The organism is Xanthomonas euroxanthea (genome assembly GCF_900476395.1).
Classification (GTDB): domain Bacteria; phylum Pseudomonadota; class Gammaproteobacteria; order Xanthomonadales; family Xanthomonadaceae; genus Xanthomonas; species Xanthomonas euroxanthea.
The window spans coordinates 1260765-1491450 of sequence record NZ_UIHB01000001.1 but is presented as its reverse complement, the minus strand read 5'-3'; the positions used below and the strand labels follow the sequence as shown (position 1 = coordinate 1491450).

The 230686-nt window shown below is 66.1% G+C and carries 184 protein-coding genes, 2 tRNA genes, 2 pseudogenes and 1 riboswitch (1 of these 189 running past the window's edge); of the genes and pseudogenes, 69 read left to right on the top strand and 119 right to left on the bottom strand.

What is annotated here, in order from left to right:
• Positions 1 to 217: 217 nt before the first annotated feature.
• Entirely contained in the window at positions 218 to 1567 is a 1350-nt protein-coding gene (locus CPBF1521_RS06590) for a glycoside hydrolase family 16 protein (RefSeq protein WP_115676384.1), read from the top strand.
• Between the two features lie 96 nt (positions 1568 to 1663).
• Here CPBF1521_RS06590 and CPBF1521_RS06585 read toward each other — a convergent pair whose 3' ends face one another.
• Both CPBF1521_RS06585 and CPBF1521_RS06580 read right to left on the bottom strand, forming a co-directional pair.
• Positions 1664 to 2032 carry a response regulator gene (locus tag CPBF1521_RS06585; RefSeq protein ID WP_104582466.1) on the bottom strand — a complete coding sequence of 123 codons (369 nt, stop codon included), beginning with the start codon at positions 2030 to 2032 and terminating at the stop codon, positions 1664 to 1666.
• Complete coding sequence (locus CPBF1521_RS06580; RefSeq protein ID WP_104582465.1) at positions 2025 to 3188, bottom strand: PAS domain S-box protein; 1164 nt, start codon at positions 3186 to 3188, stop codon at positions 2025 to 2027. Before CPBF1521_RS06580 ends, CPBF1521_RS06585 begins: the two co-directional genes overlap by 8 nt.
• A 155-nt stretch (positions 3189 to 3343) precedes the next feature.
• Here CPBF1521_RS06580 and CPBF1521_RS06575 point away from each other — a divergent pair, with 155 nt between their 5' ends.
• From CPBF1521_RS06575 to trxC, 6 genes are all read left to right on the top strand, one after another.
• Complete coding sequence (locus CPBF1521_RS06575) at positions 3344 to 6511, top strand: response regulator (RefSeq protein WP_115676383.1); 3168 nt, start codon at positions 3344 to 3346, stop codon at positions 6509 to 6511.
• Positions 6484 to 7335: a CheR family methyltransferase gene (locus tag CPBF1521_RS06570; RefSeq protein WP_180496911.1), complete on the top strand. Its 852-nt coding sequence runs from the start codon at positions 6484 to 6486 to the stop codon at positions 7333 to 7335. Before CPBF1521_RS06575 ends, CPBF1521_RS06570 begins: the two co-directional genes overlap by 28 nt.
• Positions 7332 to 7919 (top strand): chemotaxis protein CheB, encoded by a 588-nt coding sequence (locus tag CPBF1521_RS06565; protein ID WP_115676382.1) that lies wholly within the window; start codon positions 7332 to 7334, stop codon positions 7917 to 7919. Before CPBF1521_RS06570 ends, CPBF1521_RS06565 begins: the two co-directional genes overlap by 4 nt.
• Positions 7916 to 9046 (top strand): hybrid sensor histidine kinase/response regulator, encoded by a 1131-nt coding sequence (locus CPBF1521_RS06560; RefSeq protein ID WP_115676381.1) that lies wholly within the window; start codon positions 7916 to 7918, stop codon positions 9044 to 9046. Before CPBF1521_RS06565 ends, CPBF1521_RS06560 begins: the two co-directional genes overlap by 4 nt.
• Before the next feature lie 378 nt (positions 9047 to 9424).
• The gene (locus CPBF1521_RS06555; RefSeq protein WP_104582460.1) at positions 9425 to 9790 is read left to right on the top strand and encodes a DUF1428 domain-containing protein; all 366 of its coding nucleotides are present in this window, start codon (positions 9425 to 9427) and stop codon (positions 9788 to 9790) included.
• 181 nt (positions 9791 to 9971) lie between these two features.
• Positions 9972 to 10418, top strand: coding sequence for a thioredoxin TrxC (trxC, locus tag CPBF1521_RS06550; RefSeq protein ID WP_115676380.1), 447 nt, complete (start codon positions 9972 to 9974; stop codon positions 10416 to 10418).
• Positions 10419 to 10570: 152 nt separating this feature from the next.
• Here trxC and CPBF1521_RS06545 read toward each other — a convergent pair whose 3' ends face one another.
• The 10 genes from CPBF1521_RS06545 to CPBF1521_RS06495 form a co-directional block, all read right to left on the bottom strand.
• The gene (locus CPBF1521_RS06545; protein ID WP_115676379.1) at positions 10571 to 12940 is read right to left on the bottom strand and encodes a TonB-dependent receptor; all 2370 of its coding nucleotides are present in this window, start codon (positions 12938 to 12940) and stop codon (positions 10571 to 10573) included.
• Between the two features lie 399 nt (positions 12941 to 13339).
• On the bottom strand, positions 13340 to 15298 hold the full coding sequence (locus tag CPBF1521_RS06540; RefSeq protein WP_180496910.1) for a response regulator: 1959 nt from the start codon (positions 15296 to 15298) through the stop codon (positions 13340 to 13342).
• Positions 15288 to 16163: a sensor histidine kinase gene (locus tag CPBF1521_RS06535; RefSeq protein ID WP_104582456.1), complete on the bottom strand. Its 876-nt coding sequence runs from the start codon at positions 16161 to 16163 to the stop codon at positions 15288 to 15290. Before CPBF1521_RS06535 ends, CPBF1521_RS06540 begins: the two co-directional genes overlap by 11 nt.
• Positions 16160 to 17170 (bottom strand): ATP-binding protein, encoded by a 1011-nt coding sequence (locus tag CPBF1521_RS06530; protein ID WP_115676378.1) that lies wholly within the window; start codon positions 17168 to 17170, stop codon positions 16160 to 16162. Before CPBF1521_RS06530 ends, CPBF1521_RS06535 begins: the two co-directional genes overlap by 4 nt.
• Positions 17161 to 17556, bottom strand: a complete 396-nt coding sequence (locus CPBF1521_RS06525) for an ATP-binding protein (protein WP_104538234.1) — start codon at positions 17554 to 17556, stop codon at positions 17161 to 17163. The genes CPBF1521_RS06530 and CPBF1521_RS06525 overlap by 10 nt, the downstream gene beginning before the upstream one ends.
• The gene (locus tag CPBF1521_RS06520) at positions 17553 to 17915 is read right to left on the bottom strand and encodes an STAS domain-containing protein (RefSeq protein ID WP_104538235.1); all 363 of its coding nucleotides are present in this window, start codon (positions 17913 to 17915) and stop codon (positions 17553 to 17555) included. Before CPBF1521_RS06520 ends, CPBF1521_RS06525 begins: the two co-directional genes overlap by 4 nt.
• A gap of 1 nt (position 17916) precedes the next feature.
• Positions 17917 to 18759, bottom strand: coding sequence for an STAS domain-containing protein (locus CPBF1521_RS06515; RefSeq protein WP_104582453.1), 843 nt, complete (start codon positions 18757 to 18759; stop codon positions 17917 to 17919).
• A 1474-nt stretch (positions 18760 to 20233) separates the two neighbouring features.
• A complete protein-coding gene (locus tag CPBF1521_RS06505; protein WP_115676376.1) occupies positions 20234 to 22558 on the bottom strand; it encodes a tetratricopeptide repeat protein in 2325 nt (774 codons plus the stop codon).
• Between the two features lie 24 nt (positions 22559 to 22582).
• Entirely contained in the window at positions 22583 to 24451 is a 1869-nt protein-coding gene (locus CPBF1521_RS06500) for an ATP-binding protein (protein WP_181901112.1), read from the bottom strand.
• 222 nt (positions 24452 to 24673) lie between these two features.
• The gene (locus tag CPBF1521_RS06495) at positions 24674 to 26029 is read right to left on the bottom strand and encodes a helix-turn-helix transcriptional regulator (protein ID WP_181901142.1); all 1356 of its coding nucleotides are present in this window, start codon (positions 26027 to 26029) and stop codon (positions 24674 to 24676) included.
• A gap of 911 nt (positions 26030 to 26940) precedes the next feature.
• Here CPBF1521_RS06495 and CPBF1521_RS06490 point away from each other — a divergent pair.
• Positions 26941 to 27720, top strand: a complete 780-nt coding sequence (locus CPBF1521_RS06490; protein WP_104582449.1) for a winged helix-turn-helix domain-containing protein — start codon at positions 26941 to 26943, stop codon at positions 27718 to 27720.
• A gap of 412 nt (positions 27721 to 28132) precedes the next feature.
• Here CPBF1521_RS06490 and CPBF1521_RS06485 read toward each other — a convergent pair whose 3' ends face one another.
• The 13 genes from CPBF1521_RS06485 to murJ all read right to left on the bottom strand — a co-directional run bounded on the left by CPBF1521_RS06485 (position 28133) and on the right by murJ (position 44707).
• The gene (locus CPBF1521_RS06485) at positions 28133 to 28519 is read right to left on the bottom strand and encodes a DUF805 domain-containing protein (protein WP_104582448.1); all 387 of its coding nucleotides are present in this window, start codon (positions 28517 to 28519) and stop codon (positions 28133 to 28135) included.
• A gap of 299 nt (positions 28520 to 28818) precedes the next feature.
• A complete protein-coding gene (radA, locus tag CPBF1521_RS06480; RefSeq protein ID WP_104650266.1) occupies positions 28819 to 30210 on the bottom strand; it encodes a DNA repair protein RadA in 1392 nt (463 codons plus the stop codon).
• A gap of 335 nt (positions 30211 to 30545) precedes the next feature.
• Complete coding sequence (locus CPBF1521_RS06475) at positions 30546 to 32426, bottom strand: M61 family metallopeptidase (protein WP_181901111.1); 1881 nt, start codon at positions 32424 to 32426, stop codon at positions 30546 to 30548.
• A gap of 187 nt (positions 32427 to 32613) precedes the next feature.
• Complete coding sequence (cyoD, locus tag CPBF1521_RS06470; protein ID WP_115676373.1) at positions 32614 to 32949, bottom strand: cytochrome o ubiquinol oxidase subunit IV; 336 nt, start codon at positions 32947 to 32949, stop codon at positions 32614 to 32616.
• Positions 32949 to 33578, bottom strand: a complete 630-nt coding sequence (gene cyoC / locus CPBF1521_RS06465) for a cytochrome o ubiquinol oxidase subunit III (RefSeq protein WP_180496907.1) — start codon at positions 33576 to 33578, stop codon at positions 32949 to 32951. The genes cyoD and cyoC overlap by 1 nt, the downstream gene beginning before the upstream one ends.
• Positions 33575 to 35575, bottom strand: coding sequence for a cytochrome o ubiquinol oxidase subunit I (gene cyoB / locus CPBF1521_RS06460; RefSeq protein WP_104582446.1), 2001 nt, complete (start codon positions 35573 to 35575; stop codon positions 33575 to 33577). Before cyoB ends, cyoC begins: the two co-directional genes overlap by 4 nt.
• Positions 35575 to 36510, bottom strand: a complete 936-nt coding sequence (cyoA, locus tag CPBF1521_RS06455) for a ubiquinol oxidase subunit II (RefSeq protein WP_104650267.1) — start codon at positions 36508 to 36510, stop codon at positions 35575 to 35577. Before cyoA ends, cyoB begins: the two co-directional genes overlap by 1 nt.
• A 358-nt stretch (positions 36511 to 36868) precedes the next feature.
• Positions 36869 to 36944, bottom strand: a tRNA-Thr gene (locus tag CPBF1521_RS06450).
• 177 nt (positions 36945 to 37121) lie between these two features.
• A complete protein-coding gene (ispH, locus tag CPBF1521_RS06445; protein ID WP_115676372.1) occupies positions 37122 to 38072 on the bottom strand; it encodes a 4-hydroxy-3-methylbut-2-enyl diphosphate reductase in 951 nt (316 codons plus the stop codon).
• A gap of 77 nt (positions 38073 to 38149) precedes the next feature.
• A complete protein-coding gene (gene lspA / locus CPBF1521_RS06440) occupies positions 38150 to 38662 on the bottom strand; it encodes a signal peptidase II (protein WP_104582443.1) in 513 nt (170 codons plus the stop codon).
• A gap of 309 nt (positions 38663 to 38971) precedes the next feature.
• The gene (gene ileS, locus CPBF1521_RS06435; protein WP_115676371.1) at positions 38972 to 41803 is read right to left on the bottom strand and encodes an isoleucine--tRNA ligase; all 2832 of its coding nucleotides are present in this window, start codon (positions 41801 to 41803) and stop codon (positions 38972 to 38974) included.
• 6 nt (positions 41804 to 41809) lie between these two features.
• Positions 41810 to 42898: a bifunctional riboflavin kinase/FAD synthetase gene (locus CPBF1521_RS06430; protein ID WP_115676370.1), complete on the bottom strand. Its 1089-nt coding sequence runs from the start codon at positions 42896 to 42898 to the stop codon at positions 41810 to 41812.
• A gap of 216 nt (positions 42899 to 43114) precedes the next feature.
• Positions 43115 to 44707 (bottom strand): murein biosynthesis integral membrane protein MurJ, encoded by a 1593-nt coding sequence (gene murJ / locus CPBF1521_RS06425; protein ID WP_115676369.1) that lies wholly within the window; start codon positions 44705 to 44707, stop codon positions 43115 to 43117.
• 116 nt (positions 44708 to 44823) lie between these two features.
• On the opposite strand from murJ, the gene rpsT reads away from it, so the two are divergent.
• Complete coding sequence (gene rpsT, locus CPBF1521_RS06420) at positions 44824 to 45093, top strand: 30S ribosomal protein S20 (protein WP_002807888.1); 270 nt, start codon at positions 44824 to 44826, stop codon at positions 45091 to 45093.
• 91 nt (positions 45094 to 45184) lie between these two features.
• Here the strand turns inward: rpsT and obgE are convergent, their stop codons facing one another.
• The 3 genes from obgE to rplU all read right to left on the bottom strand — a co-directional run bounded on the left by obgE (position 45185) and on the right by rplU (position 47078).
• Positions 45185 to 46234 (bottom strand): GTPase ObgE, encoded by a 1050-nt coding sequence (obgE, locus tag CPBF1521_RS06415; RefSeq protein ID WP_104582439.1) that lies wholly within the window; start codon positions 46232 to 46234, stop codon positions 45185 to 45187.
• Positions 46235 to 46484: 250 nt separating this feature from the next.
• On the bottom strand, positions 46485 to 46745 hold the full coding sequence (gene rpmA, locus CPBF1521_RS06410; RefSeq protein ID WP_003484326.1) for a 50S ribosomal protein L27: 261 nt from the start codon (positions 46743 to 46745) through the stop codon (positions 46485 to 46487).
• A 12-nt stretch (positions 46746 to 46757) separates the two neighbouring features.
• A complete protein-coding gene (rplU, locus tag CPBF1521_RS06405) occupies positions 46758 to 47078 on the bottom strand; it encodes a 50S ribosomal protein L21 (RefSeq protein ID WP_016901712.1) in 321 nt (106 codons plus the stop codon).
• Positions 47079 to 47369: 291 nt separating this feature from the next.
• Here rplU and uvrA point away from each other — a divergent pair, with 291 nt between their 5' ends.
• Positions 47370 to 50336 carry an excinuclease ABC subunit UvrA gene (uvrA, locus tag CPBF1521_RS06400; RefSeq protein WP_104650273.1) on the top strand — a complete coding sequence of 989 codons (2967 nt, stop codon included), beginning with the start codon at positions 47370 to 47372 and terminating at the stop codon, positions 50334 to 50336.
• A complete protein-coding gene (locus CPBF1521_RS06395) occupies positions 50336 to 50743 on the top strand; it encodes an acyl-CoA thioesterase (RefSeq protein ID WP_104650274.1) in 408 nt (135 codons plus the stop codon). Before uvrA ends, CPBF1521_RS06395 begins: the two co-directional genes overlap by 1 nt.
• A gap of 263 nt (positions 50744 to 51006) precedes the next feature.
• On the opposite strand, the gene CPBF1521_RS06390 is transcribed toward CPBF1521_RS06395, so the two are convergent.
• Complete coding sequence (locus tag CPBF1521_RS06390; RefSeq protein ID WP_115676556.1) at positions 51007 to 51435, bottom strand: copper chaperone PCu(A)C; 429 nt, start codon at positions 51433 to 51435, stop codon at positions 51007 to 51009.
• 65 nt (positions 51436 to 51500) lie between these two features.
• Between CPBF1521_RS06390 and CPBF1521_RS06385 the strand changes: the two genes are divergently transcribed.
• The 4 genes from CPBF1521_RS06385 to CPBF1521_RS06370 all read left to right on the top strand — a co-directional run bounded on the left by CPBF1521_RS06385 (position 51501) and on the right by CPBF1521_RS06370 (position 55232).
• Positions 51501 to 52271, top strand: a complete 771-nt coding sequence (locus tag CPBF1521_RS06385; protein WP_115676368.1) for an enoyl-CoA hydratase/isomerase family protein — start codon at positions 51501 to 51503, stop codon at positions 52269 to 52271.
• Between the two features lie 71 nt (positions 52272 to 52342).
• Positions 52343 to 53257, top strand: coding sequence for an acyl-CoA thioesterase II (gene tesB, locus CPBF1521_RS06380; protein WP_104582435.1), 915 nt, complete (start codon positions 52343 to 52345; stop codon positions 53255 to 53257).
• Between the two features lie 148 nt (positions 53258 to 53405).
• Positions 53406 to 53918, top strand: coding sequence for a putative signal transducing protein (locus CPBF1521_RS06375; RefSeq protein WP_104582434.1), 513 nt, complete (start codon positions 53406 to 53408; stop codon positions 53916 to 53918).
• A gap of 120 nt (positions 53919 to 54038) precedes the next feature.
• Positions 54039 to 55232, top strand: a complete 1194-nt coding sequence (locus CPBF1521_RS06370) for an RNA polymerase sigma factor (protein ID WP_115676367.1) — start codon at positions 54039 to 54041, stop codon at positions 55230 to 55232.
• Between the two features lie 196 nt (positions 55233 to 55428).
• On the opposite strand, the gene CPBF1521_RS06365 is transcribed toward CPBF1521_RS06370, so the two are convergent.
• The gene (locus tag CPBF1521_RS06365; protein ID WP_370659365.1) at positions 55429 to 56166 is read right to left on the bottom strand and encodes an EF-hand domain-containing protein; all 738 of its coding nucleotides are present in this window, start codon (positions 56164 to 56166) and stop codon (positions 55429 to 55431) included.
• Here CPBF1521_RS06365 and CPBF1521_RS06360 point away from each other — a divergent pair.
• Positions 56057 to 56971 carry an arginyltransferase gene (locus CPBF1521_RS06360; protein WP_164740859.1) on the top strand — a complete coding sequence of 305 codons (915 nt, stop codon included), beginning with the start codon at positions 56057 to 56059 and terminating at the stop codon, positions 56969 to 56971. The genes CPBF1521_RS06365 and CPBF1521_RS06360 overlap by 110 nt on opposite strands.
• A gap of 52 nt (positions 56972 to 57023) precedes the next feature.
• Entirely contained in the window at positions 57024 to 58253 is a 1230-nt protein-coding gene (locus CPBF1521_RS06355; protein ID WP_235858403.1) for an endonuclease/exonuclease/phosphatase family protein, read from the top strand.
• A gap of 93 nt (positions 58254 to 58346) precedes the next feature.
• Here the strand turns inward: CPBF1521_RS06355 and purT are convergent, their stop codons facing one another.
• Positions 58347 to 59549 (bottom strand): formate-dependent phosphoribosylglycinamide formyltransferase, encoded by a 1203-nt coding sequence (purT, locus tag CPBF1521_RS06350; RefSeq protein ID WP_115676554.1) that lies wholly within the window; start codon positions 59547 to 59549, stop codon positions 58347 to 58349.
• A 128-nt stretch (positions 59550 to 59677) separates the two neighbouring features.
• Between purT and CPBF1521_RS06345 the strand changes: the two genes are divergently transcribed.
• The 5 genes from CPBF1521_RS06345 (at position 59678) to CPBF1521_RS06325 (ending at position 62610) form a co-directional block, all read left to right on the top strand.
• On the top strand, positions 59678 to 60535 hold the full coding sequence (locus tag CPBF1521_RS06345) for an SPFH domain-containing protein (protein WP_104582429.1): 858 nt from the start codon (positions 59678 to 59680) through the stop codon (positions 60533 to 60535).
• Between the two features lie 9 nt (positions 60536 to 60544).
• Positions 60545 to 60829 carry a hypothetical protein gene (locus CPBF1521_RS06340; protein ID WP_115676364.1) on the top strand — a complete coding sequence of 95 codons (285 nt, stop codon included), beginning with the start codon at positions 60545 to 60547 and terminating at the stop codon, positions 60827 to 60829.
• Positions 60826 to 61005 (top strand): type II toxin-antitoxin system antitoxin, encoded by a 180-nt coding sequence (locus tag CPBF1521_RS06335; RefSeq protein WP_115676363.1) that lies wholly within the window; start codon positions 60826 to 60828, stop codon positions 61003 to 61005. The genes CPBF1521_RS06340 and CPBF1521_RS06335 overlap by 4 nt, the downstream gene beginning before the upstream one ends.
• Before the next feature lie 186 nt (positions 61006 to 61191).
• Positions 61192 to 61797, top strand: coding sequence for a PH domain-containing protein (locus CPBF1521_RS06330; protein ID WP_115676361.1), 606 nt, complete (start codon positions 61192 to 61194; stop codon positions 61795 to 61797).
• Between the two features lie 15 nt (positions 61798 to 61812).
• A complete protein-coding gene (locus tag CPBF1521_RS06325) occupies positions 61813 to 62610 on the top strand; it encodes a M15 family metallopeptidase (RefSeq protein WP_115676360.1) in 798 nt (265 codons plus the stop codon).
• Positions 62611 to 62645: 35 nt separating this feature from the next.
• On the opposite strand, the gene CPBF1521_RS06320 is transcribed toward CPBF1521_RS06325, so the two are convergent.
• The 5 genes from CPBF1521_RS06320 to CPBF1521_RS06300 all read right to left on the bottom strand — a co-directional run bounded on the left by CPBF1521_RS06320 (position 62646) and on the right by CPBF1521_RS06300 (position 67182).
• Positions 62646 to 63320, bottom strand: coding sequence for a DNA-3-methyladenine glycosylase family protein (locus CPBF1521_RS06320; protein WP_115676359.1), 675 nt, complete (start codon positions 63318 to 63320; stop codon positions 62646 to 62648).
• Between the two features lie 2 nt (positions 63321 to 63322).
• Positions 63323 to 63694 carry a DUF423 domain-containing protein gene (locus CPBF1521_RS06315; RefSeq protein ID WP_115676358.1) on the bottom strand — a complete coding sequence of 124 codons (372 nt, stop codon included), beginning with the start codon at positions 63692 to 63694 and terminating at the stop codon, positions 63323 to 63325.
• A gap of 95 nt (positions 63695 to 63789) precedes the next feature.
• Positions 63790 to 64971: a polyketide cyclase gene (locus tag CPBF1521_RS06310; RefSeq protein ID WP_104582423.1), complete on the bottom strand. Its 1182-nt coding sequence runs from the start codon at positions 64969 to 64971 to the stop codon at positions 63790 to 63792.
• Between the two features lie 373 nt (positions 64972 to 65344).
• Positions 65345 to 65986 (bottom strand): response regulator, encoded by a 642-nt coding sequence (locus CPBF1521_RS06305; RefSeq protein ID WP_005990002.1) that lies wholly within the window; start codon positions 65984 to 65986, stop codon positions 65345 to 65347.
• Positions 65986 to 67182, bottom strand: a complete 1197-nt coding sequence (locus tag CPBF1521_RS06300; protein WP_104582422.1) for a sensor histidine kinase — start codon at positions 67180 to 67182, stop codon at positions 65986 to 65988. The genes CPBF1521_RS06305 and CPBF1521_RS06300 overlap by 1 nt, the downstream gene beginning before the upstream one ends.
• Before the next feature lie 224 nt (positions 67183 to 67406).
• On the opposite strand from CPBF1521_RS06300, the gene CPBF1521_RS06290 reads away from it, so the two are divergent.
• The 6 genes from CPBF1521_RS06290 (at position 67407) to CPBF1521_RS06265 (ending at position 71564) form a co-directional block, all read left to right on the top strand.
• Complete coding sequence (locus CPBF1521_RS06290; RefSeq protein WP_104582421.1) at positions 67407 to 68003, top strand: GNAT family N-acetyltransferase; 597 nt, start codon at positions 67407 to 67409, stop codon at positions 68001 to 68003.
• 3 nt (positions 68004 to 68006) lie between these two features.
• Positions 68007 to 68753 (top strand): septum site-determining protein MinC, encoded by a 747-nt coding sequence (gene minC, locus CPBF1521_RS06285; protein WP_104650286.1) that lies wholly within the window; start codon positions 68007 to 68009, stop codon positions 68751 to 68753.
• Between the two features lie 36 nt (positions 68754 to 68789).
• Complete coding sequence (gene minD, locus CPBF1521_RS06280; RefSeq protein ID WP_046342008.1) at positions 68790 to 69599, top strand: septum site-determining protein MinD; 810 nt, start codon at positions 68790 to 68792, stop codon at positions 69597 to 69599.
• A gap of 2 nt (positions 69600 to 69601) precedes the next feature.
• Entirely contained in the window at positions 69602 to 69859 is a 258-nt protein-coding gene (minE, locus tag CPBF1521_RS06275) for a cell division topological specificity factor MinE (RefSeq protein WP_005994583.1), read from the top strand.
• Between the two features lie 69 nt (positions 69860 to 69928).
• Entirely contained in the window at positions 69929 to 70420 is a 492-nt protein-coding gene (locus CPBF1521_RS06270; protein WP_370659364.1) for a hypothetical protein, read from the top strand.
• A 328-nt stretch (positions 70421 to 70748) separates the two neighbouring features.
• Positions 70749 to 71564, top strand: a complete 816-nt coding sequence (locus CPBF1521_RS06265) for a sugar phosphate isomerase/epimerase family protein (protein WP_115676357.1) — start codon at positions 70749 to 70751, stop codon at positions 71562 to 71564.
• Here the strand turns inward: CPBF1521_RS06265 and CPBF1521_RS06260 are convergent.
• Together CPBF1521_RS06260 and CPBF1521_RS06255 are read right to left on the bottom strand one after the other, a co-directional pair.
• Positions 71561 to 72844: a sensor histidine kinase gene (locus CPBF1521_RS06260; protein ID WP_115676356.1), complete on the bottom strand. Its 1284-nt coding sequence runs from the start codon at positions 72842 to 72844 to the stop codon at positions 71561 to 71563. The genes CPBF1521_RS06265 and CPBF1521_RS06260 overlap by 4 nt on opposite strands.
• The gene (locus CPBF1521_RS06255) at positions 72837 to 73553 is read right to left on the bottom strand and encodes a response regulator transcription factor (RefSeq protein WP_104650291.1); all 717 of its coding nucleotides are present in this window, start codon (positions 73551 to 73553) and stop codon (positions 72837 to 72839) included. Before CPBF1521_RS06255 ends, CPBF1521_RS06260 begins: the two co-directional genes overlap by 8 nt.
• Positions 73554 to 73689: 136 nt before the next feature.
• On the opposite strand from CPBF1521_RS06255, the gene CPBF1521_RS06250 reads away from it, so the two are divergent.
• The 5 genes from CPBF1521_RS06250 (at position 73690) to CPBF1521_RS06225 (ending at position 83136) form a co-directional block, all read left to right on the top strand.
• Positions 73690 to 75435, top strand: a complete 1746-nt coding sequence (locus CPBF1521_RS06250; RefSeq protein WP_181901110.1) for an ArnT family glycosyltransferase — start codon at positions 73690 to 73692, stop codon at positions 75433 to 75435.
• Positions 75436 to 75535: 100 nt separating this feature from the next.
• A complete protein-coding gene (locus tag CPBF1521_RS06245) occupies positions 75536 to 76300 on the top strand; it encodes a phosphatase PAP2 family protein (RefSeq protein ID WP_104650293.1) in 765 nt (254 codons plus the stop codon).
• On the top strand, positions 76297 to 77952 hold the full coding sequence (locus CPBF1521_RS06240; RefSeq protein WP_115676355.1) for a phosphoethanolamine transferase: 1656 nt from the start codon (positions 76297 to 76299) through the stop codon (positions 77950 to 77952). Before CPBF1521_RS06245 ends, CPBF1521_RS06240 begins: the two co-directional genes overlap by 4 nt.
• 1099 nt (positions 77953 to 79051) lie before the next feature.
• Entirely contained in the window at positions 79052 to 81070 is a 2019-nt protein-coding gene (locus CPBF1521_RS06230) for a M2 family metallopeptidase (protein WP_115676353.1), read from the top strand.
• Between the two features lie 131 nt (positions 81071 to 81201).
• A complete protein-coding gene (locus CPBF1521_RS06225; protein ID WP_115676352.1) occupies positions 81202 to 83136 on the top strand; it encodes an XVIPCD domain-containing protein in 1935 nt (644 codons plus the stop codon).
• 119 nt (positions 83137 to 83255) lie between these two features.
• Here the strand turns inward: CPBF1521_RS06225 and CPBF1521_RS06220 are convergent, their stop codons facing one another.
• Both CPBF1521_RS06220 and CPBF1521_RS06215 read right to left on the bottom strand, forming a co-directional pair.
• Positions 83256 to 83657: a hypothetical protein gene (locus tag CPBF1521_RS06220; RefSeq protein WP_104649754.1), complete on the bottom strand. Its 402-nt coding sequence runs from the start codon at positions 83655 to 83657 to the stop codon at positions 83256 to 83258.
• 16 nt (positions 83658 to 83673) lie between these two features.
• Entirely contained in the window at positions 83674 to 84927 is a 1254-nt protein-coding gene (locus tag CPBF1521_RS06215) for a multidrug effflux MFS transporter (protein ID WP_115676351.1), read from the bottom strand.
• 268 nt (positions 84928 to 85195) lie between these two features.
• A riboswitch (glycine riboswitch) is annotated at positions 85196 to 85310 on the top strand.
• 89 nt (positions 85311 to 85399) lie between these two features.
• On the opposite strand from CPBF1521_RS06215, the gene gcvP reads away from it, so the two are divergent.
• From gcvP to CPBF1521_RS06190, 4 genes are all read left to right on the top strand, one after another.
• Positions 85400 to 88273 carry an aminomethyl-transferring glycine dehydrogenase gene (gene gcvP / locus CPBF1521_RS06210; protein WP_181901109.1) on the top strand — a complete coding sequence of 958 codons (2874 nt, stop codon included), beginning with the start codon at positions 85400 to 85402 and terminating at the stop codon, positions 88271 to 88273.
• Between the two features lie 382 nt (positions 88274 to 88655).
• Positions 88656 to 90353: a carboxylesterase/lipase family protein gene (locus CPBF1521_RS06200; protein WP_115676551.1), complete on the top strand. Its 1698-nt coding sequence runs from the start codon at positions 88656 to 88658 to the stop codon at positions 90351 to 90353.
• Between the two features lie 21 nt (positions 90354 to 90374).
• Positions 90375 to 91229, top strand: a complete 855-nt coding sequence (locus CPBF1521_RS06195) for an aldo/keto reductase (RefSeq protein WP_115676349.1) — start codon at positions 90375 to 90377, stop codon at positions 91227 to 91229.
• A gap of 206 nt (positions 91230 to 91435) precedes the next feature.
• On the top strand, positions 91436 to 93544 hold the full coding sequence (locus CPBF1521_RS06190) for a catalase (RefSeq protein ID WP_115676348.1): 2109 nt from the start codon (positions 91436 to 91438) through the stop codon (positions 93542 to 93544).
• Between the two features lie 538 nt (positions 93545 to 94082).
• Here CPBF1521_RS06190 and CPBF1521_RS06180 read toward each other — a convergent pair.
• Positions 94083 to 94808 (bottom strand): AraC family transcriptional regulator, encoded by a 726-nt coding sequence (locus CPBF1521_RS06180; protein WP_104582401.1) that lies wholly within the window; start codon positions 94806 to 94808, stop codon positions 94083 to 94085.
• A gap of 130 nt (positions 94809 to 94938) precedes the next feature.
• The gene (locus CPBF1521_RS06175) at positions 94939 to 95406 is read right to left on the bottom strand and encodes a hypothetical protein (RefSeq protein ID WP_115676346.1); all 468 of its coding nucleotides are present in this window, start codon (positions 95404 to 95406) and stop codon (positions 94939 to 94941) included.
• A 319-nt stretch (positions 95407 to 95725) separates the two neighbouring features.
• Between CPBF1521_RS06175 and CPBF1521_RS06170 the strand changes: the two genes are divergently transcribed.
• Positions 95726 to 96130: a hypothetical protein gene (locus CPBF1521_RS06170; protein ID WP_221265826.1), complete on the top strand. Its 405-nt coding sequence runs from the start codon at positions 95726 to 95728 to the stop codon at positions 96128 to 96130.
• A 98-nt stretch (positions 96131 to 96228) separates the two neighbouring features.
• On the opposite strand, the gene CPBF1521_RS06165 is transcribed toward CPBF1521_RS06170, so the two are convergent.
• The 9 genes from CPBF1521_RS06165 to lexA form a co-directional block, all read right to left on the bottom strand.
• The gene (locus CPBF1521_RS06165; protein ID WP_115676345.1) at positions 96229 to 98349 is read right to left on the bottom strand and encodes an alpha/beta hydrolase family protein; all 2121 of its coding nucleotides are present in this window, start codon (positions 98347 to 98349) and stop codon (positions 96229 to 96231) included.
• 176 nt (positions 98350 to 98525) lie between these two features.
• The gene (locus CPBF1521_RS06160; RefSeq protein WP_115676344.1) at positions 98526 to 99812 is read right to left on the bottom strand and encodes a carbohydrate porin; all 1287 of its coding nucleotides are present in this window, start codon (positions 99810 to 99812) and stop codon (positions 98526 to 98528) included.
• A gap of 234 nt (positions 99813 to 100046) precedes the next feature.
• Complete coding sequence (locus tag CPBF1521_RS06155) at positions 100047 to 102473, bottom strand: glucose/quinate/shikimate family membrane-bound PQQ-dependent dehydrogenase (protein WP_235858402.1); 2427 nt, start codon at positions 102471 to 102473, stop codon at positions 100047 to 100049.
• A 301-nt stretch (positions 102474 to 102774) separates the two neighbouring features.
• Positions 102775 to 103620 carry a transporter gene (locus tag CPBF1521_RS06150; protein WP_370659363.1) on the bottom strand — a complete coding sequence of 282 codons (846 nt, stop codon included), beginning with the start codon at positions 103618 to 103620 and terminating at the stop codon, positions 102775 to 102777.
• 827 nt (positions 103621 to 104447) lie between these two features.
• The gene (locus CPBF1521_RS06145; protein ID WP_104582397.1) at positions 104448 to 106418 is read right to left on the bottom strand and encodes an OPT family oligopeptide transporter; all 1971 of its coding nucleotides are present in this window, start codon (positions 106416 to 106418) and stop codon (positions 104448 to 104450) included.
• A 271-nt stretch (positions 106419 to 106689) separates the two neighbouring features.
• Entirely contained in the window at positions 106690 to 109941 is a 3252-nt protein-coding gene (locus tag CPBF1521_RS06140) for an error-prone DNA polymerase (protein WP_181901108.1), read from the bottom strand.
• A gap of 166 nt (positions 109942 to 110107) precedes the next feature.
• A complete protein-coding gene (locus tag CPBF1521_RS06135) occupies positions 110108 to 111526 on the bottom strand; it encodes a Y-family DNA polymerase (protein ID WP_115676343.1) in 1419 nt (472 codons plus the stop codon).
• Positions 111527 to 111535: 9 nt separating this feature from the next.
• Positions 111536 to 112189, bottom strand: a complete 654-nt coding sequence (gene imuA / locus CPBF1521_RS06130) for a translesion DNA synthesis-associated protein ImuA (protein ID WP_164739239.1) — start codon at positions 112187 to 112189, stop codon at positions 111536 to 111538.
• A 1-nt stretch (position 112190) separates the two neighbouring features.
• On the bottom strand, positions 112191 to 112796 hold the full coding sequence (gene lexA, locus CPBF1521_RS06125) for a transcriptional repressor LexA (RefSeq protein WP_115676342.1): 606 nt from the start codon (positions 112794 to 112796) through the stop codon (positions 112191 to 112193).
• Between the two features lie 79 nt (positions 112797 to 112875).
• Between lexA and CPBF1521_RS21460 the strand changes: the two genes are divergently transcribed.
• The gene (locus CPBF1521_RS21460; protein ID WP_181901107.1) at positions 112876 to 113259 is read left to right on the top strand and encodes a hypothetical protein; all 384 of its coding nucleotides are present in this window, start codon (positions 112876 to 112878) and stop codon (positions 113257 to 113259) included.
• A gap of 80 nt (positions 113260 to 113339) precedes the next feature.
• Here CPBF1521_RS21460 and CPBF1521_RS06115 read toward each other — a convergent pair whose 3' ends face one another.
• The 4 genes from CPBF1521_RS06115 to CPBF1521_RS06100 all read right to left on the bottom strand — a co-directional run bounded on the left by CPBF1521_RS06115 (position 113340) and on the right by CPBF1521_RS06100 (position 116472).
• A complete protein-coding gene (locus CPBF1521_RS06115) occupies positions 113340 to 113993 on the bottom strand; it encodes a DNA-binding protein (protein WP_115676341.1) in 654 nt (217 codons plus the stop codon).
• A 149-nt stretch (positions 113994 to 114142) separates the two neighbouring features.
• Positions 114143 to 114484: a cupin domain-containing protein gene (locus CPBF1521_RS06110; protein WP_115676340.1), complete on the bottom strand. Its 342-nt coding sequence runs from the start codon at positions 114482 to 114484 to the stop codon at positions 114143 to 114145.
• Between the two features lie 69 nt (positions 114485 to 114553).
• A complete protein-coding gene (locus CPBF1521_RS06105) occupies positions 114554 to 115144 on the bottom strand; it encodes a GIY-YIG nuclease family protein (protein WP_115676339.1) in 591 nt (196 codons plus the stop codon).
• Entirely contained in the window at positions 115141 to 116472 is a 1332-nt protein-coding gene (locus CPBF1521_RS06100; protein ID WP_115676338.1) for a DUF763 domain-containing protein, read from the bottom strand. The genes CPBF1521_RS06105 and CPBF1521_RS06100 overlap by 4 nt, the downstream gene beginning before the upstream one ends.
• Before the next feature lie 274 nt (positions 116473 to 116746).
• On the opposite strand from CPBF1521_RS06100, the gene CPBF1521_RS06095 reads away from it, so the two are divergent.
• The 3 genes from CPBF1521_RS06095 to CPBF1521_RS06085 are packed head-to-tail and all read left to right on the top strand — an operon-like array spanning position 116747 to position 120680.
• Entirely contained in the window at positions 116747 to 117325 is a 579-nt protein-coding gene (locus CPBF1521_RS06095) for a (2Fe-2S)-binding protein (protein WP_115676337.1), read from the top strand.
• The gene (locus CPBF1521_RS06090) at positions 117298 to 118386 is read left to right on the top strand and encodes an FAD binding domain-containing protein (RefSeq protein WP_181901106.1); all 1089 of its coding nucleotides are present in this window, start codon (positions 117298 to 117300) and stop codon (positions 118384 to 118386) included. The genes CPBF1521_RS06095 and CPBF1521_RS06090 overlap by 28 nt, the downstream gene beginning before the upstream one ends.
• Entirely contained in the window at positions 118383 to 120680 is a 2298-nt protein-coding gene (locus tag CPBF1521_RS06085) for a xanthine dehydrogenase family protein molybdopterin-binding subunit (RefSeq protein ID WP_115676336.1), read from the top strand. Before CPBF1521_RS06090 ends, CPBF1521_RS06085 begins: the two co-directional genes overlap by 4 nt.
• A 262-nt stretch (positions 120681 to 120942) precedes the next feature.
• On the opposite strand, the gene CPBF1521_RS06080 is transcribed toward CPBF1521_RS06085, so the two are convergent.
• Both CPBF1521_RS06080 and CPBF1521_RS06075 read right to left on the bottom strand, forming a co-directional pair.
• Complete coding sequence (locus CPBF1521_RS06080) at positions 120943 to 121686, bottom strand: FadR/GntR family transcriptional regulator (RefSeq protein WP_104532764.1); 744 nt, start codon at positions 121684 to 121686, stop codon at positions 120943 to 120945.
• 83 nt (positions 121687 to 121769) lie between these two features.
• Positions 121770 to 124553, bottom strand: a complete 2784-nt coding sequence (locus CPBF1521_RS06075; protein ID WP_238396919.1) for a TonB-dependent receptor — start codon at positions 124551 to 124553, stop codon at positions 121770 to 121772.
• A 364-nt stretch (positions 124554 to 124917) separates the two neighbouring features.
• Here CPBF1521_RS06075 and CPBF1521_RS06070 point away from each other — a divergent pair, with 364 nt between their 5' ends.
• From CPBF1521_RS06070 to CPBF1521_RS06050, 5 genes are read left to right on the top strand one after another with little or no spacing between them, the layout of a single operon-like run.
• Complete coding sequence (locus CPBF1521_RS06070) at positions 124918 to 127110, top strand: polysaccharide lyase 6 family protein (protein WP_235858400.1); 2193 nt, start codon at positions 124918 to 124920, stop codon at positions 127108 to 127110.
• Positions 127107 to 129350: an oligoalginate lyase gene (locus tag CPBF1521_RS06065; protein WP_115676333.1), complete on the top strand. Its 2244-nt coding sequence runs from the start codon at positions 127107 to 127109 to the stop codon at positions 129348 to 129350. The genes CPBF1521_RS06070 and CPBF1521_RS06065 overlap by 4 nt, the downstream gene beginning before the upstream one ends.
• Positions 129347 to 130657 carry an MFS transporter gene (locus CPBF1521_RS06060; RefSeq protein WP_104649768.1) on the top strand — a complete coding sequence of 437 codons (1311 nt, stop codon included), beginning with the start codon at positions 129347 to 129349 and terminating at the stop codon, positions 130655 to 130657. Before CPBF1521_RS06065 ends, CPBF1521_RS06060 begins: the two co-directional genes overlap by 4 nt.
• A gap of 50 nt (positions 130658 to 130707) precedes the next feature.
• Complete coding sequence (locus CPBF1521_RS06055; RefSeq protein WP_104582383.1) at positions 130708 to 131460, top strand: SDR family NAD(P)-dependent oxidoreductase; 753 nt, start codon at positions 130708 to 130710, stop codon at positions 131458 to 131460.
• A 20-nt stretch (positions 131461 to 131480) separates the two neighbouring features.
• Entirely contained in the window at positions 131481 to 132659 is a 1179-nt protein-coding gene (locus CPBF1521_RS06050) for an SGNH/GDSL hydrolase family protein (protein WP_370659362.1), read from the top strand.
• An 85-nt stretch (positions 132660 to 132744) separates the two neighbouring features.
• On the opposite strand, the gene CPBF1521_RS06045 is transcribed toward CPBF1521_RS06050, so the two are convergent.
• The gene (locus CPBF1521_RS06045) at positions 132745 to 133251 is read right to left on the bottom strand and encodes a DUF421 domain-containing protein (protein WP_115676331.1); all 507 of its coding nucleotides are present in this window, start codon (positions 133249 to 133251) and stop codon (positions 132745 to 132747) included.
• Positions 133252 to 133424: 173 nt separating this feature from the next.
• Between CPBF1521_RS06045 and CPBF1521_RS06040 the strand changes: the two genes are divergently transcribed.
• A complete protein-coding gene (locus tag CPBF1521_RS06040; protein WP_115676546.1) occupies positions 133425 to 135707 on the top strand; it encodes a glycoside hydrolase family 3 N-terminal domain-containing protein in 2283 nt (760 codons plus the stop codon).
• 512 nt (positions 135708 to 136219) lie between these two features.
• On the opposite strand, the gene CPBF1521_RS06030 is transcribed toward CPBF1521_RS06040, so the two are convergent.
• Entirely contained in the window at positions 136220 to 138766 is a 2547-nt protein-coding gene (locus CPBF1521_RS06030) for an excinuclease ABC subunit UvrA (protein ID WP_115676329.1), read from the bottom strand.
• Positions 138767 to 139205: 439 nt separating this feature from the next.
• Positions 139206 to 139844, bottom strand: coding sequence for an HD domain-containing protein (locus tag CPBF1521_RS06025; RefSeq protein WP_115676328.1), 639 nt, complete (start codon positions 139842 to 139844; stop codon positions 139206 to 139208).
• Between the two features lie 148 nt (positions 139845 to 139992).
• Here CPBF1521_RS06025 and CPBF1521_RS06020 point away from each other — a divergent pair, with 148 nt between their 5' ends.
• Positions 139993 to 140739: an EAL domain-containing protein gene (locus CPBF1521_RS06020; RefSeq protein ID WP_115676327.1), complete on the top strand. Its 747-nt coding sequence runs from the start codon at positions 139993 to 139995 to the stop codon at positions 140737 to 140739.
• Positions 140740 to 140946: 207 nt separating this feature from the next.
• Here the strand turns inward: CPBF1521_RS06020 and CPBF1521_RS06015 are convergent, their stop codons facing one another.
• Both CPBF1521_RS06015 and CPBF1521_RS06010 read right to left on the bottom strand, forming a co-directional pair.
• Positions 140947 to 142641, bottom strand: a complete 1695-nt coding sequence (locus tag CPBF1521_RS06015; RefSeq protein ID WP_104649775.1) for an FAD-dependent oxidoreductase — start codon at positions 142639 to 142641, stop codon at positions 140947 to 140949.
• 405 nt (positions 142642 to 143046) lie between these two features.
• Positions 143047 to 143685, bottom strand: a complete 639-nt coding sequence (locus CPBF1521_RS06010) for an alpha-ketoglutarate-dependent dioxygenase AlkB family protein (RefSeq protein WP_115676545.1) — start codon at positions 143683 to 143685, stop codon at positions 143047 to 143049.
• A gap of 299 nt (positions 143686 to 143984) precedes the next feature.
• Between CPBF1521_RS06010 and CPBF1521_RS06005 the strand changes: the two genes are divergently transcribed.
• Positions 143985 to 146339, top strand: a complete 2355-nt coding sequence (locus CPBF1521_RS06005; RefSeq protein ID WP_115676326.1) for a GH92 family glycosyl hydrolase — start codon at positions 143985 to 143987, stop codon at positions 146337 to 146339.
• Position 146340: 1 nt separating this feature from the next.
• Here the strand turns inward: CPBF1521_RS06005 and CPBF1521_RS06000 are convergent, their stop codons facing one another.
• Entirely contained in the window at positions 146341 to 147048 is a 708-nt protein-coding gene (locus CPBF1521_RS06000) for a DUF429 domain-containing protein (protein ID WP_115676325.1), read from the bottom strand.
• 183 nt (positions 147049 to 147231) lie between these two features.
• On the opposite strand from CPBF1521_RS06000, the gene CPBF1521_RS05995 reads away from it, so the two are divergent.
• Positions 147232 to 148134 (top strand): SDR family oxidoreductase, encoded by a 903-nt coding sequence (locus CPBF1521_RS05995; RefSeq protein ID WP_104582375.1) that lies wholly within the window; start codon positions 147232 to 147234, stop codon positions 148132 to 148134.
• A gap of 365 nt (positions 148135 to 148499) precedes the next feature.
• Here CPBF1521_RS05995 and CPBF1521_RS05985 read toward each other — a convergent pair whose 3' ends face one another.
• The gene (locus CPBF1521_RS05985; RefSeq protein WP_181901105.1) at positions 148500 to 149957 is read right to left on the bottom strand and encodes a glycoside hydrolase family 30 protein; all 1458 of its coding nucleotides are present in this window, start codon (positions 149955 to 149957) and stop codon (positions 148500 to 148502) included.
• On the opposite strand from CPBF1521_RS05985, the gene CPBF1521_RS05980 reads away from it, so the two are divergent.
• Entirely contained in the window at positions 149930 to 150133 is a 204-nt protein-coding gene (locus CPBF1521_RS05980) for a hypothetical protein (RefSeq protein ID WP_235858399.1), read from the top strand. The two genes, CPBF1521_RS05985 and CPBF1521_RS05980, sit on opposite strands and share 28 nt — an antisense overlap.
• A gap of 286 nt (positions 150134 to 150419) precedes the next feature.
• Here the strand turns inward: CPBF1521_RS05980 and CPBF1521_RS05975 are convergent, their stop codons facing one another.
• Positions 150420 to 151289 carry an NAD(P)H-hydrate dehydratase gene (locus CPBF1521_RS05975; protein ID WP_115676323.1) on the bottom strand — a complete coding sequence of 290 codons (870 nt, stop codon included), beginning with the start codon at positions 151287 to 151289 and terminating at the stop codon, positions 150420 to 150422.
• Positions 151289 to 152077, bottom strand: coding sequence for a histidine phosphatase family protein (locus CPBF1521_RS05970; RefSeq protein ID WP_115676322.1), 789 nt, complete (start codon positions 152075 to 152077; stop codon positions 151289 to 151291). The genes CPBF1521_RS05975 and CPBF1521_RS05970 overlap by 1 nt, the downstream gene beginning before the upstream one ends.
• Positions 152078 to 152249: 172 nt before the next feature.
• On the opposite strand from CPBF1521_RS05970, the gene CPBF1521_RS05965 reads away from it, so the two are divergent.
• The 3 genes from CPBF1521_RS05965 (at position 152250) to CPBF1521_RS05955 (ending at position 153848) form a co-directional block, all read left to right on the top strand.
• Positions 152250 to 152879 carry a TetR/AcrR family transcriptional regulator gene (locus CPBF1521_RS05965; protein WP_104582370.1) on the top strand — a complete coding sequence of 210 codons (630 nt, stop codon included), beginning with the start codon at positions 152250 to 152252 and terminating at the stop codon, positions 152877 to 152879.
• Positions 152880 to 152995: 116 nt separating this feature from the next.
• Positions 152996 to 153409, top strand: a complete 414-nt coding sequence (locus CPBF1521_RS05960; RefSeq protein ID WP_147295420.1) for a hypothetical protein — start codon at positions 152996 to 152998, stop codon at positions 153407 to 153409.
• Between the two features lie 40 nt (positions 153410 to 153449).
• The gene (locus tag CPBF1521_RS05955) at positions 153450 to 153848 is read left to right on the top strand and encodes a hypothetical protein (protein ID WP_144410703.1); all 399 of its coding nucleotides are present in this window, start codon (positions 153450 to 153452) and stop codon (positions 153846 to 153848) included.
• 218 nt (positions 153849 to 154066) lie between these two features.
• Here the strand turns inward: CPBF1521_RS05955 and CPBF1521_RS05945 are convergent, their stop codons facing one another.
• From CPBF1521_RS05945 to CPBF1521_RS05890, 11 genes and pseudogenes are all read right to left on the bottom strand, one after another.
• The gene (locus CPBF1521_RS05945; RefSeq protein WP_115676319.1) at positions 154067 to 154369 is read right to left on the bottom strand and encodes an XAC0095 family protein; all 303 of its coding nucleotides are present in this window, start codon (positions 154367 to 154369) and stop codon (positions 154067 to 154069) included.
• A gap of 252 nt (positions 154370 to 154621) precedes the next feature.
• Positions 154622 to 157792 (bottom strand): type I restriction endonuclease subunit R, encoded by a 3171-nt coding sequence (locus CPBF1521_RS05940; RefSeq protein ID WP_115676543.1) that lies wholly within the window; start codon positions 157790 to 157792, stop codon positions 154622 to 154624.
• Between the two features lie 287 nt (positions 157793 to 158079).
• On the bottom strand, positions 158080 to 159360 hold the full coding sequence (locus CPBF1521_RS05930) for an FRG domain-containing protein (RefSeq protein WP_201798617.1): 1281 nt from the start codon (positions 159358 to 159360) through the stop codon (positions 158080 to 158082).
• On the bottom strand, positions 159357 to 160709 hold the full coding sequence (locus tag CPBF1521_RS05925) for a restriction endonuclease subunit S (protein ID WP_115676318.1): 1353 nt from the start codon (positions 160707 to 160709) through the stop codon (positions 159357 to 159359). Before CPBF1521_RS05925 ends, CPBF1521_RS05930 begins: the two co-directional genes overlap by 4 nt.
• Positions 160699 to 162447: a class I SAM-dependent DNA methyltransferase gene (locus tag CPBF1521_RS05920; protein ID WP_115676317.1), complete on the bottom strand. Its 1749-nt coding sequence runs from the start codon at positions 162445 to 162447 to the stop codon at positions 160699 to 160701. The genes CPBF1521_RS05925 and CPBF1521_RS05920 overlap by 11 nt, the downstream gene beginning before the upstream one ends.
• A gap of 43 nt (positions 162448 to 162490) precedes the next feature.
• A complete protein-coding gene (locus tag CPBF1521_RS05915) occupies positions 162491 to 163381 on the bottom strand; it encodes a restriction endonuclease (protein WP_115676316.1) in 891 nt (296 codons plus the stop codon).
• Between the two features lie 40 nt (positions 163382 to 163421).
• A complete protein-coding gene (locus tag CPBF1521_RS05910) occupies positions 163422 to 163730 on the bottom strand; it encodes a type II toxin-antitoxin system RelE/ParE family toxin (protein ID WP_115676315.1) in 309 nt (102 codons plus the stop codon).
• A gap of 6 nt (positions 163731 to 163736) precedes the next feature.
• Positions 163737 to 164000, bottom strand: a complete 264-nt coding sequence (locus CPBF1521_RS05905) for a YlcI/YnfO family protein (protein WP_104582362.1) — start codon at positions 163998 to 164000, stop codon at positions 163737 to 163739.
• Between the two features lie 214 nt (positions 164001 to 164214).
• Positions 164215 to 164622, bottom strand: a pseudogene (locus CPBF1521_RS05900) (hypothetical protein); the annotation flags it as partial.
• Between the two features lie 147 nt (positions 164623 to 164769).
• On the bottom strand, positions 164770 to 165300 hold the full coding sequence (locus CPBF1521_RS05895; RefSeq protein ID WP_115676541.1) for a MarR family transcriptional regulator: 531 nt from the start codon (positions 165298 to 165300) through the stop codon (positions 164770 to 164772).
• A gap of 259 nt (positions 165301 to 165559) precedes the next feature.
• Positions 165560 to 166150, bottom strand: coding sequence for a TetR/AcrR family transcriptional regulator (locus CPBF1521_RS05890; RefSeq protein ID WP_115676313.1), 591 nt, complete (start codon positions 166148 to 166150; stop codon positions 165560 to 165562).
• Positions 166151 to 166221: 71 nt separating this feature from the next.
• Here CPBF1521_RS05890 and bdcA point away from each other — a divergent pair, with 71 nt between their 5' ends.
• The 3 genes from bdcA (at position 166222) to CPBF1521_RS05875 (ending at position 169403) form a co-directional block, all read left to right on the top strand.
• Positions 166222 to 166935, top strand: a complete 714-nt coding sequence (bdcA, locus tag CPBF1521_RS05885) for an SDR family oxidoreductase (RefSeq protein WP_115676312.1) — start codon at positions 166222 to 166224, stop codon at positions 166933 to 166935.
• Positions 166936 to 167193: 258 nt separating this feature from the next.
• Complete coding sequence (locus CPBF1521_RS05880; RefSeq protein WP_104582355.1) at positions 167194 to 168057, top strand: Smlt3025 familytype IV secretion system inhibitor; 864 nt, start codon at positions 167194 to 167196, stop codon at positions 168055 to 168057.
• Between the two features lie 23 nt (positions 168058 to 168080).
• Positions 168081 to 169403 carry a Smlt3024 family type IV secretion system effector gene (locus CPBF1521_RS05875; protein WP_181901104.1) on the top strand — a complete coding sequence of 441 codons (1323 nt, stop codon included), beginning with the start codon at positions 168081 to 168083 and terminating at the stop codon, positions 169401 to 169403.
• A 69-nt stretch (positions 169404 to 169472) separates the two neighbouring features.
• On the opposite strand, the gene CPBF1521_RS05870 is transcribed toward CPBF1521_RS05875, so the two are convergent.
• From CPBF1521_RS05870 to hflK, 6 genes are all read right to left on the bottom strand, one after another.
• Positions 169473 to 172136, bottom strand: coding sequence for a M1 family metallopeptidase (locus CPBF1521_RS05870; RefSeq protein WP_115676311.1), 2664 nt, complete (start codon positions 172134 to 172136; stop codon positions 169473 to 169475).
• 174 nt (positions 172137 to 172310) lie between these two features.
• Complete coding sequence (locus tag CPBF1521_RS05865) at positions 172311 to 173603, bottom strand: adenylosuccinate synthase (RefSeq protein ID WP_024938603.1); 1293 nt, start codon at positions 173601 to 173603, stop codon at positions 172311 to 172313.
• Positions 173604 to 174020: 417 nt separating this feature from the next.
• A complete protein-coding gene (locus tag CPBF1521_RS05860) occupies positions 174021 to 174206 on the bottom strand; it encodes a DUF2065 domain-containing protein (RefSeq protein WP_039407247.1) in 186 nt (61 codons plus the stop codon).
• Between the two features lie 328 nt (positions 174207 to 174534).
• Positions 174535 to 174999: an REP-associated tyrosine transposase gene (locus tag CPBF1521_RS05855; RefSeq protein ID WP_115676310.1), complete on the bottom strand. Its 465-nt coding sequence runs from the start codon at positions 174997 to 174999 to the stop codon at positions 174535 to 174537.
• Positions 175000 to 175430: 431 nt separating this feature from the next.
• Positions 175431 to 176294 (bottom strand): protease modulator HflC, encoded by an 864-nt coding sequence (hflC, locus tag CPBF1521_RS05850; RefSeq protein WP_039523939.1) that lies wholly within the window; start codon positions 176292 to 176294, stop codon positions 175431 to 175433.
• Complete coding sequence (hflK, locus tag CPBF1521_RS05845) at positions 176294 to 177433, bottom strand: FtsH protease activity modulator HflK (protein WP_115676309.1); 1140 nt, start codon at positions 177431 to 177433, stop codon at positions 176294 to 176296. The genes hflC and hflK overlap by 1 nt, the downstream gene beginning before the upstream one ends.
• A 233-nt stretch (positions 177434 to 177666) precedes the next feature.
• On the opposite strand from hflK, the gene CPBF1521_RS05840 reads away from it, so the two are divergent.
• Entirely contained in the window at positions 177667 to 178053 is a 387-nt protein-coding gene (locus CPBF1521_RS05840; RefSeq protein WP_147295419.1) for a hypothetical protein, read from the top strand.
• Here CPBF1521_RS05840 and pilH read toward each other — a convergent pair.
• From pilH to CPBF1521_RS05825, 3 genes are all read right to left on the bottom strand, one after another.
• Positions 178022 to 178408: a twitching motility response regulator PilH gene (gene pilH, locus CPBF1521_RS05835; RefSeq protein ID WP_115676308.1), complete on the bottom strand. Its 387-nt coding sequence runs from the start codon at positions 178406 to 178408 to the stop codon at positions 178022 to 178024. The genes CPBF1521_RS05840 and pilH overlap by 32 nt on opposite strands.
• A 380-nt stretch (positions 178409 to 178788) precedes the next feature.
• A complete protein-coding gene (locus CPBF1521_RS05830; RefSeq protein WP_115676307.1) occupies positions 178789 to 179679 on the bottom strand; it encodes a DnaJ C-terminal domain-containing protein in 891 nt (296 codons plus the stop codon).
• Positions 179680 to 179819: 140 nt separating this feature from the next.
• Positions 179820 to 180296, bottom strand: coding sequence for an Hsp20/alpha crystallin family protein (locus tag CPBF1521_RS05825; RefSeq protein WP_104582350.1), 477 nt, complete (start codon positions 180294 to 180296; stop codon positions 179820 to 179822).
• 162 nt (positions 180297 to 180458) lie between these two features.
• On the opposite strand from CPBF1521_RS05825, the gene CPBF1521_RS05820 reads away from it, so the two are divergent.
• Complete coding sequence (locus CPBF1521_RS05820) at positions 180459 to 180941, top strand: peroxiredoxin (protein WP_104582349.1); 483 nt, start codon at positions 180459 to 180461, stop codon at positions 180939 to 180941.
• A gap of 43 nt (positions 180942 to 180984) precedes the next feature.
• Complete coding sequence (locus CPBF1521_RS05815; protein WP_104582348.1) at positions 180985 to 181542, top strand: ferritin-like domain-containing protein; 558 nt, start codon at positions 180985 to 180987, stop codon at positions 181540 to 181542.
• Positions 181543 to 181834: 292 nt separating this feature from the next.
• Here the strand turns inward: CPBF1521_RS05815 and pbpC are convergent, their stop codons facing one another.
• The 5 genes from pbpC to CPBF1521_RS05790 form a co-directional block, all read right to left on the bottom strand.
• Positions 181835 to 184255: a penicillin-binding protein 1C gene (gene pbpC, locus CPBF1521_RS05810; RefSeq protein WP_115676306.1), complete on the bottom strand. Its 2421-nt coding sequence runs from the start codon at positions 184253 to 184255 to the stop codon at positions 181835 to 181837.
• A 110-nt stretch (positions 184256 to 184365) separates the two neighbouring features.
• Positions 184366 to 185142 (bottom strand): CPBP family glutamic-type intramembrane protease, encoded by a 777-nt coding sequence (locus tag CPBF1521_RS05805; protein WP_235858398.1) that lies wholly within the window; start codon positions 185140 to 185142, stop codon positions 184366 to 184368.
• A 136-nt stretch (positions 185143 to 185278) separates the two neighbouring features.
• Entirely contained in the window at positions 185279 to 186226 is a 948-nt protein-coding gene (locus tag CPBF1521_RS05800; protein WP_181901103.1) for a glycerophosphodiester phosphodiesterase family protein, read from the bottom strand.
• A 143-nt stretch (positions 186227 to 186369) separates the two neighbouring features.
• Positions 186370 to 189489 (bottom strand): TonB-dependent receptor, encoded by a 3120-nt coding sequence (locus CPBF1521_RS05795; RefSeq protein WP_115676305.1) that lies wholly within the window; start codon positions 189487 to 189489, stop codon positions 186370 to 186372.
• A gap of 343 nt (positions 189490 to 189832) precedes the next feature.
• Positions 189833 to 194734 (bottom strand): alpha-2-macroglobulin family protein, encoded by a 4902-nt coding sequence (locus CPBF1521_RS05790; RefSeq protein WP_181901102.1) that lies wholly within the window; start codon positions 194732 to 194734, stop codon positions 189833 to 189835.
• Positions 194735 to 195178: 444 nt separating this feature from the next.
• Between CPBF1521_RS05790 and CPBF1521_RS21865 the strand changes: the two are divergent.
• Positions 195179 to 195360, top strand: a pseudogene (locus tag CPBF1521_RS21865) (hypothetical protein); the annotation flags it as partial.
• A gap of 52 nt (positions 195361 to 195412) precedes the next feature.
• On the opposite strand, the gene CPBF1521_RS05780 reads toward CPBF1521_RS21865, so the two are convergent.
• The 5 genes from CPBF1521_RS05780 to acnD all read right to left on the bottom strand — a co-directional run bounded on the left by CPBF1521_RS05780 (position 195413) and on the right by acnD (position 203370).
• Positions 195413 to 196384 carry a nucleoside hydrolase gene (locus tag CPBF1521_RS05780; RefSeq protein ID WP_115676303.1) on the bottom strand — a complete coding sequence of 324 codons (972 nt, stop codon included), beginning with the start codon at positions 196382 to 196384 and terminating at the stop codon, positions 195413 to 195415.
• A 106-nt stretch (positions 196385 to 196490) separates the two neighbouring features.
• Complete coding sequence (locus tag CPBF1521_RS05775; protein ID WP_115676302.1) at positions 196491 to 198707, bottom strand: TonB-dependent receptor; 2217 nt, start codon at positions 198705 to 198707, stop codon at positions 196491 to 196493.
• Positions 198708 to 198895: 188 nt separating this feature from the next.
• A complete protein-coding gene (gene prpF, locus CPBF1521_RS05770; RefSeq protein ID WP_115676301.1) occupies positions 198896 to 200095 on the bottom strand; it encodes a 2-methylaconitate cis-trans isomerase PrpF in 1200 nt (399 codons plus the stop codon).
• A 113-nt stretch (positions 200096 to 200208) separates the two neighbouring features.
• Entirely contained in the window at positions 200209 to 200766 is a 558-nt protein-coding gene (locus CPBF1521_RS05765) for a 2'-5' RNA ligase family protein (protein ID WP_115676300.1), read from the bottom strand.
• Positions 200767 to 200775: 9 nt separating this feature from the next.
• The gene (gene acnD, locus CPBF1521_RS05760) at positions 200776 to 203370 is read right to left on the bottom strand and encodes a Fe/S-dependent 2-methylisocitrate dehydratase AcnD (RefSeq protein WP_115676299.1); all 2595 of its coding nucleotides are present in this window, start codon (positions 203368 to 203370) and stop codon (positions 200776 to 200778) included.
• Positions 203371 to 203405: 35 nt separating this feature from the next.
• Between acnD and CPBF1521_RS21455 the strand changes: the two genes are divergently transcribed.
• Positions 203406 to 203774, top strand: coding sequence for a hypothetical protein (locus tag CPBF1521_RS21455; RefSeq protein WP_181901101.1), 369 nt, complete (start codon positions 203406 to 203408; stop codon positions 203772 to 203774).
• 24 nt (positions 203775 to 203798) lie between these two features.
• On the opposite strand, the gene prpC is transcribed toward CPBF1521_RS21455, so the two are convergent.
• Together prpC and prpB are read right to left on the bottom strand one after the other, a co-directional pair.
• Positions 203799 to 204953 carry a bifunctional 2-methylcitrate synthase/citrate synthase gene (gene prpC / locus CPBF1521_RS05745; RefSeq protein WP_115676298.1) on the bottom strand — a complete coding sequence of 385 codons (1155 nt, stop codon included), beginning with the start codon at positions 204951 to 204953 and terminating at the stop codon, positions 203799 to 203801.
• A 75-nt stretch (positions 204954 to 205028) separates the two neighbouring features.
• Positions 205029 to 205925, bottom strand: coding sequence for a methylisocitrate lyase (gene prpB / locus CPBF1521_RS05740; RefSeq protein ID WP_115676297.1), 897 nt, complete (start codon positions 205923 to 205925; stop codon positions 205029 to 205031).
• A gap of 146 nt (positions 205926 to 206071) precedes the next feature.
• Here prpB and prpR point away from each other — a divergent pair, with 146 nt between their 5' ends.
• Positions 206072 to 207679, top strand: a complete 1608-nt coding sequence (gene prpR / locus CPBF1521_RS05735; RefSeq protein ID WP_115676296.1) for a propionate catabolism operon regulatory protein PrpR — start codon at positions 206072 to 206074, stop codon at positions 207677 to 207679.
• A gap of 187 nt (positions 207680 to 207866) precedes the next feature.
• Here the strand turns inward: prpR and CPBF1521_RS05730 are convergent, their stop codons facing one another.
• From CPBF1521_RS05730 to CPBF1521_RS05665, 14 genes are all read right to left on the bottom strand, one after another.
• Entirely contained in the window at positions 207867 to 208193 is a 327-nt protein-coding gene (locus tag CPBF1521_RS05730) for a hypothetical protein (protein ID WP_115676295.1), read from the bottom strand.
• Positions 208194 to 208500: 307 nt separating this feature from the next.
• Positions 208501 to 208575: transfer RNA gene (locus tag CPBF1521_RS05725), tRNA-Val, on the bottom strand.
• Positions 208576 to 208802: 227 nt separating this feature from the next.
• Positions 208803 to 209156, bottom strand: coding sequence for a PilZ domain-containing protein (locus CPBF1521_RS05720; protein WP_026064467.1), 354 nt, complete (start codon positions 209154 to 209156; stop codon positions 208803 to 208805).
• Complete coding sequence (locus tag CPBF1521_RS05715) at positions 209153 to 210112, bottom strand: DNA polymerase III subunit delta' (RefSeq protein ID WP_115676294.1); 960 nt, start codon at positions 210110 to 210112, stop codon at positions 209153 to 209155. Before CPBF1521_RS05715 ends, CPBF1521_RS05720 begins: the two co-directional genes overlap by 4 nt.
• Positions 210109 to 211173 carry an endolytic transglycosylase MltG gene (gene mltG, locus CPBF1521_RS05710; protein WP_115676293.1) on the bottom strand — a complete coding sequence of 355 codons (1065 nt, stop codon included), beginning with the start codon at positions 211171 to 211173 and terminating at the stop codon, positions 210109 to 210111. The genes CPBF1521_RS05715 and mltG overlap by 4 nt, the downstream gene beginning before the upstream one ends.
• Positions 211174 to 211233: 60 nt before the next feature.
• Positions 211234 to 212589 (bottom strand): aminodeoxychorismate synthase component I, encoded by a 1356-nt coding sequence (locus CPBF1521_RS05705; RefSeq protein ID WP_115676292.1) that lies wholly within the window; start codon positions 212587 to 212589, stop codon positions 211234 to 211236.
• A gap of 180 nt (positions 212590 to 212769) precedes the next feature.
• Positions 212770 to 214005 carry a beta-ketoacyl-ACP synthase II gene (gene fabF / locus CPBF1521_RS05700; protein ID WP_104582330.1) on the bottom strand — a complete coding sequence of 412 codons (1236 nt, stop codon included), beginning with the start codon at positions 214003 to 214005 and terminating at the stop codon, positions 212770 to 212772.
• 141 nt (positions 214006 to 214146) lie between these two features.
• Entirely contained in the window at positions 214147 to 214386 is a 240-nt protein-coding gene (acpP, locus tag CPBF1521_RS05695; RefSeq protein WP_002814322.1) for an acyl carrier protein, read from the bottom strand.
• A 156-nt stretch (positions 214387 to 214542) separates the two neighbouring features.
• Positions 214543 to 215286 (bottom strand): 3-oxoacyl-ACP reductase FabG, encoded by a 744-nt coding sequence (gene fabG / locus CPBF1521_RS05690; RefSeq protein WP_115676291.1) that lies wholly within the window; start codon positions 215284 to 215286, stop codon positions 214543 to 214545.
• Between the two features lie 82 nt (positions 215287 to 215368).
• On the bottom strand, positions 215369 to 216313 hold the full coding sequence (gene fabD / locus CPBF1521_RS05685; RefSeq protein ID WP_047130407.1) for an ACP S-malonyltransferase: 945 nt from the start codon (positions 216311 to 216313) through the stop codon (positions 215369 to 215371).
• A gap of 104 nt (positions 216314 to 216417) precedes the next feature.
• Positions 216418 to 217200 carry a BUD32 family EKC/KEOPS complex subunit gene (locus CPBF1521_RS05680; protein WP_104582329.1) on the bottom strand — a complete coding sequence of 261 codons (783 nt, stop codon included), beginning with the start codon at positions 217198 to 217200 and terminating at the stop codon, positions 216418 to 216420.
• Between the two features lie 60 nt (positions 217201 to 217260).
• Positions 217261 to 218238, bottom strand: coding sequence for a beta-ketoacyl-ACP synthase III (locus CPBF1521_RS05675; protein WP_047130405.1), 978 nt, complete (start codon positions 218236 to 218238; stop codon positions 217261 to 217263).
• A 90-nt stretch (positions 218239 to 218328) separates the two neighbouring features.
• The gene (gene rpmF, locus CPBF1521_RS05670) at positions 218329 to 218523 is read right to left on the bottom strand and encodes a 50S ribosomal protein L32 (RefSeq protein WP_003483870.1); all 195 of its coding nucleotides are present in this window, start codon (positions 218521 to 218523) and stop codon (positions 218329 to 218331) included.
• Positions 218524 to 218620: 97 nt separating this feature from the next.
• Positions 218621 to 219130: a YceD family protein gene (locus CPBF1521_RS05665; RefSeq protein WP_047130404.1), complete on the bottom strand. Its 510-nt coding sequence runs from the start codon at positions 219128 to 219130 to the stop codon at positions 218621 to 218623.
• 110 nt (positions 219131 to 219240) lie between these two features.
• Here CPBF1521_RS05665 and CPBF1521_RS05660 point away from each other — a divergent pair, with 110 nt between their 5' ends.
• Positions 219241 to 219816, top strand: a complete 576-nt coding sequence (locus CPBF1521_RS05660) for a Maf family protein (RefSeq protein ID WP_104582328.1) — start codon at positions 219241 to 219243, stop codon at positions 219814 to 219816.
• A 13-nt stretch (positions 219817 to 219829) separates the two neighbouring features.
• Here CPBF1521_RS05660 and CPBF1521_RS05655 read toward each other — a convergent pair whose 3' ends face one another.
• The 3 genes from CPBF1521_RS05655 to CPBF1521_RS05645 are packed head-to-tail and all read right to left on the bottom strand — an operon-like array spanning position 219830 to position 224507.
• Positions 219830 to 221686, bottom strand: coding sequence for a glycosyltransferase 87 family protein (locus CPBF1521_RS05655; RefSeq protein ID WP_181901139.1), 1857 nt, complete (start codon positions 221684 to 221686; stop codon positions 219830 to 219832).
• Complete coding sequence (locus CPBF1521_RS05650; RefSeq protein ID WP_104582327.1) at positions 221683 to 222657, bottom strand: glycosyltransferase family 2 protein; 975 nt, start codon at positions 222655 to 222657, stop codon at positions 221683 to 221685. The genes CPBF1521_RS05655 and CPBF1521_RS05650 overlap by 4 nt, the downstream gene beginning before the upstream one ends.
• Before the next feature lie 8 nt (positions 222658 to 222665).
• A complete protein-coding gene (locus CPBF1521_RS05645; protein WP_181901100.1) occupies positions 222666 to 224507 on the bottom strand; it encodes a glycosyltransferase family 39 protein in 1842 nt (613 codons plus the stop codon).
• Positions 224508 to 224543: 36 nt separating this feature from the next.
• Here CPBF1521_RS05645 and CPBF1521_RS05640 point away from each other — a divergent pair, with 36 nt between their 5' ends.
• Genes CPBF1521_RS05640 through CPBF1521_RS05625 form a run of 4 tightly spaced genes read left to right on the top strand, consistent with a single transcriptional unit; the run spans position 224544 to position 228934 of the window.
• The gene (locus CPBF1521_RS05640; RefSeq protein WP_115047984.1) at positions 224544 to 225497 is read left to right on the top strand and encodes an AAA family ATPase; all 954 of its coding nucleotides are present in this window, start codon (positions 224544 to 224546) and stop codon (positions 225495 to 225497) included.
• A 5-nt stretch (positions 225498 to 225502) separates the two neighbouring features.
• A complete protein-coding gene (locus tag CPBF1521_RS05635; protein WP_115676289.1) occupies positions 225503 to 226459 on the top strand; it encodes a DUF58 domain-containing protein in 957 nt (318 codons plus the stop codon).
• Positions 226452 to 228404, top strand: a complete 1953-nt coding sequence (locus tag CPBF1521_RS05630) for a transglutaminase TgpA family protein (RefSeq protein WP_115676288.1) — start codon at positions 226452 to 226454, stop codon at positions 228402 to 228404. Before CPBF1521_RS05635 ends, CPBF1521_RS05630 begins: the two co-directional genes overlap by 8 nt.
• Positions 228401 to 228934 (top strand): Slp family lipoprotein, encoded by a 534-nt coding sequence (locus tag CPBF1521_RS05625; RefSeq protein ID WP_115676287.1) that lies wholly within the window; start codon positions 228401 to 228403, stop codon positions 228932 to 228934. Before CPBF1521_RS05630 ends, CPBF1521_RS05625 begins: the two co-directional genes overlap by 4 nt.
• Before the next feature lie 109 nt (positions 228935 to 229043).
• On the opposite strand, the gene CPBF1521_RS05620 is transcribed toward CPBF1521_RS05625, so the two are convergent.
• The 4 genes from CPBF1521_RS05620 to dnaX form a co-directional block, all read right to left on the bottom strand.
• Entirely contained in the window at positions 229044 to 229394 is a 351-nt protein-coding gene (locus CPBF1521_RS05620; RefSeq protein ID WP_115676286.1) for a histidine triad nucleotide-binding protein, read from the bottom strand.
• A 110-nt stretch (positions 229395 to 229504) separates the two neighbouring features.
• Positions 229505 to 230098: a recombination mediator RecR gene (recR, locus tag CPBF1521_RS05615; protein ID WP_047130396.1), complete on the bottom strand. Its 594-nt coding sequence runs from the start codon at positions 230096 to 230098 to the stop codon at positions 229505 to 229507.
• Between the two features lie 104 nt (positions 230099 to 230202).
• Positions 230203 to 230523, bottom strand: coding sequence for a YbaB/EbfC family nucleoid-associated protein (locus tag CPBF1521_RS05605; protein ID WP_005913896.1), 321 nt, complete (start codon positions 230521 to 230523; stop codon positions 230203 to 230205).
• Positions 230524 to 230529: 6 nt separating this feature from the next.
• On the bottom strand, positions 230530 to 230686 hold the end of the coding sequence (gene dnaX, locus CPBF1521_RS05600; RefSeq protein WP_115676285.1) for a DNA polymerase III subunit gamma/tau. The gene runs 1901 nt beyond the window's last position; the window shows 157 of its 2058 coding nt (coding positions 1902-2058); its start codon lies off the right edge, out of view; it ends in the stop codon at positions 230530 to 230532.

Here is a 230686-nt window from a genome sequence, read left to right as displayed (position 1 = left end):
TGCGCATGCCACCTGCCGGCAGCGGACATTCGCAGCCAGCTGCTGCCGCGCAACATCCGGTGCATGCAGTCTGCGACCGCCGTCATGCCAATGATGGAATATTCCGGAATGAACACCACGGAACTGAAACGCGCCACACAATTGCTTTGACACTGAAGTAGCCGCTGCGCAGCGTCACGTCTCCATGGACATCGGTCCACTTTCTGGAGAAGCACGCATGAACACGCGACGCAGTGCCGCTGTGCAGCTCGCCCTGCTCTGGGCCGTGGCGATGCCACCAGGCGCGCACGCGCAAACCCTGGTGTGGGAGGACAACTTCAATGGGCCCGGCATCGATGGCAACAAGTGGACCTACGATGTCGGCAACGGCTGCCAGATCGGCTTGTGCGGCTGGGGCAATGGCGAGATGCAGTACTACACCAGCCGCGCCGAAAACGCGCGCATCGAGAATGGCCGGCTGGTGATCGAAGCGCGGCGCGAAGCGTTCCAGGGCATGCCGTTCACCTCGGCGCGCCTGAAGACCGAAGGCCGCATGCATTTCAAGTACGGCACGCTGGAAGCGCGCATCAAGACGCCGGTGGTGGGCAACGGGCTGTGGCCGGCATACTGGATGCTGGGCACCATCGGCGTGTGGCCAGGCCGTGGCGAGATCGACCTGATGGAAGCCGGCATGGCCGCGGCGATCGCCAATGGCACCGCCAATCGCCGTATCGGCGCCGCCGTGCACTGGGACTACAACGGCCAGCAAGCAGACTACGACACCAGCTACACCAGCCCGGTGGATCTGCATGCCGACTTCCATGTGTACCGCATGACCTGGGACCCGCAGTTCATCCGCGTGTCCATCGACGGCCAGCAATACTTCGAATTTGCGATCTCCAATATCGAGGGCGCCTCGCTGCACGAATTCCATCAGCAGCAGTATCTGCTGCTCAATCTCGCCGTGGGCGGCACCTATACCGGCATCACCTCGCCTGCGGCGGTGACCGCGCCGCTGCCGGGCAGGATGGAGGTCGATTACATCCGCCTGTATCAAAATCCCGGTTCGCAGCTGTACGTGGGCGCGCAACATGCCGCGCCGGCAGGGCGCTTTGGCGTGTTCACCGAGCAGGCCGACACCAGCGGACGGCTGCAGTTCGGCCAGGATGCCGAGCTGTATCTGTGGAACAACCTCACCCCGATTGCGCAGGCGCCGTTCGAAGGCAGCAACGTGATGGCGTACCGCGCCAACGCCGGTGCCTGGTATGGCCTGGGCATCCAGACCGACTATCGCAACATGGCCGCCTACGCCGGCGGCGCGCTGAAGCTGCAGCTGAAAACCACCACGCCGTCGACGTTCAAGATCGGCATCAACACCAGCTTCGGCGACAGCTGGGTGGATTTCGCCACTGGCGGCAATCAGTACGGCCTGGTGCGCGACGGCGCCTGGCACGAGGTGAGCATTCCCTTCAGTGCGTTCTACGATCTGGACCTGCAGGCGGTCAAACAGATGTTCATGCTGGTGGCCGATCCACCCGCCGCGCCGGTGGAGATCGCCATCGACAAGGTGTATTACCAGAGCCGTTGAGCGGCATCCATGCAGCAGTCCCGGCGAAGGCGCTGCACGATGGCCGCGCAATTCCGTGCAGCGGCTTCGGCAGCGCGCGACCGGCGCAGCCAGCGCTCAGGCGTTGGCTGCAACACCTTTCAACACGTCGATCAGCTGACGCAGGCGATACGGCTTGGGCAGGAAATCCACCCGCGCCGGCAGCGGTGGCAACTGCGCCTTTGCGAATCCCGAGGCCAGGATCACCCGCGCCTGCGGCAGCAGTTGCGCCACGTGTTCGCTCAGTTCGATGCCCGACATGCCGTTGGGCATGCGGACATCGCTGAAGACCACATCATAGGGGCCATTCTCGCGCAGCATGCGCAGGGCGCTATGGCCGTCGTCGGCGGTCTCGACGGTGATGCCTGCATCGCGCAGCGCCTCGCCGATCAGTTCGCGCAATTCCTGCTGATCTTCCACCATCAACAGACGCAGGGGTTCAGTCATGCTCAGCCTCCTCGATGGCCGGGAGAAACAGGGTAACGGTGGTGCCGCGGGCGGGAGCGGTGTCCAGCTCGACGAAGCCGCCGGACTGGGAGGCGAAGCCATACACCTGGCTCAATCCCAGGCCCGAGCCCTTGCCCACGTCCTTGGTGGTGAAAAACGGCTCACTGGCGCATCGCGCCACGTGCGCGGACATGCCGGGGCCGTCATCGCGCACGGCGATACTGACGTAATTGCACGGCTGGCCATGCGGATCGGACGGCGCAACACGCTGCTGTACGGCCGTTTCCAGCACGATGTTGCCGCCGCCAGGCATGGCATCGCAGCTATTGAACACCAGATTGAGCAAGGCCGCTTCCAGTTGGCCAGGGTCCACGCGGATATCGGGCAACTGCTCGGCGAACGCCAGCGACAGCACGATCCCGGCCGGGCAGGCACGCCGCAGCAGCTCCAGCGAGCGCGTCACCACCGCGTTGGCGCCATGGCGCTCGGGAATCAGCCGCTGCCCGCGTGCAAAGGACAGCAGTTGGCGCGTCAGCAAGGTGCCACGATCGACTGCGGTCTGCGCTGCTTCCACCAGCATGCGCGTGCGCGCATCGTCGCCGGCACGCAGCGCGATCAGATCCAGGCTGGTCACCATCACGGTCAGCAGATTGTTGAAATCGTGCGCCATGCCGAGCGTCAGGCGGCCCAGCGCATCCACCTTCTGCGATTGCAGCAGGGCGTGCTGCGCCTGCTGCAACAGCTGCTGCGCCTGGTGTCGCTGGTCGATGTCGCAGGTGACCTTGGCAAACCCGACCAGGACGCCGAATTCCAGCACCGGTTCGATCGCCACGCTCGCCCAGAAGCGGCTGCCGTCCTTGCGCAGCCGCCAGCCCTCGGTGGCAAAGCGCCCTTCGCGCTTGGCGGTGTCCAGATTCTGCGCCGGCTCGCCGCGTTGCACGTCCTCGGGCAGGTAGAAACGCGAGAAGTGCGAGCCAATGACCTCGGCGGCGGTATAGCCCTTGATGCGCTCGACACCGGGATTCCAGCTGCACACATGGCCGCCCGTATCGAGCATGTAGATCGCGTAATTGGACACGCTCTGCACCAACAGCTGGCACTGCCGGCTGTCGTGAGAAAGCGGCCCCGCACTGTCGACGGCCGTCTCCGCATCCATCGCGCGACTTTTCCCCGGAAAAGCGCGCGACCATAGTGACGGGTGCGTGAAGGCTGCGTGCAAGCCGACCCGACTGCAAAGCGTCAAAATACTGGCGATTTGCGCGTGAAACTTATCGGCTACCATGACCGCCCCCCAGTCAGGTCCGCGCCGTCATGCAGAACATCTCGACCACACGCGACCGCTGGGTGTGGGTGATCGCGGGGGCCCTGATGGCGGGAACACTCGGCGTGGAGTTGGTCACCCCACTCGGCTATGCAGTGTGGCTGACCTACTTCGTCGCAGTGGGCGTGACGGTCTTCCAGAATCGCGTGCAGGCGCCACTGGTGGTCGCCGCGCTGTCGTGCCTGCTGCTGGCAGTCGGTTTCAAGCTGGCGCCGGCCAGTACCAGTTCGAGTTTCTCCTCGATCAACCGCAGCATCGGTGGGGTCTCGTTCCTGGCGATGGCGCTGGTGGTGATGCAGGCCATCCGCGCGCGCCGTCAGGCCGAACTGGCGTTATGGCTGCAGCAGGCCGAAAACACCGTCGAAGCCAGTCTGCGCGGCGACCACAGCCCGGACGATCTGGCCAATGCGGCCGTGCAGGCACTGTGCGACACGCTGGATGCCCAGGTCGGCGCGTTGTATCGCATCGAAGGCGACCGCCTGCGGCTGACCGGCGGCACCGCGCTGCCGGCCGATGTATCCAGGACGCTGCCGACCGATGCCGGCCAACTCGGCGAGGCCTTGCGTGGCGGCACGGTACGCCGGGTGCGCGGCGTGGACGCCGGACATCTGCAGATCGCTTCCGGCCTGGGCCGCAGCGCCTGCCAGGAGCTGCTGCTGGCGCCGGTCATCGCCGATGGGCGGGTGATCGGCATTCTCGAGCTGGGCCGCGCCGCCGCACCGGGCATCGCCCGCACGCGCGAAGAAGAGCTGCTCGCACGCTGCGGCGAAAACATCGGCCTGGCCTTGCGCACGGCATTGCTGCGCGCACAGCTGGTGGCCCTGCTGGAAGAAACCCAGCGTCAAAGCGAAGAACTGCAGACCCAGCAGGAAGAGCTGCGCGTGGCCAACGAGGAGCTGGAGGAACAGAGCCGCAGCCTGCAGCAATCGCAGAGCGATCTGGAGATGCAGCAAGCCGAACTCGAACAGACCAATGTGCAGCTGGAAGAACGCACCCAGGCACTGGAAGCGCAGAAGCAGGCCTTGCTGGTGGCGCAGAATCAGCTGGTGCGCAACAGCAACGAGCTGTCCACCGCCTCGCGCTACAAATCCGAGTTTCTGGCCAACATGTCGCACGAGTTGCGTACGCCGCTCAACAGCGCGTTGATCCTGGCCAAGCTGCTGGCGGACAACAAGGACGGCACGCTCAGCCCCGAGCAGGTGAAGTACGCACAGGCGATCCTGTCGTCCAACAACGATCTGCTGGCGTTGATCAACGACATTCTCGACCTGTCCAAGATCGAGGCCGGGCATGTGGAACTGGCCGACGAAACCATCGCCACCAACTCGGTGGTACAGCGCCTGCGCGAAACCTTCGAGCCGCTGGCGCGCCAGAAAGGCCTGGCCCTGCAGCTGGCTGCCGAATCCGATGCACCGACGCAACTGGTCGTCGACAGCCAACGCCTGCAGCAGATCCTCAAGAACCTGCTGGCCAATGCGATCAAGTTCACCGAGCACGGCAGCGTCAGCCTGTCGATCCAGGCGCATACGCCGGGCCGGGTGCTGTTCAAGGTCAACGACACCGGCATCGGCATCGCGCACGAACAGACCGAGATCATCTTCGAAGCGTTCCGTCAGGCCGATGGCAGCACACGCCGTCGCTATGGCGGCACCGGCCTGGGCTTGTCGATCTCGCGCGATCTGGCCCAGCGCATGGGCGGCAGCATCCGCGTGGACAGCCAGCCGGGGCGCGGCAGCTGTTTTACGCTGGAATTGCCGATCGACGGCGCCCCGGCCGAGCTGGCGATGGCCGCGCCGGCAAACGCGGGCGCGGCACTCGGCGGCACGCCGTCGTCGCGGTTCGCCAGCGGCACGGCCATGGCCTCGCGGCTTGATGGGCGCGCCACGGTGGCGTCCACCGGGATGCCGCTGCCGCTGCCGATTCCGGCAACCGCCACTGCGCCGCTGCAGCGCGCCGACGACGATCGCGACCAACGCACCCGCCCCGGCCGGCTGATTCTGGCAGTGGAAGACGAAGCACGCTTTGCGCAGGCCCTGGTCGACCTGGCGCACGAACTGGATTTCGACTGCGTGGTGGCGCCCAGCGCCGAAGAAGCGCTGCGCCTGGCAGCCGAACTGCGCCCCAGCGGCATCCTGCTCGACCTCGGCCTGCCGGATGCGTCCGGACTGAGCGTGCTCGAACGCCTCAAGCGCGATCCGGCCACGCGCCACATTCCGGTGCATGTGGTATCGGCGCTGGAGCGCAGCCAGATCGCGCTGGAACTGGGCGCGGTGGGCTATTTGATCAAGCCGGCCACGCGCGAGCTGCTGGCAGGTGCGATCCGGCAACTGGAAGACACCAATGCCCGCGCGGTGCGCCGCCTGTTGATCGTCGAAGACGACAGCGCCCTGCGTGCGAATCTGCAATTGTTGCTGGCGCGCGACCAGCTGGACATCATCGCGGTGGGCAGCATTGCCGACGCGATGCAGCAGCTGGCCGGCTCGACCTTCGACTGCATGGTCACCGATCTGGCGCTGCCCGACGGCAGTGGCTACGACCTGCTCGAACGCATGGCCGGCAACGACGCGGTGGCGTTTCCGCCAGTCATCGTCTACACCGGGCGCGCGCTCACCCGCGACGAGGAACAGCGCCTGCGCCGGTATTCCAAGAGCATCATCATCAAGGGGGTGCGCTCGCCCGAGCGTCTGCTCGATGAGGTGACGCTGTTCCTGCACAGCGTGGAAGCCTCGCTGCCCAGCGACCAGCAACGCCTGCTGCGCGAAGCGCGCCGCCGCGACGCGGTACTGGACGGCGCCACCGTGCTGCTGGCCGAAGACGATGTGCGCAACATCTTCGCGCTCTCCAGCGTGCTCGAACCGCTCGGCGTGACGCTGCAGATCGCCCGCAACGGCCGCGAGGCGCTGGAACATCTGGCCAAGCACGAGGTGGACCTGGTGTTGATGGACATCATGATGCCGGAGATGGACGGGCTGACCGCGATGCGCCAGATCCGCGCCAATCGCCAATGGCAGGATCTGCCGATCATCGCGCTGACCGCCAAGGCCATGGCCGACGATCGCGAACGCTGCCTGGAGGCCGGCGCCAACGATTACATCGCCAAGCCCATCGACGTGGACAAGCTGGTGTCGCTGTGCCGTGTGTGGTGCTCGCGGCAATGAATGCGGTGGAGCTGTTCGATCTGGAGCTGCGGGTGCTGCTGGAAGCGGTCTACCAGCGCTATCACTACGACTTCCGCGATTACGCGGTGTCCTCGCTGCGCCGGCGCATGCGCCACGCGATGGCGCGCATGGAATGCACGCGCGTGGCCGACCTGCAGCACCGCCTGCTGCACGAACCTGACACCTTCGCGCAGGCGATGCAGTTCTTCACCGTGCAGGTGTCGGAGATGTTCCGTGACCCGGCCTACTTTCGCGTCCTGCGCGAACATGTGGTGCCGGTGTTGCGTACCTATCCGTCGATCAAGCTGTGGGTGGCCGGCTGCAGCACCGGCGAGGAAGTCTGGTCGCTGGCGATCCTGCTGCACGAAGAAGGGCTGCTGGAAAAGGCGGTGATCTACGCCACCGACATCAATCCCGAAGCCTTGGGCATGGCCGAAGCCGGCGCCTTCGGCATCGACCGCATTGCGCAGTTCAGCCGCAATTATCTGGACGCCGGCGGCCGCAGCTCGCTGTCCGACTACTACACCACCGCCTACGATGGCGCGGTGTTCGACCGCCGTCTGAAGCGCAATATCGTATTCGCCGATCACAGCCTGGCCACCGATACGGTGTTCTCCGAAGTGCACCTGGTGTCGTGCCGTAACGTGCTGATCTATTTCAACCGCAGCCTGCAGGACCGTGCAGTGGGCCTGTTTTACGATGCGCTGGTGCATCGAGGCTTCCTGGGCCTGGGCAGCAAGGAGTCGCTGCAGTTCGGCGCGCATGCGCAGGCATTCGAAACCGTGGCGCGCGAGCAGCGCCTGTTCCGCAAGGCGGCCGCATGAACGTCTTGCACACGGCGGCAACTCAGTTCGACGCGATGGTGATCGGGGCCTCGGCCGGCGGTGTCGTGGCCTTGCAGGCGCTGTTGTCCAGCCTGCCTGCGGATCTGCCGATGCCGGTGCTGGTGGTGCTGCATCTGCCGCGCGACCGCACCAGCCACCTTGCCGAGCTGATGGATGCACGCTGCGCCTTGCCGGTGCGCGAGGCCGAAGACAAGCAGCCGCTGCTCGCCGGCAGCGTGACCATCGCCCCGCCCGACTACCATCTGCTGGTGGAAACGCGCGACAGCCTGTCGCTGTCGATGGATGCACCGGTGCTGTTCTCGCGTCCGGCGATCGACCCCTTGTTCGAATCGGCTGCCGACGTGTTCGGGCAGCGCCTGCTGGCGATCCTGCTCACCGGCGCCAGCAGCGACGGCAGCGCCGGGGTGGCGGCGGTGCGCGCGGTCGGCGGCAGCGCCTGGATCCAGCGCCCCGACGATGCCGCCTCACCGCTGATGCCCGCCTCCGCGCTCGCCCATGCCGGCGCCGATGCGGTGCTCACCCTGCAAGCGATCTGCAGCCGACTGGAAACCTTTCACCCATGAACCTCACCGCGACCGGCCTGGCGACAACCAGCAACGATGACGAACCGGCCAAGCTGCTGATCGTCGACGACGTGCCGCAGAACCTGGTGGCGATGGAAGCGCTGCTGCAGCGCGACGGCATCCAGGTGCTGTGCGCCGCCTCCGGTGCGCAGGCGCTGGAGCTGTTGCTCGAACACGATGTGGCGCTGGCATTGCTGGATGTGCACATGCCGGAAATGGACGGCTTCTCGCTGGCCGAGCTGATGCGCGGCTCGCAGCGCAGCCGGCATGTGCCGATCATTTTCCTGACCGCCTCGCCGAACGATCCGATGCGCGCGTTCCAGGGCTATGAAACCGGCGCGGTGGATTTCCTGCACAAGCCGATCGAGCCGCACGTGATCCTGAGCAAGGTCAATGTGTTCATCGAGTTGTACCAGCAGCGGCGCCTGCTCAAGGCACGCAATGCCTCGCTGGAACGCGCGCTCACGCTCAACGAAACCATGATGGCCGTGCTCACCCACGACCTGCGCACGCCGCTGTCGGTGATTCTGCTGTGCGCCGACAAGCTCAGCCTGGATGTGGACGCCGATGGCTCGGCCGCGCGCACGCTTGATCACCTGGAAAACAGCGCGCGGCGGATGGCGCGGATGGTCGAGCAGCTGCTGGATTTCTCGCGCCTGCGCAGCGACGGGCTGTCGATGCAGTTCGGCCCCTGCAATCTCGGCGACGTCACCCACAGCGTGGTGGGCGAAGTGGCACAGGCCAATCCACACACCCCGATCGACCTGCGTACCGAGGGCGACCTGCACGGCGATGGAGATGGCGATCGCCTGGCACAGGTGGTGTCCAATCTGGTCGGCAACGCGGTGCTGCACGGTGGCAACGAGCCGGTGCGGGTGCACCTGGACGGACGCGAACGCGACACGCTGCGGCTGTCGGTGCGCAACGTCGGACGCATCCCAGACAGCCTGATGCCGCGCCTGTTCGAGCCGTTCAAGGCCAGCTTCCATGCCAGCCAGGGCCTGGGGCTCGGCCTGTTCATCGCCGACCAGTTCGTCAAGGCACACGGCGGCACGCTGCAGGCACGCAACGAAGACGGCGACGTGGTGTTCGAAGCCATCCTGCGGCGCCACAACCTGGCCGCGTAATTGCACCGGACCGCCCGCCGAGCGTCCGCCGCAGCGGACCCGGCGGGGCCTGCGGTCTGATCCAGGCCCGCGCAATGCCGATGCCCGCGGCCTTCCGCAACGCCGGCCCATCGCGACGGGATACCCCTACCTGACGAGCTCATCCAGGACGCGTCACGCAGCGTGCCGCGGGTGCGATCCGGCAAAGAAAACCGGGCACAACGCCAGTGTGGATCGCCATGCGGGCGCGAGCAGTGCTTGCCATCCAGATGCACCGTATGCTCGCAATCCACGCGGGCAACACGCACCCTGGCGCTGCTTTCCAGCGTGTTCCGATCGCACCAACATCTGTTCGCCGTCATCAGGTGCACGCCGTGCGCCATGTCTGAGGAGGTGCTTATGTCGTATGTGGATGGGTTTGCGCTCGCGGTGCCGACGGCCAACAAGGCCGCGTTTCTGGAACATGCCCGCATGGGCGATGCCATCATCATCGAATACGGCGCGCTGCGCGTGGTGGAGTGCTGGGGTGATGATGTCCAGCATGGACAACTGACCGACTTCCATCGCGCGGTCGCTGCCGGCGAGGACGAGACCGTGGTGTTCTCCTGGATCGAATGGCCGGACAAGGCGACCCGCGATGCGGGCATGCGCAAGATGATGGACGACCCGCGCATGGACCCATCGGTCAACCCGATGCCGTTCGATGGCAAGCGCCTGATCTACGGCGGCTTCGTTCCGATCCTGAGCCTGGGCCAAGCGGGCTGACCACGGCAGCGCGCTGCGGCGCACTTCTCTGTCGCGGCATTGCGGCACACCCGGTGCGGCGGCGGCAGCCTTCGGCATCGGGTCCTTGGCGATGGCCGTTACACTGGCTGCATGCCGCCGCGCCCGCCGCCCATGGTATGTGGGCGCGGCGACTGCATTGCCTGCCACCGGAGACCGCCAGATGCCCGACGCACCGCTCCTGATCGCCTGCCCGAGCTGCGCGGCGATGAATCGTGTCGCACACGCGCGTCTGCGCGATGCGCCCAACTGCGGCAGTTGCCATAAACCATTGTTCCTGGCCACGCCGGTGGCGTTGTCGGCGGTCGACTTCGACAAGCATGCGGTACGCAGCGCGCTGCCGTTGGTGGTGGATTTCTGGGCGCCGTGGTGCGGGCCGTGCCTGAGCATGGCACCACACTTTGCCGCCGCCGCGGCGATGCTCGAACCTCAGGTGCGGCTGGCCAAGGTCGATACCGATCTGCATCCGGCGCTGGGCACGCGCTTTGGCATCCGCAGCATCCCGACCTTGCTGGTCATCCGCGGCGGCAGTGAGCTGGGCCGTCATTCCGGTGCGGTGAGCAGCGCGCAGATCGTCAGCTGGGTACAGTCGGTATTGCGCAGCCGTTGATACAAAAAAACCCGCTGCGTGATGCACGCAGCGGGCCTGGTTCTACGATTGGCATCACTGCGACACATGCGCGGTGATGCGGTCGATCGACCAGCAACCGGGAGCGGCTGACAAGATGACCGTGCAGCCGCTCGCTACTGGTTCAACCGCTCTTACTGCCAGTTGACGTTGACCGACACACCCACGATGCGCGGCTCGTTGTAGACCGCCGCCATGTAGTTTTCGATCACGCCCTTGACGTTCTTCTCGTTGGTGATGTTGCGCGCGAACGCCGCCACTTCCCACGCACCGTAGCCGCCGGTGTAGCCGAGCTTGAAGCCGCCTTCGACATTGCCGTCGGCGCGGAACTCGGTGGAGTCGTACAGCACGAAGCTGGTTTCGCCCTGCTTGTTCCAGTCGGTGGAAACGAAGAACGCGCCATCGGTGCCCACCGGAATGTCGTAGCGCGCCGCCAGGTTGAGGTTGTACTTGGGCGCGTTGGGCAGCGGGTTGCCGTCGATCTGCGCAAAGGTGTTGGCACCGACGCGGATGGTCGGGTCGTTGACCGTGCACACCACCACGCCATTGAGCGCACAGGCCTGCGCGTAGACGCGATCGTCGTGGATTTCGCTATGCAGCAGGCTCAGGCCGGCGGTCAGCGACAGGTTGGAGATCGGGCGCCAGTCCAGGTCTGCTTCCAGGCCGTAGGCCTTGGCCTTGTCGGCATTGAACAGCACGCCGTTGCCGTCCGAATCGTTGCCGTTGAGCTGGATGTCGTCCACCGTGTAGGTGAAGCCGCTGACATTCAGACGCAGGCGATTGTCGAACAGGCTGCTCTTGATGCCGGCTTCCCACGACAGGATGGTTTCCGAATCGGCAGTGGTGAAATCCGAATTGAACACCGCGCTGCGGCCCTGGATGGTCGGGCCGCGGAAACCGCGTGCCACGCGCGCGTAGACGCTCAGCTCGGGGTTGATTTCATACATCGCGCTGAGGTCCCAGCTGGGCTGGGTGTCGGACAGGCGTACGTCGCGACGGCCGCGATAGGTCACCGCGCCAGCGGCGGTATCGGCGGTCTTGAGCAGGCGGGTTTGCTTGGTGTCCTTGGTCTGGCGCAGGCCGGCGGTCAGGGTGAGCGCGTCGGTGGCCTTGTAGCTGAGCTGCCCGAAACCGGCCCAGGAGGTGTTGGTGTTGCGCAGGCGCACCCAGTTGTTGGGGTTGCGCGCGGCGGTCTGCAGGAAATAGGCACGCTGATAGAAATCGGTGGTGTCGCGCCCGTCGAAGTAGAACGCGCCGACCTGCCATTGCAAGGCATCGTCGCCTTCGCTGGCCAGGCGCAGTTCCTGGGTGTACTGATCCAGGTCGCGGATCTGCCCCATCGACTGGCCGAAGCCGTTCGGCACGCCGTTGACCGGGTAGTTCGCCGCCGCGCCGCCATCGGTGTCGCCACGGCTATAGCCGGAGGTGGTTTCGTAGGCGGTGATGGAGGTCAGCGACACGCCACCGAAATCGTAGATCGCCTTGATCGAGCCGCCATCGGTCTGATACGCCTGCGGGTTGTCGTGTGCCTCGTCATAGGCCACGCGATCGCGCGGCACGTCGACCTTGTCGCTGCCGCGCGTCACTGCATTGCGCAGGAACAACGTGGAGGTGCCGTCGTAGTCGCGCGTATGCACCGAGCCCAGCAGCGAGAATGCGTCGTTGGGCTTGAGCAGCAGCTGCAGGCGCGCATTGCGGTCGTTGTAGCCGCCCATCGCATCCTTGCGCGGCGTGCGCGTGCCGTCGGCACTGCTGCCGGCGAAGGTGTTGTCCACCCAGTCGTCGCGGTGCTGGTACAGCGCCGACACGCGGAACGACAGTACCTCGTTGATCGGCCCGCCGAAGCCGCCATCCAGCGACACCGTGTTGTAGCTGCCGTAGCTGGCATCGACACGGCCGGTATAGGTCTCGCTGGGCTTGACCGTGTCGAACTTGACGATGCCGGCGGTGGTGTTGCGGCCGAACAAGGTGCCCTGCGGGCCGCGCAGCACTTCGACCTGGTCCACGTCGTAGACCGGGTTGGACTTGAGCACCACGTGTTCCAGTACCACGTCGTCCTGGATGATGGACACCGGCTGCGAGGCACCGAGGTAGAAGTCGATATTGCCCAGGCCACGGATATAGAAGCGCGGGAAGATGCGCCCGGTGGTGGTCTCGGCGTAGAAGCCCGGCACGCGGCCGGACAGCGCCAGCAGCGTGTCGTCGCCACCGGCGGTGAACTCGCGCATTGCCGCACCCTGCACCACGCCCACCGACACCGGCACCTCCTGCAGGTTTTGCTCGCGGTGCTCGGCAGTGACGGTGACTGCATCCAGCGCCGTCGGGCTGCCCTCGCCCTGGCGCGCCGGCACCTGCTGCGCAGCGGCCGCTGCCGCCAGCGAGGCGAGCAGCAGCCCGGCGCAGGCGCGCGCCAGCGGCGTGCGCTGCAATGCGGCGCGACGGGGTGCGGTTACGTGCGTGGCGGCGGGCGTCAGCGACGCGGAGACAGACGAGGACAACGACATGCGAGATGATCCTTGGGTAGGTGACGCGAGGGGTGAGACAGGGGCAATAGCGGCGATCAACATGACTGCGCAGCCATCAGGCGCGCGCGGCCGGCGCTCGGAACCGGGTGCACCACCGGCACCCGGTTCCTCTGCGCCATCCGCGCCATCTGACAGCCGCGCTACGTTTTGTTTCCCCCACCAACATCCGTCGGCATCGAACATGCCGGCCGGAGGCGCAACGTGGCGCCGCGCGCACGATATGTCAGCAATGTTGCAGCTCTATGGCAAGCGTGCCGCCACGCACATGGCAGCCGCCGCAGAGCCACGGTCGCCGTGGCGTGTTCAACGCATAAGCGGGTCGCCACACCGTGCGATCGGCAGGCGTCGGCAGCAGGCCCCAGGCGCGCAACCCCCGCGTCAGGCGCGGGCGGCCAACACGCTGCTGTCGAGCATCTGCCCGACCATGTTCAACAGATCGTTGAGGCTGAAGGGCTTGGGCAGCAACGCCATGCCGTCGGCCAGGAATTCCTGGCGGGTGGCGGCGTTTTCGGCGTAGCCGGTGATGAACAGGATCGGCAGGCCAGGCCGCAGCGCGCGCGCCACGTCTGCCATGTCGCGCCCGTTCATGCCGGGCAGGCCGACATCGGACACCACCAGATCGATCTCCACGCCGGCACGCAATTGATCCAGCGCGCCGTTGGCATCTTCGGCTTCGACCACGTGGTAGCCGGCGTCGCTGAGCACCTCGCTCACCATCATGCGCACCACGTCGGTGTCGTCCACCAGCAAGATGCGCTCGCTGCGGGTACGGGGCGAATTCGGTACCGGTGCCGGCGGCAATGCGCTGGCAGTGAGTCCACGCGGCAGCAGCAAGGCCACCGTGGTACCGCGCCCCACCGTGCTGGTGATGCGTGCGGTGCCGCCGGACTGGCGCGCAAAGCCGTAGGTCATCGACAGGCCCAGGCCGGTGCCCTCGCCGATCGGCTTGGTGGTGAAGAACGGCTCGAAGACCTGGTTGAGAATGGCCGGCTCGATGCCGCTGCCGTTGTCGATGACGTTCACCGCCACGTACTCGCCATCGTCCAGTTCCGGATCGCCCTGCGCGGTATGGGCCGCGCTCTGGATGCGGATGGTGCCCCTGCCCTTCAACGCGTCGCGCGCATTGATCACCAGATTGAGCACCACGTTTTCGAGCTGATTGGCATCGGCCACCGCCACCAGCGGCGTGTCCGCCAGGTCCAGCTCCAGCACGATGTTCTCGCCGATCGAGCGGTGCAGCATGTCTTCCAGCGAGCGCACGCGTGCGTTGATGTCGAAGGCCTGCGCATCCAACGATTGCTTGCGTGCGAAGGCAAGCATGCGCTGGGTCAGCGCAGCAGCGCGATGCGCCGAGCCGGTGGCGATCTCGGCCAGCCGCGGCACACGCTCGATGCGATTGGACTCGACCGCCAGCTGGATCATGTCCAGGCCGGAAATGATGCTGGTCAGCAGGTTGTTGAAGTCGTGCGCGATGCCGCCGGTGAGCTTGCCCAGCGCTTCCATCTTCTGTGCCTGCAGCAACTGGATCTCGGTGCGCTGGCGCTCGGCGATCTGGTGGGCCAGCTCGGTGGTGGCGGTATCCAGTTCCTGGCGCTGCTCGCGCTCGCGCATGCGCTGTTCGGTGACATCCTCGACCAGCAGCAGGCCCAGGTCCGGTTCGCGATACGGCGACACGCGCCACTCGGTTTCGCACACCTTGCCCTCGCGCAGGATCGACAAGGCACCGCTCCAGCGCTCGCGCTGCGCCAGCGCGTCGATCAGCGCGTGCACGGTGGCGGCCTGGTCCACGCCCGGCACGGCCAGCGCCTCGCCGGGTGTGGCGGTGCCGATCAGGCGCTGGAACGCGGCATTGGCTTCATGCGTGTGCAGCCTGGCGTCGACCACCGCAATCGGTGCGCTGATGTGCTCGAAGATCTCGCGGAAGCGGGCCTCGCTGATGCGCAAGGCGTCCTCGGCCTGGCGCGCGCGCAGCAGGGTGCGCAACGTGGCGACCAGCACGCTGGGGTCGACCGGATGAATCAGGTAGGCATCGGCGCCGGCTTCCAGGCCGGTGATCATGTCGCCGGTGGCGATCGAGGCGGCCGACACATGCACCACCGGCAGCAACGCGGTGCGCGGCTCGGCGCGTAGCGTGCGCACGATGTCGAAGCCGCTCATGTCCGGCAGATTGACGTCCAGCACCACCGCAGCAAACGCCTGCTCGGCCAGCCTGGCCAGGCCGTCGGTGCCGGTGCCGGCTTCTTCGACCACGAACTGATGGTGTTCGAGCACGCGCCGCACCGAATAACGCGTCACCGCGTTGTCGTCGACGACCAGAATGTGTGGCTTACTGCCCAAGTGCATCCTCCGCTGCCAGCGTGACCGGCAGCACCACGAAAAACTCCGAGCCCTGCCCGACCACGCTGTTGATTCCCACCCTGCCGCCCAGCAGCTCGGCGAAACGCTTGCAGATCGACAGCCCCAGACCGGTGCCGGTGAGGCGTTTCTGCAACGGTGAATCCACCTGTACAAAATCCTCGAACAAGGCGTCGTGAAGCTCGGCCGGGATGCCGATGCCGGTGTCCTGCACGCCGAAGCGCACATGGCTCTCGCCTTCCAGCTGCGCGAACACGCGCACATGGCCTTGTGGGGTGAACTTGAGCGCGTTGGAAATGAAGTTGCGCAGGATCTGCGCCAGCTTCTTGTCGTCGGTATAGAGCATCGGCAGTACCGGCGGATCCTCGAAGATCAAGGTGGTGCTGCTGACATCGGTGAGCGGGCGGAACATGCCGCGCAAGGCCGCAAACAGGTCCATCAGATCGAACCAGCCCGGCGAGATGGTGATGCGCCCGGCTTCGATCTTGGCCAGATCCAGCAGGTCGTCGACCATCTCGGTGAGCTCGCGCGCCGAGGCACTGACAAAGCGCACCTGTTTGGACTGCTCGGCAGTGAGCGGCCCGTCCATGCCGTCCTCGAGCAGCCGCGTGATGCTCAGGATCGAGCTGAGCGGGGTGCGGAACTCGTGGCTCATGTAGGACAGGAAGCGGCTCTTGAGCTCGGACACGTCGCGCAGCTGCTCAGCCTGCTGATCGAGCTCGGCATACAGCGCCAGCACGCCCTGGTTGGTTTCTTCCAATTCCTCGCGCAGGGCCTGGTTCTGCTGCCGCAGCGCGTCCAGTTCGGCCAGCGGATCGATGGGCGATGTCTCACCGGAAGCATTCATTGCAGGCCTCCCAGCCGCATGACGAACACGCCGCAATCGTCGCGGCCCCGCGTGTAATCGCGCAGCAGCACGGCCGCAATCAGACGCGGATGGCGCGACAGCAGCCCCGGATGATCGCGCAGGCTCCAGCGTGATTGCAGACCATCACTGTGCATGACCAGCAGTTTGCCGGCGGCGTCCGGAAAATCGAACGGCTGCGCCTTGCGGAACTGCACCCCGACGATGCCCGGATGCGAGGGCATGCCACGCACGCCGTCGCCATCGCACAGCGACGCGACGATATTGCCCACACCGGCAAAGCGTACCCGGCCGGTGCTGCTGTCGAATTGCATCACCGCCGCCGCGCCCCCGCGGGTGCCGGACATGCCCGCATGCAGCTGCGCGATGCGCTCGCCGGGCTCGCCGCTGGACGCGGCTGCAGCGCGCGTGCCGGCATCGGCAGCGTCGGCGGCGCCTGGACCGTGGCCCAGGCCATCGATCACGGTGACGGTCACGCGCTGCTCGCCAATGGCCAGATGCCAGGCATCACCGCACACCGTTTCGTTGTGCAGCGGCAGGCGGATCGCGCCGTACGGCAGGTCCAGTTCGGCGCGTTGCTGCGCAAACAGCCGTGCCATCACCACCGCGCCCTTGGCATCGGAATACGCGTCCAGCACCTGCGCCTGGCGCTGGATCGCGCCCAGCCCGGTGCCCGGCGTCCCGGCGGTGGAATAGCCATCGCGCAGGCCGTCCACGAGTGCGAAGCCCGGCCCGCCGTCGATGGCGCAGATTTCCACGCCCATGCCCTGGCGTGTGGCCACCGTGGACAACTGCAGGCAGCCGCCACGTCCATGCTTGACCATGTTGGTGGCCAGCTCGGTGGCCACCAGTGCCACGCGGCCGCAGGCGGCCTCGTCGAAACCCAGTGTCTGTGCCAAAACCGTCGCTTCGCGACGTGCCTGCCCGACCTGGCTGATTTCGTCGACACGAAACGCGCGCGTGACCTCGCCGGCGAGCGTCACTTCCATTTGGTGATGGTGATGCGCGTGCCCTTGCCGGCTGCGGTATCCAGGACGAAGTCATCCACCAGCCGCCGGCTGCCGGACAGGCCCAGTCCCAGCCCGCTGCCGGAGGTCCAGCCATCGGTGAGCGCCAGGTCCAGGTCGGGAATGCCGGGACCTTCGTCGCGGAAGGTCAGCTGCACGCCCTTGCGGATGCCGCTTTCCACCAGGGCCCAATCCATCTCGCCGCCACCGCCATAGATCACGGTGTTGCGCGCCAGTTCGCTGGCTGCGGTGACCAGCTTGGTCTGGTCGACCAGACGCAGGCCGCACTGCACCACCAGCTTGCGTACCGTCTGCCGGGCCAGCACCACATCCTGTTCGGTGCGCACCGATTGCGAACCGGTCGTCATGAAGTGCGATCGGGCTGCTGCAGCAGGCGCATGCCGCGTTCGACATCGAGCGCGGTGCGCACCGATGGCAGGGTCAGCCCCAGCTCGACCAGCGTGATCGCCACGGCCGGCTGCATGCCCACCACCACGGTCCTGGCATCCATGATCGCCGCCAGCCCGGAGATGGTGCTGATCATACGGCCGATGAAGGAGTCGACGATGTCCAGTGCGGAAATGTCGATCAGCACGCCACGCGCGGAGGTGGCGCTGATCTTTTCCGACAGGTCCTCCTGCAGCGTCATCGCCAATTGATCGTGCATGTCCACCTGGATGGTGACCAGCAGCAGGTCGCCCATCCGCAGGATCGGGATGCGCTCCATGTCAGCCTGCCTTGTTCACGGTCACGCCGATGCGCTTGAGCGCCAGCGCCAGCGCATCGGACAGGTTGGCCTTGGTGACGATGCCCTGCAGGTCCAGCCCCAGATGCACGATGGTCTGCGCGATCTGCGGGCGCACGCCGCTGATGATGGCATCGGCACCCATCAGGCGGATCGCGGTGACGGTCTTGAGCAGGTGCTGCGCGACCAGGGTGTCCACGGTGGGCACCCCGGTGATGTCGATGATGGCGATTTCCGAGCCGGTATCGACGATGCGCTGCAGCAGCGACTCCATCACCACCTGGGTGCGCTGCGAATCCAGCGTGCCGATCATCGGCAGTGCCAGTACACCGTCCCACAGCTTGACCACCGGTGTGGACAGCTCCAGCATTTCTTCCTGCTGGCGCACGATGATGTCTTCGCGGGTCTTCTGGAACGCCTTGACGGTGTACAGGCCCAGACGGTCCAGCAGCTCGGACAGCGCCCACAGCTGCTGGCCCAGATCCTCCGGCGTGTCGGCGTATTCGCGCTGCACAAGCGCGAACAGCACCCGTTTCAGCGAGAAGATGAAATTGGCGGTTTCCTGCGAATCAAAGCCACGGGTGGCGCGATCGCGCGACAGGTTTTCCAGGAAGCGACGCACCTCGCTCCAGTCGGCGCTGTCCAGGCTGCTGCCACCGTCCTTCAGGGAGGCGACCAGCAGGTGCAGGAAATCCGCGCTCTGGGTTTCGACGTCCTGTCGGGAAATGCGTCCATCGCTGCCCAGGCTGGAGCCCAGCCATGCCGCCAACAACGCAGCTTCCTGGCCACGAATCGCATCGATCGAGCGCTGCTGCAATGCCACCATGAGATCACCCGCCAAGAGTTAGAAGAGAGAAGGCTGGGCATGCGGGGCGATTGCGCCCCCCTGACTGGCGCGGCGCCCCCACGCCGAAGCGCTGCAGAGTAAAGCAATTCAGTTTCGGCAACCAGCGACGAACCTGTAGCGGTCAGAGGAAGATTCGTACGGAGTTTGACATTGCCGCGCACGCGGCGAACGTGAGCGCGACCACGCCTGGACAGATGCGCTTGCCGCCGGCCCGCCACCCTGCTCTCGGGCGCGAGGCGCCCGGCTACAGACTGCCGCCGGACCGGCCGTGATGCGGTCACCGACCGCTGCGCGAAGGTGGTCCAACTTGTGGGAAGACCGCCTGACGCCGGCCCGGACCGATCGCAACGCCCCTCCCATGGCGGCGGATGCGCTCGATGTGCCGGCAGGCCGGTCTGCCCACGCCCGGCGCCGCATGCACGCGCCAAGTCACGCCACTGCGGGGTCAGCCTGCAGTGCGTACTGAAGCCATCGCTTGCCGATCGGCACTAGCGATACCGGGAGCATGGTGCCGCGTCCGGGGGGCGAGACCGTGTGGCGGCATGGATGCCGCCACCGAGCCTACATGGACGTACTTGCGGCGTGTCCCGACACCGGATGCGGCGCCGCGCCGCCGACCGACTCCGCACACCGATCAATTTTGCGCACTAAATCCGTCCGCTTCATGCGAATGCTTCGGTCTGCGGCGGGCGCTTGCACGCGTACCGGCGTGGGACACGCCGCAAGTACGTCCATGTAGGCTCTGGCGCGGCATCCATGCCGCTCAAGGTCCCACACCGGCACGCGCGCAAGCACCACCATTTGTTGTCGGTTGCGGAAGGAAACGCGAACGGATTGCTGGACTACACGTCTCTGGAGTGCCCCTCCTGGCGACGTGACAGTAGATAGATGACTCGCCAATTGCGTTGGCGACGGAGTCCGCAGGCATCTACACGTGCTGAGCGCATTGCTTGCCAATCAGCGGTAGCGCTATTGGGAGCGTGGTGCCGCGTCCGGGGGCGGGACCGTGTGGCGGCATGGATGCCGCCACCGAGCCTACACGGACGTACTTGCGGCGTGTCCCGACACCGGATGCGGCGCCGCGCCGCCGACCAACTCCGCATACCGACCAACCCTGCGCATGAGGTCTGCCGGTGCTCCGTAGAAGCTTGGGTCTGCTGCGGGCGCTTGCCCGCGTACCGGCGTGGGACACGCCGCAAGTACGTCCATGTAGGCTCTGGCGCGGCATCCATGCCGCTCAAGGTCCCACACCGGTACGCGCGCAAGCACCACCAGTTGTTGTCGGTTGCGGAAACAAAAGCCAAGGGCTCGCTGCGCTGCACGTCCTCGAGAGCGTCACCATTCCTGACGACATACCAGCAGTTGGCACGCCAATCCCGAATGCCCAATCCCCAATCCCGGCGGCAGCGGCGACCACACCAGCAGCCGCTGCGCGACGAGCCTGATCGCCGCCCTACAGCCCGTAACGCTCCACTGCGTCCAGATGCGGGCGCGGGTCCTGATCGCAGGCCTCGGCCAGGCGCAGCCAGCACATCGGGTGCGCCCACTGCGCGGTTGTGGCCAGCAGGACGCGATGCAGTTCCAGCGGCGCCGCCGCTTCCGGCAGCGCCACGGTGAACAGCACGCCCGGCAGACCCGTGCTTGCATCTTCCGGGTCGAACGCGTCCGCGTGTGCCGGATCGACCACGCGATAGTCGTCGCGGCTGTGCAACCACAGCTTCCAGCCGCGCGCTTCGACGTCCTGCCGCAAGGCCTCGATCGCCTCCTCGCCAGGATGCACGCCATCCACCAGCCAGCTGCTGCCGTAACCGCCTGGCTCCAGCACATGCACCTGCGCATAGGTCGGCACGAACCGCTCGCGCTCGGCCTCGTCGTCCGGTGGCGGATACAGCAACTCCGCGTCGAACACCACCCAGTCGCCGACATGCTGGCGCCGATGTGCCGGTGCATTTTCGACGATACGCGCGGTGACCGGGCCGGTGCGCCGTGCGTAGTACTCGGCTACCTCGCCGTCGTCTACGCAACGCACGATCACCCACCCCCAGGTTTCTTCGACCACGCCACTGGTGCCGCTCAGCTCCATGCCAAGCGCCAGCGCCGAGGCGCGCACTGCCTCCCACTGCTGCGCCGCACTGGCCGCGGTCATGTGATCCCAATGTGCGGAGCGCGGCTCCTCCATCAACTCGGTCAGCTGGCGATACACCTCGGTGGCTTCGGCGAAGCGGCCGGTGTTGAGATACATGCGCCCCAGCAACCCGCGCGCGCCGTGCGAGCCGGGCGACAATTCCAGCAACGCGGTGCAGGCCTGCTCCAGCGCCGGCCAATCGGCCAGCCGCTGGGCCAGCTGCGCCTCGCACCACAGCGCCGCCACCGGCACCAGCGGGCGATACAGCTGCGCCAGCCGCCGCAGGCCGGCTTCATCGCCGCGGCCCAGCAACAGGTTCATCAGCCGGAAGGTCGGGCTGGTCTCGCGGTCGGCATGCCGCTGCACGAATGCCCACAGCAGCGCGATCGCCTCGTCGTCGGCCGCACACGCGCTCAGTGCCGACGCCGTGGTGTCCACCAACTCGGCGTCGTCGGGACGCTCGGCCACTGCCTGCAGCAACCACTGCGCCTCGCGCTCGGGATTCCGTGCCACGTCTTCGGCTTGCGCATCCAGCCACTGCAGCAACTGCTCAGCGGGCACCGGTGCCGGCTCGCCCGCCGGTGCGGCCTCGATGCGCGCAGCCAGGCCGTCCAGCAGCTGGGTTGCGCCACGGTCCTGGCGCAACTTGGGCACATGCGCACGCGCAAGCGCCAGGTGCCGGCGCGCGGTCCACACCGCACCACGCTGCAACGCCAGCGCGATCGCCATCTCGGCCGCTTCGATCAGGATGCGATGCGCACCCACCTGCGCGTAATGATCGAGCATCACCTGCAGGCGGCTGCCCAGATCCCAGGTGTTGCGCTCGGGCTGGCGCGATACCAGCACCACCACCGCACGCAACCAGTGCAGGCGGTAGCGCGGCGCAACCTCGCGCCACGGCAGAAAGGCTTCCAGTGCTTCGTCGTCGCGATTCAACATTGCCAAGGCACGGGCTTTCTGCAAGCGCCGCGGCTGACTGCAGTTGGCCCATTCGGCCCCTTCGCGCGCGGCTTCGCGTTCGCGCTGTTCGATCAGCGCCAGCGCCTCTTGCGCGCGACCCAGCGAGAGCAGAATCGAGATGCGCATGTCCGGCACGCCGTCGTAGATCTGCCCGCCATGCGCAACGATGGTCTGCGACTGCTGTTCCAGATAAGTCAGTGCCGCCTCGCCGCGTCCATCGTCGAGCAGGGCATCGGCTTTTTCGCAGCTCAGGCACTGGTAGCACGACCAGCTCGGATCGATGCGGCCCAGCGTTTCCTCGCACACCTCGATGCGCTCTTCCACCCAGCCCGGCCCGTCGATATTGGCGTAGCAGGCGGCCAGATCCTGGGTCACGCACACCGACTGCGGGCACTCCACCGCATCGGCGCGATGCGCGCGTTCGAACAACGCCACCGCATCGCTGAGCGCACGCTCGCCTTCGCAGAGATTGCCGACGCGGTTGCGCATTTCCCAATGCCCGACGAACACCTCCAGCCACGGATTGGCCAGCGTCTTGCCCAGCGCACGCGCCTCGGGCAACAACGCTTCGGCGCGTTCGATCTGCAGATCGCAGATATGGTCGGTCAGGCGTGTCAGCAGCTGCGCATTCTGCGGCTGCCCGGCTTCGCCCAGATCGTCCTGCAGCTTCTCCACCCAGTTCCAGATTTCCATCGTGTTGCTCCTTCGATGCGGCGCTCAGCGCGCCAGCAGTTGGGTCACGGCCTCGGCAAGATCGCCAAAGGCCCGGTTCAAATCCGATCCGCCCGATGCGTTGGCACCCGGCTGCGGCTGGCTGCGCCCCTGCGTCGACACGATCACCTTGAGTGAGCGCAGCAACCGCGCCGCCACCGCCGCCTGCGGATTGCCGGCGCGCTGCGCCGCCAGCAGCGCCTGCAAGGCCGGGTTGTCGAGATTCAGATACAGCCGCTGGGTCTGCCGCGCCTGGATCCCCGCTGTGAACTGCCGGGCCAGCCGCAACGCGGCGGTGGACACGCGCTTGTCGTTCTCGTCCTGCTCCAGCCGGCGCTTGAGTTCGGCCTCGCGGTCGGGCACCACCACCAACGGCAATGCCTCGGGGCTGAAGCGTGCCGGCACCAGCGCCTCGCCATCGCCCAGGTGCTGTTCCAGCCAGGCCAGTTCGTCGGCCGGCAACGTATCCAGCTGGAACAACTGCCGGTTGCCCTGCTCAGTGCCCAGCTCGACCAGGCGCACGCCCTTGGCCTGCGCCCAGCGGCGCAGGAACGGCACCACCGCATAGCGGTTTCCGTAGGCCACCGGCACGCCCATCGCGCGGAACAGCATTTCCTCGAACCCGCTGTCGCTGTCCAGGATCACATGTACCGCGCCACGCGCCGGCAACTGCTGCGCGGGCAGGTCGCCCTGCGAGGTCGGCACCCGCACGTGTTCCATCAGCAGCGCGAACAAACGCTCGTCGCACAGCGCCGCGCCCAGCAATGCCTCGTTGTGCCGCAGCAGGATGCGCCGCCAGGCTTCCGGCTGCTGACGCGCCACATCGGCCAGGCCTTGCACCAGCGCTTCGGACAGCGCGTGCTGCACGGCCGTGTAGGTGGCATCGCGTTGCAGATCTTCGCGGCTGGCGGTGGGCGTCAAGCGATTGGACTCGATCACGCCCCCGATAAAGCCCGCCCACGGTGGCAGCAGTTCGCGCGCGTTGTCGTCCAGCAGCATGCCGCGCAGGAACACCGACAGGTTGCGGTTGTCGCTGGTGCCGTAGGTGGCTCCGTCCTGCACCCACAGCAGGCCGACCGCATCGCTGCCCTCCTCCGCACGCACCGGCATGCAGCACAAGGGCTCGAAGTTGCGCTCGAAACGCGCGGCAAACTCGCGCTGACGCCGCCAGGCCTGCACCGGATGCAACGGCGCCGCATCGTGCATGCGCCACGGCGGCGGCTCGGGATTGATCGCCTGGGTATCGCCGCCGATCCAGATCGGCTCGCGCAACAGCGCGCAATAACGCGACAGGATCTCGCGCAGCCGTGCTTCCTGGGCCAACGGCAGATAGTCCTCGTGCAGCTCCAGCACCACTTCCGTTCCGACCTGGGTACGTGCCGGGATCGGACTCACCGTGTATTGCTCGGCATTGCTGGAGATATAGCAATGCCCCAGCGTCGGGCTCTGGTAGGAGGTGGTGCGAACGGTGACGCGGCGCGCCAGCACGAAGGCCGACAAAAAGCCCAGCCCGAACATGCCGATCAGGCCGCTGTCCTCATGCCCGCCCTGACGCAGGCCACGCGTATACCCCACGCCGACGGTGGCCAGGTAATCGTGGATTTCCTGCTGGGTCAGCCCGGCGCCGGTATCGACGATGCGCACGATGCCCTGGGCAGCATCGGCATGCACTTCGATGCGCGATTGGCCTTGCCAGTCGGGTTGTTCCAGACGGCGCCGCAGGATCGAGTCGTGCGCGTTCTGCACCAGCTCGCGCAGCGCGACCACCGGCGTGGAATACAGATGCTTGCTGAGAACGGACATCAATCCGTTGAGATCGACGCCTGCGCGGCGGATCTGGGAGGCGTCCGTCGCCTCGGAGGTGTGATCTTGCATGATCGTTCGTCGTTTCCTTGGCGGCCACGCCCATCCTCGGACGCGCCTTCCTGGGTGGCAGTGCGAGCCGCACAGGATAGCCGCAAGCCGCCCCACACGCACGCACGTCACACTATGACGGCGTCTCGCGCGTGGCCGGCGCGCGGCCGGCGCGGCAGCGCCCCCCTTGCAGAAACGACGCGCCACGGCCTGCGTCGACGCATGGCCGTGGCGCGCAACGGCTTACCGCTGCAGGGTTTCCATCGGCGCCTCATTGAAATGCTGGCGATAGCCCTTGGCCAAGGCCGACCGGCTGCCCACGCCCCAGCGGCTCGCCGCCTGCAGCACGCTGCCGCAGCCGCCTTCGGCCAGCAGTTCGTCGCGGATGCTCTGCATCCGGTAACGCCGCAGCACCTGGGTCGGCGACAGCCCGGTGGCGGACTTGAACGCCTGCTGCAAGGCGCGCCCGGTCACGCCGATCTGCGCGGCCACCTCGTTGATGGACAGGTCCGAACGGTGCGCATTGGTGATCATGTAGGCGTAGGCGCGCCGATACTTGGCCGGCAGCCGCGCGGAGATGTCGTCGCTGACATGTGCCGGCGTGCCGCTTTCCAGCAGCCGCGGCGCCTGCACCTCGCTGCGCAGGCACTGCACCGCGCCCAACGCGTACCGGTTGTACAGCAACAGCGCCTGCTCGGTCTTGCCCAGCGCCTGGCTGATCTTGGCCTGGCAATACTCGAACTCCAGATTCCAGCGCGGCGCGTGGTGCCGTCCGGCACCGGCCAGGGCGCGCTCTGCCAGATCCGCGCGCCCCACCGCCAATGCGGCAAGCGCCAGTTCCACCTGCGCATCCTGCCGGGCGCATGGCGGGCACCCGGTGGCGGCGGCCGGCAGCGCATCGATCTGCGCATCGAAACCGAAGGTGTCGCCACCGGCAATGCGCAGCAGGTTGCGCACGTGGCGCATGCGCTGGGCGAGCACCGGCATGCTCTCGGCCAGGTCGGCGATGCAGGCGCGCAACTCGTTGGGCTCGAAAGCATGCGCCGCATCCTCCTGGCGCAGCGTGGCCTGCCAGAACACGTGGTCGCTCATCCGGTCGGCACGCCGGATGCGCAGCTGCGCGATCATGTCCAGACGCAGCGCGTTGGCGATGCGCTGCCACTCGGTTGCGCCGCTGTCCAGTTCCCCCAGCGCTTCGTTGGCACGCTCCAGCGTCTGCAGCGCCAGCGTGCTCTGGCCCAGATGGAAGTGGGTCAGCGCCTTGCCCAGCAGACTCTCCCCGCCCAGGCAGGGCGGCGTTTCGCGGTCCATCGCCAGCTGTGCGAAGCAATTCAATGCAGCGCTCAGGCGGCGCTGGCTCAGCATCAACCAGGCGGTGTTGCGGCAGGACAGCAGCCGCAGTTGGCGCTGATGCCCGCGCATCGCCTTCAAGGCGTGGCGGTAGGCATCTTCGGCCTCCTCCTGGTATTCGAGGATCAACAATGCATCGCCGCTGGCACCGAGCAGGCTGACTTCATCCTCTGCACCATCCGGGGCGGCCGGGCCGTCGCGGCGTTGTTGAAGATGTTGCAGACCTTGCGGCCAGGCACCAACCAGCATCCTGCTTGTATAGATAGGAAGACGGTCTGCGTACGACAACGCAGAGATTGCCGCGAAGTAGGTTGAAAGGATCATGCCGGGCTCTCTCATAGGGGGACGAGCAAAAACAACAATGCGCCGGTCTGGCTGGCGCAAACGATTGTATGCAGCGGATCCAATGGAATTTCTCACTCCAAGGCACTAAGAAAATCAAAAATCCTCACTCTGTCTGTCGGCGAACCAGTTAAGCGGCGTGCAGATAAAGGGCACTTTTTGCATACCGTCACCGCATGCGTGCATAGGACATTCCGCGCCATGCGAAGCCGTATTGAAGACAGGACGCCAGCCAAAAAAGCAATCGTCGGCCATTCGAGCACCTGAGCCCGTGCGCAGCGGGACCATTGTCCTGGCATGTCGCGGCGATGGCCGCGTGCAAGGTATTTCAGTAAATGAAAGATGCACTTCAAACCAATGCTGCCGCATTCCATGGCATCAACCGATGGCCCACATATTCCATGCGCGCTTCGCGCACGTGCAAATCGCAATACCGTGGTATAGACCTGACATTGCATTCAACGACCTGGCGATCGTGCGTATTGTTTTCCGCCGGAACCATCGGCCCGCGTACCGCGCGATGTCGGAATTTTGTTAGTCGCCGTCGACGCATGCCCTGGATGTAAGAGCTGCGTTGCGCCTAAATGAGCGTACGTTAAAGCCGGCCCGCCCGAAGCCGAAGAAAAGTACGCAGCAGTGAAACTTTCTGGCTCCGCAATGGTACATACCATTCGTCCGGCCTCAGGCCGGATCCCCTGGCAGCCGAAGGCGATGGCGATGCACTTATCTATACATGTGGGTTTTGTATTGGCGCCTGCTGTCCACAACAGGCATCCAGCACATGACTGGTACGTGGGCAGACATGGGAAGGCCGGCTGATGCACGGCAACCCTACCGGCAAGCAAGGATCGGCTTTCCTGTTGACGCAGGACGCGCGTCTGGCATCGCAGGTCAATGCGAGCCTTGCACCGCTGGCCCCGAGTTTTGCGGTGTTTTCCGACGAACTCGAACTCCTGCGCTCGCTGCGGCATTCCCCCTGCGAGCTGCTGGTTTTCGACGCGACCTGCGTCGCGTCGGACGACAGCTCGCTGCTGGCCTGGCAACGCTGCCACAGCGGTCATCCCACGCCACTGATCGTGCTGGGGCGTTTCGACTGTGCGCACGACATTCTGGCCTGGTACCGCGCCGGCGCACACGATGTGCTCGCCCTGCCGTTCAATTCCCACGAACTGCATGTACGCGCGGCATTGGCGCTTTCGCCGGTGGCCGAGGCGTGCTCCGAGAGCCAGCAGCTGAGTGTTGGTCCCTACCACCTGATTCGCGACGAAAATACCGTGTACCTGCACGGCAAGCCGATCGTGCTGACCGCACGCGAGTTCTCGATCGCCTGGCTGTTGTTTTCCAGCCCCGGCGTATGTTTCCGCCGCTGCCAGTTGGCCAAGGCGGTGTGGGGTAGCCACACCGAGTTCACCGACCGCACGATGGAGCAGCACATCTACAAGCTGCGCAAGAAGCTGCAGCTATGCAACCACAGCGGCGTGGTGCGCATCAGAACCGTGTATTCGCATGGGTACAAGCTGGAACTTGCTACGCCCGACAAGCACGCGCCCAGCAAGGCCGTCAGCCCCAGCACCGCCCATCACGCCGCGGCCTGTTGACCAACGCGGGCTCGCAACAGCGGCAGCGCGGCGAACGGCGGCGAGCCGCGCTTGCTGCATGCCATCGGCGCCTGCAGTGCAGTGAGCCGTCCGCTGTGATGCATTGATCTGGTCGGGCATTGGCTGGACTGCTTTTCGCCTGCTGCCACGCCGGGCGGAAAACCTGTCCACCTGGTAGTTCAATCATGTAGTGAACACACGAGCAGGCCCTTGGCCTATTGCCGCTCGACTACTTCCCACGCCCTGGCAGGACGGATACGTTTTTGCGGTCGGCTCAAAATGCCCCTATCGCACCCAGTGCCGCGCTCGAACAGGTGCGTGCCCTTTGGCAACCTCCGCCAGCCGGCTCTCCAGAAACGACAATGGCGCGGAGGACTCCCCGCGCCATTGTTCGATCAGGCATCGCACCCGGTTACTGCTTGGGATTCTCGCCGTACTCGTTCGGGCCGGGCGTGCCTTCCAGGCACATGAAGACCAGCACGATGAAGCCACCGACATAGGGCACCAGGCTGATCAGATAGAACCAGCCGGACTTGCCCTGGTCATGCAGGCGACGCACGGTCACCGCAATGCTCGGCACGATCAGTGCCAGTACGAAGATCCCCATGATGGCAAGCACCAGCCATGCCAGTGCGCCGGGACCGTTCTCGCCGCCCATCACTGCCGCCGCGATGCCGAACAAGCCGCCCAATACCAGCAGGACGATCGCCTGCAGCAGCATGAACATCCAATATTCCTTGCGGCGTGAGCGGCCATTGAAGTCGGCGTAGCGCTTGAGTGGCAACAACATCCATTCCATCGTGTTCTCCTGGTGACGCGCAGTGGGCGCTGTCTGTGATCCGGTGCACCGTGCAACGGGCCGCGCATGTTGCCATAGCCGCCCTCTGCTGAAAACGGTTTCTTACCGGCTGGCGGCATCTCGCGACTGCTGGCCGACCAACGGTCGCCGCAGTTGGCGACGGCCAACCCGACAACGTCACTGCTGCAATTCCGCCATCGCGCGGCGCGATGTGTGCAGCCCTGCACCCGGGCGCGCGATCAGCTCACCCCGTGCAGCGCGATGCCCTGTGCAGACGCCTGCCCCATACCGGGCCGGAATCACTCGGCCGCCGCTTCCAGCGCCTGGCTCAGCCGCTCCACGGCGACGATCTCCATGCCCTTGATGCTGGCAACCTTGGGCGCGTTGGCCTTGGGCACGATCGCGCGCTTGAAGCCGTGGGTGGCGGCTTCTTTCAGACGGTCCTCGCCATTGGGCACCGGCCGGATCTCGCCTGACAGCCCCACTTCGCCAAAGGCAATCGTCTTCTCCGACAGCGGCCGGTCGCGCAGCGAGGACAGCACTGCCAGCAGCACCGGCAGATCGGCAGCGGTTTCCTGCACGCGGATGCCGCCGACCACATTGACGAACACGTCCTGGTCGCCCACCACGATGCCGCCGTGGCGATGCAGCACCGCCAGCAGCATCGCCAACCGGTTCTGCTCCAGCCCCACCGCCACGCGCCGCGGATTGGACAGCGGCGAGGCGTCCACCAGTGCCTGCACCTCCACCATCAGCGGCCGGGTGCCTTCGCGGGTGACCATCACGCAACTGCCCGGCTGCTGGGTGCTGCCGCCGGACAGGAAGATCGCCGACGGGTTGGAGACCTCCTTGAGGCCCTTCTCGCCCATCGCGAACACGCCCAGCTCGTTGACCGCCCCGAAGCGGTTCTTGAACGCGCGCAACAGGCGAAACCGGCTACCGCTCTCGCCTTCGAAGTACAGCACCGCATCGACCATGTGTTCCAGCACGCGCGGGCCGGCGATGCCGCCCTCCTTGGTCACATGGCCGACCAGGAACACGGCGGTGCCGGTCTCCTTGGCGTAGCGCACCAGCCGCGCCGCGCTCTCTCGCACCTGGCTGACCGAGCCCGGCGCCGCGGTCAGCGACTCGGTCCACAGCGTCTGGACCGAGTCGGCCACGATCAGCTTCGGCCGCGCCACGCTGGCATGCTGCAGGATGTTTTCGATGCCGGTTTCGGCCAGCGCATTCAAGCCTTCCAGCGGCAGATCCAGCCGCACCGCGCGCCCGGCCACCTGCGCCAGCGATTCCTCACCGGTCACGTACAGCACCGGCAGCGTGCTGGCCATGCTCGCCAGCGCCTGCAGCAACAATGTCGACTTGCCGATGCCGGGGTCGCCACCGATCAGCACCACCGCGCCCTCGACCAGCCCGCCGCCCAGCACCCGGTCGAACTCGCCGATCCCGGTGGACACACGCGCCTGCTCGGACTGCTGCACATCCTTGAGCGCGGTGATCTTGGGCGCCTCGGCCTTGCCGGCCCAGCCGCTACGCCGCGAGGCCGCAGGCGAGGCCTTGCCGCCGGGCGTGGCGCTTTCGAGCACGATCTCGCTGAGCGTGTTCCAGACCCCGCACTCGGTGCACTGCCCCTGCCACTTGTTGTACTCGGCGCCGCACTCGCCGCAGACATAGGCCGTTTTCGCCTTCGCCATCGTCAGTTAACCCATCGCTTCTGGAGCGACAGGATAGTCGGCGTCGGTCTCAGGATGCGCGACGTTGGCTCGGGAATCGGGAATCGGGAATCGGGAATCGGACAGCTGACGCCGCCGCAGGAAGGGATGCAAGCACCCATTCCTGCGGCGGCGTTTTCACCTGGCCGCATTGATGAGCGGACCGGTCGGCTGGCGCGCTGTCTTTCGATCGGTCGCACCGGCATCGGTACCGACGAAAACCGGCGCCTGCCGCTGCATGATCAATCGCAGCTGGTCATGCAGACACCAGATCCTGCCATTGCCCGCTCGAACGGCTGCTCGCAGGCAACCGCCGCTCAGCGCGGCTTGTACAACTCGCTCAGGCGGTCCGGCTTGCCGGGGATACGTTCCAGATGCGGATACAGCAGGCCGCCGTGGTAATCGATGCGCACGGTGTCGTAGCGGTCCAGGCGCTTGACCAGCAGTTCGATCGGCGCGGTGGTGCCCTTGGCCGCCTTGATCGCGTCCTTGATCACCTCGCTGCTGAAGGCGCGGCCGTTGACCGCCACGATGGTGTTGCCGGCGATCAGGCCGGCATTGAAGGCCGGGCCGTCCCAGAGCACATCACCGATGTCGCCAGAGGCTTTCAAGGACACGCCAAGCGAATAGGCCAGGTTGGCGTCCTTGTCGTCGCTCTCGTCGGCCTTGGTGGCCAGATTGGGCTCGTCGTTGTAGACCAGCTTCCAGCCATTGGCCTCGATGCCCCCGTTCAACGAGCCATGCCCGTCCATGCGGCTGCGCAACAGGCTGGCCCAGTCGTAGGCGGCAATGCCGTTGAGCGTGGCGACGATGTCGTCGAAGGTGTACGGGTTGACGTCCCAGTCGCCGTTGTTCATGCCGAAGAACGCCTTGCCGAAATCGTCGATGGAGCGCTTGTTGTTGGTCAACGCGCGCAACTTGCTGTCCACTTCCAGCCACATCATCTGGCCGCCGGAATAGTAGTCCTCGCTCATCTGATAGCTGCGGTAGGCCTTAGGCCGGCGCATCGACATGGTCGGGTCGTTGGTGGTGTCCTGCACGGTGCGCCAGGCCATGCCGGGGCGCCCGCGCTCGTAGCTCGCCGCCACGCCGGCCAGCATCTCGCGCGCCTGGTCCTGCGTCCAAAGGCCCGAACGCGCGGCCATCACTTCGCCCCAGAACTGGGTCTGGCCCTCGTACAGCCACAGCAGGCTGTCGCCCATCGGCACATTGAAGTTTGGCGTGGCCAGGTCGGCACCGCGACGGTACTTGCCGTTCCAGGAGTGGTTGAACTCGTGCGCGAGCAGGTCGCGCCCGGTCCAGCTCTTGTCCCACTCGGTGAAGTAGGTCGGCACGCCGCTGTTTTCGCTGGAGCGGTGATGCTCCAGGCCGATGCCACCCAGTTTCTTGGTCAGCGCCAGCAGGAATTCGTAATGATCGAAATGGCGCGCGCCGTAGAGCTTGTCCATCTGCTGCACCAGCGCTGCATGCGCCTTGATCTGCTCGGGCTTGCCCTCCAGCGACTTGGCTTCGTCGGCGAACACGTTGAGGTAGACCGGCTGCTTGCCGGCGCTCAGCTCCACGCGCTTGTAGTACTTGCCGGCGAACATCGGCGAATCGACCAGGTCGTCGAAATCGATCGGCTTGAAGGTCACCGTGTCGCCGACGCGGCGGTCGGTCTCCAGTGCCGTGGCATAGCTCCAGCCGGCTGGCAAGGTGACGCTGGCCTGGGCCTTGATGTTGCGTGCGAACACGCCGGCCGGATACAGCGCGGTGGTGTTCCACTGCAGGTTGAGCATCTCCGGGGTCATCATCACCCGGCCCTGGTTGGGGGCCTGCGGCGAGAGGAACTTGAACTCGGCCACCAGCTCGGTGGCGCCCTGGGGCACGTCCACGGTGAAGGCGTACACATCGAACTGGTCGCGCTTCCACGGCACCACCTTGCCATCGACCTTGATCACCAGACCGGCCAGCTTGTCGATCGGCCCGGTCGGCGAGTGATTGCCGGGAATCCACTGCGGATACAGCAGCGTCATCGGGCCGGGCTTGGCCGGCATGGTGGTTTTGACCTTGAAGATGCGGTGGGCCAGATCGGTGGCATCGACGTCGATCTTCAAGGTGCCGTCGAACGGCACGTCCTGCGGCGCAGCGGTTTGTGCGGCCGCAGGCAACGACAGTGCCGCCAGCAGCGACACGGACAACAAGGTGGGGATCTTCATCGCAACTCCGCAGGGACCTGGAACAGGCAAGCCCACGATGCTAAGCGCCTGCCTGCGCTTCCCCCGTATGCCATAGGTCATGCTGCGCGCCGATTCGCACGCAAAAAAAAAGCCGCCAGTGACCTGGCGGCTTCGTTCTGTCCGGTATGCGTCGATCCGACGTGCCGGGATCGGGCGCCGTGCCGTCTCAATGCATCATGTTGACGTTCATGTTGTGCAGCACCCACAGCGAACCCACGATCACGATGCCGATGATCAGCAGCGAGAACAGGCCCACCTGCACGTTGGAACGCTGCTCGGGCGAGCGGTCCATGTGCAGGAAGTACACCATGTGCACCAGCATCTGCACCGCGGCCATCAGCGAGATCACGATGACGGTGACACCCTTGGAGAACACTCCGCTCATCACCATCGCAAACGGGATGACGGTGAGGATCACGGCCATCACAAAGCCGATCAGGTAGGACTTCAGGCCGCCGGCATGTGCGTCGGCAGCGGTTTCATGCGCGTGGTGATTGGCCATTACAGCGCTCCCAGCAGGTAGACGACGGTGAACACACCGATCCAGATGATGTCCAGGAAATGCCAGAACAGGCTCAGGCAGGCCAGACGCGTGCTGTTGCGCGGGGTCAGGCCGTTCTTGGAGATCTGGATCACCAGCACTGCCATCCACAACAGGCCGGAGGCCACGTGCAGGCCGTGCGTCCCCACCAGGGTGAAGAAGGCCGACAGGAACGCGCTGCGTCCCGGACCCGCCCCTTCGTGGATCAGATGGTTGAACTCCCAGACTTCCATGCACAGAAAGCCGATGCCCAGCAGCGCGGTGACGCCCAGCCAGGCGTACAGCCCGGTCATGTTGCGCTTGTGCGCGGAAATCATCGCAACGCCGAAGCTCAGGCTGCTGAACAACAGCAGGAAGGTTTCCACCAGCACGAACTTCAGGTCGAACAGCTCCTTGGCCGTCGGTCCGTCCACCGTGGCGCCGGAGAGCACCGCATAGGTGGCGAACAGACCGGCGAACAGCAGGCAGTCGCTCATCAGGTAGACCCAGAACCCGAAGACGGTGTTGCCACCGGCATCGTGATGTTCGTGGTCGTCGTGGCCGCCCGCGTGGGCGGCGTGGTCTAGCGTGGTCGAGGAAGACATGGTCATACCACCTTCGCGGCCTGCGCCGCATGTTGCTGTTCGAGCAGGGCAAAGCGCGCGTTTTCGATACGCTCCACTTCGTCGGCCGGCACCCAGTAATCGATGTCGTCATCGAAGGTACGGGCGATGAAGCTGCCGATCATGCCGACCAGGCCGACGATGGCCAGCCACCAGATGTGCCAGATCAGACCGAAGCCCATCAGCACGCTGAAGGCGCCGATATACACGCCTGCACCGGTGTTGCGCGGCATGTGGATGGCCTCGTACTTGGACGGACGCACCCAGCCCTTGCCGTTCTGCTTGTCGGCCCAGAACTGATCGCGGTCGTCGATGTGCGGCAGCACGGCGAAGTTGTAGAACGGCGGCGGCGAGGAGGTGGCCCACTCCAGCGTCCGGCCATCCCACGGATCGCCCGTGTGGTCCATGTGCTCCTTGCGCTTCCACACGCTGTAACCGATCTGCACCAGGTTCAGGAAGATACCCAGGCCGATGATCGCAGCACCGGCCGCAGCGACGTACAGCCACGGCGCCCACTCGGGGTGGTTGTAGGTGTTCATGCGACGGGTCATGCCCATGAAGCCGAGCACGTACAGCGGCATGAAGGCCACGAAGAAGCCGATGATCCAGCACCAGAACGAGGCCTTGCCGATCTTCTCGTTGAGCTTGAAGCCGAACGCCTTCGGGAACCAGTAGGTCAGGCCGGCCAGATAGCCGAACACCACGCCGCCGATGATCACGTTATGGAAGTGCGCGATCAGGAACAGGCTGTTGTGCAGCACGAAGTCCACTGCCGGGATCGCCAGCATCACGCCCGTCATGCCGCCGATGGTGAAGGTGATGATGAAGCCGATCGTCCACAGCACCGGCGAGGTCATGTGCACACGACCGCGGAACATGGTGAACAGCCAGTTGAAGATCTTCACGCCGGTCGGGATCGAGATGATCATCGTCGTGATGCCGAAGAAGGCATTGACGTTGGCACCCGAGCCCATGGTGAAGAAGTGGTGCAACCACACCACGAACGACAGCACGCCGATGCACGAGGTGGCGTAGACCATCGAGGTGTAGCCGAACAGGCGCTTACGGCTGTAGGTCGCGATCAGCTCGGAGAAGATGCCGAACGCCGGCAGGATCAGGATATAGACTTCCGGGTGACCCCAGATCCAGATCAGGTTGACGTACATCATGGCGTTGCCGCCACCGTCATTGGTGAAGAAGTGCGTGCCCAGGTAACGGTCGGCACCCAGCAGCGCCAGCGCCACGGTCAGGATCGGGAATGCGGCGATGATCAGGATGTTGGTGATCAGCGCGGTCCAGGTGAAGATCGGCATGCGCATCAGGGTCATGCCCGGCGCGCGCATCCGCATGATCGTCACGAAGAAGTTGATGCCGGTCAGCAAGGTGCCCAGGCCTGAGACCTGCAGCGCCCAGATGTAGTAGTCGACGCCGACCCCCGGACTGTATTCCAGCCCCGACAACGGCGGATAAGCCAGCCAGCCGGTCTGGGCGAATTCGCCGACACCCAGCGAGATGTTGATCAGCGCCGCACCGGCCACGAACAGCCAGAAGCTCAGCGAGTTCAGGAACGGGAACGCCACGTCGCGCGCACCGATCTGCAGCGGCACGATCAGGTTCAACAGGCCGGTCATGAACGGCATGGCCATGAAGAAGATCATGATCACGCCGTGCGCGGTGAAGATCTGGTCGTAGTGATGCGGCGGCAGCACGCCTTCGCCGCCGTTACCTGCCAGCGCCTGCTGGGTGCGCATCATCGCCGCATCGGCGAAGCCGCGCAGCAACATGACCAGCGCCACGATGATGTACATCACGCCGATGCGCTTGTGGTCCACCGAGGTGAACCACTCGTTCCACAGGTAGCCCCACAGCTTGTACTTGGTGATGGCGCCCGCGATGAGCAGGCCGAGCAGGCCTGCACCACCGAGTGCGACCATGATGATCGGCTCGTGGTACGGAACCGCCTCGATCGTAAGTTTGCCTAGCATCACTTGTCTCCAGAAGTGCACATGGCAACCGGCTCTGCAGCCGCTGCCTGATGGTCGCCATGGCCTTTGTTATGGCCCGGACCATTCATGTATTTGTCGACGAGCGAGCGGAACATGCCGTCCTGCACCGACGAGTAGTAGGTGACCGGATACTGTTCCTTGTCGTTGCGATTGGCTGCCAGCACCTGGTACTCGGCGGCGTTCAACGCGGTCGGCGATGCCTTGACCTTGGCCACCCATGCATCGAAGCCGGCCTGATCGACGGCATGCGCCTTGAAGCTCATCTTCGAGAAACCGTGACCGCTGTAGTTGGTCGACAGGCCGAAGTATTCGCCCGGCTCGTTGGCCACCAGGTGCAGCTTGGTTTCCATGCCGGCCATCGCGTAGATCATCGTACCCAGGTGCGGGATGAAGAACGAATTCATCACCGTGTCGGAGGTGATCTTGAAGTTCAGCGGCGTATGCACCGGGAAGGCGATTTCGTTGACCGTGGCGATGTTCTGGTCCGGGTAGATGAACATCCACTTCCAGTCCAGCGACACCGCTTCGATGGTGATCGGCTTGACGTCCGAATCCAACGGCCGGTACGGGTCCAGCGCGTGCGAGGAGCGCCAGGTCAGCACCGCCAGCACCAGGATGATCACGCACGGGATCGACCACACCACCACCTCGATCGCGGTGGAGTGAGACCAGTCCGGCTCGTAGCGTGCCTTCGTGTTGGACGCGCGGTATTTCCACGCGAACGCAATCGTCATCACGATCACCGGGATGACCACGATCAGCATCAGCACGACCGAGGTGATCAGCAGCTGCTTTTCGTCGTGGCCGATCTGGCCTTTCGGATTGAGAATGGCCGAACTGCAGCCTGCCAACAGCAGGAACGGCAGCATCAGGCCTGGACGAAGTACACGCCCGAGATGTTTCAACGGAATCATCGGTCGATCCAAGTGCGAAGGAACGCCAGCCTCGTTCGTCGTATCCAGGTGGGACTTGTCCTGACGGCACGCTTCCTGAAGGAAGGGGCCACGCAGACCGAAGACACGAGTTAGCTCCCTGATTTTAGACTTTGCTGCACCTGCACGAAACCCATCGGCAATGATCTGTCGCAATTAATGCGCGCAAAACTGTGCGACATGTTGTCGCAGCGCTGCGCAGGACGACAAAGATGCAGCCGCGGCCATCGATTGCGCCCGGCACGATGTGTGGCGTATATGGCCGGGCCAGCGGCAAGATGCGCATACTTCGGCCCAAACGCAGCTGGGCCGACCAATGGTCGACCCAGTGTTGAAGCAATGGTGCCGGAAATAGGAATCGAACCTACGACCTACGCATTACGAATGCGCCGCTCTACCAACTGAGCTATTCCGGCGAGCCGTGCATTGTAGGAGCGGAGCCGGTGCCCGGTCAATCGCCGCCAGGCGGCGCACTACGCATCCCGGCCCCGGACCTGTGGACCATCGCCGGCGGAGGACGACCACCTGCAGCTGCGAAGCACCCAGGCTTGCCGCAAGGACCCGCCGCCGCAAGCAGCCCGGAGCGCCCGCTGTCAGCTGACCAGGCGCAACCGCAATTCCTTGGGGAGCGCGAACACCATCGATTCCGGCTCGCCTTCCAGCTCGGACACACTGCTGGCGCCCAGCTCGCGCAACCGCGCCAGCACGCCATCGACCAGCACCTGCGGCGCGGAGGCGCCGGCGGTCAGGCCGATGTGCTGCTTGCCGACGATCCAGGCCGGGTCGATCTCGCTGGCGTTGTCGATCAGGTAGGACTCCACCCCGTCGCGCCGGGCCAGCTCGCTGAGACGATTGGAATTGGAGCTGTTGGGCGAACCGACCACCAGCACCAGGTCGCATTGGCGCGCGAGATCGCGCACCGCGTCCTGGCGGTTCTGGGTGGCGTAGCAGATATCGTCGTGGCGCGGCCCCTGCATGGCCGGGTAGCGCGCACGCAGGGCCTCGATGATGCCCATGGTGTCGTCCACCGACAGCGTGGTCTGGGTGGTGTAGGCAATGTTCTCCGGCTGGCGGATCTGCAGCGTGGAGACCTGCTCGATGTCCTCGACCAGATAGATCGTGCCCGCGCCGCGTTCGCGGCTCCACTGCCCCATCGTGCCTTCCACCTCCGGGTGTCCGGCGTGGCCGATCAGCACCACGTCGCGACCGGCCCGGCAATGCCGCGCCACCTCGAAATGCACCTTGGTCACCAGCGGGCAGGTTGCGTCGAACACCTTCAACCCGCGGCGCTCGGCTTCCTGCCGCACCGCCTGCGAGACGCCGTGTGCGCTGAAGATCACCGTGGCGTTGTCCGGCACCTCGTCCAGCTCTTCGACGAAGACCGCGCCGCGCTGCTTGAGGTCGTCGACCACGAAGCGGTTGTGCACCACTTCATGGCGCACGTAGATCGGCGCGCCCAGCGTTTCGATCGCGCGCTTGACGATCTCGATCGCACGGTCGACACCGGCACAGAAACCACGGGGATTGGCGAGCAGGACATCCATGGCGGGCATTCTACGGGAATGGGGAATGGAGGATGGAACCTGGCGATGCCGGTACGCCGCGACTTCAGCGACGATTCCTACTTCCGGATCCCCGCCTCCCGCTTGCCGGACCTGTCGAACAGGCCGAATACCGCGATGCCGATGGCGCCGCCCACGATCGCCGAGTCGGCGATGTTGAACGCAGGCCAGGTGTGGCTGCCGATATACCACTGGATGAAATCGACCACGTGGCCGTGCATCAGGCGGTCGATCACGTTGCCGATCGCCCCGCCGATCACCAGTGCATACGGCAACGCGCTGCGCCATTCGCCGCGCGCGGTACGCGACAGCCAGAACGCCAGCAGCCCGCTGATGCCCACCGCCAACGCAGTGAAGAACCACAGCTGCCAGCCGCCGGCATCGCTCAGGAAGCTGAAGGCCGCGCCGGTGTTGTAGGTGCGGTACCAGTTCCAGAAGCCGTCGATCACCGGCACCGGGGTGTACTCGGGCAGGCTGGACAGCACCCAGGCCTTGCTCCACTGGTCCAGCCCGACCACCAGTGCCGACAGCAGCAACCAGATCAGGGCGGAGGGTTTGGGGCGTTGACTCATGTCGAAAGATCGCAGTTGGTGGTGACTTCTCCGACGCCGGAGAAGATGCCTGGATGGCGTTGGGGATGGCGGTTAGCGGAACAAAAGCTGGAAGAGAGGCGGGCAAGGATGGCATGGACGCCCGAGCCAGCCGCCCTGCCCCGCATTGCCGCGTGCGCCACGCTTCAGCAAGCGAGGGACTGCGGCGCCGGGGCCATCGACGGCAGCGGTGGCTGCCGATGAGGTCGCGCGCAGGCGCACGCCCGGCCCATCCGGGTCTCGATCACGCGTGGCAGGATCGGCCCGCCACACGCAATCATGCGCACCCCATCAGAACCAGCGACGATCCTCGCCGGGGCCTTCGATATTGCTGACGCAGCGGCTGCACAGTTCCGGGTGACGCGGATCGCTGCCCACGCTGGCCTGGTGGTGCCAGCAGCGCACGCACTTGGCCTTGCTGGTCGGCTGCGCGCTGACGAAGATGTCGTCGGTGCTGGCCGCGGTGACGGTGACATCGCCACTGATGAACAGGAAGCGCAGCTCCTCGGCCAACGGCTGCCAACGCGCGGCAGTCTGTGCATCGGCGGCCACGGTGATCTCCGCTTCCAGCGCCGCACCGATCGCGCCATTGGCACGCATCGGCTCCAGCACCTTGGCTACCTGCTCGCGCAAGGCCAGCAGCTTGTCGACATCCGCACCGGTCAGCGCAGCATCGGCCGGCAACGGCGCCAGGCCGTCATACCAAGTGGCGAACAGCACGTTATCGGTGTGCTTGCCCGGCAGGTAGCCCCACAGCTCTTCGGCGGTGAAGCTCAGCACCGGTGCGATCCAGCGCACGAACGCCTCGGCCACGTGATACATCGCGCTCTGCGCCGAACGGCGGCCGCGTGCATCCTCGGCCATCGTGTACAGACGGTCCTTGGTCACGTCCAGATACAGCGAGCCCAGATCCACGCTGCAGAAATTCAGCAGCGCCTGCACGATCTCGGCAAAGTCGTAGCGCGCATACGCGGAGACGATCTTCTCCTGCAGCTCGTGCGCGCGATGCACGATCCAGCGGTCCAGCAGCACCATGTCGTCCAGCGCCACCAGATGCTGCAACGGATCGAAGCCATGCAGGTTGCCGAGCAAAAAGCGCGCGGTATTGCGCAGGCGACGGTACGCGTCGGCATTGCGCTTGAGGATCTCCTGCGACAGCGACATCTCGTTGCTGTAATCGGCCGAGGCGATCCACAGGCGCAGGATGTCCGCACCCAGGGTCTTCATGATGTCCTGCGGCTCGATGCCGTTACCCAGCGACTTGGACATCTTGCGGCCGTGCTCGTCCACGGTGAAGCCGTGGGTCAGGCACTGCTTGTACGGCGCCGCCTTGTCCATCGCCACGCCGGTCAGCAGCGAGGACTGGAACCAGCCACGGTGCTGATCGGAGCCTTCCAGGTACAGGTCGGCCGGCTTGGGCAGGCCGCGGTCCACCAGCACCGCTTCATGGGTCACGCCGGAGTCGAACCACACATCCAGGATGTCGGTGATCTTGTCGTAATCGGCGGCCTCATCGCCCAGCAGTTCGGCCGCGTCCAGCGTGTACCACACGTCCACGCCGCCCAGCTCCACGCGGTCGGCGACCTGGCGCAGCAACTCGGTGCTGCGCGGATGCGGCTCGCCGGTTTCGCGATGCACGAACAAGGCGATCGGCACGCCCCAGGTGCGCTGGCGCGAAATCGTCCAGTCCGGACGCCCGTCGACCATGCCGGCGATGCGTGCCTGGCCCCAGGACGGATACCAATGCACGTTGTCGATGGCCGCCAGCGCATCGGCGCGCAGGTTGGCCTGCTCCATCGAGATGAACCACTGCGGCGTGGCGCGGAATGCGATCGGCGTCTTGTGGCGCCAGCAATGCGGATAGCTGTGCTCCATCTTGCTGGCCGCCAGCAGCACGCCGGTGTCGCGCAGCGCCTCGATGAGGATGTCGTTGGCCTTCCAGATGTGCAGCCCGGCCAGCACGGTCTCGCCCAGCGGCGGCGTCGACGGCAGGTACACGCCCCGCCCGTCCACCGGGTTGATCTGCGCAGCGCCATAGCGCTCGAGCAGGCCGTACTGCTTGGAAACCTGGTAGTCCTCCTGGCCATGTCCCGGTGCGGTGTGCACCGCGCCGGTACCGTCCTCGGCCGACACGTGGTCGCCCAGCAACAGCGGGATTTCGCGCTCGGCATAGAACGGGTGGTTCAGCAGCATCTGCTCCAGCGCCGCACCCTTGGCATGCCCGTGCACCACCACCGTGTCCACGCCGTAGCGCGCCAGCGCCTTGCCGGCCAGGGCTTCGGCCACTACCAGCCAGCGCGGCTGGCCGCGATCGGCGGGGCCTTCGACCAGCACGTAGTCCAGGTCCGCGCCCAGGCTCACCGCCAGCGACGCCGGCAGCGTCCACGGGGTGGTGGTCCAGATCGGCACCGCCACGCCCACGCCCGCCGGCAGGCTCGCGCCGAATGCAGCAGCCACGGCCGCCGGATCGCGCGCCGGATAGGCGATATCCACCGTCGGCGACACCTTGTCGGCGTATTCGATCTCGGCCTCGGCCAGCGCCGAGCCACAGTCGAAGCACCAATGCACCGGCTTGACACCGCGGGTCAGATGGCCGTTGTCGACCACCTTGGCCAGCGCACGGATCTCGTTGGCCTCGAAGCGGAAATCCAGCGTCTTGTACGGGTTGTCCCAGTCGCCGATCACGCCCAGGCGCTTGAAGTCGCGCCGCTGCAGGTCGATCTGCTCGGTGGCGTATTCACGGCACTTCTGGCGGAATTGCGCCGCATCCAGCTTCACGCCGACCTTGCCGTACTTTTTCTCGATCGCGATCTCGATCGGCAGGCCGTGGCAGTCCCAACCCGGGATGTAGGGCGCATCGAAGCCAGCCAGGTACTTCGACTTGACGATGATGTCCTTGAGGATCTTGTTGACCGCGTGGCCCAGATGGATCTGGCCATTGGCATACGGCGGGCCGTCGTGCAGCACGAACAGCGGGCGCCCGGCCGCATTGGCGCGCAGCTGCGCGTACAGCCCCTCGCGCTCCCAGCGCTCCAGCATCGCCGGCTCGCGCTTGGGCAGGTCGCCGCGCATCGGGAATTCCGTCGCGGGCAGATGGAGAGTGGCTTTGTAGTCTTGGGTCACAGGTCTCTACCGTTGCGCTGCGTTGTCTGAAGTGTCTGCACTTACATGTACAGACGTTTGCGAGGAACTCGCGTGTCCATTGTCCGCACACGGATGTGCGGGCTCCTGCGAGGGACTCGCATCATAGGCGGGCTGTTGCGAGGAATTCGCGTGTGTCGCAGAAACTGCATGCCTGTCCAGCACCGCACGCGCCTGCTCGGCATCGCGGTGCATCTGCACCGTCAGCGCGTCCAGGCCGTCGAACTTCTCTTCGTCGCGCAGCTTGGCGACGAATTCGACGGCGATATGCCGGCCATACAGATCGCCCTGGAAGTCGAACAGGTGCGCCTCCAGCAGCGGCTCCACGCCGGCCACCGTCGGCCGCGTGCCGAAGCTGGAGACCGACGGCCACGGCCGCTCGGCCACACCATGCACCCAGGTTGCGTAAATACCCGACAGCGCCGGCGTGCGCGGAAACCGCAAATTGGCGGTCGGATAGCCCAACGTGCGTCCAAGCTGCTTGCCGCGCACCACCCGCCCGCCAATGGCATACGGCCGGCCAAGCAATTGCCCGGCGTGCGCGAACTCGCCTGCACCCAGCAACTCGCGGATGCGCGTGGCCGAGATGCGCTCACCGTGCAGATGCACCGGCGCGATTTCGCCCGCCTCAAAACCGTAGTGCGCACCGAGCGCGCGCAGCAGGCCGATATCGCCACCACGCCGATGGCCGAAACGGAACTCCGGGCCGATCCAGACCTCCTTGGCGCATAGCCGGCCGACCAGGGCCAGCCGTACGAAATCCTCGGCGCTCATCGCCGACAGGCGGCCGTCGAAACGGATCATGCCCACGCTGTCGGCACCGAAGCCGTGCAGCCCTTCGATCTTGGCGCGGGCCAGGGTCAGCCGGGGTGGCGGCGCGGCCGGGGCGAAAAATTCGCGCGGCAGCGGCTCGAAGCTCACCGCCACCGCCGGCACGCCCAGCGCGCGCGCGCGCGCGACTGCGTGCTGCACCAATGCCCGATGCCCCAGGTGCAGGCCATCAAAGGCGCCGATGCAGACCACGCTTCCGTGCGGGAACAGCATCCCGCCCTCGACGTCTCTAAACAGCCTGCTCATTCCTCGATCCAAACAGATGCCGGCCTGCCGGCCGACCCTCGTTGATGCATAACCCGCAAGTATAGCCGTGCCTGTCAACCCGCATGGGCGCCGCCCGGCCGGTGCCGCGCCAGCTGCGTCCCGGAAGCGGGCAGGCGATTGCGCGCCCGCCTGGCCCGGCATCAACCCCCACCGTCTGACCGATGGCTCTGCACCCGAGGCCGACTTGGCAGGCGACTAGCCTTCGCGCAGATGCCGCGGCCGCAAACCGAGCGCCACCTGCGCCACCAGATAAGTCGCCCCGCCGCTACCGACCAGCACTGTCAGCCATCCGATGCGATCCCACTTGTCCATCACGGTGAACGATGGCAGCCACCACAGCAGGCTCAACAGCACCGCCACCATCGCCGCGCACGCCAGCAGCAGGCGCAGCGCATAGCCGGTCCAACCCGGCCGGCGCTGGTAGACGCCGGACTTGCCCAGCCAGTACCACAACAAGCCCAGGTTGAGGTAACTCGACAGCGCGCTGGCAATGCCCAGCGCCAGATGCAGACCCGGCTGCTTGCCCAGCGCCTGCATCACGCCCTGCGCCTTGAGCTCGGGCGGCACCATGACCTGGTAGACCACCGCCAGCAAGGCGAAGTTGAACACCATGTTGGCGATCAACGCCGCCACGCCGGCCCGCACCGGGGTACGGGTGTCCTGGCGGGCGTAGAAGGCCGGCAGCAGCACCTTGAGCATGGCGTAAGCCGGCAGGCCGAAGCTCAGGCCATAGACCGACATCGCGGTCATCCGCGTGTCGAAGGCAGTGAACTGACGGTACTGGAACAAGGTCGCCACCAGCGGCTCGGCCAGCAGCAGCAAGCCGAGCATTGCCGGCACTGCGATCAACAGCGTGGTGCGGAACCCCCAGTCCAGCGCACCGGAGAACGCGCTGCGGTCGGTCTTGACGTGATGGCGCGCCAGCGCCGGCAGGATCACCGTGCCCAGTGCCACCCCGAACACGCCCAGCGGCAACTCCAGGAAGCGGTCGGCCAGCGACAGCCACGACTGCGAGCCATCGGCCAGGCGCGCGGCGATGACCGTGTCCAGCATCAGGTTGATCTGCGCAATCGACGAACCGAACAGGGTCGGGATCATCAAGGTCAGCACCCTGCGCACGTCCGGATGCGTCCAGCCCCAGCGCGGCAGCGTCAGCAGATCGATGCCCCTCAAGGCCGGCAGCTGAAACAGCAACTGCAGCGCACCGGCCACCAGCACCGCCCAGCCCAACGCCAGGATCGGCACCTCCAGCCGCGGCGCCAGCCACAGGGCACCGGCGATCATGCACAGGTTGAGGATCACCGGCGTCAGTGCCGGAATCGCAAACCGCTGAAAGCTGTTGAGCGCCCCGCCCGCCAGCGCGGTCAACGACACGAACAGCAGAAACGGAAACGTCAGCCGCAGCAGATCCACCAGCAGGCCGTACTTGTCCGGATCGGTGTCCGCGCCATCGGAAAACACCGACGCCAGCTGCGGGGTGAAGATCAGCCCCAGTGCGGTGATCACAAGCAACATGCCACCCAGCGTGCCGGACACCCGCGACATCAGCTCGCGCAGGTCCGCATGCGGGCGGGTTTCCTTGACTTCGGTGAACACCGGCACGAAGGCGGTGGCGAACGAGCCCTCGGCGAACAGGCGACGCAGGAAATTGGGGATCCGGAATGCCACCCAGAACGCGTCGGTCACCGCATTGGCGCCAAAGGTGGTGGAGATCGCCTGGTCGCGGATCAGGCCCAATACCCGCGACACCATGGTCATACTGCTGAATGAGAGCAGGCCTCTCAACATGCCGGGCTTGCTCACGCAGCCTCCCTCTTGACAACTGACTTGACGTACATAACTAAGCCCATCATACTTTCCCGCTTGCTTTTTCCACTACACCGATTTTTCAGGAACCCACCACCGTGGCCAATATCAAGTCCGCCAAGAAGCGCGCCAAGCAGACCGTTGTGCGCAATGAGCGCAACACGGGCCAGCGTTCGATGCTGCGCACCGCCGTCAAGAAGGTGATCAAGGCCCTTGACGCCAACGATGCTGCAGGCGCCGAAGCTGCTTTCGCCGTCGCTCAGCCCATCCTCGACCGTTTCAGCGCCCGTGGCCTGATTCACAAGAACAAGGCTGCGCGTCACAAGAGCCGTCTGACCGCTCGCATCAAGGCCATCAAGGCCGCGTAAGCGCGCCGTGTCGGCATCACCGCAGGCCTGGCTTGCGGTGGCATAGAAAAACCCGGCCTTGGCCGGGTTTTTTGTGTACCTGCGCATGCGCTCAGCCGGCATTGCGTGCCTCGAGCTCGTCCTCGCGCTGACGGTCGAAGAACGCCATGACGTCCTTCATGATCGGGAAGGTGCCATCGCGACCCAGCGCCGAGACCAGATACCACGGCGCGGTCCAGCCCAGTTCGGCCACAATCGTCTCGGCCGCAGCGCGCGCCTCGTCCTCGAACATCAGGTCGGCCTTGTTGAGCACCAGCCAGCGCGGCTTCTTCAGCAATTCGGGATCGTGACGCTCCAGTTCGCGCTCGATGGTGCGCACCTGGTCCACCGGCGACGCCTCCACACCACCATCCATCGGCGAGATGTCCACCAGATGCAGCAGCAGGCGGGTGCGCTGCAGATGGCGCAGGAACTGCGTGCCCAGCCCGGCACCGTCGGCCGCGCCCTCGATCAGGCCCGGCACGTCGGCGATGACGAAGCTGCGATACGCCTCGACACTGACCACGCCCAGATTCGGATACAGGGTGGTGAACGGATAGTCGGCCACCTTCGGGGTCGCCGAGGACACCGCGCGGATCAGCGTGCTCTTGCCCGCGTTGGGAAAGCCCAGCAGGCCGACGTCGGCCAGCAGCTTCAGCTCCAGCTTGAGCAAGCGCTCCTCGCCCTCTTCACCGGTGGTGGACTGGCGCGGCGCACGGTTGACCGAGCTTTTGAAATGCATGTTGCCCAGGCCGCCCTTGCCGCCCTTGGCCACCAGCAGGCGATCGCCATGCTGGGTCAGGTCGCCGATGACTTCGTCGGTCTGCACGTTCATCACCACGGTGCCGACCGGCACCACGATGATGCGGTCTTCGCCACCCTTGCCGTAGGCCTGGCGGCCCATGCCGTTCTCGCCGCGCTGTGCCTTGAAGGTGCGCTCATGCCGGAAGTCGACCAGCGTATTGACGTTCTCGTCGGCCACGATCCACACGCTGCCGCCGTTGCCGCCATCACCGCCGTCGGGCCCGCCGAGCGGGATGAACTTCTCGCGGCGAAAGCCGACACAGCCATTGCCGCCATTGCCGGCACTGACCAGGATTTCTGCTTCGTCGACTAACTTCATGAGCTTGCAACCGGGAATTGGGAATGGGGAATAGGGAATCGGCCAAAGAAACCAGCCTACCCCCTGCCGGCGAGCGCACTCACCAGCAAGACAGCAAAGAGCGAGAAGAAACCTGGAGCCGGCTTTTCCGATTCCCGATTCCCTATTCCCCACTCCCGGCCGTCAAACGAAAAACCCCGCAAAAGCGGGGCTTTCCGTCTCGTCCACCGGGCAGCGATGCCTGGCGGACTGGCCTGCATGGAGCGGGCGATTACGCCTCGGCAACCACACTGACGGTACGACGCTTCTTCGGGCCCTTGGTGGAGAACTCCACCTTGCCGTCGACCAGCGCGAACAGCGTGTGGTCACGGCCGAGGCCGACGCCAGCGCCCGGATGGAACTGGGTGCCGCGCTGACGCACGATGATGTTGCCGGCATCGATGGCCTGGCCACCGAAGATCTTCACACCCAGGTACTTCGGGTTGGAATCGCGACCGTTGCGCGAGGAACCTACGCCTTTTTTATGTGCCATGACTGGTTCTCCTTACTTCTTATCGCCACCGGCAATGCCGGTGATCTCGATTTCGGTGTAGTACTGACGGTGTCCCTGACGCTTCATGTGGTGCTTGCGGCGACGGAACTTGATGATGCGCACCTTGTCGGCGCGGCCATGGGCCACGACCTTGGCGGTGACCGAGGCGCCCTTCAGCGCATCGCCCAGCTTGATGCCATCGCTATCGCCCAGCATCAGGACGGTGTCGAACTTGATCTCGTTGCCAGCTTCGACTTCGAGCTTTTCCACGCGGAGCGTTTCGCCCTGCGCGACGCGGTATTGCTTACCGCCGGTTACCAGAACTGCGTACATGACCAGGTTTTCCTCTGTAGTTATTATGGTCGCACTGACGTGCCCTAGGGCAGACAGGAGCGGGATTGTACGGGCTGACGGGGTTTGAGGTCAACCTGCCGGGCGCCGGACCGCAGCCATGCCCGATCCACCCGTGCAACGCATCATCCGGCCGCCACAGCGGCCCGGTCAGACTGGCATTTGGGGCAATTGCCCTCACCTAGGTCGGCGAGTAGGCTGATCGACTGCCACTCATTCCTGCTGAGCACGCTCGCACCACTGCCGGTTCGCCGGCCCGACATCGGATCCCCCATGGCGATGGATTTCATCCGCATCCGCGGCGCGCGGACGCACAACCTCAAGAACATCGACCTCGACCTGCCTCGCGACAAACTGATCGTGATCACCGGCCTGTCCGGCTCGGGCAAGTCGTCGCTGGCGTTCGACACCATCTATGCGGAGGGTCAGCGCCGCTACGTCGAGTCGCTGTCGGCGTATGCGCGCCAGTTCCTCAGCGTGATGGAAAAGCCGGACCTGGACCACATCGAAGGCCTGTCCCCGGCGATCTCGATCGAACAGAAATCGACCTCGCACAACCCCCGTTCCACGGTCGGCACCATCACCGAGATCTACGACTACCTGCGCCTGCTGTACGCGCGTGTCGGCCAGCCGCGTTGCCCCGATCATGGTTTCCCGCTGGAGGCGCAGACCGTCAGCCAGATGGTCGACCACATGCTCACGCAGGACCAGGAGCAGCGTTACATGCTGCTGGCGCCGGTGATCCGCGAGCGCAAGGGCGAACATGCGCAGGTCTTCGAGCAATTGCGCGCGCAAGGGTTCGTGCGCGTGCGCGTGGATGGCGAGTTGTACGAGATCGACGCGGTGCCGCCATTGGCGCTGCGCCAGAAGCACACCATCGAGGCGGTGATCGACCGCTTCCGGCCGCGCGAGGACATCAAGCAACGGCTGGCGGAAAGCTTCGAGACCGCGCTCAAGCTCGGCGAAGGCATGGTCGCGGTGCAGTCGCTGGACGACCCGGCCGCCGCGCCGCACCTGTTCTCCTCCAAGTACAGCTGCCCGGTCTGCGATTACTCGCTGCCGGAGCTGGAGCCGCGGCTGTTTTCGTTCAATGCACCGGTGGGCGCCTGCCCGAGCTGCGACGGCCTGGGCGTGGCCGAGTTCTTCGACCCGGATCGCGTCGTGGTGCATCCGGAGCTGTCGCTGTCGGCCGGCGCGGTGCGTGGCTGGGATCGGCGCAACGCCTATTACTTCCAGCTGATCGCCTCGCTGGCCAAGCACTACAAGTTCGACGTGGATGCGGTGTGGAATTCGCTGCCGGCCAAGGTGCGCCAGGCGGTGCTGTTCGGCAGCGGCGATGAGGTGATCAGCTTCACCTACTTCACCGATGCGGGCGGTCGCACCACGCGCAAGCACCGGTTCGAAGGCATCCTGCCGAACCTGGAACGCCGTTACCGCGAAACCGAATCGCCGGCCGTGCGCGAGGAGCTGAGCAAGTACGTCAGCCAGCAGCCCTGCCCGGCCTGCAACGGCACGCGACTGAATCGTGCCGCGCGCAACGTGTTCGTCGCCGACCGCCCGCTGCCCGAACTGGTGGTGCTGCCGGTCAACGAGGCACTGAGCTTTTTCCGTGGCTTGTCGCTGCCTGGCTGGCGCGGCGAAATCGCCAGCAAGATCGTCAAGGAAATCGGCGAGCGGCTGGGCTTCCTGGTCGATGTCGGCCTGGATTACCTGACGCTGGAGCGCAAGGCCGACACCCTGTCCGGCGGCGAGGCGCAGCGCATTCGCCTGGCCAGCCAGATCGGTGCCGGCCTGGTCGGGGTGATGTACGTGCTGGACGAGCCGTCGATCGGCCTGCATCAGCGCGACAACGAACGCCTGCTCGGCACGCTGACGCGGCTGCGCGACCTGGGCAACACCGTCATCGTCGTCGAGCATGACGAAGATGCGATCCGCCTGGCCGACTACGTGCTGGATATCGGCCCCGGCGCCGGCGTGCACGGCGGCGAAATCTGCGCGCAGGGCACGCTGCAGGACATCCTTGATGCGCCCGGCTCGCTGACCGGCCAGTACCTGTCCGGCAAGCGCCGCATCGAGATCCCCAAGCAGCGCCACAAGCCCAACCCGAAGATGATGCTGCATCTGCGTGGGGCCACCGGCAACAACCTGAAGAATGTCGATCTGGACATTCCGGCCGGCCTGCTGACCTGCATCACCGGCGTGTCCGGCTCGGGCAAGTCCACGCTGATCAACGACACCCTGTTTTCGCTGGCCGCCAACGAGATCAACGGTGCCTCGCATCCGGTGGCCGCGCATCGCGAGGTCGAGAACCTGGATCTGTTCGACAAGGTCGTGGATATCGACCAGTCGCCGATCGGGCGCACCCCGCGCTCCAATCCGGCCACCTATACCGGCATGTTCACGCCGTTGCGCGAGTTGTTCGCGCAGGTGCCGGAAGCGCGCGCGCGCGGGTATTCGCCGGGCCGTTTCAGCTTCAACGTGCGCGGCGGACGCTGCGAGGCCTGCCAGGGCGATGGCCTGATCAAGGTGGAGATGCACTTCCTGCCCGACGTCTACGTGCCCTGCGATGTCTGCCACGGCAAGCGCTACAACCGCGAGACGCTGGAGATCCGCTACAAGGGTTTCAACATCAGCGACGTGCTGCAGATGACCGTCGAGGACGCGCTGCGGCTGTTCGAGCCGGTGCCGTCGATCGCGCGCAAGCTGGAAACGCTGGTGGATGTGGGCCTGAGCTACATCAAGCTGGGCCAGAGCGCGACCACGCTGTCCGGCGGTGAGGCGCAACGCGTCAAGTTGTCCAAGGAGCTGTCGCGTCGCGATACCGGACGCACCCTGTACATCCTCGACGAGCCGACCACCGGCCTGCACTTCCACGACATCGAAGCGCTGCTCGGCGTGCTGCACAAGCTGCGCGACGAGGGCAACACGGTGGTGGTGATCGAACACAACCTGGACGTGATCAAGACCGCCGACTGGATCGTGGACCTGGGCCCGGAAGGCGGCCATCGTGGCGGCAGCATCCTGGTCTCCGGCACGCCGGAAGATGTGGCTGCGCACAAGGCGTCCTACACCGGACAGTTCCTGGCCAAGATGTTGCCGTCGGTGAAGGCGCGCGAGACCCGGCCGGCGGCGATGGCCAACAAGCCCGACGCGCGTCCGCCACGCAAGGTCAAACCGGAGAAGGTGGCGAAAGTCGCCAAGTCCGCCACCAAGAAAACCGCGAAGAAGAAGGCAAGCTGATGAGCGAAGAGCACAAGGTGTTGGCACGCATCCCGATCAGCGTGCGCTGGCGCGACATGGACAGCATGGGCCATGTCAACAACGCCAAGTACATTTCGTATCTGGAAGAAGCGCGCGTGCGCTGGATGCTGGGCGTGCAAGGCGTGGCGATGACCGACCGTATCGCGCCGGTGGTCGCCGCCACCAACGTCAACTACAAGCGCCCGCTGGTATGGCCGAACGACATCCTGGTGGAACTGTTCGTCGAACGCCTGGGCAGCAGCAGCATCACCATCGGCCACCGCATCCTCGACCAGAAGGACGAGGGCGTGCTGTATTCGGACGGCAACGTGGTGGTGGTGTGGATCGATACGCAGACCGGCAAGAGCGCATCGCTGCCGGACGCGGTACGCGCTGCCAGCAGCTGAGATTTGCCAGTTGTGCGCTGGATCTCCAGCGCCATAAGACGACGGCGGCTCTCCCGGGAGCCGCCGTTTTTGTTTGCAGCGATCCTGTCATGCCGCTGCGCGATATCACCGACAGGCCGCGTGATCGGGAACGGACCGACACAATGAAGTGACAGCCTGCTCGCCATCACGCATCGCGTTTAATCGGCTACATCGCGCAGTGGGCTCTGCAAGGACTGCAGCCTGCGAGGCTACAGCCTCGCTCAGCCACGCCCTGCGCGCGGTTACGCCCCCGGCGCGCGCTTGCGCGCCTGCAGCGTGGTCTTGATCTGGCGGCCATCCTGCAGGGTGAAGGTCACCGGCACCTGCGCGCCGTCCTGCAGCGGCGCACGCGCTTCCATCAGCATCAGATGCAGACCGCCCGGCGCAAGCGGCACCGACCTGCCGGCCGGCAACGCCAGCTCCGGCACCGCGCGCATGCGGCTGACACCGTTGGTCTGCGTGGTCTCGTGGATGGACACATCGGCAAACGCACTGCTCCTGGCCGCGGTGACCTTCGACGGCTGCGCACAGCCGTTGTGGAACTGCCCGAATCCCGCTGCCATGCCCATGCCACCAGGCGGCGGAATGCGGATCCAGCCGTCCTTGAACTCGGGCAGGCACTGCGCGCCAGCGCCTGCACTTGCCAGTACCACCAACGCACCCAGCAGCAGGCGTCCCTGCATGCGCCGCCTGCTTCGACTGCCGTCTATCATGACCCAACCTCCAGGAGCCCCGAATGAGCATCCAGATCTTAGACCATGGCCGTCTTCGCGAAATCCGTCTGGCGCGCCCGCCGGTCAATGCACTGGACAGCGCGTTGTGCCAGGCGCTGAGCGTTGCGGTGCAGCAGGCCGGCGAGGAGACCGACGGCATCGTGCTGTCGGGCAGCGAGCGGATCTTTTCCGGTGGCATGGACGTGCCGCACCTGCTGGCGCACGGCACCGACCGTGCCGCGTTGCTGGCCAGCTGGACGGCCTTCTTCGAGGCCGCACAGGCGCTGGCCAACAGCCGCGTGCCGGTGGTGGCGGCCATCGGCGGGCATGCGCCGGCCGGCGGCTGCGTGCTGGCGCTGTGCTGCGACTACCGGGTGATGGCGCGCAGCGCCGATACCGCCAGGCCCTATGCGATCGGCTTGAATGAGGTGCAGGTGGGCCTGGCCGCACCGGAAGGCATCCAGCGCCTGTTGCGCCGCGTGGTCGGTGCGTACCGCGCCGAGCGCCTGCTGATCTCCGGCCAGTTGCTGCCTGCCGAACAGGCGGTCACGATCGGCCTGGTCGACGAACTGGTCGATGGCGACCTGGTCACCGCCCGCGCGGTGGCCTGGCTGCAGGAGCTGCAGCAGCTGCCACGCCAGCCGATGCTGACCACGCGCGCGATTGCGCGCGCCGATCTGCGCGCGGCGCTGGCACCGGAGCTGATCCAGCTGGAGCGCTTTGTCGACGGCTGGTACGCGCCCGATGCACAGGCTGCCTTGCACGGCCTGGTCGCGCGGCTGCAGAAGGCCTGAAGCCACTACCGGCACGGCGCGCACGGGTGGCCCGCTATAATCGCGGTCCGTCGCACGCCCAGGCCAGCCCCTTGTCCGCCACTGCTGAACCCGTCGTCTCCGAACTGATCAGCCTGCTGTCGCTGGAGCGCCTGGAAGACAACCTGTTCCGCGGCCAGAGCCGCGATATCGGTACCAAGTACGTGTTCGGCGGGCAGGTGCTGGGCCAGGCGCTGGCGGCCGCGCAGGCCACCGTGGACAACGGCCGCCAGGCGCACTCCCTGCATGCTTATTTCCTGCGCGCCGGCAACATCGACCACCCGATCGTCTACGACGTCGACCGTACCCGCGATGGCGGCAGTTTTTCGGTGCGCCGGGTCACCGCGATCCAGCACGGCAAGGTGATCTTCTTCTGCGCGGCCTCGTTCCAGCAGCGCGAGGACGGCGCCGAGCATCAGTCGGTGATGCCGGTGGTGCCGCCGCCCGAAGACATCGAACCCACTCCGCCATTGGCAGCGGAGGTGCTGGAGAAGCTGCCTGCCAAGGTGCAGCGCTGGCTGTCGCGTGGCGGCCCGTTCGAGTTTCGCCATGTCTTCCCGCGCGACGAACTCAGGCCGCCCAAGCGCCCGCCGTTCCAGCAGATGTGGCTGCGCCTGAGCGACCCGGTCGGCGACGACGTGGGCCTGCACCAGGCCTTGCTGGCATATGCCTCGGATTTTCAGCTGCTGGGCACCTCCACGTTTCCGCACGGCATCAGCTACTACACGCCGAACGTGCAGATGGCCTCGCTCGATCACGCGCTGTGGTTCCACCGCCCGTTCCGCACCGACGACTGGCTGCTGTATTCGCTCGACAGCCCGACCGCGCAGGGTTCGCGTGGCCTGGCGCGCGGGCAGTTCTTCACCCGCGATGGCGTGCTGGTCGCCAGCACCACGCAGGAAGGCCTGATCCGCGTGGTGCCCGACGGCAGTACGATCGCCGTACCGGCAAACGACGTGCCATGTTGATGTCTCCACTGCGTTGGCCGTGCATCGGCATGCCGGTTGCCGCGTCCACCTTGCGGCGCGGATCGATGCCCCTGGCTTTCCTCTTCTTCAGCTCGGACACGCGCCCTCGCCATGCGCCCTGTTCGGCAATCGCCGGCACCCCTTAAGCATGCGCAAGATCTTCAGCAGTCAACGTATCGAAACCGCCGAAGGCGTGGCCGATCTCCTGCGCAACGCCGGCATCGACGTGCGCATGAGCAACGGCCGCTCCTACGAGAGCAAACGCAGCGGCCAGTTCAGCTACCTCGAACAGGGCAACGCGCAGGCCTACCCCACGGTGTGGATCGTGCACGCCGACGACCAGCCGCGCGCACGCGACCTGCTGCGCGACGCACGCCTGCTCGACACCACCCGCCGCGATCTGCCGAATGTGGAATACACCTTCCGCGACGGCGAAAACGGCTCCAGCACCAACGCGCGCAGCTGGGCCTGGCGCATCCGGCTGGTACTGCTGCTGGTGATCGGCGCGGTCGCCATGTTCGTGGTGCTGCGCCATCGCAATGCGCCCGATGCAGTCGGGCCGGCGGCACAGCCGGCAGCGCGGCAGGCGCCTGCCGGCACCACGGCGCCGCCAGCCGCAGAGGACCAAGAAGTGCGCGTGCGGATCCAGCCGGCGCGCTGAGCGCGATCAGCCAGGGTGCAACGCGGCCACCCGTCGCTGCGGTCGGCGCGCCACCACCATCCCCCGGTCACATCCGGCGCTCGCATGCGTCATGCTGGGACCAGGACATGGATCACGCCGATGCACACCGACACGCTGGAGCTGATGCTGCAACACGAATTGCCGGTCGCTGCCGCCGGCTGCCAGCAGGCGTATGGCCGCATCGTGCGCGCCTGCCAGAACACGGTGACCGCCATCGCGCTGGCGATCACCCGCGATATCGCCGCCAGCGAAGACATCGCACAGGAAGCCTTCCTGCGCGCCTGGCAGCGACTTGCACAATTGCATCAGCCGGCCAGCTTCCTGCCCTGGCTGCGGCAGATCACCCGCAACCTGGCGCGCGACTGGCTGCGCGCCAACCGGCATCGTGCACTCAGCGGCAAGGCGGCCGAGCTTGCGATCGCCATGGCCGCCGACCCGGCCCCCTCGCCCGCCGACCATCTGCTGCAGGTGGAAGAAGAAATCGCCGCGCTCGACATCATTTCGGCATTGCCCGAGGAAAGCCGCGAGACGCTGCTGCTGTACTACCGCGAAGGCCAGAGTTCACGGCAGGTCGCCGCACTGCTCGGCCTCAGCGACGCGGCCGTGCGCAAGCGCCTGTCGCGGGCGCGGGCCAGCGTGCGCGGCGAGCTGTTGCGCCGGTTCGGCGAGTTCGCGCGTGGCAGCGCACCCAGCGTGGCCTTTGCCACTGCGGTGACCTCGGCAACCCTGCTGGCCGCGCCCGGGACGGCGAGCGCGGCCATCGTGCTGACGGGCATGGGTGGCGCGGGCAAGTTAGGCGTGAGCGGGCTGACCGGCTCGGCATTGGGCGGGGGCGGCGCCGCGGGTGCGCTGAGCCTCTGGCTCGGCATGCCAACGCTGTTCGCCGCTGGCGTCGTGCTGGTTGCTGGAGTCGGCACGTACTGGTCGTGCTGGTATCTGCTGCGCTTTGCGCAGACCGCCGCCGAGGCCGCCGCGATCCGTCGTTTCCTGCACGCCACCACGCTGACATCGGTGCTGGTGGTGGGCAGCACGCTGCTGTTGAAACATCTGGATGCGGGCGCGTGGGCGTCGCTGCTGATGCTCTGCGCAGGCATGGCGGTGCTCAACTATCAATCCATCCGGGTGCTGCCCCGCGTCATGCGCCCCATGCTGGAACGCGATGCGCAACGACGCGGCAGCACGCAGGCACCGCTGCTGTATCGCTGCATGTTCAGCCCGGGTGCGACGCTGGTGAGCACCGCGGCAGTCATGCTGCCCATCCTGCGGCACTACATGACGCTGGGGATGCCCTGATCCCGGCGTGACGTCACCGCCGCAGGCACCAATGGCGAACATGTCCGATCAACAAAAAACGGCCCCCTGCTTGCGCAGGAGGCCGTCGGTCGATCGGCGCCTTGTTGCGTAGTGCGGTTTACATGCTGCAGCGGATGCGGGGACTGCCCCCGGTCGCAGCACTGCGACCGGATAACGCTGCCGCGACGGGAGGAACTCAGTTGCCCGCAGCAGGCTTGGCCGGCATCGGACGCTTGCCGTGCTCGCCATGCTCGCCCGGACCGCGCGGGCCATGCTCGCCACGCTGCTTGGATGCGGCATCGAACTCGGCCTTGCTCAGCTTGCCGTCCTTGTCGGTGTCGGCCTTGGCAAACCACGCGTCGCGATGCTGCTGCATGCGCAGTTCACGGTCGGCGCGATCGACAAAGCCGTCCTTGTTGACGTCCATCTCATCGAAACGCGCAGCGAACTTGGGCTCGGCCTTGGCTTCTTCGCGGCTGATGCGGCCGTCCTTGTTGGTATCGAGCTTGCTCATCCATTCGCCGCGCCCAGCACGTCCCGGGCCGCGGTGATGCGGGCGCTCGTCGCGCGACAGCTTGCCGTCCTTGTTGGTGTCCAGGGTGTCGAACTGTGCGGCCAGCTTGGGATCGGCAGCGGCCTCGCTGCGATCGATCACGCCATCGCCGTTCTTGTCGAGTTTGGCAGGACGCGGCGCATCGCCGGCGGCAGGCGGAGCGGCGAACACCGCGCCGGTGGACAGGGCAGCCAGCACGGCCAGTGCGAGAAACGGTTTGCGAGACGTCATGAGAAACTCCTGGGATGTGGGAACCACACGCGGCACCTGCATGGGCCGCATCGCGTGGGTGGCGCATCCGGATCCACCGTGCGCTGCCACCAACACCCATATCAACGAGCCATCGGCGCGCGCGTTGACGCGGCGACCAGGCGTATTCATCCGGCGGACAGTCGCCGCTGTTGCGACGCGCAGGCGCTATCCTGACGCCATGGCCATCCACGCCGACACCCATGACGACCTGCGCCTGTTCCAGACGGGCGAGCATGCCTGTGGCTACTGGCCCGACCGCCGCGCACGCGACCTGGTGCTGGATCCGCACGATCCGCGGCTGGGCGCGATCTATCCGCAGGCCCTGGCATGGGGATTCCGTCGCTCCGGCGATCTGGTCTACCGGCCGCATTGCGAACATTGCCGCGCCTGCGTGCCGGTGCGCATCGCGGTGGATGCGTTCCGCCCCGATCGCAGCCAGCGCCGCTGCCTGGCGCGCAACACGGACCTGGTGGTGCGCGTGGTCGCCGCCGAACGCACCGACGAACAACTCGCGTTGTACCGGCAGTACCTCCAGCACCGCCATCCCGGCGGCGGCATGGACGAACATGGCGCCACCGAATTCGACCAGTTCCTGATCGGCGGCTGGTCGCATGGACGCTTCCTGGAAATTCGCGAACCCGCAGTAGCGCACGCGCCGGGGCGACTGCTCGCCGTTGCGGTCACCGATGTCACCGAGCATGCGTTGTCGGCGGTGTATACGTTCTACGCACCGGATGCCACTGCGCGCAGCCTGGGCACATTCGCGATCCTGCAGCAGATCCAGTGGGCGCAACGCGAGCGCCGCGCGCATGTGTATCTGGGCTACTGGATCGACGGCCATGCCAAGATGAACTACAAGCGCCGCTTCAGCGCGCTGGAGGCCTACGACGGCCGCCAATGGCGCGGGCTTCCTGCCACTGCACCGGAAGGTTGAACCACGCCGGGACGACATCGGCCTGTCGTCTTGCACATGCGAGAATGTCGCGATGATCAAACCTCTTTTCCTGCTTGCGCTGACTGCGCTCTGCGCCGCCTGCGCACATCAGGCGACCTCTCCGGATACAGGCGCCAAGGCAACTGCCGCCTCCGCGCCGGCCCGGCTGCGCATCGCCACCTACAACACCTCGCTGTATTCCGACCAGGCCGGCGGCCTGGTGCGCGAGCTGCAAGGCGACAGCGCACATGCGCGCAAGATCGCCGCAGTGCTGCAGCGGGTGCGCCCGGATCTGGTGCTGCTCAACGAGTTCGATTTCGACCCCGAGCACCGCGCCGCCGACCTGTTCCAGCAGCGCTATCTGCAGGTTGCCCAGCCGGGCGGCGGCGAGGCGCTGCGCTATCCGTACCGCTATCTGGCCCCGGTCAACACCGGCGTGCCGAGCGGCCTGGATCTGGACAACAACGGCAGCATCGGTGGCGACGGCCGCACCCGCGGCAACGATGCCTGGGGCTACGGACTGCACCCCGGCCAGTACGGCATGCTGGTGCTGTCGCGCTACCCGATCGATGCGCAGGCGGTGCGCAGTTTCCAGTTGTTGAAATGGAGCGCACTGCCGGGCGCGCTGCGGCCGACCGACCCATCCAGCAAACGATCGTTCTATCGCGACGCGATCTGGGCACAACTGCGACTGTCGTCCAAGTCGCATTGGGACGTGCCGGTGCGCACACCGCTCGGTGTGGTGCATGCGCTGGTCTCGCACCCCACCCCGCCGGTGTTCGATGGCGCCGAAAAGCGCAACGTCGCACGCAACCATGACGAACTACGGCTATGGCGCGAGTACCTGGACAATCCCAAGGACGCCGGCTGGTTGTGCGACGACCAGGGCCGCTGCGGCGGGCTGCCCGCCGATGCGCGCTTCGTCATTCTCGGCGACCTCAATAACGACCCGGTCGATGGTGCCGGCCGGCACGATGCGATCCGCGCGTTGGTCACGCACCCGCGGGTGCTGCAGTACCCCGCGCCGCACAGTGCGGGCGGCCCGGAAAAAACCGCCGAGTACGCCGCGCAAGGCATCGCGCACAAGGGCGATGCGCACCAGGTCACCGGCGACTTCGGGCCGCAGGCGGGCACAATGCGCCTGGACTATGTGCTGCCTTCGCGCCAGTTCAACTTGATCGGCAGCGGCATCTTCTGGCCCGCCAGCACCGCGCCCGAAGCGGCCATTGCCGACGGCAGCGATCATCATGCGGTGTGGGTGGATGTGGCTGGGGAGCCGTGATTGGGGATTTGGGATTCGAAGCGTCGGGCTGTTGCTTGTGGCGTGGGGCGAATGCAGCTTGTCGCCGCAATCGCGCCATGCCGATCACCGCACTCAGGCGTCCAGTTGAACCTGTAATGCCTCGGCGGCCGTACGCGCCTTCGCGCGCGCGGCGTCGATGCTGTCCGCGCGTGCCAGGGTGACGCCGACGCGGCGGTGGCCGTCCACGCGCGGTTTGCCGAACAGACGCAACGCGGCGTCCGGGTCGCGCAGGGCCTGCGCGACATTGTCGAACACCGGGACGCCATGGCCATGGGCAAGCAGCGCGCACGAGGCCGACGGGCCGCTCTGACGGATCACGCCACCGTCCTGCGCACCGACCGGCAGGCCGAGAATCGCACGGGCATGCAGTGCGAACTCGCTCAGGTCCTGCGACACCAGCGTGACCAGGCCGGTGTCGTGCGGGCGCGGCGAGACTTCGCTGAACCAGACCTCGTCGCCCTTGACGAACAACTCCACGCCGAACAGGCCCAGGCCGCCCAGGTCGTCGGTGATGGCTTGCGCGATCTGCTGCGAGCGTTGCAGGGCGGCCGCTGACATCGGCTGCGGCTGCCAGCTTTCGCGGTAGTCGCCATCCTTCTGCCAATGCCCGATCGGGTCGCAGAACGACGTGCCGCCAGCATGCCGCACGGTCAGCAGGGTGATCTCGTAATCGAAGTCGATGAAGCCCTCGACGATGCAACGGCCGGCACCGGCGCGTCCGCCGGTCTGCGCGTACTCCCAGGCCGCATCGATGTCCGCTTCGCTGCGCACGGTGCTCTGGCCCTTGCCCGAGGACGACATCACCGGCTTGACCACGCACGGCAGGCCGACCGCGGCGATCGCCTCGCGGTACTCGGCGGCCGTGTCGACAAAGCGATACGGCGAGGTCGGCAGGCCCAGCGTCTCGGCTGCCAGGCGACGGATGCCTTCGCGGTCCATGGTCAGCCGTGCGGCGCGCGCGGTCGGGATGACCCGCTGGCCCTGCTCGCGTTCCAGCGCGACCAGCGTTTCGGTATGGATCGCCTCGATCTCCGGCACGATCAGGTGCGGTTGCTCCTGGGCGATCAGTGCGCGCAGCGCCTGCGGATCGAGCATGTCCAGCACATGCGAACGGTGTGCGACCTGCATCGCCGGGGCGTTGGCGTAGCGATCGGCGGCAATCACTTCCACCCCGAAGCGCTGCAATTCGATCGCCACCTCCTTGCCCAGCTCACCCGAGCCCAGCAGCAACACGCGGGTGGCGGAAGGCGACAACGGCGTGCCGAGGGTAGTCATGAGCGCGGTCCAGATCGGATGGGGGGCCGCCATTCTAACGGGCCGCCATCACGACCGACGACCGAAGGCCTTGCATCGACTGATATCACTTTGATATCTTTTTTTCACTTCCCAAGGACACCGCCCTCATGAAAGAGAAACCGATCAGCTCACTGCCGGGCATCCCCGTCGTTCTCGTCGCCGCTGCGGCATTCGCCGCCGCTGTCTGGATGCTGCTCACCGGCGACGCCAAGCCTGCAGCACTGATCACCACCGGTGTGGTCGGGGCGGCTGGCATCTTCTTCCTAGCCGGCCTGTACACCCTGGAACCGAACCAGGCGGCGGTGTTGAGCCTGTTCGGCAAGTACGTCGGCACGGTCAAGGATGCGGGCCTGCGCTGGAACAGCCCCTTCTACGCCAAGCGCCGGGTCAGCCAGCGCGTACGCAACTTCGAAAGCGGCCGACTCAAGGTCAACGAACTGGACGGCAGCCCGATCGAGATCGCCGCGGTGATCGTGTGGCAGGTGCTGGATGCCTCCGAGGCGGTCTACAACGTCGACGACTACGAGAGCTTCGTGCATATCCAGTCCGAAGCGGCGTTGCGCGCGATGGCCACCAGCTACCCCTACGACCAGCACGAAGACGATCAGATCTCGCTGCGCAGCCATCCGGCCGAGATCAGCGAGCAGCTCAAGCGCCATCTGGACGAACGCCTCACCCAGGCCGGCGTGGACGTGATCGAGGCGCGCATCAGCCACCTCGCCTACGCGCCAGAAATCGCCCAGGCCATGTTGCAGCGTCAGCAGGCCAATGCGGTGATCGCCGCACGCACGCGCATCGTCGCCGGTGCGGTGGGCATGGTGGAAATGGCCTTGTCCGAGCTGCAGAAAAACGGCGTGGTGCAGCTGGACGAAGAGCGCAAGGCGCACATGGTCAGCAACCTGCTCACCGTGCTGTGTTCTGATCGCGGGACCCAACCGGTGGTCAACGCCGGCTCGCTGTATTGAGGTGATGCAATGAATGTCATGGTGCCGTTGGTCGTCGCGCTGTCCGGCTTGCCTGCACTGGCAATCGCCGCCTCCATCGGTGCGGACGACGACGAGCGTGCGCGCGGCCTGGGGCTGCGCTGGGCCTTGATCAGCCTGGTCATCCTGGTCGGTGCCGCCTGCCTGTACTGGGCCGGCGACAACCGCGCCGGCATCTACGCGGTGGTGATCGGCATGCTGGTCGGCGTGAACGTGTTGATCGTCTCGATGGTCATGCACCTGCGCCGCCACAGCGGCCGCGGGGAGCGCGAATGAGCGAGAAGAAGGCCTATCCGCTGCGCATCAACGCCGATGTACTGGCCGCCGCGCAGCGCTGGGCCGACGACGAACTGCGCAGCCTCAACGCGCAGATCGAATACCTGCTGCGCGATGCGCTGCGCAAGGCCGGGCGCCTGCCAAAACCGCGCGATGACAAGGAACCGCCGACATGAACATGCAGCTGGATTCTCTGCTTCTCGCGCCGACACACACACTCGCCGATAACATCAGGCGCGATGACAGCCGGGACGCATCGATTGCGCGAGGTCGGTCTGGTGGGAAACTGACCAAGCTCACCAGGCACCGAACCCCGAGCACGACGTCGCTAATGTCGCTGGCGTTGAAGAAGACGCTCTGAGATGGCGAAGCGATCCGGCTCATCCCAAAGCACTGCCACAGCGCCCAAAGCGCGTGCCGGGCAACACCCGCAGCCGCGCCGACGCGACTATGCTGCGGCTCCGGCGACGCGCTGGAGCCTGGCAATCTGGCTGTGGCTACCGCTGTCGGTCGCTGCCGGCCTCATCGCTACCGCGCATGCAAGCAGTCATGACGGACCCGGTACGCTGATGGGGCATTTGGGCATCCTGCTGACAGTGGCGGTGGCGTGCACGGTTGCGCACGCGCGACGCAGCGTCCAGCTGGACGACAACCGCCTGCTCGTCCGCTCGACCTTCTTTACCAAGCGTGTGCCACTACACGCGCTCCGCCTGGACAGCGCACGCATTGTCGACCTGGCCGAACACACGGCGTTCAAACCGGGCCTGCAGTTGCTCGGCTTTGGTTATCCGGGATTCAAATCGGGGCATTACCGCAGTAAATCCGCAGCCAGAGGCTTTTATCTGCTGACCCAGTCCAGGCGGGTGCTGATTCTGCCGTTGCGCGACAACGGCCTGGTGGTCCTCAGTCTCGAGCAGCCAAACCAGCTGCTCGAGGATTTGCGCCAGCTGGCCGTACGCCACGCTTAGCCCTACCCTGTTGCGATGCACCCGCCCCAGACCCTGCTGCTCAATACCACTGCCATCGAACTGTGGCCGGCAAACCTGCTGCGCGCGCGCAGCAACGCGGATGCGCGCCTGCTGGCACAGGCCGATTGGGTGCTGCGGCGCAAGCGTGACGGACGCTATCTGGCCGCGCATCTGCCGCAGGGCATGATGCCGTTGATCCCGCGGCTGGCACGCGAGCCGGGTCTGGACGACGCGCTGGACCGCCTGCAAGCCACCGCTGCGCGCGCACGACAGGCACGGGGCGCAGTGCTGGCCATCGACGGCTTACAGAGCCGCCTGACCCAACTCGGGCTGGACGCAGACGACTATGTGCAGCGAACCGGCCTGCAGCTGACCGCCGAGCCGGCGACCTTGCACTTTGCCGGGCACGATCGCTTCGATCGGCCGCTATGGCTCAGCGCCGGCGCCGCGCGTGCGTGGCGCTTCATGCGCGCCGCCGCATTGCACGCGGACATCGTGCTGGATGCCATCTCCGGCTACCGCAGCCACGATTATCAACTGGGCATCTTCGAGCGCAAGTTCGGGCGCGGGCTCACACTTGAACAGATCCTGGCAGTCAATGCCGCCCCCGGTTTCAGCGAACACCACAGTGGCGACGCACTGGATATCGGCACCCCGGGCGAACCGCCGGCAGAAGAATCGTTTGAGGCCACGGCTGCGTTTGCCTGGCTGAGCAGCCACGCACCGCGTTTTGGCTATCGCTTGAGCTACCCACGCAACAACCTGCACGGCATCGTCTACGAGCCGTGGCATTGGCGCTGGCATGCAGGCTGATGCGTGCGAAGGTCGCGCCCAGGTCCCGTGCGCGATCACTCCTGCGAGCGCGGTGTCGGCACCTTGGCGGCCACGCTGAAGTCGGCGATCTTCCACAGATAGAACGCGGCATAGCTGCGGTACGGGCCCCAGCGTTCGCCGCGGATGGCCAGTTCCTTTGGCGTCGGCATCTGCTCCTGCCTGTCCACGCGCTGGGCGCCCTTGCGCACGCCAAGGTCGTCGACGGGCAGCAGGTCCGGGCGACCCAGCCGGAACATCAGCATCATTTCCACCGTCCAGCGGCCGATGCCACGCACCGGCACCAGGGCCTGGACAATCGCTTCCTCGTCCATGAAGGCGAGCTTGCGCAGGGAAGGAATCTCGCCATCGCGCTCACGGCGCGCCAGATCGCGCAAGGCCAGCGACTTGTTGCCGGAGACACCGCACGCACGCAGTGCCGCATCGTCGATGCGACCAAGCGTGTCTGCATGCAGGCGCGACGCACCGATGGCCACTTCCACCCGTGCCACGATCGTCGACGCGGCCTTGCCGCTGAGCTGCTGAAACAGGATTGCGCGCGCCAACGCATCCACCGGGTCGAACGGCTTGCGCCAACCCGGCTGCGCGGCAATCGGGCCGATGCGCTTCATCCATGCACCCAGCGCGCGATCGCGCCGGGTCAGGTGCGCGAATGCGGCCTCCACATCGAATCCGCGGGCGTGGCGCGGCATGCTCAGCGCCTCAACGCGCCGATCGCCAGCACCACCCAGCCCAGCATCAGGCTGACCCCGCCAATCGGCGCCAGGCTGGTCGGCCAGTGCAACACCGCGCCACCGGCCAGGCTGCCGGCAAACAGCAGCGTGCCGAGCAACAGCAGATACAGGCCGATCCGGCCAAGCGCACGCGTCTCGGTGGCGCCGAGCACCGCCAGCACGGCACCGTGGCCGAAGGCATACAGCGCTGCCAGTTGCAGCCGCGATTGCACCAGCGCATCGGTCACGCCATGCGAGGCATAGGCCGACAGGCCCACCGCGATGGCGGCCAGCAAGGCGCCGCAACACGCCAGCAGTGAAGGATGTTTCTTGCGACGTTCGAGCAGGGACATGAAGGCGGTTCCATTGCAGCGCCGTGGCGCAAAAAAAAACGCGCCGCAGGACTGCGGCGCGTTTTGGTCTGGATCAGGTCATCGTGGCGAAACGATTACTTGATGGCCCAGTAGACGTCGTAGGTACCGTCCTGCGTAAACGACTTGTCCACGCCGCCCTTCCACGACTCGTACGGACGCTCGGTCACGTCGTTGCCGTTGGTGGCAGCCCAGGCACGCAGGGAGCTACGCACTGCGTCCAGGCCGGCCATGTGGCCTGCATAGGTCGCAAATGCGGAACGGTGCGCCTTGGTGCGCTCGTACTTGACCGGCGCTTCCGACGGGATGTTGACCTTCAACTCCTCGCCCGTGGCAGCAACCGGCGTTGCATCCACAGGTGCGGCAGCCGCGGCGTCATCCTTCTTGGCATCAGCCTTGGCGGTGTCGGCCTTGGGGTCGGTCTTCGGCGCGCCACCGGCACGCTTGCGGACCGGCTGCACCACGTCGAAGGCGTACTTGTCGGAGGCAAAGTCGGTGGTCACGATGCGGACCGGACCAGCAGCCTCGAGGCCGTTGGCGTCCATCACGCGCTTGATCCACTCCTGGTTGTCCTTGATCGACTTCTTGATCGTCTCGTTGTCACGATCGATGTTGCCTGCGTTGACGACCAACAGGTCCTCGGCCGGCACATCGACGATCTTGAGATCGCTCAACACCGGCTTGCCGTCGAGCTGGGCGCGGTAGTCGAAATTCGGCACGGTGGCCAGTGCGGTCGCCAGACGCGACAGACCCAGCTTCAGGTCGTCGCCCACGTGGCGGCTGACATACAGGCCGGCATAACGACCGAACAGGTTCCAGCCGTACTTGACGCTGTAGTCCTGGGTGATCTTGACGTTCTTGTTGTTCTTGCCAGTCGGCGCAAGGGTGAAGTTGGTGACTTTGTCGTAGCCCTTGGTGGGATCGTCGATCGAAATCTCAACACGCTCGTTCTTGACGCTGTTGGTGATCTCCCAGCTGCCGTCGCCGATGTAGCCTTCGGTGGAGCTGTATTCGACGCGTGCACCCTTGCCCTCTTCCGGGCCGACCAGCTTCAGCTGGATCTTCGGGTCACGCAGCACAAGCGGGTTCCAATCCTTGAAACGACGGAAGCTGTTCACGGTGTCGTAAACAATCGTCATCCTGCGGTTGGTCTCAACACTCTCGGACATCTGCCGCTCCGAGGGCAACACCAAGCCCACCACGACAAACAAGCCAGCCACGATCCCCAAGGCGATCAGGAACTCGATAATACGGGTCATTCAGGAGGTCTCCGGGGCCGATCCCACGGCCGGGTTGAGTGAAGCGAAGCCGCCATCCTAGCAGGCTTCGAGAAAGATGTTCAGTTGTGCGACGGGTAGCGCGGTCTTGCGGTGTCATCCACCGCGCAACCGCGCGGTCCATGACTGCGCAACCCCAACCTGCACAAGGGTTTGGGCAGAGTGCGCGCAGCTATCATGCACATCGCGCGATGCCTGTGTGTGATGCGATGGCTACCGGCGCCGTTTTCGGCCTCCGGCAGCGCGCTGGATCCGGTCCGGAAACGACCAGACCACCCCGCCGCGCCCGCTGGCGCACGCGCGGCGGAGCGCACGCACCGCCGCAGGCCGGAAGCAGCGTCACCTGCGCTGCCGATCAGACCAATTGCAGTTCGAAGGCCTTCAGCACCGCGCGGGTGCGGTCACGCACGCCGAGCTTGGACAGGATGTTGGAGACGTGGTTCTTGATGGTGCCCTCGGCCACGCCCAGCGAGTTGGCGATCTCCTTGTTGGAAAAGCCGCTGGCCATCAGCCGCAGGATCTCGGTCTCGCGGTCGGTCAGCGGATCAGGCCGGTCCAGGCTGACGAACTCGTTGCGCATGTGCTCCAGGCCCGACAGCAGGCGCTGGGTCACCGCCGGCTGCACCAGCGAGCCGCCGTCGGCCACGGTGCGGATCGCGCCGACCAGCTGCTCCAGCGAGACGTCCTTGAGCAGATAGCCCTTGGCGCCGGCCTTGAGTCCGGCCAGCACCAGCTGGTCGTCGTCGAAGGTGGTCAGAATGATGGTCGGCGGCAGCGTGCCGTTGCGCGAGAGCATCTGCAGCGCTTCCAGGCCGGACATCACCGGCATGCGCATGTCCATCAGCACCACGTCGGGCTGGATCTGCGGGATCTGCTCCACCGCCTGCTTGCCGTCGGAGGCCTCGGCCACCACTTCGATGCCGTTGTCCAGCGCCAGCAGCGAGCGGATGCCCTGGCGTACCAGGGTTTGGTCGTCGACCAGGCACACACGGATCATCAAAACACTCCTTGAGTAACGGCCGCAGGCATCAGTGCCGGCGCGCCTGGAACGGAGATGCGCAGGCCGAAGCCGTCACCCCGCCGGGTTTGGATCTCCAACTGGCCACCATACTGGTTCAGCCGTTCGCGCATGCCGCGCAGCCCGTTACCGGGCGCCACCGTCTCGGCGCCGTGGCCGTCGTCGCGCGCGTCGATCAGCACGCTGTCTCCGTCCCGGCGCACCTGGATCCACAGGTTGCGCGCACCGGCGTGGCGCACCGCATTGGTGATGATTTCCTGGGTACAGCGCAGCAGCACATGCGCGCGCTCGGGGTCGTCCAGGGTCAGCGGCTGGGCGATGTCCAGATGGATGTCCAGCGAGGGCACCTGGGTCACCAGCGGGCGCAGGGCCGCTTCCAGGTCGATCGCGCCGCTGTCGCGCAGCTGGCTGACCGCTTCGCGCACATCGGTGAGCAACAGCTTGGCCAGCGTATGCGCCTGGCGCACATGCTCCTGGGCCTGGCCGTCGGTGATGTGGCCGGCCACTTCCAGGTTCAGGCTCAGCGCGGTGAGGTGGTGGCCGAGCAGGTCGTGCAGTTCGCGCGAGATGCGGGTGCGCTCGTTGACGCGGGCGCTTTCGGCCAGCAGCGCGCGGGTGGCGCGCAATTCGGCATTGAGCCGGCGCTGTTCTTCGCGGGCATCGGTCTGCTGGCGCGCGACCAGGCTGGTCACGAAAATGAACATCGAGAAGCCGCCGTACAGCAACGACTGCATCAGCGCGGCGAACAGGGTGAAGTCCGGGCGCAGGTAATAGAACACCGGCAGCACCGCCAGCTGGCTGAGTACCAGCCAGGCCACGCCGATGCGCAGCGGCAGCAACCAGGGGATCACCCCGGCCGCCACCATCATCAGGATGCTGCCCAGCCCGGTTCCGCTCAGATAGCTCACCGCCAGCGCGAAGATGGTCAGCAGCAGCAGGATCAGCCGGTCGTACCAATGGGCGTGGCCGCCGCTGCTCAGGCCGCGGGTCAGCCAGAAGTAGCTGGCGCCGAAACCGACGAAGAACGCCGACATCAGCAGGCCCTCGGCCACGCTGCGGTGGTCGCCCTCCTCGGCGGCCGGCCAGTAGGTGTACACCAACGGCATGGCGATCATCGCCCAGGTGAACAGGCCGGCGAAGCGCAGGACGCGCGTATGACTGAGGTATCCCAACATGCAGGCATCTTAGGCGCTCGCCGGGTGGCTGCCCTCTTGCCGGAAGTCATGCATGTGCTTGCACGGACGGACGGTCCCGGCAGCAAGACCTCCCGGCGTCGGCGTGGTGCGGCCGCCTCGTACGCACAGGGCCGGCACACGGCGGGTCGCCGCTTCAGGCCACGCATGCAATAATCCGACGCAGATCCGATTTCGGGTCGAGAGCGTTACCCCACGGAGTCCCAATGTCGATCGTTATCCGCGACGTGCGCGAGCACGAGCTCGATTCCGTCCTGGCCCTGAACAACAATGCCGGACTGGCAATCCTGCCGCTGGATTCAACCAAGCTGCAACGTTTCTACGAGCAGGCCGAATATTTCCGCGTCGCCGAGCGCGACGGCAACCTTGCCGGGTTCCTGGTCGGGTTCGGCAGCGGCAGTGCGCATGACAGCAGCAATTTCGCCTGGTTCCGGGACCGTCACCCGGAATTCTTCTATATCGACCGCATCGTGGTCGCCAGCCGCCGTCGCGGCGGCGGTGTCGGGCGTGCGTTCTATGCCGATGTGCAGAGCTATACCGAGTTGCGCTACCCGCAACTGGCCTGCGAAGTGTTCCTGGACCATGGCGCCGATGCGGCGTTGCTGTTCCATGGCAGCTTCGGCTTTCGCGAGGTCGGCCAGAACACCATGGCCGATGTCGAGGTGCGCGCCAGCATGCTGATGAAAGACATGTGCAGCTATCCGTGGGTCAAGGAGACCTATGCCGGCAAGTTGCCGGACCATCTGCCGTGGGTCGGCCGGCCGCGGCATGCCGCCACCGACAACCCGTCGACGGGGAGCTGAGGCGTGGCAAGCGTGAATGTGGATTTCGAACAGGCCGGCGAACTGAAGATCGGCCAGGTGGGCATCGCCAACCTGCGCGTGCGCACGCTGGACGTCCCGCGCCTGGTGCGCGAGATGCGCGAACGCGTGACCCGCGCGCCGAAGTTGTTCGGACGTGCGGCGGTGATCCTGGATTTCGGCGGGCTGTCGCAGTTGCCGGACCTGGACACGGCCAAGGCGCTGCTGGACGGTCTGCGCGATGCCGGCGTATTGCCGGTGGCACTGGCCTACGGCACCAGCGAGATCGACCTGCTCTCGCAGCAGCTCGGCGTGCCGCTGCTGGCCAAGTTCCGGGCGCAATACGAGCCGACCGCGGTGAGCCCACCGCCGCCCCCGCCTCCCCCGCCGCGTGCCGAACCCGCAGCGCCTGCCGCGCGGCCGGCACCTGGACGCATGCAACGCAACGCGGTGCGCTCGGGCCAGCAGCTGTATGCGGAGAACTGCGACCTGACTGTCCTCAGTACGGTCGGTGCCGGAGCAGAGGTCATCGCCGACGGCAGCATCCATATCTACGGTACCCTGCGTGGCCGCGCGTTGGCCGGCGCCCAGGGCAACCCTGACGCGCGCATCTTCTGCCGCGACTTCCACGCCGAACTGGTTGCCATCGCTGGCCACTACAAGGTGCTGGACGATGTTCCCATGGACCTGCGTGGCAAGGCCGTCCAGGTCTGGCTGGAGCAGGATCAGATCAAGATCGCTGCGCTGGATTGACGCAGCCCAACCACAGAAATATTTCGGAGAAATCCTTTGGCTGAAATCATCGTAGTCACCTCCGGCAAGGGCGGCGTCGGCAAGACCACCACCAGCGCGAGCCTGGCCTGCGGGCTGGCACGGCGCGGCAAGAAGGTCGCCGTCATCGACTTCGACGTCGGTCTGCGCAACCTGGACCTGATCATGGGCTGCGAGCGGCGCGTGGTGTACGACTTCGTCAACGTCGTGCATGGCGAAGCCACGCTCAAGCAGTCGCTGATCAAGGACAAGCGCTTCGACAACCTGTACGTGCTGGCTGCCTCGCAGACCCGCGACAAGGACGCGCTGACCCAGGAAGGCGTGGAGAAGGTGCTCAAGGACCTGGCCGCCGACGGCTTCGACTACATCGTCTGCGATTCGCCGGCCGGTATCGAGAAGGGCGCATTCCTGGCGATGTACTTCGCCGACCGCGCGGTGGTGGTGGTCAATCCGGAAGTCTCCTCGGTCCGCGACTCGGACCGCATCATCGGCCTGCTCGATTCCAAGACCCGCAAGGCCGAGCAAGGCCAGACCGTGCCGGCCTTCCTGCTGCTGACCCGCTACAGCCCGGGCCGCGTGGAAGGCGGCGAGATGCTCAGCATCACCGACGTGGAAGAAGTGCTCGGCCTGAAGGCCATCGGCGTGATCCCTGAATCCGGCGACGTGCTCAATGCCTCCAACAAGGGCGAGCCGGTGATCCTGGATGCCGAGTCCCCGGCCGGCCAGGCCTACGACGACGCGGTCGCCCGCATCATGGGCGAAGAGCGCCCGATGCGATTCACATCCGTGGAGAAGAAAGGCTTCTTCAGCAAGCTGTTCGGAGGGTAAGCATGGGCCTGCTCGATTTTCTCAAGAGCAAGAAGAACACCGCCGAGACGGCCAAGAACCGCCTGCAGATCATCATTGCGCAGGAGCGCAACCACCGCGGCGGTCCGGACTACCTGCCGCTGCTGCAGCGTGAATTGCTGGAAGTGATCAAGAAGTACGTCAACATCGACGCCGATGCGGTGCGGGTGGACCTGGTCAAGGATGGCGAGCATGACGTGCTCGATATTTCCGTCGCCTTGCCCGAAGACGGCGACAAGTAAGCGATACCTGCAGCACCGTGCCTGCACGGTGCTGCGGTGACGGCCCGAACCGACCGCGAGCCTTTGCGTGTGACCATCGATTCTTCCTCCAGCGCCGAGCCAGCCAGCGTGTTGTGCGTGGGCGATATCGGCCTGGATGCACCCACTGCCCTGCTCTCAGGTTATGGTTTGCGCCTGCATCGGGTGGACGCCGGCGCGCCGATCCCTGGCAGTTTCTGGGGCGAACCGGAGGCCGGCATCATCGGCTGCGATGTCTATGTGCGCGACGACACGCCGGTGCATTCGCTATTGCACGAGGCCGGGCACCTGATCGTCCTGCCGGCCGACAAACGCGCGGCCGTGCATACCGACGCGACCGATTCGGTGGATGAAGAAGACGCCACCTGTTACCTGCAGATCCTGCTGGCCGAGCAATTGCCGGGCGTCGGCAGCGCGCGCCTGATGGCCGACATGGACACCTGGGGCTACACCTACCGGCTCGGATCCACGCGCGCCTGGTTCGAGCAGGACGCGGACAATGCGCGCAGCTGGCTGCTCGCGCGCAACCTGTTGCCGCAATAACGCCGGATCGCCGCTACCTGATCGTCAGGCCGTGGCGTACCTGCAGGCCGGCATGCACAGGCTGCCAGCATGCAGCCCCCGAATCGAGCCAGTGGCCACGCACTGCAGTGCCACTTCACTGCGTGGCACAAGCAGGCTGCAGACGACGGGGTCGTCAGCATCCGCATAGACCATGCCGAATGCTCGCGTGTAAAACATGCCGGCTGCCGTCTCCGTGCAGGTCGCGCGCATCGCCAGGCGCGGCGTTTCGTAGGACTGCAGGTCACGCCGCGCAGCATCACGACGGCGCAGACATCTCCTCAACGCCACGCCGCGTAGGCTGCAGCGCATGCATAGCCTGTTTCTCAACACGGTGCTGCTGGGCGGCACCGCAGCCGATAAATTGTCGGCCGCGCAGGCGGCCGGCTTCGATGCGATCGAATTGTGGGAACAGGACCTGCAGCAGTTGGCGCGATCGCCAGCGCAGGTGCGCGGCGCCCTCCACCAGCTCGGGCTTGGACTGACCGACTACCAGGTGCTGCGCGATGTGGACGGTGCCGCTGACGCGCAACGCGACCGTTGCCGCGCGCACGCGCTGCAGATGCTGGAAACCGCCGCCGCGTTGGGCGCGGGTGTGGTGCAGGCACCGGCCAACACGCGTACCGACGTCGTGCCTGCACGGATCGTCGAGGATCTGCGCTGGCTGGGCCGTGCCGCGGCGGAGCACGGCCTGCGCATCGCCTACGAACCGATGGCGTGGAGCACGGTCAATCACACCCTGCCTGCCGCGTGGGCAAGCGTGCGTGCCAGCGGCGCGGACAACATCGATCTGGTGGTGGATGCCTACCACCTGTTCGCGCCAGGCCGTGGGCTGGACGACCTGGACGCCATCCCGGCCACGCGCATCGCCAATGTGCAGTTATGCGATGTGGCGCAGCCGGTGGCGCCAGGTGCGCTGGCCGCGGTGGCGCGGCATGCGCGGCTGCTGCCGGGCGAAGGCTGCTTTCCGCTGTCGGCGCTGTTGCGGCGCCTGGCCGGCATGGGCTACACAGGGCCGATCGGCATCGAGGTCTTCAACGATGTCCGCAAGGCTGCCGCTGCTCCGGCCACCGCGGCGGCGGCGATGGCCGCACTGCGCAGCTGCCTTGAGCGTGCCGGCGATTAGTTGCGCTGCGCGCCGCTGAGATCCAGCGTCACCACCGTGCCCTGCCCCGCGCTGGAATCCAGGTGCAGATGCCAGCCCAGATGCTCGCAGAGCCGTCCGATCAGCTCCAGCCCGATGCCGTTGCCCTGGCGTGCGTTGTCGCGCGCCAGGCGCGCGTAAATCGCGCTGATCTCCTCCGGCGTCATGCCGTGGCCCGGGTCGGCAATGCGCACTACCCCTGGTGCCGATAGCGAAACGCGGATGATGCCGCGGTCGCTGTTTTCGATCGCGTTGCGCAACAGATTGCCGATGGCGGTCTGCACGATCGCCACCGGTGCGGTGAGGCTGCATGGCGGAAGCGGGTCGGTGACGACCTGCAGATCCTTGTCGGCGAGCAGATGCGCGTGGTCGGCGACGATCTCCGGCAGCAACAGATCCAGGCGCAGCGTATCGCTGCTGCGCGTCAGCCGGCCGGGGTCCTTGGCCAGCACCAGCAACAAGGTGATCAACTGCTCTACCGCGGCGCTGGTCTGCGCGATGCGCTCCAGTTGATGACGCACCGCCGACGGGGTGCCGGGTTGTTCCAGTGCCAGTTCGGCAGCGTTGCCGATCACCGCCAGCGGGGTGCGCAACTCGTGGCTGGCACTGTCGATGAAGGCGCGTTCGCGTTCGACGAACTGGCCGTTGCGATCGAGATAATCGTTGAGCGCATCGGCAATCACGTACAGCTCGGCGCTGCCCTGCGGGCCAACAGCAATGCGTTGTGCACGCCGCTCCGGACGCAGCGCACCGATGTCGCGCGCCAGCTCCACCAGCGGGCGCACCAGCCGCGCCATCGCATACGTGCCCATCAACAAGGTGATGCCGATCAACGCGACACCGGCGGCCAGCATCCAGCGGGTGATGAACTGCTCCAGCGCTTCGAAGTCGGTGATATCCAGCACCAGCGCCAGGCGCCCGGCATGCGGGGTGTCGCGCACCATCACCGCGCTCTGGCGGCCGGCGATCTCCAGCTCGTCGTGCAGGCCGGGATGCAGCGTGCGCAGGACCGGCGGCACCGTCGCGCTGCCGTCGACGCGATACAACCGCAGGGTGTCCGAGTCCTGCCAGCGGTAATCCGGATTCTGCGCACTGCGGTCCAGGATGCTGTCCAGTTCCGAATTCAACAACGAGCGCCACACGCCGTGTTCCGCGCGCTCGTGCAGATACTGCGCGGTGCCGAACACCGCCAGCACCATCAGCAGCGTGTAGCCGAACAACCACACCAGCACGCGACGGCCCAACGGGCGCTGCCTAAGCATCGCTGCACTCGCCCGTGGACTGATCGCCGGCGCCTTCCAATGGCGCCAGGCGATAGCCCAGCCGCGGCAGCGTATGGATCAGTTTCTGCGCGAATGGGCCATCCACGCTGCGGCGCAACTCGTAAATATGCGAGCGCAGCATGTCGCCATCGGGCGGATCGTCGCCCCAGAGCGATTGCTCAAGACGCTGCCGGGTGACGGCGGCGGGGCTGGCCTGCATCAGCACTTCCAGCAACTTGCGGCAGGCCGGATACAGGTGCAGCACCTGGCCGGCGCGGGTGGCTTCCAGGGTGGACAGGTCCAGGCGCAGATCGGCCACCTGCAGCAACTTGCCGCGTCGGCGCCCATGCGCACGCGCCAGCAGGGCCTCGATGCGAACCTCCAGTTCCGGCAGCGCGAACGGCTTGGTCAGGTAGTCGTCGGCACCGGCGCGGAAGCCGGCGATCTTGTCGGGCAACTCGTCGCGGGCGGTGAGCATGATCACCGGCAATTCGGACTGGTGCTGCTCGCGCAGGCGGCGCAGTACTTCCGGGCCGTCCATGCGCGGCATCATCCAGTCCAGCACCAGCACATCGTAGTGCTGGGTGGTGGCCAGGTGCAGGCCGGTGACGCCATCGGGCGCGGCGTCCAGGGTGTGCCCGCGCGCTTCGAAATAGTCGAACAGGTTGGCAACCATGTTGCGGTTGTCTTCGATGACCAGCAGCCGCATGAGCGCGTTTCCAGGGCGGCCCGGTAGGGACGATGTGCGCATCCTAACCGAGCCTGGCCGAACACGGCCGCCCTGGAGGGTTCCGACAAAATTCCGACCTGCCAGCCGGATAGTGTGGCGCCCCACCGCTCGGGGCGTGCGCGTGTCGCCTGCCATCTCCGCCGCCACTTCCCGCCAGCGCGCACTGCTTGCCGCCGTGGTGCTGATCGTCGTCAGCCTGCTGGCCGGCCTGGGCCTGCGCCAGCCCAACCCACCGGATGAGCCGCGCTTTGTGCTGGCCGCACGCAGCATGGTCGAGACCGGCCAGTGGTTGCTGCCGCATCGCGGCCGCGACCTGTATGCCGAAAAGCCGCCGGTGTTCATGTGGTTGCAGGCGGCCAGCTACGAGTTGGTGCCGCACTGGACCGTCGCCTTCCTGCTGCCTTCGCTGCTGGCTGCGCTCGCCACCTTGTGGCTGACCTGGGACATCGCGCGGCGCCTATGGGACCGGCGCGTGGCGCGTCATGCGGTGCTGGCGTTGTTTGCGGTGCTGCAGTTCGGCCTGATGGCCAAGCGTGCGCAGATCGACATGGTGCTGGTCGCGCTGACCACGCTGTCGTTGTGGGGAATGCTGCGGCATCTGCTACGCGGGCCGGACTGGCGCGCATGGACGCTGGGGGTGTTCGCAGCCGGCGTGGGCACGGTCACCAAGGGCGTGGGCTTTCTGCCATTGCTGCTGTTGCTGCCGTGGATGGCGCTGCCGCGCAGGCACTGGAGCGTGCTGCCGGCACGCGCACAGGCCGGGCGTAGCTGGTTGCTGGTGCTGCCGGCGTTTCTGGCCGGCACTGCGGTATGGCTTGGTCCGCTCGGCATCGCGTTGTGGCAGAGCAACGACCCGGCGCTGCACGCCTACGCGCACGAGTTGTTGTTCAAGCAGACCGGCACCCGCTACGCGCACGCCTGGCATCACCTCAAACCGGCCTGGTACTACCTGCAGGTGATCGCCACGCTGTGGTTGCCGGGCTGCCTGGTGTTGCCATGGTTGCTGCCGGCGTGGTGGCGACGGCTGCGGCGCGGCGACCCGCGCTATCTGTTGCTGCTTGCCTGGAGCCTGCTGGTGCTGGTGTTTTTCAGTGCCAGCCCGGGCAAGCGCGAGGTCTACATCTTTCCGATGCTGCCGGCCCTGTGCATCGCCGCCGCACCGCTGCTGGCCGGGCTGCTGCGCAAGCGTGGCGTCCGCGTGTTGCTGACCGGCTACCTGCTGCTGCTTGCGCTGGCCGCTCTTGCATTGGGCAGCGGTATCGCACTGCATCTGCACTGGGCGGAAAACACTGCATTGAAGCGTGGCATGGCGTTGGCCTCGCTGCAGTCGGTCGGTGTGTGGTTGATCGGCCTGGGCGTGGTCGGCCTGGCGGCACTTGCCTGGTCGCGCGGCAAGCGCACCGGCGCCGCGGTGGTGGTGGTGACCGCCGCGCTATGGATCGTCTATGGCCTGGGCTTGATGCCTGCACTGGATCCCTACAGCTCTGCTGCGCGGGTGATGCAGCGCGTGGGGCAGCACATCGGCCTGGATGCCGAGCTGGGCATGCTGGCCTGGCGCGAACAGAACATGCTGCAGGCGGACCGGGCGGTAACCGACTTCGGCTTCAAGGCAAGCTGGCAGCAGCAATGGGCCAAGGCAGGCCCCTGGCTTGCACACGCCCCCGAGCGTCGTTGGTTGTTCGTCCTCAAGCAGGCAGTACCGGCCTGCATCGATCCGGCGCAACGTTTCGATGTTGGCGAATCCAATCGCAATCAATGGCAGTTACTGCCGGGCACGGCATGGCATGCCGGCTGCGTTGCCGCCGATACCGACACCGATACCGATACCGATCCTGGTGCCGGCGACAGCGAGACAGACTGAACGCCGGATAGCGTGTTAACAGCCGAGCAACCTCGGTCCGACCGCTTTCCGACATGCCGCTTTCGAAGATGCCGGGCATAGACCACCGGCCGATGCTTCGATGACCACGTTTCCCGTATACGCACCTGCCCTGACGCGCACAGCCACTGCTGCGCAAACCCGCTTCCTGGTTCGGCATCTGTGGCTACCGCTGGCCGGCGTGCTGGTGCTCAGCGCGTTGTTGATGAGTGCCGGTGGCGACCAGTGGATTGCCGATGCGCTGTATCGGCTGGAAGGCGGGCATTGGCTGCTCAAGGACCACTGGTTCACCAGCGGCGTGATTCACCGCGTCGGCAAATGGCTGAGCACCGCAGCCGCTGTCAGCGTGCTGGTGCTGGCGCTGGTCGCCTGGTGCCGGCCACGCCTGCGTGTGCTGCGCTGGCCGCTGACCTATCTGGCTACATCGATCGCACTGTCGACTTCGCTGGTGTCCTTGCTCAAGTCGTGGACGGCGATGGATTGCCCCTGGGATTTGAGCCGTTATGGCGGCACCCAGCCGATGATCGGGCTGTTCGAATCGCGCCATGGCATTGCCGCGTCCGGTTGTTTTCCCGCAGGTCACGCCAGTGCCGGTTATGCGTGGGTGGCGTTGTATTTCTGTGCGCTGGCACTGCGTCCTGCATGGCGTGTTCCTGCATTGTGGCTGGGCATCGCGGCAGGGCTGTTGTTCGGGATTGCGCAGCAACTGCGCGGCGCGCATTTCCTGTCGCACGACCTGTGGTCGCTGGCGGTGTGTTGGGGAACCGCACTTGCACTGTACTGGGGGATGCTGGCTCGACCGCATCGCGCCAATGAAGTGGTGTTGCAATCGGGGGATGCAGCATGAGCACCTATCTACCGCAATCGCGTGGGCGCAAGCGCCTGCGCGCACTGACCTGGACAACGCGCCCCACGGTTTCGACCGAGACGCTGGTGCTGCTGTCGAGCGTGTTCTTTGCACTGGTATGCAATCAGCTGTTCTGGCATACGGCCATGGCCACGCATCCGGGCAGCCTCGGGTTTGCCATCTCGTTGATGGCGCTGCTGGTGGCCGTGCATGCGTTATTGCTGGGTCTGCTGGTCTGGCGTTGGAACGCCAAGCCACTGCTGACGCTGCTGCTGTTCACCACAGCGCTGGCTGCGCACTACATGGACAGCTACAACGTCTATCTGGATGCGGACATGCTGCGCAACGTGCTGCATACCGACCATAAGGAATCGCGCGAGCTGCTCACGCCCGGCTTGATCCTGCCGCTGCTGTGCTACTTCCTGATTCCGACCACGCTGTTGTGGCGCATTCGCCTGCACGCGCGCAGCATCGGCAGATCGCTGGCAACCCGCGCCGGCTTTCTGCTGGTGGTGGCAGTGGTTGGCGCGGCCGGCGCGATGCTGTCCTCGCAAGACGTCTCCGCGTTGATGCGCAATCACCGCGAGGTGCGTTACCTGGCCACGCCGATCAATTACATCGTGGCGCTGCGGCAGAACCTCAAGTCCGATTCGCCAATCAAGCACGCGCCCAGGCAACCGGTCGAGCACGATGCCATGGCCACGCCACGCGCACCGGGAAGCCGTCCGCGCCTGCTGCTGGTGGTACTAGGCGAAACCGCGCGTGCGCAGAACTGGGGCCTCAACGGCTATGCGCGCCAGACCACGCCCGAGCTGGCGCAGGCCGGGGTGATCAATTTCCCCGACATGCATTCGTGCGGCACCAGCACCGAGGTCTCGGTGCCGTGCATGTTTTCGCCATTCGGCCGCCGCGATTACAACGAGGACATGATCCGCAGCCACCAGTCGCTGCTGCATGTGCTCGAACACGCCGGCATTTCCACGCTGTGGCGCGATAACCAATCCGGCTGCAAGGGCGTCTGCGACGGACTGGAGATCCAGAAGCTGGACGATGCCACCACGCCAGGGCTGTGCGCCGACGGCCGTTGCATGGACGAGATCCTGCTGAGCGATCTGGCTGCACAAGTGCGGGCAAAGCCCGGCGACCGCGTGGTGGTACTGCATCAACTCGGCAGCCACGGACCGAGTTATTTCGAGCGCTACCCGGCACGGTTCGAGCGCTTCAAGCCGGTGTGCAAGACCGCCGACCTGGGCAGTTGCAGCCGCCAGGACATCGTCAACGCCTACGATAATTCCATCGCCTACACCGATCACTTCCTCAACCAGGCCATCCACGCACTGCGCGGGTTGCAGGATTACGACACCGCGATGATCTACCTCTCCGATCACGGCGAATCGCTGGGCGAAAAAGGCCTCTACCTGCACGGTGTGCCGTACGCGATCGCGCCCAAGGAGCAGACTCATGTCCCAATGGTGATGTGGTTCTCGCCGGAGTTCGCACGCGACCGCGGCCTGGGCGAAACCTGCCTGCGCCACCGTGCCGGCCAATACACCGACCAGGACGCGCTGTTCCCATCGGTGCTCGGGCTGATGCAGGTCAAGACCAGCGCCTATGCACGCGAGCGCGATCTGTTTGCGCAATGCACGGGATAAACGCGACTGGGTAATCCGAACTTGGTTATCGAGTGCGCGGCGCCCCTCAGACATGGAGCCAATACGTCATGATCGAACAGGGCGCATCCGGCACTACTCTTCCATGCGCACCGACCATCTCGACGGGTCCTTGCCCGCTCACCGTCGCGGGACCTTACGCGGCATGGATGCCGCGTAAGAGCTTACATGGACGTACTTGCAGCGTGTCCCGCGATGGTGGGCGGGCAAGGGCCCTGCAGCCAAGTCGCAGATCAGCCGCCATACAACTAATCTATCCATGCTATCCAGGCTTAAAGCACGACATCCAAAGCAATCGGGACTTAGAACACTGGCATCGTTTAAGTGCGATCAAATGCTTGAGTCAAAAGCTTAGTCAGTAGAGGGCGCGGCGTCCTCACCGCTCGCGGGACACGCCGTGAACCCGTCCCTGGGGGCTCGGTGGCGGCATCCATGCCGCCACACGGTCCCGCAATCGGCGAGGACACCGCACGAGACGGTGTGCTGATTGTTTTACTGAAAACCATGCACACCGACCATCTCGACTGGCCCTTGCCTGCCCGCCGTCGCGGGACCTTGAGCGGCATGGATGCCGCGCCAGAGCCTACACGGACGTACTTGCGGCGTGTCCTGCGATGGTGGGCGGGCAAGGACCCTGCGGCAAACTCACAGCGTCGAGGGCGCGGTGCCCTCACCGCACCAGACAGTGTGCTGATTGTTTTACTGAAAACCATGCACACCGACCATCTCGACGGGTCCTTGCCCGCTCACCGTCGCGGGACCTTGAGCGGCATGGATGCCGCGCCAGAGCCTACACGGACGTACTTGCGGCGTGTCCTGCGATGGTGGGTGGGCAAGGGCCCTGCAGCAAACCCGCAGTCCGAGGGCGCGGTGCCCTCACCGCACCAGACAGTTGCGTTGTTGAAAACCATGCGCACCGACCATCTCGACGGGTCCTTGCCACACATCGTCGCGGTACCTTCGTCTCCCCTGATCAGCAGATATGCACCTGCAGACGTCCGCGTCGCGTGCGCAGTGACAGTGCTTGCGGTAGATCGCGCTGCGTTCTAGCCTGCGTCGGACTTCACCGCAAGGACCACCCGTGAACCCTCGTTTGTTGTGGCTGGCGCTGGCCGTGGCCGCCGGCACGCTGTCGTTGTCGGCCTGCCGTCGGGATACGGCAGAACCCGCCAGGCCCGCTGCGGCCAAAACCGCGCCGCAGGAAAGCGCCGACCAGTTTGTTGCTCGCATCAGCGCCGAGTACAAGGCCGCGTACCCGGAAGTCACTGCCGCGCAGTGGTTGTCTTCGACCTACATCAATGGCGATTCCCAGTTGCTGGCCGCCAAGGCCAACGAGCGCTCGCTGGCGCAGCTGGACCGCTGGATCGAACAATCCAAGCAGTACGCAGGTACCCCGATGTCGGCCGACAGCGCGCGTGCATTGCAACTGCTGAAACTGATGAGCGCCCTGCCCGCGCCACGCGACCCAGCCAAGCTGGCGGAGCTCACCCGGATCGCCGCCAAGATGGAAGGCGACTACGGCGCGGGCAGTTATTGCGTGGGCGATGGCGAGCAACGCCGCTGCCGCCAGCTCGGCGAGCTGGAGCAGGTGCTGGCCAGCAGCCGCGATTACGCAGAGCAACTGGATGCCTGGCAGGGCTGGCATGGCACCGCAATCCCGATGCGCAAGGACTACCAGCGATTTGTCGAGCTCGCCAACGAGGGCGCGCGCGGACTGGGCTTTGCCGATGTCGGCGTGCTATGGCGCAGCGGCTATGACATGCCGCCGGCGCAACTGGCCAGCGAAACCGACCGTCTCTGGGAGCAGGTCAAACCGCTGTACGCACAACTGCAGTGCTATGCGCGCGGCAAGCTCGATACGCAATACGGCAAGGACAAGGGCGAGCTTGCCGGCGGCATGTTGCCCGCACATCTGATGGGCAATATGTGGCAGCAGGACTGGAGCAATCTGTGGGACCTGCTGCAGCCGTATCCAGGTGCCGGCGATCTGGACATCACCGCCGCGCTGGAAAAACAATACCAGGGCAACCTGAGTGCGGTGCTGGCACGCACCACGGGCACCGAAGGCGGCAGCGGCGCCCGCTTCCAGGCCGAACGTGAAGCGCAACTGCGCACCGCAAAACAGATGACCGAGCGTGCGCAGGACTTCTACACCTCGCTCGGCATGCCCAAGCTTCCCGACACCTATTGGCAACGGTCGCAGTTCATCAAGCCCCTGGACCGCGACGTGGTCTGCCATGCCAGCGCGTGGGACATGAACATGGGCGGCGAGCCAAACCAGAACATCGGCGCGGACGTGCGCACCAAGATGTGCATCAAGCCAACCGAAGAGGATTTCACCACCATCTACCACGAGCTCGGCCACATCTATTACGACCTGGCCTATAACCCGCTGCCGCCGCTGTTCCAGAACGGTGCCAACGATGGCTTCCACGAAGCGATCGGCGACACCATCGTGCTGGCGATGACGCCCAGGTATCTGCAGTCGATCGGCATGGTGGGCGAACAACAGGCCGGCCGCGAGGCGCTGATCAATTCGCAGATGCGCATGGCGCTGAGCAAGGTTGCCTTCCTGCCATTCGGTTTGATGATCGACCGCTGGCGCTGGGGCGTATTCGATGGCTCGATCACCCCCGAGCACTACAACCAGGCCTGGTGGGAGCTGAAAGCCAAATACCAGGGCGTGGCGCCGGTGACCCCGCGCGGCGAGGAGTTCTTCGATGCCGGCGCCAAGTACCACGTGCCGGGCAACACGCCGTACACGCGCTATTTTCTGGCGCATATCCTGCAGTTCCAGTTCTACAAGGGCCTGTGCGAAGCCGCAGGCCATCAAGGCCCGTTGTACGAGTGCAGCTTCTACGGCAACAAGGACGCCGGGCAGAAGTTCTGGTCGATGCTGCAACGTGGCGCCAGCCAACCCTGGCAGACCACGCTGAAGGAACTTACCGGCAACGAGCGCCTGGATGCCGGCCCGATGCTGGAATATTTCGCACCGATGAACGAGTGGTTGAAGCAGCAGAACCAGGGGAAATTGTGCGGCTGGCAGGCGACCGCGCCCGCTGCCGCCGGCAACGCGCCGCCACCTGCCGCGATTCACTGACGCGCCGCTTTCCCTGCGGCATGCGGCGGCCGTCGCCCTGGCCGCCGCATAACATTGATTTGATAAATGCCAAAAACGCCGGCGATATACTGCGCGCCCGCTGCACCGGCGCAGCATGCAGGATGCATCCAATGAACAACGCCTCCACCGGCCCGGACCCGCGCGACGCGGACACCAACAAGCAGCTCATCGACGACGCGAACGACCGCGCGTTCGACCCGACCTACAGCAGCAAGAACAGCGACTATTCGGTGGAACTGGGCAGCAGCACCGTGGAGCTCAACCCCGAAGATCAGTCGGTCAAGTATTCCCATACCAGTGAGCAGGGCAACGGCAGCCAGGCCCGGCCACTGGGCGAGAACAGCCTGCAGACCAGCACCTCGCTGGGCCTGGGCAAGCTCAGCGATGCCGACGCGAAGACCACCACCTTCAATCTGGAGGCCGACGCGCGTACCGGCCAGCAGCAAAGCCTGCAGACCAAGCTCGGCGACGGCAAATTGAACATCGAAGCTGGTGTCAGTGGCGGGCAGCGCATGCGCTACGCACTGACGCTGCCCGGTGCCGACCAGCCTGCAGAGGCTGCCACGCGCGTCAATCCGCTACAGCCGGAGAGCCTTCCGATCGGCGCGCGTGCGGTGATGGACACGCAGACCTACACCCAGCGCGATTCCTCGGCGAGCCTGCAACACCTCAGCATGCAGAGCGAGATCACCGAAGCCAGCGGCCGCAGCTACCTGATCGAGCGTGTGGACGAGCGCCACGTGCGGGTGGTGACCGGACCCAACGCAGCCATCGAGGCGGTGAACGCGGCTGGCCTGAAGGTGGGACCGGCGCAGGCCCTGCTCGGGCGCGCCGACTCCCTGGGCCAGTCGCGGGTGGAGAGTGCGCAGTTCGACCTGGCCGATCCGCGTGCGGTCGCGGCCATGGGCCAGTTCGTGCGCGAGGGCACGCTGGCACCAGGCGTGCCCGGCGTCGACGAACAACAGACGCTGGAGCGCATCAACTTCAGCTCGCAGCAGCGGCTGCAGCTGGAATTGGGCCCGCTCAGCGCCGATGTGGCCGGCAACCGCAACCAGGGCAGCCAGGTGCGCATCAGCACACCGGACCAGGACGGCTACACGGTGGCGCAACAGCTGCAATACGGAGACAACGTGCCGCTGACGATCGTGCGCCAGTACGACGGCAACGACACCGAACGCGTGCAGGACCGCAGCTACCGCTTCGAGATCGATGGCGACGTTGCAACGCCGGGGCTGCTGCAACGCCTGGGCGGGCGCAACGAGGCCAGCGAGGAAAAGGCGATCGCGCAGAATCTCAACAGCGCGCTGAGCGGCGAGATGGCGGGCACCGGTGCGATCGCGCCAGGGCAGAAGACAACGCTGGCCTTCAACGAGGCGCAGATGCAGGCGCTGATGGAGCAGACCCAGGCCAGCGTCGAGGCCAGCAGGATCGGCGGCAGCTCGCTGAGCTCGCTGGTCGGCGACCGCAGCGCCGCGCCGCAGTCACCCGAACGCTTTGCGATCGCGATGGCCCGCAATGTGGGCGGCACGCCGTATCCATTCGTCGAGCGGCTGCAGCGCATCGCCGACGGTGCCGATGGGACATACGACGGCCAGTTGCAGCGCATCGATGCCGAGGTCCTTCCGCGCCAGGCAGCGACGGCGACCGCCGCCTCGGATGCGCGCCATCCGGCCAATCCGGACCATGCGCTGCTGAACCAATGCACCGCAGCGGTGGAGCAGCTGGAGGCCGCGCGTGGCCGCGTGCCCGATGCGGACAGCGAGCGCCTGGCAGCCGGAGCGCTGGTGGCCGCGCGCGAGCATGGGCTGCAGCGCGTGGATCACGTGGTGCTGGGGCGCGACCCGGCACAGGGCTTCGTGGTCCAGGGGGCGCTGGATTCGCCGGCCCACCTGCGCGGACCATTCGATGCGCAGGCCGCGCAGCAGACGCCGGTGGACCACAGTCTGCAGCGCGCGCAGGCGCTGGGCGCCGAGCAGGATCGCAACGCCGCCGCGCAGGAACAGACGCAGCAGCAGGACCTGCAGCGACAGGCACCGGCGCGCTGATCCGGCGCACTGGCTGATCCGCAGCCAGGCGCTGGTGCAGTTCAGCCCGACCACTGCCCATCCACGCGGAATGGGCAGTGGTCGGAATCGGCTTCGCCGACACCGCTGCGTGTATGGCCTCAGTTGGGACGCGCGGGCACCAGCTTCTGCGCGAACTCGATCCGGAACGCCTCGAAATCCCTGCCGTCGGCAGCGGCCTCGGCATGCGCCGCATCCTTGAGCGTGTCCGAGTAGGTCAGCCGTACCGGCGTGCCCTGGCGTTCGTGCAACTCGGCCGCGCGCATGATCAGGGCCAGCACCTGGGCGGCACTGGTGCTCTCGCCGGCGATGCGGCCGTCCATGCCGAGCACCCATTCGCCGTCGCGGCGGACGATGCCGGCCAGGAGCGTGCGCTGCTGGTCGCGCAGTTCGGCATGCGGCTCGATCGGCGAAACCGGCGCGGGATTGGCGGCGGCCTGGTTGCGCAGGCGCTCGGCGGCGCGCTTGCGGGCGTCGCGGCGCAGCTTGGAATCGGTGGACATGCAGGCTCCTGTGAGGTCAGAGATGGTCGGCCGGCTCCAGAGGCACGGCCTCTTCGGCCTGGCGGCGGCGTAGACGGCGGCCGCTGCGGCGCTCCCAGCGCCAGAATAGCCAGCCCAGCAGGAAAAAACCGGTCATGCCGATCGCCAGGTGGCGCGGGTGTTCACTCAGCAGCGGCGACAGCACCCCGGCCACCAGCGTATTGGTCATCAACTGGGTGAAGGCCTGCAGCGAGGACGCCAGGCCGCGCTGGTGCGGGTACATATCCAGCACTGCCAGCGCCAGGATCGGGAAGATCAGCGCCATGCCCACACCGGCCAGGAAGATCGGCAGCACCGCCCATGGCAGGGCGATCTGCGCTGCTGTCATGGTGTAGCCCAGGTTCGCCAGCGCCGCCACGCCGCAGCAGATGAAGCCGATGCGGATCTGCCGCACCGGGTCCATGCTGCCGGCCATGCGCCCGGACAGGAACGAGCCCAGCGTCATGCCGCCGATGGTGGGAATGAACAGCCAGGCGAAGTCGCCTTCGCCCAGGTGCAGGTGGCGCATGATCAGCACCGGCGCCGAGGCGATGTACAGGAAGATGCCGGCGAAGTTGAACGCACCGGCCGCGGCCAGGCGCTGGAAGCGCGGGTTGAAGCCGATCCGCACGTAGTCGTGCAGCAGGCGCTTGAGCTGCAGCGGCGTGCGCGCCTCCACCGGGTGGGTCTCCGGCAGCCAGGTCAGCGTGGCGACCAGCAACACCAGCCCGAACGCCACCAGAAACCAGAAGATCAGCGGCCAGCCGGCACCGCTGAGCAGGATCCAGCCGCCGATGATCGGCGCGATCGCCGGGGCGATGCCGAAGATCATCGACACCTGGCTCATCAGCCGTTGCGCGTCCGGGCCCTGGAACAGGTCGCGGATCACCGCCCGCCCGACGATCATGCCGACCCCGGCCGACAGGCCCTGCAACGCGCGGAACGCCAGCAGGGTGGGCAGATCCTGCGACAGCGCGCAGCCCACCGAGCCGGCGATGAACAGCACCAGCCCGCCCAGGATCACCCGCTTGCGGCCCCAGGCATCGGACAGCGGGCCGTGCGCGATGCTCATCAGCCCGTAGGCGAGCAGATAGACGCTGATGGTCTGCTGGATCGCCACCTCGTCCACCGCCAGGCTGCGGCTGAGCCGCGAGAACGCCGGAAAGATGGTGTCGATGGAAAACGGACCAAACATCGCCAGCCCGGCGAGCAGCAGCGCCATGCGACGGGTGGAAGGCGTGGTGGGGGGCATGCAGGGATCCGAAACGTGGTGCACCGGGGGACGCACGCCGACGCTGGCCTGGGGGGGGCGCGTCGGGATGGGCACAAGGGCGTCGATGATAGGCGCTCGCCGTTGCAAGGTTAAGCAGGCCCGAGTGCATGGGGCGTGCCCCCGCCCTGGCGGACGCGCCCGCCGCTGCGCACGCAGGCTATAATCGGCCGGCAACACGGTGGGAGAAGCGGCACTGCCGCTGCCGAAGGCGCAACAGCCCGTAATCGCTCAGGCCCGATACCATCCGCAGTACAACTCTGGAGAGACCGGCCGATGCCGGCGCCGAAGGGGCACGGAACGCAGGCAGGCCCAGCGCCATGCCGCGCTCTTAAACTCTCAGGCAAAAGGACAGAGGGGCGCGAGGAAGACTGTCGCTGCGACAGGAGGTGATGCGCTGCGCGCGTCACGCCGGTCCGGTGGTTGTCGACCATTCGTCTGCCCCCTGCCCCGGATGCCCGCCATGTCCCAGACCACGTCTTCCTTGCGCGACCTCGAACACCACAGCGCGTTCGTCGAACGCCATATCGGCCCCAACGATGCAGAAATCGCACAGATGCTGGACGTGGTCGGCCACGCCTCGCTGGATGCGATGACCGATGCGATCGTGCCGGGCAACATCAAGTCGCCGGCGGCGCTGGCGCTGCCCGAGGCGATCACCGAAGAAGAGGCGCTGGCCAAGATCCGCGCCATTGCCGGCAAGAACCAGGTGCAGCGCAGCTTCATCGGCCAGGGCTACTACGGCACCCATACGCCGAAGGTGATCCTGCGCAACATCCTGGAAAACCCGGCCTGGTACACCGCCTATACGCCGTACCAGGCGGAGATTTCGCAAGGCCGCATGGAAGCGCTGATCAACTTCCAGACCCTGTGCGCCGACCTCACCGGCATGCAGATCGCCAACGCCTCGCTGCTGGACGAAGCCACCGCCGCGGCCGAAGCGATGACGCTGGCCAAGCGCTCGGCCAAGTCGAAGTCGGAGACCTTCTTCGTGCACGACGCGGTGCATCCGCAGACCCAGGAACTGCTACGCACCCGCGCCGAGCCGCTGGGCATCGTGCTGCGCGTCGGCACGCCGGAGGAAGCGCTGCAGGCCGAGTGCTTCGGCGTGCTGCTGCAGTACCCGGACAGCTTCGGGCATATCGGCGATCACGCCGCGCTGGCCGAGGCAGTGCACGCGCAAGGCGGGCTGGTCGCGGTGGCGACCGATCTGCTGGCGCTGACCCTGATCGCCGCGCCCGGCGAATGGGGCGCGGACATCGTGGTCGGCAATTCGCAGCGCTTCGGCGTGCCGTTCGGTTTCGGCGGCCCGCATGCGGCCTTCATGGCCTGCCGCGATGCCTACAAGCGCTCGATGCCGGGCCGGCTGATCGGCGTGTCGATCGATGCCGCCGGCAACCCGGCCTATCGCCTCACCTTGCAGACGCGCGAACAACATATCCGCCGCGAGAAGGCCACCTCCAACATCTGCACCGCGCAGGTGCTGCTGGCGGTGATGGCCTCGATGTACGCGGTCTACCACGGCCCCGCGGGCCTGACCCGCATCGCGCGGCGTACCCATCGCCTGGCCGCGATCCTGGCCGCCGCCTTGCGCGGCGCCGGCGTCAGTGTGGGCGAGCATTTCTTCGACACCCTGCACGTCAAGGCGATCGATGCCGATGCCATCCACGCCAAGGCCCGCGCCGCCGGCATCAACCTGCGCGCGATCGACAGCGAAGCGGTCGGCATCAGCCTGGACGAAACCAGCACGCGCGCCGACGTGGTCGCACTGGCCGCGTTGTTCGGCGCGCAGGCAGATGTGGACGCGCTCGACGCCGCCACCGCCGACGCGTTGCCGCAGGGCCTGCTGCGCAGCACACCCTTCCTGACCCACCCGGTGTTCAACACCCACCACAGCGAGCACGAACTGCTGCGCTACATGCGCTCGCTGGCCGACAAGGACCTGGCGATGGATCGCACCATGATCCCGCTGGGCAGCTGCACGATGAAGCTCAACGCCACCGCCGAGATGATCCCGGTGACCTGGCCCGAGTTCGGTGCGATCCATCCGCTGGCACCGGCCGAGCAATCGGCCGGTTACGCGCAGCTGATCGATGAGCTGGAAGCGATGCTGGTCGAATGCACCGGCTACGACGCGGTGAGTCTGCAGCCCAACTCCGGTGCCCAGGGCGAGTACGCCGGCCTGCTGGCGATCCGCGCCTATCACCGCTCGCGCGGTGAGGCGCACCGCGATATCTGCCTGATTCCCGAATCCGCGCACGGCACCAACCCGGCCTCGGCGCAGATGTGCGGCATGACCGTGGTCGTGACCAAGTGCGATGCCAACGGCAACGTGGACGTGGACGACATCCGCGCCAAGGCAGAGAAGTACTCCGGGCGCCTGGCCGCGTTGATGATCACCTACCCGTCCACCCACGGCGTGTTTGAAGAGGACGTGGTGGCGATCTGCGAAGCGGTGCATGCGCATGGCGGCCAGGTCTATACCGACGGCGCCAACATGAATGCCCTGGTCGGCGTGGCCAAGCCCGGCAAGTGGGGCTCGGACGTGTCGCATCTGAACCTGCACAAGACCTTCTGCATTCCGCATGGCGGCGGCGGTCCGGGTGTGGGCCCGTGCGCAGTCAAGTCGCACCTGGCGCCGTTTTTACCGCGCACGCTGGGCGGCGAAGGCGACGTCGGCATGGTCAGCGCCGCCAGCTACGGCTCGGCCTCGATCCTGCCGATCAGCTGGATGTACGTGACCATGATGGGCAGCGCCGGCCTGCGCAAGGCAACCCAGGTGGCCCTGCTCAACGCCAACTACATCGCCAAGCGCTTGGCGCCGCACTACAAGACGCTGTACACCGGCCGCAACGGCCTGGTGGCACACGAGTGCATCCTGGACATCCGCCCGCTGGAAAAGACCAGCGGCATCGGCGCCGAGGACATTGCCAAGCGCCTGATCGACTTCGGCTTCCACGCACCGACCTTGAGCTTCCCGGTCGCCGGCACCTTGATGGTGGAACCGACCGAAAGCGAATCGCAGCATGAGCTGGACCGCTTCATCGACGCGATGATCCAGATCCGCGAGGAAATCCGCGCCATCGAAGACGGCCGCCTGGACCGCGACGACAACCCGCTCAAGCACGCCCCGCACACCGCCACGCAGGTGTCGGCCAGCGAGTGGACCCACGCCTACCCGCGCGAACTGGCCGCCTTCCCGCTGCCCAGCCTCAAGCAGCAGAAGTACTGGCCGCCGGTGGCGCGCGTGGACAACGTCTACGGCGACAAGAACGTGATGTGTGCCTGCATCCCGGTGGATGCCTACAAGGACGACGTGGAGGCGTAAGCGCCGCCCTGTCGCGCTGACGTGTGGCATTCAAACCCAGCCCGGGAATTGCCGGGCTGGGTTTTTCGTTTCTGGCGGCAGCAGTCAGTGTCTGGACGCATAGCGCGTTGCTGCCGTAGCCGGGCACGGCTTGGGTTGGGTTGGGTTGGGTTGGGTTGGGTTGGGTTGGGTTGGGTTGGGACCATCAAGCGACGCCAAGGCTCACTGTCGCGGTCACTACGAAAGGTGATTGAACGGCGAAGGCGTCAGTGGCAGGGCGGCTGATCTGCAGCCTGGCTGCAGGTTCTTGCCGCTCACCATCCACGGCGTTCGAAAGCGTGTGTCAGCCGCGCTTGGTCGGGCGGCCTGCGCGTTTTCCTTCCCTACACGTGCACTCGCGATGATGTGTGTCCGGGATAGGACACAACAGACCGTGATCAAGCGCGACAGAGGTTCATTGAAACGCAACCTGGCCAGCCTGCTGCTTGCAGGCCTTGCGTTGACCGCGTGCGCGCCACGCCGCCCTGGCGAGGTGCCGGCGCTGGTGCATGCGGCCGATGCGCAGGCCGAGGTGGTGCAGACCGATGCCGGTGCAGTCCGCGGTGTCGCCGGCGCGCAGGGGCGGGTGTTTTTGGGCGTGCCGTTCGCCGCGCCGCCGGTGGGCGCGTTGCGCTTTCGCGCCCCGCAAGCTGTGCCCGCCTGGAAGGGCGTCCGCGATGCCACCCGGGCCGGGCCGGCCTGTCTGCCGCGGTATCGCTTCGGGCAGAAGCAGATATCGGAGGATTGCCTCACCCTCAACGTCTATGCACCACCCGGCCCGGCGCCGGCGCAACCGCGCGCGGTGATGGTGTGGATCTACGGTGGCGCGCTGGAGCTGGGCAGCAATGTCGACTACGACCTGAGTGCCTTGGCGGCGCGGCAGGACGTCATCGTGGTGGCGCCCAATTACCGGCTCGGGGTGTTCGGTTTCTTCGCGCATCCGGCGCTGCGTAGTGAAGGCGAAGGGGCCTATGCATTGCTCGACCAACAGGCCGCGTTGCGCTGGGTGCAACGCAATATCGCCGCCTTCGGTGGCGATGCCCACAACGTCACCGTGTTCGGTGAATCGGCCGGCGCCTGGAGCATCTGCTATCAACTCGCCTCGCCGGGTGCGGCCGGTCTGTTCCAACGCGCAATCCTGCAGAGCGGCAGCTGCCTGGCCAGCGATTCCAGCGTGCCGCGCGCCGAGGCCGAGCGCGGCGGTGCGCGCATGGCGCAGACGCTTGGCTGCGCGCATGCAAGCGATGTGGGCGCGTGCCTGCGCGCATTGCCTGCCGATACCGTGGCCGATGCGAAATCCCAGCGACGTGGCCTGACCGGCAGCGATGCCTGGGCGCCGATGTCTGGCGGTGACGTCTTGCCGTTGCCGCCCGCCGAGGCGATCGCCAACCTGCACCATGTGCAGGTGCCGGTGCTGATCGGCACCAACCGCAACGAGGGGCGGCTGTTTGCGCAGTTGCTGTCCTACGTCGGCAAGCTCAACCTGCGCAGCGGCTATGAAGCACGCCTGCAGCGCATGCATGCCGACCCGACAGCGATCATTGCGCGCTATGCAGACATTGCCGGGCAATCGCGCTGGGATGCATTCGCCGACATCGTCACCGATGGCGGATTCGCCTGCCCGACGCGTCGGCTGGGCCAGGCCTTGCGTACCCGCACACCGGTGTATGCGTACGAATTCGACGACCCCCACGCGCCGTACGGCCTGTGGCGTCTGCCGTTCTCGCAGCCGCTGGGCGCGTATCACGCCTCCGAACTGGTGTACCTGTTCCAGCGGCCGTGGGTGCTCAGTGGCGAGCCGGCGTTCACTCCGGCGCAACAGGCCTTTGCCGATACGCTGCAGGATTACTGGGGCGCGTTCGCGCGCACCGGCGATCCCAATGGGGGCGGCCGTCCGCCGTGGCCACGCTTCGATGGCGACGCTCCGTTGACGCTGTCGCCCGGCAGGATCGGCGCAACGCCCGACTTCGCGCAACGGCACCGCTGCGCGTTCTGGGATGCACAGGCAACGCTGACGCCACCGCACGCGGCTGCAACGCCGGCACAGTCACCCTCGCATTGATCGCATCATCAGGAGCCACCCATGCCCGTTTCCACTTCATCCCCCTGCCCTACGGTGCGCCTGCGCAACGGACGCAGCGTGCCGGCACTCGGGCTCGGCTCATGGAACCTGGGCCAGGGCCGCCACGCGCCGCAGCAGGAGATCGATGCGCTGCAGACGGGCCAGCAACTGGGCATGCGCCTGATCGACACCGCCGAGATGTACGGCAATGGCCGGTCGGAGCAACTGATCGGCCAGGCGATGGATAGCGTGCAGCGGCCTTATCTGGTGTCCAAGGTCCTGCCGAGCAATGCCAGCGCGCGCGGTATCGCACGTGCCTGCGAGGCCAGCCTGCAGCGGCTCGGCGTGCGTACACTGGACCTGTATCTGCTGCATTGGCGCGGCGGTAGCGATCTGCACGAAGTGGTCGATGCCTTCGAGGCCTTGCGCGATGCCGGCAAGATCCGCGACTGGGGCGTATCGAACTTCGATGTCGATGATTTGCAGGATTTGTGGCGCATCGATGGCGGGCAACACTGCCTGGTCAATCAGGTGCTGTATCACGCCGGTAGCCGCGGCATCGAGTTCGATCTGCTGCCGTGGTGTGCACAGCACGAGGTAACGGTGATGGCGTATTCGCCATTGGGCAGCCGCGCATTGCTGGACCATCCGGTGCTGCACGCGATCGGCGAGCGACGCGGCGTGGCTGCAACCGCCGTGGCGCTGGCCTGGGCGATCCGCAGCAGGCAGGTCATTGCCATTCCCGAATCGGGAACGCCTGCCCATGTGCGCGAGAATGCAGCAGCGTGCACGCTGCAGCTGGACGCGCAGGATCTTGCCGAACTGGACCGTGCATTCCCGCCGCCGACACGCAAACAGCCATTGGATCTGCTGTAGCCGACACGTAACGCTTGGGTCCGCTACATGCGTTCGCAGACAGCGCGCCGGATCATTGCGTGACCTACGCATCAGCCCGCTGCGATCCAACGCAAGCTTTCGGCTGCATGTGAGTATTCGTTCGCATGCAGACACGTGCATTTAACAGCGCCACTCCCACGCTGAACGGATCAGCCCGCATCCCAGCCCGCCAGAGTGGAGTCCCCATGGCCAAGTCCCCCAGCAAGCCCGCGCAACTTCCATCCACCGCTGCTGTCAGCGCAACTCCCGAGACGCTGCGCGGCACGGGCGACGAATTGCACCAGAAGGCCGGCGGCACGCATCCGCAGCTGACCACCAACCAGGGCATTCCGGTTGGCGACAACCAGAACTCGCTGCGCGCCACGCCGCGCGGGCCGACGTTGCTGGAAGACTTCATCCTGCGCGAGAAGATCACCCACTTCGACCACGAGCGCATTCCCGAGCGCATCGTGCATGCGCGCGGTAGCGCGGCGCACGGCTACTTCGAGCTGACCAAGTCGTTGAGCCAGTACACCACCGCCAAGATCTTTACCGAGGTCGGCGAAAAGACCCCGTTGTTCACGCGTTTTTCCACCGTCGCCGGTGGCGCCGGCTCGGTGGACACGCCGCGCGACGTGCGCGGGTTCGCGGTGAAGTTCTACACCAAGGAAGGCAACTGGGATCTGGTGGGCAACAACATCCCGGTGTTCTTCATCCAGGATTCGATGAAGTTCCCCGACCTGATCCACGCGGTGAAGATGGAGCCGGACCGTGGTTTCCCGCAGGCCGCCAGTGCGCACGACACCTTCTGGGATTTCATCTCGCTGAGCCCGGAATCGATGCACATGATCATGTGGGCGATGAGCGACCGCACGATCCCGCGCTCGCTGCGCATGATCGAAGGCTTCGGCATCCACAGCTTCCGTTTCCTCAATGAAAATGGCGACAGCACCTTCGTCAAGTTTCATTGGCGCCCCAAGCTCGGCCTGCAGTCCACGATCTGGGACGAGGCGGTGAAGATCGCCGGCGCCGACCAGGACTTCCATCGTCGCGATCTGTTCGAGGCGATCCAGAACGGCGATTTCCCCGAGTGGGAGCTGGGCGTGCAGCTGTTCACCGAGGCGCAGGCCGAGGCCTTCCCGTTCGATCACCTGGATTCGACCAAGGTCATCCCGGAAGAACTGGTGCCGCTGCAGATCGTCGGCCGCATGGTGCTGGACCGCTGGCCGGACAACTTCTTCGCAGAGACCGAGCAGGTGGCGTATTGCCCGGCCAACATCGTGCCCGGCATCGACTTCAGCAACGATCCGCTGCTGCAGGGCCGCCTGTTCTCGTATCTGGATACGCAGCTGAGCCGTCTGGGTGGACCGAACTTCCACCAGATCCCGGTCAATGCGCCCAAGTGCCCGTTCGCCAATAACCAGCGCGACGGCCACATGCAGATGGGCGTGCCCAAGGGCCGTGTCGCCTACGAGCCCAGCTCGCTGCAGGCCGATGCGCCGCGTGAGGCGCTGCGTGGATTCCCCAGCCACGCAACTCCGGCCGAAGACGGCGCCAAGGGTCGCGTGCGCGCAGCGAGCTTTGCCGATCATTACAGCCAGGCGCGCATGTTCTTCCGCAGCCAGACCGCACCGGAACAGGCGCACATGGCATCGGCGCTGGTGTTCGAGCTGTCCAAGGTGGAAACCCCGCACGTACGCGAAGCCATCGTCGGTCACCTGCGTCACATCGACCCGACGTTGGCGCAGCGTGTGGCCGATGGCATGGGGATGACCGCATTGCCGCCGGCACCGCCGGCGGCGGTCGCTCCGACCGACATGCCGTTGTCGCCCGCCCTGCAGTTGATCGGCAAAATGAAGGACACCTTGCAGGGCCGCACCGTGGGCATCCTGATTCACGATGGCTCCGACGCGGCGACGATCAAGGCCGTGCGCAAGGCCGCCGAAGCCGCCGGTGCCACGGTCAAGATCGTCGCGCCGAAACTGGGCGGCGCCAAGCTCAGCGACGGCAAGCAGCTGGCCGCCGATGGTCAGCTGGCCGGCACGCCGTCGGTGATGTTCGATGCGGTGGCGGTGCTGCTGTCGTCGGAAGCAGCCAAGGCGCTGACACGTGAATCGGCAGCGCTGGATTTCGTCAGCAATGCCTGGGCCCATCTGAAGGCAATCGCCTTCGACGATGGCGCGCAGCTGCTGCTGAAGGCCGGCAATGTCGGCAAGGACGCCGGCGTGATCGCGGCAACAGATACCAAGGCCTTCATCACCGCCGCCAAGACCCGCCAGTGGGCACGCGAACCGAAGGTGCGCATGCTGGCCTAACCACATCCGCATAGGCTGCACAGGCTTGGGCGCGAACGACTTCCACGTCGTTCGCGCCCAAGGCGTTTATGCGGGCAGCAATTCATCCTCAACGGAAAACCAGCGCATCCTCTGTAACGGCCAGCCTTCAACCCGTCTTTTGGCCGCGTCTCATAAACGACGCAGCGATTTGGAATCCGGCTGTCTTTACGTCGTTGCGCGGTCGTGTATTTGGGGTGTCGGCGCGCGCGGCCAGGTCGGCATAGAGCCGCGGGCTGCGGTTTGGCTGCAAGGCCCTTGCCCGCCTACCGTCGCAGGACACGCCGCAAGTATGTCCGTGTAGGCTCTTACGCGGCATCCATGCCGCGTAAGGTCCCGCGATGGTGAGCGGGCAAGGACCAGTCGAGTTAGTCGGTGTGCATGGTAAGAGCGGTGCTGGATGCACCTCGCTTGATCATGAAGCGTCGGTTCCACGTCTGGTGCATCAGTTCCCCGCAAGCAATACAGAGGAGCCATGCTCGACCAACTCAGCAACTGAGCAGTCGTCCTGTCGGATGCACTAAGCCGGTTCGGCGGGAAACTGCGCAGCGTTCGCCAGCGCGCGGTACTCGCGTGGCGTCATGCCCACCGCCAGCTTGAATTGCCGCGCAAAGGCGCTTTGATCGCTGAAGCCGCAGGCATGCCCGATTTCGGTCAGGCTCTTGTTTCCGTGCAGCAGGTGCATCGCCATCTGCAAACGCAGCTTGGCCAGCACCTGTTGCGGGGTGAGTTGGAACACCTTGCGGAACGAGCGCTGCAGCTTGGACATCGAAAACCCGGTGATCTCCACCAGTGCCTGCATGCGCACGTTCTGCGCGTAGTTGGCGTTGAGGTACGCCAGCGCGAGCCGCAGTTTTTCGTACTGCGATTCGTGCCCGTCCTGCGGTCCCAGATCACGCGAGATGCCGATGATGCCCTGCACCTTGCCGTCGACCAGCAGCGGACGTTTGCAGGTCAGGCACCAGCCCGGTTCGCGATTGGCGAACAGATGCAGTTCCAGCAGGTTGTCGATCACTTCGCCGGCCAGCACCTGCTCGTCCTGGTTGGCGTAGTTGGTGCCCAGACCGCTGGGATAGACCTCGGCAACGCGCTTGCCGATCAGGTCCTTGCGCGACTTCAGCCCCAACCGCCGCAGCATGGTCTGGTTAACGTGGGTATAGCGGCCCTCGCGATCCTTGACGAAGAACAGCACGTCCGGCACGGCATCGAACAACGCTTCCAGATCGGCAGGATCGATGCTCTTCATGCAGGACGTCATGCAGGACTGGACTCGGAATCAGGAAAGACGCAGCTGGCGATGACACCTGCCACCGATGCAGGCCGCAGCGCATGCCACGCCATGATACGCCGCGCGCATCAGACGCCGGCGCCCGCGCTCAGCGCGGGTTGTCGGCCACGTTGGCCGCGGCCGGCGCGGCCTTGCTGTCCACCGCCGCAGCCGTCGGATTGCCGATGCGATCCAACGGCACCTGCTGCGCGCGCCAGCCACTGACCACCGCCGCACCGGACTGCGAGCCGACCTGCACCTGCAGGCGTGCACTGCCGCCGGGCGCGATGAACTCGACGGCGCAATCGCCGGCGGCCATGCAGCTGTCGGCGGCAAGCGGATCCACCAGCTGCCAGCCCTGCTCCATCACCGCCTGTGCGAATGCGCGGTAGCCCATGCCGGACTTCAGCGTGGCCGGCAGCGGCACGCTCGGGTCGCTGGCCGCGTCGGTACCGGCGACAGTCGCGGGTGCCGAAACGGGCGCACGCGCGGGCACCGTGGGCCGCGGTGCGGCATTCAGGGCAGGACTACAGACTAGGGCGAGCGCCCACAATGAGGGGCGGAACAACGTGCGCATGCGAACGGTCCTTGCGGCCTGCAGGGAACTGGGGAAGTTAAAGAATCGCTATTTTGACATGGCGCGCGTGCGCTGCGGCACTGCTGGCGCCGGCCATTCAGCCGGGCGCAGTGATCCAGGCCAAGTCTATCAGCCACAAGCGGACTCATCCTTCAGGCGTCATCGACCTTGACGCCTACCTGTGAATATCGTCCGGCAGGCAACGCGCGACTGCACTTGCGACGGGTGGGAGATCGAACCATCCCATCCAGGGCGGGCGCGCCCGGTCGCCATCCTTGCGAGCGCGTTGCATCATTGCGGTTTGCGCGTGGAGTACCCGATGTCCGACACCACCTCTCCCGCCTATGCGGTCGGCCAGCTCTGGCGCTGCCGTGGGCGTACCGCGACGGAGACGCCGCTGCTGCTGATCAACCAGATCGATGTGCATCCCCACGGTGGCCAGATCCTGCACGTGAGTATCAGCGACATCCAGGTGCGTCACGCGGGATTGCCCGATGGAATCCTCGACACGCTGCCACACATCCCGGTGATTGCGCAGACCCTGGAGCGCAGCGCCGCCGAATACGTCGGCGATGCCGCGCCCACCCAGGATTACCTGCCGGGCTATGCAGAATGGAAAGCCGCTTTCGACGCCGGCAATGCCGGCTCGTTCGGGATCGCGGTGGCGGAGATCCTGCAGATCGTGGAAGGCCAGTTGGCCAGGCGCGATCAGCAGCGACACTGACCAAGCCCGGCGCCTGTCGAAACACTGAAGGCCGGGCCGTCACGCTGCATCAGCCCACCAACCGGCACGCCGCTCCAGGCGGCGTGCCGGTCGCCCCCTCACTGGCCGATATGCTGCTTCAGCCAGCTGTTGACGGTGTCGTGCCACAGCACGCTGTTGTCCGGCTTGAGCACCCAGTGGTTCTCGTCCGGGAAGTACAGGAACTTGGAGTCGATGCCCTTGCGCTGCAGCGCGGTGAACGCGGCCAGGCCCTGCTCGACCGGGATGCGGAAATCCTGCTGGCCGTGGATGACCAGCATCGGCACCTTCCACTTGTCCACGTGCAGCACCGGGTTGAACTTCTCGTAGCCGGCCGGGTTCTGCCACGGCGTACCGCCGTTTTCCCATTCGCTGAACCACAGTTCCTCGGTGGCATAGCCCATGGTGCGGTTGTCGAACACGCCGTCGTGGTCGACCAGGCACTTCCACGGCTGGTTCCAGTTGCCTGCCATCCAGTAGACCATGTAGCCGCCATAGCTGGCGCCCAGCGCGCAGGCCTTGTCGCCGTTGAGGAAGCCGTATTGCTTCTGCGCGGCGGCCCAGCCCTTCTGCAGGTCTTCCAGCGGGCGGTCGCCCCAATGCTGGCTGATCGCGTCGGTGAATTCCTGGCCGTAGCCGGTGGAGCCGTGGAAGTCGATCATCACCACCGCGTAGCCCTGCCCGGCATAGGTCTGGGGATTCCAACGGTTGCTCCAGCCGTTGCCGAAGCTGCCCTGCGGCCCGCCGTGGATCAGGAAGGCCACCGGGTAGGTCTTGCCTTCCTGGTAGTTGTACGGCTTGACCACGTAGCCGTGCACGGTGTCGTTGTTCCAGCCCTTGAACTGGAACTGCTCATAGTCGCCGAACTGCACGTCCGGCAGCAGCTCGCCGGCGCTCTGGGTGATCGCACGCAGGCCCTGGCCCTGCACGTCGCTGACAAAGACCTGGTCGCCGCTCTTGAGCGAGTTGCGGGTAAACGCCAGCGTGGTGCCGGCCAGCGTCGGTGCATGCACAACGCCCTGGCCGACCAGTTTGGTCGGGGTGCCGGTGGCGATGTCGATCTTGAACAACGGATGCTCGCCGAGGTCGTCGGCGCTGGTGTAGATGCTTGCGCCGTCATCGCTCAACACGATCTCACCGGCCGAGCGGTCCCACTTGGGCGCGATCTCGCGCGTCTTGCCGCTGGCCACGTCCATCGCCATCAGGCCGAAGCGGTCGGCTTCGAAACCGGGGCGCTTCATCGCGCGGTAGTACAGCGTCCTGCCGTCGCTGCTGAACACCGGGCCGGCATCCCAGGCCGGGTTGGCTGCGGTCAGGTTGACCGGCGCCGCCTTGCCGGACGCATCCAGCCGGTACAGGTCGAAGTTGGTCTGCCACGGCTCGTCGTTGCCGGTGGGCTTGCCGGCGGCCTTGGCGTTCTTGCCCGCTTCCTGGCCATGTGGCTGCGGGATGCGCACGCTGGCCACCACGCTGGCACCATCGGGCGACCAGGTGTAGTCGTCGTTGCCGCCGAACGGCTTGGACGGCGCATCGCCGGCCAGCGTGGCGCTGATCGCCGAGGCGCCGACCACGGCCTTGGCGCCGGCAGCCGGCAGCTCGGCGACGAACAGCGTATTGCGGCGGCCGTCGTTCCAGGTATCCCAGTGCCGCACGAACAACTGGTCGTAGACCACGCCGCTGGCCTTGGCGTTCTTGACGCTGGCGAGTTTGGTCTTGGTGCACGCCAGGTCCGAGCCGCAGTCCTGGAACACGCCGGCACTGAAGGCGATGCGCTTGCCATCGGGCGAGAGCTTGTAGCTGTCCACATCCACTGCGAACGCGGTCACTTGCTGCGGCGTGCCGCCAGTCATCGGCTGTGCGTACAACTGCTGCGTGCCGGATTTACTGCTGAGGAAATACACCGTTTTGCCGTCCGGCGACAGCGCCGGACTGTTGACGTTCCAGCCGTCGGGCGTGAGCCGCCTGGGCGGCGCTGCATCGCGGGTACGCAGGTTGCGCGTCCACAGGCCGGTGGACGGCTTGCCGTTGCTGCTCTTGGCCTGCCGCTTGGCAAACACCAGCACGCTGCCGTCGGGGCTGAGCGTGGGCGACGACACCCGGTCCAGCGCGACCATGTCGCGCACATCGAATCCGCGCGCGGCGGCAAGACTTGGCAAGGTAGCCAGCAAACACAGGGGCAATACGGCGTGACGCAGCTTCATCGAGAGTTCCCGCAACGGCAAAACGTCGATGGTAGGCGTTGCTGCAGCGCACGCGCAAAGGTAGGAGGTCATGCGCGCGCAGGTGCCGCACGTTGCTGCGCCCGGTAGCGGCCCGATGCGCGCCGTGCGCATTGGAGGTCTGGCAACGGCGCCCTACGCTGCAGCGCAGGTGGCGCTCAGAACGTGAGCTTGGCCTGCAGCCCAACCACCAGTGCGTTGTGCGTGCGGGTATAGGCGTAGGTTCCGGGGTTGACGATGTATTGCACGTCCGGGCGCAGCATCAGCCACGGCGTGAGCTGCGCGCTATAGGCGAGCTCGTAGAGCTCTTCGGCAGCGCTCAGGCCGACCAGTGGCGAATCGGCCGGCACGCCGGCATCGATCGACTCGGCGCGGCGTGCATCGAGCAGCCGATGATTGATCCGGCCGGCCACATAACCCAGGGCGATGCGGTCCTGCGTGCGTGCGCCAATGCCCTGGTACACCCCACCGACCGAATACCAGCGTGTCATCAGCGCACTGTCGTGGTCGCTGGCCATGAACTGGGCGAATCCGGTCAGGCCGATGCTGGCGTCCGCTCCGGGAGTGAGCAGCTTCTGTTCGACCAGGAGATAGGCGCCGTCGCGTCCGGTGCTGCGGCTGGTATCCAGCCCACGCCTGGCGACCGTCGAGGAGTCGTAATAGCCACCGAACTTGTACACGCCCGGATAGCGCGAGGCGGCCGGCTTCCAGGTGAATTCGAGCGGGAAGATCGCACCGGTGGTGCCGCTGGCGAACGGCTTGAACGCGTAGGTGTCACGGGCGCCGAAGCCCAGATTCGGATTGACCTGGAACCAGCCGGCATGCAGGTTGAGCTGCGGGGTCAGCTGCTGCGCCCCTTCGATGCCCCAGCGCGCGGCCGGGTAGTTGTACCAGCCACTGTTGGCCGAAAACGCCAGCGGATGCGCGCAGAACGCGGCATTGACGAAGTTCACCAGCAGCGTGTGCGAGGCGAACTGGTTGCCCATCGCATAGAAGCCCAGTTTCAGATACGTGCCGCCCTGGTTGAAGCTGCGGTCGTAGCTGAACTCGCTCAGGCGGGTGTACTGGCCGCCGTACACTTCCTGGATGGGGAAGCGATTGCCGACCAGGTCGGCGGAAGTGCTGCGGCCGCGGCGGTCGTTGATGGTGACATGCAGGCTGCCACCGTCCCAGCCGGCGAGTTTGGCCATGTCCAAATCCACGCCCACCCGCAGTTGCTGCGCATAGCGCGCACTGTTTTTTTCGTAGCCGCCGTCCACCACGCCGAACGTCTCGGACACGTAGTCGCCGCGAACGCTCACTCCGTGCTCGGCCCAGGCGGACCGGCGCCCGCCCCAGTCGCCGGTCAGCGTGGTGTCGCCCGCGGCGACTGCGGTGGCCGGCAGTGCCAGCAGCAAGACGTAGCCCAGCGCACTGCGGCGCGGGAAAAAAGTCAGACGATGCATCGTGGTTCTCTGAGTCGGGGCAGCGTGCACCGCCGGCGGTGGCGATGCAGGGCGGTGATGCCCAGGCGCCGCTGCGGTAACGGGACCGCTGGCCGGATGCGCCAGGCATCCGGCCGTCGGGTTGCGCCAAGCGCGGCTGACACGCCGGTGCGCAGCCGTCAGGCGCGCGCGGTGTGTTGGCCGCTCCAGGACCACGCGAGGCAGATGCCGGCGTGGTCCTGCGTGGGCGGTGGGTCAGTGCGCGTCGGGCAAGGTGTAGGCGATGACGTTATCGCCACGATCGGGCGACTGCCGCGCACCGCCGGCACTGATCACCACGTACTGTTTGCCGGTCTTGTGCGAGACGTAGGTCATCGGCCCGCCCTGACTGCCGACCGGCAGGCGGCCCTTCCAGAGCTCCTTGCCGGTGCCGCTGTCGAACGCGCGCAGGTAGTAGTCCTGGGTGCCGGCGATGAACACGAGCCCGCCCTGCGTGGACAGCGTGCCACCCAGCGTCGGCATGCCGATCGGGATCGGCAGATGCATCTTGATGCCGAACGGGCCGGTGTCCTGCACCGTCCCCACCGGCACCTGCCAGGCGATGCTGCGCGTCTTGAGGTCGATGGCGCTGAGCGTGCCGTACGGCGGCGCCTGGCATGGAATGCCCAGCGCCGACAGGAAGCGGTTCTTGTTGACCGCATACGGCGTGCCCTTCAGCGGCACGGCGCCCATGCCGGTATTGACTGCCTCGCCACCACCGGACGCCTCGGCCTTGCGGGTGTCGGCAGGAATCATCTGCACCCACAAACCCAGGCGCATGTCGTTGGCGAAGATGACGTCATGCACCGGGTCGGTCGACAGGCCACCCCAGTTCATGCCGCCCAGCGAGCCGGGAAAGCTCAGCGACACATCGGTGCCCGGCGCGGTGTACAGGCCTTCATACCGCATCTGCTTGAACGCGATGCGGCACAGCATCTGGTCGATCGCGGTGGCCCCCCACATGTCCGATTCGGTCAGGTGCCGGGTGCCGATCTGCGGCATGCCGACCGACAGCGGCTGGGTCGGCGCGTACTGCTCGTGCGCAATATCCGAGCCTTTCACCGGCACTTCCCTGACCTCGGTCAGCGGCTTGCCGGTGGCGCGATCGAGCACGTAGATCTGCCCGGCCTTGGTGCCGATGACCACGGCCGGGGTGTGGCTGCCGTCCTGGTTGGGGAAGTCGATCAGGCTGGGCTGCATCGGCAGGTCGAAGTCCCACAGATCGTTGTGCACGGTCTGGTAGACCCACTTCTCCGCACCGGTGGTGGCATCCAGCGCCAGCACCGAGGCGCCGTAACGGTGATCGAGCGCGGTGCGCTCGGCGCCGTACAGATCGGTCGATGGCCCGCCCAGCGGCAGGAACACGGTGTTCATCGCCGCGTCGTAGGACATCGGTGCCCACACGTTCGGCGTGCTGCGCACATAGCTGCTGCCGGCGGCCGGCGCCTGGCGATCATGCGGATTGCCCGGGTCGAAGGCCCAGCGCTGCGCGCCGGTGACCACATCGAAACCGCGCACCACGCCACCAGGCATGTCGGTCTGCACGTTGTCGGCCACGCGTCCGCCCACCACCACGGTGGTGCCGGCCACCAGTGGCGGCGAGGTCAGTTGGTAGAACGGATCCGGCGCAGCGCCCAGGCCGGCCTTGAGATCGATCTGGCCGTTGCTGCCGAAGCCCTGGCAGAACGCACCGGTGTCCGCATCCACCGCGATCAGGCGACCATCGATGGTGTTGGTGAACAGGCGGCGACGGCAGTTGGCATCCTGCGCCACCGCCACTGCGGTGATCGGCGAGGGATTGGCCACGCTCGGCGCCGGCAACGCCGCATCGGCATCGAAGTAGCCCAGGCCACGGCAGCGCTGCCACACCGACGAGGTCGCATTGATCTCGCGCCGCCACAGCTGCTTGCCGGTGCTGGCGTCGAGCGCAATCAGATTGTTGTGCGGCGTGCACAGGAACACGGTCTCGCCCACCTGCAGCGGGGTCAACTGGTCTTCGGCACCGTTGCCGTCGCTGTTGGCGATCTCGCCGGTGTGGTAGCTCCAGGCGACCTCCAGCTGGCCGACATTACTGCGGTTGATCTGGTCCAGCGCAGCAAAGCGGCTGCCGCCATCGGTATTGCCGTAGGCGGACCAGTTCCGTTGCGCGCTTGCCGGCTGCACCGCCGTCATGCCGGGCCCGTGCTCGCCTGCCACCGGCGGATGCGGCACGAACATGCCGCCGATACCGGCCAGGACCGCCAGCGCCAGTACCGTTGCCACACCATAGGCAGTACGCCCGGCCGGCAAGGTCCGGCTACGCCGCAGCGCCGGCCAGGCCAGCGCCACCAGCACGGCGAACGCCGCAGGCAGCATCAGCCGCGAGACCAGCGGCCAGAACTCCAGCCCCGCCTCCCAGAGCGCCCAGACCAGCGTCAGCACGAAGGCGGCGCCGTACACCAGCGCACCGGCCGGCCGACGCAGCACGATCAGCACGCCGGCCACGGCGGTCGCCAGGCCCATCAGCAGGAAGTACCAGCTGCCGCCCAGGCTGGCCAACCTTGCGCCACCCAGCAGAAAGACCAGCCCCACCAGCGCGATCAGCATGCCCAGCACCAGCAGCAATGCCCGGCCCGGGACCGGCAACTTCGATTTCGTTTCCACGTTGCAACACCTCGATCAGGAGATTCCGCCCTGCACTGCGCCCGGCATTCCGATCTGGATGCTGCAAGGTGCCCGCACGGCGGCCAGTAGAGGCAGCATCACTGCCCACTTTCCGTCACTCCCCTCCCCGGCCCACGTACCGCTGGTGGGACCGGCACCGGCATGCCCGGCAGACTGACGACATAGTGTCGCACCGCACCGGGCATTTATTACATATCTGAAGCGGTTGCCTGCGGAACACTGCAGTCCGCACAGGCGCGGACCGCAGCGGCTTTTGTGTGCGCAGCGCGCGCTGCGCGCCTCAGAAGCGGTGCGACATGCCCACATACACCTGCGCGTCCGGGGTGCGGTCGTTGAGGCCGAAGTTGGCGCCCACATCCAGCTGCAACAGCGGATTGAGCAGATACGCAGCGGCGATGTCGGCCGAATACTGCTCGATGGTCTGCGCCGGGTCGCGGTTGATCGACGACCACACTTCCACCGCCATCGACAACTTTGCGGTGAGCGGATGCGCCAGGTTGATCGCGTTGACGATGGCGACATGCTTGCCGCTGCCATCGCTGTCGGCCAACCAATCCACCTCGGGCCCGAAGGTCAGCGAGAAACTGTTGGGCAGGACGAAATTGATCGGCAAGGCGACGCCGCCTTCCCACTCGTCGTTGCCCAGGCCGGTGCGCGCGGTCGGTGCCTTGACGAACGGCAGCAACGCCACGCTGGCGGTATCGCTTTCGTAGAAACGCGCCTTCATGCGCAGGAAGATATCGCCGCCGCCGCTCAGGCTGCTGCGCGCGCCGGTGGCGCGGTCGGTGGTCTTGACCTGCAGCTGCGGTGCCCAGTTCAGCTGCAGATCGATGCGGTCGCTGACGCCGTATTTGAGCGTGGGATTGGTGAAGTACGCCGTTTCGACGCGGGTGGCGGGCTGGCTGTCGCGGGTGTAGCTGCCGATATCGGTCTCCAGCTGCCAGGCGCCGGTTGGCACGGTACAGGTGGAATTGGCCTTGGTCGGGCGATCGGTACACAGCGCCGCTTCGGTGGCCTCTTGTGCCTGTGCCTGCAGCGCGAGGCTGCACAGCACGCCGGCCAGGGCGAGGCTCAACAAGGGGACGCGTCGTGCGCGGGTGGAGCGGTGGGAGATGGCAGTCAGCATTGCAGTGGTTTCCATGGCAAGACGCTGGACAGCTCGCGTGAACGGTCAGCGTTGGGGAGGGGGAATGCGCGTGGATGTCGAACGACTGCATGGCCGCCTGATGGCGGCGTGTTGCCAATCGATCTTATAGGCGTCGGCGGGCCTGAAGACGCCGTCGGTGACAAAAGCGGCCTCAACAGTGTGCGGATGTCGCACAGCGTGATGCGAGTCGCTTTTCCACGCCCATCGTGGATGGGGTTACGTGGTGCGAGGACGTGCGCGGTGGCGCGTCATCGGGATCGATCGAGGCATGCGGTCGCCGTGGTGCACCCATCGGTGCGGGAGACGGCACGATACGGAGCAGCGGCATAAAGTCGCTATGCACGCGGCCTGCGCAGGGCGTAAAGCCGGCGCAAAGGCGCTGCGGTGGTGCAGACGCGATGGCCTGGGCGTTGGGCGTGCGTTGCCTGAGCGCAGGCGCGTAAGGCGTCGCCGGATTGCAGCTGCGCGCGTGTCGACCGATCAGCAGGTCAGCCGGGCGCGCCGATGTCGTTGTCCTGCATCGACACGGCAGATCTGCTCACGGCAGCAATGCACGAGCTTGCAGGGATGTTTGAATTGAATATGCCGCTGTGCGGTCGCAGCGCCGATTCGGTGCACCGTACCGTGCCGGCATGCTGCTGCACTTGCGCGCTCGGCAGCAGGGCCGCATTCGAACCGCGCCTCTTGCGAGGCAATCAGAACCGCGGCAATCCGGTCAATGCCCCAACAAAAAACGGACACGCATCCAGCGATGCGTGTCCGTCCAGAGGCAGCGCGCAGGCGCATGCCTTAGTGAAGCGTCACCCTCAGGCGGTCTGTTCGCCGCGCTTGCCAACGCGGTACAGCAGCCAGCCGACCAGGGCGAGGATCGCCAGGCCGAACCATTGGTTGAGCTGCAGGCTGGCCGGCAACGCCAGCACATCGGCACGGCTGGACAGCACGATCGGCACCGCGATGGCGATCCCCATCAACGCCTCGCCGGTGATCAGGCCGGCGGCGAACAGCACGCCCGGGCGGTGCACGCGGTCGCGGCCTTCCTCGTCGTCGGCGCGGATCTTGTGGAAGCGTTCCACCAGATGCGCGATCAGGCCGCCAATGAAGATCGGCACCATCAGCTCCAGCGGCAGGTAGATACCGATCGCCGCCGCCAGCACCGGCACGCGGAAGCGCTTGCCGGTCTTCTTCAGCCATTCGTCCAGCGCGATGATCGCCGCGCCCACGCCGGCACCGATGGCAATCATCGACCACGGCAACTGCCCACCGAACAGGCCCTTGGCGACCGAGGCCATCAGCGTGGCCTGCGGCGCAGCGAGCGAATTTGGATGCTGCGGGGTAGCCGGGCCGATGCCGTAGGCCTGCGCAAGCAGGTTCAGCACCGGTGCCATGATCAGCGCGCAGGAAAACGCGCCGATGCCCAGCATCAATTGCTGCTTCCACGGCGTGGCGCCGACCAGATAACCGGCCTTGAGATCCTGCAGGTTGTCGCCGCCCACCGCTGCCGCGCAGCACACCACCGCGCCGATCATGATCGCCGCCACCGCACCCAGAGGCGCGGCGCCGATGCCGACCGGCACCAGGCCATCCTTGCCCAGCAGCAGCACCAGCACTGCCGAGGCGAACAGGATGGTGGAGATGGTGATACCCGAGACCGGGTTGTTGGACGAACCGATCAAGCCGGCCAGATAGCCGGACACCGACACGAACAGGAAGCCGGCCACGATCATGATGATGGTCATCGGGATCGACACGTGCCACTGCTGCACGATTGCCTGGTACAGGCCCAGCAGCGGCAGGGTGCACAGCACCAGCGCCACCAGCATCCACTTCATCGGCAGGTCGCGTTCGGTCTCGGCAACCACACCGCCACCGCTCTTGCGCGCGGCGGCGAAGCCGCTCTTGACCCCGGACAACAGCGATTTACGCAGCGAGAACAGCGTCCACACGCCGCCGATCAGCATCGCGCCGACACCGAGGTAACGGATCTTCGCGCCCCAGATGCCGAATGCCGTATCGGCCGCCGGCGCGCCGACCAGGCTCTGCGCCAGTGCCGGGTCGCTGCCCATGAAGAACTGCTGGTACAGCGGAATGGCGATATGCCAGGACAGGATCGACCCGGACAGCACCACGATGCCGACATTCAGCCCGACGATGTAGCCCACGCCCAGCAGCGCCGGCGACAGGTTGGTACCCAGATAGCCGACCAGGCGGCTGCTGCCCAGGTAGGTGGCCTGCGCCCAGGTGTCCGGGATCACCCGCAGGCCGCTGGCCGCACCCAGCTTGACCAGCGCACCGATGGCGCCGGACATGGCCAGGATCTTCAGGCCCGGGCCGGGATTCTCGCCGGCCTTGAGCACCTCGGCCGCGGCCTTGCCTTCGGGGAACGGCAGCGGGTCTTCGACGATCATCGAGCGCCGCAGCGGCACCGAGAACAGCACCCCGAGCAACCCGCCCATGCCGGCGATACCGAGCACCCACCAGTACTTGAAGTCCGGCCAATAGCCCATGATCACCAGCGCGGGAATGGTGAAGATCACCCCGGCCGCGATCGACGAACCGGCCGAGGCACCGGTCTGGACGATGTTGTTTTCCAGAATGGTGCCGCCGCCGAGCAGGCGCAGCACGCCCATCGAGACGACCGCGGCCGGAATGGCGGTGGCGATGGTCAGGCCGGCAAACAGGCCCAGATAGGCGTTGGCGGCCGAAAGCACCACCGCCAGCACGATGGCCAGCACGACGGCGCGGAAGGTGAGCTGGCGCGGTTGCGCGTCATGGCTCATTGGGCAGTTCCCCTGTGGCAAAAAATCCGCACCACGCTAGCGCCTACGCAGGGTTCCGTCCAGCTGCGCCGCGGCGTGACAGTGTGCGTGATGTGGCGACTGGAATGCCTGAAGGTGTGTCCACCAGGGCGGCAGGCGTGCATCAACGCGTGCCAGCGGCTGCATCGTCATATCGGGGATCTTCTACCGGTGACGATGCGTCGGCTGCTGCACCGACGCTGGCAGCGTTGGCGCGGCCGTTCGCCGCAGCAGGCGCGCCAGCCACACTGGCTCAATGAAAATCGCGCGAGGGCAGCTGCATGTCGCCGAGCAGGTCGCTGAGGTCGTGCAGGTCGCCGGCGATCAGGTGCTCCACGCCGTCCACGCGTTCCCAGCGGCCACGCACGGCCAGCAGGCGCGATTCCAGCAGTGCGCGGCGGCGGCGCAGCGCCAGGTGCGACCAGACGATGACGTTGATCATGCCGTGCTCGTCTTCCAGGGTGACGAAGATGGTGCCCTTGGCAGTGGCCGGGCGCTGGCGCTGGGTGACCAGGCCGGCGACATGCACGCCGCTGCCGTGGCGGCGGCCCTGCAATTCGCGCAGGCCGAGGATGCGCCGTTGCCGCATCTGCGGGCGCAGCAGCGCCATCGGATGCTGGCGCAGACTCAGGCCGACCGAACGGTAATCGGCCAGGATCTCCTCGCCTGCGCGCGGTGCTTCAAACTCCACCACGCGTTCCTGCGGGCTGCCCGGCAGCAGCGGCCGGCGTGCTTCCACGCCGGCCATCGCCCAGCGCGCGGCATTGCGATTGCCGACCATGCCCTGCAGGGCGCCGGCTTCGGCCAATGCCAGGCGTGCCTTTTCGTCGAGCGCGGCGCGCAGACACAGATCGCCGATATCGGCGAAGGCCCGCTGCGCGCGCGTGGCGACAATGCGATTGGCTACCACCTCCGATAACCCGGCGACCTGGCGCATGCCCAGCCGGATCGCCGGTTGTTCGCCAGGGTCTTGGTCGCTGCGCCAGGGCCGGCCACCGACCAGCGTGTTGTCCCAATCGCTGTGCAGCACGTCCACCGGCAACACCTCCACGCGCGCGCGCTCGGCACTGCCGCGGCGCGCGTCCTGCACGATCTGGCTGGCCGAGTAGAAACCCATCGGCTGCGCATTGAGCAGCCCGCAGGCGAAGGCCGCCGGCTCGTGGCGCTTGAGCCAGCAACTGGCGTAGACAAGCTTGGCGAACGAGGCGGCGTGGCTTTGCGGGAAGCCGTAGGAACCGAAGCCCTTGATCTGCTCGAAGATCTGGTCGATGAAGGTGGAGGCGTAGCCTTTGCCCTGCATGCGCTCACGCACCCGCGTACGGTGCTGTTCCATATCGCCGCCGCGCCGCCAGGCCGCCATCGAGCGACGTAGATTGTCCGCTTCGCTCTCGGTGTAATCGGCAGCGTGCATCAGCAGTTCCATCACCTGTTCCTGGAACAGCGGCACACCGAGCGTCGGCTTGAGGATGTCCTCCACCTCCGGCGAGGGATAGTTCACCTCCTCGCGGCCCTGCCGCCTGCGCAGATACGGATGCACCATATCGCCCTGGATCGGGCCGGGGCGCACGATCGCCACTTCGATCACCAGGTCGTAGAACACCGCAGGCTTGAGCCGCGGCAGCATCGCCATCTGCGCGCGCGATTCGATCTGGAATACGCCCACGGTATCGGCGCGCTGGATCATCCTGTAGGTCGGCGCATCCTCGCCCGGCAGCGTGGCGATGCTGTAATCGCGCCCACGATGCCCGCGCACCAGCTCCAGCGTCTTGCGGATGCAGGTCAGCATGCCCAGCGCCAGGCAATCGACCTTGAGCAGCTTCATCGTTTCCAGATCGTCCTTGTCCCACTGGATGATGGTGCGGTCGGCCATGGCCGCGTTTTCCACCGGCACCAGCAGCGACAAGGGTTCATCGGAGATGACGAATCCGCCCACATGCTGCGACAGATGGCGCGGGTGATCGCGCAGGTGTTCGGTCACGACGAGGACCTTGTTGATCAGCGGGTTGGCCAGGTCGAACCCGGCCTCTTCGATGCGCTGTTCCATGGGCGTTTCGCCATTGCCCCAGCCGTAGCAATTGGCCAGCAGCGCGATCTGGTCCGGCGGCAGGCCGAAGGCCTTGGCCACATCGCGCACGGCGCTCTTGCCGCGATAGCAGATCACGGTGGCGGCCAACGCCGCGCGTTCACGCCCGTATTTGTTGTAGACGTACTGCAGCACCTCCTCGCGGCGTTCGTGCTCGAAATCGACGTCGATGTCCGGTGGTTCGTTGCGTTGTTCGGAGAGAAAACGCGCCATCAACAGACGCGTTTCATCCGGGTTGACCGCCGTGATGCCCAATGCATAACACACCGCCGAGTTGGCCGATGAGCCACGGCCCTGGCAGAGAATCTTCTTCGACCGTGCGAACTGCACCACGTCCTGCACGGTGAGAAAGAACGCCTCATACTTCTTGTGCGCGATCAGCGCCAGTTCCTTCTCGATGACGGCGCGTACCTTTGCCGGCGTTCCAGCCGGCCACCGCTCACGCATCCCCTCTTCGGTGAGCTGTCGCAGATAACTCGCCGGCGTATGTCCTTCCGGCACCAGTTCGCGCGGATAGGTGTATTCAAGCCTGGAAATATCGAAGCTGCAGCGCTGCGCCAGGTCCACGGCGGCCTGCAGCAGCGCATCCGGGTAGATGTTGCCCAAGGCCCGCCGCGTGCGCAGATGGCGCTCGCCGTTGCGGAACAGATGCGCGCCGCACTCGGCCAACGGCAAGCCGTGGCGGATGGCGGTCAAGGTGTCCTGCACGATGCGCTCGCGCCGCTGCGCCATGTGCACATCGCCGCTGGCCAGTGCGCTCATGCCCAGTTGTTGCGCCAGCACCTGCAGGGCAAGCAAGCGCGCCGCATCGTCCTGTTCGCGATGCAGCTCCACCGCCAGGAATGCACGCGCGCCGAACACCTGCTGCAACCAGGTGCCCTGCCCGGCCTGCGGCTGCGCACCGGGCAACCACACTGCGAACACGCCGGGCTCCACGCCGCGAAACTGTGCCTCCACCTCGGCACGCCCCAGCCGATAGGCGCCCTTGCTTGCCGCACGCCGCGCGGTGGTGATCAGCGCGCACAGCTGCGGATAGCCGTGCGCGTTTTCCACCAGCAGGACGAAGCGGGTGCCATCGACCAGGGTGAACTCGCTGCCGACGATCAGGCGCACGCCGGTGGCGCGCGAGGCTTCCAGGCCGCGCACGATGCCGGCCAGCGAACACTCGTCGGTGATCGCCAGGGCGCTGTAGCCGCAGTGTTGCGCGCGCGCGAACAACTGCTCCGCGCTGGAGGCGCCACGCAGGAACGAAAAATCCGACAGGCAATGCAGCTCGGCATACGCGGGCAGCCCATCGGCAACCATGGCATGGGCGATATCGTCGTTTGCCGCGCGCAAGCGCGCGGCGACCGTCCAGCCGCGCGGCATGCGCCCACCGGGCGTATCGCGGTCCACGCCATCGACGGCGTCATCCCAGCTCATGCGCGCACGCCGTCAGCCTCGCGCTGCCAGTGCACGGGTTTTCCAGTGCGCTGCAGGTCGATGCGTTGCCGTTGCCGCTTCGCTGCGCGGCATCGGGCGCCTGCGCCACCGCTGCGGCGACCGGCCCGGCAGGCAGTGCGCCGGTGCTGCAACGGGATGGGGCGGATCATGCAAACCACCCGTGCAGCATCCAGCCATCGACACGGCCTGGTGCGGCAAACACCCAGGCCTGCCGCCCGCGTGCGGTTTCCACCACGTAGTAATCGCGACGCGCCTCGTCGTCGTCCCACCAGCCGCTTTCCAGCCGCTCCGGCCCGGAGACGATGCGCAGCTGGGTCTCGTGCAGGGGCACCGGTTGCGGCAGCAGCCAGGTCGGGCGCGGCGGACGTGGCGGCGCACCGGTTTCGCGCACCGCATCGCCAATGGCGCGCCGCCAGGCGCGTTCCGGGCGCGGGTCGTCGGCCGGCAGTACGCGATACACCGCCTCGTCGCCGAGCCGCGCACGCAGGCGCTCGCGCAGTTGCGGCCACTCCACCGATTGCTGCGCACGCTGATCGAACAGATCGCGCATGGCCGGCACGAACGGCGGCAGCTGCCGCGCCAGCAGGCGCATCGCCACCACCGGCCGCGGGATCTCCACCCGCTCCAGCCGGTTGCGCGCAAGCTCGAACAACAGCGTCGGCGCCCGTTCCGGGGTGAGCAGGCCGATCTCGACATCGGTGGCGCCTTCTTCGTGTTCCAGCCGCAGCAGGAACCGTTGCACGCCGCCATCGCGGATGGACAGGTAGGTGCACAGATCGCCGATCAGGCGCCGTAGCGGGAACAACAGCGCCGGATGCATTTCCACCTCGTAGCCGAGTTCCACCCGCTGGTCGAAGTGATCCGGTGGTGCGTAGCACTCCAGGGGGTCGTCGACCTGGCCGTAGAGGCGGTCCAGATGCTCGAGCAGGCTCGCACCGAACCGCCGGCGCAACCCATCGCGCGGCAACGCGCGCACCGCCGCCAGCGTGCGCACGCCCATGTGCTGCAGGCGCTCACCGGCATCGCCCGGCAACGCGGCGCGGCGTACCGGCACCTGGTCCAGCGTGGCGTGCAAGGCCGGCAACTGCGTCACCACCATGCCATCGCGCAAACCGGCCAGCACACGCGCGGCACGCGGTGTCGGTGCCAGGGCAAGCCGGTGCTGGAAGCCCAAGGCCTGCAGTTCATCGCGCAGCCGACGCTCGAAACGCGGCCACGGCCCGAACAATTGAAAACTGGCGCCGGCCTCCAGCACGATGGCGCGCGACCATTGCTGGCTCACCAGCGAACTGTGCCGGTACGCCCATGCCGCAAGAAACCGCTGGGTGCGCGCCTCGGCCTGCGCCTCGTAGTCGATGGTGCGCACAGTGGCCATCAGCGCATGCGCCGCCGACAGCCGCATGCCGGCTTTCAGGCCGGCGGCGGACGCCGCTGGATTGACCGAATGCAGGCTGCGCAACTGCGCCGGCCCTTCCACCAGCACCAGCGGTGCGTCAGGCTCTTCCAGGCGCCGAAGGACGGCGTCCAGCGCCAGCTGCGGCAGCAAGATGCAGGCCCACAACATGCGCGCGCCTCAATGCGCCAGCCGCAACGGCTGCGACGGGACCTGCCCGCCGCGGCACTTGCGCACCTGCCAGGCATCGCGCTCAGGCAGAAATTCCAGCCGCAGCGCAGCCGGCGATGCATTGACCGCATGCTTGCGATCGCGCAGCGCGAACGCGCAACAGTTGCCGCTGTCGGCGGCGACTTGCAGCCGCCGCAATGCGCGCGCATCGCCGGTCTGCGGCCAGCCCAGTACCGCCGCGCAGGCGCCGCTGCGCAGGCATTGTTCGAACGCCCACAAGGCATCGCGCGGCTCGGCCTGCACCACTTCCAGATGGTCCAGCACCACCCCGCCCGCCTGCCAGGCCGGCGCATAGGGAATGAACGGCGGCGCCACCAGCACCACCCGGCTGCTGGCGCCGGTCATGCGCGCCAGCGTGGGCAACAGCAGCGCGATCTCGCCCACGCCGTGCGCGGGCAGCAGCAACTCGGTCAGTGCCCGCCGCGGCCAGCCGCCATCGGGCAGCAATGCGTCCAGTGCCGCATGCCCGGTGGATTCGCCGCCATGGGCGATGGCGGTGCCGTGACCTGCGCGCCATACCGTGCGTGCGGCCAGCAAGGCGTCCAGCGGCAGGGCGACTGCCGCGTTGCCGTCCTGCCTGATGCGCGCGGGCTCCTGGCTCATCTCAACCCTGCCGGATCAGACCGCAGTACAGCCCTTCGATCGCGAAGTCGGCATCGGCGGCCACCACGATCGGCGCATGCGCGCGGTTGCGCGGCAGCAGGCGGATGCGTTCGGCACCACGCTCCAGCCGCTTGATGGTGATTTCGCCATCCACCCGCGCCACCACGATCTGCCCATCGCGCGCCTCGCTGCTGCGATGCACGCCGACCAGATCGCCGTCCAGGATGCCGTCGTCGATCATCGAATCGCCTTGCACCTGCAGCAGATAGTCCGGGCGCAACGAGAACAGCGCACGGTCCAGCCACAGCTGCCGGTCCAGGCCGATATCCGCCCCGATCGGCACGCCGGCCGCCACCCGCCCCAGCACCGGCAAGGCCAGCAACGCATCGCGCGCGGCGCCGCCCGGCATGCGGATGCCCCGCTTCTGATTGGGCAGCAGCTCGATCAAGCCGGCCTCGGCCAGCGCCTGCACGTGCTTTTGCGCGGCATTGCGCGAGGCGAACCCGAATGCCTGCGCAATCTCGGCCAGGCTGGGCGACACCCCTGCGTGGGCCTGCTCCTGCAGGAAAGCCAGCACGGCCAGACGTTTTGGAGAGAGAGGTTCCATGGGAGTGCAGCGGCCGGACGGGGCAAGGTGTACATTTGTACACCTATCGGTCGCAGCAGGCGAGATTGGCCCGTGCAGGTTGCTGAGCCGCTTCAGCCAGGACCGGCCTGCGCCCGGCCGGATCCGATCCACCGCCGAATCTGGCCGCGCGGGCCGCTGCGCTTGCGCCTGGTTTATCGCGCACGCATCCGTCTGGGATGGCAACAAGCGCACGGCTGCGGTCGCCGGCAAAACCGTCATCGTGCTCAATGGCGCTGCGCTGTCAGCCGACGATCCGGAGCTCTACGGCAGCTACATTGGGCTGGCCGACGGCGTGATTGAAGCACCTGCCTTTGCCGATTGCTTGCGGCCGCCCCTGCACCCCCGGCAGCAGGAGCGGGTCCACCCACCTGCGGCGGACTACCGCCGAGATCACGGCGCAGGCTCACTCTCAAGAACCTTGCTCTCAAGAACCTTGCTCTGAAGAACCTCGGGGCGCTGGGACATCGCGTGTGACCAGGCGCCCGCCCTCTCGTCGGGTGCCCGAGACGGCAGCAGCATCGATCAGCTCTCGCGCGTGCTCGCCGGCCGCTTCCGCGTCGCCGCCGCTTTCCTGGCGGCAGCCTTGCGCACGCCAGGCCCCTTGGTCTTGGCAGCTTTCTTGGCCGCTGCCGAGCGGCTGCTGGAACTGCGTTTGGCCGCTGTACTCCTGGCCTGGCGCGACAGCGCCTGGGTGCCGGCAACCTGCTTGGCGGTGGTCTTCTTGCTGGCCGTCTTCAAGGCTTTCTTGGCGCCTGCCGACCGCGTTGGCGAGGTCTTCTTGGTGGCTTTTTTGGCCGCCTGTTTCGTCGTCTTCTTGGTGGCCTTCTTGGTGGCCTTCTTGGTGGCCTTCTTGGTGGCCTTTTTCGCCGTCTGCTTGGTCGCTTTGCGGGTGGTCTTGTTTGCGGTCTTGGCGGTGGTCTTCTTGGCCGCCTCACTGTCCTGCGCCGCCTTTTTCCTGGTGCTCCTGGAGGCGCTCTTGGACGGCTTGGCATCCACGCCATCGCGGCGCGCCTTGGACAGGCCAATCGCAATTGCCTGCCTGGTGCTCTTGGCACCATGCTTGCCTTCGCGCACGTGGTCGATTTCTTCTTTGACGTATTCGCCGGCCTGGGTACTGGCCGACTTGCCCTCGCGCTTGTCCTGGGCGGCCGCGCGCCGCGTCTTGGCTTCTGGCATGGGGATGCTCCCGGTGCGTTGTGACATGCCGATGTAAGCAACCGCCACGTCAACGCATGGTCGACAACACACTTGCGGTTGAACAACACGCCGTTGAACAGCATGCCGTTGAACAGCACGCTGCCAGCCCGCATCCATCGCGTGGCTTGTCAGCCTTCGCCTGCCGGCAATGGTTCGCCCTGCGCATCGTAGGCTGGCGGGTGATAGAAGTTGACCGTCTTCAGCGGCGTGTCACCGGTATTGCGAATCTCGTGCGCCTGGCCACGCTCGATCGCGATCAGGCTGCCGGCCTGCAATGCCTGCGTGTGGCCATCCACGATGGCCTCGCCCGCGCCGTCCACCACGAACAGCCATTGGTCGGCGCCGCGATGGCGATTGTCCGGGCCACCCTCGCGATCGCCCGGTGCCATCACCATTTCCGCCGCCTGCACCTGGCGCAGCGAAAACAGCACCTTGAAGGCGTTGCTCAATTCCAGCGTTGCGTACTGCATGCGCGCGTCTCCTCATCGGTTGCGCCGATGCTGTCGCCGCACACGTCAAGGCAGCGGCAATGCACTTGGCTATCGGCTGCGGCAGTACCAGTCCCAGATCACATCGGGCAGATGCGCCTGCAGTGGCAGCTCCAGTGCGCGGTAGCCATCCAGCACATCGCGCAGCATCTGTTGCGCTGCGGTGGGCCCGGTGACGCCGTCGAGTTCATCCTGGCTCAACTGCAGCAGCGACCAGTCGTACAGGCGATCGATCCGCTGGGCCATTGCCGCCTGCAGCCAGGCCTGGAGTGCGAACACGCGATATCCCTGCTGCTCCAGCTGCGCCACTGCCACCTCGAGCGCCTGCCCCACACCACGAAACCATTCGGTGTGCCCTCCCGCCGCACTGCGAATCGCCAATGGCGCCGGTGCGTTGTGCTCACCTAGGGGCCGGCGCAGTTGCAGTTCCAGATCCCGCGCATCGCGTTCGCGCTCAGCTTCCACCAGCACGCCGCGCTCCAGGTCGAAGAACGCAAACCAGCGCGGATGCAAGCTGCTGATGCGGCCCAGCGGGTCGCGCGAAAAGCCGATCTTGCAATGGTCTTCCCACTGGCACGGGAACACATAGGTGAAGCAGCGGCCGTCGATGGCCACCTTGCCACGGCGCAGTTGCGCGCTCATTGGCCTGCCTTGCGCTGCGCCTGCGACTCACGCGGTTGATGAGCCTCGACCGGCTGCTCCCAACCGAACACGCTGCGCCCGCCATAGCGGTGCGCATCCACGCGTTCCTGCGCGATATACGCCTCCACCGACGGACCGCGTGCGCCGGCCTCCAGCCGACGTGCCTGCGCATCCAGCCGCGCAATGGCCTGCAGCCGCTCCTCGTTGCCGAGCCGGGCCTGCTGCATCGCCTGCTTGAGCACGCCGATGGTGTGATCCAACACGCGCGTGGGCACCGGGAACGGATGCCTGTCCTTGCCGCCGTGGGCAAGCGAAAAGCGCGCCGGGTCGCTGAAACGACACGGGGTGCCATGCAACACCTCGGCCACCATCGCCAGCGAACGCACGGTGCGCGCGCCCACGCCCGGCACCTGCAACAGCGCGGTGAAATCGGCGGGGCCGCACTCGGCCGCAGCCGCCAGGCTGGCGTGCAGCCGGCGGGTGATCACGTTTTCGCTGCGCACGTCGTGATGGCCGGGCATGCTCAGATGCGGTTGCTGCGCGGGGTCCCAGCCCTGGCCTGCAAACAGGTCACCGGTGACCGGCACCTGCGCCACAGCAGGCGCAACCGGTGCCTGCGCGGCGTCGATGCGTTGCCACTCACGGGCAAGGCGATCCGGCGGCAGCGTCTGCAACAACGCCACCTGCGCCGCACGCGCGGCAGCGGCACGATGGTCGGCCAGGTTGACGATATTGCCCTGCTGCGGCCCGTCGATGGCCGCATGCGGCGCATCCACAAAACTGCTCAGCCCTTCCGACAACCAGTGATAGCGGCGCGCCTGCTTGCGTTGCCCGTTCATGCCCTGCTGCACCACCACCCAGCGCCCGTCGTCGCTGACGATGAAACTGTGCAGATACAGGTCGAAGCCATCCTGCACCGCGGCGCTGTCCACCTTGGCCACCAGGCGACTGGCCTGCGCCAGCGCAGCGCCATCCAGCCCGACCCCATCGCCTACCGCAAGCAATTCGGCCGGCGTTGCGCGCGAATGCCGCCCGCGCCCACCGCAGACATGGATGCCGAGTTCGCCGGACAACGGCGTGAGCCCGCGCTTGAGTGCGCCCATCACGCTGGTGGTGATGCCGGAGGAATGCCAGTCCATCCCCATCACCGCGCCAAAGGACTGGAACCAGAACGGATGCGCAAGCCGCCGCAACAATTCATCGCGCCCATAGGTGTGCACGATCGCCTCGCACATCACCGTGCCCAGGCGCGTCATCCGCTCACCCAACCAGCGCGGTACGCGCCCGCCATGCAGCGGAAGATCGGCACTGCCGCCGCGCCGGCTCATTGCAACCTCGTCGTCATCTGCACAGGATACCGAGACCGCCGTCGCACGCCGTGCGATTGGCGTGGACCGCAATAACGCGCAACTGACGAGTTCAGTTCCAGCTGGCCGCTGGCGCCGGCGCGGCGAGCTCGGCCCATTGCCATCGCGCAGTGCCGCGCATGTCCGGGCATCACCCACGTACCGATGTGAACATCATCACCGCATTGCCTACACCCTGCGTTGACCGTCGCGTGGTCAAGGTGAAGGCCCTCTCAGCCATCGCCACGGGGCTCGCATGAATGCCACTCCCGCCGCAGCCCGTGACACGGCGCCGGCCACCGCCACCACTGCCGCGCCGACCTACCCGGTCAACCTGCGCATCAATGGTCAGCCTTACCAATTGCAGCTCGAAGCCTGGGTCAGCCTGCTCGACCTGTTGCGCGACCGGCTCGACCTCACCGGCACCAAGAAAGGCTGCGACCACGGCCAGTGCGGTGCCTGCACGGTGCTGGTCGATGGGCGCCGCATCAACAGCTGCCTGACGCTTGCCGTCATGCAGGACGGCGCCGAGATCACCACCGTCGAAGGCCTGGCCGAGGGTGACCAGCTGCATCCGCTGCAGCGCGCCTTCATCGACAACGACGCCTTCCAGTGCGGCTATTGCACGCCCGGGCAGTTGTGTTCGGCGGTGGGCCTGATCAAGGAAGGCAAGGCACACGACCGCGACCAGGTGCGCGAGCTGATGAGCGGCAACCTGTGCCGCTGCGGTGCCTACCCGCAGATCACCGATGCGGTGATGCAGGTCATGGGCAAGCCCAGCGACAGCAGCGACAGCGCCGCCACGCCATGGACCCCAGGGACGGTGCCGGCATGATTCCGCTCACCTACACGCGCGCGGACTCCGTCGATGCGGCCCTCACCGCGTTGTCGGTGCGTGGCAGCGACCCGCACCCGGTGCCCGCCGAAGCCCCGGTGCGCCTGATCGCCGGTGGCACCAATCTCACCGACCTGATGAAGCTGCAGCTGATGCGGCCGGGTAGCCTGGTCGACATCAATCGTCTGCCGCTGGCTAGCATCACCAGCCAACCCGATGGCGGCCTGCGCCTGGGCGCGCTCGCGCGCAACGCCGACACCGCTTACCACCCGGACGTGGAAACGCGTTACCCCTTGCTGAGCGCGGCGATCCTGGCCGGCGCCTCGCCGCAGATCCGCAACATGGCCAGCAATGGCGGCAACCTGCTGCAGCGCACGCGCTGCCTGTATTTCTACGACCACGCCACCCCATGCAACAAGCGCGAGCCCGGTACCGGCTGCTCGGCCATCGGCGGGCTCACCACCTACAACGCCATCCTCGGCGCCAGCGCGCAGTGCATTGCCACGCACCCGTCGGACATGTGCGTCGCGCTGGCTGCGCTGGACGCGGTGGTGCACGTGCAAGGCCCCAATGGCGAGCGCGACATCCCATTCGCGCAGTTCCACCGCCTGCCCGGCGAGCACCCGGAGCTGGACAGCACGCTGGCTCCGAACGAGCTGATCGTGCATATCGACCTGCCCGATGCGCAGCGCTTCGTCGCGCATAGCGCCTACCTGAAAATCCGCGAGCGGCTGTCGTACGCATTCGCGCTGGTGTCGGTAGCCGCCGCGCTGGACCTGGCCGAGGACGGCAGCATCCGCGAGGTGCGCGTTGCCCTGGGCGGCGTGGCGCACAAGCCCTGGCGCAATGCCGACGCCGAAGCGCAGCTGGTGGGCAAACCGGCCACGGCCGAGAGCTTCGGCATCCTGGCCGATGCCCTGCTGCAGGGTGCGCAACCGCAAGGCAAGAACGCCTTCAAGCTGCCGCTGGCACGCCGCGTGATCGTGCGTGCGCTGGACGTCGCCCGCGAGGGCACCATCGACAACCGCGGGCGAACCAGCGCGCTGGAGGAAGCGCCATGAACGCACGCAGCACCGATGCACCCGACAACGACCTGAGCCCGCCGGTTGCCGACAACGGCACCGGCTATCGCCCCACCGGCACCGGCGTCACCCGCATCGACGGGCGCGCCAAGGTCACCGGCCAGGCGCGCTATGCCGCAGAATGGCCGGTGCCCGACCTGGCCTATGGCGTGGTGGTCAACAGCAGCATCGCCAAGGGCGAGATCGTCGCCTTCCATCTCGACGCCGCGCGTGCGGTACCCGGCGTGCTGGAGATCGTCACCCATGAAAACCGCCCGCATATGCGCGGCATGGACGTGTTCTACAAGGACATGACCGCACCGGCCGGTTCGCCGTTCCGCCCCTTGTACGACAACAAAATCCTGTACAGCGGCCAGCCGATCGCGCTGGTGGTGGCCGACACCTTCGAAGCGGCGCGCCATGCAGCGCATCTGGTGGAAGTGGAACTGCTGCAGGACCCGCACGACACCAACCTGATGACCAACCTGGACCGTGCGCACAAGCCCAAGGCCATGAAGGCCGGTTTCTCGCCGCCCCCCAAGGACAAGGGCGAGCCGGACAGCGCCTTCGCCAATGCCGCCGTCCAGGTGCAGGCCGACTATTACAGCGGCGTGGAGCACCACAATCCGATGGAGCTGTTCGCCTCCACGGTGATCCGCGACGCCGATGGCCACTTCACCATCTACGACAAGACCCAGGGCTCGCAGAACAGCCGCTGGTATGTCTCGCATGTGTTCGGCCTGAGCAAGCGCAAGGTCACCGTGCGCAATCCGTACGTGGGCGGCGCCTTCGGCTCCGGGTTGCGCCCGCAGTACCAGTTGCCGCTGGCGGTGATGGCCTCGATCCTGCTGGACCGCTCGGTACGCGTGGTACTGACGCGGCAACAGATGTTCACCTTCGGCCATCGCCCGGAGACGCTGCAGCGGCTCAAGCTCGGTGCCGACCGCGATGGCCGCCTGCAGGCGATCTGGCACGAGGCCATCGCCGAGACCTCGCGGATCGAGGATTACGTCGAGGTGGTGGTCAACTGGAGCGGGCAGCTGTATGCCTGCGACAACGTGCATCTGGGCTACAACCTGGTGAGCCTGGACCAGTTCAGCCCGATGGACATGCGCGCCCCCGGCGCCGCACACGGCGTGCATGCGCTGGAAGTGGCAATGGACGAGCTGTCCTATGAATTGGGCATGGATCCGCTGGCGCTGCGCCTGAAGAACTACGCCGAGGTCAACCCGGCCGACGACAAGCCCTACTCCACCAAGGCACTGCGCGCGTGCTACCAGCAAGGCGCCGAGCGCTTCGGCTGGGCGCAGCGCCCGTTGCAGCCGCGCGCACGCAAGGAAGGCAACGAATGGGTGGGCTGGGGCATGGCCACCGGGCAATGGGATGCGATGCAGATGTTTGCGCGCGCGCACGCGGTGCTGCACGCCGATGGCCGGCTGGTGGTGAGCAGCGCAGCCAGCGATATCGGTACCGGCACCTATACGGTGATGGCGATGATCGCGGCCGAAGCACTGGGCCTTCCGCTGGAACAGGTCACCTTCCAGCTGGGCGATTCGACGCTGCCGGTGGCACCGATCGAAGGCGGCTCCTCGCACGTGACCACGGTGGGCTCGGCGGTGGATGGCGTGTGCGGCAAATTGCGCGCGCGGCTGCTGCGGCTGGCGCAGGCGTTACCGAATTCGCGCTTCACCAAGGCCAAGCTGGACGAGGTGGTCTTTGCCGATGGCACGCTGGCGTTGCGCGCCGACGCCGGCACCACCATCGCCCTGACCGAGGTATTGCGTGCTTCCCAGCTGGAACAGATCGAAGACAAGTTCCTGCTGCTGCCCAATGTGCTCAAGCAACGCAACTACACCCGTGCCACCCATGGCGCGGTGTTCGTGGAAGTACGGGTGGACGAGGAGCTCGGCACGGTGCGGGTCACCCGCGTGGTCAGCGCCGTGGCGGCCGGGCGCATCCTCAACCCGATCACCGCGCGCAGCCAGATCGTCGGCGGCGTGGTCTGGGGCATCGGCCAGGCGCTGCACGAACACACCCAGTCCGATCACCGCTTCGGCCGTTTCATGAATCACGATTTTGCGATGTATCACGTCTCGGCCAATGCCGACATCCACGACATCGATGTGATCTTCGCCGACGAGGACGACCGCATCGTCAGCAGCCTCGGTGCCAAGGGCGTGGGCGAGATCGGCCTGGTCGGCGTCTCGGCGGCGATCTGCAATGCGATCTTCCATGCCACCGGCAAGCGCATCCGCAGTACCCCGATGACGCCGGACAAGGTGATGGCGGACTGAGGCCTGCACTGCAGGTGCCCGCGCGCGCCCCTCAGGTAGAGCCATCTGCCTGAGGGCGGACGCGCCGGCAGCGTGTCATCGCTGCAGCGTCTGCGGCAACCGCAGGCGCAACAACCCGGTCAGCCGCGCGTCGGTGGTGCCGAACAGGACAGACGGCGCGTCCAGCTGATTGGAGGATGGGTCTTTCGCAGAATCCAGTGTCGGCGGCACAAAAGTGCCGCTGGCGGTCGACGCATTGCGCCCAACCGACCATGCGATGCACTCAGGTGCGCGTGGCCGCCAGAAAATGCGCGCGGTCCTGCTGGGTGCGGCGGCGGATCTCCGCCAGGGCATCGTTCTCGGTCGCTTCCAGCATGGATTCGAACAAGCGCTGGAAGTGGTTGCGCATGGCCGTGCGTGCCGCCATCGGGTCGCGTTGCTGCAGGGCCTGCAGGATGGCGGTGTGCTCGTCCACACGGGTGGCGCCGTCGTCGTGGCAGACCCGCGCGTACACCTCGCGCACGCGCGGCAACTCGTTGCGCATGCGCCAGATCAGCTGCACGCAGTGCGCCACCACCGGGTTGCCGCTGATCCGCGCGATCGCCAGATGGAAGGCGCGGTCGTAGTCGGCGGCGGCCGCATCGCTGAGCCCAGGCGCCGACAGCGCCTGGATCATGCCATTCAATTCATCCAGTTCCGCATCGGTGATGTGGCTGGCCGCCAACGCGGCCGCTTCCGCCTCGATCACCGCGCGCGCGGCGGTCAGCTCGAACGCGCTGACATCCGGCAAGGCGCCTTCGTCCGAGGCCAGGCGTGGCTTGACGTACACGCCCGAGCCGATCTTGATCACGATGCGGCCCTGCGCCTCCAGGGCGATCTCGGCCTCGCGCACGGTCACGCGGCTGACGCCGAAGCGCTCGGCCAACTCGCGTTCGCCCGGCAGGCGCGAGCCGACCGGGAATTCGCCCGTGTCGATCAGCGCGCGGATCTTGGCGGCAACGGAGTGGTACAGGCGGTTTTCGGACATCGGCGACTCAAACCCTCAAGGTGATCGGCCCGGCACGCGGGTGCCGGACAGGTGGCGCGGCGGAAACCGCGCCGGTGGCGACGCTAGAACCGGTAGCGCACCCCCAAATAATAGCGTCGCCCGTAGGTGTTGTACTCACGGAAGCTGCCGGGCACCGGCATGTCGGAGATCCGTGGCTCGTTGGTCAGGTTGGACGCCTCCAGCGACACCGACAGCTGCGCATTGAAACGGTAGCTGGCACGCAGGTCCAGGGTGCCACTGTCGCGCACGTAGCGGTTCTGCGCCGGGGCACCGACGAACTTCTGGAAATACTCCGAGCGGTACTTGTAGATGGCCTGCAGGTCGACCGCGCCGATGGCGTAATACAGCTGGCCGGAGAACACGTGCCGCGACAGGCCGAAGATGTTGGCCGGCGCGACGATGCCGCCGCTCACCAGCCCGGTCGCCGGATCGACCTGGTCGCCCAGGCGCAGATCCTGGGTCTTGTAGTTGGAATCGGCGTAGTTGTAGCTCAGCTTGACGCCCAGGCCGTCGAATGGCGCCGGCAGGTAGGAGAAGCGGTGGGTGCCGGTCAGCTCCAGCCCGGTGAGATCGCTTTTCTGCCGGGTGGTGACGTCCTGCACCACCGGCACCACCACCGACGTGCCGTCGATGACGAAGCGTTCGTCCACCACCGTGGGCACCGCGCCCCCGGTGAACTGCTTGTAGTAGACCGCGGCGCTGAGCAGGGAATCGGCATTGGGGTACCACTCCAGCGACACGTCTGCATTGGACGACAGCAGCGGCCGCGTGCGCGGGTTGCCGGTGGCGGTGATGCTGCCGATCGCCTCGCCGACGGTCGTGAATTCGGTCCCCGGTTCCAGGATGAAGGTGCGCCCGGCAGACAGCGCCACCAGATCCGGGCGGGCCATGGCCCGGTACAGCCCGAAGCGCAGCTGGGTCTGGTCGGTCAGGCCGATGTTGGCGTTGAAGCTGGGCAGGAACACGCGGTTGGACGCGCGCACCGTCTGCGCGGCGAAGCGTCCGGTTTCCACCAGCTGGATGGTGCCGTCGGGGTTGTCGATGACGTCCAGCTCGCCGCGCAATCCCACCGAGCTCACATCGGTGCGCACCCAGCGCACGCCCAGGTTGCCATCCAGCGGCAACCCGAACAGCGTGCTGGCAAATTCGCCCATCACGTACAACGCGCGGGTCTTTTCTTCCACGTCGGCGTCGGCGGTGCCGCGCGGGTCGGCATTGCGGCCGGTGTCGTCCACGCCGGTAATGGCGCCGAACAGACAGCGGCTGTCGAAGGTGGCCCATTGCTGGATGGTGTTGCCGCTGGCGCCGGAGAGGAAATCCTCCTGCGGGAACGGTTGCCGGCAGGCCAGGTTGGCGGCGCGGATCGTGGCCGCATCGGTGACGTTGCGCTCGACGCGGTCGTCCAGGTCGCGGTAGGTCGCCTCGGACAGGCGCACGCCACCCTTGATGGAGGTAAGCAGCCCGCTTTCCGGGGTGAAGGCGCCATCGAAGCGCCAGGCCCGGATGGTGTGCTCGCGGCGCAACTCGTCGCGGCGCGCACGCGCGGCCGCGCTGAAATTGTCCGGGTTGTTCAGGTCGAACGCAGGATCGACCACGATCCCCGGCACATCGCCGGCATAGGTATAGGTGTAGTCCACGCGCTGCCCGTTGATCCCGGGCACGCGGTTGCCGTTGATGTCGGTGGCATTGGAGCGCAGCCGCATCATGCGGTCGATCTCGCTGCGCTCGGTGCGCGAATACGACAGGTCGGTGGACAGCATCCAGGCCGCGTTCGGGCGCCATTCCACGCGCAGCCCGCCACCGCGGTACTGCTCGTCGCGCACCTTGTAGTCGGTGGAGGATTCGACCGTGCTGCTGCCGGTATGGCCTAGCAAGGCGCCGTTGTCGCCCACCTGGCGGTTGTTGAGGTTGCGCAAGGTCTCGGAGAAATTGAGCTCGGCGCGGTCTTCGGTGACGGTGCGCTGCGAGTCCTGGTAATCCAGGGCCACGTCCAGGCCGTCGAACGGCCGCCATTGCAGCGCCGCGAAGGCGGCATCGCGTTGATCGTGTTCGCTGATCTGGCGGTACACGCGACTGCCGGGCGCCAGGTAGTACGGCGTGCCCGCCTGCACCTGCGCCGGGGTCACGGCGGTGCAGTTGCGGCTGGCGCCCACCACCTCGTTGGCGTTGCAGGCCGTCCAGGTGGAGCTGCTGCTCATCACCTCTTCCGGGTTGGTGCCTTCCAGCCGCTGCAGGCCGAGCGAGACCCCGAGCTTGCCGGCCCCGCGCAGGTCGAATTGGTCCAGGTAGCTGACGGTGCCGCGCCAGCCCACGCCGTCGGCGTCGCGCAGCTTGCTGTCGCCGTCGGCATAGGTCGCCCGCCCGTCCAGCTGCACGCGGCGCTTGCCGAATTCCAGCGGCCGCACGGTCTGCATGTTGACCGTGCCGGCGATGCCGCCTTCGACGAAATCGGCGCGCTGGGTCTTGTAGATCGCCACGGTGTTGATGAGTTCGGAGGGGAACTGGTTGAAGTTCACCGAACGGTCGCCGCTGCCGTTGCTGGCCTCGCGCCCGTTGAAGGTGGCCGAGCCCAGGAACGGCCCCAGGCCACGGATGGAAATCTCCGACGCGCCGCCCTTTTCGCGGTGCGTGGCCGCTCCGGTGATGGTCTCGATCGCCTCGCCGATCGACAGCGCCGGCAGATCGCCGATGTCCTCGGCCGACAGCACGTCGGCCACCACCGTCTGCTCGCGCTTGCTGTCGATGGACGACTGGATCGAACTGCGGATGCCGGTGACCTTGACCTGGTCCAGCGTGGTGGGCGCCTGCTGCGGCGGCGACTGGGCAGCATCGGTCTGCTGGGCCATGGCCACGTGTGTGCCGGCCAGCGCAACAGCGCCCAGCAGTGCCTGCGCCAAGACGGTCCGACTAACTGGTATACGTAATTGGACTAATTCTGTGTATCGCACAATTCCTCCTCCCAAAGGATGCTCGAAACCGAGCGCGATGGAGATTCCACGGGGATACACGGCAAGTCAATCATTTCTTTGATTTACCGAGAGAGCCACCTATCTAGGCCAATTTCAAGGCCATTTTTGTGCGTACGCAGCATGACATCCGGCGTTTCCCGAGCTTCAATAGCGACCAACTGGACTACTCTTTTGGTTGACGATCCAGCCTGCACTGTTACCCTCGGCCATCACCGACGCGCCAGCGTCCAGGAGCATCCCGATGCGATCCCCCGTTTCCCTTGCCTGCCTGTTGCTGCTGTGCGCGCCCGCCTGGATCGGCTCGGCCCAAGCCACCTCGTACCTGGTGCACGACCAGAGCGAATACGCCGTGGCAGCGGCCGCGCTGCGTGCCGGCGATCGCATCGTGCTGGCCGATGGGCAGTGGCGGGATTTCGCCATCGTGCTGCGCGGGCAAGGCACCGCCGAGCAGCCGATCACCCTCACCGCGCAGACGCCCGGCAAGGTGATCATCAGTGGCACCTCCGACCTGCGCATGGCCGGCACCTACCTGGTGGTGTCGGACCTGGTGTTCCGCGACGGCCACGGCCCGGGCGATGCGGTGCTGTCGTACCGCATCTCCAGCAAGGAACGCGCGCGCCACAGCCGCATCACCCGGGTGGTGGTGGACGGCTTCAGCAAGCCCACCCGCAACGATTCGGACAACTGGGTGGCGCTGTACGACAGCGACAACCGCTTCGACCACAACCAGCTGGTCGGCAAGACCAATGCCGGCCCCACCCTGGTGGTGGTGCGCGACGCCACCCAGGGCCTGGACAATCGCCATCGCATCGACCACAACTGGTTCGGGCCACGCCCCAACCTGGGCGCCAATGGCGGCGAGACGCTGCGCATCGGCACCAGCAGCGACGCCGACAGCGCCTCCAACTCGGTGGTGGACAACAACTGGTTCGAAGGCTGCGACGGCGAGGTGGAGGTGGTCTCCAACAAGTCCGGCGGCAACACCTACCGCGGCAATGTGTTCAAGCAATCGCGCGGCGCGCTGGTGCTGCGGCATGGCGATGGCAACCTGGTCGAGCGCAACGTGTTCTTCGGCGATGGCAAGGCCAACACCGGTGGCATCCGCGTGATCAACCGCAAGCAGACCGTGCGCCACAACTACCTGGAAAACCTGGCCGGGGATGGCTATTCGTCGGCGCTGAGCATCATGTACGGGGTGCCCAATTCGCCCGCCAACCGCTACGTGCAGGTGGACCAGGCGCGCATCGAGCGCAATACCTTCGTCAGCGTCAACCAGCTGTTCTTCGGTGCCGGCATGGATGCCGAGCGCACCGCCGCGCCGATCAACAGCCGCTTTGCCGGCAACCTGATCGTGGCCGCCACCGACCCGGTGCGCGTGCTGGGCGATCTGTCCGGCATTGCGTTTGCCGGCAACCTGCAAAGCCCGCTGGCATCCACCCGCCTGCCCGGCGGTGTCAACAGCCGCCAGGTGACGATGACCCGCGCCAGCACCGGCTTGCTGGTCGCCGACAACGCCACCGGCGTCGGCGCCGACCCGGCGCTGAGCTACATCGCACGCGACCAGGTGGGCGTGAGCTGGTATCCCAAGCAGGCGCCGCAGGCGGTGACCGACAGCGGCCGCCGTACGCGCGTGCGGCCGGGCCCGACCAGCCTGACCGACGCCGTGGCGCACGCCGCCCCCGGCGATCGCCTGCAGCTGGATGCAGGGCGCTACCAGGTCGATGACATCCTCGACGTGGACCGGCCACTGACGCTGGAAGGCCCGCAACACGGGCGTGCGCGGATCCGCTTTTCGCAGCCGGCGCTGTTCCAGATCGCGCCCGGCGGCACACTCAGCCTGGCCCGGCTCGAGATCGATGGCCGCGCCGCGCCCGCACAGCCGGGCAACGCAGTGATCCGCACCAGCCCCGGCACCGCCGTGGCGCAGTACCAGCTCACGCTGCGCGACACCCACCTGCATCATCTGGACGCACAGCCCGGCTTCGATGTGATCGCGCTCGGCAAGGGCAGCCTGGCCGACCACATCCTGCTGGACAGATTGCTGGTCGAAGACGTCTCCGGCCGGGTGCTGTCCGCACGCGCCGAGACCGACGACCGTGGCACCTACAACGTCGAACAGGTGACGGTGCGGCAGTCGCAGTTTCACCGTGTCGCCGGGCCGGTGCTGGACCTGTATCGCGGCGGCCGCGATGAAAGCACCTTCGGCCCGGTGCTGCAGCTGAGCGACTCGCACTTCACGCAGGTCGGCCGCGCTGCGGATGCGTCGCTGCGCCTGCACGGCGTGCAGCGTGTCGCGCTGCGCAACAACCGCTTCGTCGACAGCGCCGCGATCCTGGCGCAACCCACCACCGGCACGCCCCACCTGATCGCCAGCGGCAACCGGTTCGTCCGCACCCCGGCGTTGCATGCCGACGCAGCGGAGCCCCTGCTATGACCCGTTCCACCCGCCTGTTGCTGCTGGTCCTGGTCGGCGCCGGCAGCGCCCTGCCCTGCAGCGCCGCGCCGTCACCGGCGGCCGAACAAGCAGCGCAGCCGCAACCGCGCGCCACCGATGCCGCCCCGGTGCTGGTCACCGCCCAGCAATGGCGCGCCATGGCCAGCGATGGCGCCAGGCTGCCGGTATTCGCCCGCGAACAGGCACGCGCACAAGCCAGCGTGCGCGCAGCGATGCGGGCCGGTGTGGACGTGCCGGTGCCCAGGGACCCCGGCGGCGGCGCCAGCCACGAACAGCACAAACGCAACTACCAGGCAATCCAGGCAGCCGGCGCGCTGTACCGGCTCACCGGCGACCGCGCCTATGCCGACTATGCGCGCGACGTGTTGCTGGCCTACGCGCGCCTGTATCCCACGCTGGGCGCACACCCCGCCGGGCGCGGCCAGGTGCCGGGACGGCTGTTCTGGCAGTCCTTGAACGACTCGGTGTGGCTGGTCTACGCAAGCCAGGGCTACGACGCCATCCGCGACACGCTCAGCGCGCAGGACCGCGCCACCATCGACCGCGACGTGTTCGCGCGCATGGCGCACTTTTTGTGCGACGAAAGCGCAGACAACTTCGACAAGATCCACAACCACGCCACCTGGGCGGTGGCCGCCGTCGGCATGACCGGCTATGTGCTGCGCGACCAGGCGCTGGTGGACAAGGCGCTGCGCGGCAGCAGGCGCGATGGCAAGGCCGGCTTCCTGGCGCAGGTGGACCAGTTGTTCTCGCCGGACGGCTACTACGCCGAAGGCCCGTATTACCAACGCTATGCCCTGGCGCCGTTCGTGCTGTTCGCCAACGCGATCGCGCGCAACCAGCCGCAGCAACGCATCTTCCAGCGCCGCGACGGCGTGCTGCTGAAGGCCGTAAACAGCCTGGTGCAGAGCAGCTACGGCGGCTATTTCTTCCCGATCAACGATGCCATCCTCGACAAGGGCCTGGACACCGAGGAACTGGTGGCCGGCATCGGCATCGCCTACGCGCAGACCCACGATGCGCAACTGCTGTCCATCGCACAACGCCAGCGCCGCGTGCTGCTCACCCCCGAAGGCCTGGCCGTGGCCAGCGCGCTCGCGCAGGACCACGCCCAACCGTTCGCCTTCGGCAGCGTGTTGCTGCGCGATGGCGCACAGGGCGACCAGGGCGCGCTGGCGATCCTGCGCAGCGGCGGCGACGACGGCCAGACGCTGGTGATGAAGAACACCTCGCAAGGCATGGGCCACGGCCACTTCGACAAGTTGAACTGGCTGTTCTACGACAACGGCCAGCGCGTGGTCACCGACTACGGCGCGGCGCGTTTCCTGAACGTGGAAGCCAAGGCCGGCGGCATCTATCTGCCGGAAAACAGCAGCTGGGCCAAGCAGACCATCGCGCACAACACGCTGGTGGTGAACGAGACCAGCCACTTCAACGGCGACTGGAAAGTGGGCGAGCAGCATGCGCCGACGCAGCTGCTGTTCGCCAGCAGTGCCGACACCCAGATCGCCTCGGCGCGCATGCAGCAGGCCTACGACGGGGTCAGCTTCACCCGCACCCAGGCGCTGCTGTCGCACCCACAGCTGCGCCTGCCGGTGGTGGTCGACCTGCTGCGCGTCAGCGGCAGCGCGCCGGCACGCTACGACCTGCCGCTGCACTTCAACGGGCAGATCATGCAGGTCGGCTTCACCGCAGAGCGCGCACTGACGCAACGCCCGGTGCTGGGCAAGGCCAACGGCTATCAGCATCTGTGGGTGGATGCCTCCAGCGATGCGAGCACCGACACGCGCAGCCTGAGCTGGCTGCTCGCCGGCCGCTTCTACAGCTACCGCTTCGGCAGCAGCGCGCCTGCGCGTGCGCTGCTGGTGGAAAGCGGCGCCAACGATCCGGACTTCAACCTGCGCCGCGAACCGGCGCTGATCCAGCGTGTCGATGGGCAGGCGAACGTCAGCTTCTTCGGCGTGCTGGAACCGCATGGCGAATACAACGGCACCGCCGAATACGTGCATGGCGCCGACAGCCGCATCCGCGCCATCGAGCACGTGCGCGGCGACGATGCCGAGGTGATCGTGCTCACCCTGGTCGGCGGCCAGCGCATCGCGCTGGCAGTGGCCGACGACGCCGATGCACAACGCGCCCACCAGGTGCAGGCCGCCGGCCAGCACTACCGCTGGCGCGGCGGTTACGCGCGCTTCGATCGCGCTGCAGGTGAAAAATGAGCACCCACTCCACCTCCACCACACCCACGCGCCCGGCGGGCAAACGCTCGGCGGTGCGCTGGCTGATCGTGGCGCTGATCGCGGTGGCCACGGTGATCAACTACATCGACCGCAACGCGCTGGCGGTGATGTGGCCGGCGATCTCGCGCGACATCGGCGCCACCAAGGAAGACTACGCGCTGCTGGTCACCATCTTCATGCTGTTCTATGCCGCCGGGCAGTTCGTGTTCGGACGGCTGTTCGACATCATCGGCACCCGGCTCGGCTTTGCCTTGTCCATCGCGGTGTGGTCGCTCTCCATTGCGCTGCATGCCATCACCCACTCCATCATGGCGTTCTCGGTGGTGCGCGCACTGCTGGGCATCAGCGAAGCCGGCGCCTGGCCGGGCGCGGTCAAGGCCAATGCGGAATGGTTTCCCGCCCGCGAGCGTGCGCTGGCGCAGGGCATCTTCAATGCCGGCGCCTCCATCGGCGCGATCGTCTCGGCGCCGCTGATCGCGCTGCTGTTCCTGTCGTTCGGCTGGAAGGGCACCTTCGTGCTGGTCGGCGTGCTGGGCATGCTGTGGTTGCTGCCGTGGCTGGTGATCTACCGCGCCGGGCCGGACCGGCATCCCTGGGTCAACGCGGCCGAGCGGGCGTTGATCCTGGATGCACCCGAGGCCGGCAGCGCGCCGCCGCCGGCCTACCTGCCCACGCTGCGCCAGCTGATGTCGCACCGGCAAAGCTGGGGCATCGTGCTGGCGCGGTTCTTCCTGGATCCGATCTGGTGGCTGTTCGTGTCGTGGCTGCCGATCTACCTGGCCGAGACCTTCCACTTCGACATCAAGCAGATCGGTGCGTTCGCCTGGGTGCCATTCGTCGGTGCGATGCTGGGCAGCCTGTGCGGCGGCTGGCTGTCCGGGCGCCTGATCGCGGCCGGCTGGAGCGTGGACCGCGCGCGCAAATGGACCATCACCCTGGGCGGGGCCATCATGGCGCCGGCGCTGCTGGGCGCCGTGCAGGCGGCCGACCCGCGCATGGCGGTGCTGACGATTGCCGCCGTGCTGTTCGGCTTCCAGATCGCCATCGGCAATATCCAGACCCTGCCCGGCGACCTGTTCGCCGGTAAATCGGTCGGCTCGCTGGCCGGCATCGGCGGCATGGCCGCGGTGGCCGGCACCCTGATCACCACCTGGCTGGTCCCGGTGATGACCGCGACCTCGTACGCACCGATGTTCATCCTGGTCGCCGCGCTGGTGCCGGCCTCGCTGGCCGCGCTGTGGCTGGTCACCGGCCGCATCCACCGACTCGACGCACCGGGCACCTGACCGTGCCCGCCGCCTACTCCGCTTTCCCCACACCAACAGGACATACCCGCATGCATTTCCACGACAAGGTCGCCATCGTCACCGGCGGCGGCCGCGATATCGGCCGCGCCATCTCGCTCAAGCTGGCCGCTGCCGGCGCCAAGGTCTGCATCAACTACGCCAACGACGACGCCAGCGCGCGCGACACGCTGGCACAGCTGCAGGCCGCCGGCGGCCAGGGCATCCTGCACCGCGCCGACGTCACCGATGCCACCGCCGTGGCCGGCCTGCTGACCGCCACGCGCACCGCCTTCGGCCAGCACATCGATGTGCTGATCAACGTGGCCGGCGGCATGCTGGCGCGCAAGCCGCTGGCCGATATCGACGAGGCCTTCTTCCATCAGGTGATGGACCTCAACCTCAAATCGGTCTACCTGACCACCCAGGCGGTGGCGCCGCATATGCGCGAAGGCGGCGCGATCGTCAATTTCGCCTCGCTTGCCGGGCGCGATGGCGGCGGGCCGGGCGCGGCCATCTATGCCACCGCCAAGGCGGCGGTGATGACCTTCTCGCGCGCAATGGCCAAGGAACTGGGCCCGCGCGGCATCCGCGTCAACGCACTGTGCTGCGGCATGATCGCCACCCGCTTCCATGACGACTTCACCAAGCCGGAAGTACGCGCCTTCGTCGCCAATGCCACCCCGCTGCGGCGCGAGGGCCGCCCGGAGGAAGCTGCCGATGCGGCGTTGTACCTGGCCTCGGATGCGGCCAGCTTCATCAACGGCGCCAACCTGGACGTCAACGGCGGCGTGTTCTTTTCCTGATCGAAAAAGGAGTTCTGCGCATGGTCTGGCGATGGATGATGACTGCGACATTGAGTGTCGTGCTGGCAGGCCCGGCCACTGCGCACCCCGCACCCCGCTGGGTGCCGGCCTGGATCGCCTCGGCGACGCCGGACCGGCTCGACGGTGGCGCCGACACGCCGCTGCAATTTGCCGATGAAACGGTGCGCCAGGACATCCGCCTGGGCAGTGCGGCGGTGGCCCTGCGCGTGCGCATCAGCAACGAGCTGGGCACCACCCCGCTGACGATCGGTGCGGGCACGGCGCGCCTGCTCGGCGGCGCCGGGGACACGCACCCGCTGCGCTTCGACGGACGCGCCAGCATCACCGTGCCGCCCGGCGGCGTATTGCTCAGCGACCCGGTGCCGCTGCGCGCACCGGCATTGGCCGAGGTGGCGGTGAGCCTGTATTTCCCCACGCCGGCGCGCCCGGCGGTACGCCGCACCGCGCTGCGAGTGGTCAAGGGCCAGGCCGAGGTACCGGACAGCAAGGCATTGGCGTATCGCCAGAACGTCATCTCCGCCCTCTACGTGCAACCGCCGCATCCCCGCCAGACCGTGGTGGTGGCGCTGGGCGATTCGATCACCGAAGGCGCCACCGCCACGCGCGGCGCCAATGGCGACTGGCCGGCCCTGCTGGCCAGGCGGCTGGAGCAGCGTTGCCCCGGCAGCGTGGTGGTGCTCAACGCCGGCATCAGCGGCAACAAGCTGCTCGACGATGGCCGCAGCCCCAGCGCGCTGGCGCGGCTGGATCGCGACGTGCTGGCACTGCCCGGCGTGGACCAGGTGATCCTGTTCGAGGGCATCAACGACATCCGCCACAGCGGCCCGCCGGATGCGATTGCCGGCCGCACTGCCGCCGACATGGTGCTGGGCTATCGCCAGATCGTGACCCGGCTGCAGCAACACGGCATCGCCGTGATCGGCGCCACGCTGACCCCGTTCGGCAACTCGGATCGCTACGAGCCGGTGGCGGCGGCCACGCGCCAGACGCTCAACGGGTTCATCCGCGACGGGCAGGCATTCGATGCGGTGATCGACTTCGACGCCGCGTTGCGCGACCCGACCAGGCCGGAGTGGCTACCCGCCGCGCTGACCCGCGATTTCCTGCATCCCAACGACGCCGGATACCAGCGCATGGCCGAATCAGTGGACCTGTCGTTGTTCTGCAAGGCCCGCTGAGGCGCCTTGCCACGGTGACGCGCCTGCGCCAGGCGCGCTGCCACGGCGATACAGCGGCACGGCCGGCATGCACGCTTGCCTGCCTTCAGCCCCGGCTTTTTTTCAGGATGCTGATCTCCCCGGAGGTCTCCAGGATCGCCATGTCGATATCGGCATCGTCGCGGCAATCGGCCTTGCGTTTTGCCACCTCGAAATCGGCGTAGCTGACGTTGTGGCGGACCAGTTCCTTCCAGTAGATCTGCCCGCCCCGCGCCAGCAGCGCCGGGGTGCCCTGCACCCAGGTATCGATCCGCCGGCTGCGCGCGGTCGCCATGCCCACCAGCCAGTTCAACACCAGCAAGGTGGCCGCCAGGATCATGCCGCCCAGCAACGAGACGTCTTCGCCGATCAGCGAGTTCTGCACCGCGGTTCCCAGCAGCACGATGAGCAGCACGTCGAACGGCGTGGATTGGCCCAGCGCGCGCTTGCCGGTCATGCGCGTCAACAGCAGGACCACGGTATAGACCGCTACCGCACGCAGCACGAACTCCCACCACGGCATGTCCAGGTGCATCATTTCGTAAAAGCGCACGCGTGTTTCCACGTCCAGCATCGTGTGTCCTGACCGCCGTTGATCGATGGCGCACGCTAGTGCGGAAACGGTGAAGGCGCCGTGCTGTCGCCATCGTTGCCGAGTCAGCCCGCCCGGCACCCATCGTGCAGCGCATCACGGCTTTTCGCTGGCGATCCGTTAGCGTCTGGCCTGGACACACGGGGATGGCGGGCATGGGGACTGGAATCACACGTCGCGGGTTGCTGCTGGGTGCCGCGTCGGCAGCGTTGTCGGCACAGCTGCCGGTAGGGTTTGCGTTGCCGCGGCGTGCGGCCGCGGCGCCGGCCTTTATCGATGCGCTGATCGCGCGCATGAGCGTGGAGGAAAAGGCCGGCCAGCTGACGCTGTCCGGTTCGGCGCAGCAGACCGATGCGGCGGCGGCGGCCAATCCAATCAATACCGTGCCCACGGCCGAGGGCCAGCTTGCTGCCGCGCGTGCCGGGCGGGTCGGCGGCATCTTCAATGGCTCCAATGTGCTGTGGCATCAGCAACTGCAACAGGCCGCGCTGCAGAGCCGCCTGCAGATTCCGCTGCTGTTTGCCGCCGATGTGATCCACGGGTTCACCACGGTGTTTCCGGTGCCGCTGGCCGAGGCCGCCAGCTTCGAGCCGGCGCTGGCGCAACGCACCGCGCGTGCGGCCGCACTGGAGGCCAGTGCGGTCGGCATCGACTGGACCTTCGCGCCGATGGTGGACATCGCGCGCGATGCGCGCTGGGGGCGCGGCGTGGAAGGCAGCGGCGAGGACGTGCTGCTTGGCCAGCGGTTTGCGCAGGCGCGCGTGCGCGGCTTCCAGGGCGAGGGCCTGGATCATGCCGATGCACTTGCGGCCTGTCCCAAGCATTTCGCGGCCTATGGCGCCGCTGAGGCGGGGCTGGACTACAACACCGTCGACATCTCCGAGCGCAGCCTGCGCGAGGTCTATTTCCCACCGTTCCAGGCTGCATTCGATGCCGGCGCAGTGACCACGATGGTGGCCTTCAACGAGATCGCCGGCATCCCTGCCACCGCCAATCGCTGGTTGCTGGGCGAGGTATTGCGCGGCGAGTGGGACTACCGCGGCCTGGTGGTGTCCGACTACACCGGCGATCTGGAATTGATCGGGCACGGGTTTGCCAGCGATGCGCGCGAGGCGACCAGGCTGGCGTTCCTGGCCGGTGTGGACATCAGCATGCAGAGCGGGCTGTACCTGCAGCATCTGCCGGCGCTGGTGGCCGCCGGCGAGGTGACCATGGCGCAACTGGATGCATCGGTACGCCGCGTGCTGCAGTTCAAGGCCGCGCTTGGATTGTTCGACGATCCGTTCCTGCGCATCGTGCCGGCACGCGCACAGGCGCGGCAGCGGCGCCCCGAAACACTGGCGCTGGCACGCGAGGCGGCACGCAAATCCATCGTGCTGCTCAAGAACGATGGCGAGCTGCTGCCGCTCAAGACACACGGGCAACGCATCGCGCTGATCGGGCCGATGGCGCGCAACTGGACCGACAGCGCAGGCCCCTGGAGCCTGTTCGGCGGCGACGACAGCGGCAACGACCTTGCCACCGCACTGCGCGCGCGGCTGCGCGACCCGGGCAGCCTGCAGGTGGTGCAAGGCTGCGACTTCGAACATGGCCTGCCCGGCGGCGTGCAGGCGGCCGTCACCGCAGCGGCGTCCGCGGATATGGCAGTGCTGGCGATCGGCGAGCCGATGCGCTACTCCGGCGAAGCGCAGTCGCGCAGCGAGATCGTCATTCCCTCCGGGCAGCAAGCGCTGCTGGCGGCGGTGGCGGCCACCGGCACGCCGGTGGTGGTGGTGCTCAGCAACGGCCGTGCGCTGGTGATCGATGGCCCGGTACTCAAGGCACCGGCGATCCTGGTCAGCTGGTTCCTGGGCTCGGCATCGGGCACCGCGCTGGCGGATATTTTGTTCGGCGAGCACGGTCCGTCCGGGCGCTTGCCGGTGAGTTTTCCGCATGCATCCGGGCAGCTGCCCTACAGCTATGCGCACAAGCCCAGCGGCCGTGCCGACCCGCGCCCGGATGCCTTGCAGCCGTTCAAGACCCGCTACCGCACCGCGCCCAATGCCGCGTTGTTTCCGTTCGGGCATGGGCTGACCTATGGCCGCATCGAATACGGCGAGCTGCGCCTGAGCGATGCACGGCTGGCGGCGACCGGCAGCCTGCGCATCAGCGCGCGCATCCACAACCGCGGCACCCGCGATGCCGAGGAAGTGGCGCAGCTCTACATCCGCGACCGCAGCGCCAGCGTCACCCGCCCGGTGCGCGAGCTGAAGGACTTCCGCAAGCTGGCGGTGCCGGCGGGCGGCAGCGTCGCGGTGGAGTTCGTGCTGCGCCGTGAGGACCTGCTGTTTATCGGCCAGGCATTGCAGCCGACGGTAGAGCCTGGCGTATTCGATCTCTGGGTGGCGCCATCTGCAGAGGCTGAGGGCGTGTCTGCGAGTTTTGAATTGATGGGCTGAGCGCCAGCGGCAATCGAAATGGCTCAGCTCAGGGGATGGATACGGGGCGTGTCTCGCTCACGCAGAGGGCATCGTGCCCAGGTTGGCTCGGGAACACATCCCCATTGCGCTGACGCTCATGCTCTCGGTCGCCTTGAGAGGGGGACTGGGTCTTGAGAGATTGGACGGTGCGTGTGCCCGGGTTTACAGCGGACGATCTGCGGGTTTGCTGCGGGGTCCTTGCCCGCCCACCATCGCAGGACACGCCGCAAGTACGTCCTTGTAGGCTCTTACGCGGCATCCATGCCGCGTAAGGTCCCGCGACGGTGGGTGGGCAAGGACCCGTCGGGATGGTTGGTGTGCATGGTCAGGAGCAGTGATGCCGTGCCCTGCGATGTGATGAGACGCAGTGCGATCTGATCGGCGTTCTTCGACGCGAGCAACTCGCTGCCATGCCGACATCGATTCACTCGTCATCGAAGGCACGTCTAGCCAACATGCTGACGCCATCGCTACAACCTTCGAAAGCTTTGTTAGCCGATCGTATTTCCGCGCAACACCTCTGCCAGGAACGGCGCGGTGCGGCTGCCACGCTGCCGCGCGACAGCCTCCGGCGCACCGGCCACCACGACGGCGCCACCCGCACCGCCCGCGCCCGGCCCCATGTCCAGCACCCAATCGCTGCTGGCGGCCACGCGCATGTCGTGTTCGACCACGATGACCGTATTGCCGGCTTCCACCAGGCCTTGCAGCTGACGCATCAAGGTATCCACATCGGCCGGATGCAGGCCGGTGGTCGGCTCGTCCAGCACGTACACGGTGTCGCGCCGCTGCGCGCGTTGCAGCTCGGTGGCCAGCTTGATGCGCTGCGCCTCGCCGCCGGACAGCTCGGTGGCCGGCTGGCCGAGCCGCAGATAGCCCAGCCCCACTTCGCGCAACACCTGCAACGGGCGCAGCACGCTAGCGTCGTCGGCAAAGAAGCTGGCGGCCTGGTCCACGGTCATCGCCAACACCTGCGCGATGTTGTGACCCCGCAGCGCGATCTCCAGGGTCTTGGCGTTGTAGCGCGCGCCGTGGCAGCTGGGGCATGGCGCGTACACGCTGGGCATGAACAGCAATTCCACATGCACCGAGCCCTCGCCCTCGCAGGTGGCGCAGCGGCCCTTGGCGACGTTGAACGAAAATTGCCCCGGGTCGTAACGGCGGCGGCGCGCGGCCGGTGTGGCGGCGAACAACTTGCGCACCGGATCGAACAGGCCGGTGTAGGTGGCCAGATTGGAGCGTGGCGTGCGGCCGATCGGTTTCTGGTCCACCCGCACCAGGCGGCGCACCTGGTCGAGTCCGCCGACGATCGCACCACCCAGCGGCACCTGCGTGCCGCGCTCCAGCGGGTCCAGCGCTTCGTCTTCCTCCGCCTGGGTTTGTCCGAGATGGGCGGCCAGCAATTCCACCAATGCCTGGCTCACCAGCGACGACTTGCCCGAGCCGGACACACCGGTCACGGTGGTGAACACACCCAGCGGCAGGTCCACATCCAGTTCGCGCACATTGTTGCGGGTGATGCCGCGCAGCTGCAGCCAACCGGTGGCCGCCCGCGCATGGCTGTGCACCTGCGGCGGGGTGCCGAACAGGTAACGCCGCGTGGACGAGGCCTCCACCTGCTCCAGTCCCGCGGGCGGGCCGCTGTACAGCACCTGCCCGCCGTGCACGCCGGCAGCCGGGCCAACGTCGACGATCCAGTCGGCGTGGCGGATCACATCCACCTCGTGTTCGACCACGAATACCGAATTGCCGGCGGCCTTGAGCTGATCCAGCGCGCCCAGCAAGGCCTGCGCATCGGCCGGATGCAGGCCCGCCGATGGCTCGTCCATCACATACACCACGCCGAACAACTGCGAACGGATCTGCGTGGCCAGCCGCAGCCGTTGCAGCTCGCCCGGCGACAGCGTCGGCGTGCTGCGCTCCAGGCTGAGATAACCCAGGCCCAGCGCCTGCACCACCTCGATCCGCGCGCGCAGGTCGGCGGCGATGCGTTGCGCGGCAATCGCCTGCTCGGGATGCGTGTCGGCCTGCTTGCGCCTGTCGTTGCGCTTGCCACCGGCACCTTCCGCAGCCGGGCGCAGCAGATCGGCCACCTCGTCCAGCGGCCGCCGCGACAGCTCGCCGATATCCAGGCCGGCGAAGGTCACCGACAGCGCCTCGCGCCGCAGCCGCTTGCCGTCGCACTGCGGGCACTGCGTGCTGATCAGGTACTGCGCCACGCGCTTTTTCATCTGCGCGCTCTGCGTGGTGGCAAAGGTGTGCAGCACATAGCGCCGCGCACTGGTGAAGGTGCCCATGTAGCTGGGCTCTTCCTTGCGGCGCAGCGCGCGCCTGGCTTCGTCCAGGCTGTAGCCGGCGTACACCGGCACCACCGGTTGCTCGTCGGTGTAGAGGATCCAGTCGCGGGTCTTCTTCGGCAGCTTGTGCCACGGCAGATCGACGTCGTGGCCCAGCGTGGTGAGGATGTCGCGCTGGTTCTGGCCATGCCAGGCACCGGGCCAGGCGGCAACCGCGCGATCGCGGATGCTCAGCGTGGGATCCAGCACCATGGTCGCCTCGGTCGCATCGTAGATGCGCCCCAGGCCATGGCAGGTGGGGCAGGCACCGGCCGGGGTATTGGGCGAAAAGCCGTCGGCGTAGATGATGTCCTGCCCCGGCGGGTAGCTGCCCGCACGCGAATACAGCATGCGCAGGGAGTTGGAGATGGTGGTGACGCTGCCCACCGACGAGCGCGCACTCGGCGCGCCGCGCGCCTGCTGCAAGGCCACCGCCGGCGGCAGGCCTTCGATGGAATCCACTTCCGGCACGCCGACCTGGTCGATCAGGCGTCGCGCATACGGCGAGATCGAATCCAGGTAACGCCGCTGCGCTTCGGCAAACACGGTACCGAACGCCAGCGACGACTTGCCCGAGCCGGACACCCCGGTGAACACCACTAGCGCATCACGCGGGATGTCCACGTCCACGTTCTTGAGGTTGTGCTCGCGCGCACCGCGCACGCGCACCAGGCCGGAGGAAGACGACGCTGCGCTGGACATGAGTGACACACCGACATTCGACAATGCGCCAGCCTACCGCGTGCCGCATACAGCCGGTGTCAGTGTTGACGGCGAGTCCTGCGGCGCTCCACTCAAGCAACTTGCTGCTCGCCCTGGAATGCATCGGTCGAAGGCGCGGTGCCCTCACCGCTCGCTGGCTATGCCGTAAACCCGTTCGTGGGGGCTAGATGGCGGCATCCATGCCACCACACGGTCCCGCAATCGGCAAGGACACCGCACAAGACAGTTGCCGGCTGCTTTGTTGAAAACCATGCGCGCCGGCCAACTCAACTGGCCCTTGTCCGCCCACCGTCGCGGGACCTTACGCGGCATGGATGCCGCGTAAGAGCCTACATGGACGTACTTGCGGCGTGTCCTGCGAGGGTGGGCGGGCGAGGGCCCTGCAGCCAACTCACAAACCAGCCGCTCTACAACGCAATCACCCCAGCGCATGCGCCGGCACCGGCTGCTCGCCGGTCTCCGCCAGCGCCTGCATGCGCGCCACCACGCCACTGAACAGCCGTGCAGTCGCCGCGCCACGTGTGCGGAAGATCTCCTCAAGCTCGCCGTAGTACCACAACGTGCCGGCGCGCCCTGCGGTGAAGACGTTGAAGATGTCCTGGCCCACGTCCGGGTTTTCCAGGTCCTGCACGATGGTGCGCGCGTTATAGAGCTTGTCGCAGCCGGACACCAGCAAGGCGCGCTCGGGCGTGTTGCGCAGGTGCTCCAGGTAGGCCAGCTTGCGCTCGCGCCAGTCGCGTTTGCGCGCGCTGTCGGTGTTGTCCACCTCGGCCTTGTCTTCGGCGGTGGCATCGGTACATGCCATCACGATGTCGGCCACCGCATCGCCGAACTGCGCGCGGATCGAGGCCTCATGGCCGCCGCCGCAATCTTCCACCACATCGTGCAGCAGCCCGGCAATGGCCTGTTCTTCGTCGCCGCCGCATTCCAGCACCAGCGTGGACACCCCCAGCAAGTGGCTCAGATACGGAATCTGCGTGCCCTTGCGGACCTGCCCGGCATGGGCGATGCGCGCGTAATCCACGGCCAGGGCGTAACGTTCGGTGAGAGCGGTCATGGGGCGTCCGATGCGAGCGAGGAGGCATTATCGCCGAGCGCGGTGACGCGCCGGGTGAGGATGGCGCGAGGGTGCATGTGCAGACTCAATGACGCGGCGTTGCGGCCGATACCGCTAGGCTCACCCCACGCCGCACGATTGCCCAGCCATGCCCACGCTTCCCGTTTGCAACGCCTGCCGCGACGGCCAGGACTTTCCCACCGCCATCACCATGGCGTTCCAGCCGATCGTGGACGTGTCCACCCGCAGCATCTACGCCGGCGAAGCGCTGGTGCGCGGGGTCAATGGCGAATCGGCCGGCAGCATCCTGGCCGCCGTGGATGAGCGCAACCGCTACGCCTTCGACCAGGCGTGCCGCATCAAGGCGATCGAATGCGCCGCGCAGATCCCGCTGCCGGCCTTGCTGTCGATCAACTTCATGCCCAATGCGGTTTACAACCCCGAACACTGCCTGCGCGCCACGCTCTCGGCCACCGCGCAGTACGGCTGGCCGCTGGACGCCATCATCTTCGAGGTCAGCGAACAGGAACACCTGGCCGAACCGGCGCATCTGCTCGACATCATGCGCACGTATCAGGCACGCGGCCTGAAGACCGCCATCGACGACTTCGGCGCCGGCTATTCCGGCCTCGGCCTGCTGGCCGACTTCCAGCCGGACCTGCTCAAGCTGGACATCGCCCTGGTGCGCGGCATCGACGCCGACCGCAGCCGCCAGGCCATCGTCCGCCACACCACCCGCATGTGCGAAGAACTCGGGATCGCCGTCATCGCCGAAGGCATCGAACACCCGGACGAATGCCGCGCCCTGCGCGACATGGGCATCCACCTGCAGCAAGGCTACCTGTTCGCCCGCCCGCAGATCGGCGAACTGCCGCAGGTGCATTGGCCGGAATAGGCATCAGGCGCGCCACCACGCCAGCGTGTAGCTCCGCTACGGCCCCGGCAGCTGCCGGCGCACGCGGTGTGACGATGTGTCGGGCCAGCGACCTCAGATCGCGCATACCGAGTGGTAACAGCCTGATGGCCTGGGAATGGAGGAATCGAGCCGCCACAAGCACTCGCTCTTCCGATTCCCGATTCCCCAATCCCGATTCCCGATTCCCTATTCCCCAGCGCTGGCCAGCTCGGAAGCCGGCACCGGGTTGGCCTGATGTGCCAGGTATTGATGGATCTGCGCAACCACCGCCGCGCCCTCGCCCACCGCCGCGGCCACCCGCTTGACCGAGCCGGCCCGCACATCGCCGATGGCGAACACGCCGGGGCGGTTGGTTTCCAGCGGCAGGCAGGCCGGCACGCCATCCCCACGCGCGTTGCCGGTGACGACGAAACCGCGCTTGTCCATCTCGACGCATTGCTGCAGCCAACCGGTGTTGGGGTCGGCGCCGACGAACAGGAACAGATGCCGCAACTCCACCCGCGTGGTCTGTCCATCGGCGCGCGTGCGCAACACCGCCGCCTGCAGGCCGCGCTCCGGATCGCCCTCCAGCGCGGACACCTCGGTGCCGGCATGCAGCTGCACGTTCGGCAGCACGGCGATGCGGTCGATCAGATATTGCGACATCGACGATTCCAGCCCTTCGCCGCGAATGATCAGGTGCAGTTCCTTCACCCGCGGCGCCAGGAACGCCACCGCCTGGCCGGCGGAATTGCCGCCGCCCACCAGCGCCACCACCCCGCCCTCGCACAGCCGCGCTTCCACCGGCGAGGCCCAGTACGACACGCCATGGCCTTCGAAACGCTCCAGCCCGTCGATCTCCGGACGCCGGTAACGCGCCCCCGAGGCGATCACCACGGTGCTGGCCAGCAGCTGCTTGCCGTCGGCCAGATCCAGCTTCAGCGCGCCGTCGTCGCGCCCGCATTCCAGTGTGCCGGCCTCGATCGGAATCGCCAGCTCGGCGCCGAATTTCAACGCCTGGTTGTAGGCGCGCCCGGCCAGCGCCTGGCCGGAAATGCCGGTCGGAAAGCCCAGGTAGTTCTCGATCCGTGCCGAGGCGCCGGCCTGCCCGCCGATGGCGCGCTGGTCCAGCACCAGCACCGACAGGCCTTCGGACGCGGCGTACACCGCCGTCGCCAGGCCAGCCGGGCCGGCACCGACAATCGCCACGTCGTAGCGCTTGTCCGGGTCGATATCCGGGGTCATGCCCAGGCAATGCGCTGCTTCGGCATCGCTGGGCTGGCGCAGCACCCGCCCGCTGGGGCACACCATCACCGGCAACTCCTGCTCCTGGATGCCGAAGCGCTGCACCAACGCGCGGCCTTCCTCGTCGGAGGCATCGATCACCGTGTTCGGGTAACCGTTGCGGGTCAGAAAGCCCTGCAACCGGGTCAGGTGCGGATCGTCCGGCTCGCCGATCAGCACCGAGCCGGAGGCATCGCCTTCGATCAGGCCGACCCGGCGCAGGATCAACGCACGCATCACCACCTCGCCCACTTCGGCCGAGCTGATCATCAGCGCGCGCAGATGCGCGGTGTCGAACGGCAGCGCCAGGCAGCCCTGCGGCCCGGCACGTCCACCGGCCAGCGATGCGCGCCCGGCGAGTTGACTCACCTCACCGGTGAACTGCCCGGGCGTGTGCGAGGTGACCGGCTTTTCGTTGCCCAGCCCGTCGCGCCGGACCACTTCGATGGCGCCTTCCAGCACCACCCACACCGGCGCGTGCGCATCGCCCACGTCGAAGACGATCTCGCCGGCAGCGAAACGCTGCGCCGGCCCGCTGGCAAAACGCCGCGTGATCGCCAATTGGCCCGAGTCCAGCTCGGGAAACATCTGATGGTGGCGGGTATCGGCCAGGGACATGGAGGGGCGACGCTGAGGGGGGAGTACATGCAAGCATGGCCAGCCGTGAGGGCGATGGCAATCACCCGAATGGGCCATGCCGGGCGCGACAGAGCGCGCATGCGCGCGCAGCACGGGTGGGTACGCCAGTGCGGTGTTCGCGCAGGCACAACGCATCACGCAGGTGTCAGCGCATCGCACGCTCACCGGCGGCGATCGGCGTGATCGGCCGCAACCGTGCGCGCAGAACGTAACTGACGCAGCCGCTGCGCTGGCCGCCAAGCGAACACGGCCCTGGAGCCGCTGCCGGTACGCAGCGCTCGAACGCTCCGATTGCTCCTGTTGCTGCTGTTGCTCGGGTTACTCCGCTTACTCCGCTTACTCCGCTTGCTCCGCAGCACGCCGACAGACGTGCACCACGCCTCCTCAGCCACGCTCCGGTTGCACCTGCTCCCAGTGCGGCCCGTGCTGGCCGGCGGCCATGCGCTCGGCCGGACGCACGCGAAACACCACGCTGATGCGCTCACCCACCGCACGTGCGGTCTTGGCAATGCCGTGCTCGTGGCTCAGTTGCGAGGCATGGCTCATCGCCAGCAGGCTTCCCGGCGCCAGTTCCACAGCGATCGCACGCGTGTTGCCGTGCTTTGCGCGCAGCTGCATCCGCCGCGTGGCGCCCAGCGACACCAATGCAATCGGATACGGCGCCTGCAGTGTCTGCAGCTTGTCGTGATGCATGGCCACGCTGTCGCGGCCGTCGCGATACAGATTCAGGCCCACGGCGTTGTACGGGGCAGGCAACACGGCCTGCACCGCAGCGAGCAGCGCCTGCAGCGGCAGCCCGGGCGGCAGCGGTGCATCCAGCCGATACGAGGCCAGCAGGCGCGGCACCTCCACCACACGGTCATACATCTCGCGGCGCTGGCTGCGCCAGTCGGTCGCCTGGCGCAGCGCGGCAAAGCACTGCTGCGCCACGGCAGGCGCCAGCAGCTGCGGCCAATAGCGCACGCCGCCTTGCGCATCGTGCAGCAGCTGCACCGGCGCGGTGGGAGCATCGAACAGATCCATCGGGATCATATGCGGGCGGTTTGCGCGATTTCAGCAGCCGGGCGTTGCGCTTGCCTGCGACCGGAGCAGTGCAGGTGCACGCTGTCTCGCATCTGCTGCAAGGCCTTGCTGCGTGCATCAGGGCAACCGACCGGCGCACCCGCAGCCTCCGGCGCGCAAGGCTGGCGACCACACGCGTCCAGCGCCCACCGCGGCCCGCGCACGGGTTAGCGAGCTCAACGATGCAGCCATGGATGCCATGCGATCAGGCCCGACAGCTGTGCTACGGTCCGGCGCTGCATCCGCCTGGAACCGTTCGCATGCAGCATCGCTCAATCGCCTTCTCTCCGCTGCGTTGGCTGGCGTTGCTTGCCGCCTGCGTCAGCTTCGCCGGCAACGCGGCGCCACGCGCGGACGACGCGGGTTTCAGCGCGGTGGATCCGTTCATCGGCACCGGTGGCGAAGGCCACACCTATCCCGGCGCCACGGTGCCGTTCGGCATGGTGCAGCTGAGTCCGGACACGCAGATCAAGCCGCGCAAGGAGGCCTATGGCTGGGCCGCCGGTTACCGGCATGGCGACAGCACGATTGTCGGCTTCTCGCACACGCACTTTTCCGGCTCCGGGCATTCGGACCTGGGCGACGTCCTGCTGATGCCGCAAACCGGCCAGGTCAAGCTCGAACGCGGCGATGCCGCCACACCGGGCAGCGGCTATACCGCGCAGTTCGACCACGCCAGCGAGCAGGCGCAGCCCGGCTACTACGCGGTGACCTTGAAGGACCGCAACATCCGCGCCGAACTCACCGCCAGTGCGCGCGTGGGTGTGCATCGCTATCAGTTCCCCAAGGGCGTACCAGCGCATGTGCTGGTGGACCTGCGCACCAGCCTGTACGACTACCCCGGCAAGGTGCAGTGGTCGCGGCTGCGCGTGCGCGGCGACGGCACCGTCACCGGCTTTCGTGAAACCCGTGGCTGGGCGCCCGGCCGCCAGTTGTACTTCGCCATGCGCTTTTCGCGCCCGCTCACCGCCACGCAGTTGCACAACACCGAGCAGGACATCCCGTACAAGGGCTTTCCGCCGCCGGGCGAGAAAAATCCCGCCCAGCGCGCACAGATCGAAGGCCGGCAACTGGTCGGCGTGTTCGATGTTGCCAACGATGGCACGCCGCTGGTGGTCAAGGTCGCGCTCTCGCCAGTGAGCGAAGCCGGCGCCATCGCCAATCTGGATGCCGAGGTGCCCGGTTTCGATTTCGACCGCGTGCGCGCCGAGGCACGCGCGCAGTGGACGCAGGCACTGTCGGCGATCGACGCGCAAGGCACGCCGCAACAACGCACCCAGCTCTACACCGCGCTGTACCACACCCTGCTCGGCCCCACCCTGTTCATGGACAGCGACGGCCAGTACCGCGGGCCGGACAATGCCGTGCATCAGGCGCGTGGCTGGACCAACTACTCCACGTTCTCGTTGTGGGATACCTACCGCGCCCTGCATCCGCTGCTGACCCTGGTGCAGCCGCCGCAACGCAGCAGCGACATGGTCAATTCCCTGCTCGCCTCGCGCCGTGAGAGCGCCTACGGCATCCTGCCGGTCTGGGCGTTCCACGGCCTGGAAACCTGGTGCATGATCGGCTACCACGCCGTGCCGGTGATCGCCGACGCCTACATGAAGGGCATCGGCGGCTTCGATGCCAACGAAGCCTTGGACGCCATGGTCGCCAGCGCTAACTACGGCCCCTACGACGGCATCGCGCAGTACCGCGAACTGGGCTATGTGCCCATCGACGAAGAAGGCGAAGCCGCCTCCAAGACACTGGAATACGCCTTCGACGACTGGACCATCGCGCGCATGGCCGACAAACTCGGCAAGCCCGCCATCGCCGCCGAATTCAGCAAGCGCGCCGGCAACTGGAAGCACGCCTTCGACCCGGCCACCGGCTACATGCGCGCGCGCACCCGTGCCGGCGACTTCCGCATGCCGTTCGACCCCTCGGCCAGCGGCTACGGCAGCGACTACACCGAAGGCAATGCCTGGCAATACTCCTGGTATGTGCCGCAGGACGTCGCAGGACTTGCAGCCGCACATGGCGGCGACGACCAACTGCTCGCGCGCCTGGATGCGGTGTTCGATGCCAAGGTCGACCCCAAGGTATTCGAGCACATGGAAGACATCACCGGCCTGATCGGCTGGTACGCGCACGGCAACGAACCCAGCCACCATGTCGCCTATCTGTACGCCTACGCCGGCCAGCCCTGGCGCAGCCAGGCGCGGCTGACCCAGATCATGGACACCCAGTACCACGCCGGCCCCGAAGGCCTGGCCGGCAACGACGACCTCGGCCAGATGTCGGCCTGGTACGTGTTCACCACGCTGGGCTTCTATCCGGTGGCACCGGGCAGCAACCAGTACATCATCGGCCGCCCGTTCCTGCCGCGCGCCACGCTCAAGCTGCCCAATGGCAAGCGCTTCAGCGTGATCGCCGATGGCCTGAGCAAGGCGCGCAGCTACATCGGGAGCGCCACCCTCAACGGCCAGGCATTCAATCGCGCCTACCTCACCCACGAGGAAATCCAGGCCGGCGGCGAGTTGCGCTTCCGCATGCAGGCCACGCCGAATACGCAATGGGCCACCGATCCGGCGCAGCGGCCGTATTCGATGTCGACGCAGACGCGCTGAGTCAGTAGTGGATGCCCATGCGCAGCCCGCAGGCATCGCGCTCCACCACCGCCGGCAGGCTGCCGGCGGTGCCCGCGGCAATGCGCTGCGCACTCCAGCAGGCCACCAGGGCATCGAGCACATCGTCCGGCTTGGCCAGCGCACGCGGCACACGCTCCAGTAACGCAGCCACCTGCCTGGCGCCGTAGCACTGGCCCAGCAAGGCGGCGCGCTGCTGATGGCCCGCACGGCTCTTCTTGCCCGCCGCCAGGCCCTGCCCACCGGCGAGCACGGCGAAGGAAACTTCCGGGTGCACCTCGAACACGCGCTCCGCCCACGGCGGATCGGCGCGCAAGGCATCGTCCCAGTCACGAATCTTCGACAGCAGCGCAAACGACTGCACGCCAAAGCCACGCTGGCCGTCGTGGTCCAGCACCCGATGCAGCGCAGAGGCTTCCGCCTGCGTACGCGCATGCAACATGCCCCGCAGTGGCGCGGCAAAGATGCTGCACGCGCGGCGCCCACCGACAAAGCGCCGCGCCTGCGCATCCGCAACGCGGGGTGCGTGCTCGCTCAAGCCGATCGGAATGTCCACGCCCAGCACAGCGACGTCCCCCAATGCGCTCGCCACCGCGGCCACCGTGGGGTAGCCGGCAAACTGCAATCCATCGCCGGCGTGCCACACCGCCAGCCAGCCGCTGCCGGCGCCATCGATCCCTACACACTGCATTGCTGTCCTCCCGGTCTGCCGTGCGTGCACGGCGCTACGGCATCGCCCGCACGCTAGCTGTGTGACGCGTTCACATCATGCACAACATTCGTTCACCCGCACGCATCGCCATGGTTTCCAGACTGCTCCGCATCGGCCGCAGCACGCTGCGGCCTTGTCGTCCCCCAATGCAGGAGCCAGTGCATGTCCAGCACCAAGAACCAGTACGAAATGCAGAACCCGCTCACCCAGTTTCCGCAGCCCAAGTTCCCTGAGCAGACCCAGGAAGCGCCAGGCACCATCCATGCATTGCAGCCCAAGGCCGACCATGGCGAGCAGAGCTACCAGGGCTTCGGCCGCCTGAAGGGCCGCAAGGCGCTGATCACCGGCGCCGACTCCGGCATCGGCCGCGCCACCGCGATTGCCTACGCACGCGAAGGCGCCGACATCGTGCTGAATTACCTGCCGGAAGAAGAGCAGGATGCGGCGGAAGTGGTGAAGTTGATCCAGGCCGAAGGCCGCAAAGCCATCAGCATCCCGGGCGACCTGAAGGACGAAGCCTTCTGCAATGAATTGGTCGCACGCGCGGTCAAGGAACTCGGCGGGCTGGACCTGCTGGTCAACATCGCCGGCAAGCAGACCGCGATGAAGGACATCGCCGACATCACCACCGAGCAGTTCGACGCCACCTACAAGACCAACGTGTACGCGATGTTCTGGCTATGCAAGGCGGCCATCCCGCACCTGCCGCCGGGCGCATCCATCATCAACACCGGATCGATCCAGTCCTACCAGCCCTCACCGACGCTGCTGGACTATGCCTCCACCAAGGCGGCCATCGTCAACTTCACCAAGGGCCTGGCCCAGCAGGTCGCCGACAAGGGCATCCGCGTCAACGCGGTCGCACCTGGCCCGGTGTGGACCCCGCTGCAGCCCAGCGGCGGCCAGCCGCCGGAAAAGATTCCCGAGTTCGGCTCGGAAACCCCGCTCAAGCGTGCCGGCCAGCCGGTGGAAATGGCGCCGCTGTACGTGATCCTGGCCTCGCAGGAATCCAGCTACGTCACCGGCGAAGTGTTCGGCGCCACCGGCGGCTTGTTGCTGTCCTGAGCAGCCCAGAGAACGCGTTTCCAGCCCAGCGCCACCAGGGCCCCGCCGATCGCTGCGTGCGCAGCGATCGGCGGGCGTTTCTTCGGCGGGCGTTTCTTCGGCGGGCGTTTCTTCGGCGGGCGTTTCTTCGGCGGGCGTTTCTTCGGCGGGTTTCTTTGACGGCGTCTCTTCGGTGGCGTTCTTGGTACCGGCAACGGTATCGACGGGTGACGCATCGGCGGGACGTACACGCACGATGGTTAAACCGGCGACGCAACGCTGGCTACGAGCACCCGTAAGCTCCCCCTTCTCCCCCCGGGAGAAGGTGCCCGAAGGGCGGATGAGGGTACGCAATCTCCCACCAACACCCAGCCCACGGTCCGCGCTTACTGCATCACCACAGTCTGGATCGCATGCGCCGGGATCTCCAACTCACTGGACGCGGCGCCCACGTACAGGTTGTAACGGATCGCCACATCGCTGGCATTCATCACCACCGTCGCCAGGCTGCCATCGGTATTGAGAAAGGACGTCGTTGCCAGATTGCTGCGGCTGCTGGCCGCACTCACCCGCCGCGCACCGGGGCGGATGAACTTGGAAAAGTGGCCGATATACCAATAGCTCGGCGTGTAGATCACCTCGCCGGTGCGTGTATCGGCATGCACCGGCGCAAAGCAGTAGTTGCCCACATGGTTCGGCCCGCCATGTTCGTCGAGCAGGATGTTCCAGTCCGTCCAGCCCACCGCCCCATGATTGAGGTCGTTGATGATGGCGGTGCCATAGCGCTCGCCGTTGGGCCAATGCTGCAGCTTTGCCGGGTCGAACTTTTCCACCGCCGCTTCGGTCAGCAACAGCGGCTTGTCCGGGTACGCCTGCGCCACCGCCGCCACGTTCTCCACCATCGGCGCGAACCCGGCCCAGGTCTCGTACCAGTGGAAGCCCATGCCCCACGCGTATTTCGCCGCGTCCGGGTCGTCGAAGATCACGTGCGCGCGGTGCAGCATCATGTCGCGGTTGTGATCCCATACGATGATCTTGCGGTCGCCATAGCCCGCCTGCTCCATCGTCGGACCAAGATGATTTTTCAGAAAGTCGCGCTCTTCCTCGGCGGAAAACACCATCGACTCCCAGGTCTGTACCGCCATCGGCTCGTTCTGCAGGCTGATGCCCCAGATCGGGATGCCGGCCTTTTCGTAGGCCGCAATGAAGCGCGTGTAGTAGGTGGCCCAGGCCTGCGCATACGCGGGCAGCAGCTTGCCGCCCTTGAGCATGTTGTTGCTGTCTTTCATGAAGGCCGGCGCGCTCCACGGGCTGGCAAATGTCGTCAATGTGCCGCCGGCCGCCGCGATGGCCTGGCGCAGCATCGGAATGCGATAACGCTCATCGTGCCTGACCGAAAAGCTCTTCAGCGCCGCATCGCCGTCCTTGATGTAGGTGTAGCTGCCGCTGCTGAAGTCCGAGCTGTGGATGGTGGTGCGCGCCAGCGTATAGCCGATGCCTTTTTGCGGGTCGTAGTAGGCAGTGAGCAAGGCGCGCTGCGCAGGCTTGGGCAGCCTGGCAAAGGTCTCGGCACTGGCATCGGTGATCGCCCCGCCAATGCCCAGCACTTCCTGAAAGCGGCGTTGCGGATTGACGAAGATGGAGTTCTCCTTCTCGGTCAACGCATGCCCGGTCTTGGGCGCCTCGGCAGTGCTGGCGCGCATCTGCTGCGTTGCGCCCTGGGCGGTGGTGTAGACGCGTAGTGCGCCGGCGGGTCCTGCTGGCGGAGCAGCAGCACCCGCAACCGCAGCGTCTACCGCCGTCGATGCGGGCGTGGATGCAGACGGTGCCGTCGATGCCGGCATCGGAATCGGCGTTGCTGCTGTTGCTGCTGTTGCTATTGCTGCTGTTGCTGTTGCTGCTGTTGCAGATGCAGATGCAGATGCCAACACCGTTTCAGTCGCAGCACCCCAAATCCCCAGAACCCCCACCATCGACCACGCAATCGTTCGCTTCACCGTGCACCCTCCCAGGTTGGTGACCAAGCCTAACCGACCAACGCGGCGCAACATCGCGCAACAAACGAGCGCAACCATGCACCCTTCCACCATCGGACACTCCCTTCTCCCCTCGGGAGAAAGTGGCCCGAAGGGCCGGATGAGGGTACATCTGCCAGGGGTGCAACCCGCCCCCGGCAATCAAGGCAACAACCTAAACCCCAACTGGAAAGACAGCACCACGCCTTCAGCAAACGTACCCTCACCCCAGCCCCTCTCCCGCTGGAGAGGGGCTTGGTCTGCGCGCCGCATCACCGCGACGAGCGTCGATCACCGGCGCGCCAACCGATCCAGAATCCCAGGCACTTCCAACCCAAGCTCGCGTGCCAAAAACCCCACCGGCCCGATCCGCCTGGCCAACTGCCTGCCCGCCGCTGCATGCACAAACACGCCCCATAGCGCAGCGCCCAATGCATCGCAGCCGCGCGCGGCAAAACCCGCAATCAATCCCGCCAGGACATCGCCAGACCCGGACGTGCCCAACCCGGATGCGCCCCCGCGATGCATCCACAACGCACCGTCGGGCCCGGCGATGAAACTGTCCGCACCCTTGACGATCACCACGCTGCGCAGCTTCTGCGCAAACTTCAGCGCGTACTCCCCCGGCGCCGCTTCCACCGCGGCCTTGTCGTCGCCGGCCAGGGTCGCCATCTCGCCCGCATGCGGCGTCAGCACGAACGGCCGCCCGATCGGTGCCCGCAGACCACGCGACAACGCGCCGGCATCCAGCACCAAGGTGCACACCGCCTGCTCGGCAGCGCGCCTGACCATCGCCGTGGTGGTGGCCGACGATGCCATGCCCGGCCCGATCACTGCCGCATCGCAGGCTGCCATCGCCCCGTCCAGCGCGCGGTGCCCGCGCACGATCTCGCCCTGGCCGTTCTGCGCAAGCCCCAATACCAGCGCCTCCGGCACCGCCAAGGCCATGCCCGGCGCCACACTGGCGGCGGTGGCGATCTGCAGCTTGCCGGCACCGGTGCGCAGCGCCGCCTCGCCGGCCAGCAGCGCCGCACCCGGCACACGCATCGAGCCACCCACGATCAACACGCGCCCACGCTGCTCCTTGTCGCCACCCGGGGCCGGCAATGGCATCGCCCGCAAGGCGGCCATGGTGAGCATGCGCATGCGCGGGGCGGCCATCAGCGCGCCCCGGCCGGGCGGTCGGACTCGGTGGTCACTGGCTCGTCGGCCAGCTCCGGCGGCACGAACTTGGTACGCAGCAACTCCAGCGATTGCCCATCGGCCGCAGCCGCATACTCGGTGACGCCGCAATTGGGCACATCGCCCTCGCGGTCGATGCCCAGGATGGTGGCCTCGTCCATCCGCTCGATCAGATAGCGGAAGCAGTTGACGATCACCTGATGCCCCACGATCAGCACCCGCGCGCCCACGTGGTTGCGCTGCAGATCGCCCACCACCCCACGCAGGCGGAAGATCACATCGCACCAGCTCTCGCCACCGGGCGGGCGAAAGTAGAACTTGCCCACCAGCTTGCGCTGCTCGGCCAGCTCCGGGAAGGTCGCAAGAATGCCGGCCGTGGTGTAGCGGTCGAGCACGCCGAATTCCTTCTCGCGCAAACGCTCGTCCACGCTGACCGACTCGGCCGGCTGCCCCAGCGCACGCGCCACCGCGGCGGCAGTCTGGCGCGCACGTATGTAGGTGGAACTCAGGATCAACGTCGGGCGCTCCTGCTCGGGCAAGCCGGCCATCCACGCCCCCAGCGCCTCGGCCTGGCGCTCGCCAAGATCCGACAACGGCACATCCGCATCGCGGTGCTCCAGGTCGATCAAGGCCGAGCCGTTGGACTCGGCCAGATCACGCGCCACGTTGCCCGCGCTCTGCCCATGCCGCACCACCCACAACCGCGCCGGCCACTGCGCCGAGACACCGGCTACCGCACTGTTCTCACTCACATGCTTCTCCTGCACAACGTCGGCCTCACATGTCGCACAGCCGCCGTGAAAACATGGTCGACCAGCGCATCCGTGGCCGGCGTTCAATACGCACGCGCATCCATGACTGATGGCACAGCAACAAGCGAACGCAACGGACGACGAACGCCGCGCCGCTATACTGCAGCCCCCCACAAGCCCGCCGCCCATGTCCAACGTCCTGTTGCTGCGCACGGCAAAAGAGCGCGAAGAACTGCTGCTGGAAGAGGTGCTGGACGCCACCGAGCAATGCATCGACGCCATCGGCCTGGGCGCCACCAGTTTCGAACTGATCGCCGAGCGCGCCAGGGTCAGCTGCGGCAGCCTGCTGCAACGCTTCGAAGACAAGGACGCGCTGGTGCGCGCACTGCTGGAGCGCAACTACATGCGCGCCATCCGCCAGATGTGGCTGGTGGAGCGCCCGGCCAACGTGCACGTGGTGGATTTCATCGCCGGCCTGCTCGAGGAATGGCTGCTGCAGGAAATCAACATCAAGCGCACCCGCATCGACCTGGAACTGCACCTGGCCACCCTGCGCGACCCGGTGCTGGCCGCCTTCATGCGCCGGCAGAGCGCATCGCTGATCGAACACCTCAGCGCCCTGCTCAAGCGCCTGCTGCGCGGCCACGCCGACCCGGCCAGCAGCGAACAGGAATTCCAGGCCCGCGTCTTCGCCGTCGCCGCCATGTGCGGCGGCCTGCACAGCGTGATGACCAGCGGCATGGAACTCAACCGCATGCATTTGCAGCTGATCCTGCGGGAGAGTCTGTCGGGGATTTTGAAGTCGGCGCCGGTGTGATCGACCGCTTCATTCGGGGTAGTAATTGGCAATTGCACAGCTGATGCTGTGCGCCTGGGCCGGCTACAGTATTTCGATCAGATAAGATCCAGCTTCATACCAAGGAAGGATGTCGCATGCGAAATCGAATCACACCCAAGGTGGCTATGCTGTTGACGCTGCTCCTGGTATTTGCGTTTACCAGCGCTCCTGCACTGGCCACAAGTACGGTGGTCACCTTTCGAAGCGCTGACAACACCTACGAAGTCGAACTGTATGTCGGTGGTGGAAGCAAGGAAAACGACGGCATTGCCGGCGCCATGATTCGCTGGCCCGGCTATGCGCACGGGGACCTGCCTTTCACCGGTGTGAAGTACCACATGGATAAGGAACACACCCGCGCAGGCGCCAAATTCGCCTATCCAGGCGACCCCAAACTGCCGCCGTCTTTTACTTTGGAGATACAGGGGAGAAGTCGCCGCCTGACCGTTGGCAAGCGCGTTATTCCAGGCAATGCGTCCTGGATCGTGGGTCCTTATGCCTACCCGTAGCGACTCGGCAAACAATAGACATCCATCGCAGGGACGAACGATGAAAACACACATGCGCAGTCTATGGACCAGTCTGATCTTGTTGATCGCCCTGCTGACAAGTACGTCCGCTGCCGCTACCGGCGATGTCCTGTCGTTTGAAACAGATACCGCTGGCTACAGCTTTCTGGTCTATAGCGGAGGCGACCCTGATGGCATCGGCGGCCTGGTCATGACCTGGCCGGACATTGCATCACGCGGGCTTCCATCGGAAAGCACGCAGTGGTACTTCAAGCCAACTGCCAACCACATGCGCATCGTTTTCACCAACCCCGGACGCACCGACTTGCCGCCGTCGTTCACGCTTGAAATCAAGGGCAAGCGAGGCACGCTCAAGTTCGACAAACGCACGATCAAAGGCAAAGCCTACTGGTATACCGGCTCACTGGCGGAATACTGATCGCCTTTCCCGGATAACAGCGCACTGCAGATACAGCTGGCCGACACTGAGGTACAGGGTTCCAGCCGATCAGCGTTACCGGCAGCGATCACATCGCCATGGGCGGCGATGGTCAGCAACTGTTCCAGCGCATCCACCTGCTCCGCTTGACGCCGAAGGCAAACGCAGCGCATACATATCGGCCATTGCCTGTTTCCGTGTGCGCGGCAAGTCCATCGCTAATCGGTTCTTGCAGCCTCCCCTGCGTCGGTAGCGTTGTCAGCATCATCGGGCCCAAGGTGCGCGGGCCACTGCACCTGCGCCATTGTCTGCGTCACTTGCTCGGCCAGCAGTTCAAGGCAGAACGCCAACTCATCCATGCAGATGGCAGGCTGCCGCGCCTGCTCTTCCGCTGGTGTGCGCGACTGCGCCAAACGCGCCAGAAAGCGCATGTGGTCGCGCAGTTGCTGCAGGCGGTATTGCGCGTGTTCTGGCAGGTAGTAGCCAGCGTTCGCATCTAAGTGATGATGAGCCTCGGTCATTTGATTCTCGCAGGTACCAATCGAGCGAAACCACCGTTGTCGGAGGTGGCGAGCCGCTGTACGAGGAGTTCCGAGGCTCCGTAAAGTAATCGTGCTACCTAACGCGGCGCTAGTCAACAGCCCACGACCTACCTGATTAGCGCTAGAAATCCCCCCCCCCCTTTGCCTACCGCGAAGAAAGAAGTCTCGTTGTAACCACTGCTCCGCCGGTTCAAACCTGCAGCTGACCAAAAGGGTTACGTGGTCATTTCCCTACTTTGACCACGCACCCGATAACTTTTCGGCTTGACGCAGTACAAGCTCTACGGCTTCTAATTGCTTATCTGGAGGATACTTCCACTTCTGCAGGCATCGCCGCACCAGAATGCGCAATCGTGCACGAACGCTCTCGCGCACCTGCCAATCCACTGTGGTGGCGGCGCGCAGCTTCTCGGTGATCTCGATGGCGATTTTCTTCAGCACCTCATCGCCAAGCTCCCGTACCGCGCTTTCGTTGTTGGCCAGCGCGTCGTAGAAGGCGATCTCATCTGGCGCCAGCCCAAGTGACGCGTCTCGTGCCAAGGCGGCCTGAAACTCCTTGGCCATCTGGATCAACTCTTCGATGACTTGGGCGGTTTCAATCGCGCGGTTGTGATACTTACGCAGAGCCTCAAGCAAGCGATCACCGTACTTCTTCTCCTGCACCACGTTGTTGCTGGCCCGCGCCCTGATCTCATCGCGCAGTAGCTTCTCCAGCAACTCCACAGCCAGATTGCGGCTCTCCATCCGGCGTACGTCGTCCAGGAACTCGTCTGAGAGCAGGCCGATGTTCGGCTTATCCAGCCCCGCCAACGCAAACACGTCCGCCACACCGTCCGAGAAGATGGCGTTATCCAGAATCTGCTTGAGAGCACTGTTTTTTTCGGCATCGGTGCGCTTCTTGTCCACAGTGGTGAACTTCGCGATAGCTGCCTTGATGGCAGAGAAGAAAGCGATTTCCTTGCGCAGCGCACCCGCCTCGTCCAGCGTTCCACACAGCGAAAATGCTTTGGCAACGGCCAGCATCGTGTCGATGAAGCGGGTCTTGCCGTCCTTCAACCCCAGGATATGGTTGGCGGCCGGCACCAGCAGTTGCACAGCTTGCGTCTCAAAGGCGCTGTAGTCGAACCCATGCATCATGCCGCGCACGATGTCCATCTTTTCGAGCAGCACCGCCAGCGCTTCGGTCGTGTTGTGAGTGGGGTCGCCCTTGCCCTTGGCATCGGTATAGGTCTTGAGCGCGGACTTCAGCTCATTGGCAATCCCGATGTAATCCACCACCAGTCCACCGGGCTTGTTCTTGAACACGCGGTTGACGCGGGCAATCGCCTGCATCAGGTTGTGCCCCTTCATGGGCTTGTCGATATACATGGTATGGCAGCATGGCGCGTCAAATCCCGTCAGCCACATATCGCGTACGATCACCAGCTTCAGCGTGTCAGCCGGATCTTTGAAGCGCTTCTCCAGGCGCTTCTTCACTTTGTTGGTGTAGATATGCGGCTGCAAAGACGCCTTGTCGGCAGCTGAGCCGGTCATCACGATTTTAATGGCCCCCAGTTCCGGATCGGTACTGTGCCAGTCGGGGCGCAAGGGCGGGTTGTTTTCGTCACCCACGCAGATGGCATTGTAGAGCTGCACGCAAATTTCGCGGCTCATACAGACGATCATGGCCTTGCCGTCAATGGTGCTGATGCGCGCGTCGAAATGCTGCACCAAGTCTTTAGCTACCTGCTGCAAACGCGGCTCGGCGCCCACCAGCTTTTCCAGCGTTGCCCATTCGCTCTTGGTCCTTTCGCGGCTGGCAATGTCCTCCTCGTCCTCGACGACTTCATCAACCTGCGCGTTAAGCGCATCGATCTCTGTCTGGTTCACGTCCAGCTTGGCCAAGCGGCTCTCATAGAAGATAGGCACCGTCGCACCATCGTCCACGGCGTCTTGGATGTCGTAGATGCTGACGTAATCGCCAAACACCGCCCGGGTGTTTTTATCCTCCAACGCAATCGGTGTCCCGGTGAAACCGATGAAGGTGGCATTCTTCAGCGAATCGCGCAGGTGCTTGGCGTACCCATACACGTACTCGCCTGTTTTGGTATCCAGGTGCGCCTTGATCCCGTACTGACTGCGGTGCGCTTCATCCGAGATCACCACGATGTTGGTGCGGTCAGAAAGCAGCGGGTGAGCCTGCTCCCCCTCCTGCAAGGCGAACTTCTGCACCGTGGTAAAGATGATGCCGCCCGCCTCGCGCGTGGCCAGCATCTCGCGCAACTCGTCGCGGCCGCCAGCCTGCACAGGAGTGGTCTTGAGCAGATCACTGGCGGCACTGAAGGTGGCGAATAGTTGGCCATCCAGGTCGTTGCGGTCGGTCACCACCACCAGGGTCGGATTCTTCATCTCGGGCTGCTGCAGCAACTTGCCGGCATAGCACACCATGGTGATGCTCTTGCCCGAGCCTTGCGTGTGCCAAACGACGCCCGCCTTACGCGAACCCGGCCTGACCTCTTTGCCATAGCTGGCACGTTCTTCATGCACCTTCAGCATGCCTCCTCCAGCGTCTTGAGCCGCAATAACCGTGACGCGCACCGCCTCGCGCACCGCGTGGAACTGGTGGTACCCCGCAATTTTCTTGGTAAGGCTGTCCCCATCCTGCTCAAACAGCACGAAGTGCTGCACGTAGTCCAGAAACAGTTCCGGCCTGAAAAAGCCCCGCACCACAGTCTCCAGCTCCATCTGCAGGCGCGGCCGGTCGTCTTCGTTGGCGATGGTACGCCACGGCAGCATGCGCTCGGCGTTTGCGGTCAGCGAGCCCACGCGGGCCGTCCAGCCATCGCTTACCACCAGGGCGACGTTACTGTTGAACAGGTCGCCGATCTCGTCCTTGTAGGTCTGCAACTGGTTGAAGGCGTCCCACACATCCGTTTGCGCATTGGCGGGATTCTTCAGCTCCACCACGGCTAGCGGCAAACCGTTGACGAAGGCAGCCACATCGGGGCGGCGCGGCTTTTTGGTGCCAGCAATGGTGAACTGGCTCACCACCAGAAAATCGTTGTTGCTGGCTTGCGCGAAGTCGATGAACCGCACCAGGTCGGTCTTCTTCTCATCGCCCTGTGCGAACTCCACCGTCATGCCATTCAAAAGAAGGCCATGCACGTAGCGGTTGCGCAACACCAGCTGCGGCTCGCTCACGACAGTCAACGCATCCGCAGCCTGCTCCAATGCCATGGGAGGGATCATCGGGTTGATGCGGGCAAGCGCGCTGAGCAGCCTCCCGCGCAGCACCACTTGGCGGTAGTCTGTGCGCTCGGGCACATTGCTGTCAGGCGCGATATCCGGACCATGCGCGAACTGCCAACCGGACTCCTGGAACCAGCCTAGGCAGAGGTCTTCGAGTTGTTGTTCATTCAGCATGTTGGAACCTCTGCGCGCCTCCAAGGCCCTCTAGCGAGCGACCCGGCTTGCGATGAAATAAGAAAACTTAAAAAAAAATGACTTGCTCGGCCACGAGAGGCCAATCTGGTTTGCCATGAAATGGCGGCTATGCCCACGCCCGGATGTAGCGCGCATAACATCGCGAGTCCGGTGCGTTGGGATCGTTTTTCACCAGCCCCTGCTCCATGGTCGCAATGATGATTTGCGACACCGTGTTGCCGCTGCCCTCAGGCAAGCCGAACCGCTCATTTGCGTGGGAGTGGTGGTCATGCGCCGCCGTCCGCATTAGTCACTTTGGCCAGCGCCAACACCTGATCCAGCACCCCTTCACGCGCGTTGAGCGGATAGCCGTACTTGCGTAACAGCACACGGATGGACGTTCGCATATGCGCTTGTACAGCCTCTCGCTTGTCCCAGTCGACAACCTTATTGAGGGCAATGACCTTGGCCAACTCTTGGGCGATCAACGGAATACGGCCTGGCTCCACGTGCTGCGCTTCCAGCGGCGCACGCAAGACCTGCTCGATACTTTGCAGCGCTCCATCGACAACGACGGGCACTTCCAAGCCTGTCGCCTGAGGCTCGACGGCTGGCTGCGGCGCATCCGCTGCCTTGGCAGCCTGTCGCGCAATCTCGGCTACCTGCTCGGCCTCGGCCGTGAGGATGTTGCAGTAGTCCGATGCGCCGATCAGGTCCGGGAACAGGCTGGCGTGGTGCACGTTCATACGCCGCAAGTGGCGCACGCAGGCGTCACGCTCCTCGTTTTTGATGTAGATCTTGCAGATGTAGCGCGCAAGGATCTCGGGCTGTTCTTCTTCGGAGGCGGAACGCAGCTCCTCGTCGGTGAAGCCTTCCTCATCGGCCAGTACATTGGTCAGCTTATTTTCCAAGGTCGCGTCGTAGGGCGAGAAGGTAAACAGACCGGCCTGATTCACCAGCCGTCCGTGGTGGTCCTTCCGTGGCTCAAACACGCGAATGCCGGTTTCAGCCTCGTTGTCGGCAAGAAAGCTCTTGTTAAGTACATACACCGCGCGGTAGGGGTTGTCCTTTTCGTCCCTATCGTCTTCCTTTTGGAACGCAAAAAAGAGGGCCACGTAAGGCGAGTAGGTCCAGTCGAGCAACGGCGTCATCAGGCCATGGTGCTGGCCTACGGACCACAACTCGTCGGGCTCGTCCACCAAGGCCGTGTCGTTGAGCCGGCCACGTACTGCGCGCTTGAAGCGATCAAACTGACCGTCGGCCAGCGTCTCCGTGACGATGCCGTTGGTGGTGACCCGGCCCAGCGTTGGCATCAGGCCCCAATCGAAGCGCCGGTGACCGCGGAACACCAGTTGGACACCGGGCCGATTGAAGAAGTCGCTTTCCAGCAGTTGGGTGAAATCGCGCCAGCTGTCCAGACGGGTCACTGGAATACGCGCACTCACTTCGTCGGACATCACCTCGAAGCACTTGGTCTTCCCATCCGCGCTCCAGAGCGGAATCTGCGAGAAGTAGTCGCTGACTGCTACGGGCTCTTGAGTGACCAGCGGTTCGATGGCCTCGCTCACGCTGCGACCTCCGCCTCAGCGCTCTCGATATATAGTTCGCCGGAAAGGAGCTTGGGAAGAAGCGCGTCCCGCAACTGGCTGAGCGATGTCGACGCATCCGTGTTAGCCCGAATCGCAGACCGCAACAAGCTGACGATGGAGTCGAACGCCCGCAAGGCTATCGAACTTGGTAGTACATGCTCAAGGCGGTACACGTTATCCCTATTCAGCCCTGGCACCGCCGCATCGGTATTCATCTTGTCTAGGCCTAGTGTCTGCAAGAGATAGAAGCAATAGGTCATCGGCGCTGCGATTGGGCGCACATAGAACGTCGTATCGATTGGAAAAAACGGGCCGTCTTCCCAATAGAGCGCCCCTACGGTTCCTTTACGCCCCACAATCACCGATCCATGGCTTACGAGGGCCTGACTGTGAGAGCCAGTCACGCCACCCGAGCCGTACACAGGAATGGGACCATCAACGCGATCTATCGCCTTGAGGGCTTTTCCGTAGGCCAGCTCCAGTAGTCGCCCCACGTTATTGACCTGCCATCCCTTCGGAATCTCGCCGAGGTCTGAGTTCTCAGTCTCATCCGGGAACAGCGCGGCGGTGGCGGCGAGGGAAGTGAATTGTTCGGTGGGCAGGGCGTCGAGTTCGGCATCGGATTTGCCGCTGATGGCGGTCATGGCAGCGTGCAGCGGGTCGCGGCCTTCGGCCTTGGCGGCGATCTTGGCTGCAACGGGGGCGAAATCGACAAACCATGATTTGAAGATCGCTTGCGCCATGGCTTCAAGCGTTTGGTTGATGCGGCGATTGAGGTCGATCTTTGCATCTAAGGAATCCAGCACCTTGACGATGCCCTGCTGGACATTCAAAGGGGGCAGCCTGAATGAATGCTTTTTAAGTTGACCGAGATTGAACCCCGGCACTGCTGCACCAATCCCGTTGGAGAGGATTTCGCGCTGCTTTTCTGGACTTGAGAAAACGTAGTACAAAAACTTGGATTCGACCTTCTTTGGGTCAACGGTCAACTTCATCTGTTTGTTGGAGACCACGTATTCCGGGTACTTAGACCTGTCGTGAATCAGCCCAACCTGATTAATGGTTCCCCAGCAGGTGAAGACCAAATCCCCTCTTTTTGCTATCGACCGACTGAACTCCTTGGCTTTGTCGAACGAGACAAAAACAAGATTCTCGTCAACCAGCTTGACCCCAACATCTGCACTTAGATTCGAACCCCGAATAACAGGAATGCCCGAAGCAGTAAAGAACCTAGAACCAATCGAGGAACCAAATGGACCCGTCGATAGCGCATTCGAACCATTTGCGGCAATCTCTTCTACACGAACTTCAAGCCAGTCAGAACTCATATCCCAACCCCGCCAAGTTCTTCTTGATCTCTTTCTCCAACTTCGCGCTCTCCGCGAACTGCTCCGCCAGCTGCACCGTCAGCCGCGCCATCTTTTCGGCGAAGGCTTCGGCATCTTCTTCCTGATCTTCGGCGCCTACATAGCGCCCTGGCGTCAGCACATGCTCGTACTTGCGGATGCCCTTCAACTCCACGGATGCACAGAATCCCTTGACATCCTCATATCCCTCACCCTGCTGCCAGGCGTGGAAGGTGTCGGCGATCTTCTGGATATCGGCATCGGTGAAATCGCGCAGCACTCGGTCCTTCATATAGCCGAGCTGACGAGCGTCGATGAATAAAAATTGACCCCGCCGGTCGCGCTTCTTCTTGTCGAGATTAAAACCGTTGGCCTTGTCGCGAGTGAGGAACCAGATACAGGCCGGAATCTGCGTATTGGTGAACAACTGCCCCGGCAGAGCGACCATGCACTCCACGTAGTCGCGCTCCACCAGTTGCTTGCGAATCTCGCCCTCATTGTTGGTGTTGCTGCTCATCGAGCCATTGGCCAGCAACAGGGCCATGCTACCGGTAGGCGCCAGGTGGTAGAGCATGTGCTGCAGCCACGCGAAGTTGGCATTGCCCTGTGGCGGGGTACCGGCAATCCAGCGCGGATCGTTTTCCAGCTTGGCGTTCCACCATTCCTTCATATTGAAGGGCGGATTGGCCATCACGTAGTCGGCGCGCAGGTCCGGGTGCAGGTCGTTGAGCAAGGTGTCGCCGGGCTGGCCGCCGAAGTTGAAGTCCAGGCCCCGGATGACCATGTTCATGGCCGCCAGTTTCCACGTGGTGGGGTTGCTCTCCTGACCGTAGACGCTGATCTGCCCGGTCTTGCCGTTGGCCACTGTGCCGCCGTGCTGGGCAATGAATTCCTCGCTCTGCACGAAGAAGCCGCCCGAGCCCATGGCGGGGTCGTACACCCGGCCCTTGAAGGGCTGCAGCATCTCCACGATCAGCGTGACGATGCTCTTGGGCGTGTAGTACTGCCCACCCTTCTTGCCTTCGGCCAGGGCGAACTTGCCCAGGAAATACTCGTAGACGTGGCCGAGGATGTCCTTGCTCTTCAAGTCCAGAACTTGCCCGTCATAGGTGGGCCGGCTGAAGTTGGTACTGGAGAAGTGGCCGATCAAGCCAGCGAGTTTGTCGCTGTCGATCTGGGTACGTGCGAAGTCCTTGTTCAACACGTTCTTGAGTTTGGGGTTTTCGCGCTCCACGGCCTCCATCGCGTTGTCGATCAGCCAGCCGACGGTGCGCATCTTGTCCGGCGCCATTTCCAGCTTGCCAGCCTCGTTGCGCATATAGCGGCCGTCACTGTCACGCTTGGGCACCTGCCATGGCAATTCGCTGCCTGGCGGCAACTTGGCCAAACCACGCAGCGTTTCCCAACGGGCTTCTAACGGCACCCAGAAGACGTTCTTTTCGGTGTAGTAGTCCCGAACTTCCAGTTCGGCGGCGATATCGGCTTCGTAATCTTCCGGATAGTCTGCCGGATCCATGTAATAGTCATGCTCCGGGTTTTTAAACTGCTCACGCAATTCGCGTTGCCGCTCCTCGAAAGCATCCGAGACGTACTTAAGGAAGATCAGGCCCAACACGATATGCTTGTAGACAGACGCGTCCAGCGCGGAGCGCAGCTGATCGGCGGCGGTCCAGAGCTTCTTTTCGAGCTCGTTGAAAAATTGGTGTTCGATCTGTTTCATTCTAGAGATAGTTCCCAATGAATCATTCATTCAAAATCGGCAATTAGCGCTCACCGGCCAGAAACCACACGGGTTTGAGCGGAAGACGGACGCGCGCCACATCGTCAAGCTGACCATAGTGCGTAGTCCACAGCTCAACCAACCGGCGCGCATCGATCAGGCTGATCCGCCGATGCGACTGGCGCGCCTCGTAGTCCGCGTCCTTGGTGAAGCCAGACAGCGCGACGAACAAACCGACGTCCCCATCCCCCAGAACCGCCATAAAACTGCGCAGGCCTGTCACATCGATCCGCGGCGAGTTGGCATTGCGCTTGACCTGCACCTTAATGCGCGGCGGGCGGGTGCCGAGCGGGTCGTTGTAGGCAATGATGTCGGTGCCACCGTCCTTGCCGGGTGGTGCGACCCAGGCAACGTGATACCCCATCGCCCGCAGCAGCGACGCCACAAGCTCTTGGAAGTCGTAGGGCGGCATCGCGGCGAGGTAAGCCTCGATCTCGGCCCATGCCATTTCTTCGGCTTCTTCCAGCGTGATGCTGGCCGATTCCTCGGTGAGCTCGCTTTCGCGATCGTCGACCTCGTCGGCGACTGGCTGGGCACTCTTCCACTTCTTGTACAGCTGCCCGACCGCGCGGATGAACTGCTCCGGATCCGGGTAGGCATGCAACGCTGCTTCACCCTCTGGCGTAAGGGTCCAAATGCCTTTGTCCTTGACCAGCCAGCCGGCCTTGACCGGCGCCACGGTGCTGAAGCGCACGATTTTCTCGAAGCGACGGCCACCGGTTTCGTAGTCACCCGATTCGTACTCGGTGAGCACGACCTGCTTTTCCAGCGAAGCCAGTGCATCGGACGCACGCATGCCTTCCGGCTGGGTCTTGAGGATATGGAACAGCGCACGGGTCAATTCCCCCGTGCGGCGCCTGCTGATATTGGCCATCTACTTCCCCTGTGGCGCGACGTTGGCGCTAACGCCGTGCTTAATGATAGTCGTCTTCACGCTGATGCCTGACTGCCAAAACGGTGACGACCTGATCGCTTTCCACCTCAAACAGCAGCACATAGCCGCTGGCACCGAAACCGATCACCAGCTCCCGCAAGAACGGGTCCGCCAACCCCGCCTTGCGGCAGCTCAACGGGGCCAGTTCGAGCACGGTGACGCCGTCGCGGATCGCCTGCAGCGCGCGCTCGGCCACGGTGAAGTCGCCTTCGGCACGCTGTAGCAGCCAGTCGTAAAGACGCGCGAGATCGTCGCGCGCCTGCTGCGTGAAGCGGACGGAAAATCCCACCTTGACTCAGCCCTTGCGCGCCTGGTCCAGTTGGGACTGCAGCCCGGCCAGCACATCGGTCGCGTCGATGTACCGGTTGGATGCCTTGGCGCTGTCACGCGACGCCAGCCCGCGTGCAATGAAGGCTTCCTGCTGCTGACGCTGCTGCACCTGGGCACGCACGGAGTGCTCGACAAAGCTGGACAGCGTCTCACCCTCCTGCAGCACGGCCTCGGCCGCTTCGCGCAGCGCCGGGTCTACCCGGAGCGATGGAAGAGATGCGGATTTCATGGCAGACCCAGTGCGTTGCAATTGCGATGCATCATCGCAAGCTAGCGCCGGTGCTTCAAGGTTTCTTTGCAGACCTAAGTCGACGATGTCGCAGCTACGCTGATGCAATGGTACGTAGACGCTGAAGCACAACGCTTGCGCGCGCCGGTTCGGTCACCAATCCCGGCAACGCGTTCACAAACGCCGGGTTATCCACTAGCCCCACGAACACGTCGGCCACCCACTGCCGAAGATCTACATGCTCCACGGCAAGCTCTTCCACCAGCTCGGCCCGGCCATCGACGACATTGAGGACATCCTCCAGGTCGTGACTGGAAAGGAAGTCGCTGTTGCCTCGGGTAGCGAAGGCTTCGAGCTTGGTCGCAACGAATGCTGTCGCTGTCACCAGGCGGATGGACAGGCGATCGCTCAAGGCCACAACTTGGGCCGTCTCTACCGCATGGGCGTACCAGCGGTTGGAGAAGCCAAGCACGCCGGCATCCACCGGCATCAGGTCGAAGAGGACGCCCGACGCTTCGTGTACCCAGCGGCAGACAACACCGCTGTGCATCTCGTGCGCAAAGCCCTGCGATTCCACACGCGCCTCGATACCGCGGAACCGGGCCCAATCAAGATTGACCACCGCATCGACGTCATAGGTGGCGCGGACGCTTTCCGCCAATGGATCGGATACCAGCAGTCCAACAACTGCCCCGCCAAGAAATACTACGTGTTCGCGAAGCTCGCCCAATGCATTCGCAATCACAAGCAGATGCGGTAGTTAGGATCGTCAGAGCGCATCGCCAAGCCTCAGCAATTGTTTGAGATAGCTTGCTGCCAGCGTGCGCTCGCGGGCACGCCCGCTGCGTAGGGCGTCCTGCAGCGCCAGAAGTTGGTGCAAGGCAGGGTCGGCCAGCGCAGCGTTGGGCACACCGGTCGACAACGGCGACAAGCTGGGGCCTTTGGCCGTGCCCTGCGCGCTTGGCCACACCGGTGCATCTCCTGGGGAGCTGGAAATGGCAATGGACAGTGGGGGCACGCCGAAGGCCGTAGGAATGCCACGCCTTAGCGGCCCGATGACGGCAGGAAAGGCGTAACGCACGCCGTGGACCGCAAACTCGTGCAGCGCCGTGCGCACCGTCTCCCACTCGCCGCGACTTTTTTCCAGCGCCAAGCCGGAGGCCACCGCGCGCTTGACGCTGCGATGCACCTGAGAAGGGCTCATGCCCAGCGCTTCTCCAAGGGATGCATACGTCCAGGCCTGGCCCGCCTGGGCGACCTGCTTGTACAGCACCACCAGATCCTGGGGCTTCAGTTCCACAGCCAAGCCCGCCTTATTCCATATTCCGGAATATGGAATATCCAGCGAGCGAGCTGTTTTTGCAAGCGGTCTCCGCTATCTGCGACAACGATCTCTCCCGCGCTCATTGGCTTTGCGTCTGTGCCAGTGTGTGCGTCGAGCTCTTGCAACCTGAAGCAACCGCTCCACCGGCGCGCTGACTAATCCGCCGATGGACCTGCTGGCACGCAGGTAGGTCCACCTGATAACGCCCCTGCGCCTGCGACCTCGCGCGACCTGCCTAGCCTGGCAGCGCCGCCCTAATCGCCTCCCCCGCCAACCGCGCGCTCGCCAGCAGACGCTCCAGGCTCTGCCCATGCCGGGCGCTGGCGGACAGCCCGGCCATGGTGGTGCTGACGAAATCCGCCAGCCGGTCTGCGTCGTGCGGGCAGTGTTTGGCGATGTGGGAGCGGATCAGCTCCTGGGCGGCGACATGAAACCCGCAGGCGGCCTCGCGCGCCTGCGCGTCGTTGCTGCGCGTGCCTTCCAGCACCAGGCAGCCGGTGGCGGCGGGGTCTGCGGCGTAGCAGCGCGCGGCCTGTTCCAGTACGTCGGCCAGCGCGTCGGCCAGCGGGCGGCTGGCGTCCAGAATCTGCGGCAGCGGGATGGCCCCGGTCTGCGCGTAGCGGTCGAGGATGCGCGCATACAGGCCGGCCTTGCTGCCGAAGGCGGCGTAGAAACTGGGCGGGTTGATGCCCAGCGCCTGGGTGAGGTCGGCCACGCTCAGTGCGTCGTAGCCGCGCGCATGAAACAGCTTCTGCGCGGTGGCGACCGCTTGGTCCGGGTCGAACGCCCGCGGCCGCCCACGGGCCCGGGAGGTTTCTGTAGTCATTGTTACAAAATCCTTGACGGCAGACGAAATCTATTATGTATTACTCGCTACATTAATTGCGAGGTAAGTGCATGTCAGCGTTCAAGGACAAGTCGGTGTTGGTGCTCGGTGGCAGCCGGGGAATTGGCGCCGCCATCGTGCGGCGCTTCGTGGCCGAGGGCGCACGGGTGACGTTTACCTACGCCGGCTCTGCCGAGGCGGCGCAGCGCCTGGCCAGCGACACCGGCAGCACCGCGGTGCTGGCCGACAGCGCCGACCGCGATGCGGTCATCGCCACGGTGCGCCGCAGCGGGCCGCTGGATGTGTTGGTGGTCAACTCCGGCATCGCCTTGTTCGGCGATGCGCTGGACCAGGATCCGGACGCGGTGGACCGGCTGTTCCGCATCAACGTGCACGCGCCCTACCACGCCGCCGTGGAGGCCGCGCGGCAGATGCCGCCCGGCGGGCGGATCATCGTGATCGGCTCGGTCAACGGCGACCGCATGCCCCTGCCCGGCATGGCGTCCTACGCGCTGAGCAAATCCGCGCTGCAAGGGCTGGCGCGCGGGCTGGCCCGCGACTTCGGGCCGCGCGGCATCACCATCAACGTGGTGCAACCGGGCCCGATCGATACCGACGCCAACCCGGAAAACGGGCCGATGAAAGACCTGATGCACAGCTTCATGGCGATCAAGCGCCACGGCCGCGCCGAGGAAGTGGCCGGCATGGTGGCCTGGCTGGCCGGCCCGGAAGCGGGCTTTGTCACCGGTGCGATGCATACGATCGATGGTGCGTTTGGGGCGTGACGTGGCGACGTCGGCGTTGACCACGCTGCAACTCGACACATAGTGCGATCGATGGCGGCAAAGGTCCTTCTTCAGCACACGTGGCGAACTGCCGTTGCACCGCCAGCATCTTGATTCACCGGCATCTCCTGCCGGCAGCGCGTCATCGAATTCCCATGCCATGCGGCGCATGGCACGGGTCATCGCAGGCTTGGTCTTTGCTGTCGCGCTGATCCCAGGTTGCCTATAGTTGCGGCGAACCCTGCAATGGATTGACCAATGCACATGATGTCATCCGGCCGGTGCCTGGCCCTTGCACTCGCCGTTGCTGTGACCGGCAGTGCTTGTGCACGGACGCCATCACCCGAACAGAAAAGGACTTCCCCCATGCCAGACAACGTCACCACAGGCCGCACCATCAACGGGCACACCTATTCGGACGCTCCGGTTGACGTAAAGCTGGGACCGAACACCTTCCGCATCCCCGCCAACTACCTGGACAGCCAGATCGCGCCGTGGCCGGGCGAAGGCGTGACGCTTGTCATCGAGTGGCCAGACATGACCCCCACCCCGCCCGGGGCACGGGCCAACCCGCGTACGAATGATTTCCGGAAAGAAATTTCCGTGTCGATCGACTACATCGACCGCGCACCCATCGAAACATCGCTGGAGAGGCTGTCGTCCAACGAGGCCATCACTGAAGACGGTTCGGTGGAACGCCGAGATCCAAGAGATCGCCTGGACTTACGCATTGCCCAAACCGAGACCATGGGGCTAATGCTATACACCATTGACGAAGCAAAGATGGCAGGGTTTTCGAAAGAATACGAAGCACGCTATGGCAAACCACCAACACGTAACCCCGGCTACGAAGACGACTGGTATGTTGCGCGCGGACCAAAGGGCAACCTGACGACATTTATCAAATGCGACAGCAAGAAGTTTCGAGGAGATGGCGTGCGCCTGGAGGGTGATCAGGTCATCAACGAGGATGGCGCAGTTTCCGCCGGTTGCTTTCATTATTTCTCGGATATCGAGAATAAGCTGTCAATCAGGTTGACCTACAAAAGGGCGTTCCTGAAGGATTGGAAGCGCATGGAAGACGCAGTACGGGATGTACTGGCGCGAACCAAAGTGCAGTAATCCGCCCATTACAGGAGTGAATCATGAGTGGATTGACTAAGAAGGATTTGGCTGTCCTGACCAGCTATGCCAGAGATGGCAACCGCGAACTCTACTGGAACTATCTTTCCCAGTTGCCAGGTGCCGATGGCTACGGAACGTTGGCACTGGGTGTCGTTCGCAATGACAGCTTGCCCGGCCAAGTGGCAAACAGTTATGCGCAGGATTACGCCAGGCAGCAACACGACAACGGATCGCGCTTTGCCAATGCCGAACTGAGTGAGCGCCAATGGGAGGTATTCGGGCAGACGCTGGTCAAACAGGATTTGGCGCAGCGGATGCATTGGATGGAACAGCGCCGCCCGGACCTGGCCTTGAACCTTCCTGGCAAGGATGTGATGACTGCACATGATCGAGCATTCGAATTTCACCAGCTCGACCCCAACTGCTGGACACCTCGCGTCCTTTTAGAAGCAGCCGAGCAAAAAAGCGGCCCCCAGAAGCTGGAACAGATCTGGGTCAACATGCTCGACAACGAGTACGTCGGCGCCGCTCGCATCAGGAACACGGGCTACGAGACCTTTGCCCAGATGGGACTGGCGGCCGGCAGCCAGTACCTGGCCAAGCTGGGCACCACCGAGGCGATCCAGATGCTGGAGGGCCGCTCCGCCGTCGATCCAAACGTCATCGGCAGCAACAGCTTCTACGCGATGTACTTCGAGAAAGAACAGAAGTGGGTGAACGTCAGCGCTGGCGGCGGGCATCTGTCCATGCGCGAAGAAACCAATGCCGGCCGTATCGCCGAACTCGATGATGCCCGCGCCGTGCGCCTGGAGCGGCAGCAGAAAGCCACGCAGTTCCACGAAGACGACCCGTACCGCTCCATCACCCGCAGCCCGTTCACGGCGTCGGCCGACGGCCTGCCGGATCCGACGCAGGCGCCCACCAAACTGACCGATATCGGCCCTGATCACCGCGACTACGCACTGCTGCAGCAGGTACGTGCGGGCGTAAGCGCGATCGATGCGCAAGCCGGGCGCACGCCGGACGAGAACAGCGAGCGTCTCATCGCCAGCGTGATGACCCTCGCCCGCCAGAACAACCTGGAACGGGCCGACCACGTGGTGCTGAGCCAGCAGACCGCCGACAGCCCGGCTGGCCGCAATGTGTTTGTGGTGCAGGGCGAGTTGAACAACCCCGCGCACCTGCGCGCCCACATGCCGACCGATGTGGCTGTGCAGACGCCGGTGGCGCAGTCGCTGCAGCAGCTGGAGGTGGCCAGTACCGACCGCCAGCAGGCGTTGGCGCAGAGCCAGCAGCAGGAGGCGGACCGGCAGCGCGAGAGTGCGTCGATGCGCATGGGATAAAGCCGGCAGCGCGGCAAAGAAAAGCCCGGCAAGGCCGGGCTGTTTCCTGTGCTGCGATGGCCGCAACGCTCAGCGCTTGCGTGCCTTCAACCACGCCTTGATCTGCGGCAGCGAGGCCGCCCGCAGCTTCACCCGCGTCTGGATCGTGTTGATGGCGTTGTCTGCGGCCTGCCGCGAGGTCGGCGCGATGTACTGCTCGGCATAGGCCTTGATCCGGTCGGCGGTGGCAAGCTCGGCCGAGTCGATGCCCAGGCCGGGGTAGTAGCGGGCGCGCGAGGTGGAGTCCACCAGTGTGTCCACCTGCGTGCGATGCGCCACGGCGAAATCGAAGGCAAGCTCCGGATGCTGGGAGGCGACCCGGTCGATCATGCTTGCGCCGGTGGTGGCGCCCGGCTCTGGTGTCAACGCCAGTGCCAGCGCGCGCTTGGCCAGCGCCTCGTCGATGGGCATGGAGAGGAAATCGTAATAGGCGTCGCGCACCATCGCCGAGGTTTCCTGCTTGGCCAAGGCATGCAGGGCGTCCCAGGTGGCGGTGTCGGCATTGCGCGCAACCGCGCCCAGCACGCTGTCACGCAGCTCCGGCGACAGCGATGCGGGAGTGGCCTGGAAAGCGGCAAAGCGCCTGCGCGCCTCGGCGATCACGGCGGCATCGCCCATGTCGCTGAGGCTGGCGATCAGGCGGGTACGCAACTGCTGGATCTGCGCCGAGTCGCCATCGCGGTTGTCCCAACCCAGCGTTGCGAATTCGGCCGACAGGCGCGGCACTGCATAGGCACGCCACGCGGCGCGCCCTGCCGGGTCATGCTCGAAGCTGCCATCCACACCATCGTAGATGCCGGCCACCATGTCCCAGACGTCGGGCGATGCGCCGACTGCCACCTGTGCGGTGAGATCCAAGACATCGGCCTCTGTCTGCATGCCCGCGTCGGCCAGTGCGTCGGTGTCGTTCAACACGCCCAATTGATCCACCACCGGCAGCGCGCCAAACCTGCTGATCAGCGCCTTGAACTGTGCGGGCGCATACAAGGTGCGGAAGTAGCCTTTTTGCCCGGCGTTGACCACCACCGGTGCGTCGCAGCTCGGCACCTGCACCTGGGCGGTGCCGTCTACCAGCACACGTACCGGCTTGGCGTCGCCGCTGCGCACGACCACCGGCACATGCCAGCGCAACGGCTGCTTGTCGGGGCGGTCCAGCGTCAACTCGCCCTGCTCCAGCGTCACCGTGGTCTGGCCACCCACGCAGCGGGTGCTGGCCTTGATCAACGGCACGCCCGGCTGCAGGGTGAAATCGTGTGCCACCTGGGTGAATTGCTTGCCCGGGGCCACGGCGTCGATCTGCTGCCACAACTGGTCGGTCACCGCATTGCCGTACTGATGCTGCTTGATGTAACTGCGCACGCCGTCACGCCAGTGATCCGAGCCGACATAGTCTTCCAGCATGGCAATCACTGCCTCCCCCTTGGCGTAGGTGATGGCGTCGAAGGCCTGGCTGGCCTGCTCCACGGTGGCCACGTGCTGCACCACCGGGTGGGTGGTCACATACGCATCGCGCCACATGGCCAGGCGGCTCTTCTTGGCCGGACCGGTCTTGTCGATGTCCCATTCCGGATGCAGTTTTGCCGTGGTGCGCGCTTCCATCCAGTTGGCGAAGCCTTCGTTGAGCCACAGGTCATCCCACCACGCCATGGTCACCAGATTGCCAAACCACTGGTGCGCGATCTCGTGCGCGGCGACGGTGAACACGCCTTGCTTGGTATCGATGTTGGCCACCGCCGGATCCAGCAACAACGAGTATTCGAACGTGAAGATCGCGCCCCAGTTTTCCATGGCGCTGAAGAACTGGCTGCGCCCGGGCGCGGCGATGTTGTCCAGCTTGGGCAGCGGGTATGGGATGCCGAAGTAGGCGTTGTACTCGTGCAACACATCGCGGCCGGATTCCAGCGCGAATTGCGCTTGACCCACCTTGCCCTTCTGCGCGATGACACCGATCTCGGTGCCATTGTCGGCGGTGACGGTGGCGCGCTCGAAATCGCCCACGCTGACGAACAGCAGGTACGTGGACATCTTGGGCGAGGTCTGGAACGCGATGCGGGTGCGCCCGTTTGCGCCCGGCCGCGACGAGACCACCGGCATGTTGCTCACCGCCATCTGCCCGGCCGGCGCATTGATCGCCAGGTCGAAAGTGGCCTTGAAGTTGGGCTCGTCCCAGGAAGGAATGAAGCGGCGCGCATCGGAGTTTTCGAACTGGGTGAACAACGCGCGGCGCGCACCTTGCGCGGTGGTGTAATCCAGCGCGAACAAGCCATTGGCCTGCGTGTTGATCACGCCGCTGTAATCGATGGACAGCACGTACTCGCCCGCTGCCAGCGACTTGCCGAACGCGAACGTGGCGGTCTGCGCCTCGGCATCGGTGCTGATCTTGGCCGATTGCGGCTTGCCGCCTTTTTGCGTGAGCGTGCCGCGCGCGAAGCTCAAGCTGGCCGCTTGCAACACGATCTGGTCGGTGGGCTGCAGCACACTGATATCGATGGCGACCTTGCCGTCGAAGCGCATCTTGTCAGCATGCGGAGTGATCTCCACTGCGTAGTGCGTGGGCTTGGCTGTGCGCGGCAACTGGGTGGTGATGGACGAAGCCTCGGCGCTCGGCGGCACCGGCGCAGCTGCGAAGGCGGAGACAGCCGGGCTTGTACCGACCAGGGCCAGTGCGATGGCGGTCACCAGGGGAAGACGCATGGGAGATTCTCGATGGGGACGAAGTGGGCACGCAACGGCGCCAGACCGCGGATGATCCGCCGGAACCGGGCACGCAGGCACCGCCAAAAGTCATGCCAAATCTCAGTAATCCTCAAACGCCAACGGCCCGGACAAGCCGGGCCGTTGGACGCTGCCGCGATAGGCGTCAGCCGATCAGGCGAACGGGTCCTGCAGCACCATCGTGTGGTCGCGATCCGGGCCGGTGGAGACGATGCTGATCGGGCAGCCGGCCAGTTCTTCCAGCGCGCGCAGGTAGGCACGTGCGGCCACCGGCAGCTTGTCCCACTCGGTGATGCCATGGGTGTTCTCGGTCCAGCCCGGGAACTCTAGGTACACCGGGGTGCACTCTTCCCAGCCCTGCGCGTCCAGCGGGGCGTATTCGGTGCGCTTGCCGCGGTATTCGTAAGCGATGCAGACCTTGAGCTTTTCCATGCCATCGAGCACGTCGAGCTTGGTGATGCACAGGCCGGAGATGCCGTTGATGGCCACCGCACGCTTGAGCGCGACGATGTCCATCCAGCCGCAGCGACGCGGGCGGCCGGTGGAGGCGCCGTACTCGGCGCCGCGGTCGCGGATGCCCTGGCCCACTTCGTCGTCCAGCTCGGTCGGGAACGGGCCGCCGCCCACGCGCGTGGCATAGGCCTTGGCGATGCCCAGCACGTAGTCGATGGCGTCAGCGCCCACGCCGGTACCGGCCAGTGCGCCGCCGACGGTGGTGTTGGAGCTGGTGACGTACGGATAGGTGCCGTGGTCGATGTCCAGCAGCGCGCCCTGCGCGCCTTCGAACAGTACGCGTTTGCCCTGCTTGCGCAGGTCGTGCAGGATGCCGGCCACGTCCGACTTCATCGGCTGCACGTAATCGCCAAAGGCCAGTGCCTCGTCGAAGGTCTTCTGGAAGTCCACCGCTTCCACGCCCAGGTACTTGGTCAGCACGAAGTTGTGGTAATCCAGCGCGGTGCGCAGCAGCTCTTCCAGCTGCGGCGGGTAGTGCAGGTCGGCGATGCGGATACCGCGACGGGCGACCTTGTCTTCGTACGCCGGGCCGATACCGCGGCCGGTGGTGCCGATGGCCTTGCCGCCGGCGGCCTTCTCGCGCGCCTGGTCCAGGGCGATGTGGTACGGCATGATCAGCGGCGCAGCCGGGGAGATCTTCAGGCGCGAGCGCACTTCCACGCCGGCGCCTTCGAGCTCGCTGATCTCCTTGATCAGCGCGGCCGGGGAGATCACCACGCCGTTGCCGATCAGGCACAGCGCGTCGTCGCGCAGGATGCCGGACGGAATCAGGTGCAAGACGGTCTTCTTGCCATTGATGACGAGCGTGTGGCCGGCGTTGTGGCCACCCTGGAAGCGGACCACCGCACCGATCTCTTCGGTGAGCAGATCGACGATCTTGCCTTTGCCTTCATCGCCCCACTGGGCACCGAGCACGACAACTGACTGACCCATGACGGGTGAACTCCTGAGTTTTGCTGCGGCCATCGGGGCCGCGGGATGGGACCGGTTCACGGCTGGCGGCGTCGCCTGGCGCGCGGCTCCATCGGGGAGCCTTGCAGCGGCGCGTAAAGCCCTGACACGGAAAAAGCCGAACGAGGTGCCCTGTGTGAGCGTGCCCGGCCGGCTTTTGTGCATTATCCGGGTTTCCGGTGACGTGCACTACCCCCGGCGAACGGCGGATCGGGGAGCTGGTCGGATTGCGGCTGGCCATCGGTTGCGCGGTGCTCCGGGCGCTGCCGGTCCCTGGCAATCCCAAGCCCCCATCGCGGGTCGTAGGAGCGCACCCGGGCGCGACTGCTTCACCGGTAACGCCTGTCGCGCCCAGGTGCGCTCCTACGCTGCCCGTTGCGGTCGGAATGGACCACCCACTCAGTGACGCACGATCCACAGCGCGATCGCGCCCAGCACCAGGGTCACACCGCCGATGGCACGCAGTTGGGCCGTGGGCAGGCTGAACAGCTGCTCGACCATCCGCTTCCAGGCGGCGGGCGCGGCGAACAGCAGCAGGCCTTCGATGACGGCGATCAGGCATAACGCGGACAGGAACTCGTGCATCAGCAACACCGGGACAACGTGGGAGCTGCAGTGTGCCCGGTTCGGCAGCCTGCCACGCCACACCGTAGGAGCGCACCCGGGCGCGACGGGCATTGCCGGTAAAGCAGTCGCGCCCGGGTGCGCTCCTACGCGGCGAGGTGGCGTGCCTCGCGAGATCTGCAGATCGCCGACGCACGATCATTCGATCCACGAAGACACCGGAACGACACCCGGACACACCACACCTCGTAGGAGCGCACCTGGGCGCGACGGGCATTGCCGGTAAAGCAGTCGCGCCCGGGTGCGCTCCTACGAGGATGCCGGGGTTTGGATGCGCATTAATCACCTCTCAAAGCCAGATTGCGTCCCAGAACGGGTAATCGCCCACGCGGCTGACCAGCCCGGCACGGAGGGGATTGGCGATGAGGTAGCGCGCGGCTGCGTGCAGGTCCTCGTCCTTGCGCAACGCGTGGTCGTGGTAGCTGCGGCTCCAGACCGGTGCGTGATGCTGGCGCTGATCGTTCACCGCGCGCGCTGCACACGCTTTCATGCATGAGACGGCGTTGGCCAACCCGGTGGTGCTTCCAAGCTGCAATAACCAATGCACATGATCCGGCATCAATACCCAGGCCAGCAGCCTGGCGTCGGAGGGCGTTGCCGCGGTGAACGCGCGGCAGGCCGCTGCGGCCAGCAGAACATCTGCGAACACAGGGCGACGCTGCCATGTCGTGGTGGTCAGCAGGTAAGCGCTGTTGGGCGAAGACTGCCTGCCATGGCGCAGCGCGCGATGCCCGGGAGTGTCGATGTTGGCCATGGCACGATGCTGACGGCCTTGGACCGCGCGAGATATCGGCAGTTGCCGCGTTCTGCGCTAGGGATCCATGTGGCGGCTGACTGTCAGAGGCAATCAGCGGGGTCCGCCGGCAAGGCCCGTCGCGCCCGGGTGCGCTCCTACCGGGTCGAGTCTGGCCAACCCGACGGGGAAGGCGCGCCAGGCAGCTGCGGACTCCGGACATACCCACCACCATCGCAGTCCACGAAACGCCATCTGCCCGATCCATCGGCCCACGCGCGCCACGCGTAGGAGCGCACCTGGGCGCGACGGGCATTCCCGGTAAAGCAGTCGCGCCCGGGTGCGCTCCTACGGTTGGGCGCGCGTCTGTCTGCCCGGCAGTGAGAGGCACATACGACAACGCCCGCGTTAGGCGGGCGTTGTCGTTTCAAGGCATGGCGATCAGCCAGCGATCAACGATCGCTCTTGAGGTATTGCAGGAACGGGTCGTTCTTGTCCAGCACCACCACGCCGTTGCCATCGGTCATGGAGCCGCGGTATGCCTCCAGGCTGCGATAGAACGCGTAGAACGACGGATCCTTGGCACCGGCCTGGCCGTAGATGCGGGCGGCGTCGGCATCGCCTTCGCCGCGCAGCTTCTGCGCATCGCGCTCGGCGTCGGCCACGATCACGGTGGACTCGCGGTCGGCCTGGGCGCGGATGGTCAGGGCCTGCTCTTCGCCTTCGGCACGCAGCTTGCTGGCTTCCTGCTTGCGCTGGGCGCGCATGCGCTCGTAGACGTCGGTGATCACCTGGCTGTCGGTCGGCAGGTCGATCTGCTTGATGCGCAGGTCGGTGATCTGCATCCCTAAGCCCTTGATGGCGCCGTTGATGCCCTTGAGCTGGTTGGCGATCAATTCGCTGCGGTCGCCGGAGACCAGCTGCTGCAGGGTGCGCGAGTTGATCTGGTTGCGCAGCGAGTCGGTGATGATCGGGGCCAGGCGCGAATTGGCGACCGACTCCTCACCACCGGTGGCGCGATAGAACGCCCGCACGTCGGAGATGTAGCCGATGGCGAAGAAGTCCACGCTGACGTCTTTCTGCTCGGCGGTGAAGTAGCGCGCCGGGGCGGTGTCCAGCACCTGGAAGCGGCGATCGAACACGCGCACCGATTCCACCACCGGGATCTTGAAGTGCAGGCCGGGCTTGAGGTCGGCACGCACCACACGGCCCAGGTTGAGCACCATGGCGGTCTGGTCCTCGCGCACCACGAACACCGAGCCCATCAGGGTCAGCAACACGGCGACGATCAGGCCGATGACTAGCGAATTCTTCATTATTCGGTTCCCTCACGGCCGGTCGGGCGCGGGCCGCGCTCCGGATTGCGGATGCCCTCGCTGCCGCCGCTGGTTTGCGGCGGATTCAACAGCACATCCTGCGGCACCATCGACGGCATGCCGCTGTTGCCCGTAGTGCCGCTGTTGCTGGCGGACTTGCCGGCGTCGGCCGGCAACGGCACGTAGATGACCTGGCGGCCATCGCTGCCGATCACCTTGCGGTTCTCCGACAGCACCTTCTGCACGGTTTCCAGCCACAGGCGCTTGCGCGTGACCTCTGGGGCGTTGGCGTACTGCTCCTGCAACAGCGTGAAGCGATCGGCGTCGCCCTCGGCCTTGGAGATCACCGCCTGCTTGTAGCCTTCGGCGCCGGTGCGGGTACGCGCACCCTGGCCGCGTGCCTCGGGCACCACCTTGGCGGCGTAGGCCTGGGCTTCGTTGATCAGGCGCTCGCGCACCTGCTGGGCACCGTTGACCTCGTCGAAGGCCGGCTTCACTTCTTCCGGCGGGCGGGCGTCGGGCAGGGTCACGCCGGTGACGGCCAGGCCGGTGTTGTAGGCGTCCAGTGCCGCCTGCAGGCGATCCTTGGAGGCAATGGCCAGCGGGCCGCGGTTGTTGAGCACGGTATTGAGGTCGGAACGGCCGACCTGCTCACGCACGGCACTCTGCGCGGCCTGCTCCAGCACCAGATCGGCATTGCGCGACCCGAACAGGTACTTGCGCGGGTCGCTGATCTGGTACTGCACGTTGAGCGAGACGTTGACGATGTTCTCGTCGCGGGTCAGCACCGGCACCTGGTTGCTGAAGGTCTTGATCTCGGTGGCGTTGACCTTGCGCACCGACTCGACCGGCCAGGGCAGCTTGAAGTTCGGGCCGGGCTGCAGGATGCGCGAGAACTGGCCGAAGCGCAGCACCACGCCGCGCTGCTGTTCGCCGATGAGCTGGAAGCTGGAGAACAGCACCATCAGCACCACCGCGACCAGGATCCAGCGCCCCACGCCACCATCGAACAGCTCTTTCAACGGGGCGGGCAGATTGCCCCAGCCACCACCGTTGCCACCACCGCGCGGGCCCCAGGACCTGCGACGGTTGGGGTCCGGGCCGTCTCCGCCCTTGTTGCCGGGTGTGTTCCAGGCCATGCACGCTCCATGATCGAGGGGCTGTGCGGGCCAGTCCCGCAGTGCCGCCGTGTTGTTTGATTCGCTGATTCTACTAGATGGGGCAGACCGACCGTTTTGAAAGGCCCCAATTGGTGCGTCCCGGTTTAGCCGCTGGGGTGAATCGAGCCGATGGCCGGGTTCGCAGACGGGGAAGGACACGGTGTCAGCGCGATCTGGGGGCAAGCACCGGGCGCGCGTTCTGGAGTTGGCCAATGGTGATCACGCCGAGACTGGACGCAGACCCGGCCTGCGATGCGCTGCACGATGACGCCGACGACATCGTGCTGCTCGCTGACGCGTGGCCATTGTCAGTCGACCGATCCGGCGTCTGGCCTGGCTGGATAGCCCAGGGTCGCGGTCAGGCCAAGCAATCGCTGCGCTTTGCCGACCCCGGGTTGCGGCGCAGGATGCCGCCAATGGCAGGCGAGCATCGGTGTCCAAACGGCACTGGCGGCGCGGCTGACGTTGGCATCAGCGCTGAGGGGCATGCGGCTGGGGCGATGCTGCGCTGGCACAACGCAGTCCGGAACGCCTCCGCCAACCCTGCTCCCACCCTCGCCGCCGCACTCACGCCATCGGCGGTTCGTCTTTCTGGTTGAACACGCGCTCCATCACTTCCAGCAACTCGTCTTCGGAGAACGGCTTGGTGATGTAGGCGCGTGCTCCCTGGCGCATGCCCCACATGCGATCGGTGTCCTGGTCCTTGGTGGTCACCAGGATCACCGGGATGTGCTGGGTGGTCGGCTCGCGCTTGAGCGTGCGGGTGGCCTGGAAGCCGTTGAGGTTGGGCATCACCACATCCATCAGCACCAGATCCGGGAGTGACGACTTGGCCGCTTCCACGCCGGCGGCACCATCGGTTGCAGTGATGGTCTCGTGCCCCAGCTTCTCGACGATGCGCTGAATCCCCAGCAGCTGCGACGGCGAGTCGTCGACGATCAGAATGCGTGCCATGTGTTTCCCCTAGTGTGCGCGGCGAGTGTAGTGCGCCGGCCGCGCTTGCGGTAGCTGGGCCAGACGGTGCGCCCGGCGATGCCGTTACGAGGCGTGATCCGGTGGCGCGGCGCGATTGCCCCAGCCAATGCGTACTACGTTGGGCAGGGCGCAGCTGGATGCAACAACGTCGCAGCAGGCCACTCGCCCACGTATTACGTGCATGCTGCCCTGCCCTCAATCCCTCATCGATACGAGGGGGACGACGGGTCCCTTCTCCCATCAGGAGAAGACAGCGCCGGATGAGGGGACGGCGGCAATTCAACCGCGCAGATCGACGTTCAATGGCGCACCACCTGCCTGCCGAACCCTCACCCATTTCCCGCGTCACCCCACGCCGCCTACACCGATTCGCCGAACGCCTTGGCCAGGTTGCGGTAGGCCTTCTTCTGCGCATCGTCGGTGGGGGCCGGGGCCAGGATCTCCAGCTCCACGATCTGGTCGCCCGGGGTGGCGCCCGGCAGGCCGCGGCCGCGCAGGCGCAGCTTGCGGCCGGCGTCGGAGTCGGCCGGCACCTTCAATTCCACCGCCCCGCCCAGGGTCGGCACGCTGATCGTGGTGCCCAGTGCCGCCTGCCAGGGCATGACCTGCAAGGTGTACAGGATGTTGCGCCCGTCCACCTCGAACTGCGGGTGCGCGGCGTATTCGATCTCCAGCAGCAGGTTGCCGCCGCCATTGCCCTGCCCGCTCAGGCGGATCACCTGGCCAGGCTGCACGCCCTTGGGCACGCGCACGTCCAGCTGCTTGCCGTTGATGGTGATGCGCACGCTGTCGCCCGCGTACACCGCTTCCAACGGCACCGCCAGCTTGGCGCGGGTATCGCCGCGCGCCTGCGGCCCTGCGCCGGCACCAGCCCCCGGGCCGCGCGGCCGGCCGCCGCGCTGGCCGGCAAACAGGCTTTCGAAGAAATCGCTGAAGCCGCCACCGGCGCCGCCGTTGCCGAACACTTCCTCGAAGTCGTAGCCCTGCCCGCCGCCGTAGCTGGGCGGGGCCTGGAACTCGTCGCCCGGGCGGAAGCCCTGTGCCTTGAGCTGGTCGTACGCCTTGCGCTTGGCCGGGTCGCGCAGCGCCTCGTAGGCTTCGTTGATGGCCTTGAATTTGTCTTCGGCGCCGGCTTCCTTGCTGACGTCGGGGTGGTACTTGCGCGCGAGCCGGCGGTAGGCGGTCTTGATTTCCGCATCGCCTGCGCTGGGCTCCACGCCCAGCGTTGCGTAGTAATCCTTGAATTCCATCTAATCACCTCTGAAAAAAACGGCCCGCAGCCGAGGCCACGAGCCAGTCATATCGCAGCCGGGCGGGCAACCGCACCTATTCTACGGTGCGGTTGCCGCCGGGAAGCGAAGCAGGCCGCTTCGCTCCAGGTTTTGCGGCCTTACTGCACGGTGCCGCCGCTGGTGTCCTGGCCGGTGCCGACCTGGATGCGGCGCGGGGTGGCCGCCGGGCGCTTGGGGATGCGGATTTCCAGCACGCCGTTATGGCCGGCGGCGGTGATGCCGTCGGGGTCGGCACTGTCGGGCAGCGCGAAGCGGCGATGGAAGCTGCCGTAACGGCGCTCGATGCGCGAGAAACGCTCGGTCTCGGTGCTGGACTCGCTGTTGCGCTCGCCCTTGATCGACAGGATGCCCTTGTCCATCTGCACCTCGATCTGGCTGGGGTCGATGCCCGGCAGGTCGGCATACAGCACGAAGTGGTTGGGCTCTTCCTTGATGTCCACGCGTGGCACCCACTGCGCGGTCACCACCGCCGATTCGTCGGTGTCGCCGTTGTGCTCGAAGAAACGGTCGAACACGTGCTTGATCTCGTTTTGCAGCGCGTGGGTGGGCCACTGGGGATAACGAACGATGTTCATTGCGAGCCTCCAAAAGGTTGGGTGAGGGGCCGGCTGCCGCGGCGTGCGCACGTTGCGCCGGCCATGTGCGTCAAATAGGCGTGCGGCTGCGGATTTCAAGCGCGTTGACGCGCTTTTCCCCTGCCCCTTTCTAGAATTCGTTCAGCCACAGGAGCCCGCCCCATGACCATCCACGTTGGTGACCGCATTCCCGAAGTCGTGCTCAAGCGCCTGCGCGAGGGCATCGAGGCGGTCGACACCCACAGCCTGTTCGCGGGGCGCAAGGTGCTGCTGTTCGCGGTACCGGGCGCCTTCACCCCGACCTGCTCGGCCAAGCACCTGCCCGGCTATGTGGAGCACTTCGATGAATTCCGTAAACGCGGCATCGAGGTGCTGTGCACCGCGGTCAACGACCCGTTCGTGATGCAGGCCTGGGGCCGCAGCCAGCTGATTCCCGACGGCCTGCACCTGTTGCCCGACGGCAACGCCGAACTGGCCCGCGCGCTGGGCCTGGAGATCGACGCCAGCGGCTCGGGCATGGGCCTGCGCTCGCGCCGCTACGCGTTGTATGCCGACGATGCCGTGGTCAAGGCCTTGTTTGTCGAAGAACCCGGCGAATTCAAGGTGTCTGCCGCCGATTACGTGCTGCAGCACCTGCCCGATTGATGCATTGATTCCCCCCGTCCACTCAGAAGGAAACCGGCCAGCCATGTCTACCCAGCCAGCCAAGCAACTCCCCGGCATTACCGATACCGCCACCTTGCGCAACCGCGCACGCCAGAGCATCGAAGACGGTGCCATCACCGAGAGCTACCACGCCGACCGCGAGGCGGTGATCGACCTGCTCAACACCGCACTGGCCACCGAATACGTGTGCACCCTGCGCTACTACCGCCACTACTTCATGGCCAAGGGCATGCTTGCCGACGCGGTCAAGGGCGAGTTCCTGGAGCATGCGCAGCAGGAACAGGAACACGCGCACAAGCTTGCCGAGCGCATCGTGCAACTGGGCGGTGAACCGGACCTCAACCCGGACACGCTGACCAAGCGCTCGCATGCCGAATACAAGGAAGGCACCGACCTGCGCGACATGGTCAGGGAGAACCTGATCGCCGAACGCATCGCCATCGACAGCTATCGCGAGATGATCGATTTCATCGGCGACAAGGACACCACCACCAAGCGCATCCTGGAAAGCATCCTGGCCCAGGAAGAAGAGCATGCCGACGAGTTTGCGGACCTGCTGGAAGGCTGGATCGGCGAGTGAGTTGAGCGAGCCGCGTGATTGCAACGTAGCGATGCGTTGCGATCGATGGTGGCGTCGCATCGACAACGACATCGAAGACAAGTTGAAGTCGAAGTCGAAGTCGAAGTCGAAGTCGACTCGATGATGCAACAGACAGGGCGCCGAGAGCGCCCTGCCTGTTTTTTTTGTGCCGCCCAAGCGCTGCGTAGGAGCGCACCCGGGCGCGACGGGGCGTTACCGGGAATGCCCTGTCGCGCCCGGGTGCGCTCCTACGGGGGTTGCCGGCCACCGCACATGCCCGTTACCGACCCGGTCAGCGCAATACGCGAAAGCGCAGCTGTGTCCAGGCACCGTCGCTGGCCATTGCGGTGAGCGTATGCGTGCCGACTTCCGCGAAATCGCGCTGAAATCCCTGGCGTCCGTTGGTCTGTGCGATCCAGCGGCCGTCCAGCAACCAGTCGATGCGCGCATCGCTGCCCAGGGCACGCAGGTGCAGGCGCACCGGGCGCGATGCGGCGTTGGCACGCGCCAGCGTGGCGCGATCGCTCAGCCCGTCGATCCGCAGCACACCGCCACCGGTCATGCGTCCATCCGGCAGACAGTCCGCGGCCAGTGGTGGCAATTGCGCGGCCTTGCGCTCGGCCGCACTGAGCCAGGGCGACACCAACGCCGGCCAGCGTGCCACGGCCTGCGGCACGCGCTGATGCGGCTGGCTGCACTCCTGCGACAACCGCTGCCCGCTGCGCGCATCCACATCGAAATGCAGCTGCCCGCCGTGCCATAGCCGCGCATCGCGTTCGGCAAAGGTGGGCGGTACGGCGCCATCGAGCACGTAGGCGTCGGCGCGGCGTGCGCATTGCGCCGGTGGTGTCTGATCGGCCGCGCCGCCGAGCGGCCAGCAGATGGCCAGCGCCTGCACGGTGGGCGGCATCGGCACCGGCGCGCTGTCGCCGGCGCTGCGGGGCAAGGCGTCGATGACTTCGAACATCAACGGCAACGCGGTGACGGCGCCGTACTGGCCGGGCAGCGGCGTGCCGTCCGGCCGCCCCACCCACACCCCGACCGTGTAGCGGCGCGTGCCGCCGATCGCCCACGCATCGCGGTAGCCGTAGCTGGTGCCGGTCTTCCAGGCCACGCCCGGGCGCGCAGTGGTGTCGAAGGTCCCGCCGCCATACCCGGGGCGCGGATTGCTCTGCAGGATCTCGCGCACGATCCAGGCCGCGCCCGGCGACATCAGCCGGCGCTCGATGCGCGGATCGGCCGGCGTGTAGCGCACGCGCCCGGCGATGCCGCCGCGATTGAGCGCCGCAAAGGCACCGACCAACTCCTGCAGTTGCGCACCGGTGCCGCCCAATATCAATGCAAGCGACGGCGTGCTGCCATGTGCGAAACGCAGGCCGATGCCGGCATTGGACAGCCGCGCGGCAAACCGCGCCGGGCCGATCCGGTCGAGCAGGTCCACCGCCGGCACGTTCAACGACAACCGCAACGCCGTCGCCGCGCTCACCGGGCCATTGAAGGCCGCATCGAAATTGCCGGGCCGGTAGCTGCCAAAGCTCTGCGGGGCATCCACCAACAGGCTTTCGGAGTGGATCACCCCATCGTCCAGGGCCATGCCATACAGAAACGGCTTGAGGGTGGACCCGGGCGAGCGCCAGGCCTGCACCATGTCCACATGCCCCAGCCGCTTGCGATCGCCGAAGCTGGCCGAACCCACATACGCGCGCGCTTCCATGCTGGCATTGTCCACCACCAGCAAGGCGGCCGAGGTGCGCTCGGGCAGCTGCGAGAAATAGGTGGCCACGCGCTCCTCCAGGGTGCGCTGCAGTTCGACATCCAGCGTCGTGACGATGCGCGCTGCACGTGGTTGCGCGCCGTGCAGCCGCTGCGCGAGCAAGGCTGCATGCAACGGTGGTGTGAGCGAGCGCGTCACCACCGGCTCGATCCGCGCATCGTCCACCTGCGCGCGCGACCACACTCCCAGCTCCACCATGCGGTCGAGCACCTTGTCGCGCGCGCGTTGCGCGACCTCGGGATGGCGATCCGGGCGCAGGCGGCTGGGCGATTGCGGCAATACCGCCAGCAATGCGGCTTCGGCCTGCGACAAGGCCTTGGCCGGCTTGCCCAGATACGCCCAGCTGGCCGCTTCCACGCCTTCGATGGTGCCGCCGTAGGGCGCGCGCTCCAGATACAGCGTCAGAATCTCGCGCTTGCTCAGGTGCGCTTCCAGCTGCAGCGCGCGCAACAATTGCTTGGCCTTGCCCCACGGTGTGCGCGTATGCGGGTCGAGAATGCGCGCCACCTGCATGGTCAGCGTCGAGCCGCCGGAGACGATGCGCCCCTGCCCGATCCACTGCCCGCCGGCACGCAGCAGGCCCCACGGATTGACCCCGGGATGGCGCCAGAACCAGCGGTCCTCGTAGTTCAGCAACGCCTGCAGGTACAGCGGCGACACACTCTGCGGGCTGGCCGGATAGCGCCACACCCCGTTGCGGTCGGCGAAGGCGCGCAACGGCGTGCCATCGCGTGCCACCACCAGCGTGGAGGTGTCGCGCGACTTGGGCAGTGGCAGCGGGAAGGCCAGGTCCAGCAGCAACACGGCAGACAGCAGTGCTACAGCGCCCCAGCGTAGCCCTGTCAGCCAGCGGCGGCCATGCCGGGCCACACCATCGTCGCCAGCGGCGCGTTCCTGCGTCCGGTCGGTCCTTGCCTGCACGTGCTGCTGCTCATCCATCCTGCCAAGGATGCAGGGCAAAACGCATTTCGGCCACTATCGCGCGGCATGCTGTGGCAACGCGCGATCAACGTTGCTGCACGCTGCTGCCTTACGCGAGGACACGCGCGCTAGCCCACGCCCGCCGCACGCAGCGGGCGAGGCGGCCGTGCAAACAACCGCAACAAGCCCATCGCCAGGAACACCGCAGACAAGCGCAACGCAATGCCGAGCCAGCCACTGGCCGCCGAATCGGAGACTGCAAAGACGGTCCAGGCCGCGTTGAGCGAGACATGCAACACCCATCCGCTCCAGATCGTGTAGCCATCCTGGGCGTCCACGATGGCAAACAACAGCGCACCGACACCGGTAATGGCGAAGATCAACAACGCCTCGCCACCTCCACCGCCGGCCCCGAGCCAATGCACGCCGCCAAACACAAGCGCCTGCACCAGCGCGGCGATCGCCGGGCGCCATGCCAGCGCACGGCAGGCAAAGACGAAGCCGAAACCGCGAAAGACGATTTCTTCGGCCAGCGGAAACAGCAGTGCCAGCCACAGCAGGCCGAGCAGATCGTCGGTACCGACCGAGCTGGACTGCGTCCACAGCCCAAGCCAGCACGGCAGTGTGGCCAGCAACGTCAGCGCAGGGCCACGTATGCCGTTCCAGCGCAGCCCCAGACGCGCCGCGAGTTCGCCTGGCATGCCAGGACGCAGCAATGCCGCTGCGACCAGCACGACCACCACGCTGAGCAGATTGTCGGCAATCCCGCCGCCGTAGGGCACCGGAATTTTCGGGATTGGAAAACCAAGGGCCTTGGCCACATCACGCACCTGCAGCGCGACCAGCAGCACCACCAACCAGACCGCATGCCGACCGACACGGCGCGGGGGTGTATCGAGCGGCATGCAGACGTCCTTGCGTGCAAACAGCGGGTGACTATACCGCTGGCGGCGACATCGGCGCAGCGTCCGGGGTTGATGTGGCGCGACCAGATTCGGTTCGCATCGCGCGCCAGCTGCCTGCCGCAATGCAATGGGCCGCCTACTGCTGCTCCAGCGCGGCGCGATAACGCAGCAAGGCTTCCGGCGCGTCGGTCTGGATGATCGACACGCCATCGCGGTACAGGCGGCCCCAGACCTTGTCCGGGTCGCGCACCGCATCGGCGTCGCCACCGTAGCCGGCAATGAAGCCGTCCCACAACGAGTTGACCATCAGCCGCACCTTGTGCGCCTTGCTGACCGCCGCCAGCGCCGGCAACTGCGCTGCGGTCATCCTGGGCAGCTCGAACGCAGCCGGATGTGCGTTGCGCGTCTGCGCAGTGGCAATCGCCGCCAGATCGGCAGTGCTATGTGCGTTGATCAGGATCGGGAAGAAATAGACCTTGTCGAACGGCAGCATCGCGGCCAGTGGCGGCGTGGCGATGCCGGCTTCGGCCTTGACGATCACCTGGTGCTGCATACCGGCACGGGCAACCGCATCGACCACCTGCACGTAGATCGCATCCTTGACGTCCAGGTTGAGCAGGATGTGGCCCTTGGAGGCGGCCAGCATCTGCTCGAGCGTGACCACGCGTTGGTCGGTCAGCGGCGCCTGCGCGCCACCTTCGTCGCTGCGCAGCCGCAATTTTTGCAGGTCGGCCAGGGTCAGCTCTGACAGCTTGCCGGTGCCGTCGGTGGTGCGGTCCACGGTGGCGTCGTGCAGCATCACCAGGGTGCCATCGGCGGCGCGGCGCACGTCGGTCTCCATCACGTCGGCGCCGATGGCGATGCAGCGCTCCAGTGCGGCCAGCGAATTCTCCGGTGCGCTGTCCTTGAAACCATGCTCCGGTGCCGGTGCATGGCAACCGCGATGGGCCACCACCACGATACCGCCGCCGGGATTGCTCAGCCGGGCCTGGATCGCGGCGACGCCGCCAGGTGCTGCGCTGGCAGGGGCGACAAGCGCCGCGCCCAGCATGGCCGCGACGGCGGCGACAGAACGTAAGGTCATCGAACAACTCCGCTTGTAGGAAGTAACAGAATGACTGCGCTTTTCGTCAGGGGCGCGCGGCAGGCAGACGATGCGAGGGCTGCCATGCGTAGACCTCGCTTGCTGCATCTGCCGACGTCCGCTTGCCGCAGTACGGTCGCCGCTTAGAGCGTCGGCGTAAAGCGCAGGCCGAACCAGTAGGTCGTAGGCACCGAATAACTGTCCTTGAGCAGGTTCTGCCCGGGCCCAGTCACGCTGGTGATGCGGCTGTGGGTGAGGTTGCTGACCTGGCCGATCAGGCTGAGCTGCTTGCTGATCGCATAGGTGGCGGTGAAATCCAGCTGCGAACGCGGCGACCAGTACAGATCCTGCCAGTCGATGTTGCTGACGATGGCGCGCAAGGCCTTGCCCTGGCGATTGTAGGCCGCACGCAGCTCCAGCCCGCCGGTGTTGTAGAACAGCGTGGCATTGGCGGTGTAGTCCGGCTGGCCGACCAGGTTGTCGAGCTTGCGCTCGCGCTGGCGCACGTTGCTGCCGCTGCCGACGCTGTAGGGCACATCCAGGCTGCCATCGAGCACCGCAACATTCGCGCTGAAACCGACCCCACTCAACCACGGTGCAATCGGCGCCAGGGTGTTGACGATGCCGTTGAATTCCACACCGCGGATGCGCGCCTTGGCAGCATTGGCCGGCGTGCTGATCAGCGCGTTGGCATAGGTGGTGCCGTCGAAGCTGAAGCTGTCGGTGCGCGAGAGCGTAAAGATCTCGTCCTGGATGCGCTTGTCGAACACGGCCGCGGACGCGAACGCGTCGAAGTCGCCGGGCACGCGCCATTCCAGCGACAGATCCAGGTTATTGGACACGCGCGGCTTGATGTCCGGGTTGCCGATGGTGACGGTGACGCCTTGCGCATTCGGGTTGCCGGCATCGGCGGTGTTGACGAAGCCGATCGAAGTGCGCGCCGCATACGCATCGTATGGCGGGCGGCCAAGCGTACGGCTTGCGCCGGCGCGCAGGTCCAATGCATCGCTCAGGTGGTAGGTCATGATGGCCGAGGGCAGCAGATAATCGTAGTCCGCGTTGGTCGGGTTATCGACATACACATAGCGATTGGTCGCCGTATCCAGCTGCCGCTGGCGGCCGACCGTGTTGAGCCTGGTGCTGTCGAAATGCAGGCCGCCCTGCACGTTGAAACGCTCGCTGCGGTAGCTGACCAAGCCATAGCTGCCGAAGGTCTTTTCGGTATGGGTGAAGTTGTCCTGGTTGCTGAAGGCCTGCTGGTCGGTGCTGTTGAACGCGCTCAGCGGCGTGGCGGCCAACGCGCGATTGGCCTTGTCGGGATCGATGGTGATCAGGTTCAGGCCGGCATAGCGCATCGGCGCCCTGCCGGTACCCGCCACATCGGCCAGGCCCAACGCCGGCGCACTGGTATTGGGCTGGTACTCGACGCGATAGATATCGTAGGACGGTTTATCGGTGGTATACGACACGCCTGCCGCAAAGCCGATGCCCTGGTCGCTCTCGCCCTGGTTGAACCCATAGTCGAGCCGGCCGGTGAGAATGCGATCGGCGGCGGTGCGTTTGTAGTCCGGGCGCCAGTACGACAGGCTGTAGTTGCCCAGATCATTGTAGGCCTGCGGCGACACCCCGAAGCGCTGGTCGAAGCCGGAGGTGTCGTAGTTGAACGCGTAATCGGGCGTGGCATTGACGGTCACGCCGCTGCCGGTCTGGCCCACCGGTACCGGCGCGGCGCGGGTGATGCCGGTGGCGTACTTGATCATGCGGATCGGCTCGTCGTAGGTCGCATCCGACCACGCCCCGCGCGCGGAGAACTGCTGCCGGTCGGTGGGCCGCCAGATCGTGCCCAGTTGCGCGACCTTGGTGCGCGTGGTGACGATCTGGTTCGAGTAGCCCACTTCGATGTCGCCACCGGGGTAGCTGCCGGAGGTGGCGGTCTGGTTGAACACCTGGCCACGGTTGCGCGGGTCGATGATGACCTCGTTGCGCTCCATGTTGTCCTTGAAATAATAGTAACCGGTCGTTGCATAGGCCTCGAGCGCGGCACTGGGATGCACCTCGAACTTGCCGGTGACACCGTAACGGTCGCGCTGGTTCTGCACGTACCAGTACTTGTCCTGCTGCGGCACCGCCCAGCCATTGCCGAGATTGGCGCCGGTCTGCAGCACGCCGTTGCTGTCGTAGAACCCGTAATGCACCGTGTCGGTGGTCATGTGGGTTTCGGTGTAGCTGCTCAGCGTCTGGTAGTTGGCCGACAGCGTAAAACCGTACTGCTGCTCGCTGCCGAAGGTGCGGCTGCCGGTGGCGTTCAAACGATAGCCGGGGTCGTCCTGATCACGCGGCTTGCCGACATCGTTGGCGTGGCCGAGTGCGGCTTCGGCGCTGAAGAACGGCTTGCCGCCGTTTTCGAAGGCGCTGCGTGTCTTGAGGTTGATCGCACCGCCGGTCGCATTGGGATCCAGGTCGGGCGTGAAGGTCTTGACCACCTGCAACTCGCTGACCATCGATGCCGGCAGCAGATCCAGCCGCACGCCGCGGGTGATCGAGCCGAGCGTGCCGTTTGGCGTGCCGGGCGAGGCGATGGTCAGCCCGTCGATGGTGACGTTGTTGTAGGACGGGCCCAGGCCGCGCAGCACCGGTGTGGCAGCCTCGTCGCGCGGATGTTCGTTGTCGGTGGCCGGCAATACCGACAGGCCGGGCACGCGGCGCAGTGCTTCGACGATGGTGCTGTCGGGCAAGGCGCGCACATCGGTGGCGCTGATCACATCGGTGATGTTGGTCGCCGCGCGCTTGCTTTCCACCGCGGCGGCATTGGCACGGCGCACGCCGGTGACCTGCATGGCGTCGAGCGTTTGCACGCCGGTTTTGCTGGTGGTGGCCGGTGCGTCGGGGTCGGCTGCATCGCCTTGCGACGCTACTGGCGATGTAGCCGATGCAGGGTCTATCGATGCAGCGTCTGTGGAATCTGCAGATGCCTCTGCTGACAACGCAGAGCGTTGCTTTGCAGCCGCAACGTCGGCATCGGGCGTGGCAGCCTTGTCACTGTTGGCCGTCGCTTCGAACGTGGTCGCCTCGTCATTATTCGCTGTAGCTGCGCTCGTTAATGGGCTCGCGGTTGCGCCCCTCGCCGTAGAAGACGCCTCAGCTGAGGCGTCGGCTGGAATCGCCGCGCGCTCGCTTGCGTAGGCCTGCAAAGCAGGCGAACAGGCCGCAATGGCCACGGCGAGAACGGACAGGGGCAAACGGTACGAATCGGAGCGCTGCATGGAATCCCGGGATCGCGCAGCAAGGACGCCGCGCCGATGAGAAAGCACGCCACCGTAGCCAGCAAAAATGACCCTTGCGTGTCGCTGGCGTCGCATCGAAAAGACAGCGCGCAACGGTGTCGCTGGATGCGAAGCAGGCAGTTAGCTGTTCGCGAAAACCTTCTGCGCGACGCGGGAAAGCCCCCTCCCCCTCCGGGAGAGGGGTTGGGGCGAGGGTACGGGGCGAAGCCACTCGGCGGTGAATGACATGAGGCTTCGCACGTACCCTCATCCGCCCCTGCGGGGCACCTTCTCCCGAGGGGAGAAGGGAGAGTTTCAGTGGCCCGCCAGGGATGGCTCGGCCCTACGGCTGCACCACCGTCATCGTCGCCGGCGTGCTGCGCCCCACGCCGCGCAGCTCGGGGCGGTACATGTCTTCCACCAACGATGGCGGCACCGTGTAGGTGCCCGGGGTGACGGCGCGCACCAGGTAATACAGCTGCGCCTTGCTGCCCGAGGAGAGCGCCAGCGCGGCCACATAACGGTCGTCGCGGAACTCTTCGTGCTTGACATCGGCGGCGCTGGAACGCTCGCTGATGCCGATGCCGTCCACCACCACATCGGCCCACTGTTTGGCATCGCCGAGATTGAAGTTCTCGATCTCCAGCCCGGCCGGCAACAGGTCGGTCAGCAGTGCGTCGGGCATGTCGCTGTTGGCGGTGATGGCCACGCGCACGATCAACGCCTCGCCTTCCTTCAATGCACGCGGCGTCCACGGTTTGCCGTCGGTGGTGTACCAGCTGCGCTCCACGCTGAGGGTGCGCGTGTCCGGCTCCGGCGCGCTGCGCGGGATGCCGGCCACTTCCAGGCTGGCGTACATCGGGGCCTCGCCCTGCGGCGCGAACTGCACGCCGCGCGCCAAGGCGGCGCTGTCGAAACTGCGCCCGAACAGGCGCGCCGGCGCGATCTGCTGCGTTTCGCCGCCCACGCTCAAGGTGCCGGAGACCTGCTTGCCCTGCCCGACCATCAAGGCCTTGCCCAAGCGCGCCAGAGCCACCTGCTCCTGCGTGCTCAGCCACAGCCAGCCGGTGGCGCGACGTGCATCCAGTGCACGGCCCAGCGCGACAGCGCGGGTGTCGTACTCGGGCCTGGACAGGCCACGCTCGTGCAGCAGCGCCATCATCAAGGCATCGTCGCGGATCGCGCTGCCGTAATCGGCGAAGTACGACGGGCGTTCGCTGCTGTCCTTGGCAAAACCGGCCTTGATCGCCGCCTGCCCACGCTTGGTGTCGCCCTGCAGCGACAATGCCGCCCCCAGATGCACCAGCGACAGACCGGTCAGCGCCTTGTCGCGCTGGTTGTCGTACAGCGCACGCAGCGTGCCCAACGGGGCGCGGTTGACGCGTGCCAGCACGTAGCCGGACCAGGCCTGGTTGGCGAACTTCAGGCTGTCGCGGCGATCCTGCCCGTAGAACTCGTTGCCGCCGGACAGCAGGTCCTCGCTGAGCCGATTGAGCGCCTTCTGCAGCACGTTGTCGGGCACCGCAAAACCGGCGTCCTTGGCATCGAGCAGGAACTCGGCGATGTACGGGGTCAGGCCCGGATTGACGTAGCCGTCGTCGCCCCACATCGAAAAATGCCCGCTGGCGATCTGCATCGAAGCCAGGCGACCGAACGCGCCTTCCATGCGCTCGCGGCGCTTGGCCGCCTCCAGCCCCTTGGTGCCCAGCGCCCGGGCGGTGGCGTCGTCGAGCAACAGCGCGGCGTAGCCCTTGCTGGTGGTCTGCTCGGCGCAGCCGTACGGGTAGTCCAACGCACCCTGCAGGGCGCTGGCGAACGGAATCGGCGGCAGCGGGCTGACCACCATGCGCGCGGTCACCGAGCCGGCCATCAGGCCATCGGCAAAGCCGCTGTCCAGGCTGATCGGTGCCAGCGGATCGAGCACGCGCGTCTGCGCACGCAGCACCTGCGGCCAGCCGGCACGCACCGGCAGGTCGTAGCTGCGGTCGGCCTTGAAGCCGTTGCCGTCCACGCGCACGCGCACCTTGGCCACGCTATAGCCTTCGGTGGCGCTCAGCGGGAAGCTCAGCGTCTGCTTGGCATCCACACCGAGCTTGACGCTGCGCGCGGCCTCGGCGATGGCCAGTGGGCCGATCCCGTCCACGCGCACGTTGAACTCGCCCGGCTTGCCGGTGAAGTTCTGCACGTCCAGCGTCACCGTGCTGCGGTCACCCGGCGCCATCACGCGCGGCATGCTGGCCTCGGCCAGGATCGGCGCGCGCACCACGGTTTCCATGGACTGATTGCCGAACCGCGTCTCCGAATACACCAATGCCGAGACCCGCAAGGTGCCGTTGAAATCCGGCACCGGCAGTTGCACGCGCGCATTGCCCCGGGCATCGAGTTTCACTGAGCCGGAGAACAGGTCCACGGTCTGCACGCGCGCGGTCGGGCGCTTGGCTTGCGGCAAGGCTTCCAGCGCCATGTCGCCGCCGAACTTGAGCTTGCCGCTGGCGCCTTCGAAGCTTTCGATCACCCGCCCGTAGATATCGTAGGCATCGGTACCCAGGCGTCGCTGCGCGAAGAACTGCGCATTGGCATCGGGCACCGGGAAGCGGGTGATGTTGAGGGTGCCCACGTCCACCGCCGAGATGGTCACGTGCGCCGCCTTGCCGGCCAGCTCCGGCACGCTCACCGTCACCGGCAAGGCCTGCTCGGGGCGCATCTGCTTGGGTGCAGCCAGGCCCACCGCCACACGCCGCGCCTTGCGGTCCATCGGCACATATGCCACGCCCACCGCGCGCGCCGGGGTGATCTTGCTCGGCGCACTGCCGCCGCGGAACACCAACGCGGTGACGTACACATCGTGGCGTTCCCAGGCCTCGGTGACCGGAATGTCGAACGTGCTCCCCGGCTTGACGTCGATGTCCTGCACGTACAGCAGCTTGTCGCTTTCCACCAGCAACACGCCCTTGCCGGCATGCGGCGGGGTCAGCGTGACGGTGAGCGTGTCGCCGGCGCGGTAGCCGGTCTTGTCCAGCGCCAGCTTCACCTTGTCCGGGCGCGCGTCCAGGCCGCGGTTTTCGTCGTTCCAGCTCCAGCCGGCGCGGAACGGGTAGCGTGTGGTCAGCCCGGTGGCCGGGTCGAACACGTCCAGGCGGTACTCGCCCCACTCCACCGGAAACTCGAGCTTGGCGTTGCCGCCGGCGATGTCGAGCGTGCGCGTGTCCTTGTTCTCGAAGCGGCGGGTGAAGTCGTAATCCCAATGGTCGTCGGTGTAGTTCCAGTGGTAGTCGCGTAGCTCGCGCACCAGCGTGGCCTTCAGGCCCTTGGCCGGTTGCGGCTTGCCATCGGCATCCACGCGGGTGAGTTCGAAGCGTGCGGTGCCATTGGCATCGGTGCCGTCCTTGTCGTCGAACAAGGGGCGCACGCCGACCAGCGCCTTGGCCGGCCACAGCACGCGCTTGACGGTGCGGGTGACGGTGCGCCCGCCGGTCTCGTAGACGCTGCCCGAGACCACCGCGGCAATCGTGCTGACCGGCCTGGCTTCGGCCGGCAGCGCAATGTCTTCGCGCAACACGCCGTCGCTGCCGAACGTGGTATCGATCACGTCCTTGGCCTCGCGCGGCAGTTCCAGCGTGGGGTCGCCGAAGAACCAGCCCGGCAAGGACGCGAGCGGATGCTGCTCGACGCTGACCGCCAGCTTGGCGGTGAAGCGGTTGCCGTCGGCCGGCGCGCCGTACAAGTACGCGGCATTGGCGAGCAGCGTGAACGGCTGACCGGCGCTCAGGGTCTTTTGTGTGCTGTCCAGATCCAGCTTCATGCGTTCGGGCAGGAACTCTTCCACGCGCACGCTCATGCCCTGCACGGCGTCCTTGCTGGCCGGATCGGTGCGGAATTCCACCTGCCAGCGACCGGTCGGCGCATCGGCCGGAATCTGCTGGGTGAACTCGAAATAGCCCTGCTCGCCCGGCTGCAGCCGGGTCTCGCGGAAGGTCTTGCCGTCCGGCTGCTTGAGCCGCAGGAAGACCGGCTGCGGCTTGGTGGGCTTGCCGTCGTTGTCGCGCAGGATCGCCGACACGCGCATGGTCTCGCCGGGGCGATACAGGTCGCGGCCGGCCCAGGCGAACACGTCGAACCAGGCGCTTTCGCGCCCGGCCACCGCGAATTCGCTCAGGTCCAGCGCCGGCTGGTTGAACGGCAGCACCGAGATATCGGTCTTGCTGCGCGCCACCAGCACATGGCCGGCATCGAGCGTGTAGTTGAGCAGCGCATTGCCGTTGCCGTCGGTGGCACCCTTGAGGAACAGCTCGCCCTTGGCATCGAGGATGCGCACTTCCACGTTCTTGATTGGCTCGCCGCTCTGCAACGAGGCGGTGTGCACGAACAGCTTGTCCTTGTAGGCGCGCGTATGCAGGCCGATGTCGCTGACGGTGAAGAACGCCGTCTCCTGTTCGTTCTCGAAGCTGCCGGAGCGCTTCATCACCGCAAAGTACAGGCCCGGCTCCTGCAGCTCCTTGATGTCCTGCGTGGGCAGGTAGGTCAGCACGCGCTCGTTCTGCTTGCCGCCCAGGATGAAACGATTGACGTACACCGGCTCGGCCAGCCTGGACAGCGGTTGTTTGTCGTTGTATTCGCTCTCCAGCTCCCAGCTGCCGCGACGGCCGCCGCGCTGGAACTGCTGGAAGAACGCCGGCAGTGACTTCTCGCGCACACGCAGGAACTCCACGTCCACTTCCGGCACGTTGACCGACACCACCGGCAGGCCGCGGCTTTCGCGCGCCGGCAGCACGCTGCCTTGCGAGGCGAACCCGGCCACCGGCTTGAGCGCGCCGGTGTAGACCTTCTGCTTGAGCGGCTTGCCCAGGCGGCTGCCATCGGCCGCCAGCAGGTTGGCGTCGACCAGCACGGTGTAGTCCTTGGCCGCTTCCACGTACGGGTAGCGCAACGTCTTGCCATCGTCGGACAGCGTCCAGCTGCTGTCGCCGGTGCCGACCTTTTCCTCGAAGCGCACCAGCGCATCGAAGTCCTGGGTGCCGACCAGCGGCCGCGAGAATTCCAGCGCCAGCGACAGCCCGTCGCTGGTCTGGTCGGGATAGGCGCGCGCCAGCGCAAAACCGGTGATCGCCTGCTTGTCGGCCTTGATCGCCTCGCCGCTGGCGGCAGGCAACTGGCCGCTTTCGTTGCGCTTGCACGCCACCGCGCCGATCGCCACGCACAGCAATACCACCCACAGCAACATCCGCCGCGTGCCCGACCACCTCATCCCTGATTCCCTGCTGTCCATTCGCGCTACCCCATGACTGAGGACGTAAGTATAGCGATGCCGTTCACGTCACCGATGGCGGCATGAGGCGACGCAGGGACTTGCCGATGGGCGGCGATGATGCGCCACCTGGCCAGCGCTGCGATGGCACCTGCGTGCCCGACCGACGGTAAGCGCAGTGGTTTGACGCCGGTCCATGGCAGGTCGCTGAGTTGCCGCTTGGCTGCAGGGTCCTTGCCCGCCCACCATCGCGGGACACGCCGCAAGTACGTCTCTGTAGGCTCTTACGCGGCATCCATGCCGCGTAAGAGCCCGCGACGGTGGGCGGGCAAGGACCCGTCGAGATGGTCGGTGTGCAGGGGCGCAAACAGGGCGTGGCGTGCATTGTTCGGATGATGGTGCGTCCAACAAACGTTCCATCACAAGCAGAGCAGCAAGCAGGCTTTCAACAAAGCAACCGACGCATTTTCTGGTGTGGTGTCCTCGCCGATTGCGGGACCGTGTGGCGGCATGGATGCCGCCACCGAGCCTACACGGACGTACTTGCGGCGTGTCCCGCGAGCGGTGAGGGCACCGCGCGCACGACCAACCAGGCTTTTGACTGCATCCCAAAGTGCGGCCAATAAAACCACTGCGCTCGCCACCAAGCGGGCGCTCACCACACTTTGAAAGCCACTCCTAGCGCAACTGCAGCACCGTGCGCATGTACAGGTCGATCAACGCCGGCTTGTCCGCGCGCAGGCAGGCCTGGACGTTCGGCGTGCCTGTGCCTTCGCGGGTGTACCCCTGCGCATCGACGTCCAGGTGCAACGGCGTGGTCGGGCACAGTGCGGGGCGCAGCAGCCAGGCCACCGGCACCGCGTCGAACAAGGTCGGCGTGGCGCTGGCCCAGGGCTGGTCGGTGTTGCGCCACTGGTAATACAGCTGGGTGAGCGCATCGGTGAGCCCGTCGCCGTGTGCAAACAGCGCGACGCGCTCGGGCTCTTCCAGCGGAACCTGGGTGGCGTCCAGGGGCAGCAACACGATCGGCACGCCGGCCGCGAACACCCGCTGCGCCGCCGGCACATCGGCCAGGATGTTGTACTCCGGCGCCGGCGCACTGGCCGGCCGATACGCCGACTTGCCATAGCCGACCCGGACCGAGCCGCCCATCGCCACGATGCGCTTGAGCCTGGCAAAGCCGGCCGGGTCGCGCTGCTGCGCCAGTGCAGCGTCGGTCATCGGCCCCAACACCAGCAAGGTCACCTCGCCGGGGTGCAGGCGCGCCTGCTGCAGGATCATCGCCGCCGCATCCGGCAGCTTGCCTGGCGCCTGTCCCCTGGCGGCCCAGCGCGCCTGGCTGAAGGGGATCGCGCTGGTGGTGCGTGCACCCACCGCCAACGGGATCTCGCTGCACCCGGCCTGCTGCAACAGGCGCTGCAGCAACTGCGCGCGCAAGCCGGTGTCGCCCCAGGCCGATGCGATGCCCAGCACCCGCAGCTGCGGGCTGCGCAGCAACAACCCCAGCGCAAATGCATCGTCGATGTCGTCGCCGATATCGGTGGAGACCACCAGCAACTCGGTGGATGTGGGTGTTGGCGGCGCCTGCGCTGCGGTCACGGCAGGCGTCTGCCCCCATGCCACTGCCGATGCGCACCACAGCCCCAGCATCCACCACGCGTTTCGCCATCTCTGCTGCATGTATCTGCTCCTGCGACCATAAAAAAACCGCCGGCGTGTCGGCCGGCGGTTCAATCGTGCTACACCACCACGCCGATCAGAAGTTGGCGCGGAACTGCGCACCGACGATGCGCGGGTCGTTGATGAAGCCGGTGAGGTTGTTGAAGTCGATCGCACCGGTCACACGGATCTGGTTGGTGCAGTTGCGGCAGAACACCGACACCTCGTACGCGCCCGCGCCCCAGTTGTAGCCGATCTTGGCGCCGCCTTCGACCAGCGGCTGGCCGGTGAACTCCTTGGAGTCGTACAGGAAGAAGTTCACTTCGCTGCGGTAGGACCAGTCGGTGTAGAAGAACAGCTCGCCGTCGTTGCCCATCGGGATGCCGTAACGCAGGGTGGCGTTGGCCATCCACTTGGCAGCCTGCGGCAGGTCGTTGCCGTCGATGATGGCGTTGCCGGCCGCGTTGAGCGGGTCGGTCACGGTGCAGGTGCGGCACACGCCCACCGACAGCGCCGGGTCGTCGATGCGGGTCCAGTTGTAGGCGCCGCCGGCGGTGACGCGCAGGTTCTGGGTGAGCAGCGCTTCGAAGTCGAACTCGGCGCCGCGCGCCTTGGTCTTGTCGGCGTTGAGCAGGCGCACGTCGTTGGAGACGCCGCCCACCGCGGTGAGCTGCTGGTTCTTGACGCGGAAATCGTAGATGTCGAAGCTCAGGCGCGCGCGGTTGTCGAACAGATCCGACTTGATGCCGATCTCGAACGAATCCACCGTCTCCGGCTCGGCCACGGTCAGCGGCGCGGTGCCCGAGGGCACGCCGAAGCTGGCGCCGCGGAAGCCGCGTGCCGCACGGGCGTACACGTTGACGTCGTCGTTGATGGCGAAGGTGGCCGCCAGATCGCCGGTGACCTTGGAGTTGTCGGTCTCGCCGCTGGACGGCTCGACCAGCGTGACGCGATCCAGCGCCAGCACGTCGAAGGTCTTCTTGTCGTAGGTGTAGCGGATGCCGGCGCGTAGGTTCAGGCGATCGGTGGCCGCATAGTTCAACGAGCCGAACGCCGCCCACGAGGTATTGCGCTGGCGGGTCAGCTGGTAGCTGGCCAGATCGCCGCCGCTGAAGGTGTTGTAGGTGTAGTTTTCGCCTTCCACGTCGTCGTGGAAGTAGTACAGACCGGCCTGCCAGTTGAGCGGGCCCTCGTACTGCGATTCGGCGCGCAGTTCCTGGCTGTACTGGTCCAGGCTCTTGATGCCGCCGGCGGTTTCCACCGGGAACGGAATCACGCCCGGGCCGGACGGCGGTGCGAATACCGCGCCGAAGCCGCCGTCGATGTCGCCGCGGCTGTAGTACTTGCCGATGCCTTCGTATGCGGTGATCGAGTGCAGCGCGATGTCGCCCAGGTCCCAGGTCAGGTTGGCGCTGCCGCCATAGGTCTGCAGTTCTTGGTTGTTGGCGCCGTCGATGAAGGACTTCTCTTCGTCAAAGCCGTCCACCAGCTGGTTGGTGCCGGGCTGGATGACGTTGGCGCGGAACAGCCGCGCGGTGCCGTCCAGGTGACGCGCATGCGCGTTGAACAAGGCGCTGAAATCGTCGCTGGCCTGGTACAGCAGCTGCAGGCGCACGGCCGAATCGGTATAGCCTTCCAGATCGCGGCCGTCGCGGTTTTCCACCCAGTCGTCGCGGCGCTGGCCCAGCGTGGACAGACGCGCCGCCCAATGGTCGCCCATGGCGATGCTCAGGCCGCTCTCCAGGGTCATGGTGCCGTAGGTGCCGTAGGACAGGCTGGCGTAGCCGTCATTGGCGCCGATGGCCGGCTTGACCGAGTTGAACTTGACCACGCCGGCCGGCGTGTTGCGGCCGAACAGCGTGCCCTGCGGGCCGCGCAGCACTTCCAGGCCTTCCAGATCGAAGATCGGGAAGCCCTTCAGGAATGCGTTTTCCTGCACCACGTCGTCATAGATCAGCGACACCGGCTGCGAGGCATAGGTGTTGAAGTCGGTGTTGCCGTAGCCGCGGATGTACACGCGCGGGAACACACGGCCGTTGGACGATTCGATGTTGAGGCTGGGCGCCTTGCCCGCGAGCACGCGGATATCCGAGCCGCTGGTGGAGATGGCATCCAGGAATTCCGGACGCAGCACCGATGCCGAGACCGGCACGTCCTTGGAATCTTCCGAGCGGCGCTCGACCGTGACCTTGACCGCGTCCAGGCGCACGACACCGTCGTCGCCGGGCGCCTGCTGGGCAGCGGCATGAAGCGGGAGAAGGGAAGCAACGGCAACGGCGAGCGCGCTGATCTTGAGCGACCGGCTAGCGGACATGGGAAGACTCCGAATTCGGTTGGCGGAGCGGCCTGATCTGCATGCCGCGTTGCAACAGAATTAACACGATTTACACAAATTTGGCAGAGCGCGTGCGAAAAAGTTTTCCGAATTCAAAAAGGCGTTCGAATTAATGCAACACGCGCATGCAATTTGTGCATTGGGGCCTGCCCGGTCTCAGCGGGCGATCAGCCGCCACAGACGGCGTCGACCGGCACCCGCACCCAGCCTTCCATCAGCACCCGCGCACTGCGGCTCATCAGTGCCTTGGTCACCTGCCACTGGCCGTCCACCAGCTGCGCCTCGGCGCCGACGCGCAAGGTCCCGGAGGGATGCCCGAAACGCACCGCAGAACGCGCCGCGCCGCCCGCTGCCAGATTGACCAGGGTGCCGGGCACCGCGGCCGCGGTGCCAATCGCCACCGCGGCGGTGCCCATCATGGCGTGGTGCAGCTTGCCCATCGACATCGCGCGCACCAGCAGATCGAGCTCGGCGGCATGCACCGGCTTGCCGCTGGACGCGGTGTAATCGGCCGGCGGCGCCACGAACGCCACCTTCGGCGTGTGCTGCCGCGTCGCTGCGTCTTCCACCTTCGCAATCAAGCCCATCCGCACCGCGCCGTGCGCACGCAGGGTCTCGAACATCGTCAATGCACGCGGGTCGCCATTGATCGCTTCCTGCAGCTCGGTACCGGTATAGCCCAGGTCGCGCGCGTTGACGAAGATGGTCGGAATGCCGGCATTGATCAGCGTCGCGGCGATCGTGCCCAGGCCGGGAACCTCCAGCTGATCGATCAGCCTGCCGGTGGGAAACATCGCGCCGCCCTCGCCTTCGGCAGCGTCGGCCGGGTCGAGGAATTCCAGCTGCACCTCGGCGGCCGGAAAGGTCACCCCATCCAGTTCGAAGTCGCCGGTTTCCTGCACCTGACCATCGGTCATCGGCACATGCGCCACGATGGTCTTGCCGATATTGGCCTGCCAGATCCGCACCGTCGCCACACCATCGCGCGGTACCCGCGCGGCATCGACCAGGCCATTGGCAATCGCAAACGGCCCCACCGCCGCCGACAGGTTGCCGCAGTTGCCGCTCCAGTCCACGAACGCGCTGTCGATGGATACCTGCCCGAACAGGTAGTCCACATCGTGCCCGGCGCGCGCGCTGGCCGACACGATCACGCCCTTGCTGGTGCTGGAGGTCGCCCCACCCATGCCGTCGATCTGCTTGCCGTACGGGTCGGGACTGCCGACCACCCGCAGCAACAACGCATCGCGCGCAGGCCCGGGCAATTGGGCGGCAGCGGGCAGGTCCTGCAAGCGAAAGAACACGCCCTTGCTGGTGCCGCCACGCATGTAGGTGGCCGGAATGCGGAGTTGGGGAGCCAATGCCATGAGCGTTCCTTGGAAACGACGTGCGGATGTATTGAGGAAAAGTCTACGTGACGCATCAATACGCTATCGCGATGCGTCACCGTGAAGATCTCAAGCAAACAATCCTGCGCAGATCAGAACGGCAATTGCGCCTGGTCCGTCAGGAGGCCATCGGGTCGCAATTGCCAACATGCGATGCGCGCATAGTGATACGGCCGCCCCCCGCCTTCGACCAACAACACCTCGGTGGCATGCCAGGTGATAGGCACAATGGGCTGGTTCAACTTGCTTGGCGCCGCATAGCTAATCGTGACGTGCGGCGTATGTCCGCTTGCAACACGAAAGCCTTCGGCACGCAGCGCTGCTGCAATAGCAGCCTGTAACGCAATGAACGCAGGTGGATTGCCTTCTGCCCGAAATGCCCAATGCACTGGGTCTGTTCCGCGACTGGTAATTCGATTCAAGCAAAACGTGACTGCCTGGGCATCGAGGCGATCACCCGCGCGCAGCATGGCCGCACGCGCAGCAGATCCTTCAAACCGATCCGAGACTGACTGATGCCAGTTGCCAGGATCGAAATAGGCATCGCCAAGCATCGCATCGAGGCGGTGTGCAGCCACGGCATCGACCATGGCCGCAAGCACCTGCGGTGCCGGCTTGAGCATGAAGATCAATCGCGAAGACTCGGCCATGACGCTGCCCTATGCGGCCTTGTTTGCCTCAAGAAAATCCTGCGCAAACCGTTGCAATACGCCGCCCGCCTCGTAGATCGACACTTCTTCGGCGGTATCCAGCCGGCAGGTCACCGGCACCTGCAACTGCTCGCCATTACGCCGATGGATCGACAGCGTCAGCGTGGCACCCGGCGTGCGCTCGCCGACCACATCGAAGGTTTCGCTGCCGTCGATGCCCAGCGTCTTGCGATCACTGCCCGGCTTGAACTCCAGCGGCAACACGCCCATGCCGATCAGGTTAGTGCGGTGAATCCGCTCGAAGCCTTCGGCCACGATCACCTCCACACCGGCCAGACGCACGCCCTTGGCGGCCCAGTCGCGCGAGGAGCCCTGGCCGTAATCGGCACCGGCAATGATGATCAGCGGCTGCTTGCGCGTCATGTAGGTTTCGATCGCCTCCCACATGCGCAGCACCTGCCCTTCCGGTTCCAGCCGCGCCAGCGAGCCTGCCTTGACCTGCCCATCGACCACCGCCATTTCGTTGACCAGTTTGGGGTTGGCGAAGGTGGCGCGCTGCGCGGTGAGGTGGTCGCCGCGATGGGTGGCGTAGGAATTGAAGTCTTCCTCCGGCACGCCCATCTGCGCCAGGTATTCGCCGGCCGCGCTGCCGGCCAGAATCGCGTTCGACGGCGACAGATGATCGGTGGTGATGTTGTCGCCCAGCACCGCCAGCGGGCGCAGTCCGCGCAAACTGCGTGCACCGGCGAGCGCGCCTTCCCAATACGGCGGGCGACGGATGTAGGTGCTGGTCGGCCGCCAGTCGTACAACGGGCTGACGCTGCTGCCCTGCCCCACGCTGCGCTTGAACATCGGGTCATAGACGCTGCGGAAGTGTTCCGGCTTGACGCTGCGCGCCACCACCGCGTCGATCTCCGCATCGCTTGGCCACAGATCCTTGAGCGTCACCGCAACGCCATCGGCGTCGATGCCCAGCACATCCTTTTCGATATCGAAGCGCACCGTCCCGGCGATGGCATAAGCGATCACCAACGGTGGCGATGCCAGGAACGCCTGCTTGGCGTAGGGATGGATGCGCCCGTCGAAATTGCGGTTGCCCGACAACACCGCTGTCGCGTACAGATCGCGGTCGATGATCTCCTGCTGGATCGCCGGATCCAGTGCGCCACTCATGCCGTTGCAGGTGGTGCAGGCGAACGCCACGATGCCGAAGCCCAGTTGTTCCAGCTCGCCCAACAGGTCGGCCTCTTCCAGATACAACTGCACCGCCTTGGAGCCCGGCGCCAGCGAACTCTTGACCCACGGCTTGCGGGTCAGTCCACGCGCGTTCGCGTTGCGCGCCAGCAAGCCGGCGGCAATGACATTGCGCGGGTTGGAGGTATTGGTGCACGAGGTGATCGCGGCGATGATCACCGCGCCATCGGGCATCTGCCCCGGCACATCGTCCCAGACACCGGCAATGCCGCGCTCGGCCAGCGCGCTGGTGGCCACGCGCTTGTGCGGATTGGACGGCCCGGCCATGTTGCGCACCACGCTCGACAGGTCGAACTGCAGCACGCGCTCGTAGTGCGCGGTGACCAGGTCATCCGCCCACAGGCCGGTCTGGCGGGCGTAGGTGTCCACCAACGCAATCTGCGTCTCTTCGCGCCCGGTCAGACGCAGGTAGTCCAGCGTCTGCTGGTCGATATAGAACATCGCCGCGGTGGCACCGAACTCCGGCGTCATATTGGAAATGGTCGCGCGGTCGCCGATGGTCAGCGCGCTGGCGCCGGCTCCATAAAACTCGAGATAGGCACCGACCACACGTTGCTGGCGCAGGAATTCGGTCAAGGCCAGCACGATGTCGGTGGCGGTGATGCCGGGCGCCGGCCGGCCCAGCAATTCCACGCCGATGATGTCGGGCAGGCGCATCCACGAGGCACGGCCCAGCATCACGTTCTCCGCTTCCAGCCCACCCACACCAACCGCGATCACACCCAGCGCATCCACATGCGGGGTATGGCTGTCGGTACCCACGCAGGTATCGGGAAAGGCCACGCCGTCGAGCGTGTAGATCACCGGCGACATCTTCTCCAGATTGATCTGATGCATGATGCCGTTGCCCGGCGGAATCACTTCCATGTTCTCGAACGCGCGCTTGGTCCACTCGATGAAGTGGAAGCGGTCGGCGTTGCGGCGATCTTCCACACTGCGGTTCTTGGCGAAGGCCTGTTTGTCGAAGCCGGCGTATTCCACTGCCAGCGAGTGATCGACGATCAATTGCACCGGCACCACCGGGTTGACCTGCGCCGGATCGCCCCCCTGCTCGGCGATTGCATCGCGCAGTCCGGCCAGGTCGACCAGCGCGGTCTGCCCCAGGATGTCATGACAGACCACACGCGCCGGAAACCAGGGAAAATCCAGGTCGCGCCTGCGCTCGATCAACTGGCGCAGGTAGGCCTCCAGCATCTGTGGCTGGGCGCGCCGCACCAGATTCTCCGCGTGCACGCGCGCGGTATACGGCAACGTTGCGTAGGCGCCGGGTTGCAGCGCATCCACGGCGGCGCGCGCATCGAAGTAGTCCAACGAGGTGCCCGGCAAGGGCTTGCGGTACTGGCTGTTCATGGCTGGCGATATCACAAAGCGGGCGGGGTCTGCTGGTGCTGTTGCTGGTGCTGTTGCTGGTGCTGTTGCTGGTGCTGGTGCTGTTGCTGGTGCTGTTGCTGGTGCTGTTGCTGGTGCTGGTGCTGTTGCTGGTGCTGGTGCTGCTGGTGCTGGTGCTGGTGCTGGTGCTGGTGCTGGTGCTGTTGCTGTTGCTGTTGCTGGTGCTGGTGCTGGTGCTGGTGCTGGTGCTGGTGCTGCTGGTGCTGCTGGTGCTGCTGGTGCTGCTGGTGCTGCTGGTGCTGCTGGTGCTGTTGCTGCTGTGGCTGTGGCTGTTGTTACAGGCGCTCGTGCTGCTAGTCACCACCTGCTGCTCGCCACTCTCCCTTCTCCCGCAACGCGGGAGAAGGTGCCCGAAGGGCGGATGAGGGCCGCTCGCAGGCAGCAGCTTTTCAGGAGCGCTGATCCAGCGGCACGAACACCTGATCCTCTGGACCCGTGTAATTCGCAGAAGGCCGAATGATCTTGCCGTCCATGCGTTGCTCGATGACGTGCGCGCTCCAGCCAGCCGTACGCGCCAGCACGAACAGCGGCGTAAACATCGCCGTCGGCACGCCCATCATGTGGTAGCTGACCGCACTGAACCAGTCCAGGTTCGGGAACATCTTCTTGATGTCCCACATCACGCTCTCCAGGCGCTCGGCGATGTCGTACATCTTGCGGCTTCCCTGTGCCTCGGAAAGCTCGCGCGCCACCTCCTTGATCACTTTGTTGCGCGGGTCGGACACGGTATAGACCGGATGCCCGAAGCCGATCACCACTTCCTTGCGCTCCACACGCGCCTTGATGTCGGCCTCGGCCTCGTCCGGCGTGTCGTAGCGCTTTTGCACCTCGAAGGCCACTTCGTTGGCGCCGCCATGCTTGGGCCCGCGCAATGCGCCGATGCCACCGGCGATGGCGCTGTACATGTCGCTGCCGGTGCCGGCAATGACGCGGCTCGCAAACGTCGACGCGTTGAACTCGTGCTCGGCGTACAGGATCAGGCTGGTGTGCATCGCACGCACCCACGACTCCTTCGGCGCAAACCCGTGCAGCAGATGCAGGAAGTGCCCGCCGATCGAGTCGTCGTCGGTTTCCACCTCGATGCGCTTGCCGTTGTGGCTGTAGTGATACCAGTACAGCAGCATCGACCCCAGCGAGGCCATCAGCTTGTCGGCGATATCGCGTGCGCCAGGATGATTGTGGTCGTCCTTTTCCGGCTGCAGGCAGCCCAGCACCGACACGCCGGTGCGCATCACATCCATCGGATGCGACGACGGCGGCAGCTGCTCCAGTGCGGTTTTCACTGCCGCCGGCACGCCGCGCAGCGAACGCAGCTTGGCCTTGTAGCCGCGCAATTCGCCACTATTGGGCAACTTGCCATGCACCAGCAGATAGGCGATTTCCTCGAACTCGCTGGTGGTGGCCAGGTCCAGGATGTCGTAGCCGCGGTAATGCAGGTCGTTGCCGCTGCGCCCCACCGTGCACAGCGCGGTGTTGCCCGCAGCGGTGCCGGACAAGGCGACGGATTTCTTCGGCTTGAAGCCGGAATTGACGGTGTCGTTCATGCGATGCGCTCCCAAACGGTGTCGTGTTGCGGTGTCACGGATGAAATGGCCGAACCTGCACGCAGCAAGGCGCGATCATGCGCCTTTGCGTGCAAACAAGCCGTCCAGGCGCTGCTCGTAGTCGTGGTAGCCGATGCGCTCGTACAGCTCTTCACGCGTCTGCATGGTGTCCAGCACGGCCTGCTGATGCCCATCGCGCCGGATCGCGGTGTAGACCGCTTCGGCCGCCTTGTTGGCCGCACGGAACGCCGACAGCGGAAACAGCTGGATCGCCACGCCGGCCTGCGCGAGCTGGTCGCGTGTGAACAGCGGCGTCTTGCCGAATTCGGTGATGTTGGCCAGCACCGGCACGCGCACCGCATCGACAAACCGCGTGTAGGTCTCCAGGTCGTACGCGGCCTCGGCAAAGATGCCGTCTGCACCGGCCTCCACGCAGGCGATCGCACGCTCGATCGCCGCATCCACGCCTTCCATCTGGATCGCATCGGTGCGTGCGATCAAGAAGAACGCCGCATCGGTCTTGGCATCGGCCGCCGCCTTGACCCGGTCGACCATCTCGGCCTGGCTGACGATCTCCTTGCCCGGCCGATGCCCGCAGCGCTTGGCGCCGACCTGGTCTTCGATATGGCAGCCGGCCGCGCCCGCCTTGATCAGCGACTTGATGGTGCGCTCGATATTGAACGCGCTCGGCCCGAAGCCGGTATCCACGTCCACCAGCAGCGGCAGCGCGCAGACATCGGTGATGCGGCGCACGTCGATCAGCACGTCTTCCAGCGTATTGATGCCCAGGTCCGGCAACCCCAGCGAACCGGCCGCAACGCCACCGCCGGACAGGTAGATGGCCTGATAGCCGGCGCGCTGCGCCAGCAGCGCGTGGTTGGCGTTGATCGCGCCGATCACTTGCAGCGGCGATTCGGCGGCCAGCGCGGCGCGGAAGCGCGAGCCGGCGGAAGCAGTGGGCGAGGACGTCATGGTGGTTCCTGGGGTGGGATGCGGGATAGAGCGCAAATGGCATGCCAACGCCAAGCCATTGATTCGACTGGACCAGTCAGCGCCGAATGTTGCAATACTGCAACGTGCCAAGCACGATGCAACATCCCTGCAACGCGACGCCACCGATGCGCAGCCCCCGATTTATCGAGCCGACGGAGACCTCTGGCCCCGTCATCTGGACCGTCAGCGTCTCTCGCCTGACCGGCCTGCTGGCCGACGTCATCCCCGAGTTCGACCAGCGCGCGCGCATCGAGCAGGTCAACCTCGGCTTTGCCGAGGCCGTGGAGGTCATCGGCCAGCGCCTGCGCCGCGAGCGCTGCGACGTGCTGGTCGCCGGCGGCTCCAATGCCGCCTATCTGCGCAGCCGGCTCGCACTGCCACTGGCGCCGATCCAGGCCACCGGATTCGATCTGATGGAAGCGCTGGCGCGCGCACGCCGCATCGCACCGCGCATCGGCGTGGTCACCCATGCCACCGACGTGCCCTCATTCCGCGCGTTTCAGGACAGCTTCGACCTGGACATCGAACATCGTCGCTTCGTCACCGCCGAGGACGCGCGTGACTGCATCGCCGACCTGCGTGCCAGCGGCATCCAGGTCATCGTCGGCACCGGCATGGCGATCGATTTCGCCGAGCAGGCCGGCTTGCCCGGGGTGCTGCTGTACTCGGCAGATTCGGTCCGCCTGGCACTCGAACACGCCATCGCGCTGGGGAGCGCACCCGGCCACGATCGCTCCGCCAGCCGCACCGTCACGCGCCGGGTACGGCGCACCGACGCATTGCTGGGCGACGATGCTGCAATCACCCAGGTGCGCGAGCTGGTGCAGCTGTACGCCCCACATCCGGGCACCGTGCTGATCAGCGGCGAGACCGGCACCGGCAAGGAACTGGTCGCACGCCAGTTGCATGCCGGCAGCCGCCGGCGTGGCCGCTTCGTCGCCATCAACTGCGGCGCCATCAGCGAGTCGTTGCTGGAGGCGGAATTGTTCGGCTACAGCGACGGCGCCTTTACCGGCGCACGCCGCGGCGGCCATGTCGGCCTGATCGAAGCCGCGCAGGACGGCACGCTGTTTCTCGACGAAATCGGCGAACTGGCGATGCCGCTGCAGACACGCCTGCTGCGCGTGCTGGAAGAGCGCGAAGTGCTGCGGGTCGGCGCCACCCTGCCGGTCGCCGTGGACGTGCGCGTGGTCGCCGCCAGCCTGCAGCCGCTGCGGGCACTGGTCGAGCAAGGACGCTTCCGCCGCGACCTCTTCTATCGCCTGGCAGCGCTACGCATCGCCCTGCCGCCGCTGCGCAACCGCACCGACGAGATCGCCTTGTTGCTGGCGCATTACTTCCAGCACCTCGGCGGCATGACCTCCCCGCTGTCATCGACAGCACTGCAGCGGCTGCAACAGCACGTATGGCCGGGCAACGTGCGCGAATTACGCAATCTGGTCGAGCGCCTGTGCATTCATTGGAAGGCACAACCGCGCCACAGCCTTGACCTGGATCAACTGGAACGCTGGGCACCTGAGCTGTTCGAGATGCGCATTGGCGATGGCGATGGCGCAGCAGCACCCGGGCACACCGATCTTGCGAGCTCGCGCCTGCAACTCACCGCAGCGGCGGTCCGCGCAGCGCTCGATCGCGCAAACGGCAATCGCGCCCTCGCCGCACAGGCACTGGGCGTCTCGCGCACGACGTTGTGGCGCTGGATGCAGGCACACGCAGCGGCATCGCGGGATTGAGATGCAGGCCTCGCCTGGCCGGGCTGCACGCGCAGACCTGTTTCGCGAATCTTTACAGCGCCAGCCGCGCGCTCGCGGCGACAGGTCATGCGCCGCGTTCCACACGCCGGGGGTGCTGCCCCATTGGTGATGTGATCACACGCAGCGCCGCTATCCAGCACCCGCACATCGAACGAGTGCGCAGCGATCACTTGACCCGCGTGTACTCGGTATCGCCCGTACTCAGGTGCCCGGTCGCCTGGTCGATCGCATAGTTGACGGTGCCATCGGCGCCGGACACCTGCAGCACGCCCTTGTTCAAGATCGCCGGATGATTCTTGGTCCTGACGCCGCCGCCGAGCCGCTCCGGCGTGGTATCGCGAATGATGAAGCTCTCGCCGTTGTGCTCGATGCTGAGCACGTTCTTCTCCGACGTCGTGTTGACCCACCTGCCCACGTACTGCTCGCCCACATCGCGTGCACAGCCGGCCAGCAACGCCATCGCAACCAGAGCACTTCCAAGCAGCGCCTTCATCGCCACTCCTTCTTCAACGCGGGGGACTGCAGGATGGCGATTCGTTCCTGCGCCTGCAACAAGCAGGCACAACCGGATGAACAGGCCTGTCAGCGACTTGAACAAGTCGTTGGGATCAACGGGCTCTGCATCCCACTCGCGCGGATAGCGGCGACACCTGCGTTTTGACGGCATCGGCTGGTCCACATCACTTCAACCGAGCCAGACGCCCAAGGCGGTTGCAGGAGCGCCTTCAGGACAACAAAAAAGCCGGCACATGGCCGGCTCTTCTTCTCGCGTTGAAACCCTTGCTGCTGCTGGATTTCGATGGTGGGCGGTACAAGGTTCGAACTTGTGACCCTTGCCGTGTGAAGGCAATGCTCTACCGCTGAGCTAACCGCCCGGTGACGCGAGCCGCACATTATAGGGCAGCTGCGGCGATCGTCAACAGGTTCATCGGCGACAGCGGCAATGCGCTCGAAAACGTCCCATTCCGGTGGCTGGGCGTGGCGCCATGACTCCCTGGCGCGACGCTGTGGCAATCGATTCGGCGCCGTCAGATGCCCGATACGCCCGTCGATGCCCCGCGCCAGACAACGGCGATCACGCGCGCGGCCGCAGCGCCCCGCATCACATCGTGTGCGTCGGCTTGTCGGAGGTCGTCAATCCCGCCAGCAGCGTCTCGATCTTGTTGCGCACACTCTCGCCTTCCTGGCCGTCCGGGAACTGCACGCCGATGCCGGCGGCGCGGTTGCCCTGCGCACCGGCCGGGGTGGTCCAGATGACCTTGCCGGCGACCGGCAGGCGTTCGCTGGAGTCCGGCAGGGTCAGCAGCAGGAAGACCTCGTCGCCGAGCATGTAGCGCTTGGGCGTGGGCACGAAGATGCCGCCGCCCTTCACGAACGGCATGTAGGCGCTGTAGAGCGCCGGCTTGTCCTTCAACGCCAGCGACAAAATGCCCTGGCGTGCATTCATTGCACTCATCGAGTTCCCCTAGAACGTGCCGGACGCTCTCCCTCGCGCCAGGCCAGCAACAATTCCGTCACCGCCAGATCGGCGCGGACGGTGGTGCGCAGCAGGTCGCGGGTGCGATTGGCGGCGTCGAACCAGGTCGCCAGCTTGTGCAACCGCGATGGATCGGTCAAGCCGGCCGATGCCTGTGCCAGCGCAAGGTCCGCCGCGTGGCGCAGCCGTTGGTCGGCCTGGCCGTCGTTGGTCCAGCGCTGCGCAACCTCCACTGCGCCGGCGCGGCCGGCGGCGACCTGTTCCAGGTCCTGCGCCACCGCGCGCCGCACCGCCAGGCCATCCTCGCGCAGCCACTGCGCCGCAAGCCCTGGATGACCACGCGCGGCGTCCAGCGCTTCCTGCGCAGCCCGCTCGTCGACGCCCTGCGACAGCAGCCAGGCCAGCGCCTCGTGCGCGGGCGGCAGCTTGAATTCCAGGCGCTGGCAGCGGCTGCGGATGGTCGCCGGCAAGCGTGCCGGCTGCGCGCTGATCAGCCACAGGTAGCGCCCCGGCGAGGGTTCTTCCAGCGTCTTGAGCAGCGCGTTACAGGCAGCGCGATTGATCGCATCGGCCGGGTCGACGATCACGATCTGGGCGATGCCGTACTGCGGGGTCAACGAGAGCTTTTGCGAAATCTCGCGCACCTGCTCGATCACGATCTCGGTGCGCAGCTTGTCGCCGGTGCGGTTGGGAATGAACGAGATCAGCTGCAGATCCGGGTGGGTTCCGGCGGCGATCAGCTGCCGGCTGCGCTGCGCCAGCGCCGGGTCCGGCGCGCTGGCCAGCACGTGCTCGGCCAACGCCAGGGCCACCGCACGCTTGCCCAGGCCATCCGGCCCGCAGATCAGCAAGCCGTGGCCGAGCCGGCCGGCGTCCAGCGCCGCCAGCGTCTGGTCGTAGGCGCGCTGCTGCCAGGGTGAGAACGCAGTGGTCATGGCGTGGGCTCCGGTTGCGGCAGGCGGCGACGCTGCAGGTAACGCGCCACCGCCGCATTGTGTTCGGCCAGGGTGGCCGAGAACACGTGCGCGCCGGTGCCATCGCCGACCGCCACGAAGTACAAGGCATTCCCCGGTGCCGGACGCACTGCCGCCAGCAAGGCCTCGCGGCCGGGCATGGCGATCGGGGTCGGGGTCAGGCCGGCGCGGGTGTAGGTGTTGTACGGCGTATCGGTGGTCAGGTCGCGGCGGCGGATATTGCCGTCGTAGCTGCTGCCGATGCCGTAGATCACGGTGGGGTCGGTCTGCAGCTTCATGCCCAGCTGCAGGCGGCGCAGGAACACGCCGGCAATCAGCGGACGCTCCGAACCCAGCGCGGTTTCCTTTTCGATGATGGAGGCCAGGATCAACGCCTGCTCCGGCGAGCTGAGCGGCAGATCGGCAGCGCGCTGCGCCCAGGCCTGCGCCAGCGCTTTGTCCATGGCGAGGTGAGCGCGCTTGAGCACGTCCAGATCGCTGTCGCCGCGCTGGTAGAGATAGGTTTCCGGCAGAAAGCGCCCTTCCGGGTGCTGGCTGGCAAAACCCAGCCGCGCCATCACTGCCGCATCGTCCAGCGCAGCGATGGATTGCCGCAGCGGCGTGGCGGTGGCGATCGCGGCGCGCAGCTGGCGGAAGTTCCAGCCTTCCACGATCGTGAAGCGGTACTGGATCACCCGGCCCTGGCGCATGCGTTCGAGCAGCTCGCGCGGCGACAGCGCCGGGGCCAGCGCGTATTCGCCCACCTTGAGCTTGCCGGCCGCATCGACCTGGCGCGCGAGCAGCTGCCATTCCAGATCGGTGCCCTGTGCCACGCCGGCGGCGCGCAACTTGCGCAGCGTGGCCTTGAGTGAATCGCCAGGCGCGATCACCACGCTGGGCGCACTCGCGCTCACCGGCGTCTGGGCAAAGTGCAGGTAATGCCGCCACGCCACCACGGCCGCAATCGCCAGCAGCGCTGCAAGCAACAGCGCCGTGCCCAGCACGGCCAGACATCCACGTTTGCCAGTCACCGCCACACGCACCTCGTCATTGCCCCAGCGCCGCGCAGGATACCGCGCGCCGGTGATGTCCCGTTGAAGCGCTCATGCCTGGTCGAAGGCGCGCAGCACGCCGCGCGCCTTGGCGCGGGTTTCATCCAGTTCGCGCTGCGGGTCCGAATCCACCACGATCCCGGCGCCGGTGCGGAAATGCACCTGGTCCCCGGCCACCTCGGCGGTGCGGATCAGGATGTTCAGATCCATGTCGCCGTCGCGATTGAGCCAGCCGAAGGCGCCGGTATAGGCGCCACGCGCGGTACCTTCGAGCTCGGCGATGATCTGCATGCAGCGCACCTTCGGGCAACCGGTGATGGTGCCGCCCGGAAATACCGCAGCAACCACCTCGCCCGGGGTGACGTCGGGGCGCAGACGGCCACGCACGTTGCTGACGATATGGTGCACATGCGCGTAGCTTTCCACGCCCATCAGCTCGTCCACCTCCACCGTGCCCGGTGCGCAGATGCGCCCCAGGTCGTTGCGTTCCAGGTCGATCAGCATGACGTGCTCGGCGCGCTCCTTCGGATGGCCGACCAGCTCGCGGATGCGCGCGGCATCGTCGTCGCCGGCAAAGCGCGCGCGGGTACCGGCGATCGGGCGCGTCTGCACCACATCGCCCTGCACCGACACCAGCCGCTCCGGCGAGGAACTCACCACCGCGCGGCCTGCCGCGACGAACAGGCCGGCAAACGGGGCGGGATTGGCCGCGCGCAGGCGCGCATGCAACGCCGCCGGATCGACCGCAGCGGCGAACGCCGCATGCCAGGCGCGCGAGATATTGGCCTGGAACACGTCGCCGGCGCGCAGGTAATCGAGCACACGCTCCACGGCAGCGGTAAAGCGCTCCGGCGCATCTTCTTCGACAGCCGCCGGCCCGGCCCACGCTGGCAACGGCGGCAGCGCGGCGCAGGCGGCGATGTCATCGACGATGCGGGTCAGCAGATCTGCGCGGCCCGGCTCGGCCAGCGCGATGCAGTGGCCCTGCACCCGATCGCGCAGCACCGCGGCCGGTGCGCGCAGCGCCAGCGCGCTCGGCAAGCCATCGCTGCGCGTGGGTAGCTGCAGAATCGGTTCGACCTGCGCGGCCAGCTCGTAATCCAGCAATACCGCCCAGCCACCGCGAAACGGCCACGGGCCGGTCGCAGCGTGCGGCAGGCGCTCGGCCTGCCAGGCCGCATCCAGTGCCTGCAGAAAGCCGCCGTCCAGCACCCGTCCATCGCCGTCGCGCGTGCGCCCGTCGGCATCCAGCCGCAGGCTTGCGCCGTCTGCCAGCAACAACACATCCCAGCGGCCGTGGGCGGTGCCGGAAGCAGTGGATTCGAGCAGTGCCGGATAGCGCTGCGGCGCCAGCCGATGCAGCGCCAGCAGGTCGATGTCCGCGTGCAGGGGTCTGGTGAGCGTCATCGGCCTGGTGTGGCGTGGGGTGCTAAGACGCGCCACCCTGCGATGGAGGCAGGGCACGCATGATGAGAGGGATCAGGTCGCGCAGCGAGGTTCGGCAGCGCCACTGTCCGGGTGTGGTGGACGGAATCCCATGCGTCGTGTACCGCGAGACATCGCTCGCGGTACACACGCACAGTGATCTCAGATGCGCTTGAACACCAGCGTGCCGTTGGTGCCGCCGAAGCCGAAGCCGTTGGACATCACCGCGTCCACCTGCACTTCGCGCGCCACGTTCGGCACGTAATCCAGGTCGCAGCCTTCGCTGGGCTCTTCCAGGTTGATGGTCGGCGGAATGATGCCGGTGTGCAGCGCCATCACCGAGAAGATCGCTTCCACGCCGCCAGCCGCGCCGAGCAGATGGCCGGTCATCGACTTGGTCGAGCTGACCATGGTCTTGTAGGCGTGGTCGCCTAGCGCGCGCTTCATCGCCAGGGTTTCGGCCAGATCGCCCAACGGCGTGGAGGTGCCGTGCGCATTGAGGTAGCCGATCTGCTCGGGATTGAGCTTGGCATCGCGCATCGCCGCGGCCATGCTGCGCGCCGCGCCCTCGCCGTCTTCGCTGGGCGCCGTCATGTGGAAGGCATCGGAGCTGGCGCCGAAGCCGACCAGTTCTGCATAGATGCGCGCGCCACGCGCCTTGGCGTGTTCGTACTCTTCCAGCACCAGCACGCCGGCACCGTCGCCCAGCACGAAGCCGTCGCGCTGCTTGTCCCACGGACGCGAAGCGCCGGTCGGATCGTCGTTGCGGGTGGACATCGCCTTCATTGCGCAAAAGCCGCCCACCGAACTCGGCGAGGAGCCGCGCTCGGCGCCACCGGCCAGCATCACGTCGGCGTCGCCGTGCTGGATCATGCGCATCGCGGTGCCGATCGAATGGTTGGAGGTGGCACAGGCCGACACCGCAGAGAAGGTCGGGCCTTTCAGGCCCTTGATCAGGCTCACCTGGCCCGGCAGCATGTTGATGATGGTGCTGGGCACATAGAACGGCGAAATCTTGCGCGCGCCGCCCTCGTGGAATTTGATGGTCTGCTCTTCGATACCGAGCAGCCCGCCGATGCCGGAGCCGAGAATGGCGCCAACGCGTTCGGCATTGCTTTCGTCGATTTCCAGGCCGGAATCGTCCAGCGCCATGAACGAGGCGCCGACGCCGTAATGGATGAACGAATCCATCTTCTTGACGTCCTTGGCGGACACGAACAGCGTGGGATCGAAATTCTTGATCTCGCCGGCAATCTTGGTGGTGAACTGCGAGGCATCGATCTGCGTGATCGGGCCGATGCCTGAGCGCCCGTGGATGATTCCATCCCAGCTGGTGGCCAGATCATTGCCCAGCGGCGACACCATGCCCATGCCGGTAACGACAACACGACGACTCATTGCAGATCTCCTCACCACGGAACGGACGGTGCTTGCGGTTTGCGGATGACGCTTGAAAAACACAGGGCCGCATCAGCGGCCCCATGGAATGTCTGACGCAGCAACGGCTTGACGCACGCCGCCGCAGTCAGGAACAACGCATCAGCTCTTGACGTGAGCCTTGACGTAGTCGATCGCCTGCTGGACCGAGGTGATCTTCTCAGCCTCTTCGTCCGGGATCTCGCACTCGAACTCTTCTTCCAGCGCCATCACCAGCTCGACGGTGTCCAGCGAGTCGGCACCCAGGTCATCGACGAACGATGCGCTGGTGGTGACTTCCTCTTCCTTGACGCCGAGTTGTTCGACGACGATTTTCTTGACGCGTTCTTCGATGGTGCTCATTGGGGATATCGCTCCAGATGGAGTAGTGGTGGTACGAAAAAAACGCCATCGCCGCTGCGATGGCCGCGTTGGATAGTGTAGTGGAAGCGACCGAGCCTTGCATTGCATCACAAGTCCCCGCCAATCAGCCACTTAGCGCCTCCCGGCGCCGCACGCTCACGGCATGTACATGCCGCCGTTGACGTGCAGGGTCTCACCGGTGATGTAGCTGGCACTCGGGCCGGCCAGGAACGCCACCGCGTTGGCGATGTCGTCCGGCTGGCCCAGGTGGCCCAGCGCGATCTGCTGCAGCAAGGCAGCCTTGGCCTCGTCCGGCAGCGCCTTGGTCATGTCGGTATCGATGAAGCCGGGCGCCACCACATTCACGGTGACCCCGCGCGAGCCGATCTCCTTGGCCAGCGACTTGGAAAACGCAATGATGCCGGCCTTGGCCGCGGCGTAGTTGGTCTGGCCGGGATTGCCGGTCACGCCCACCACCGAGGCGATGTTGACGATACGGCCCTTGCGCGCCTTCATCATGCCGCGCATCACCGCCTTGGAGGTGCGGAACACGCTGGTCAGATTGGTGTCGATGATCGCCTGCCAGTCGTCGTCCTTCATCCGCATCAGCAGGTTGTCGCGGGTGATGCCGGCGTTGTTGACCAGGATCGAGATCGCGCCGAACTCCTTGCCGATCGCATCGATCAGGCCATCGACCGCCGCAGCGTCGGTGACATCGAGCTCACGGCCGTGGCCGCCTTCGGCAGCCAGGCGCTCGCCGATCGCCGCAGCGCCGGAGGCCGAGGTCGCGGTGCCGATCACGGTGGCGCCCTGGGCGGCCAGCGTCGCGGCGATGGCCGCGCCGATCCCGCGACTGGCACCGGTGACGAGGGCGATCTCGCCCTGCAGAGGCTTGCTCATGAATGCTGTTCCTCGAGTGGGAAGCGCGCGACCGCAGCCGCGAGCGGTGAGGGCTGCCGGCAGGACCGGCAGGTGCGTCGAATCAGTGGGTCCACGCCTCGAGCGCGCCGGCGTAATCGGCCGGCGTGGCCAGCGGACGGGCGTCCAGGCGCTTGTCGATACGCTTGATCAGCCCGCTCAGCACCTTGCCGGGGCCGCATTCGGCGATCCGGGTGATGCCCTGGGCGGCCAATGCCTGCACGCAGCCGGTCCATTGCACGGGCAGGTACAACTGCTCGGCCAGCGCCTGGCGAATCGCCTCGCTGCCGGTATGCACGCGTGCATCGACGTTCTGCACCACCGGAATCTGCGGGGCGTGCCAGCTCAGGCCGGCCATCGCTTCGGCGAGCTGGTTGGCGGCATCGCGCATCAACGGGGTGTGCGAGGGCACGCTCACCGCCAGCTTGACAGCCTTGCGCACGCCACGCTCGGCTAGCAAGGCCAGCGCGCGATCCACCGCCGCCGCATCGCCGCCGATCACGATCTGACCGGGCGAGTTGAAATTGGCCGGCACCACCACCTGGCTGCCTGCCGCCTCGGCACAGACCTCCTGCACCAGCGCATCCTCGGCGCCCAGTACCGCCGCCATTGCGCCGACACCGGCCGGCGCGGCGGCCTGCATGAACTGGCCGCGCAGCCGGACCAGGTGCGCGCCGTCGTGCAGCGACAGGGCGCCGGCAGCGACCAGCGCGGTGTATTCGCCCAGGCTGTGCCCGGCCAGGACCGCCGGGCGCTGCCCGCGCTGCGCATTCCACAGCCGCCAGACCGCCACACCCGCAGCCAGCAGGGCCGGTTGGGTGTATTCGGTGCGGTTGAGCATCTCTTCCGGGCCGCCCTGGGACAGGGCCCACAGGTCGACGCCGGCGCCATCGGAGGCTTCGGCAAATGTTTCGCGGATCTGCGGGTGCAGTTCGGACAGTTCGGCCAGCATCCCTAAGGACTGCGAGCCCTGGCCGGGAAACACGAAGGCGAGAGTGGATTCGGTCACGCGTTGCTGCCTACAAAAATCGAGCCGGGATGATACGTGCGAAATCGTCCCGGCGTCTGTACTGCCGCGTATGCAAGCCCCCGCCAGCGGGGCCGCCGACACGCCTACAGCAAGGCGTTGAGCAGATCCATGTCGCCATCGGCCAGCCAGTCCACGCACATCACCAGCACCAGCAAGACGCCGAGCGAGGTTGCCGCGTGGATGGCGAGGATGGCACGCGCCAGCGCTCCGGCAGAGCGGCCCAGGCGGCCGGTGAGCTGCGCAAACCGCTGCAATCGCCCGGTCACCACATGCGCATGCGCCGTCACCGCCGGGCCGGCCGCATCGAAGGCGCACGTCATCAACCGCTGCAGCACCGCGCGGCGGCCACGGTAGTACTTGGCCACCCCGTAGCCGAACACCAGCCAGTCGCGCGCCTGGGCCTGCGCCAGGTCCATCACTTCCAGCGGGTCTTCCTCGAAATCGATGAAGCCGACCGCCTGCCCGTCGAAGGTCATGTTGCGCGGAAGCGGTTGGCCGAAATAGGCGCCATCGCGATGGGCATCGGCAATGGCCGCCACCGCCAGCGCAATCAGCCGGTCGCGCTCGGGCGCATCGGCCTCGCGCAGGCAGCTGGCAAAGGAACGCCCGTTGTCGCTGAGCACCAGGGCCGCCTGTCCGCAACCGACCACGCGCGGCACATTGACCGCTTGCGCCTGCAGCTCGCCGAGCCGGCGTGCCTCCAGATCGCGCGCAGCAGCGCCGCCACGGTGCGGCGGTGGACGCAAGGCATCCAGGCCCCAGCGGCGGGCAACGAAGTTGAGTGCTCCAAGCGAGACCGCGCGGCTGTGGCGGCGGTACTGCTTCAGCCAGACGCGCTGTCCGGCGATGACGATGGGTTCTGCCATGACGGGCCCGTCCCTGATGCTGTCAGGCAGCGCCGGCGGACGCGGCGCTGCCTGCCGGACTCAGTAGCGCAGCAGCGCCGAGCCCCAGGTAAATCCGCCACCAAATGCTTCCAGCAGCAGCAATTGACCACGCTGCACGCGGCCGGAGCGCACCGCTTCGTCCAGCGCCAGCGGCACCGAGGCCGAGGAGGTATTGCCGTGGCGGTCCACGGTGACGACCACCTGCTCCATCGGCAGATCCAGCCGCTTGGCGGTGGCCTCGATGATGCGCAGGTTGGCCTGATGCGGGATCAGCCAGTCCAGGTCGTGCTTGTCGTAGCCATTGGCGGCCAGGGCTTCGTCGACCACCGAATCCAGGGCCTTGACTGCGTACTTGAACACGTCGTTGCCCTTCATCAGCAACGCGCCGCCGCCGTTCTTGCCCTCGCCGAAGCCCACCGATACGCCAACCGGATCCCACAGCAGTTCCTTCTTGCTGCCGTCGGCATGCAGATGGGTGCTGAGGATGCCGGTTTCTTCGTCGGCCTTGAGCACGACCGCGCCAGCGCCGTCGCCGAACAGCACGCAGGTGGTGCGATCGGTCCAGTCGACGATGCGGGTCAGGGTTTCTGCGCCCACCACCAGCACGGTCTTGGCATCGCCACTGCGCACGAACTTGTCGGCCACGCTGAGCGCATAGACAAAGCCCGAGCACGCCGCGTTGACGTCGAAGGCACCGCAGCCGACATTGCCCAGCCGCGCCTGCAGCAGGCAGGCAGTGGACGGGAAAATCAGGTCTGGGGTGGTGGTGCCGACAACGATCAAGTCGATCTCGTCGGCGGTCACGCCGGCCGCTTCCATCGCCTTCAGCGAGGCGAAATACGCCAGGTCGCTGGTGGTCTGGTCGTCGGCGACGATGTGACGCTCACGGATACCAGTGCGCGAGAAGATCCATTCATCGCTGGTGTCGACGATCTTGGACATGTCGTCGTTGGTCAACACCTTTTCGGGCAAATAGCTACCCGTGCCCGCGATTCTGGAATAGATCCGCTTGCTCATACTGTTCCCTGTTGCAAGAGCCGCGGTGGTCGGCGGCTCCGGAAGAAGCGAGGGTCACCCGGCCGCGTCGAACGCACCGGGTGCCACGAATCAATCTTCTTGGACGGCCGACGACTTGGTCGCAATCACCTTCTTGCCGCGGTAGTAACCGTCAGCGGTGATGTGGTGGCGCAGATGGATCTCGCCGCTGGTCGGATCGGTCGACAGCTGCTTGGCGGTCAGGGCATCGTGCGAACGACGCTGGCCACGACGCGACGGGGTAACTCGGGATTTCTGCACAGCCATGGGATTGCTCCAACTTAAGTTCGATAACTTGTCTGTCGAGTCGAACTGGACGCTTCACGCCCGCGCCGACCTGTCTTTCCGCCCTTCACAGCGGCGGTTACTGTTTTTTGAACGCTGCCAGCGCCGCGAACGGACTGGCCTTGTCTTGCTCTTCCTGGGTCGGAACCCACTCGGCCTCGACGGCCTCGCTGCCCGGCGCCATCGGCACCACCGGGATCGACAGGACCAGCTCGTCCTCGACCAGGTCTGCGGCCCGCAGCATGCCATCTTCCGGCACCAGCAAGGCTTCGTACTCGGCCGGCAACGCCGCTTCGTCGGCTTCGTCACGGATCAAACCAAGACGCTGCCTGATTTGCACCGGATACAGGAAACGCTGCAGGCTGCGCTGGCAGGCCAGCGGAAGCTCGACATCGACACTGAGCTCGACGTAGGCGACCTTCAACAGGCTGTCCTGATCGAACTGGAGCGAGTAGACACACTCGCCCTCGGTATCGACCAGGCTGCCTTGCAGGCGGGTCATCGCAGAGAGCGGGATGCGGCCATCGAAGCGCCTGCGCGCTGCGACCATCCGCCAAGCATCCAGCATTTCGGGTACGTTCGCGGACATAAGCCGCAGAATGTTAAAGATCCGCCGACGCCCTGTCAAATGCCCCTATTCACGCACCTGGCGCGGCGCCAAGGCTGGCAGACTCCCTTACCCGTCCGACGCAGCGCCCCATGATGCCACGCCTGATTCTTGCCTCCACCTCGGTCTATCGGCGCGAGCTGCTTGGCCGGCTGCGCCTGGACTTCACCACCGCCCGGCCGGAGGTCGACGAGCAGGCGCACCCCGGGGAGGCCCCGGACGTGCTGGCCAGCCGGCTGGCCGCGGAAAAGGCGGCGGCGGTGGCCGCGCAGGCGCCCGACGCCTGGGTGATCGGTTCGGACCAGGTCGCCGATCTGGACGGCCAGGCCCTGGGCAAACCGGGCACGCTGGAGCGGGCCCATGCGCAGCTGACGGCGATGTCCGGCCACGTGGTGCGCTTCCATACGGCAGTGAGCCTGGTCGGCCCTGGCCGCACCACGCACGCGCTGGACCTGACCGAGGTGCAGCTGCGCCCGCTGACGCGCGCCGAAATCGATCGCTACCTGGCCGCCGAGCCCGCACTGGATTGCGCCGGCAGCTTCAAGTGCGAGGGCTTCGGCATCAGCCTATTCGACGCCATTCGCTCGCAGGACCCCACCGCCCTGGTCGGCCTGCCGCTGATCGCGCTGGCACGATTACTGCGGCAGGCGGGGTTTCAACTGCCCTGAGCTGTCATCGGGTTCATCGATCGAGCCTGCAGAACTGGTAGGGATACTCCCCCTGCCCGATTCGAGAGGAAAGCCTGCGGCAGCTGGCCGGATCCAGCGTCACCCCATAGGCAAGCAGCTGTTGTTGCGCCTGCTCCAGCAGACGGCGATCGGCAGCGACCAGTTCCATCGCCTTGTGTTCGGGAACGCGCAACTGACACAGTCCGGGCCGGGATGCATCGAGTTCGGCACGTAAGCCATGCGCCATCAGCCAGCGCAATTGGGGGCATTCCGGTCGAGTGCTCCATCCCAGACGCCGCGCCCACCGATTCATCCGCTCTACGCGCGGACTCTGCTTGTCCTGCGTCGCATCCCATAACGCATAAAGCTGCGGCCGCTCGGCCACCAGCGCGCGCACGCGGGCGCGATAGGCATCCGATTCGGCAAGGTTGCTGGCTACACCGACATAACGCGCCGCTGGCGCAAGCAACGCAATCCGCCATGCCTGCGGCTGGTTTCCGACCAGCAACACGGTACTGGACGCTGGCGCATCGATCGGTGGTGGCTGCACCTGGATGCTGTGCCGTGCCCAGGATTCATGGCCCCAGTCGTTCCAGCCTCCGAGCGCGATCACCGCACTGAAGAGCACCAGGCAGGCCGCCACCGTGCGGGCTCGGGCGGCGGCGAACAGCCGCTGGCAGCAGAGCCAGAGCGCCAACGGCGCCAGCAGTTCCAGCGCCGCAAGGTAGCGGTGAATCGAAAACATGCCCTGCCAGAGCAGATAACCCACGCCGACAAACACCAGCAGCGTCGTGGCCTGTGCATTCCAGCCAGGAACGGGCAAAGACCTGCGCCATAGCGCACGCCCCACGATTCCCAGCACGGCCAGATAAAGCAGCGCCCAGATGCATTGAAACAGCGCAATTTCACTGACCCGCCAGGGGTTGAAGGTCAGTACCAGCGGCCACGCCAACCATTCGCCCACACCACGCGGCAGCCAACGGGTATCACCGAGCGAGACAGGTTGCGCGAGCGGCGCGCGAAACACGCCATTGAACTGCGGAAACAAGGGATTGCCGAACTGCTCCCAGACCCGCAGATACCAGGGTGCGGCGATCAGGGCAAAGACCAGCAACGCCGCCAGCGCCATGCTCACCACACCAAGCGCCCGTGCGCGCGGGCGCCCACCGGCGCAGAGCGCCGCACAGGCCAACGCCACTGCATAGGGCGCATTGGTCAACTTGCACGCCACGGCGAGACCAAGCAAAAGCCCGGCGAGCAGCCAATGACGGGCGGCCAGCGCGCTACCGGCCTGTTGTCGGCGCTGCGCGCGCATCACCAGTGCCAGCGCCGCCAGCAACGGGAGCGCGGTACTCGCATCGCCCATGGTGTTGGCAAATTCGGAAAGGAATGCCGCGCTGCACAGGCCAGCCAGCGCCAACAGCGGGGCCAGGCGGGCGCGCTGGGAGTCTGCGTCCAGCACATACCAGGCAATTGCCGCCACCGGCACGAACACCATTGCATGCAGCACGCCCATCAACGCGCCGGCCAACGGCCCGGGCCAGCGTGTCAGCAGCCCGTACTGGACGATATCCAGCGCCGGATTGAAGTAGCTCTGCAACTGCGCCGGGGCCAGATCCTGGGTCAGACGGCCGTGCCACCACGCATAGCCGTTATAGACGTGGTAATTGCGCAGGTCCCAGTTCGCATCCTGTCCGAGACACAGCGCCACCAGGCCACCCAACAGCGCAACGACGGTCACCGCCGCGACCACGTTGGCTGGACGCCGAAACGCGAAGCGGTGATCGGCCCAGTGCAACAAGCGGGAGATCCCGCGCCCCGGTCCGGAGGCCGCAGCACCGGCGTAGACGCGCGCGAGCAGGGCACTCATCGACGCCCCTCCGGCCCCAGCAAGGGCTCGGCAAGATAGGCCAGATGCTTGGCCTCGATGCGTCCACGGGTGACGGTATCCAGGATCAACCCGCAGGCCAGCAGCAAGAACCCCAGCAGCATCAGCGCCACGCACAGGATGGCGGTGGGAAAGCGCGGAACCAGGCCAGTCTGGGCGTAGGTTTCAAATAACGGGATCGCCAACCCCACCGAAGCCAGGGCACAGGCAATAAAGCCCACCGAGAAGAACAACAACGGCCGCTCGGCCTTGAACAGCTTGGCGATGGTGGTGAGGATGCGCCAGCCGTCGCGCCAGGTGTTCAACTTGCTTTGCGAGCCTTCCGGGCGCACGCCGTAGGCGGTTTCGACCTCGGCCACCGGCATGCGCAGCTGCAATGCGTGCACGGCCAGTTCGGTTTCGGTTTCGAATCCGTGCGCATGCGCAGCGAAGGATTTGACGTAGCGCCGGGAGAACACGCGATAGCCGGACAGCATGTCGTCAAAGCTGCGACCGAACAGCAGCCCCGCGCAACGCGTCAGCAACACGTTGCCGATGCGATGACCGGGCCGATACGCGGCCTGCTGCTGATCGCGCCGCGCCCCGACCACCATGTCCAGGCGCTCGTCGATCAGCTTGCGCACCAGCACCGGTGCCGCAGCCGCATCGTACGTCGCATCACCATCGACCAGCACGTAGATGTCGGCCTCCACATCGGCGAATCCACGCCGCACCACATTGCCCTTGCCCTGCAATGCCACGCGATTGACCTGCGCGCCCGCCGCCGCCGCGACTGTCGCGGTGGCATCGCTGGAATTGTTGTCCAGCACATGGATCGCCGCGCCCGGCAAGGCAGCAGCAAACGCGCCGACCACCGAGGCGACCGTGGCCGCCTCGTTATGGCAGGGCACCAGCACGGCGATTCGGATCCCGGGCACAGGCACGGGAGGGACAACAGTCATGGCATCGGTCATTGCGTGATCTAAGGTGTGGAAATGGTAATGGGCTGTTCCCACCAGTCCTCGACGCTGCCGTCGTGGCCGTGCAGGCGCAGTCCCAGCCAATGCGTGCCCGGCGGCAGCGCATGCGTGTCGAAGGTGGCGCTGAAACCGACATTGGGATGCTGCGGGTCGGTGGAGATCTTCCAGTACGGGCGCACATCCAGCAGCGTGCCGTACTCGGCCTGCGCGACCGGACGCCCGTCCAGCAGCAGCTCCACATTCGACAGGCCGACGCCGTCCTTGAACGCCCAGCCACGCACCTGCACCTGCCCGGACACCTGCACGTCCGGCAGCGGCGCATCGATCCAGGCCATCGCCGGGGCGATGCACGGCCCGGGCTGGCGCTGCGCCGGCAGCGCGAACAGCAGGAAGCGCTGGTAGCCGTGATCGGTGGACACCACGGTGGGCGGCGGCAGCGGCCCGACCATCTCGCAGATGGCGTGATAGCGCTTCAGCAGGTCGCGATAACGCTGATCGCTGGGCGAGAGCACCAGCAGCCGCGGCCCGTTGCGCGTGCCGTCGCTGAGCAGCCCCCATTGCAACAACTGCGCGCTGCGCCCGTGCTTGTCGTTCAACTCTGCACGCAGCACCTCGACATTGGCATCGTGCAACTGGAAGCCCAGCTCGGCACCGACCTTGAAATTTTCCGCCAGCACGCGCGTACCCGGCGGCATCTGCGCCAGCCGGGTCTTGACCGCGCGCGCCAGGTCCTGCCACCCGGCGAAGTTGCGCGGATAGTATTTTTCGCCGGCCGCATGCGCGCGAAGCGACGGCACCGACACCGCCAGGTAGTAGCCATACGCCCCCAGGGTGCCGAGCAGCGCGATCACCCAGGCCGCGCGACGCAGCGTATGCGGCCAACGCATCAGGATCACCGGCACCGCAACCAGCAAGGCCAGGTAGCCCGGCAGCGGCCAGTGGAAACTGATCCGCTCGGCATCGCTGAAGAAACCGAGCACGAAGATCGCCACCGTCGAAATCCCGCCCAGCAGGCCGAAATAGCGCCATTGCGCCCGCGAACCACCGCCGGCGCGCGTGCCGGCCAGACCGACCTTGAGCATCGCCCAGGCCAGCGGCGGTGTCACCAGCACCGCCTGTATCAGCAAGAACCACAGCCCGGTGACCTGGAAACGCCACGGATGCCGGTCGACCAGCTGGAAGCGCAGTCCGGCCTCGTCGTGCTCTGTATTCCAGAACAGCAGCGGCAGCCAGCTCACCGCGCCCACCGTCAGCGCCATCCAGATGCGTGGGTCGCGCATGACCGCGCGCCCCTGCGGAATGCACAGCAGCGCGATGCAGCCCACCCCGATCACCCCGGCAAAACGGTAGTGACTGAGCGCGCCGATCACCAGGCCGATGGCGAGCTCGAGCGCACTGGTGGCATCGACCTCGCGCAGCAGCCGCGCGCCGGCATCCATGCACAGCACCGCCGCCAGCGCCATCGGCACATCCGGCACCGCCAGGATGCCCAGCGTGGCCGACAGCGGCATCAGCAAGGTCAGGCTGCCGGCCTGCCAGCCCAGCGTGGAGCCGAACCAGCGCGTGGCGATATGCGCGATCAACCAGGGAATCAGCGCGGAAATGGCCAGAAACGGCAGGCGCAGGGCCAGCAGGTGATGCCCGCCCAGTTCCACGCCCAGCCGCGCCAGCCAGGCCGTCATGCCCGGCAGATCCGAATACGCGGCGGCCAGATGCTGGCCTTCCTGCCAGTAGAACGCCTCGTCGACGAACAGCGGCAGCCGCGCGGCAATCAACAGCTTGACGGCCGTCGCCAGTGTCCACAGGATCACGAAGGTGCGATGTGCGCGTTGGTCCCCCTGCATTGCCCTATGCACTCTTCTTCCACCTACGGAATTGTGATGTCGATACCGCTGCGTTCCACGGAAATGCTAACCGATGCGCTGCGCCAATCGCTGCGGCGCGCACAAGACCAGGTCAATTCGCTGCTGTTGGGCAAGGCGCAGGAAGTGCGTCTGGCGTTCGTGGCGCTGCTGTCCGGCGGCCATCTGCTGATTGAGGATCTGCCCGGCCTGGGCAAGACCACCCTCGCCCACGCGATGGCCTCCAGCCTGGGGCTGGGCTTCCAGCGCGTGCAGTTCACCTCCGACCTGCTGCCGGCAGACGTGCTGGGCGTGTCGGTCTACGACGCCGCCTCACGCCAGTTCCAGTTCCATCCGGGCCCGGTGTTCACCAACGTGCTGCTGGCCGATGAAATCAATCGCGCCCCGCCACGCACGCAAAGCTCGCTGCTGGAGGCCATGGCCGAACAGCAGGTCACGCTCGATGGCGTCACCCATGCGTTGCCGGAGCCGTTCTTCGTGATCGCCACGCAGAACCCGGTCGATCTGTCCGGCACCTTCCCGCTGCCGGATTCGCAACTGGATCGCTTCCTGCTGCGGCTCAGCCTGGGCTACCCCAGCGCCGATGCCGAGCGCGCGCTGCTGTCGGGCGTGGACCGGCGCGAATTGATCGCCCAGGCGGCGCCGCAACTCAGCGACACCGACGTGGTGGCGCTGCGCACGGTGGTGGGCCAGATCCATACCAGCGATGCGCTGATCGGCTATGTGCAGGCCTTGCTGCTGCGCAGCCGCCAGCACGCCGGGGTGCGCGTGGGGCTGTCGCCGCGTGCCGGCATCGCGCTGCTGCGTGCGGCCAAGGCCTATGCGCTGCTGCTCGGGCGTGAGCACGTGCTGCCGGAAGACGTGCAGGCGCTGTTCGTGGCCGTGGCCGGGCACCGGCTGGTGCCGGAGGCCGAATCCTCGTCCGGGCCAGCGCTGGCCAAGGCGCTGCTGCACAGCGTGCCGGTGGACTGATCCCGGTGCGTGCGCACGTGCGCGGCATCGGCCGCCGGCTCAGCCTGCTGGCGCGCCCGCGGGGCGCGGAGGCCTTGCCGATCGTGCTGGACCGGCGGCGCATCTACGTGCTGCCGACGCGCTTCGGGCTGTTCGTCACCGCCTTGCTGCTGGCGATGCTGCTGGGCGCATTGAACTACAACAACAACCCGGCCCTGCTGCTGGCGCTGTTGCTGGCCACCGCCGGGATTGCCAGCAGCATCATGGCGCACCTGCAGCTGTCGGCGCTGCGCATCGAGGCGGTCTCGGCCGAACCGGTGGTCGCCGGCGAGCCGTTGCGCATGCGGGTGTCGCTGGCACGTCGCGACACCCGCGCACGGCGTGGGCTGCGCCTGGATCATCGGGACAGCAGCGGCTTCTGTGCGTTGCTCGCGCACGACATGGCCGAGGTCGACCTGCTGGTGCCCACCGAACGACGCGGCTGGCAGGACATCGAACGCATCCGCCTGTCCAGCACCCAGCCACTGGGGCTGGTGCGCGCCTGGTCGTGGGTGTGGCCGGAAACGCCGCTGCTGGCCTATCCCAAGCCCGAAGAACAGGGGCCGGCATTGCCCGAGGGCGCCGGTTCGCCCAACCAGACCCGCCTGCACCCGCAAGGCGAGGAATTGCACCAGCTGCGCCCGTATCGCGCCGGCGATGCGCCACGCACGATTTCCTGGAAGCACTCGGCGCGCCGCGACAGCCTGCTGGTGCGCGAGTACGAGCAACCCCTGGGCATCGAAGTCACGCTGGACTGGCGCACGCTCAACGCGCTGCCGTACGAGCGCCGCATCGCGCGGCTTGCCCGCTGGGTCAACCTGGCCGAACGCGACGGGCGGCGCTACCGCCTGCTGCTGCCGGGCCAGCCGCCGCTGGGGCCCGCACAAGGCAGCTCCCACCATCACCTGTGTCTGCGCGCCCTGGCCCTGCTTCCCCATGACTGAGCCATCCGTCCCGATCACCCAGGCCAGCCGCGGCTGGGTGCTGGTCACCAGCTGGCTGGCACTGGCGCCGTTGCTGCTGCAGCTGCCTGGCCTGCTCGCCGGCACCATTGCCGTGGCCGCCGTGCTGGTCGGCGTGCTGAGCTGGCGCGCCACCCTGATGGCACCGGTGCGGGTGTTGCTGGTGGTGGCGATGCTGGGCGCGGTGTACTGGCAGATCGGCATGCGCTTCGGCCGCGACACCGGTTGCGCAGTACTGGCGTCGATGCTGGCGATCAAGGCCTCCGAGCTGCGCACCCTGCGCGATGCGCGCAGCCTGCTCGGCTTTGCGTTGTTCGCCCCGTTCGCGGCGTTTCTGCTCGACCAGGGGCCGGCGACGATGGGCTTGGCACTGCTGGCGGTGGTGAGCGCACTGCTGAGCATGCAGCGGCTGGCCGACGAGGAGCACCGCACCGGCACGCCTGCGCTTCGGATGCAATTGCGCAGCATCGGCAAGCTGGTCGCCATCGGCGTGCCGTTGGCCCTGGCCACGTTCTGGCTGCTGCCGCGCCTGAGTTCCCCGCTGTGGGGCGTGCCCGAGCGCGCGCTGTCGCGGCCTGGCCTGTCGGACGACATGTCGCCGGGCGAATGGATCGACCTGATGGCCGACGACAGCCCGGCGCTGCGCGTGCAGTTCACCGGCACGGCGCCACCGCCGCAACAACGCTACTGGCGCGGGCCGGTGATGTGGGACTTCGACGGGCGCACCTGGCAGCGCGCGCGCTGGACCGGCCGCAGCCAACCGGCATCGGTCACTGCCGGGCCGCAGACTTATCGCTATCGCCTGGACTACGAGCCCACCGATCGTCGCCAACTGGTATCGCTGGACCTGCCCACGCAGGCGGTGGCCAATGCCGATCTGTCGCCCGACTACGAACTGTTCGCACGGCGGCCCTTGAGTGCGTTGACCCGTTGGGAGCTGCAGTCGGCACCACCGGCCCGCTTCGACACCGACCTGCCCGACCCGCTGCGCAAGCGCGCCCTCGCGCTGCCGCCGGGTTTCAATCCACGCACGCTCACGCTGGCACGGCAATGGCGCAGCGAGGCCGGCGGCAACGACGATGCCGTGGTGCAGCGGGCGCTGCAGTGGATCACCCGCGAGTTTGCCTACACCCTGGACACGCCGCTGCTCGGCCGCAACAGCGTGGATGAATTCCTGTTCCAGCAGAAAGCCGGTTTCTGCGAGCACTTCAGTTCTTCGTTCGTGGTGCTGATGCGCGCGGCCGGCATTCCGGCGCGCGTGGTCACCGGCTACGCCGGCGGCACCTACAACGGCTTTGGCAATTACTGGGTGGTGCGGCGCATGGATGCGCATGCCTGGACCGAGGTCTGGCTGGCCGGGCGCGGCTGGGTGCGGGTGGACCCCACCGCAGCAGTGGCACCGGAACGCATTTACGACACGCTGGAAGACCGCGTGCAGGTCGGGGCGGGCAACAATTTCGCCCAGCTCGGCATGTGGGCCAGCCTCGGTCAGGTCAGCGACCTGCTGCGCCGGGGCTGGAACGACCTGGTGCTGTCCTTCGATGCGGACCGCCAGCAACGGCTGTTGCAGCCGTTCGGCATCGATCGCCTGGACACCTCGCAACTGGCCGCCATCTTCGGCATCTTCGCGGTCAGCGCACTTGCATGGATGGGCTGGCTGCTGGCGCGCGGCGAGCGTGAGCGCGACCCGCTACTGCGCGCCTGGCATCGCCTGGGCCGCCGCTACGGCAAGCTCGGCCTGGCCCGCGAACCGCACGAACCGGCCATCGCCTGGGCGCAGCGTGTCGCTCGTTCACACCCGAATCCGGCATTGTTGGCGCTCAGCCAACGTTTCGCTGCCGCGCGCTACGCTGGCGCTGATTCGGACAGCGCCTCACTCCTCAAAGATCTGCAGCAGCATCGCCCGCGAACCGGAGCTTCCTCATGAGTACCCGCTTTCTCCTTCCCATTGTCGCCGTGCTCGGGCTCGCCGCCTGTGCCACCGCGCCCAAGCCGCTGCAGGGGCAGTTCCCTACGGTCAGTCCGAGCGATTCCACCGCCAGCGCCCAGGTCGGCACGTCGGTGCGCTGGGGCGGCAAGATCATCCAGACCAAACCCGGCCAGGGCCAGACCTGCTTCGAGCTGATCTCGCGCCCGCTCAATGCCAGCGGCCGCCCGGACCGCAATGCGGTGGACGCCAGCGATGGTCGCTTCCTGGCGTGCCGCGCGGGCTTCTACGATCCGGCCGTGTTCGAGCCGGGCCGCGAAGTGACCTTCATCGGCAAGATCGAAGGGTATGAAACCACCAAGATCGGCGAGTACGACTACAAGCTGCCCAAGGTCAATGCCGACGTGGTCTATCTGTGGCCGGTCGTGCGCGAAGTGGACGTGGTGCCGGCCTACCCGTACGGCCCGTGGGGCGACCCGTGGGGTCCGCGCTGGGGCGGTGGCTGGGGCTGGGGCCGCGGCTGGTGGTAACCGGCTGCTGAGTCAGTGACACGCAAAAACGCCGCTCCCAGGGAGCGGCGTTTTTGCGTGTGCGTCTCGGCTGCTCGAACAGGCCCATGCGCTCGCTCGCGCAAAGAGGTCAGGGCGTGCCGAAACGTCCCAGCGGCGCGCCGGCCAGCAGATGCAGGTGGATATGGAACACGGTCTGGCCGGCATGCTCGCGACAGTTCATCACGATGCGATAGCCGTCCTGCGCCAGTCCCTGCGCGCGGGCATATGACGCTGCGGCAAGTGCGAGCTTGCCCACCAGCACCGCCTGCTCGGGCGGCACATCGTCCAGCGTGGGAATGGCGTACTGTTTGGGAATGAACAGCACATGCACCGGCGCCTGCGGTGCGATGTCCTGAAAGCCCAGCACATCCTCGTCTTCATAGACGATGCTGGCCGGGATTTCGCGACGAATGATCTTGCCGAAGATGGTGTCGGACATGGTGGGAATGGGGAATGGGGAATGGGGAATGGGGAATCGCAAGAGCTTACCGCGTGCGCTACTGTTTTCGCTTTTCCAATTCCCGATTCCCCACTCCCGATTCCCGGCGCTCAAAGCACCTCACTGCGGGTGCCAAAGGCATGCGACAAGGTGCCGCGATCCACGTATTCCAGCTCGCCCCCCAGCGGCATGCCCTGCGCGAGACGACTTGGACGCACCGCATGCTGGCGGGCCAGCTGCGCCAGGTAATGCGCGGTCGCCTCGCCTTCCACGGTGGCATTGGTGGCGATGATCATTTCGGTGACTTCACCGGCGGCCAGACGCTCGCCGAGCCGGTCCAGCCCCAGCTCGCGCGGGCCGATGCCATCCAGCGGCGACAGCCGGCCCTGCAGGATGAAGTACAGCCCGCGGTAGCCGGTGGCGTGTTCGATCGCCAGGCGATCGGCCGGCGATTCCACCACGCACAGCTGCTGCCGGTCGCGACTGCTGCTGGCACAGATCGCGCAGATCTCCGACTCGGTGAAGTCGCGGCATTGCACACAATGGCCGACCTTCTCCACCGCATTGGCCAACGCGGCAGCCAGCCGACGCCCACCCTCGCGCTCGCGTTCGAGCACGTGGTAGGCCATGCGCTGCGCCGATTTCTGGCCCACACCCGGCAACACCCGGAAGGCCTCGATCAGTTGTTCGAGAAGAGAGGACATTGGATTGGGAATCGGGAATCGGGAATCGGGATTGGGGAATCGCAAAAGCCAAAGACAATCTCGCTCTTACGATTCCCGATTCCCCACTCCCGATTCCGCGCCTCTCAGAACGGCAACTTCATGCCCGGCGGCAGCTGCATGCCGGCGGTGGCCGAGCCCATGCGGTCCTTGGACTCGGCATCGATCTTGTTGGAGGCGTCGTTGAAGGCGGCGGCGATCAGGTCCTCGGCCATTTCCTGGTCGGAGAGGATGCTCGGGTCGATGCGGACCTTGCGGCACTCCTTGGCGCCGGTCAGGGTCACGCTGACCATGCCGCCGCCGGCGGTGCCGGTGACTTCCAGCTTGGCCAGTTCTTCCTGGGCGCGCTGCAGGTTTTCCTGCATCTTCTGCGCCTGCTGCATCAATTGGGCAATGTTCCCACGCATGTGTCGTTACTCGTCGTAAGGGCGGATGGAATCGGGGACGACCCGCGCGCCTTGCTGCTGGATCAGCTGCTGCACATTCGGGTCGTTCATGAATGCTGTTTCGGCCGCGCTCTGGCGCTCGCCTTTCTGGCGATTGGCCCGCTCGTGCAGGGTCTCGACATCG

Bases quoted from the DNA above. Each gene is read 5' to 3' on its own strand.
- CPBF1521_RS06290 (WP_104582421.1), top strand. From the start codon at position 67,407: ATGTCGATCGTTATCCGCGACGTGCGCGAGCACGAGCTCGATTCCGTC.
- CPBF1521_RS06100 (WP_115676338.1), bottom strand. From the start codon at position 116,472: ATGAGCCGGCGCGGCGGCAGTGCCGATCTTCCGCTGCATGGCGGGCGC.
- CPBF1521_RS05830 (WP_115676307.1), bottom strand. From the start codon at position 179,679: ATGGAATTCAAGGATTACTACGCAACGCTGGGCGTGGAGCCCAGCGCA.
- CPBF1521_RS06015 (WP_104649775.1), bottom strand. From the start codon at position 142,641: ATGTCCCTGGCCGATACCCGCCACCATCAGATGTTTCCCGAGCTGGAC.
- CPBF1521_RS06265 (WP_115676357.1), top strand. From the start codon at position 70,749: ATGCATAGCCTGTTTCTCAACACGGTGCTGCTGGGCGGCACCGCAGCC.
- CPBF1521_RS06165 (WP_115676345.1), bottom strand. From the start codon at position 98,349: ATGAAGCTGCGTCACGCCGTATTGCCCCTGTGTTTGCTGGCTACCTTG.
- obgE (WP_104582439.1), bottom strand. From the start codon at position 46,234: ATGAAGTTAGTCGACGAAGCAGAAATCCTGGTCAGTGCCGGCAATGGC.
- bdcA (WP_115676312.1), top strand. From the start codon at position 166,222: ATGTCAGCGTTCAAGGACAAGTCGGTGTTGGTGCTCGGTGGCAGCCGG.
- CPBF1521_RS05855 (WP_115676310.1), bottom strand. From the start codon at position 174,999: ATGGCCAACATCGACACTCCCGGGCATCGCGCGCTGCGCCATGGCAGG.
- lspA (WP_104582443.1), bottom strand. From the start codon at position 38,662: ATGAGTCAACGCCCCAAACCCTCCGCCCTGATCTGGTTGCTGCTGTCG.
- gcvP (WP_181901109.1), top strand. From the start codon at position 85,400: ATGCCCGCCATGTCCCAGACCACGTCTTCCTTGCGCGACCTCGAACAC.
- CPBF1521_RS06490 (WP_104582449.1), top strand. From the start codon at position 26,941: ATGCACGGCAACCCTACCGGCAAGCAAGGATCGGCTTTCCTGTTGACG.
- rpmF (WP_003483870.1), bottom strand. From the start codon at position 218,523: ATGGCTGTGCAGAAATCCCGAGTTACCCCGTCGCGTCGTGGCCAGCGT.
- ispH (WP_115676372.1), bottom strand. From the start codon at position 38,072: ATGGATGTCCTGCTCGCCAATCCCCGTGGTTTCTGTGCCGGTGTCGAC.
- CPBF1521_RS06485 (WP_104582448.1), bottom strand. From the start codon at position 28,519: ATGGAATGGATGTTGTTGCCACTCAAGCGCTACGCCGACTTCAATGGC.
- CPBF1521_RS06225 (WP_115676352.1), top strand. From the start codon at position 81,202: ATGAACAACGCCTCCACCGGCCCGGACCCGCGCGACGCGGACACCAAC.
- CPBF1521_RS06555 (WP_104582460.1), top strand. From the start codon at position 9,425: ATGTCGTATGTGGATGGGTTTGCGCTCGCGGTGCCGACGGCCAACAAG.
- CPBF1521_RS06170 (WP_221265826.1), top strand. From the start codon at position 95,726: ATGTCCGACACCACCTCTCCCGCCTATGCGGTCGGCCAGCTCTGGCGC.
- CPBF1521_RS05955 (WP_144410703.1), top strand. From the start codon at position 153,450: ATGAAAACACACATGCGCAGTCTATGGACCAGTCTGATCTTGTTGATC.
- CPBF1521_RS06520 (WP_104538235.1), bottom strand. From the start codon at position 17,915: ATGGAGCGCATCCCGATCCTGCGGATGGGCGACCTGCTGCTGGTCACC.
- prpF (WP_115676301.1), bottom strand. From the start codon at position 200,095: ATGGCATTGGCTCCCCAACTCCGCATTCCGGCCACCTACATGCGTGGC.
- CPBF1521_RS05995 (WP_104582375.1), top strand. From the start codon at position 147,232: ATGTCCAGCACCAAGAACCAGTACGAAATGCAGAACCCGCTCACCCAG.
- CPBF1521_RS05630 (WP_115676288.1), top strand. From the start codon at position 226,452: ATGACTGAGCCATCCGTCCCGATCACCCAGGCCAGCCGCGGCTGGGTG.
- uvrA (WP_104650273.1), top strand. From the start codon at position 47,370: ATGGCGATGGATTTCATCCGCATCCGCGGCGCGCGGACGCACAACCTC.
- CPBF1521_RS06255 (WP_104650291.1), bottom strand. From the start codon at position 73,553: ATGCGGCTGCTGGTCATCGAAGACAACCGCAACATGGTTGCCAACCTG.
- CPBF1521_RS05680 (WP_104582329.1), bottom strand. From the start codon at position 217,200: ATGGCAGAACCCATCGTCATCGCCGGACAGCGCGTCTGGCTGAAGCAG.
- CPBF1521_RS06310 (WP_104582423.1), bottom strand. From the start codon at position 64,971: ATGACCCGTATTATCGAGTTCCTGATCGCCTTGGGGATCGTGGCTGGC.
- CPBF1521_RS06025 (WP_115676328.1), bottom strand. From the start codon at position 139,844: ATGACCGCTCTCACCGAACGTTACGCCCTGGCCGTGGATTACGCGCGC.
- CPBF1521_RS05650 (WP_104582327.1), bottom strand. From the start codon at position 222,657: ATGACCGATGCCATGACTGTTGTCCCTCCCGTGCCTGTGCCCGGGATC.
- CPBF1521_RS05780 (WP_115676303.1), bottom strand. From the start codon at position 196,384: ATGCTGGGGCTGTGGTGCGCATCGGCAGTGGCATGGGGGCAGACGCCT.
- cyoA (WP_104650267.1), bottom strand. From the start codon at position 36,510: ATGATTCCGTTGAAACATCTCGGGCGTGTACTTCGTCCAGGCCTGATG.
- CPBF1521_RS05715 (WP_115676294.1), bottom strand. From the start codon at position 210,112: ATGACCACTGCGTTCTCACCCTGGCAGCAGCGCGCCTACGACCAGACG.
- CPBF1521_RS05645 (WP_181901100.1), bottom strand. From the start codon at position 224,507: ATGCAGGGGGACCAACGCGCACATCGCACCTTCGTGATCCTGTGGACA.
- CPBF1521_RS06330 (WP_115676361.1), top strand. From the start codon at position 61,192: ATGGCGAAGCGATCCGGCTCATCCCAAAGCACTGCCACAGCGCCCAAA.
- CPBF1521_RS05840 (WP_147295419.1), top strand. From the start codon at position 177,667: ATGGTGATCACGCCGAGACTGGACGCAGACCCGGCCTGCGATGCGCTG.
- CPBF1521_RS06175 (WP_115676346.1), bottom strand. From the start codon at position 95,406: ATGCGCACGTTGTTCCGCCCCTCATTGTGGGCGCTCGCCCTAGTCTGT.
- CPBF1521_RS05605 (WP_005913896.1), bottom strand. From the start codon at position 230,523: ATGCGTGGGAACATTGCCCAATTGATGCAGCAGGCGCAGAAGATGCAG.
- prpR (WP_115676296.1), top strand. From the start codon at position 206,072: ATGCGCAGCCCCCGATTTATCGAGCCGACGGAGACCTCTGGCCCCGTC.
- CPBF1521_RS05920 (WP_115676317.1), bottom strand. From the start codon at position 162,447: ATGAAACAGATCGAACACCAATTTTTCAACGAGCTCGAAAAGAAGCTC.
- CPBF1521_RS06385 (WP_115676368.1), top strand. From the start codon at position 51,501: ATGAGCATCCAGATCTTAGACCATGGCCGTCTTCGCGAAATCCGTCTG.
- CPBF1521_RS05825 (WP_104582350.1), bottom strand. From the start codon at position 180,296: ATGAACATCGTTCGTTATCCCCAGTGGCCCACCCACGCGCTGCAAAAC.
- cyoC (WP_180496907.1), bottom strand. From the start codon at position 33,578: ATGACCATGTCTTCCTCGACCACGCTAGACCACGCCGCCCACGCGGGC.
- CPBF1521_RS05765 (WP_115676300.1), bottom strand. From the start codon at position 200,766: ATGGCCGAGTCTTCGCGATTGATCTTCATGCTCAAGCCGGCACCGCAG.
- CPBF1521_RS05985 (WP_181901105.1), bottom strand. From the start codon at position 149,957: ATGCCGGCATCGACGGCACCGTCTGCATCCACGCCCGCATCGACGGCG.
- CPBF1521_RS06475 (WP_181901111.1), bottom strand. From the start codon at position 32,426: ATGAAGATCCCCACCTTGTTGTCCGTGTCGCTGCTGGCGGCACTGTCG.
- CPBF1521_RS06355 (WP_235858403.1), top strand. From the start codon at position 57,024: ATGATCAAACCTCTTTTCCTGCTTGCGCTGACTGCGCTCTGCGCCGCC.
- CPBF1521_RS05625 (WP_115676287.1), top strand. From the start codon at position 228,401: ATGAGTACCCGCTTTCTCCTTCCCATTGTCGCCGTGCTCGGGCTCGCC.
- CPBF1521_RS06220 (WP_104649754.1), bottom strand. From the start codon at position 83,657: ATGTCCACCGATTCCAAGCTGCGCCGCGACGCCCGCAAGCGCGCCGCC.
- lexA (WP_115676342.1), bottom strand. From the start codon at position 112,796: ATGGAACCTCTCTCTCCAAAACGTCTGGCCGTGCTGGCTTTCCTGCAG.
- murJ (WP_115676369.1), bottom strand. From the start codon at position 44,707: ATGTTGAGAGGCCTGCTCTCATTCAGCAGTATGACCATGGTGTCGCGG.
- CPBF1521_RS06525 (WP_104538234.1), bottom strand. From the start codon at position 17,556: ATGACGACCGGTTCGCAATCGGTGCGCACCGAACAGGATGTGGTGCTG.
- CPBF1521_RS06530 (WP_115676378.1), bottom strand. From the start codon at position 17,170: ATGGAAGTGACGCTCGCCGGCGAGGTCACGCGCGCGTTTCGTGTCGAC.
- CPBF1521_RS06115 (WP_115676341.1), bottom strand. From the start codon at position 113,993: ATGCCAGAAGCCAAGACGCGGCGCGCGGCCGCCCAGGACAAGCGCGAG.
- cyoB (WP_104582446.1), bottom strand. From the start codon at position 35,575: ATGCTAGGCAAACTTACGATCGAGGCGGTTCCGTACCACGAGCCGATC.
- CPBF1521_RS06075 (WP_238396919.1), bottom strand. From the start codon at position 124,553: ATGGCCCAGCAGACCGATGCTGCCCAGTCGCCGCCGCAGCAGGCGCCC.
- CPBF1521_RS06005 (WP_115676326.1), top strand. From the start codon at position 143,985: ATGCAGCATCGCTCAATCGCCTTCTCTCCGCTGCGTTGGCTGGCGTTG.
- CPBF1521_RS06215 (WP_115676351.1), bottom strand. From the start codon at position 84,927: ATGCCCCCCACCACGCCTTCCACCCGTCGCATGGCGCTGCTGCTCGCC.
- trxC (WP_115676380.1), top strand. From the start codon at position 9,972: ATGCCCGACGCACCGCTCCTGATCGCCTGCCCGAGCTGCGCGGCGATG.
- CPBF1521_RS06060 (WP_104649768.1), top strand. From the start codon at position 129,347: ATGAGCACCCACTCCACCTCCACCACACCCACGCGCCCGGCGGGCAAA.
- CPBF1521_RS06010 (WP_115676545.1), bottom strand. From the start codon at position 143,685: ATGGATCTGTTCGATGCTCCCACCGCGCCGGTGCAGCTGCTGCACGAT.
- CPBF1521_RS06315 (WP_115676358.1), bottom strand. From the start codon at position 63,694: ATGTCCCTGCTCGAACGTCGCAAGAAACATCCTTCACTGCTGGCGTGT.
- CPBF1521_RS06580 (WP_104582465.1), bottom strand. From the start codon at position 3,188: ATGGATGCGGAGACGGCCGTCGACAGTGCGGGGCCGCTTTCTCACGAC.
- CPBF1521_RS05925 (WP_115676318.1), bottom strand. From the start codon at position 160,709: ATGAGTTCTGACTGGCTTGAAGTTCGTGTAGAAGAGATTGCCGCAAAT.
- CPBF1521_RS06085 (WP_115676336.1), top strand. From the start codon at position 118,383: ATGAACGCACGCAGCACCGATGCACCCGACAACGACCTGAGCCCGCCG.
- CPBF1521_RS05820 (WP_104582349.1), top strand. From the start codon at position 180,459: ATGACCATCCACGTTGGTGACCGCATTCCCGAAGTCGTGCTCAAGCGC.
- hflC (WP_039523939.1), bottom strand. From the start codon at position 176,294: ATGAAGAATTCGCTAGTCATCGGCCTGATCGTCGCCGTGTTGCTGACC.
- CPBF1521_RS06055 (WP_104582383.1), top strand. From the start codon at position 130,708: ATGCATTTCCACGACAAGGTCGCCATCGTCACCGGCGGCGGCCGCGAT.
- CPBF1521_RS06105 (WP_115676339.1), bottom strand. From the start codon at position 115,144: ATGAGCGCGCAACTGCGCCGTGGCAAGGTGGCCATCGACGGCCGCTGC.
- CPBF1521_RS06260 (WP_115676356.1), bottom strand. From the start codon at position 72,844: ATGCTTAGGCAGCGCCCGTTGGGCCGTCGCGTGCTGGTGTGGTTGTTC.
- pbpC (WP_115676306.1), bottom strand. From the start codon at position 184,255: ATGGATGAGCAGCAGCACGTGCAGGCAAGGACCGACCGGACGCAGGAA.
- CPBF1521_RS06020 (WP_115676327.1), top strand. From the start codon at position 139,993: ATGCCCACGCTTCCCGTTTGCAACGCCTGCCGCGACGGCCAGGACTTT.
- prpC (WP_115676298.1), bottom strand. From the start codon at position 204,953: ATGAACGACACCGTCAATTCCGGCTTCAAGCCGAAGAAATCCGTCGCC.
- CPBF1521_RS06190 (WP_115676348.1), top strand. From the start codon at position 91,436: ATGGCCAAGTCCCCCAGCAAGCCCGCGCAACTTCCATCCACCGCTGCT.
- CPBF1521_RS05960 (WP_147295420.1), top strand. From the start codon at position 152,996: ATGCGAAATCGAATCACACCCAAGGTGGCTATGCTGTTGACGCTGCTC.
- CPBF1521_RS06140 (WP_181901108.1), bottom strand. From the start codon at position 109,941: ATGAGCTGGGATGACGCCGTCGATGGCGTGGACCGCGATACGCCCGGT.
- CPBF1521_RS06585 (WP_104582466.1), bottom strand. From the start codon at position 2,032: ATGACTGAACCCCTGCGTCTGTTGATGGTGGAAGATCAGCAGGAATTG.
- CPBF1521_RS06545 (WP_115676379.1), bottom strand. From the start codon at position 12,940: ATGTCGTTGTCCTCGTCTGTCTCCGCGTCGCTGACGCCCGCCGCCACG.
- CPBF1521_RS06370 (WP_115676367.1), top strand. From the start codon at position 54,039: ATGCACACCGACACGCTGGAGCTGATGCTGCAACACGAATTGCCGGTC.
- acpP (WP_002814322.1), bottom strand. From the start codon at position 214,386: ATGAGCACCATCGAAGAACGCGTCAAGAAAATCGTCGTCGAACAACTC.
- CPBF1521_RS05975 (WP_115676323.1), bottom strand. From the start codon at position 151,289: ATGGCCGCCCCGCGCATGCGCATGCTCACCATGGCCGCCTTGCGGGCG.
- CPBF1521_RS06070 (WP_235858400.1), top strand. From the start codon at position 124,918: ATGCGATCCCCCGTTTCCCTTGCCTGCCTGTTGCTGCTGTGCGCGCCC.
- CPBF1521_RS06090 (WP_181901106.1), top strand. From the start codon at position 117,298: ATGGACCCCAGGGACGGTGCCGGCATGATTCCGCTCACCTACACGCGC.
- CPBF1521_RS05640 (WP_115047984.1), top strand. From the start codon at position 224,544: ATGTCGATACCGCTGCGTTCCACGGAAATGCTAACCGATGCGCTGCGC.
- CPBF1521_RS05890 (WP_115676313.1), bottom strand. From the start codon at position 166,150: ATGACTACAGAAACCTCCCGGGCCCGTGGGCGGCCGCGGGCGTTCGAC.
- CPBF1521_RS05775 (WP_115676302.1), bottom strand. From the start codon at position 198,707: ATGTCCGCTAGCCGGTCGCTCAAGATCAGCGCGCTCGCCGTTGCCGTT.
- CPBF1521_RS06180 (WP_104582401.1), bottom strand. From the start codon at position 94,808: ATGAAGAGCATCGATCCTGCCGATCTGGAAGCGTTGTTCGATGCCGTG.
- CPBF1521_RS05880 (WP_104582355.1), top strand. From the start codon at position 167,194: ATGCACATGATGTCATCCGGCCGGTGCCTGGCCCTTGCACTCGCCGTT.
- CPBF1521_RS06160 (WP_115676344.1), bottom strand. From the start codon at position 99,812: ATGCATCGTCTGACTTTTTTCCCGCGCCGCAGTGCGCTGGGCTACGTC.
- CPBF1521_RS06375 (WP_104582434.1), top strand. From the start codon at position 53,406: ATGCGCAAGATCTTCAGCAGTCAACGTATCGAAACCGCCGAAGGCGTG.
- CPBF1521_RS05800 (WP_181901103.1), bottom strand. From the start codon at position 186,226: ATGACCTTACGTTCTGTCGCCGCCGTCGCGGCCATGCTGGGCGCGGCG.
- CPBF1521_RS05795 (WP_115676305.1), bottom strand. From the start codon at position 189,489: ATGCAGCGCTCCGATTCGTACCGTTTGCCCCTGTCCGTTCTCGCCGTG.
- CPBF1521_RS05915 (WP_115676316.1), bottom strand. From the start codon at position 163,381: ATGGCCAATATCAGCAGGCGCCGCACGGGGGAATTGACCCGTGCGCTG.
- CPBF1521_RS05620 (WP_115676286.1), bottom strand. From the start codon at position 229,394: ATGTCCGACACCATCTTCGGCAAGATCATTCGTCGCGAAATCCCGGCC.
- CPBF1521_RS06050 (WP_370659362.1), top strand. From the start codon at position 131,481: ATGGTCTGGCGATGGATGATGACTGCGACATTGAGTGTCGTGCTGGCA.
- CPBF1521_RS06325 (WP_115676360.1), top strand. From the start codon at position 61,813: ATGCACCCGCCCCAGACCCTGCTGCTCAATACCACTGCCATCGAACTG.
- rplU (WP_016901712.1), bottom strand. From the start codon at position 47,078: ATGTACGCAGTTCTGGTAACCGGCGGTAAGCAATACCGCGTCGCGCAG.
- CPBF1521_RS06430 (WP_115676370.1), bottom strand. From the start codon at position 42,898: ATGAGCAGGCTGTTTAGAGACGTCGAGGGCGGGATGCTGTTCCCGCAC.
- CPBF1521_RS06080 (WP_104532764.1), bottom strand. From the start codon at position 121,686: ATGTCCGAAAACCGCCTGTACCACTCCGTTGCCGCCAAGATCCGCGCG.
- CPBF1521_RS05865 (WP_024938603.1), bottom strand. From the start codon at position 173,603: ATGGGTCAGTCAGTTGTCGTGCTCGGTGCCCAGTGGGGCGATGAAGGC.
- CPBF1521_RS06395 (WP_104650274.1), top strand. From the start codon at position 50,336: ATGAGCGAAGAGCACAAGGTGTTGGCACGCATCCCGATCAGCGTGCGC.
- CPBF1521_RS05720 (WP_026064467.1), bottom strand. From the start codon at position 209,156: ATGAGTGCAATGAATGCACGCCAGGGCATTTTGTCGCTGGCGTTGAAG.
- recR (WP_047130396.1), bottom strand. From the start codon at position 230,098: ATGTCCTCTCTTCTCGAACAACTGATCGAGGCCTTCCGGGTGTTGCCG.
- prpB (WP_115676297.1), bottom strand. From the start codon at position 205,925: ATGACGTCCTCGCCCACTGCTTCCGCCGGCTCGCGCTTCCGCGCCGCG.
- rpmA (WP_003484326.1), bottom strand. From the start codon at position 46,745: ATGGCACATAAAAAAGGCGTAGGTTCCTCGCGCAACGGTCGCGATTCC.
- CPBF1521_RS05790 (WP_181901102.1), bottom strand. From the start codon at position 194,734: ATGAGGTGGTCGGGCACGCGGCGGATGTTGCTGTGGGTGGTATTGCTG.
- CPBF1521_RS06000 (WP_115676325.1), bottom strand. From the start codon at position 147,048: ATGCAGTGTGTAGGGATCGATGGCGCCGGCAGCGGCTGGCTGGCGGTG.
- CPBF1521_RS06195 (WP_115676349.1), top strand. From the start codon at position 90,375: ATGCCCGTTTCCACTTCATCCCCCTGCCCTACGGTGCGCCTGCGCAAC.
- CPBF1521_RS06150 (WP_370659363.1), bottom strand. From the start codon at position 103,620: ATGCTGACTGCCATCTCCCACCGCTCCACCCGCGCACGACGCGTCCCC.
- CPBF1521_RS05675 (WP_047130405.1), bottom strand. From the start codon at position 218,238: ATGAGCAAGCGGATCTATTCCAGAATCGCGGGCACGGGTAGCTATTTG.
- minE (WP_005994583.1), top strand. From the start codon at position 69,602: ATGGGCCTGCTCGATTTTCTCAAGAGCAAGAAGAACACCGCCGAGACG.
- CPBF1521_RS06590 (WP_115676384.1), top strand. From the start codon at position 218: ATGAACACGCGACGCAGTGCCGCTGTGCAGCTCGCCCTGCTCTGGGCC.
- CPBF1521_RS06345 (WP_104582429.1), top strand. From the start codon at position 59,678: ATGAAAGAGAAACCGATCAGCTCACTGCCGGGCATCCCCGTCGTTCTC.
- CPBF1521_RS05730 (WP_115676295.1), bottom strand. From the start codon at position 208,193: ATGAAGGCGCTGCTTGGAAGTGCTCTGGTTGCGATGGCGTTGCTGGCC.
- CPBF1521_RS05965 (WP_104582370.1), top strand. From the start codon at position 152,250: ATGTCCAACGTCCTGTTGCTGCGCACGGCAAAAGAGCGCGAAGAACTG.
- CPBF1521_RS06500 (WP_181901112.1), bottom strand. From the start codon at position 24,451: ATGCAAGATCACACCTCCGAGGCGACGGACGCCTCCCAGATCCGCCGC.
- imuA (WP_164739239.1), bottom strand. From the start codon at position 112,189: ATGAGCCAGGAGCCCGCGCGCATCAGGCAGGACGGCAACGCGGCAGTC.
- cyoD (WP_115676373.1), bottom strand. From the start codon at position 32,949: ATGGCCAATCACCACGCGCATGAAACCGCTGCCGACGCACATGCCGGC.
- CPBF1521_RS06200 (WP_115676551.1), top strand. From the start codon at position 88,656: ATGTGTGTCCGGGATAGGACACAACAGACCGTGATCAAGCGCGACAGA.
- CPBF1521_RS06300 (WP_104582422.1), bottom strand. From the start codon at position 67,182: ATGTTGGGATACCTCAGTCATACGCGCGTCCTGCGCTTCGCCGGCCTG.
- CPBF1521_RS06240 (WP_115676355.1), top strand. From the start codon at position 76,297: ATGAGCACCTATCTACCGCAATCGCGTGGGCGCAAGCGCCTGCGCGCA.
- CPBF1521_RS05905 (WP_104582362.1), bottom strand. From the start codon at position 164,000: ATGAAATCCGCATCTCTTCCATCGCTCCGGGTAGACCCGGCGCTGCGC.
- pilH (WP_115676308.1), bottom strand. From the start codon at position 178,408: ATGGCACGCATTCTGATCGTCGACGACTCGCCGTCGCAGCTGCTGGGG.
- CPBF1521_RS05660 (WP_104582328.1), top strand. From the start codon at position 219,241: ATGATGCCACGCCTGATTCTTGCCTCCACCTCGGTCTATCGGCGCGAG.
- purT (WP_115676554.1), bottom strand. From the start codon at position 59,549: ATGACTACCCTCGGCACGCCGTTGTCGCCTTCCGCCACCCGCGTGTTG.
- fabF (WP_104582330.1), bottom strand. From the start codon at position 214,005: ATGAGTCGTCGTGTTGTCGTTACCGGCATGGGCATGGTGTCGCCGCTG.
- CPBF1521_RS06360 (WP_164740859.1), top strand. From the start codon at position 56,057: ATGGGCCGCATCGCGTGGGTGGCGCATCCGGATCCACCGTGCGCTGCC.
- CPBF1521_RS05980 (WP_235858399.1), top strand. From the start codon at position 149,930: ATGCAGACGGTGCCGTCGATGCCGGCATCGGAATCGGCGTTGCTGCTG.
- CPBF1521_RS06065 (WP_115676333.1), top strand. From the start codon at position 127,107: ATGACCCGTTCCACCCGCCTGTTGCTGCTGGTCCTGGTCGGCGCCGGC.
- CPBF1521_RS06505 (WP_115676376.1), bottom strand. From the start codon at position 22,558: ATGGAAATCTGGAACTGGGTGGAGAAGCTGCAGGACGATCTGGGCGAA.
- CPBF1521_RS05870 (WP_115676311.1), bottom strand. From the start codon at position 172,136: ATGCGTCTTCCCCTGGTGACCGCCATCGCACTGGCCCTGGTCGGTACA.
- CPBF1521_RS05705 (WP_115676292.1), bottom strand. From the start codon at position 212,589: ATGACGCTCACCAGACCCCTGCACGCGGACATCGACCTGCTGGCGCTG.
- CPBF1521_RS05875 (WP_181901104.1), top strand. From the start codon at position 168,081: ATGAGTGGATTGACTAAGAAGGATTTGGCTGTCCTGACCAGCTATGCC.
- CPBF1521_RS06515 (WP_104582453.1), bottom strand. From the start codon at position 18,759: ATGGTGGCATTGCAGCAGCGCTCGATCGATGCGATTCGTGGCCAGGAA.
- CPBF1521_RS06320 (WP_115676359.1), bottom strand. From the start codon at position 63,320: ATGCCGCGCCACGCCCGCGGATTCGATGTGGAGGCCGCATTCGCGCAC.
- CPBF1521_RS06335 (WP_115676363.1), top strand. From the start codon at position 60,826: ATGAGCGAGAAGAAGGCCTATCCGCTGCGCATCAACGCCGATGTACTG.
- CPBF1521_RS06535 (WP_104582456.1), bottom strand. From the start codon at position 16,163: ATGAATGCTTCCGGTGAGACATCGCCCATCGATCCGCTGGCCGAACTG.
- CPBF1521_RS05815 (WP_104582348.1), top strand. From the start codon at position 180,985: ATGTCTACCCAGCCAGCCAAGCAACTCCCCGGCATTACCGATACCGCC.
- CPBF1521_RS06145 (WP_104582397.1), bottom strand. From the start codon at position 106,418: ATGAGCCATGACGCGCAACCGCGCCAGCTCACCTTCCGCGCCGTCGTG.
- CPBF1521_RS06365 (WP_370659365.1), bottom strand. From the start codon at position 56,166: ATGAATACGCCTGGTCGCCGCGTCAACGCGCGCGCCGATGGCTCGTTG.
- CPBF1521_RS06560 (WP_115676381.1), top strand. From the start codon at position 7,916: ATGAACCTCACCGCGACCGGCCTGGCGACAACCAGCAACGATGACGAA.
- hflK (WP_115676309.1), bottom strand. From the start codon at position 177,433: ATGGCCTGGAACACACCCGGCAACAAGGGCGGAGACGGCCCGGACCCC.
- CPBF1521_RS05945 (WP_115676319.1), bottom strand. From the start codon at position 154,369: ATGACCGAGGCTCATCATCACTTAGATGCGAACGCTGGCTACTACCTG.
- CPBF1521_RS06575 (WP_115676383.1), top strand. From the start codon at position 3,344: ATGCAGAACATCTCGACCACACGCGACCGCTGGGTGTGGGTGATCGCG.
- CPBF1521_RS06040 (WP_115676546.1), top strand. From the start codon at position 133,425: ATGGGGACTGGAATCACACGTCGCGGGTTGCTGCTGGGTGCCGCGTCG.
- CPBF1521_RS05665 (WP_047130404.1), bottom strand. From the start codon at position 219,130: ATGTCCGCGAACGTACCCGAAATGCTGGATGCTTGGCGGATGGTCGCA.
- CPBF1521_RS06045 (WP_115676331.1), bottom strand. From the start codon at position 133,251: ATGCTGGACGTGGAAACACGCGTGCGCTTTTACGAAATGATGCACCTG.
- CPBF1521_RS05940 (WP_115676543.1), bottom strand. From the start codon at position 157,792: ATGCTGAATGAACAACAACTCGAAGACCTCTGCCTAGGCTGGTTCCAG.
- CPBF1521_RS05655 (WP_181901139.1), bottom strand. From the start codon at position 221,686: ATGAGTGCCCTGCTCGCGCGCGTCTACGCCGGTGCTGCGGCCTCCGGA.
- CPBF1521_RS05805 (WP_235858398.1), bottom strand. From the start codon at position 185,142: ATGCCGCTCGATACACCCCCGCGCCGTGTCGGTCGGCATGCGGTCTGG.
- CPBF1521_RS06245 (WP_104650293.1), top strand. From the start codon at position 75,536: ATGACCACGTTTCCCGTATACGCACCTGCCCTGACGCGCACAGCCACT.
- CPBF1521_RS06095 (WP_115676337.1), top strand. From the start codon at position 116,747: ATGAATGCCACTCCCGCCGCAGCCCGTGACACGGCGCCGGCCACCGCC.
- CPBF1521_RS06495 (WP_181901142.1), bottom strand. From the start codon at position 26,029: ATGCTGGTTGGTGCCTGGCCGCAAGGTCTGCAACATCTTCAACAACGC.
- CPBF1521_RS06135 (WP_115676343.1), bottom strand. From the start codon at position 111,526: ATGTTGTGGGCCTGCATCTTGCTGCCGCAGCTGGCGCTGGACGCCGTC.
- CPBF1521_RS05860 (WP_039407247.1), bottom strand. From the start codon at position 174,206: ATGCACGAGTTCCTGTCCGCGTTATGCCTGATCGCCGTCATCGAAGGC.
- CPBF1521_RS06340 (WP_115676364.1), top strand. From the start codon at position 60,545: ATGAATGTCATGGTGCCGTTGGTCGTCGCGCTGTCCGGCTTGCCTGCA.
- acnD (WP_115676299.1), bottom strand. From the start codon at position 203,370: ATGAACAGCCAGTACCGCAAGCCCTTGCCGGGCACCTCGTTGGACTAC.
- CPBF1521_RS06565 (WP_115676382.1), top strand. From the start codon at position 7,332: ATGAACGTCTTGCACACGGCGGCAACTCAGTTCGACGCGATGGTGATC.
- CPBF1521_RS06030 (WP_115676329.1), bottom strand. From the start codon at position 138,766: ATGTCCAGCGCAGCGTCGTCTTCCTCCGGCCTGGTGCGCGTGCGCGGT.
- CPBF1521_RS06305 (WP_005990002.1), bottom strand. From the start codon at position 65,986: ATGATCCGTGTGTGCCTGGTCGACGACCAAACCCTGGTACGCCAGGGC.
- radA (WP_104650266.1), bottom strand. From the start codon at position 30,210: ATGGCGAAGGCGAAAACGGCCTATGTCTGCGGCGAGTGCGGCGCCGAG.
- CPBF1521_RS06110 (WP_115676340.1), bottom strand. From the start codon at position 114,484: ATGCAGTACGCAACGCTGGAATTGAGCAACGCCTTCAAGGTGCTGTTT.
- fabG (WP_115676291.1), bottom strand. From the start codon at position 215,286: ATGAGCAAGCCTCTGCAGGGCGAGATCGCCCTCGTCACCGGTGCCAGT.